The sequence below is a fragment of the Embleya sp. NPDC001921 genome (assembly GCF_053594475.1).
Genome location: NZ_JBSFEO010000016.1, coordinates 1 through 209,905, shown reverse-complemented (window position 1 = coordinate 209,905; position 209,905 = coordinate 1). Strand labels below are relative to the sequence as shown.

The following is a 209,905-nucleotide window of genomic DNA, read 5'->3' as shown; positions in this document are numbered from 1 at the left end:
TTCGGCGCCCACCTGGACGGCGTCTCCGCCGGACCCGGCATCAACGACAACGGCTCCGGCTCCGCCACCCTCCTGGAGAACGCCCTCGCACTCGCCCAGGCCAACCCCAGCCTCACCAAGCACGTGCGCTTCGGCTGGTGGGCGGGCGAGGAACAGGGCCTGCAGGGCTCGCAGTTCTACGTCAGCCAACTCAGCGCCGGCCAGCGCAGCGCGATCAAGGGCTATTACAACTTCGACATGGTCGGCTCGCGCAACGCCGGCTACTTCATCAACAACATCAACTCCACCACCGCCGCACCGCTCAAGGCGTACTGGGACACGCTGAACCTGCGTCCCGAGGAGAACGTCGAGGGCCAGGGCCGCTCCGACGACTACTCCTTCCAGCAGGGCGGCATCCCCACCTCCGGCTACGCGGCCGGCGCCAGCGCCACCAAGACCTCGGCGCAGGCCACGAAGTGGGGCGGCCAGGCCGGAGCCGCGTACGACTCCTGCTACCACTCCGCGTGTGACACCACCGCCAACGTGGACGCCACGGTGCTCAACCGCAACGCCGACGGAATCGCCTACGCGATCTGGAAGACGGCGGTCGGCGGCACCACGCCCGGGCCCGACTTCTCCATCACGGCCGTCCCGGCCGCCGGCACCATCCAGGTCGGCAGCCAGGGCACCACGACGGTGAACACGGCCACCACGAGCGGCACGGCGCAGACCGTGTCCCTCACCTCGAGCGGGGCCCCGAACGGCGTGGGTGTGACCATCAACCCGACGTCCGTGCAGTCCGGTTCCTCCGCCACCGTGACCATCACGGTCGCGGCCGGCACCACCCCCGGCACCTACCCGATCACCATCACCGGCACCGGCTCGGTCGTGCACTCGACCACGTACACGCTGACCGTCGGCAACGGCCCCGGTGGCTGCACCGCGCCCGCGTGGAACGCGAACACGGTCTACACCAACGGCAGCGTGGTCTCGTACAACGGCCACACCTACCGTGCCAAGTGGTGGACCCAGGGTGAGGTCCCCGGGACCACCGGGCAGTGGGGAGTGTGGGTCGACCTCGGCGCCTGCTGAGCGAGTCCGCACCTGATCTTCCCCGTTTGTGATGCCCGGTAGGCCGCGGTTCGGCCTGCCGGGCATCACACCGTTCGGGCATCACACCGTCCGGGCGGCACGTCGTTCGGTCGCACGCCGCCCGGGCATCACCCCTGACGGGCATCACCCCGACGGGCGGCACACCGGCCGGGGGCGCACCGTTCGGCCCGCCGCGGCCCGCGCCGGCGGGCGATGACAGGATGGTGTGATGCGCCCGAATCCGGATGATTGCCCCTGGCCGGTGGACGGCTCGTTGCCCGCCGACCTCGTCGCGACGAAGGCCCTGGTCTTCGACCCGAACGGGTTCGTGTGCTCGGCGCCGCTGCCCGAGCCGGAGAGCGCCGAGTACGGCGCCCACGTATTCACCGTCGACGGCGCCGAGGTCCGCTTCCGGGTCGCCAAGACCACGCCGACCAAGGTCGGCCAGTTCGTCACGCTGTGGCGGCGCTCGGCGGCCGGCCCGATCGAGCCCCTGGCCGCCGAGGACCCGGTCGAGTTGGTCGTGGTCGGCACCCGCCAGGGCGACCACTTCGGCCAGTTCGTCTTCCCCAAGGCCGTCCTGCGGGACCGGGGCATCCTGTCCGCACACGGAACCGGCGGCAAACGTGCGTTCCGCGTCTACCCGCCGTGGGTGACGACGACCAACCGCCAGGCCGACCGGACCCGAACCTGGCAACTCGAGCACTTCCTGGCGATCCCGGCGGACGCCCTGCCTGACCCGGACCGCTGCCGGGCGCTGTATCACCCACGGCCACACGCACCGCGCTGACCGGGCCGTCCGCCGAGAGGCGGGTCGCGGGTTCGACGGGTTCGGCTGGGGAGCGGCGGGAGTCGGGTGCGGCGGGCGAGGAGGGTCCGGCGGTTGTCCACAACGCGCGAATCGGCGCGCGTGCGTCTGTGGTGATCTCCTATGATCCCTCGGTGCTCGAACGGAGATACGCATGCTGACGATGTGGAGGATCGGCAGGGTGGCAGCCGCGTCCGGCGCCCTGCTTCTGTTGCTGGCCGGTTGCCGGGACGACGGGGACGGCGGCAGCCTGCTGCGCGACAAGCCGGGTACCGCCACCGACGGGCCCCGGGCGCCCGGTGGCGGCAAGGGTGACGAGCCGGCGGGCGGACCGCCGTGGACCGGAGTCGCGCTGCCGGGCCTGGCCGACCAACCGGCCTGGTCGATCCCGCGTGCGGCCGGCGAACGCGGCGGAGGACTCGGTTCGCCACCGGACGTTGCGCTCACCGTCGGCTCCGCCGTCGTCGTCCTGCACGAGCAGTCCACGGCGCCGAACGGGGCCGGGCGCTATCGGGCGACCTTCCGCGACGCGGCGACCGGCGCGGTGCGTGCCGAGCCGGAGGTGGTGGGTCGGGCCTCGGTCGAGACCTGGCGCGGCGCCCCGGCCCTGGTCGTCCGCGACGAACGCACCGTCCCCGCGTCCGGCCTCACCGCCGAACGCGCGGCGCTGTTCGTCACCGCCTTCGACGAGCGGGGCCGGCAACTGGCCGGCGTCGACCTCACCAAGTCCCCGGACTACCGGTACGAGGAGAAGGTCTCGGACGGCTGGGTCGTCCGCAGCGGGACGGGGCCGGACGGCAAGGAGCACGTCTGGGTACGCGCCGCCGACGCCCCGGACTTCGGACCGCCCGCGGCGACCTGCGACGGCAATCGCGTCCGCGGCTGCGACGCGGTCCCCACGCCGGGCGGCGAGGGCCGGGAAGTATTCGCGCTGGGCACGGTGTTCACCACCGAACACGACCCGGCGACCGACGTCCGGCAGCTCGTGGCGACCGACGCCGCGACCGGGCAACGGCGCTGGACCACCGCCACGATCAAGGCGCCCGAGGGCACCCCGACCACCGAACAGGCCAAGGGCTACCAGGAACGCGCCGTCATGCTGGGCCCGGTGGGCGATCGGCTCCTGCTCGGCTGGTACACGAACGAGAAGACCGACGGCGTCGTGATGGGCCGCGGCCGGATGCTGATCGGCCTGTACGACCCGGCGACCGGCCGGTCGACCACCCCCGACCCGGCCCCGCGCGTCGAAAGCGCGTCCCTGGAATACCTGGTCGCGCCCGACCGCTCCGTGCTGTATCTCGCCAACCGGGACAACGGCGGCCCGCACACCCTCGCCTGGGAGCTCGCGACGGGTCGGATCCGGTGGCAACAGGCCGCGAGCGAACGGCCGGTGGCGCCTCGTCAGCTCGTCAACGGCGCGCTGTACGCGGCGGCCGGCAGCTCCACGTCGATGTCCGACCGCCGGACGATCAGCGAGGTCGTCGTCGTGGCGGCCAAGGACAAGTCGATCCTCGCCGCCTCGGGTCCGGCGGGCGAACTGATCCCCCAGGTGTCATCCGGCGGCCACGGCGTCGTCGCCACGCGCGACCGCATCTGGGCCTTCCCGCCCAAGCCGATTCCCTGACCCTCCGCCGGCCTCGCCCCCGCGTCGGGGGCGAGGCGCGAGAAACCTCATGGCGCCGCGACTGCCACCGGACCGGGCCGCGGTCGAGGCCCAACCCCGGCAGCCACCCGCGCCCTTGGGCCCGACGGGCCGCACAGGGGCCAGGGGCGCCCCGCGCGGGCTCACGGTGATGGGGGTCAGGGGGCTCCTCCGCACGCGGCGCGGAGCCGTACCAGTGTCGTGCGCATGCCCGCGCGGTTGCGGGCGGCGCGTTGCGCGGGCGGCGTCCCGGTGAAGACCAGCCCGAGCAGCTCGGCGACCCGGCGGCGCCATCCGGTGCGCCGCTGGTCGCTCCAGTACTCGGTGATCAGTGTCCCGCCCGCCACCGCCTCGAAGCGATAGCCCCAGCGCGCGATCGGCAGGCCGAACGAGGAGACGTCGAACGCGAATTCCCGGCCGGGATCCGCGATCACGACCCGGCACGTGGTGAACCAGACCCACGGCCCCTTGCGGTTGACGCCGACGAAGCGGCGCCCCCGCGTCCAGACCCGGATCACCTCCGGGCTCCAGTCCTTCATCCGCCGGACGTCCGCGACGACGGCGTACGCGGCGTCCGGTGCGAGCGCGACGGCCAAGGCTTCCTCGACGTCCCAGGTGCGCTGCCCGGTCATCGGTCCACCCGCCCCGGGGCGGGTCCGTCGGGGTGGACGTCCGGGACGGCGGCGGGCGGTGTGCACTCGTGAGGCTTCATGCGGGTCACGCTAACACCAAATGCAACGCATCGTCGCGTTGCATTTCGATGTTAGTCTCGTGCCATGAACGGCAACGAGCAGCGCACGACGGCCACCCGCACCGGAGGTCCGCGCAGGTCCCAGGAGATCTTCGACGCCACGCTGGACCTGCTCGCCACCAAGGGCTACGAGGGCTTGACCATCGAAGGCGTCGCCGACCGCTCCGGCGTCAACAAGACCACGATCTACCGCTGGTGGCCGTCCAAGGGCGCCCTCCTCGGCGCAGCACTCACCGGCACGGGTCGGCTCGACTTCCCCCTACCCGACACCGGCGGCCTCCGCGGCGACCTGATCGCCCTGATGAACGGCATCGTCGCGCTGCTCACCACGCCACCGACGTCCGACATCGCCGTCGCAACCCTCGGCGCGGTAACCCAAAGCCCCGAACTGGCCGACCACACCCGCGAGTTCTTCGCCGACCGCCTGACCCGCGAACAACCCCTCTTCGAACGCGCCATCGCCCGCGGCGAACTCGACCCCGACACCGACCCGATGCTCCTCATGGACCTCATCGCCGGCGCCGCCTGGCTGCACCTCGTCTTCCGCCGACTCCCCCTCGACCACCACTTCGTAACCACCACGATCGACATCATCCTCAACGGCACCAAACCCCACACGACCCCCCGATAGTCCAACCGCACCCTCCCCCCGACCGAAGACCGAGCCGCGAGCCCTCGGCGCGCCGGCGCGGAGATCGCGTCGGGGGCGTTCGGCGCGGGCGGTGCCGGTGCGGCCGCCGCCGCTGGAACGCCCGACGACGATGGCGTGCGCGACGCCGAGCCGGTCCAGTGCCGTGCCCCTGCCGGTGGACTGCAGAATGCTCCGCCCCCGGCTGTGCGTAGCATGGGGCGATGCGGTCTTCCTCGGGTGTGCGTGAGGTTCCGGCCGCGTGGGACGTGGCACGCCCAAGGCGGGCCGGCCGGCCGGCGGGTGTCGACATGGCCGGGTTCAGCGTCGCCGGCCCGCTCGCGGGTGGTTTGCGGGTGGTCCCGCACCCGGCCGTGATGCTGGTACTGGAGTTCGGGGCGGCACCGTCCATCGTGGACGACGGCGCCGGGCGGCGGTATCGGGGAAGTGTCGTCGCCGGGCCCGGGTTCGGTTGCGGGGGCATGGCCCGGGCGTGGGGCGAACGCGTGGCGTGTGTGCAGGTCCGCCTGTCTCCGCTGCTGGCGCGCACGGTGTTGGACGTCGGCCCGGCCGACCTGGAGGGCACACTGGTGCCCTTGGCGGACCTGTGGGGCCGGGAGGTCTCACGAGTTCGCGAGCAACTGGCCGAAGCCCCGTCGTGGGAAGGCCGTTTCGCGTTGACGGAGGCGCTGCTCGCCCGCCGGTACGAGGCGCGGTCGCGGGTGGATCCGGAAGTGGCCTGGGCCTGGCACCGGATCGTGGCCGGCCGTGGCCGGGTCCGGATCGACCGACTCGCGGCCGAACTGGGTTGGAGCCGCAAGCGCCTGTGGGCCCGGTTCCAGTCGCAGGTCGGCATGCCGCCCAAGCGTGCCGCGACACTGGTCCGCTTCGACCATGCCGTCCACCGCCTGGTCGCGGGCGACAGCGCGGCCCGAGTCGCGGCCGACGGCGGCTACACCGATCAGTCCCACCTGCATCGGGATGTCGCGGCGTTCACCGGACTGACCCCGACGACCGTGACCGACGAGCCGTTTCTGACCGTCGACGACGTCGCGTGGCCGACCACGCGCCCGGGGTCGCCGGCCCCGAACACGCCGTCGGACACCGGCTGAGTTCGGCGCCTGACCCCACGACCCGAGCGGGCTTGCGTGGTGGCCACGACCGCGGCGATCCCGCGCCGCCGCGCGACGGCGCGAGTACCAAGGCCGATCCCCGCCCACCACGACGGTCCGCCGGCGAATGCCTCGCCCGGGACCACTCTTTCGAGTGGTGCAACCGCGCCGTTGCCGGCCGTGGGCCGCCCGATCGCTACAACAGGAGTCGCTACAACACGAGCGGACCTGTCACGGCGACTCTGGGGCGACGCGATGATGCACACGGGAATCACGATGGGACGACGGACGGCCGCACTGTTGGTGACGGCGACGAGCGTGGGCGCGCTGCTGTGCGCCCCCACGACGGGCGCGGTCGCGGCACCGGTCGGGCCTGCGGAGAGCACCGGCACGACCGAGGCCGCCGCGCGTATCCCGCTCCGGGACGCGATCGCGGACCTGCGGGTGGCCGACGAGGACCGTTCCGGCTACGACCGGGCCGCGTTCCGGCACTGGGTCGACGCGGACAAGGACGGATGCACGACACGCGCCGAAGTACTGCTCGACGAAGCCGTCACCCCGCCCGAGATCGGCGCCAAGTGCGCGCTCACGGGCGGCCGTTGGTACTCGTACTACGAGGACGCCTACGTCGACGGCGCGGCCGGTCTGGACATCGACCACATGGTGCCGCTCGCGGAGGCGTGGGACTCGGGCGCGTCCGCGTGGACGCCGCTGCTACGCGAGCAGTACGCCAACGACCTCGACCAGCCTCGGGCCCTGGTCGCGGTGACGGCCAAGTACAACCGTTCGAAGGCCGATCAGGACCCGGGCACGTGGCTGCCGCCGTACGAGGGCGCGCGGTGTATGTACCTGACCGACTGGGTGACCGTGAAGACCAAGTACGACCTGGCCGTCGACACCACCGAACTCGCGACGCTCCAGAGGCTGGCCGCGCAGTGTCCCAACGTGCCGATCACGCCCGGGACGCGGTGAGGCCGTCAGGCGGGCCGGCCGAGCCGGCCTGCGGACCGCTCGGCCTCGAACGCCGACCGGGCTGAAGGCGCCTCGCCCGCCCGCCGGCCCGCCACCTACCGCTCCCGGTTGCGCCACCGTTCCATGACCCCCGCGAACTCCTCCTGCAGGAAGGCGAAGAAGTCCGCTGATTCCTGGGCTCGAAGGCCCGCCGGCGTATCCGGGCCCAGGGACCGCGCCCCCTCGCGCAGGACGACCTCGAAGCGGGACAACAACTTGTCCCGCTCGCCGTAGGTCTCGTACCAGAGTTCGTCGTGCAGCCGGTAGCGGTCCCGCCGGGAGCCGGGCTCGCGCTCGCGGTGCACCATCCGGACCTGGGACAGGTAGGCGATCGCCGACGACACGGCGGCCGGACTGATCCGCAGCGCGTCGGCCAGCTCGGCCGACGTCATGCTCGCCGAGTCGGCCGCGAGCAGCGCCGCGAACACGCGCGCGGCCATCCGCTGCATGCCGGCGTCGGCCAACTCGCTCGCGAAGCGTTCGATGTACCGCGTCACCTCGGCCTCGTCCCGCACCGGCCCATCGTCCCGCATTCGCGTCACCTTCCGATCCGCTTCCCACGCGCCTCGGACCGGCCTCGGATCGGCCTCGGACCCGGCCCGCCGCAGTCCCACCATCGTCCATGATTCTCGAATTCTTCAAACTTCACAACTTCCTGAAAGAAGCGTATGTTCTGAAACATGAACACGGCGATCAACGTCTCCGGTCTGCACAAGTCCTTCGGCCGAACCCACGCCCTCGACGGCCTCGACCTGCGTGTCACCACCGGTGAGGTGCACGGCTTCCTCGGTCCCAACGGTGCCGGGAAGTCCACCACCATCCGGGTCCTGCTCGGCCTCATCCGCGCCGACCGAGGCGACGTCACCCTCCTCGGCGGCGACCCGTGGCGCGACGCCGTCGCCCTGCACCGCAGGGTCGCCTACGTACCCGGCGACGTCACGCTGTGGCGCAACCTCAGCGGCGGCGAGGTGATCGACCTGTACGGCCGGCTGCGCGGCGGCCTGGACCCGACCCGGCGCGCCGACCTGCTGGCCCGGTTCGAGCTCGACCCGACCAAGAAGGGCCGCACCTACTCCAAGGGCAACCGGCAGAAGGTGGCCCTGGTCGCCGCGTTCGCGTCCGACGTGGACCTGCTCATCCTGGACGAGCCCACCTCCGGCCTGGACCCGCTGATGGAGGAGGTGTTCCGGGACTGCGTCCTGGAAGAACGCGAGCGCGGTCGTACGGTCCTGCTGTCCAGCCACATCCTGGCCGAGGTCGAGGCGCTCTGCGATCGGGTCAGCATCATCCGCAACGGGCGTACCGTCGAGTCCGGTTCACTGACCGACCTGCGGCACCTGAGCCGGACCACCGTGCGTGCCGACGTGCGCGGCCCGGCGGAGGATCTGGCCGAACTCCCGGGCGTGCACGATCTGGCGGCGGCCGACGGCCGGGTGGCCCTCCAGGTGGACAACGAGCACCTGGACGCGGTGCTGCGCCGGCTCGCCGAGATCGGCGTACGCGGCCTGACCAGCAGCCCGCCCACCCTGGAGGAGCTGTTCCTGCGCCACTACCGCGACCAGGAGGCTCCCGAGCCCGTGGCGGTGTCCCGATGACCGGCGCCGACCTCGCGCCCGCCCTCGGCCCGGCCCGCCGGCTGGCCGGCACCGGCACCCTGATCCGGCTCGCGGTGCGCCGGGACCGGGTGCTGCTCCCGGTCTGGGCCCTGGCCCTGGCCACCGCGGTCGCCGCCGTGGAGCGCTCGCTGGAGGACCTGTACGGCACCGCCGCCGAACGCGCCGAACTGGCCCACGACATGAGCGCCAACGGCTCGCTGCGCGCCCTGTACGGAACGGTCTTCGACGACTCGTACGGAGCCCTCACCACGTGGCGGATCGGTGGGTACACCGCGCTCCTCGCCGGCCTGATGAGCCTGCTCATCGTGATCCGGCACACCCGCGAGGAGGAGGAGACGGGCCGTCAGGAGGCGCTGTCCTCCGCGATGGTGGGCCGACGGGCACCGCTCACCTCGGCCCTGACCACCGCCGCGCTGGCCAACGCGCTGCTCCTGGCGCTGTGTTCGGCGATCCTGCTGGGCGCGGGCCAACCGGCCGCCGGCTCCCTCGCGTTCGGCGCCGCCGTGGCGCTGTCCGGGCTGGTGTTCGCCGCCGTCGCCGCGGTCGCCGCGCAGCTCACCGAGAACGCCCGACTCGCGAAGGGCATCGCGGGCGCCGTCCTGGGCGCGGCGTTCGTCCTGCGCGCCTCGGGCGACGCGGCCCGGGACGCGGCCACGTCCGGCACCCATCCGCTGGTGTGGGTCTCACCACTGGGCTGGGCCGAGAACGTCCGGCCGTTCGCCGGCGACCGCTGGTGGGTGCTGGCCCTTCCGCTCGCCCTCACGCTCGGCTGCGTCGCGCTCGCCTACACTCTCGCCGGCCGACGCGACCTGGGCGCGGGTTTCGTGCCGCCGCGACCGGGCCCGGCGCACGCGCCCGCGTCGTTGGCCGGGGCGTACGGCCTGGCCTGGCGGCTGCAACGCGGCACCCTGCTCGCCTGGGCGGTCGGCTTCGCCCTCGCCGGCGCGGTGTTCGGCGGCATCGCCGACGGCGCTCAGGACCTGGTCGGCGACAACGACGGGACCCGCGACCTGATCCAACGCATGGGCGGCCATGTCGCGCTGACCGACGCGTTCCTGTCCACGCTGGTCGACATGCTCGGCCTGGTCTGCGTGGTGTTCACCGCCGGCGCCGTGCTGCGCCTGCGCGACGAGGAGACCAGTGGTCGGGCCGAACCACTGCTGGCGAACGCGGTCGGCCGAGCGCGCTGGGCGGGCGGGCACCTGGTGATCGCGTACCTCGGCCCGCTGCCGGTACTGGCCGCGGGCGGTGTCGCGATGGGCCTGTCGTACGGGATCACCATCGGCGACGTATCCGGCCAGGTGCCCCGCCTCGTGCTCGCCGCGCTGGCCCAGGCGCCTGCCGTGTGGGCGATGACCGGGCTCGCCGTCCTGGTCGTCGGCGCACTGCCCCGGCTCGCCCCGGCGGTGTGGGGCGCGGTCGGCGTGGTGATCGCGCTCGGCTGGCTCGGCCCCGCGCTGAAACTGCCCCAGGCGGTCTTGGCCGTGTCGCCCTTCGGCCACCTGCCCAATCTGCCCGGCGCCGACGTCACGGCGACGCCGTACCTGTGGCTGCTCGCCGTCGCGCTCGCACTGCCCGCCGCGGGCGTGGCCGCACTGCGCCGCCGCGACCTGGGCTGAGGCCCGTTCGCGTCGGGAACCCGATCCGCAGGTCCCGGGCGCGGGCGCGCGTCGGGAACCCGATCCGCTGCGCGGTCCCGGCCGCCGGCGCCGGGCTCAGCCCATCTCCTCCAGCGTCTTGCCCTTCGTCTCCGGGACGAACTTGAGCACGAACGGGATGGACAGGACCGCGAAGCACGCGTACATCACGTACGTCGCCGACAGGTTCCAGTCCGACAACGTCGGGAACGACACGGTGATCACCCAGTTGGCGATCCACTGCGCGGAAGCGGCCACGCCCAGGGCCGCGGCGCGGATCCGGTTCGGGAACATCTCGCCCAGGAAGACCCACACCACCACGCCCCACGACAGCGCGAAGAACAGCACGAACGAGTGGGCCGCGATCAGCGCGACGGTGCCTTCGGTGTCCGGGAGCTTGATGTTCTTGCCGTGGCCGGTCCGCGCCGAGAACGCCCACGCGACCAGGCCGAGCGAGATCGCCATGCCGGCCGAGCCGACCAGCGCGAGCGGTTTGCGGCCCACCCGGTCGACCAGGGAGATCGCGATCATCGTGCCGATGATGTTGATGATCGACGTGGTGAACGAGTACAGGAACGAGCTGTTCGGGTCGATCCCCACCGACTGCCACAACGACGCCGAGTAGTAGAAGATCACGTTGATGCCGACCAGTTGCTGGAACACCGACAGCCCGATGCCGACCCACACGATCGGCAGGAACAGGAACCCGCCGCCGCCCAGCAGGTCCTTGAAGGTGGACTTGTGCTCGCGGCGCATCGCCTCGGTGATCTCCGCGACGCGCGCATCCAGGTCGACGTCGTCGCTCTCCACCTCGGCCAGCACCTTCCTGGCCTGATCCACGCGTCCGACCGAGAGCAGGAAGCGCGGCGACTCGGGGATGGTGAAGGTGAACACGCCGTACAGCACGGCGGGCAGCACCATCACGCCCAGCATCACCTGCCACGCCTCCAGGCCGAAGATCAGCTCGCCGCGCTGATCGCCGTCGGCGAGGTTGAGGATGCCCCAGTTGACCAGTTGCGAGACCGCGATGCCGGTGACGATCGCGGCCTGCTGGAACGAACCGAGCCGACCGCGGTAGGCGGGCGGCGCGACCTCGGCGATGTACGCCGGGCCGATCACCGACGCCATCCCGATCGCCGTCCCGCCGAGCACCCGCCACATCGCCAGGTCCCACAGCGCGAACGGCAGCGCGGAGCCCACCGCGCTGACCGCGAACAGCACGGCGGCGATCTGCATCACCCGGATCCGGCCGATCCGGTCGGCGATCCGGCCGGCGACCGCGGCCCCGATCGCACAGCCCACCAGCGCGGCGGCGACCACTTGGGCGAGCAGGCTGGATCCGGGCTCGAACTTGCCGCGGATGCCCTCGACCGCGCCGTTGATCACCGAGCTGTCGTAGCCGAAGAGGAACCCGCCCATCGCGGCGGCGGCGGTGATGAAGATGACGTGGCCGAGGTGCTCCGAGTAGGAGCCCCCGCTCGACTGCCCGGTCGTCGCTGTGCTGCCGGCCAACGCCGCCTCCCGCGGTCTGTGCACCTCGTCCCGAACCCGGCGCGGTGTGTGCGGTGCGCTGCTTCGGAGAAGTCGCCGGACTCTGAGAGTTGCCCGAGATCACCCGCCTAACCATGCGGTGCGCCCGGATGCCGCGCGGTCGGCGGCGCGGATGGCGGTGCGGCCGGCGTCCACCCGCGCACCCGCGCCTGTCGCCGTCCGCCGGCCCGGTCCGCCGAACGGGTGGACGCGGTCCGGTAACGACCTTGCCGGACACCCTTGACAGTGCCGAGAGGGCGGGCCTAATTTCCTCTACAACTCTTAGGAAGGTTTCCTAACAGTGGCGAGAGGGAGAACCGCTCATGGCCGGAAGCACCGAGCGCGGCGCGGGAGCGTCCGGGCGGGAGCAGGCCGGGCGGCCGAGCCTCTTGCGGGCCATCAACGACCGGGCCGCGCTCGAACTCCTCTTGCGGCACGGGCGGCTGTCCCGGGGCCAGATCGGCTCGATGACGGGCTTGTCGAAGCCGACCGCCTCACAGCTGCTCTCCCGCCTGGAGGCGGCCGGCCTGGTCGTCGGGGTCGGTACCACCGAGGGTGGCCGCGGACCGGGCGCCCAGCTGTACGAGATCAACCCCGCGGCGGGACACATCGCGGGCCTGGACGTCACGCCCGCCCGGATCCGGGTGGCCATCGCCGACCTGGCCGGACGGGTGGTCGGTGAGCACGAACTGCCCACGCCACGCCGCGAGGCGGCGGACACCCCCGGCCGGATCCGGGACGCGGTACGCGCCGCGGCCAGGCCCGCCGGCCTCGATCTCGCCGATCTCGCCCACGTGGTGATCGGCATCCCCGGCGCGTTCGACCCGACCACCGAACAGTTCCGCTACGGCCGGCACCTCGCGGGCTGGCACACCCCCGGCGTACTGGACGCCATCCGCGAGGAACTCGGCCTGACCGTGGACGTGGAGAACGACGTCAACCTGGCCGCCCTCGCCGAACAGCGGGACGGATCCGCGCGCGACGGCGGCGACTTCGTCCTGCTGTGGGTCGACGAGGGCATCGGGTGCGCGATCGTGCTCGGCGGCCGACTGCACCGGGGTTCCACCGGTGGCGCGGGCGAGGTCGGCTACATGCCGATGCCCGGCGCCCCGCTGCCGCACGACGTCAGCCGCCGCAACACCGGCGGCTTCCAGCAACTCGCGGGCGCGCCCGCGGTGTTGTCCCTGGCCCGCGCCTACGGGGTGGGCAGCCGCACCGCGCCGCAGGCGGTCGCCCGAGCGGTGCGCGCCACCGACTCGCGCGGTGAAGCCTTCCTCGACGAGTTGGCCAACCGGCTCGCGGTGGGCCTCGCGGTGATCGTCTCGGTGCTCGATCCGGGGCTCGTCGTGTTGTCGGGGGCCATCCCGATGGCCGGCGGCGAGGCGTTGCGCTCGCGCGTGGTGGGCGAGCTGCACCGCCTCGCGATCCCGCGCCCGCGCGTCGTGCTCGGCGACGTACCCGCCAACCCCGTCCTCACCGGCGCCGTACACGCGGCGCTCGACGTCGCGCGTGACGTCGTCTTCACCACGACCTGACGCACCCACGCACCACCGCAGCACCGCACGGCACCACACGACCGGACCGTCGCCTCCGCACGCGCGTGTACCGACCGATGCCCAGGCCCCCGCCTCGGCCCTCGGTCCCCCACCCGTACCACCGGCATCGTCGGCACCTTCGACGTCGCCGACTCCACCGGCACCACGGATCGACCGCAACACGCTCGCACGACAGGGCTCTTCGCAGCAGCCCAGGCTCCGCCGTACCACCGCAAGGCCCCCGGCGCCGCTCGTCCCGGCCGCGCCGCAGCCATCTCCGGAGGAGGACCCAGTGCACAGACTCCCACGGCTTCGTCGTTCCATCACGACCCTCGCGTGTGCCGCCACGCTCGCCCTGATGGCCTCCGCGTGCGCCGGCGACGACGGCGGCTCGGGAACCGGTGCGAACGAGGCGCCCGACAAGAAGGTCACCATCACCTTCTGGCACGGCTGGAGCGCCGAGAGCGAGACCAAGGCGGTCGAGGACCTGGTCGCCAAGTTCAACGTGAAGCACCCCAACATCAAGGTCAAGATCGTCTCCAACGTCACCGACGACAAGATCACCCAGGGCATCCGCTCCGGCAAGGGCCCGGACGTGGTCTCCTCGTTCACCACCGACAACGTCGGCCAGTTCTGTACGTCGGGCTCGTGGACCGATCTGGCGCCGTGGCTGGCCAAGTCCGGCATCGATGTGGCCTCGACCTTCCCCAAGCCGGTGCTGGACTACACCCAATTCCAGGGCAAGCGCTGCGCGTTGCCGCTGCTCGCCGACGCCTACGGCCTGTACTACAACAAGGACATGTTCGCCGCCGCGGGCATCACCCAGCCGCCGAAGACGTTCACCGAGCTGACCGAGACGGCCAAGAAGCTCAACCAGTTCAACGGAGACGGGACGTTCAAGGTGGCCGGCTTCGTGCCGACCTTCCACGCCTACGAGTTCTCCGCCGCGCACACGCTGGCCCAGTTCGGCCCGACGTACCAGACGCCCGACGGCAAGTCGAACCTGTCCAAGGACCCGGTCGTCCCGCAGTTCTTCAACTGGCAGAAGCAATTCGTGGAGAGCCAGGGCGGGTTCGACAAGCTGGAGAAGTTCCGCACCACGTTCGGTGAGGAGTTCTCCGCGGAGAACCCGTTCATGAGCGGCAAGCTCGCGATGACCATGGACGGCGAGTGGCGCACCGCGATGATCGCCCAGGACGCGCCGAAGCTGAACTACGGCACCGCGCCGTTCCCGGTCCCGGACGACCAGGCCGACAAGTACGGCCGCAGCTACCTCACCGGAACCACCATCGGCATCGCCAAGTCCAGCCACCACCAGGCCGCCGCTTGGGAGTTCGTCAAGTTCGTGACCACCGACACCGAGGCGCTGAACGCGTTCTCGCAGGCGATCCACAACGTGCCCAGCACCAACGCCGCGCTGGCCGCGTCGCCGCTGGCCAACGACGAGCACTTCAAGCCGTTCATCGACGCCTTCAAGCACCCCGCCAGCAACACCACGCCGGCCAGCCCCAACGGCGGCAAGTACCAGGTCACCCTGTCCGAGTACGCCTACAAGTGGGAGGCCGGCCAGGGTGGTGACCTGACCAAGAGCCTGGCCGATCTGGACAAGCAGATCGACACCGACGTGGCCCAGGTCAAGTGATCCGATGACCACGACCGCCCCCGCGGCGGCGAAGGTCCCGGCGGCGCTGCGTAGGCAGCGCCGCCGGCGGAACCTGCGCACGCTCGCGTTCCTGTCCCCGTGGCTGATCGGCTTCTCGGTCTTCTTCGCGTATCCGCTCGGCGCGACCGTGTACTACTCGTTCACCCGCTACGACCTGATCAACGCGCCGGTCTGGGTGGGCATGCGCAACTGGAACTACGTGCTCAACGACTACCCGCCGCTGTGGCAGGCGTTGCGCAACACGCTGTGGCTGGTGGCGGTGATGGTCACCCTGCGGGTGATCTTCGGCCTGAGCCTGGGCATGTTGGCGATCCGGCTCAAGCGCGGCGGCGGGCTCTTCCGCACGCTGTCCTACCTGCCCTACCTGGCCCCGCCGGTGGCCGCCACGATCGGCTTCGCGTTCCTGCTCAACCCCGGCACCGGACCGGTCAACCACCTGCTCGGCAACGTCGGTATGCCGCAGCCGGGTTGGTTCAACGACCCGGACTGGTCCAAGCCGGCGCTGACCCTGCTCGCCCTGTGGGGCATCGGCGACCTGCTGGTGATCTTCACCGCGTCGCTGCTGGACGTACCGCGCGAGCAGTACGAGGCGGCCGAGTTGGACGGCGTCGGGCCGTGGCAGCGCTTCCGCTATGTGACCTGGCCGGCGATCACCCCGGTGGTGCTGTTCGCCGTGGTCACCGGCGTGATCCAGACGATGCAGTACTACACGCAGGCGATGGTGGCCGGGAAGGTCGCCAGCGGCATCATCGGCAACTCCGGCCAGTCCTTCGAACCGGGCTACCCGCAGGGCACCACGCTGACCCTGCCGCAACTGGTCTACGAGGAAGGCTTCTCCACCTTCAACACGGGTGCCGCGTGTGTGATCTCGCTGCTCCTGTTCGTGATCGCGATGGCGTTCACCTTCCTGCTGCTGCGCCGTCGCTCGGGCCTGCTCGACGACGACTGACGGGCTGCGGGACGACGACCGAGCGTGCGGCCGGACCGCGTCCGCTCCCCTCACCGGCCACGGGACTCCCGGACCGGTACCCCGAGTTCGACGATCCACCGTGCCCAGAAGGGATCGGATCCATGGCCCAGACCGTCACGGCCGAGGCCGCCGGCATCAAGCCCGCGCTCGCGCCCGCCCGGACGCCGCCGCGCCCACGACGGCGCAAGCGCGTACTGACCTGGATCGGCGTGCACACGCTCGCCGTCACCGCCGTACTGTTCTTCGTCCTGCCGTTCGTGTTCCTGTTCCTGACCTCGGTGATGAGCAACAAGCAGGCGCTGACCAGCGACCTGTGGCCCACCTCGTGGGAGTGGGGCAACTACAAGAAGGTGCTGGAGACCCCGGGCTTCGGCACGTGGTGGCGCAACACGCTGATGTACGCCGGACTCGGCACCCTGTTCACCGTGGTCTCCAGCCTGCCGGTGGCCTACGCGCTGGCGAAGTTCCGGTTCCGCTTCCGGGGCGTGGCGCTGATGCTGGTGATCTCGTCGATGATGTTGCCGCCGCAGGTGATCGTCATCCCGATGTACATCTTCTGGGCCAAGCAGATGCACCTGAGCGGGACGTTGTGGCCGCTGATCATCCCGATGGCCTTCGGCGACGCGTTCACCATCTTCCTGCTGCGCCAGTTCCTGCTCACCATCCCGTCCGAATACCTGGACGCGGCCCGGGTGGACGGGTGCGGCGAACTGCGCATCCTGATCTCGATCGTGGTGCCGATGATCCGGCCGGCCATCGCGGCGGTCGCGCTGTTCCAGTTCTTCTACTGCTGGAACGACTACTTCGGTCCACAGGTGTACGCGTCCGAGAATCCGGGCGCGTGGACCCTGTCCTACGGCCTGGAGTCGTTCAAGGGCGCACATCAGGTCAATTGGAATCTCATGATGGCCGCCACGCTCCTCGTGATGGCGCCGGTGATCCTCGTGTTCTTCTTCGCCCAGAAGGCGTTCATCGAGGGCGTGACTTTGACGGGAGTAAAGGGTTGAAGCTCGCGGTGGTGGGCGGAGGGTCCACGTATACGCCCGAACTGGCCGACGGATTGGGCCGGTTGAGCGGAACCTTGCCGGTCGACGAGCTCGTGCTCGTGGATCCGGTGATCGAACGACTCGAGCCGGTCGGCGCGGTGGTGCGCCGCATCCTGGCCCGGTACGGACACCCGGCCCGGGTGGTGTTGACCGACGACCTGGACGCGGAGGTCGAGGACTGCGACGCGGTGCTCTTCCAGCTCCGGGTGGGCGGTCAGGAGGCCCGCGCGCAGGACGAGGAGTGGCCGCTGGACTGCGGCTGCGTGGGACAGGAGACCACCGGCGCGGGTGGCCTGGCCAAGGCCCTGCGCACGGTACCGGTGGTGCTGGACGCGGCCGAACGGGTGCGCCGCGCCGCGCCGAAGGCGTGGATCGTCGACTTCACCAACCCGGTGGGCATCGTCACCCGCGCCCTGCTGGACGCGGGTCACCGCGCGGTGGGGCTGTGCAACGTCGCGATCGGCTTCCAGCGGCGCTTCGCCGCGATGCTCGACGTGGCGCCGAACCGGGTGCGGCTGGACCACGTCGGGCTCAACCACCTGACCTGGGAACGCGGATTGCACGTCCTGGACGGGTCGGGCGAGCCGGGTCCGGACCTGCTCCCGACGCTGCTCGCCGAGCACGGCCCGGCGATCGCCGCGGACATCGAGCTGCCGGTGGAGCTGCTGCGCGCGCAGGGCACCGTGCCGTCGTACTACCTGCGCTACTTCTACGCGCACGACGCGGTGGTCTCCCAGCAGCGGCACACCGCGTCGAGGGCGCAGCAAGTGGCGGCGATCGAGCGGGAGTTGCTGGAGCTGTACAAGGATCCGACGCTGGACTCCAAGCCCGCGCTGCTGGAGAACCGGGGCGGGGCCTACTACTCGGAGGCGGCGGTGGCGCTGGTGGCCGCGCTGCTGGGCACGAGCACCGACGAGGGCGACCGGATCCAGGTCGCCGACGTGCGCAACAACGGCACGTTGCCGTTTCTGCCGGACGACGCGGTGATCGAGGTACCGTCCCTCGTCGACGCGAGCGGCGCGACGCCGCTCCCGGTGGCGCCGCTGGGGCCGCTGCACTCCGGGCTGATCGCGCACGTGGCCGCGTACGAGGAGCTGGCGCTGGACGCGGCGCTGCGCGGTGGACGCGATCGGGTGGTCACCGCGCTGCTCGCCCATCCGCTGGTCGGGCAGTACGACATCGCCGAGGCGCTCACCGACCGTTTGTTGGCGGCGGGCAAGGAGCACCTGCCGTGGGCCCGGTGACGGAGGGCGGGACCGATTCCCGCGCATCGGTCCCAGCCGTGCTCGCGATCGACGCGGGCAACTCCAAGACCGACGTCGCGGTGGTCGACGCGGACGGTCGGGTGTGGGGGCGGGGCCGGGGTGCGGGGTACGCGCCGTACCAACTCGGCCAGGACGTGGCGGTCGAGCGCGTCGCCGCGCTGGTCGAGGACGTGTTGCGAACGGCCGCGGGGGTCGGGCCGGTGGAGCACATCGCGGCCTACCTGGCCAACATCGACCTGCCGGTGGAGGAGCAGCGGCTGCGCAAGGAGTTCGAGGATCGCGGCTGGGCCCGTACGGTCACCGTCGGCAACGACACGTTCGCGGTGCTGCGTTCGGGCACCGACACCCCGCGCGGGGTCGCGGTGGTGTGCGGGGCCGGGATCAACTGCGTCGGTCTGTTGCCGGACGGCCGGACCGCGCGCTTCCCGTCGCTGGGGCGGATGACCGGCGACTGGGGCGGCGGGCTGGGCCTGATGGAGGAGGTGATGTGGTCGTCGGTCCGGGCCGAGGACGGACGGGGTCCGGCAACCGCCTTGGCGGGCGCGACGGCCGACCACTTCGGTCTGGCGTCGGCGACCGCGGTGGCCGAGGCTGTGCACCTGGGCGAGCTGTCCGGGGAACGGTTGCACGAACTGGTCCCGTTGTTGTTCCGGATCGCCGAGGCCGGGGACGCGGTGGCGGGCGAGGTGGTCGAGCGCCAGGCCGGGGAGATCTCGATGATGGCGGTGATCGCGCTGCGGCGGCTGGATCTGCTCGCGGAGGAGACCGACGTCGTGCTGGGCGGCGGGGTCCTCGCGGCCCGGCCGCCGCTGTTGATGGCGGCGGTCGAGCGGCTGATCCTGCGTTCCGCGCCGCGGGCGGTGTTGCGGGTCGCGGTCGATCCGCCGGTGGTGGGGGCGGCCCTGTTGGGCCTGGATCGGCTGCGCTCGGACGGCCGGGCGCCGGCCGACCCGGGGGGCGAGGCGGAGCGCCTGTTGCGCACGCGGTGGACGCGGACGTCGGCCTGAGCGGGGGCTGAGCCGAGGTCGGTCCCGGGTGGGCGGGGGGTGTCGGTGGTCGCGGGTGGTCGCGGGCGGTCGACCCCCGCTCGACCGGGGTAGCGCGCCCAATACCGCGCGTGTGCGCGTCGGTCGCATACGATCCCGGCGGGGCGGGACGATCCGCGACGGGGCCCACAGGATGCGGACGAGGACGACAGTGGGCGATTTCGCGTGATCGACGGCTCGATATCGGGCTTCACCCGCGACCGCGCGACGTGGCTGCTGTACCTGCACATGGCCGCGTTCGGCTACTTCCTGTACTGCTTCGGCCCCTCGGTCACGCTGCTCGGCGACGACCTGGGCGTAAGCAACGCGGTGGCGGCGCTGCACAGTACGGCGTACGCGGCGGCGGGCGTGTTGATCGCGCTGCTGGGCGATCGGCCGATGCGCCGGTTCGGGCGCGGGCGCACGTTGTGGGCGGGCTGTGTGTTGCTGAGCGCGGGTGTGCTGGCGTACTGCGCGGCGGGCACGCCGGCGGTGTCGCTGAGCGCGGCCCTGCTGTGCGGCTTCGGCGCGTTCCTGGTGGTCAACGTCGCCGGCACGGCGCTCGCCGACCATCATGGTCCGATCGCCGGGCCGAGCGCGCTGAGCGAGGCGAACGGCCTCGCGGCCGGCGTCGGGATGGCCGCGCCCCTCCTGATCGGCGTGCTGGACTCCTCCGGTGCGGGATGGCGCTGGGCCATGATCGTGGTCCCGGCCCTCTTCGGCGCCCTGGCGCTGACCTTCGCCCGCACCCCGATCCCGGACCTGCCCCGCCCGAAGCCGACGCCTCCGGCGGTCACGGGCGGATCGGGTGGACCGTCCGAGCCGGAAGAGTCACCCGAGTCGCGTGAGTCACGTGAGTCACGTGAGTCACGTGAGTCACGCGAGTCACGCGAGTCGCTGCCCACGGCCTACTGGTGGGCGTGGCTGTTGACGGTGTGCTCGGTGGCGGTCGAATTCTCCCTCTCCCTCTGGGCCTCCACACTGCTGCGCGATCGCACCGGGATGTCCGAGAGCGCGGCCGCCACCGCGATGACCGCCGTGGTGGCCGGCCTGTGCCTGGGCCGCCTGGTCGGCGGCCGGCTCGCGCTGCGGGTCGCGCTGGATCGGCTGTACGGCGGCGCCGTCGCGGTGAACCTGGTCGGCTTCGCGCTGTTTTGGTCGGCCACGGTCCCCTGGCTCGCCTACGTCGGCCTCTTCATCTCCGGCCTGGGCATGTCCGTGCAATTCCCGCTGGCCACCGCCGCCGCGATCCGCGCCGCCGCCGGCCGAACCGACCTCGCCGTCTCCCGCCTGGCCGTAGCCACCACCCTCGCCGCCGGCGGCGCCCCCTTCCTCCTCGGCCTCGCCACCGACCTCATGCCGGTCCGCGTCGCCTTCCTCCTCCTCCCGATCCTCCTGGTCACCTCGATCCCCCTACTCCACAAAACCACCCACACCCGAGCCTGAGCGACGAGCCCACAGACGACGAGCAGCGGGCCGGGAACGCACGAGGCGGCGAGCCGGCGGGCGGCCCGCACAGGTGGCGAGGCGCCCCTGCAAGACGGGCGGGCGCCCCTGGCCCCGCACCCCGCGCCACTCCCCCGCGCCCCGCGCCCCGCGCGCCTACGCGCCGACCTGCCCCGTCACACCCCGTACGCCCGCGCGCTCGCGCGACCGCGCGACCGGGACGTCTCCGGGTTCGTGTGAGGTGGGGGTGAGCGGGTAGGCGGCTTTTGCGGGGGACGATCATCGACCTCTGGACAAGGATGAAGCCATGTTCCTTTTGGGACTGCTGCTCGCCGCGTGCGCCGGAGCGTTCGCGGCTCTGCTGATCGCCTACAACACGTCGGGCGGGCCCGAGTACACGGTGAGCATCTTCGACACCGACATGGTCACGCTCAACTCGCTGGCGATCTTCTGCGCCGGCCTGGCGCTCGGCCTGATCTTCTGCCTCGGTCTGCTCATGATGGGCGGCAAGGCGCGGATGAGCCGGGCTCGCCGCAACCGCGAACGGCGCGCCCTCGACCGCGCCGCCCTCGAACGCCAATCCGCCGCCGCCCGCGAGGAAGCCGCCCAGGCCCGTGAGCGCGCCGCGCAGGCCGAAGCCCATGCCGAGCACACCGGCCACGAACCCCGGGCAGCCGACCAAACCACAGCCACCTGGTCCGCCGATCCCGCCGACCACCCCCGTAGCCGCACCGGCCCCGGCGGCTCCCACGGCCCCAACTGGAACGACAACAAGTAAACGAGCAGCAGCACCACCCGGCGAAGGCCCTCGTACCGAGCAGGTGCGAGGGCCTTCGCCGGGTGTGCTCACAACACGTACGGCCAGAGTTCGAGCCAAGGCGTCTCGAAGCGGATCACGTCGCCCACCGACAGGTCCTCGACTCCCCGGGCCACGTCGATCGTGATGATCCCGGGGCCCAGCCGCATCACGACCCCGCGCGGATCAGATCCGCCGACCCGCTCCAGCACGCCGGACACCGCCATCCCGTCGCCCACCGGCGAGAACCCGGTGGGCGCCGGCGCCCCCACCGGCACGCGCGTCCAGTCCACGACGTCGTCCGGCGCATCGACCTCGACGTCGTACCACTCCCCCGGCATCGGCAACCGGTGCGGAAAGGAGCGCCCGACGTTCCAATAACCGATCCCGTCGCCGATCTCGGACGTGAACACGACCCGCCTCGGCTCGGCATCCGCACGTCGCAGCACTCGAATCCGCATCCGCCCCCTTACCCTCCCGCCCGCACGTTCGCCGCCGCCGTCGCCGCCTCCGTCCCCACAAGGTGGGGGTACGCGGCGGAACGGCCCTGGAAGCTGAGGATCTTCGGATTCCGGATCACGCCGTCGCGGATCTCGATCGCGTTCGCGATGGTCGGGTCCGCGTCCCACGCGGCCGGGCCGTCCATCACCGTGCCGAGATAGGGGACGAGGGCCTCACTGATCTCCCAGGTCGCGGAGTCCCACAGGTAGGACGGGCTGTGGTCGACCGCGTAGTAGTGGCAGTTGTCCCCGACCGTGAACATCGGTTCCTCGAAGGTGGTCGGGCGGGCCCATTCGAAGCCCATCCCCTCGTCGCACGAGACGTCGACGAAGAACGAACCCGGCCGATACTCCGGCAGATCCCGGTCCAGTACGAACGTCAACGGCGCGTCGGTGTCCTGCCGGACGCAGTTCACCACGATGTCGTAGCCGGCGAGGTGGCTGCCCAGCGGCACCGGCCCGTCCTCGGTGAGCGCGTCCAACCGTGACGAGTCGTCCTCGCCGGGCTGGAAGTGGCCCATCACGACCGAGGGCATCGGCGAAGCGACCGCCACCGCGTCCCGCGCCGTCAACACCGTCACATCCGAAACACCCATCGCCTCCAGGGCTATCACCGCGCCACGCGCGGTCGCGCCGAAGCTGAGCACCGCCGCACGCATCCGCCGACCGTAGCTGCCGGTCGCGCCACCGAGCGCGAGCGCGTGCAACACCGAGCAGTAGCCGGCCAGTTCGTTGTTCTTGTGGAACACATGAACACTGAACGCGCCTGCCGCGGTCCAGTGATTCATCTCCTCCCACGCGATCATCGTCAGTCTGCGATCGATCCCCAACTGGGTCATCGTCGGATCCTGCACACAGTGCGGCCAACCCCACAGCACCTGGCCGTCGCGCAACGCGGCGACATCCTCGTGGGTCGGCTTGGGCAACAGCACCACGTCGCTCTCGGCGAGCAGCCGCTTACGCGGCAGCAACCCGGCCACGTGCCGAACCAGTTCACCGTCGGCGACGCCGAAGCGCTCGCCGTACCCCTCCTCCAGGAACAGGTTCTCGCGCACGTCCGGGGCGATCCGCTCGAAGTGCAGCGGGTGAACCGGTAGCCGGTGCTCGTTCTCCTTGAGTGAGGAGCCGAGAATGCCGATGGTCATGCGGGTCCTGCGAATCATGAGATTCCTTAGGTAGACCCCAAGTATCCGCCCTCGGGCCGACCCCGGCCCCGAGCCGCCCCGCGCACCCCGTCCCGCGCGGCCCGCGCACCCCGTCCCTCGCACTCGGGGCACGCCGCTCCACACCCCGCGTTCAGCCGGGCAGCGCGTTCACCGCCTCGTCCGCGGTGTCCTGCCACAGCGTGGTGATCGGGTCCGAGACCGCGATCCCGGGTGCGGGAGCGCCGATCTCGCTCGCGGTGAAGGTGCTGCCGACGTAGGCCGGATCGGCCGAGACGGTCAGGCTCGGCACGTAGCGCGCCGAGCCGCCGCGGTCGTCGGTGCGCAGGGCCGCGTACAACCGCCCGTCGGCGTCGAGCCGCCGCTCCCCGCTCGACACCGGCGGAACCGGCCGCGCGGAGCCGTCCAGACCGGCGAAGGTCACCGTCGGGAAGCGGTCGATCGTGCAGGCCGAACCGCCGACGTTGGTGACCGTGACGAGTACGACACTGCTCGCGATCGGCGGCAGGGCTTGCGCGTCGTAGGCGAGCGAGTCCTCGGCGCACGCGCGGGCGAGCGCGAGGACGCTCCCCTCGGCGCCTGCCGTCGAGGCCCCGCCGGCGACCAGGACGGACGACGCCAGGGCGATTGTGGTGACAGATGCGATGGTTCTCATACACTCTGTGTATCCACCGTGATGGTTGGCTACACACGCCGATGTACGCGTGCCTCCCACGGCCGGAGCACCGTCGCGTCGATCGGCCCCGCGTTCCCCAGGACGAGCGGCACGTCCGCCCATTCCGCCGCCAGGTCGGCCGGCACCGGAACCGCCTCGCCGGTGAAGTTGGCGAGCAGCAGGAGCGTGGTGTCGCGATACCGGCGGGTGAACGCGTACAGCCGCTCGTCGTCGGCCAGCAGCATCGTGAAGTCGCCGTGTACGACCGCCGGTTCGCTGTGCCTGAGGGCGATCAACCGGCGGTAGTGGTGGTACACCGAATCCGGATCGGCGACCGCCGCCGCCGCGTTGATCGTGCCGTGGTTGGGGTTGACCGGCAGCCACGGCGTGCCGGTGGTGAATCCGGCGTGCTCGGACGCGTCCCACTGCATCGGCGTACGCGCGTTGTCCCGTCCCCGCGCGCGCAGCCCGTCCAGGACCCGCGCCGGGTCCTCGCCCGCCCGGACGGCCTGCGCGTAGTGGCCCAGCGCCTCGATGTCGTGCACGTCCTCGATCGAGGCGAACGGCGCGTTGGTCATGCCCAGTTCCTCGCCCTGGTAGACGTAGGGCGTGCCCCGGTGCAGGTGCAGCACGGTGCCCAGCATGGTCGCCGAGCGCACCCGGTATTCGGGCCCGTCGTCGCCGAACCGCGAGACGATCCGCGGCTGGTCGTGGTTGTTCCAGTACAGGCTGTTCCAGCCGACCTCGGCGAGGCCGGTCTGCCAGCGGCCCAGCGAGGCCTTGAGGTCGGTCAACCGCAGCGGCCGCACGTCGAACTTGCTGCGGCCGAAGTCCAGTCCCACGTGCTCGAATTGGAAGACCATGTCCACCTCGCCGCGCGCCGGATCGGTGAACAGGCGGGCGTGCTCCAGCGTCACACCGGGCATCTCGCCCACGGTGAGCAGCCGTTCGGGTCGCCCGGCGAAGACCTCGCGATGCATCTCCTGGAGGTACTCGTGCACCCGGGGACCGCAGATGTAGTACGGCGAGCCGTCGCCGTAGAGGCCGTCGCCGTGCAGCGTGCCGTCCGGAAGGTCGGGATCCTTCGAGATCAGATTGATCACGTCCATCCGGAAACCGTCCACGCCGCGGTCCAACCACCACCGCATCAGCGCGTACACGGCCTGCCGGACCTGTGGGTTCTCCCAGTTGAGGTCGGGCTGCTTGGGGGAGAACAGGTGCAGGTAGTACTCCCCGCTCGCGACATCGTGTTGCCACGCCGACCCGGAGAAGAACGACCCCCAGTTGTTCGGCGCCGCCGACTCCGAGCCCGCAGACTCCGAACCCGCCGACCCCGAACCCGCCGACGCCGAACCCGCGGACCCCGAACCCGCCGATATGGACCCCACCGCCGCTGCCGCGCCCCCGTCCTTGCGCGCCGGCCGCCACCAGTACCAGTCCCGCTTGGCGCTGTTCGGCCCTTCGCGCGACTCGCGGAACCACGGGTGCTCGTCGGAGGTGTGGTTGACCACGAGGTCCATCACCAGCCGCATCCCGCGCTCGTGCACCGACGCGAGCAACCGGTCGAAGTCGGCCAGTGAGCCGAACAACGGTTCGATGTCCCGGTAGTCGCTGATGTCGTAGCCGTTGTCGTCCTGCGGCGACGGGTAGACCGGCGACAGCCACAACACGTCGACGCCCAGCTCCATCAGATAGTCGAGCCGCGCGGTGATCCCGGCCAGGTCCCCGATCCCGTCGCCGTTGGAGTCGGCGAAGCTGCGCGGATAGATCTGGTACACCACCGCGGACTTCCACCACGCGTCGTCCGAATCCCGCAAACCGTCGAGTGCCATCCCTCGTACCCGTCCCCTCCGCGTCGCCCACACCCCGGCGAAGCCCACCGAGGCCACCACGTCTGTCCTGCCCCACCGCACCCCGCCTCACCGGTCCGGCACGCGACCACCGCCCGTCCCGAGCCCGTCCCGCACTCGCCCCCGGGCCCGGCTGAACCGGACCCGGTGCGGCCGTTGCAGCGGCCTGGCGCCGGTCTGTTCGCGAAAGTGCCGGTTCGGGCTCCGCGCGCTCATCCCGGCGTGTGCGGCGATGTCGTCGAAAAGATCGGGTGCAAAGATCACCGTTCCGGGCAGATACCGGTCCTCGTACCAGGTCCGGCCGCGCGGCCGGCACCGGCGGCGGGTTCGCGAGGATCGGAACGATGGGGACGGTGCGGTGGAGCGACACGACGAGGCCGGCCCACGATCGCGGCCGTCGACGACCCGCGCACGGCGGCACGACTGGGACACCCGGCGCTGGCTGCTCGTCGGCGTCTCCGCAACGCTGGTGGTGCTGGCCCTGCTCGCGCTGCTCGGTGCCTGGGTGTTCGCGCGTTCGACCTCGGTCAACGGGCATCTGGTCGACGAGACCTCACCGGCACTGATCGCGGCGGTGCGGCTGGAGACCGCGTACGCCGACCAGGACGCCTCGGTCCGGGACTACGTCCTGACCGGGAACGCGCCGCTCCTGGAGGTGTACTCGGCGGGCCACGAGGTCGAGCGGGAACAGGTCGCCGTGCTGCGCGAGTTGTTGCGCGACGACCCGGCCGCGACGGATCGCCTGCGGCTGGTGCTGGAGCGCGCCCGGGTGTGGGAGGACCGGGTGATCCGCCCGGCCCTGACCGTCGCGCCCGGGAGCGTTCCACCGGCGGAGGTACGCGCGGCCCTCGCCGACCCGGCGCCCTACCCGGCGCTGCGCGCGGCCACGCGCGACCAGCGGGAGCGCCTCCAACGGCAGCGCGACGTGGCCCGGGCCGACCTCCAGGACGTGCGCGACCTGCGTACGTGGGTGTTCAGCGCGATCGCGCTGGTGATCGTGGCGGGCGCGATCATGGTGTTCGCGGGGCTGCGTCGCGGTGTCACGCTCCCGGTGGGCCGACTGGTGGCGGACGCGGACGCGGTGGCCCGGGGCGAGTTCGGGCACGAGATCGCCCCCACCGGACCGGCCGATCTGCGTACGTTGGCCCACGCGATGGAGGCGATGCGCCGCCGGCTCGCCGACGAACTGGCCTTCTCCGACGACGCCCGCCGTCGCCTGGACGAGCAGGCCACCGAGTTGCGCCGTTCGAACTCCGACCTGGAACAGTTCGCCTACGTCGCCTCGCACGACCTCCGGGAGCCGCTGCGCAAGGTGGCGAGTTTCTGCCGGCTCCTGGAGAAGCGGTACCAGGGCCGACTGGACGAGCGCGCCGACCGGTACATCGCCTTCGCGGTGGACGGCGCGGTCCGGATGCAGACCCTGATCGACGACCTGCTCGCCTTCTCCCGGATCGGCCGCAGGCCGGCGAACGAAGCCTCGGTGGACCTGAACGCGGTGTTCGAGACGGTGGTCGGCGACCTCGACATCGCGATCCGCGAGGCGGACGCCGAGGTCGCCCACGACCCGCTGCCCACCGTGCGCGGCGATCGCACCCAACTGTCCCTGGTGCTCCAGAACCTGATCGCCAACGCGGTGAAGTTCCGCGAGCCGGACCGGCCGGCGCATGTCGCGGTGCGCGCGGAGCCGGTGGACGGGATGTGGCGGATCTCGGTGACCGACGACGGCATCGGCATCGATCCGGCCCAGGCCGACCGGATCTTCGTGATCTTCCAGCGCCTGCACACCCGCGAGGCGTATCCGGGCAACGGCATGGGCCTGGCCTTGTGCAAGCGCATCGTCGAGTTCCACAGCGGCACGATCGCGCTGGACCCCGACCACACCACCGGAACCCGGATCACCTTCACCCTCCCCATGACGGAACCACCCGAGGTGACACCGCCCGCCGCGATGCCGCCCACACAATCGCCGACCGAGGAGACTCCGATCGAGGAGACTCCGGCCGAGAAGAAGCCGGACGGGCGGAGTCCGAACGGGCGGAATCCGGACGGGAAGGCGCGGACCGAATAAGCGCCGCCCGGCAAGTCACCGATGGCTCGCCCGCTACCACCCCGAGCCCGAGCCCGCCACCACCCGATCCGGCGTGATCGGCAGCGTGCGCACCCGCACGCCGGTCGCGTGGAACACCGCGTTCGCGATCGCCGCCGCCGCGCCGATCACGCCGATCTCGCCGGCGCCGCGCGCGCCGAGGTCGCTGAGGTGCGGGTCCGGGGCGCCGACGAAGAGCACGTCCAGCATGCCGACGTCGGCGTTGACCGGCAGGTGGTAGCCGGCCAGGTGCGGCTCGACCACGTGCCCCCGGCGCGGGTCGATCGTGGTCGCCTCCATCAGGGCCTGGGCCAGCCCGAAGGTCATCCCGCCCAGCAGTTGGCTGCGCGCGGTACGCGGATTGATCACCCGGCCGATGTCGAACGCGCCGACCATCCGCCGGACCCGGACCGTACCGGTCAGCGAGTCCACCGCGACCTCGGCGAACTGCGCGCCGAACGACTGCACCGCGTACGGCGAGTTCGCGTCGGGATGGTGGTGGCCGACCGCCGACAACGACGGCAACCCGATCCGCGCCAGTTCGCTCGCGAACGTCTCGGCGCCGAACCCGATCGCGCCGATCTCCCGCCGGTACAGCGGCGATTCCGGATCGTCGACGGCCGCGGCGAGCAGATCGTCGCGGACCGCCTCGCACGCGCGCCGGATCGCCGGGCCCACGTAGGCGACGGTCTGCGACCCGATCGACGGCGGCGCCTCCGGCAGATCGGTATCGCCGAGGCGGACGATGATCCGGTCCGGCGCGAGGCCGAACACCTCCGCGGCGATCTGCCCGAACACCGTGTACGTCCCGGTACCGATGTCGTGCGACGCGACACCGATCACCGCCGTGCCGTCGACCCGCAGTTCGGCGTAGGCGGCGGCCGATCCCGGGTCCATCTCGTGGGCCGCGGTCGCCATCCCGGTGCCGATCAGCACGTCGCCCTCGCGGCGGGTGCCCGGTGTGCGGTCGTCCGGTTCCCAACCGAACCGCTCGGCGCCCGCGCGGTAGCACTCCCGAAGGTGCTTGCCCGACCACGGCCGACCCGACGACGGGTCGGTGTCGGCGTGATTGCGCAGCCGCAACTCGATGGGATCCATTCCCAGTTCGTGCGCCAGCTCGTCGAGCGCGGATTCCAGCGCGAAGGATCCGGGGGCCCGTCCGGGACCACGTTGGAAGGTCGGCGCCTGCATGTCCAGCCGGACGATCCGCTGCCGGATGGCGACGTTCGGGCACGCGTACAGGGTCGAGGTGATCCCGCCGGTCGACTCGACCACGTTCTCGCCGGGCGAGGTGGCGGTGGTGCCGTCGTGGGCGATCGCGGTGAGTCGACCGTCCCGGTGCGCGCCCAGCACGATCCGCTGCCGGGTCGCCGGCCGGGTGCCGCACGAGGTGAACATCTGCGGGCGGGTCAGTACGAGCCGGACCGGCCGGCCCACCCGGCGCGCCGCCGCCGCGGCCAGCAGCACGTGCGGCCAGACCGTGCCCTTGCTGCCGAAGCCGCCGCCGACGAAGCCGGACAACACCCGGACCTTGTCGACCGGCAGCCCGAACGCGGCGGCCAGCGCGACCCGCACCCCGCCCACATACTGCGTCGAGTCGTACACGGTGAGCCGATCGCCCGACCAGCGCGCGGTGGTCGCGCACGGCTCCATCGGGTTCATGTGCTGCGGCGGCGTCTCGTAGTACGCCTCCACCCTCACATCGGCCACCGCGAGACCGGTCGCCAGATCGCCCCGGACGATGTCCTCGCGCCCCGGCGGGGTCTGCGCGATGGCGTCCTCGATCCGCACCAGCGGCGATTCGTGGCGGTACCGCGTGCGGATCGACTCGGCGCCGGCCACCGCCTGTTCGAGGGTCTCCGCCACCACCATCGCGATGTGCTGCCCGTGGTGGTGGATCACCGGGTCGGACAGCGGGATACGGCCGTCGCCCATCGGGCCGTTGTCGGCCGAGTAGAACGACGCGACCCGGCCGATGCCCAGCGAGCCGTCGGAGCTGTACACGGCGAGGACGCCGGGCGCGGTCTCGGCGGCGGCGATGTCGGTTCCGGTGATCCGGCCCTTGGCGATCGTGCTCTGGACCAGCACCGCGTGCGCGAGGCCGGGCAGTGCCACGTCACCGGTGTAGATCGCGGTGCCGGTGACCTTGACCGGACCGTCCACGCGCGGCTCGGCGGCGCCGATCCAGGGCGTTTCCGGGCTCATGCGGGGTCCCCTTCCGGGGTGCTCGGGGCTTCCGGAAGGCTCGGGGCGGCCAGGGTGCTCAGGGCGCGGGCGACGACCCGGCGGATCAGTTCGACCTTGTACGCGTTGTCCCGGCGCGGCACGGCCCCCTCCGCGGCGGCGTCACCCGCGTGGGCGAACGCGGCGCTGCTCGGCGGTGCGCCGATCAGCGCCGCCTCGGCCGAACGTGCCCGCCACGGTGTGGTCGCCACGCCGCCGAGCGCGATCCGGGCGTCCCGGACGATCCCCTCGCGTACCTCCAGTGCGACCGCCGCCGAACACATCGCGAACGCGAACGAGGCCCGCTCGCGCACCTTGAGGTAGTGCGAGTGGGCGCCGAGTGCGGTCGTCGGCACCTCGACGCCGGTGATCAACTCGCCGTGGGTCAGCGTGGTCTCCCGGTGCGGGGTGTCCCCCGGCGGCAGGTGGAACGCCTCGATCGGCTCGACGCGCGGGCCGTTCGGCCCGTCGATCGACACCCGGGCCTCCAGCGCCAGCAGCGCGACCGCGAGGTCGGAGGGGTGCGTGGCGATGCAGTGCTCGCTGGTGCCCAGGACCGCGTGGCCCCGGTGGTCGCCGTCCAACGCGGCGCATCCGGACCCGGGCTCGCGCCTGTTGCACGGCATCGCCGGGTCGCGGAAGTATCCGCAGCGGGTGCGCTGGAGCAGGTTGCCGCCGAGCGTGGCCAGGTTGCGCAGTTGCGGGGAGGCGCCGGCCAGCAGGGCCTGGGACAACACCGGCAGCCGCTCGCGCACCACCGGGTGGGCTGCGAGGTCGCTGTTCGAGACCAGGGCGCCGATCCGGATCGTGTCGCCGGCCGGGTCCGCCGTCAGATCGGTGAGCGGCAGCCGGCCGATGTCGACGAGGCGGGCGGGCGTGGCCACACCGCACTTCATCAGGTCGACGAGGTTGGTGCCGCCGGCGATGTACATCGCGTCCGGGCCGAGTTCGGTCCAGGCCCGCGCGGGCTCGGCCGGACGGGTGTAGGTGAAGGGGCGCATCGTGCTCTACCGCCCGGCCGAGGCGGCGATCGCCGCGACGATGTTGGGGTACGCGGCGCAACGGCACAGGTTGCCGCTCATCCATTCGCGGACCTGGTCGTCGTCGGCGGCGTGGCCCTCGGCGAGGAGGCCCACCGCCGACATGATCTGGCCTGGTGTGCAGAAGCCGCACTGGAACGCGTCGTGGTCGACGAACGCCTGTTGCACCGGGTGCAACTCCCCTTCGGGGTCTCCGTCCAGGCCCTCGATCGTGGTCACCTCGCGGCCGTCGTGCATGAGGGCGAAGGTCAGGCACGAGGTGATGCGGCGGCCGTCGAGGAGCACGGTGCAGGCACCGCATTGGCCCAGATCGCAGCCCTTCTTGGGGCCGGTCAGCCCCAGCCCTTCGCGCAGCGCGTCCAAGAGGGTGACGCGGGGGTCGACGCGGAGCCGTCGGGCTTCGCCGTTGACGTGGAGCTCGACTTCGTCTGCGGGGGGCTCGAGTGGCATGGTCCCTCCGGGGGGCTCTCGGGCCGTGTTCGCCCGGCCCGGGATCTGGGCTGGTACCCCCCTTGGTGCGTGATACACGGGTCGGTTGGGGTGGCCTCATTCGCCGGCCGGGCTGGGTTGGCCTCAAGCGCCGGCCCGGCTGAGGTTGGCCTCAAGCGCCGGCTCGGCTGGAGTTACCCGGCCTTCGGCCGAGGTGGCCTCAGGTGCCGGCCCGGCTACTTGGCCTCAAACGCCGGCCGGGCTGAGTGTGGTGCGGCGGGTTCGCTTGGGACGCTGGGGTTGGTCGGGTGCCGGCATCGGTGGGGATGCCGGTGTCGGTGAGGACGCTCTTGTCAGTGGGCATGCCGGTGTCAGTGGGGACGCCGGCGTTGGTGGGGACGACCGCGTCTGTGAGGGCGTCGGCGTTGGTGGGGGTGTGGGGTGCTGCTGGGAGGGTGGGGATCGCGGCGAGGAGGGATTGGGTGTAGGGGTGGGTCGGGTGGCCGAGGACCTTTGGGGTGGGGCCGGATTCGAGGGGTCGGCCTGATTTGAGGACCAGGACGTGGTCGCACAGGTGTTGAACAACGCCGAGGTCGTGGGAGACCAGGATCAGGGACAGGCCGAGTCGGGTGGTGAGGTCGCGGAGCAGGTCCAGGATCTGGGCGCGGACCGAGACGTCGAGTGCGCTGACCGGCTCGTCGGCGACCAGGACGCGGGGGTGCGGTGCGAGCGCGCGGGCGATCGCGATGCGTTGGCGCTGGCCGCCGGAGAACTCGTGCGGATGGCGGGTGCGCATGGCCGGATCCAACCCGACGGACGTCAGGACCTCGTCCACCCGCGCGTCGTGGTCGCCCTCGACGCCCAGACATTCCAGCGGCTCGGCCACGATGTCGCGCACGCGGGAGCGCGGGTCCAGCGAGCTCATCGGGTCCTGGAGGACGATCTGTACCTCGCGCCGGAACCAGGTCAGCGAGCGTGCCGGTCCCGGCCGTACCTCGCGGCCGCGATAGTGGATCGTCCCCCCGTCCGCGCGGTCGAGCCCGAGCAGCAGCCGGATCAGGGTGGACTTGCCCGCGCCGGATTCGCCGACCACGCCCAGCGAGCCGCCCTCGGCCAGTTCCAGGTCGACGCCGCGCAGCGCGTACCGCTGCCCGGCCGGGCCCCACAACGATCGGCGCGGCAGGCGGTACGTCCGGGTCAGTCCCTCGGCGCGCAGCAGTACGGCGGGCGCGGTCGCGGTCACAGTGGTGCCTCCACGGGCTCGGTCGCGGTACGGACGCCCGCTTCGGGGTCCGCCGGGTCGGGGTCCGCCGGATCGAACGCGCCGGCGTCGAACGCGGTCGCCCGCGCGGCGGCCAGCAGCGTGCGGGTGTAGGGCGCGTCGGGGTCGTGCAGGATCCGCTCCAGCGGACCGTGTTCGATCACCCGACCGGTCCGCAGCACCGCGATCCGGTCGCTGATCCGGGATACCACCGCGAGGTCGTGCGTGATGAACAACAGCGCGGTGCCCTGCTCGCGGGCCAACGCGTCGAGCAGCGCGAGGATCTCCCGCTGCACGGTGACGTCCAGCGCGGTGGTCGGCTCGTCCGCGATCAGCAGCGCGGGTCGGCACGCGAGCGCGATCGCGATGCCCACCCGTTGGCGTTGACCGCCGGAGAGTTGGTGCGGCCAGGCCCGCACCAACTCGGCCGGATCCGGCAGGCCCACCCGCTCGGCCAGTTCGATCGCCGCGAGGTCGGCTCGACGGCGGCTCATGCCCCGGTGCAGGCGCAGCGGTTCGGCGATCTGTCGGCCGATCCGCATGGTCGGGTCGAGCGCGGTGAGCGGCTCCTGGAAGACCATCGCGACCCGATTCCCACGGATGCGGGCGAGTTCGCGCTCGCGCCTGCCGAGCAGTTCCACGCCGTCGAGGCGGATGCTGCCGGTGACTTCGGCGCCTTCGGGCAGCAGGCCCAGCACGGCCAGCGCGGTGAGCGACTTGCCGGAGCCGGATTCGCCGATCAGGCCCAGTCGTTCGCCGGGCGCCAGGGTCAGGTCGACGCCGTCCACCACGGTGCGTCCGCCGATCCGGACGGTGAGGTCGAAGACCTGGAGCAGCGCGCCTTCGGTGGGCGGGGGCGGTCCCGGTGACCGCACTTCGGCCCTGGTGCGGGCGTCGGTCACGATCTCCGGAGCCCGGTGTCGCAGTCGCGGATCGCTCGCGTCGCGGAGTGCGTCGCCGAGCAGGTTGAAGCCCAGGACGGACAGTGCGACGGCCAGCCCCGGCCAGATCACGAGCAGCGGTCGGGCGGAGATGTAGGGCTGCTGGTCGTGCAGGATCCGGCCCCAGGACACGGCGGGCGCGGGGCTGCCGTAGCCGAGATAGGACAGCGCGGCCTCGGTCAGCGACGCCACGGCCATCACCAGGGAGAGCTGGACCAGCAGGGTGGGGGCGATGTTCGGCAGGATGTGCCGGCGGACGGTGCGCCACGTGCTCGATCCGCTCGCGGTGGCCGCGAGCACGTAGTCGGTGCCGTGCACCCGCTCGATCTCGGCGCGCGCGATCCGGGCCAGGTGCACCCCGAACGCGACGCCGATCGCACCGGACGCGGTCCACACCGAACCGCCGAACACCGCGGCCAGGATCATCGCGGTGAGCAGTGCCGGGAACGCGATGGCGACGTCGATCAGTTGCACCACGCCGGCCGCGAACCGCCGTGGTCCGAGCGCCGCGGCCAAGGCGAGCGGCAGGCCGAGCGCGGCGGCGATGCCCGCCGACGCGAGCGCGGTCAGCAGGGTCTCCCGGGAGCCGACCAGGATCAGGCTGAACTGGTCGCGCCCGAGCATGTCGGTGCCGAGCACGTGGCCGTCCCGAAACGGCAGCAGCCAGGGCGCGTTCGGGTCGACGGCGGTGGGGTCGTACGGGGTCCAGACCAGCGACAACAACATCGAGGCGACCAGGATCGCGACCAGTGTGCCGCCGATCACGCCGTTGCGGTCGCGAAGCAGCGCGCGCAGGACGGTACGGCCGGCCGCCGCCTTCCCGACAGTGGCCGCCGTCCCGGCAGCGGCCGCGTCCTGGTCGGCTCCGGTCGAAATGGGCACGGGCGCGTTCGAGTTCCTCACGCGGACACCTCCCGGGTGCGAACGTCCGCCAGGCGCGGGTCGATCAGTCGTTGCGCGACGTCCACCAGGAAGCCCACGAACAGCACGATCGCGACCAGCAGCATCACCTCGCCCTGCACCTTGACCAGATCGCGGTTGCCCACGTCGGCGACCAGCATCGAGCCGACACCGGGCAGGGTGAAGACCTTCTCCACCACGATGGCGCCCACCAGGAGCGCGGCGACCTGCACGCCGAGCATGGACAACACCGGGCCGGCCGCGTTGCGCACGCCGTGCCGCAGCAGTGCGCCGGTCCGGGTGCGGCCCGCCGCGCGCGCGGTGCGCAGGTAGTCGCGGTGCAGCACGTCGAGGGTGGCCGAGCGCACGAAGCGCAGCAGTACCGCGCCCTCGGACAGGGCCAGGGTCAGGGTGGGCAACACCAGGCTGCGACTCGCCTCACCCGGGTCCGCCCAGCCGTCGACCGGGAAGCCCTGCGCGGGCAACAGCGGGGTCTGCACGGCGAACAGCAGGATCAGCACCAGGCCCACCCACAACGTCGGCAGCGCGATCCCCAGTTGGCTCGCCACGCTGATCACGGTGCCGTCGCGGCGTTCGCGGCGCACCGCCGCGAGCATCCCCAGCGGCACCGCGAAGGCCAGTGCGAGCACCAGCGCGCCGAGCACCAGCGGACCGGTCACCCGCAGTTTCTCGCCCAGTTCGGCGGTCACCGACGAACCGTTGAGCTGCGAGCGACCCAGGTCGCCGGTCGGCACGTCGATCAGCCACGTCCAGTACTGGACGAGCAACGGCCGGTCCAGGCCCAGGTCGTGCCGAATCGCCCGCAGTTGCGCGGAGTCCGCGGTGATGCCGCCGACCGAGGTGGCGGCATCACCGGGCAGCAGCCGAAGCAGCGCGAAGGTCAGGACGCTCGCGCCGAGCAGGGACAACACGAGCAGCCCCAGCCGGCGCACGACGAACACCGTCATGCCGGGCTCCGCGGGGGTTTCCGGCGCGCGCGACCCTCGCCGGGCGGTCGGATCCCACCGGCCCGCTCCGGCCGTCGGAACGGCCCTCGGCGCGAGCTCACTTGGTGATCCCGATGGTGGCGAGGTTGAGGCGGCTGCTGGTGTGGTGCTGCGGTGCGCCGCTGACGCCCTTGCGCACGACGGTCAGCGTCTGCGCCTGGAACAGCCAGTCGGCGGCGGCGTCCTCGGTGACCTGGCGGCCGATCCGGGTGAGCAGGTCCGTTCGGGTGCGCTCGTCCGGCGCGGCCACCGCCTGCGCGTACCACTCGCGCACCTGCGCGTTGTCGTAGCCGAAGTAGTAGCCGGGCGTGGCGAAGTTGGCGATGTCGTGCGGCTCGGCGTGGTTGACCAGGCTCAGGTCGTAGTCCCTCGCGGTGTACACCTCGCTCAGCCAGGCAGTGAACTCCTGTTGCTTGACCGTGAGTTCAATGCCCGCCTCCTTGAGGTTGGCGACCAGCACGTCACCGATCGCGGCGGGGTAGATGTTGGGGATCTTCAGGGTCAGCTTGAGGTTGTCCGCGCCTGCCTCGGACAGCGCCTTGCGCGCCGCCGCGGCGTCGTGCGGGTCGATCGCGCTCAGGTCCTGGAAGCCCGGGTCGGAGGTGGGAATCGGTCCGCCGAGCCGAACACCGGCCCCGCCGAGCGTCTTGATCAGCGCGTCCTTGTCGATCGCGCGCCGGATCGCGTGCCGCACGGCCGGGTTGTTCAGCGGCGCCTTGGCGTTGTTGATCGCCAGCGTGTACTTGTCCGTGGTGGTGCCGCGCAGCACGGTGAATCTGTCGTTGCCGGTGAACGGCTGGAGCAGGGTGGCCTCGGCCGCCGTCTCGATGTCGGTCTGGCCGGTGGCCTGCGCGTTGTTGGCCGCGTTGCGGTCCGGGATGTAACTGAGCACGACCTTGGCCACCTTGGCCTTGGCGCCCTTGTACGCGTCGTTGCGCACCAGGGTGATCGCCGAGCCGCGCTGCCAGGCGTCCAGCTTGAACGGGCCGGTGCCGTTCTCGGCGGCGTCCAGCTTGGCGAAGTCGGTGCCCTTCTTGTAGACGACGCCGACTCGCTGGGTGAGTGCCCAGGTCAGGTTGCTGTCGCGCTGCTTGAGCGTGATCACCACGGTGGCCGGGTCGGGCGCGGCCACGTTCGCGATGGTGGCCAGGGTTTTGGCGTTCGGCTGCTTGGAGCCGGGCGCGATCACCTGTTGCAGCGACCAGGCGGCGTCCTCGGCGGTGACGGGCGAGCCGTCGTGGAAGGTCGCGCCGGGGGTGAGGTGGAACGTGTAGGTGAGGCCGTCGGCGGAGGTCTCGAAGCCGGTCGCGAGCGCGGGCACGATCTTGTTGTCGGCGTTGGTGTCGACGCTGAGCAGGCCCTGGTAGACGTTGTCGAGCAGAACCTGCTCGACCGCGACACCGGCGGTGGTGGTCAGGTTGAGGCTGGTCGGCTCCAGTACCAGGCGCACCTTGGCCGTCGCGTTCGGGTCGAGCGCGCTGTCGGCGGGCGCCGGGGCCTGGGTGTTGGCGCCGGTGGCGCCGGGGGTGGGGGTGCCGCCGGAGCCGCACGCGGCGAGGACCGGTCCGGCCAGGGCGAGGACGGCGGCTATGCGGAGCGCGGAGCGGCGCATGGTGGATCGATCTCCTTGCTGGAAAAGGGTATTGCCGGAATGGCCGAGCGGCTCTTGGTGCTCCGTCGGACCCGCGCGGGCTCGACGGGGCGCGCGGGAGTGGGACGGGTATCGGAGAACCCGCCCGGGCTCGATGGCGCCCGAAGGGGCGGGTGTTTCAGCCGCGCGCGGCGGCCAGGACGAACTCCGCGATCTCGTCGTGGACTTGGGCGCGGTCGTTCTCGGCGAGCACGTTGTGCAGGTCGCCCGGGAAGATCCGGGCCCGGGCGTTCGGCAGCGTCTTCGCGGCGGCCGACACGGCGCTCGCGGGCGCGAGGTCGTCGGCTTCGCCGTGGACGAAGAGCACCGGCCGGGTGATCGCGCCGGAGGCGATCAACTCGGCGATCCGCTCGCCGCCCGCCTCCAGCGCGTCCAGGGTCTCCGGGCGCAGGCCGCCGGACCACACCAGCGGATCGTTGCGCAGCCGTTCGGCGTACTCGGCGTTCCCGCACAACTCGCCCGGGTCCTTGCGCAGCGACATCGGATCGATGCCGTGCTCGGCCAACACCTTGCGCAGGCCGCTCTCCCCCGGCGACAGGCCCGTTCCCGCACCCGCCAGGACCAGGGCGCGGGCGGGTGCGGCGGCGGTACGCGTGCCCGCGAGGAGCAGGGTGACCGCCGAGCCGAGCGAGTGGCCGGCCAGGATCAGCGGCACACCGGGCCGGCCGGCCGCGATGCGTTCGAGGATCAGTTCGGCGTCGTCGGCGAGCGCGTCCAGGCTTTCCACCAGGACGCGGGGGCCGTCGCTGAGGCCGTGGCCGATCTGGTCCGGGGCCCACACCTCGATCCCGTCGGCGTTGAGCCGGTGTGCCAACGGCTCGTGCAGTGCCGCGTGTTCGCCCAGGCCGTGCAGGAACAGCAGGACCGCGACGGGTTCGTCGGCGACGGGCCACACGCGCAGGTGGAACTCGCCGCGCGCGCCTCGGATCCGGCTCTCGTGTACGGCCTGCCGTGTCGTCATCGGCCGACCTCGCCGACCACGAGTTCACCGGCGCCGGCCGCCGCGGCCAGGCCCCGGCGCAGGTCGGCGAGCAGGTCGTCGACACCTTCCAGGCCGATGGACAGCCGGACCAGCCCGGGAGTCACCCCGGCCTGGGCCTGCTGCCCCGGATCGAGTTGGGCGTGCGTGGTGGACGCGGGGTGGATGGCCAGGCTGCGCGCGTCGCCGATGTTGGCGAGGTGACTGAACAACCGGAGCTCCTCGACGAATCGCCGACCCGCGACCGGTCCGCCGGCCAGGTCCACCGACAGTACGGCGCCCGCGCCGCGCGGCAGGTAGCGCTTCGCCGCGGTGTGCCACGGGCTGGTGGGCACGCTCGGGTGGTCCACGCGCAGCACCTCGGGCCGCGCGTCGAGCCAGGCCGCGATGCGTTCGGCGTTGGCGGTGTGCCGTTCGATACGCAGGGACAACGTCTCGATGCCTTGGAGCAGCAGGAAGCTGTTCAGTGGCGACACCGCCGGGCCCAGGTCGCGCAGCAGCCGCACCCGCAGGCGCAGCGCGTACGCGATCCGGTCGGCGCCGAACCGCTCCCAGAAGGACAGGCCGTGATAGGTCGGGTCGGGTGCGACCAGCCCGGGGTAGCGGTCCGGGTGGGCGCCGAAGTCGAAGGTGCCGCCGTCGACCACGATCCCGCCGATCGCGGTGCCGTGGCCGCCGAGGAACTTGGTGGTGGAGTGCACCACGATGTCCGCGCCGTGCTCGAACGGCCGGAGCAGGTACGGCGTGGGCACCGTGTTGTCCACCACGAACGGCACGCCGGCCTCGTGCGCGATCTCGGCGACGGCGGCCAGGTCGAGCACGTTGCCGCGCGGATTGCCGACGCTCTCGCCGAACAACGCCTTGGTCCGCGGCCGGATCGCCGCGCGCCACGCGTCGAGGTCGTCCGGGTCGTCCACGAAGGTGACCTCGATGCCGAGGTCGGCGAAGGTGTGTTCGAGCAGCGTGCGGGTGCCGCCGTACAGCGAGGCCGCCGCGACCAGGTGGTCGCCGGCCCGGGCCAGGTTGAGCAGTGCGAGCGTGGTGGCGGCCTGGCCGCTGCCCACGGCCACCGCCGCGGTACCGCCTTCCAGGGCGGCGATCCGCTCCTCCACCACGACGGTGGTGGGGTTGGACAACCGGGTGTAGGCGTGCGTCTCCAGGTCGGTGAGCGCGAACGCGTCGGCCGCGTGCGCCGCGTCCCGGAACACGTAGCTGCTGGTCTGGTAGATCGGCACGGCCCGGGCGCCGGTGCTCGGATCGGGTCGGGCGCCGGCGTGGACCTGAAGGGTCTCGAAGGCCGGTGCGGCGGGCGGTACTTCACTCTCCCGCTCGGCGACGGCCGGCGCGTCGGGCTCGCTGGGCGACCCGGATGACCCGGGTGACTCGGATGACCCGGGCGGCTCGGTCGACCCGGGCGGCTCGGTCGACCCGGCGGCGGATATCGCACCCGACGACCCGGCGCCGCCGTCGCCGACCCCGCCGTCCGCCCGTTCGGCCGGGACCAGGTCCGACCACCACCGCTCGACCACGCGCGGGTGCGAGCGCAGCCAGCCGATCAGCGCGTTCTCGCCGTAGGCGGGCTTGAGCGGATTGCTCGGGTCCTCGGTGACGCCGTCGGCCACCTCGGCCAACTCGGCGGGCAGGGTCAGCGGTTCGACCACCGCGTCCAGGCGCGGGCCGAGGAAGAACGGCAGCGAGTAGCGGTCGACGCCGGCCTGCGGGGCGATCACCCGGTGCTTCGTGGCGCGCAGGTAGCCGCGCGTGGCGATCTCCAGCATCTCGCCGATGTTGAACACGAACGCGTCCGGCAGCGGCGTGGCGTCGATCCAGGAGCCGTCCCGGGCCTGCACCTGGAGGCCGCCGACGTCGTCCTGTTGCAACAGCGCGAGGTAGCCGTAGTCCTTGTGCGCGCCCACTCCCTGGTCGACGTCGGCGCTCGGTCGGCCCGGGTAGTGCACGACCTTGACGTGTACCGCGGCCTCCTCGTCGAACCACTCGTCGAAGTAACCGGTGTCCTGCCCCAGCGCGGCGGCCAGCGCGCGCAGCACCTCGCGGCTGACCCGCAGCGCCTCCTCCTGCCACGCGAGCACCGTCTCGCGCAGTTCGGGAAGCGCGGCCGGCCACTGGTTGGGGCCGATCAGGCGCAGATAGGCGGGGTCCTTTGGGCCGAGCGTGAGCGCGGCGCGTTCCGGGCCGATGTCGAGTTGCTCGCGCCAGTCGGGTCCGCCCTGGGTGTACTCGGTGCCGGTGCGCGTATAGCCCCGGAACTGCGGCGAGTTGACGTTCTCGACCGCGAGCCGGTCCGCCTCGGGCAGCGCGAAGAAGCGCTTGGAGACGTCCAGGGCGCGGGTGCGCAGGTCCGGGTCGACGCCGTGGCCGACCACGTAGAAGAAGCCGATCTCGCGTGCGGCGTAACGCAGTTCGGCCAGGAAGCCGGCCGTGTCCGCGGCGGGGTCGCGGAATCGGGAGATGTCGATCACGGGGAGGGTGGGCGGTGCGGTGGTTGCCATGACTGGGTCCTCGGTACAGCCTCGGTCCGCCCGCGCCGGGCGGCGGCCCAAAGGGGCCGAGCGGGCGGGTCGAACGTGCGGCGAATGGGGCTGGATCGTGTACGCGGACGTCGCGAGACGAACGGCGGCGACGCGGGAGAGCCGGGCCCGGGCGCGGCGGACCGACGAGGGTCACGCGGGGCGGGGCACGCTCTGCTCATTCGGCGGCGGAAGGCCGCACGAACGCAGGGTTCAGCGACAGATCTGGTCGAAGTGGTCGGCTCGTCGACCCACCCAGAAGGGGTCGAGCGGCGTGGAAGCGACCTGACGCGAAGTCATGGCGGTGATGAAAGCACGAGGAAGGCGTGTTGGTCCAGCCGGCTTTCCCCGAGACCGGGTGTGCGGGGGCGAGTCGAGTCCGCCTGCCGGGCCCGTGTCCTACGCCCGCCGGCCGCTGTCCCGCAGGCCCGCCGGGTTACCCCGTGGCGCGAAGGCGATCGGGCCGCCTAGACTCACGGCCATGTCCAGCCCCATGCTCGTCAGTCGCCGCCACGTGGATCTCGTGCGCGTGACCAGCATGGCCTGTCGAATGTCCCACTGAACCCCGGTGACCGTTTCGGTCCCGGTGGTTCGCGCGGTGTGTGAGTCCGGGCGCTGACCCGCCGACTCCCCGCGTCCCGCTCCGCCCTCCCCGCTCTGCTCCCGCTCGGGCCCGTGTCGGCCCGGTCCTCGGTCGCGAACACCACGTGTCGGGGCCGGTTCGCCGCGCCCGCGGTCGGTTCCGCGTAACCGGCGGCGGGATCCGCGCATGCCCTTCGCCGGTCCGCCCCGGCCGGCCCCGGCTCTTCCCGACAGCCCGGCCTCACTGTCGGCCTCCCTTGTCTACATCCGGGGCCTCACCGTCGACTCTTCTACCGACAGCCCGACCTCACCGTCGACTCCCCTACCGACAGCCCGACCTCACCGTCGACTCCCCTACCGACAGCCCGACCTCACCGTCGACTCCCTTACCCCGCAAGGAGTTTCCCGATGACCATCGAAGCAACCGACGCCCCGAGCACGATCGACGTGCCGTCCACGATCGACGCGCCGCCCACGGTCGAAGCCGCGCCCGCCGACGACGTCGCGTCGTGGTCCTTCGAGACCCGGCAGGTGCACGCCGGCGCCTCGCCCGATCCGACCACCGGGGCCCGCGCGGTGCCGATCTACCAGACCACGTCGTTCGTCTTCAAGGACACCGAGCACGCCGCCGGGCTGTTCGACCTGTCCCAGGAAGGCCACATCTACACCCGGATCCACAACCCCACGACCGACGCGCTGGAGCAGCGCGTGGCCGCCCTCGAAGGCGGTGTCGCGGCGGTGGCGACCGCGTCCGGGCAGGCGGCGACCACGCTGGCGGTGCTCAACCTCGCGGAGGCCGGCGACCACATCGTGTCGAGTTCGTCGCTGTACGGCGGCACCTACAACCTCTTCCACTGGACGCTGCCCAAGCTCGGCATCGAGGTCACCTTCGTCGACGACCCGGACGACCTGGACGCGTGGCGCGCGGCGATCCGGCCGCGGACCAAGCTGCTGTTCGCCGAGACGCTGGGCAACCCGCGCGGCAACGTGCTCGACCTGGCCGCGGTCGCCGACCTCGCGCACACCGCCGGCGTACCGCTGGTGGTGGACAACACGGTGCCCACGCCCTATCTGCTCCGGCCGCTCGAACACGGCGCGGACATCGTGGTGCACTCGGCGACCAAGTTCCTCGGCGGCCACGGCACCGCGATCGGCGGGATCGTGGTCGACGGCGGCACCTTCGACTTCGGCGCCTACCCGGACCGCTTCCCCGGCTTCAGCGAGCCGGACGCCAGTTACAACGGGCTGCGCTACTGGCCGGACCTGGGCCCGGGCGCGTACGCGGCCAAGCTGCGCGTGCAGTTGCTGCGCGACGTGGGCGCCTCGATCGCGCCGCTGACCAGTTTCCTGCTGCTCCAGGGGTTGGAGACGTTGTCGTTGCGGATCGAGCGGCACGTGGCGAACGCGAGCGCGCTGGCCGCGTGGCTGCAGGCCCGGGAGGAGGTGGAGACCGTGCACTACGCGGGTCTGCCGAGCAGCCGGTGGTACGACGCGGGCAAGCGCTACCTGCCGCGCGGCGCCGGCGCGATCGTCGCGTTCGAGCTCGCGGGCGGGATCGAGGCGGGCCGCCGGTTCGTGGACGGGCTGTCCCTGTTCAGCCACCTGGCCAACATCGGCGACGTGCGCAGCCTGGTGATCCACCCGGCGAGCACCACCCACGCGCAGCTCACCGAGGCGGAGCGGCTGGCCACCGGCGTCACCCCAGGGCTGGTCCGGCTCTCGGTCGGCATCGAGGGCCTGGCCGACCTGCGCGCCGACCTGGTGGCCGGTTTCCGCGCCGCACAGGCGGCCTAGCCGGGAATTCGGACGGACCACGCACCATGACGCACGACACGCCTACCGCTCCCGTCCCGGCGGGGCCTCGTTCACTGATCCTGCCCCGGCCGCTGTGGACCGAGTCCGGGGAACTGCTGCCCGAGATCCGCGTCGGCTACGAGACGTGGGGTCGGCTCGCCCCGGATCGCTCCAACGCGGTCCTGGTCCTGCACGCGCTGACCGGCGACAGCCATGTCGCCGGTCCGGCCGGGCCGGGCTTTCCCACCCCGGGGTGGTGGGACGGCCTGATCGGGCCGGGCCGCACCCTGGACACCGACCGGTACTTCGTGGTCGCCCCGAACGCGCTCGGCGGTTGCCGGGGCACCACCGGTCCCGCCTCGCCCGGGCCCGGTGGTCGGGCGTGGGGAAGTCGCTTCCCCCGGTTGACCGTTCGCGATCAGGTGGCGGCCGAGGTGGCCGCCGCCGACCTGCTCGGGATCCGGCGCTGGGCGGCGGTGGTGGGCGGGTCGATGGGCGGCATGCGGGCCGTGGAGTGGGCGGTGACGCATCCGGACCGGGTCGGCGCGCTGTTCCTGATCGCCACCACGGCGGCGGCGAGCGCGGAGCAGATCGCGTGGTGCTCGACCCAGCTCCACGCGATCCGGGCCGACCCGGACTGGTCCGGCGGCGACTACCACGACCGGCCGGCCGAGTCCGGGCCCTGGCGCGGGCTCGGCCTGGCCCGGCGGATCGCGCACGTCACCTATCGCAGCGAGGCCGAGCTGGCGGTCCGCTTCGGCCGCACCCGGCAGCCGGACGAGGGCCCGCGCGGGCGGTACGCGGTGGAGTCCTATCTCGACCACCACGCCGCCAAGCTGACCGCGCGCTTCGACGCGGGCAGCTACGTGGTCCTGACCGAGGCGATGAACAGTCACGACGTGGGCCGGGGTCGGGGCGGCGTGGCCGCGGCCCTGGCTCGGGTCACCGCGTCGACCGTGGTCGCTGCCGTGGACAGCGACCGGCTCTATCCGCCGAGCCAGCAGCGGACCCTGGCCGAGGGCATACCGGGCGCGGGTCCACTGCGGGTGGTCGAGTCGCCGCACGGCCACGACGGCTTCCTGATCGAACTCGACCAGGTGGCACCCCTGCTCGCCGAGTTGCTGGAACGGACCGGCGACCCCGGTCCCGCCGAAGACGTGGATCGCGTCACAAACCCGATGCCGACCCGGAACACGGTGCTCGGTCCCACCGTTAGGCGGAGGTAGTCACAACCGGTAGGTAGCCCTCCACATCACCCGCCCGGTGCCCGGCCGTGGGGATTCAGCGCATATGGTGCGCCCCTCGCGGACCGGCGCCGGGCCCCGTCGAAAGGCCCATTCACCATGACCGCCCTGGCTCCCGCGCAGGTCCGCGCCCGGCTGACCGAGTTCCTCGTGCTCGACGTGCGCACCCCCGGCGAGTACGCGACCGGCCACATCCCCGGCGCGCACAACGTCCCGCTCGACCGGCTGCGCGAGGCGGTGCCGGTGCTCCAGCGGGCCGGGCACCCCGAGCTGCTGATCGTCTGCGCGTCCGGGGCTCGCTCCGAGCGGGCCCGCGCCGAGCTGACGGCCGCCGGGATCGAGGCCGCGCACCTGACCGGTGGCACCTCGGCCTGGGTCTCCGAGGGCCACGCCCTGGACGGCCCGAGCGGCGCGCGCAACGTGTGGCCGATGGAACGCCAGGTCCGCCTGGCCGCCGGCGCGCTGGTCGTGCTGGGCCTGGCGGCCGGTCGCCGTACGCCCAAGGCCCGCCTGCTGGCCGGCGCGATCGGCTCCGGCCTGGTCTTCTCCGCCGTCACCAACACGTGCGGCATGGCGGCGGTGCTGGGCAAGCTCCCGCACAACCGCCCCGCGCCCGAGGCCCCGGACCTGGCCACGACGCTGACGGCCCTCGACCGGGTCTGAGCGAAGCGGGGCTCACACGAAGCCGGGTTCGTGTCCGCGGCGGGTCGACAACGATCAAAGTCGGCGCAAAGTGGGCCCGACGGCGGAACCCTTCCGTTGGATGTGGGCGTGTTCGGAAGTGTGTACCCGCTTCCGAACGGCCCTTGGAGTCAACCCGTGTCGAGCCTTTCCACCCGTCGCGCCCTGCGCGGCCCGACCGTTCTCGCCGTGGCCGGCGCACTCGCGGTGGGCACCGCCGCGTGTTCGTCGGACGCGGGGAACAAAGCGGCGAAACCCGGTGGTCGCGAGGGTGCCGCAGATGCCGGGCAGGCCCGGTCGTACGCGCCGACGGCGCCCGATCCGAACGCGTCGGTGCCGCCGCCGCTGGTGCCGGACGCACTGGTGCGCGAGTCCGCGAACGGTGGGCGTACCGTCGCGTTGACCTTCGACGACGGGCCGAGTCCACAGTGGACGCCGCAGGTGCTCGCGTTGTTGAAGGAGTACCGGGCCAAGGCGACGTTCTGCATGCTCGGCCCGAACGCGAAGGCCAATCCGAAGCTGGTCAAGCAGGTCCTCGCGGACGGCAACCGGCTGTGCGACCACTCGGTCACCCACGACGAGGGCATCGCCGAGCGCCCGCTGTCCCGGATCAAGTACGAGATCACCACCGCGCACGACCAGATAGTCGCGGCGGGCGGTCCGGGCACCAGGGTGGACTGGTTCCGCGCGCCCGGCGGCGACTGGTCCCCGCAGGTGCGCGCGATGGCGGCCGGTTACGGCATGCGCTCGCTGGACTGGTCCGACGACACCCGCGACTGGCAGCGTCCGGGCGCGGACAAGATCCTGGCCACCGCCGAGCAGGAGCTCGAGCCCGGCGGGATCATCCTGATGCACGACGCCGGCGGCGACCGCGCGCAAACCCTGGCCGCGCTCGAGCAGTTGCTGCCCTGGCTGGTGCGCCAGGGCTACACGTTCGACTTTCCGGCCTGACCTTCGGCTCGCGGCGCGGGCACGAGCGCCGAGATCGCCGGAACCAGGCCGTACGGATCCGGATGCACACCGGTGGAGAAGTCGAGCAGTTCCACCCGATGCGGCACCAGGCGGACCAGCGCGAAGTCGCCCCCGGTGGGCCCGGCCGGAAAGAACGGCCGCAGGGTCTCGTCCCAGAGGACGACCGACTCGGTCCCCTCACACAGGAGTTCCGCGCGTGCGTAGAGCGTCGCGTAGGCCACCCTCGCGCGGTCCTCGACCGAGTAGGACACCTCCGGTCGGGCGATCAGGTCGAGCGCCTTGCGTGAACGCGGGCTGGTACTGATCCAGATCGTCGCGTCGTCCTCGACCGCGAGATGTTGCACGAGGCGCACGCGTGGCGCACCGGCGTCGTCGGTGGTGGCCAGGAAGCCCAGCGGGTACGAGCGCAGGATGCGCAGCGCCGCATCACGCAGGGTCGGGTCGGGGTGGGTCGGGTCGGGCTGGGTCGGAGCGTCGACCGGGGAGGTCGGCATGATGCACCGCCAATCATTCGCCGTATCGGTTTCCGTGCCGGTTTCCATGTCGGTCGCCGTCCCGGCGGCCGTCTTGGTCGCCGTCTCGATGGCAGTATCAGTGGAACCATACTAGAATCCCGATTCCAGAAAACGTCAAGGGACGAACGCGTCAGGGACGGGTGCTCGTGGGCCGCAAGCCGAGATTCGGCGACGACGACTTCCTCGATGCCGTGCTGCGCGTCACCGCGCGTACCGGCGCCGGCGCCGTGACCGTCGCGGCGGTGGCCGCCGAGGCGGGCGCGCCGGTCGGATCGGTCTATCACCGCTTCGCGTCGCGCGATCTGCTGCTCGCCCGGCTGTGGTTGCGTACGGTGCAACGCTTCCAACAACCGTTCCTGGCCGCACTCGCCGACCCCGATCCGGCCCGGGGCGCCACCCGCGCGATCCGGGCCGTGTTCGCGTGGGTGCGCGAAAGCCCGGACGAGGCGGCGGTGCTGCTGCTGCATCGTCGTGAGGACCTGATCGCGCGGTGGCCCGAGGAACTGGGCCCGGAGGCGGCCACGCTCAACGACGCCGTGGCGAACGCGCTGCGGGTCTACACGCGGGCACGGTTCGGTAGGGTCTCCCCGGCCGCCCTGGAGCGGGTCACCTTCGCGCTGGTGGACATCCCGTACGCGGCGGTGCGTCGGCACCTGGCGGCGGGCCGCACGCCGCCGGCGTCGATCGAGGCCGCCGGCCTGCTCGCAGCGCGCGCGGCGTTGGGTGAGTGATCGGGGTGCGCCGCGCTCGAACGGCCGCTCGACGGGCGGCCGGGCTCGGCCGACGGTGCGGCTCGCGTCCGCGGTGACCGTCGCCCGTACCGAACGCCCGCAACCCGCGCTCGGCCCTCAGGCCTTGGGCGGGTAGACCCGACACTGGCTGGTCGCCGTCGCGCGCACCGTGCCGCCGAGGTCGGCCAGCGTCGCGGACGTGTTCGCCACCAGCCCGTCCAGCCCCGCCCGGGCCCGGAACAGCGTCGGGCCGCCCGCACCCGCCTCCGCGTGCCACGTCACGTCCAGGTCCAGCGAGGTCATCACCGTCCCCCGCGCGGCCCCGCGATACGCCGCGTCCATCAGGTGCGCGTCGAACAACATCACATCGACCAGACGCTCCGCGACCGAGGCCGAGAGCGTGTCTTCGCCCTCCTCCCGGTCACCACCACGGCCACCGCCACCGCGCGGCGCAGGCCATTGCGGAACCGCCCACAGCGCGATCGAGTCGCCGTCGTCCGCACGGAAGCCCCCCTCGAACTCCTCCACCGACAATGGGTAGTCCACCGCCCGCTCGTCGAACCCGCCCAGGAACGGCACGATCTTCGCCAACCACGGCAGCCGGGGACAGTCCTCGGGCCCGGGCACCCGCGCCGCCGTCCGCCGACCGGCACCCTCGGGAGGAAGCAGCCCGGGAGCGGCGAACCAGGTCAACGCCGCGACCACCGGTTCCCCGCCTTGACGCACCGTCACCTGCACCGAGGTCGCGGTCCGTCCACGCACCAACGGCAGGACCTCCAGTTCCAGTTCACCCGCGACCGCAGTTTTCGTGAATACCGCCCGCAGGCTGCGCAGTTGCTTGCCCCGGGCGTACCGCGTCGCGCCCAGTGCGGCGATCGCGGCCGTGTACCCGCCGAATCCGCGACCGTCGATACAGAAGAATTCCGGCAGCTCGGCCACCGGCCCGGCACCACCGCGCCCGCCGTCCCGTACCCGCAACTCCCCCAGCGGCGTGTCCACCGCGCAAGCCCCGACCTCGCCAGTATCCATCGTCGGATGTTGACACGCGGCCCCACGGCATGCCAGGGCCACCCCCACCCGAGAACCACCCGCCGAGGAGTCCGCGCGCGGACGCGGCGCGTCGAAGCAGGCATCAGCGCGCGGTCGTCGTCCTCCGCACGGCCCAGCGTCGCCGCCCACACCGACGCGCCGGCACGGGCACCCGTCTCGACCGGACCGGACCTGCCCGACCGGCCCGACCCGCCCGACCTTCCCGACCCGCCCGACCTGCCCAACCCGCCCGACCGGCGCGGGCGGTTGCGCCGGCCGCCTTGCCGCCGACACGCCTGGTGGTCCGCCGGTCCGCGACGAGCGCACGATGATGGATGAACCTTATGAAATGCATCGATTCATGGTATTCGTCGGGATTCGTCATCCGCGCACTCTGATCGGGCTCTCCCTGTTCTGCTCCGTCGTGCTCGGCGGGTCGGCGGCGACACCTCGAGCCGAAGCCGCCGTGCCGACGGTCTCCGAGGCCGTCTCGGGAGCCGTGTCCGAGGTCGCGTCCGAGCCGGGTGGGGACATCACCCGTTCCGAGGTGCTGGAGCGCGCCGAGGACTGGTACGACCGCGATGTCCAGTACGACCAGGCGGCCGAGGCCCCGGACCCGGAAGGCGCCCACGGCTACCGCACGGACTGCTCCGGAATGGTCGCGATGGCGTGGCACCTGCCGGGCACCGACTTCAACACCGATTCGCTCGACCTGCGTTCGGTCACCGCACGGGTCGATCCGAACGACCTGCTCCCCGGTGACGCCCTCGACGACACCGACGACGGCCACGTGGTGATCTTCACCGGCTGGGTGAGCCGCAGCGCGCGTACGTTCACCTACATCCAGTTGGCCAACTCGCACACCGACATGGACAAGGGCACCGGCAGCTTCGACGGTCCGCTGCTCGCGGGCCTGCCCACGGCGAACTACTTCGGCCTCCGGTACAACCGGATCGTCGACGACCCGGCGTCGGGTGTCGTCCCGCCGGTGCGCGTCCTGGATAGGTATCCGTGGAAGGCGCCGTGGAATTCGGCTCGGCCCGTCGCCCCGACCTCGGTCCGGCGAGCGGGGTCCGGCGGGTGACGCGGCGGTCGGCACCGGCCCACCCGCCGGCGCCGACCGCCCTCGCTAGGCCGCGCACTCCTCGGCGGGCTCCCGCCGGGGCGCCGCGTCGAGGAAGCTCAGTACCTCGGCGACCACGGTCGGGTCGCCGAGGACTCGGCTGTGGCCCAGGCCCCGGGTGACGAACAACCGGGCCTGGTCGGGGTAGGCCGCCGCCAGCCGATGCCCCTGATCGGCCAGGGCCATGTGGTCGTCCTCGTCGTGCACGACCAGGATCGGGACCCGTACCGACTCGGGACCGTACGACGCGGAGAAGCGCTGCCAGATGTCCGACTCCGGAGCCAACAGCCGAGCGTCCGCCCGCGCCCGCAGTGCGGCCTTGACCCGTTCGGCGAGGCCCAGTTCCGAGCTGAACCGGTCCAGCAGATACTCCATGTCGCACACCGCGCCGACCGCGACCACCCGCTCGGCCCGCACCCCCGAGCGCAGGGCCTGGAACGCGCCCAGCACGCCGAGGGAATGGGCGAGCAGCGCGCGGAAGTCGCCGTAGCGGTCCTGGAGTTGTCGAGCGATCTCGGCGTATTCGAGGACGTTGGTGCAGGTTCCGCCCGAATCCCCGTGCCCGGGCGCGTCGAAGGCGATCGGGGTCAACCCGCGCGCCCGCAACTCCTCGACGAACGCCGCGAATCGTGAGCCGCGCGATTGCCAGCCGTGCAGCATCAGTACCGGCTCGGCGCCGTCGCCCCACCGGTAGGTGACCACCCGCTTGCCGCCGACGTCCAGCGTTTCGGTGGTCGCGAACATGTGCGCCGAGCGCTCGGCGGGGCGTACCCGACCACGCGTGACCGGGCGATGGAAGAAGCGGTACGCGAGCGCGCCGGCCGCTTGCGGGGACACCGCGCCCGTGGCCCGGAGCGCGACTCGCACGGATGCCATGACGGCGCTCATGCGGCCCGCCGATCCGGCGTCCGACCGAGCAGCGCGACGAGACGCTCTCCCGGCGTCGCGTCCGCCGGGGCCCCGACCGCGCCGCCGAACGCGCCGCCGGGCTTGCCCAGCTTCCAGCGCTCGGCGAAGGACAGTGCGATCAGGGCGAGTTCGGGATCGATGGCGTCGGGCGCGCCGATCGTGCGGGCGACGTCCCAGGCGTGCACGAGGTTGTCGACGAAGTGCATCGCGATCGCGACCGAGCCCGGGAAGGACCCGAACTCCCGGATCAGCAACCTGCGTTCCGACACCTCGTCGCCGGCCAGCGCCGCCACGACGTCGACCGCCGTGGTGGCGAAGTCGACCCACGGGTCGTCGCCGAGCGAGTCGTCGCGCCAGGCGTCCGGTTCCGTACTGCCGCCGGCCGCGGCGACGAAGCCCCGATTCTCCGCGACCATGTGGCCGATCAGATCGCGCAGATCCCACCCGGCGCACGGTGTGGGCAGGTCCATCTGCCCGCTCCGGACCGACCGGAGGGTGTCCAGCGCGCACACGATCGCGCGGCGATGCAGCGCCCGCACGTCGAGAGCGCCGATCTCGGACCCGACGGCGGCGAGCGTGCCGCCGCCGGGTGCCTTGGTTTCGATCATGGATGTGCCCCTTGAGTCGCTCGATGGGTCGATGGCACGTGTGGTCGGTCGCGGGAGCGGCCGGGTCGGCGCACAACGACCCGAAATAGCCCGGAGCGGCCGGCAAGCCGGTCGAGCAGCAGCCATCCCTGGCAAAACTGCACGACCGGTCGTACTATTTATCGAGCACCGAGAGGCTGTCAAGACGGACCGGGAGATAATCGACGCCGATCGGCCGACCGGCCGACGTGCCGGCCGGCGGAGCGAGGAGTGGTCGTGAGCGCGTCTCCGACGGATGGGCGGGTCCGCAAGGGCGACCGGACCCGGCAGGCGATCGTCCGGCGCGCCGCGGACATCGCGTCCGTGGAGGGGCTCGAAGGCCTCTCCATCGGTCGGCTCGCGGGCGACCTGGAGATCAGCAAGAGCGGGGTGTTCGCGCACTTCGGGTCGAAGGAGGAACTCCAGCTCGCCGCGATCGGCGCGGCCACCGACATCTACATCGAGCACGTCGTGGCACCCGCACAGGCCGAGCCGGCCGGCCTGCTCCGGCTCTGGCGGCTGACCGAGGGCTGGATCGCCTACTCCCGCGACCGGGTCTTCCCCGGCGGCTGCTTCTTCTTCAACACCTCGGCCGAGTTCGACGCACGACCGGGCCGGGTCCGCGACGCGCTGGCGCGATCGTGGCGAGGATGGCGCGAACTCCTGATCGCCGAGGCCGAAGCCGCAAAGACCACCGGCGAGGCCCCCGCCGACCTCGACGCGGCCCAACTCGTCTTCGAACTGATCGCGTTCCTGGAAACCGCCAACGGCATCAGCATGCTCCACGACGACAAAAGCGCCTACGCCCGAGCCACGACCGCCATCCGCACCCGCCTCCTCACCACCGCCACCAACCCAGCCGCCCTCACCCCCCACCTCCACCCATGACAGTGACAGGCAACACGCGGGCGTGGGCGTGATGCGTCGTGTGCGTGGGGGGGTGGACTGGAGTGGAGTGGGGGTATTGGACTGCTGATTACAGAATCTGTTAGCGTTCTTGTATGGCTCGACCACGGCAGTTCGACGAGGAGCAGGCGGTGCAGGCGGCGCTCGAGGCGTTTTGGGCGACCGGCTACGAGGCGACGTCGACGCAGGATCTGTGTGACGCGACCGGGTTGGGCCGTAGCAGCATCTACAACACCTTCAGCAGCAAGCACGATCTGTTCCTGCGGGCGCTGCGCCGCTACATCGAGCACATGACGTCCATTCAGGTCGCGAACCTGGAGAGCGATCGGCCCGTCCACGACAAGATCCGCGACCTGTTGGCCGCGATCGTGATCGACGAGGACGAGGAGACCGGCGACCGGCGGGGCTGCCTGGTCGTGAACACCGCGATCGAACTCGCGGGCCGCGACCCGGAGGTGGCCTCGCTGCTCAAGCGCGACTACCAGCGCCGGCATGCCGCCATCAAGGCGGCCATCGACGTCGGCCGGCTCGACGGCGACGTGGATCCGGCCAAGGACGCCGACGCCCTCGCGCACACCGTGATCGGTACGGTCTCGGCCATCCGCCTGGCCTCGCGCAGCGGCGTGAACCGCGCGGGCCTGGACGCGATCGCGAACACGACCCTCGGCCTGCTGTAGGACACCGCCACCACACACGGTCACGACCGACCCGACGGACGACGCCGCGCACGCCGACACTCCCGCGCCCCACACCCATGCGCCCACGCACCCGCCGCGGTTCACGCATGCCCATGTTTTGAACTGTTCATTACAAAATCAGATCCACCCACCCGCACATCCACCGACTCGGGAGTCCCCGTGCCCCTAGCCGTCTACATCCTCGGCCTCGGCATATTCGCCCAAGGCACCTCGGAGTTCATGCTCTCCGGGCTGCTCGAGACCATGGCCGACGATCTCGGCGTGTCCATCCCCGACGCCGGCCTGCTGATCTCGGCCTTCGCCGTCGGCATGGTCATCGGCGCGCCGCTGCTCGCGGTCGCCACGCTGCAATGGCCGCGCCGTACCGCGCTGATCGCGTTCCAGGTCGTCTTCATCCTCGGCCACGTGGTCGGCGCGCTCGCGCCCGGCTACTGGCTCGTGCTGGCCACCCGCTTCGTGAGCGCCGTCGCGTACGCCGGCTTCTGGGCCGTCGCCGCCGTCACCGCGCTCGGCCTGGTCGCGTCGAACGCGAAGGCCAAGGCGATGGCCGTGGTGGCGGGCGGCCTGTCGCTGGCCACCGTCGTCGGCCTCCCGCTCGGCACCATGATCGGCAACTGGGCCGGGTGGCGCGCGGCATTCTGGGCGGTCGCCGCACTCACCGCGCTGAGCACCGTGGCGGTGTACATGGTCCTGCCGCCCGGGCGCCCCACGGACGAGGCGCCGCGCTCGGTACGTACCGAACTGCGCTCGATGCGGCGGCCACGACTCTGGGTCGCCTACGCGACGACCGCGTTCAGCTTCGGCGCCGTGGTCGCCGTCTTCAGCTACTTGGGCACGATGTTGACCAACACCACCGGCATCGGCGAGGCGTGGGTACCGCTCGTCCTGTCCTGGTACGGCGTGGGCGCGGTGGTCGGGATCACCATGGGCGGCCGGGTGGCCGACGAGCACCCGTTCGGCACGCTGTACGCGAGCATCGGCACCATCGTGGTCGTGTCGATCCTGCTCGCGCTCACCGCCGAGAACGTCCCGGTCACCCTCGTCCTGGTCTTCCTCCTCGGACTCGCCGGCTTCGCGGCCAACCCGGCCGTCAACGCCCGGGTGTTCGCCATCGCGGCCGACGCGCCCACGCTGGCCGGCGCGACCAACACGGCGTCGTTCAACGTCGGCATCACCATCGGCCCGCTCCTGGGCGGTCGGGTGATCGCGGCGGGCTTCGACTACGCCGCCGTCGCCTGGGTCGGCGCGGGCCTGGGCCTGGCCGGACTGGCCGCCGCCCGGATCGACTCGCGCATGCGTACCCGAGCCCGCACGGACGAGCCCGAGACGCCGACCGTCGCGACACCGGAGCCGGCCGGGCTCTCGGCGTAGCGGAACGCGAGGGCGAACGCGAACGCGAACGCGAGGGCGAACGCGCACGCGCACGCGCACCGATACCCAGCGCACACCACGACGAACAACCCGACAACCCGCCGCCTGCCCGCCCGAATCCGCGCCACGACGTGACCGTCCCGTCGCATCCCGCGACGGGACGGTCCGATGCGCCTGACGTGGCATCAGATCCCTTGATTTCCCCGGGCTTCGGGGCTGCCGGCCGGCTTGTCGGCGGGTCTAATCTGATGGCCTGCTTCCGATGGTCCGTTTTCGGTCAAACGGGTGGATAGCGCCCGTCTAGGACAGGACGGTTAGCCATGGCCACCATCGATCCCGCAAGACCCGACTCGTCCGAACCGCCGCTGCGTCGCGCGGCCGGCGAGAAGGGCCTCAAGACCGGCGCGCTGAGCCTCGCTTCCAGTGTCGTGATCGGACTCGCCTCCACCGCACCGGCCTACAGCATCGCCGCGACGCTCGGCATCATCGTGGCAGGCGTCGGTCTCCAGTCGCCGATCGTCATGGTCCTGGCCTTCATCCCGATGTTCCTGATCGCCTACGGCTACAAGGAACTCAACGAGGACACCCCCGACTGCGGCACCACGTTCACGTGGGGATCGCGTACGTTCGGCCCGATGACCGGCTGGATGGGCGGCTGGGCGATCATCGTCGCGGACGTCATCGTCATGGCCAACCTCGCGCAGATCGCGGGCGAGTACGGCTTCCAACTGATCGGCGCCTACGGCCTGGCCGAGGACACCTTCTGGACGACGTTCGCCGGTGTCGTGTGGATCGTCCTGATGACCTGGATCTGCTACGTCGGCATCGAACTGTCCGCGAACCTCCAGAAGGTGCTGCTGACCATCGAGGTCGTGGTCCTGGTCGCGCTCGGCCTGACCGCGCTGTGGAAGGTCTACCTCGGCAACGCGCCGGACGGCTCGGTACACATCGCCTGGTCCTGGTTCAACCCGTTCGAGATCGACTCGATCGACGCGCTGACCAAGGGCGTCCTGGCCGCGGTGTTCATCTACTGGGGGTGGGACACCGCCGTCGCGATCAACGAGGAGACCGCCGACACCAAGCACACGCCCGGTCGGGCCGCGGTGATCTCGACCGTGCTGCTGCTCCTGATCTACGTACTGATCAGCACCTCGGCACTGTCCTTCGCGGGCGCCGGCGACACCGGCGGCGGCCTGGCCAATCCGGACAACTCCGGGGACGTGCTGTCCGGGCTCGGATCGAGCGTGTTCGGCACCGAGGGGTTCGGCTGGTTCATGGCCAAGCTGCTCGTGTTCATGGTGCTGACCTCCTCGGCCGCGTCCACCCAGACCACGATCCTGCCGACCGCGCGCACCGCGCTGTCGATGGCCGCGCACCGGGCCATCCCGGAGAAGTTCGCCCGGGTGCACAGCAGGAACCTGGTGCCGACCTGGTCCACGGTCGGGATGGGTATCGCGTCGGTGGCCTTCTACGTGGCGATCACCCGAGTCAGCACCAACGTGCTGACCGACTCGATCGGCTCGATCGGGCTGGCCATCGCGTTCTACTACGGCATCACCGGTTTCGCGTGCGTGTGGTTCTACCGACGCGTACTCACCCGCAGCCGGCGCGACCTGATCACCAAGGGCGTCATGCCGGGCCTGGGCGGCGCGCTGCTGGCGTACTTCTTCGTCGACGCGTGCCTCGTGTACGCGGACAAGGACTACGGCACGACCTATTGGACCCTGCCGTTCCCGCCGCACTGGCAACTGGGCGGGGTGTTCCTGACCGGGATCGGCGCGCTGCTCCTGGGGGCCGTGTTGATGCTCGGGTACCGGTTCGCGCATCCGGCCTTCTTCCGCGGCGAGACACTGCCGCGCGCGGTGGCCGAGCCGGATCCGCCGCCCGCGCCGGTCACGCCCGCGGGGTCGGGCGGATCCACCGGATCGAGCGGGCCGGGCGGATCGACCGGGCCGGGCGGTCCGACGGATCGCTGACCCGGGTCGGTGGGCCCGTCCCGGAAGTCGGGCCCACCACCCGTCAATGCTCGCGGAACTGTTCCAACACCCGCCGGTCCCGCTTCGTCGGGCGGCCCGCGCCACGATCGCGCCGGGCGACCACGACCACCTCTTCGCGGGGCGGCGGCGGGGGGCTGTTGTCGATCAGACACTCGGCGGCCACGGGCGGCCCGACCCGCTTGCGGACGATGCGCTTGACCACCACGATCCGCTCGTGGCCGTCCTGACGCACCCGCACCTCGTCGCCGACCCTGATCGACTGGGCGGGCTTCACCTTGTCGCCGTTGACCCGCACGTGCCCGGCCTTGCAGGCCGCGGCGGCGAGCGAGCGGGTCTTGGTCAGGCGCACGGACCAGATCCAACTGTCGACCCGTACGGTCCCCTCGTCTGTTGTTGCCATGACCCGACTCTAGAACGAGAACCTCCGTCGTGGCCCGGGACGCCCTCGTTCCGGGCCGCCCGCCGCACGGTCCGCCCGCCTTCCGGCCCGGCCGCCGCACGGTCCGCTCGCGTTCCGGCCCGGCCGCCTCGGCCCGCCCACACTTCGCCCCGCCCGCCTCGCGACCCCTCCGCTCCCCGGTCGACCGCCTCCCCGGTCGACCGATGTCGGCCGGCGCCGGCACCGTGTGCGGCATCGCGTGCCGACGCGTCGTCGGGAGCGATCGGGCATGGGCATGGGAGGCGCGGGAGCGGTGGGGACCGAATGACCGAGTGGGCGAAGCTGCACAAACTGATCGAGGCCGAAGACGCGCGCGCGGTCGGCGCGGCCCTGCGCGGCCTCGATGCCGCCGGGCGCAAGGCGCTGGTCGCGCCGCTCGTCGCCTATGAACGTGCCGAACGGCGTGGCGGCACCCGGCCCTGGCGCCGCCGACCCGCGTTGGCCGTGGCCGGCGCGGCGGTACTGCCGGGAGCCGTGCCCCTGGCCGCGTGGCTGGGCCGGAACCCGCTGCGCACGTGGTCTGACGAGATCACCGACGAGGTCGGCGTGGAGCTGGTGATGGCCGCGCTGTCGGATCGGGCGCCGAATTGGCTGCCGGTGCTGATGACCCGCCTGGCCGAGCGGTTGCCCGTGCGCGAGGAGGAGCGGCAGCGCTACCTCCTGGTCGAGGCGCTGGCGGCGGCGACCGGGACGCCTCCGCCGCTGAGCGACGGCTACCTGCTGGCCTGGCTCCGCGAGCCGTGGAACAGCAACCTCCTGTCGCCTCGCGGTTTGTCGATCTCCGCCTCCTTGATCTCCGCCTCTTCGATCTCCGCTTCGTCGATGCCCGCCTCGTCGACCCTTGCCTCGGTAGGGAGTTCCCGCCTGCCCGCCGACCGCGACCGAAGCGCGGCACTCCTGCTGCGGTTGTTCGAGGTCGACGGCGTGGGCGTGCTCTTCGACCGGTGGCCGACCTGGCCGGCGTCCTTCCCGGACCTGATCGCGCAGGGCCGGGTCGCCCGGGCGGACGTGATCGCCGCGTGCGTCGCCCGACTCGGTCGGCCCGGGCGACCCGCCGAACTGGCGGGCCATCTGCGGGTGTTCGACGCACTCGACCTCACACCCGAGGAGATCACGGCACACGCCCGGGAGTTGACGGGCCTGCTCACGATGGCGCCGGGCCCGGTGGCGAACGTCGCGCTGGCCGCGCTGATCCCGGCCGATCACACCCGGGTGCTGCCCGCGGATCTTGCCCTGGACGCCGTCGGTGCCGCGTGCACCCGGACCGAGAAGAAGATCGTCCGCGCCGCGCTGGGATGGCTGGACACGGTGACCGGGCGCGACCCGGCGACCCACGCGGGTGCGGCGCTGTCGGTGCTCGCCGCCACGTTCGGGCCGCAGGCGGCGGATCTCCAGCAGCGGGCCGTCTCCTCGGCGCTGCGCTGGATCGCGCACGCCGACCGTCGGACTCGGGACGAACTGCTGGCCGCCGCCTCCGGGTTGCCTGCGGATCAGCGGGACAGGCTGGGTGCCGGGCGCGATTCGGCCACACCGGCACCGCTCCCGCTGCCCGAGTTCGTGCCCGAGGAGATACCGCCGCCGATCGTGGATCCGATCGAGTTGGCGGTGGAGGTCGCGGCGCTGGCGGCGCGCAACAACCGTGCCGAGCCCGACCCGGTCGCGATCGAGCGGGTACTCGCCGCACTGGTCGCGCTCGGCGCCACCGATCGAGCGGGATTGCGCGCCGCGCTGGAACCGGTCTGCGCGCGATTCCCGTACCTGCCGGACGAACTTCCCGAGGCGACCGCCGACGACCCCTACCAACCCCCGCCGCATGCCGACGTGTTGATGCACGTGGTGGTCGCGGCCATCGCACCCGCCCGGGGCGGGCCCGGAGACCCCTATCCCGGTGTCGACCCGACGCCCGGCGAGCAGCACTGGCGGGCCTTGCTGCGGCGGCCGAAGTCGACGCCGCTGCACGAGGTGTACGCCCGCCGGCTGCGCGCGATAGCGGTCGGCATGGCCTACGCGCCCCGGCCGATCCTGCTGTCCGCGCCCACCGCCGTGAACGGCCTGATCGACCCGGTCGCGCTCGTCGATCGGCTGAGCCGCGCGGCAGCCGAGGGATGGCGGCCCTGGCCGTTCGACCTGGAACACGCGCTGCGGCGGCTGCCGATCGATCCGGAGCCCGAACTCGCCGCGCGGGCAGCGGCATTGGGCACGCCTGAGGGAGACCGGGCGGCGCTGCGACTGGCCGCCGGACACGAGCCCTCGGCCGGGCCGGCCCAGGTCGTGCGGAGGTCCACCGATCGTGGTCGGTACGGATACCGGAACGCCGAGCCGCTGACCTCGACCCTCGCCACGGTGCCCACCGGCACCCGACTCGGGCTCGGCACACCCGAGCAATGGCTTCTGGACGGCTACGACCACCTGGCCGGCGCGCGCTGGGCGTCCTGCCTGCCGTCCTTCCTGCCGGTCGATCGGGACCTGATCGCCGCCCACCTGGTACCGCAGTTCGCCCATCGCACCAGGTCCGGTCGCGGCGACGGGCACCTGCTGCCCAGGCTCGCCGGCGCGGACGGACCGTTCGGCGCCGGGCTCGCCCTCGCCCTGGTCCACGGCCTCAACGCCCGCGACCGCACCGACCGTACGCACGCCACGGACGCGCTGGCCATCCTCGCGGCCCGCGGCCGGCTGGACGGCGCCCACCTCGGCGACCTGCTGGGCCGGATGACCGCCGACGGCGAACTCACCCTGACCCGCGTCGTCCCGGCCCTGCGCGAACTCGCCGACGCGGGCGCGGCCCGCCCTGTATGGGACCTCCTCCGCGCCGCCCTCCCGCACACCCTGGCCGCCGCGCCTTCACCCACCCGCCACGCCGACCTCCTCGAACTGGCCGTCCACGTGGCCGCCACCACCGGCGCCCGAGACTCCGTCCCCGGCCTCCCCGAAGCCGCCGCCCCCGGCCCCTCCCGCACCCGCACCGAAGCCCGCCGCCTACTCACCACCCTGACCGGGCCCTGAACTCGACGGCCGCGGGGGCCGGATCCGGCGCCGGCTCCCGTCGGCGGGCCGGCCCCGCCCGGAGGCCGCGGCCGGCCCTCGATCTCGGCCGGGCCCTCCCCCTCAGTCCTCCCGGACGCCGGAGCGCACACGTTTGGCGATCGTGGTCAGGAAGGGATCCTCCATCGACGCGAGGGGTTGGTCGTGGATCATGTAGGTCCAGGTGGAGCTGGGGCGTTGCACGTCGGAACGTTCGGTGTCCAGGCCGGATGCGGTGATGTGCGCGGTGTCCAGGCGGTCGGCCGCGGCGGTTCGGGCGCGGGAGATCAGCGGGACGAAGGCGCGTTGCGTTTCGGCGTGGAACGCGTCGATCGGATTCTGCCGGCCGAGCGCGCGCAGGTGGATGCCCTCGCGCAGATCGGCGGTGCGGGCCAGGTGCTCGCTCCAGGCCTCGTCCAGTTCGTACAGGAGGAGCTGTCGGGCGGCCTCGGCCAGGACCGATTCGCCCACCTCGTCCAGGAGTTCGGCCCAGCGCTCGGGGCGCAGCCCGGCCAGGACGCGCGCCGCCTCGTCGCCGTGCAGGACGCGGTGGCGCACTTCCAGCACCTCCTCGCGCTGGAGCCGGAGTTGCCGGTTGTAGCGCCACGTGGTGCGGTGGCCGTCGAGCAGCGTGCCCTCGGCCACCCGCTGGGCCTGCTCGACCCAGCGGCGCACCGAGGCGTCCCGGATGCGGCCGTCGGCCTCCACTCGCGTGGGCCGAGGCGGCGGGTCGAAGGCGTGTCGGGTGATGGATTCGTCGTCCAGGCTGGTCAGGAAGACCGACGTGCCCGGGTCGCCCTGCCGGCCGGCCCGGCCGCGCAACTGGTCGTCCAGGCGGCGGGTGGGGTAGCGGCCGACGCCGACGACGAGCAACCCGCCGAGTTCGGCGACCCGTTCGTGGTCGGCGCCGTCGATCCCGCCGAGCCGGATGTCCGTGCCGCGCCCGGCCATCTGGGTGGACACGGTGATCGCCCCGACCACTCCGGCGTCCGCGATGATCGCCGCCTCCCGGCTGTCGTCCCGGGCGTTGAGCACCGCGCAGCGCAGCCCCGACTCCCGCAGCGCGGCGCCGATCTGCTCGGACTTGGCCACGTCCCGGGTGCCGATCAGGATCGGTCGACCGGTGGCGTGGGTGCGTTCGATCAGGTCGATCAGCGCGGCGTCGCGCGCGTGATCGCTCGCGTACAGCCGATCCGGCTCGTCGACGCGCACGCACGGCACGTTCGGCGGCAGGTCGCCGGTCTCCAGTCGGTAGAACTCGCGGAGCTGCTCGGCCACGATCACCGCGGTGCCGGTCATCCCGGCCACCGTGGGATAGCCGCCGATCAGGTCCTGGACGATCATCTGGTCCAGCACCTCGCCGCGTGGACCGGCGACCAGGCCCTCCTTGGCCTCCACCGCCGCGTGCAGGCCGTCGGGCCAGCGTTGCCGCTGCGCCACCCGCCCGCGGTTGGCGTCCACCAGGCTGATCCGGCCCTCGCGGACCAGGTAGTCGACGTCACGACGCAGCAGCACACTCGCGTACAGCGCGACGTTGACCTGGGACAGGCGCGTGTCCATGCCGAGCGCGAACAGGTTGTCCACTCCGAGCGCGCGTTCCACCTCGCTCACGCCCGCGTCGGTGAGGTGCACGGTCATGCCGTCCGGCTCGGCCTCGTAGTGCCGCCCCTCGACCAGGTCCGCGACCACCCGGGCGGCCTCGGCCTCGTCCGGGCCCGAGGCCACACCGCCGGCCAGGACGAGCGGGATCCGGGCCTCGTCGATCAGCACCGCGTCGGCCTCGTCGACGATCGCCACGTCCGGCTCGGGAAGCACCAACTGCGAGGCGTCGGTGCGCAATCGATCGCGCAACGTGTCGAAGCCGACCTCACCGACCGCGACGTGTACGACGTCTTGGGCGTAGGCCGTCCGCCGCTGCGCGTGGCCGGCGTCCTGGGTCACGTGGGCGACGCGTACGCCCAGGAGTTCGTAGATCGGCCGCATCCATTCCGCGTCGCGGCGGGCCAGGTAGTCGTTGACGGACAACACGTGCACCCGCCGGCCCTGCATCGCGAACCCGGCCGCGGCCAACGCGCCCACCAGGGTCTTGCCCTCGCCGGTGGCCATCTCCACCACCGTGCCGCGGAGCAGGCTCAGCACACCCAGGAGCTGTACGTCGAAGGCGCGTTCCCCCAGCGTGCGATAGCCGGCCTCACGGCCCAGCGCGCACAGCTCGACCAGCGCGTCGTCGTCCCACGCAGCCGTCGCGGCCCGGGTCCGCAGCGCGTCCGCCGCCGCCCGCAGCCGCGCGTCGGAGAGTTCGCGCAGCGCCGACTCGCGTTCCCCCGCGCGCCGCACCAGCGGGCGCAGACTGGTCGGGGCCACCGTTCCGGGTCTGCCCAGGAAGCGACGTACGGATCGGGTGAGAGCACCGGACGATCCCACTGGGCCTCCACTTCCGCGGGCGCGTGCGCACCCGTGTCGTCTTGGGTACGCCGGTCGCCGTGCGATGGGCAACCGCGCCCCACGCACCGCGTCCCGCACACCGACACCATCGCGTCGGCCCGCGCCCGGCCCGACGGCTCGGCCCGGTGCAGCCGACCGAACAACGAAGCGAGCCGTGCGCCTGTTCCCCCTCGGCGGCCGGAACCCGATGGTGATTCCCGGAGGCGATGGCCGCGCTCCCGGCCGCGCGGCGGTCCGATCCCGCGCCGGCGAGGTCGCCGCGCGTGGGCACCCGGCACCTGGGCCACCCACCGCCCCCGGGCACCACCCCCGGTCACCCCTCCCGGGCACCCTCGCGCCCGCCGGCTCAGTCGGCCAGGAAGTCCGCTCGCAGTCGGGTCAGGATGCGAGTGAGCAATCGGGACACGTGCATCTGCGAGATCCCGAGCCGTTCGCCGATCTGGGCCTGGGTCAACTCCTCGCCGAAGCGCATCGACACGATGGCCCGGTCGCGTTCCGGCAGCGCGGCCAGCAACGGCTTGAGCACATGCAGGTTCTCCGCGGTCTCGAAGCCGGGGTCGACGAACGAGGACCGCGTGGCGTAGCTCTCCGTCGGACCGTCGTCACCGGCCGGCGCGTCCAGCGACGCGGCCGAATATCCGGCGGCGGCCGTCAGCCCCTCGGTGACCTCCTGGACGCTGAGGCCGAGCCGCTCGGCCAACTCCCCCGGCGTCGGCTCCCGGTCGAACTCGCACGTGAACGCGTCCCGGGCGCGCGCCAGTTCGAGCCGCAGCTCCTGAAGTCGGCGCGGTACGTGCACGGCCCAACTGGTGTCCCGGAAGAAGCGCTTGATCTCACCCGAGATGGTGGGGATCGCGAAGGTCGGGAACTCGGTCCCGAACGACGCGTCGAAGCGGTCGATCGCCTTGATCAGCCCGATCGTGCCGACCTGGACCATCTCCTCGGTCGACTCGTGCCGCGAGCGATAGCGGGCGGCCACGAACCGGACCAGCGGGATGTTGAGTTCGATCAGGGTGTTACGCACGTACTGGTACTCGTGCGTGCCCTCCTCCAGCACCCGCAGTCGATCGAAGAGCACCTTGGACATCGCGCGCGCGTCGCTCGCGGTGACCTCCGCCATGTCTTCGACGGCCGGCAACTCGACGATCGGCACCTCGACTGTCTCCGACGCGCCGGGAGACGCGCAGCGAATGGCCTCCACGGCGGCTATGGACGCGGTGTCGGTGCCCGGGTTCATGGTCGACCTCCCCCTCTGTGTCGTACGTGTCCGTGGTGCATATGTCTGTGACATACCGGTCTGTGATGTATTTGTCCGTGGTGTACTCGTCCGTGTCCCCACGTCCGTGCCCCACATGGTGCGTGATGAGCGGTGCCCGGCCATAATTGCCCCGCCACTTTGCACGTACACGTGTTCGCCCCGGAAATATCCGGGACGTGCCCGGGGCGGGTCGTCGATCCCCCATCGGGCTCCGCGGCGTGAGCGCAGCGAGGAGCCCGCAGGACGGACGCGGTGCCGGGCGTCGTGGAGTCCGGCGGGGGATCGACGACCCGCCCTAGGCGCGGGTCGCGCTCGACCTGCCCAGGAGCACCCACAGCAGGAACGGTCCTCCGAGCACCGTGCCGACCACGCCGACCGGGATCTCCGCACCGTCCAACAGGATTCGGCCGAGCATGTCGGCCAGCACGATCAGGATCGCGCCGACCAGCATCGATCCGAGGATCGGCACCCGCAGCGGCCCGGCCAGCCGGCCGGCGATCATCGGCGCGGCCAGCGCGACGAAGCCCACCGGTCCGCAGATCCCGACCGCCAGCCCGGCCAGGCACACCGCCGCGATCAGGCAGATCATCCGGATCCGGGCCGGGTCCACACCCAGCGAGGCGGCGGTGGAGTCGTCGAAGCGCAGCACGTCCAACTTGCGGCCGAGCACGAGCGCGAGCGGGACCAGCACGGCCAAGCCGATCAGTACCGGCCCGGCCACGTCGTAGCCGCGCCCGTTCAGGCTGCCCGAACTCCACACGTACAGCGCACTGGCCGAGTTGAGCGAGCGTCGGGACAGCACCACCTGGGTGATCGCCGAGGCCAGCGCGGACAACGCGAGGCCCACCACCAGGACCCGATATCCGCGTTGACCCAGACCGCCGGCGACCGCGGTGACCACCACGACGGCGACCATCGCGCCGATCGGTCCGGCCCACCACGCGCCGAAGGTGCCGCTCGCACTGAACGTCACGGAGATCAGCACGGCCGCGGTCGCGCCGTCGTTGACACCGAGCAACTCCGGTGTGGCCAAACGGTTTCGGGCCAGAGTCTGGGTCAGGCAGCCCGCGACGCCCAGCGCCGCGCCCGCCGCGACCCCGGCGATGATCCGGCCGAGCCGGAACTCCCGGACGAGCAGCACGTCGAAGTGGTCGCCGCGGCCGAAGACCGCGTTGAAGGTGCGGACCAGGCCCAGTTCGCGCTGTCCGGAGTAGACGGACACGACGACCGCGCCGACCAGGGCGACGGCCAGCAAGGTCGTGGTCAGCACGGCCCGTCCGGGCAGCAGCAGCGACAGGCCGCCCCGGCGCAGCACCAGGTGTTCGGGCACCGTGCGCAGCCGGCGCGGCAGTCGGGCGAGCAGTGCCCGCGGCGGCCGGAGCGGTGAGCGGCGGGTGCCGCGGGTGACCGGCTCGGCGGTGGCCGGGTCGGTCAGGCCGAGCGCGCCCAGCCGCCGCGAGCGCACGACGCCGATCAGCAGCGGTGCGCCGATCAGGGCGACGATCATCGAGACCGGGGCCTCGAACGGCCGGGACACCACGCGGGCCACCACATCGGCGGCGGTCAGGACGCCCGCGCCGATCAGCGCCGCGAAGCACAGTTGCGCCGGGATCCGGGGGCCGACCATGGTGCGGGCGAGGAAGCCCGCGAGCAGGCCGAGGAAGGAGATCGGGCCGACCAGCGCGACCGAGGAGGCGGTGAGCAGGGTCACCGCCAGGGCGACCAGGACCCGGGTCGCCGCCGGGCGGTGGCCCAGGCTGCGGGCCAGGTCGTCGCCCAGGACCAGGGCGGACAACGAGCGCGAGGTCGCCAGGGCGATCGCGAACCCGACCGCGAGTACCGGGGACAGGCTGCCGAGCGACTCGAAGCCCTGGATGCCGGCCAGCGAGCCCAGCACCCAGAAGCGGAAGGTGTCGTACGCCTCGGCCGAGTTGACGATCAGCACGTTGGTGATGCCGCCGAAGGTCGCGCTCAGCGCCGCGCCGGCGAGTACCAGTCGCATCGGCGAACCGCCGCCGCGCTGACCGGAGATCAGCAGCACGAGCAGTCCGGCCACGGCCGAACCGGCGAACGCCCAGAGCAGGTAGCCGTATCCGGTCTGCACGCCGACCAGGGTGATGCCGAGTACGACGCCGAGCGAGGCGCCGGCGTTGACGCCGAGCAGGCCGGTCTCGGCGAGCGGGTTGCGGGTGACCGTCTGGAGCAGGCAGCCGGCCGTACCCAGCGCGGCGCCGGCGAGCAGCGCGGTGAGCGTGCGCGGGAGCCGCAGATCCCGGATGACCAGGGTCAGATGGCTGTCCGAGCGCGCGCCGCCCCGGTCGAAGAGGTAGTCGAACGCGCCGCGCGCGCCGACCTCGCCGGCCCCCACCGAGAGCGAGAGCCCGGCCAGCGCCAGCACACCGGCCACCAGCGCGATCGCCGGGAGCAGCACCGTGCGCCGGCCGTGCGGGTTCCTCGACGGGGCGTCGGGGCGATCGTCCGAGGCGGGCTCGGGCGTCGTGTCGACGGGGTCGCTCGCGAGACCCGCCGACTTTCCCGGAATCGGCTGATGCACAGTCATAAGGTGAGGCTAACCTAAGACGACCAGGCTCCTCGACGGGCTCCCGGACCCTCCCGGACGCCCGCCCGAACCCCACCGGGCACTCGTGAACGCGGCGCCGAGGCGCCGCCGTCGCGGGCATCCGAGCGGTGTTCCGCAGCGTGCGCGCCGGACGCGGGAGCCGGTCGGCCGCGCGGGTTCGAGTGACCCGAGGACACCCCCATCACCATCGACCACACGTGCGAAGTTAGGTTAGGCTCACCTAAGCCTCGACTCCGGGGTTGTGTTTGCCGAGGGGAATTTCGTGCACCCATCAGACCTCGCCGGCCGCGTCGCGGTGGTCACCGGCGCCGCGCAGGGCATCGGGGCCGCCGTCGTCCGGGCCCTCGTCGACCACGGTGCCACCGTCGCCGCCACCGACCGCGATCCGGTCGGTGTCAAGGCCCTGATGGCCGACGACGACACCGGCGCGGTGGTCGCCTACCCGCTCGACGTCACCGACGACCCGGCGGTCACCGCCACCGTGGCCGCGATCGAGCGGCACCTGGGCCCGATCGCGATCCTGGTCAACGTCGCGGGCGTGCTGCACACCTCGCCGGTGACCGAACTCACCGACCGGGCCTGGGCGGACACGTTCGCGGTCAACAGCACCGGGGTCTTCCACACCAGCCGCGCGGTGGCCGGTCCGATGGCCGAACGCGGCGCGGGCAGCATCGTCACGGTCGGCTCCAACGCGGCCGGCATCCCGCGCGCCGGGATGGCCGCGTACGCCGCGTCCAAGGCCGCCGCGACCATGTTCACGATGTGTCTGGGCCTGGAACTCGCGCGCAGCGGCGTGCGCTGCAACGTGGTCTCGCCCGGCTCCACCGACACCCCCATGCAACGCGCCCTGTGGACCGACGCGGACGCCCCGCGACGGGTGATCGAGGGCGACCTCGCCGGCTTCCGCACCGGGATCCCGCTGGGCCGGATCGCCGACCCCGCCGACATCGCCGAGGCGGTCGTCTTCCTCGCCTCGGACCGGGCCAAACAGATCACCATGCACAACATGTACGTCGACGGCGGCGCGACGCTGCACGTGTGACGGACCCTCAGCACCCGCGCCGGGCCACGACCCACACCCGTCCCGCCCGGCTCGGCGGGCACCACCCGCACCCGCACCGCTTCGGCTCGGCGTCCGATCGAGCCGCTCGGACTCCGCGGCATCCCGCCGGAGAATCAAAGGAGCCTCAGGTGACCACCCCAGAAGCCACCGGTCTCGCCACAGTGGGCGCGGCGACCGCGCTGCTCGACGCGTATCGCCCCGGCAGCGCGCGCTTCTTCGCCTCCCCCACCCGCACTCTGCTCAGCCACGGCACGCAAGCCGAAGTCGGGCACGACGAGCGGCCGTTGGCGGCCCGGGTGGCACAGACGCTGGCGGCCGCGAGTCCGGTCGGCGGGCGCAGTGCGATCGTGCTCGGCGCCATCCCGTTCGACCAGGGAGAGCGCGCCGCGCTGGTGGTCCCGGAGGCGGCGACCTGGGGCCCGCCGCTGTCCGCCGACCCGCTGATCGCGCTCGCCGCTCCCGAACCGACCGGCACCGCCTGGGACATCCGCCCGGTCCCCGCGCCCGAGGTGTACGAGGCGGGCGTGGCCGAGGCCGTGCGCCGGATGCGCGCCGGCGCGCTCGACAAGGTGGTGCTGGCCCGCACGCTGGAACTGCGCTCGCCCGAACCCCTGGACATACCCGTGCTGTTGCAGCGGCTGGCCCGCCGCGACCCGCTGGGCTACACATTCGCGGTGCCGGGCGTACGACCCGGCAGCACGCTGATCGGCGCCAGCCCGGAGTTGCTGCTCTCGCGCAGCGGTCGGAGCGTGCTGGCCAACCCGCTGGCGGGCTCCGCCAAACGCAGCGCCGATCTGGCCGAGGACGTGCGCCGCGCGACCGGCCTGCTCGAATCCGAGAAGGACCTGCACGAACACGCCGTGGTGGTGGCCGCGGTGCGCGCCGCGCTCGCGCCGTACTGCGAGACGCTGGAGGTGCCCGAACGGCCGACCCTGGTCTGCACCGCCGCGATGTGGCACCTGTCCACCACCGTCACCGGCACCCTCCCGGTGCAGGACCCGGCCTCCGCGCTGGAGTTGGCCTGCGCGCTGCACCCGACCCCGGCCGTGTGCGGCACCCCGACCACGACCGCGCGCCGCGCGATCGCCGACCTGGAGCCGTTCGACCGGGGCCTGTACACCGGCATGGTCGGCTGGGGCGACGCGGACGGCGACGGGGAATGGGTGGTCACCATCCGCTGCGCCGAGGCGGACACGGACACACTGCGCCTGTACGCCGGGGCGGGTATCGTCTCGGCATCCTCGCCGGCGGCGGAGACCGCCGAGACCGAGGCCAAGTTCGGCACCTTCCTGCACGCCGTGGCGGGTCGGCGATGAGCGCCCCGAACTTCGTGCCCGCGCCCACCTGGCCCGCCGAGTTCGCCGAGCGCTACCGGGCCGCCGGTTGGTGGCGCGGCGAGACGTTCGGCGGCATGCTGCGCGAGCGCGCCGCCGCGCACCCGGACCGGATCGCGATCGTGGACGGCGACCGCCGCTGGACCTACGCGGACCTGGACGAGCGGGCCGACCGGATCGCCGCCGGGCTGCTCGCCCGCGGGATCGGCCGGGGCGACCGGGTGGTCCTGCAACTCCCCAACGTGGCCGAGTTCTTCGGCGTGGTCTTCGCGCTGTTCCGGATCGGCGCGCTGCCGGTGTTCGCGCTGCCCGCGCACCGCGAGACCGAGATCGCCTACTTCTGCGCGTTCACCGAGGCGGTCGCCTACGTGATCCCGGACGTCTGCGAGGGCTACGACCACCGGGCGCTGGCGAGCAGGGTACGCGCCGACCTGCCCTCGCTGAAGCACGTCCTGGTGGTCGGCGACCCCGGCGAGCACACCGCGCTGTCCGACGTGGAAGCCGACCCGGTGGAGATCACCGACCCGCCCCGCCCGGGCGAACTCGCCTTCCTGCAACTGTCCGGCGGCAGCACCGGCGTGCCCAAGCTGATCCCGCGCACGCACGACGACTACATCTACTCGCTGCGCGGCTCCAACGAGATCTGCGCCGTGGACGCGGACAGCGTGTACCTGTGCGCGCTGCCCGCCGCGCACAACTTCCCGCTCAGCTCACCCGGCACGCTCGGCGCGCTGTACGCCGGAGCGCGCGTCGTGTTGTGCCCCAGGCCCACTCCCGACGTGGCGTTCGCGCTGATCGAACGCGAACGGGTGACCATCACGGGCGTGGTGCCGCCGCTGGCGCTGGCCTGGACCGAGGCGGCCCAGCGCGGCGGCTTCGACCTGAGCAGCCTGCGCGTGCTGCTGGTCGGCGGCGCCAAGTTCAGCGAGGAGGCGGCCCGCCGGGTCGCTCCCACGCTCGGCTGCACGCTCCAGCAAGTGTTCGGGATGGCCGAGGGCCTGGTCAACTACACCCGACTCGACGACCCCGACGAGGTGATCGTCACCTCGCAGGGGCGCCCGATCTCGCCGGACGACGAGGTCCGGATCGTCGACGACGCCGACGTGGATCTGCCCGAAGGCGAGACCGGACACCTGCTCACCCGGGGTCCGTACACGATTCGCGGCTACTGGAACGCGCCCGAGCACAACGCGAGATCGTTCACCGCGGACGGTTTCTACCGCACCGGGGACGTGGTCCGCCGGCTCCCCTCCGGCCACCTCGTGGTCGAGGGCCGGGCCAAGGACCAGATCAACCGCGGCGGTGAGAAGGTCGCGGCCGAGGAGGTGGAGAACCACATCCTCGCCCACCCGTTGGTGCACGACGTGGCCGTGGTCGCGGTGCCGGACGCCTACCTGGGCGAGCGCACCTGCGCGTACGTGATCCTGCGCGCCGGCGCCGAACCGCTCAAGCCGGTCGCGATCCGCCGCTTCGTCCGCGAGCGCGGCCTGGCCGGGTACAAGGTGCCCGACCATGTCGAGTTCGTCGAGACGTTCCCGTACACCGGCGTCGGCAAGGTCAGCAAGAAGGACCTGCGTGCCGCGATCGCCGCCGGACAGGCCGAACACCGCACCTGAGCAACGAAGTCCCGCACCCCTTGTCGATTCCGCCCCGAAAGGCCGCACCCGCCATGGCATTGCCGAAGATCGCCCCCTATCCGATGCCGGACGCGGCCGATCTGCCGACGAATCGGGTGGATTGGACCGTCGACCCGACGCGTGCCGTGCTGCTCGTGCACGACCTGCAGAATTACTTCCTGTCCGCGTTCGAGCCGGAGGCCTCACCGGTCACCGAGTTGCTCGCCAACATCGCCCGCCTGAGGGTCGACTGCGCGCGGCTCGGTGTGCCGGTGGTCTACTCCGCGCAGCCCGGCGGCCAGAGTGCCGAACAGCGGGGTCTGCAACAGGACTTCTGGGGTCCGGGGTTGCCGGACGACCCGCACGCGGCGGCGATCGCGCCCGCCGTGGCACCCGGCCCCGCCGACACCGTGCTGACCAAGTGGAAGTACAGCGCCTTCGTACGCACCGAGCTGCGCGCGTGGATGCGCGAACTCGGCCGCGACCAGTTGGTGATCGTCGGGGTGTACGCGCATATCGGGGTGATGACCACCGCGTGCGACGCGTGGATGCAGGACATCCGGGCCTTCGTGGTGGCGGACGCGGTGGCCGACTTCACCTCGGACAACCATCGGATGGCTCTGCACTGGGCCGCCGCGAACTGCGCGGTGGTCACCGACACCGAGTCGCTGTTCGCGGGGAAGTAGATCGGACATGGCGCTTACTCTCGAACTGATCCGCACCGACGTCGCCGACATCCTCGGCGAGGACCCGACGGACATCCCCGACGACGAGAACCTGGTCGACTACGGCCTCGACTCCGTGCGGGTGATGGCCCTGGTGGAACGCTGGACCCGCGAACACGGTGTCGTGGTGGACTTCGCCGACCTCGCGGAGCGGCCCACCCTCGAGGGCTGGGCCGAACTGCTGTCATCCAAGCAGTAGTTCACGGACGAGACGGGTCCGGCGCGCACAGCGCGTGGTCGATCAGCGCCTTGGTCGCCGCGTCCTGGCGCGCACCGCCCGCCTCGTCGTTCTCGTCGACGCCGTTGCGCACGACCAGGACGGCCCGCCGACCGTCGGCGGTGACGCCGTTCTCACCGGAAAAGCCGAGATCGTTGCCACCGTGGTGCCAGTACCGCCCGCCGCAGGTGAGTTCGGTGCTCTCCAGACCGAGCCCGTAGCCGCGCCCGGGTTCGTCCGGGATCGGCACCGTACCGCGCATCTCGGCGAGTTCGGCGGGCCCGAGCAGCCGACCCGAGAGCAGCGCGGCGAGGAACCGGTCGATGTCGCTCGGCGTGCCGTACATCGCCCCCGCCGCGTCGGCGACGGTGTGGTTGAGCACGGTGGTGTCGGTGGGCCGGGTGTCGCCCGGGAAGGTGTGCTGTGCCCGTGCGTGCGGGTACGGCAGATACGGGTCGTCGCCCGGGACCCGGGTGTCGCGCAGGTCGAGGGGGCGCAGGATGCGGTCGCGTACCTCCTCGCCCCACGAGCGGCCGGTGGCCCGGTCGATGATCATGCCCACGAGCAGGTAGTTGGTGTTCGAGTAGGCCCACGCGGTACCCGGCTCGAAGCGGCCGGGCAGGGTGAGCGCGGCGGCGACCAGGTCCTGGGGCCGATAGTGCCGGAAGCGGTTCTCCCGGTAGCCGCGCGCCGAATACAGCGCCGGCACGGCGGAAGGCAGCGCGGTGTAGCCGGGGATGCCGCTGGTGTGTTGGAGCAGGTGCCGCAGGGTGATCCGCCGGCCGTCGTTGCCGTTGCCCCGCACCACCCCCGGGAGCCAGGTCTCGATCGGCTCGTCCAGCCGCAACCGGCCCTCGGCCACCAGTTGCAGGGTGACGGTGGCCACGAAGGTCTTGGTCGTGCTGCCGATCCGGTAGTAGCCGTCCCGGGGCACCGGTCGGCCGGTGTGCGATTCGGCCTCGCCGCTTCGGGCGGTGCGCACCGCGCCGGGCGCGGTGTAGCGCACGGTGACGCCGATCGCGCCGGCGTCGTGGATCGCGTCGGTGTCGCGCTGGAGGCGGGAGGCGACCGGGTCGCGCGCGGCGGACGGCTCGCTCACCGCAGCCGTGGCGGTGGTCGTGGTGGCGAGCACGAGGCCGACCGCGAGCAGACAGGCGGCGCGGTACGGCTTCGAACGCATGGGCGTGGTCGTCGAGTTCATCGCTCGTTCCTCCATGGAGGTGTCCGGGAGCGGCGACCGACGTGGGCGCCGCGTCGGGGGTGGCCGACGTGCGCTCAGGTCTTCGGGGCGAGCAGTCGGTCGGTGAGTCGTTGTACGGCCACCTCGGCGCGCAGCCCGATGTCGTCGCCGTCGTCGGTGCCGTTGACCACGATCACGACGCTGCGTCGGCCGTCCTCGGTGACGCCCATCCGGATCTTGCTGCCCTCGATGTCGCCGCCATGCCCCCAGCGGTATCCGCCGCCCGGCAGCGGTTGGCGCATCAGCCCCAGGCCGTAGCGCACCCCCGGCATGACCTGCTCGAAGTCGGCCGGCATCGGCACGGTCGCGCGCATCAGCGCGAGTTGCGCGGGCGGCAGCAGTCGGCCACCGAGCAGCGCGGTGAAGAAGCGGTCCAGATCGGCGTGGGTGCTGATCATCTCGCCGGCCGCGTCGCCCCAGGACATGGTGCGGATGGTGGTGTCCACCCAGGCGTCCCGGTCCGGGAAGCGGTGGTAGGAGTGCGCGTACGGTTCGGGCAGGGTCGGATCGCCGCCGGGTGCGTAGGTGTCGCCGAGGCCGAGCGGGCGCAGCACCCGGGTGCGCACCTGGTCCGCCCAGGCGCGCCCGGTGACCCGTTCGATGATCATCCCGGCGAGGACGTAACCGGTGTTCGAGTACTCCCAGTTCGGCGTCGGGTCCTCGGGGGCGGCGGGCGGGAAGCTCGGGGCGAACCGCATCGCCGCGTCGACCAGCTCCCGGGCGTTCGTGTCGCGGAACCGCACCTGCTCGAAACCCGCTGCGGTATCCGGGAGTTCGATCGAGTAGTTGTGCAGGCCGCCGGTGTGCTGGAGCAGGTGGCGCACGGTCACCCGGCGTCCGTCGTTGCCGTTGCCGGTGACCACCCCGGGCAACCACCGCTCCACCGAGTCGGCAAGCGAGAGCCGTCCCTCGGCCACCAGTTGCAGCACGACCGTGGCCACGAACGCCTTGGTCGCGCTGCCGATCCGCAGCCGCGCGTCGTGCGGTACGGGCCGCCCGGTGCGCAGGTCGGCCGGCCCCGCGTACGCCTGACTGCGCTCGCGCCCGTCGCGCACCACGATCGCGGCGTTCACGTAGCCACCGTCCCGCAGCAGTTGTTCCGCCTCATGGCGCAATCGGTCCCGGATGGGCGGCCGGCGCTCGGCGGCGGTGGCCGGTGGGGCCAACGCGATCGTCGACCCGGTCAGGGCCACCGCCAGCGCACAGCAGCGACGACGACTCAGGAGGGCGGGGCTGTCGGGGACACGGACCATGGGTACGGACACGACGACTCCTCAGGGGTTCACCGTTACCGCTCCACCATCGCGTGCTCCTGTGCCCGGCCACGACCGTGCGGCCACCCGGACGCGAGGTGGTGGAACCCGGTGCGGCGAGGGTGGGGCAGGCCGAACCGGGGGCGTGCCGCGGCCGCCGCGCCACCGTGCACGGGCGTGGGCGGGACGCTCCCACCGCGGCCGGGCGTTGCCGCAGTGGGAGCGTTTCGCCCCAACGCGGCTGGGCGTCGGCGCAACCGGCTGACTGCGGACGGGCGTTCGCCCCGCCGGCGGACCGTCGACGGGCGGTGGTGCCGCTGTGCCCAGGCGTTCGTGCCGCTATCCCGCCGTTTCCGGTGCTCCCCCTCCGCGGCGCAGCAGGGCGTAGTCCATCGCGGTCCAGGCCATCGCCGTTGCGCCGTCGAGGATGGCCCGGTCGGCCTCCGGGGAGATCGCCGCTTCCGCGAAGGCCGCCTCGTGCGGGCCGCAGGTGCCTCCCGTGATGTCCAGGACCGGATGGATCGTCGGGATCACATGCGAGACGTTGCCCATGTCGGTGCACGCGAAGGGGGGTCGCTCGATCGGGTCCGGGCGGCCCAACTCCCGTGTGTTGGCCCGCCACAGCGCGATCAGGGTCGGATCGGTGCGGAAGTCCAGGTAGTCCGGCTCGGGGCGGGTCAGCCGAACCTCGCAGCCGATCGCCAGGGCGCCGGCCCGGAAGCAGGCCTCGACCCGGTCGCGCAGTTCGGCCAGGTCGGCCGCGTCCGTGGTGCGCAGTTCGTACTCGGCGGTGGCCCGCTCCGGGACCGCGTTGGGCGAGGTGCCCGCCGCCGTGGTGATCCCGTGCACCCGCCAGTCCGTCGGCAACTGCTTTCCCAGCAGGCCCAGGGCGACCTGAGCCACCGTCAGCGCGTCGGCGGCGCTGCGTCCTTCGTGCGGGTTCAGGCTCGGATGGGCGGCGGTGCCGAGGTATTCCACCGACAGTGTGCCGAGCGCGAAGGAGCGGAACTCGGCCACCTCGAACGGGCACGGGTGCACCATCATCGCCGCGTCCACGCCGTCGAAGGCACCCGCGTCCAGGAGCAGCGCCTTGCCCGCGCCGCGCTCCTCGGCCGGGGTGCCGACCACGCGCACGGTCAGGCCCAGCCGGTCGGCGACCGGGCCGAGCGCGAGGGCGGCGCCGACGCCCGCCGCCGCGATCAGGTTGTGTCCGCACGCGTGGCCCAGGCCGGGCAGCGCGTCGTACTCGCACGCGATCGCGACCGTGATCGGGCCGGACCCGATGCTCGCCACGAAGGCGGTGTCCAGGCCGAACGCGGGCGCGGTGACCGCGTAGCCGTGCGCGCGCAGCACGTCCGCGCACCAGGCCGAGGCCCGGTGTTCGGCGAAGGCCGGCTCCGGGTGGGCGTGGATGCGTCGGCTGAGCGCGAGCAATTCGTCCCGATCCGCCAGGACTCGATCGCGGATCGCGGCCCGGTCGGCATCCGAGGCCGGTCGGTCCGCCACGTCGGCCACGCTCATGTTCCGCTCCGCTTCATCGAGATTTCTTCGCCCCGGGGGCACCCTGACGGACCCTCGGAAGATAGCTTAGGCTTACCTAACTTCGCGTGCCGGGGACCGGTACGTGCCGCCTGCCGTCGTCGCGCCCCGGGAGTCTCCACACCATGCGTCACCACCAGGCCGAGACCACCGATCCGGATACCTTCGTCCCGGACCTCGCCGAGGCCGACGTGCCCGCGCCGGCGGCCGGCCCCCACGCCGCCCGGCTGCCGCTGCTCGCCGCCCAGGCCGGCATCGTCTACGCCCAGGCGCTGACCCCGGCGGATCCGGTCTACAACACCGGCGACCGGGTCGAGATCCGCGGCCCGCTGGACGCCGACCTGTTCACCCGCGCGCTGCACCGGGTCGGTGTCGAGGCCGAGACGCTGCGCCTGCTGGTGGTGGCGGACGCCGACGGCACCTCGACCCAACGCGTCCTCGACCGCGAGTTCCCGGTGCACCGCATCGACCTGAGCACCGCCGAGGACCCGACCGTTCGGGCCGAGGCCTGGATGCGGGCCGATCTGGACCGGGCCGTCGACCCGAGCACCGGACCCCTGGTCACCCACGCGCTGTTCCGCTTCGCCGACGACCACCACTGGTGGTACCGACGGGTCCACCACGTCGCCGTGGACGCGTACGCGCTCACCCTGATCGGCCTCCGGGTCGCCGAGTTGTACACCGCCTTCGCCCGCCGGGACCGGCCCACCCCCAACCCCTTCGGCAGCCTGCGCGACCTGGTCGCGGAGGAGGTCGACTACCGAGCGAGCGAAGCGTACGACACCGATCGCGCGTTCTGGCTCGATCACCTCGCCGACCGTCCGCGACCGGTCACCCTGTCCCAGGCCCCGGCAACTCCTCTGCCCGCGGCCCCGATCCTGCGCCGCGCCGTCGAACTTCCGCCCGCCCGCGCCGCCCGGCTCACCGAGGCCGCCTCGATCGCCCGGGCCACCTGGGCCGAGCTGCTGATCGCCGCCACCGCGGGCTACCTGCACCGCACCACCGGCGCCCGGGAGATCACCCTCGGCCTCCCGCTGCTCAACCGGCGCAGCCCCGCCGCGCTGCGCACCCCGGCGATGACGGTCAACATCCTGCCGCTGCGGATCACGGTCCATCCCCGCGACACCGCGCCCGAGTTGCTGCGCAGGGTCGTCCTCGAACTGCGCGCCGTCCGCCGACACCAGCGCTTCCGCCAGGAGGACCTGCTCCGCGAACTCGGCGCCCTCGGTCGCGAACAACCCCTGTACGGGCCGATGATCAACATCAAGGCCTTCGAGGGCGACCTGGATCTGGACGGCTCGGTCGCCCGGGTGCACAACCTGGCCGCCGGCCCCGTCGACGACCTGGCCGTCGGCGTCGTGCCGACCGCCGGCGGCGGCCTGCGGATCGACCTGGACGCCCATCCCGCCCGCTACCGCGCATGCGACCTGGCCGATCACGAACTCGGCCTGCTGCGCTACCTGGACGCCCTCGTCGAGTTGCTGCACAACCAACCCCGGCAGGCGATCGGCCGGATCGACCTGCTCAGCCCCGACGAGGTCGTGCGCGCCACCGCCGGTCGCGCCGAAGCACCCCTCACCACGACCCTGCCCGAGCTGTACTCGCACCAAGTCGCCCGTACGCCCGACGCGATCGCGGTCCGCGCCGGCACGGACGCCCGCACCTTCGCCGAGGTCGACTCGGCCGCCGATCGGCTGGCTCACGAACTGATCGCGGCCGGCGTCACCGCCGAGGTCCCGGTCGCCGTCGCGCTGCACCGCGGCGCGGACACCGTGGTCGCCCTGCTCGCCGTGCTCAAGGCGGGCGGCGTCTGCCAGTTCCTCGACCTGGGCCACCCGGCCCGGCGGATCGCCGACGTGCTGGCCGACACCCGACCCGGCTGCCTGATCGGCACCTCCGACGCGGTCGCGGGCCTGCCCGCGCACGACATCCACACCGTGCTCCTGGACGACCCGAACACCCGCGCCCGACTTGCCGCGCACCCAAACCGCACCCCGCGACCGCCGCGCCCCGAGCACAGCGCGTACGTGATCCACACCTCCGGCTCCACCGGTCGGCCCAAGGGTGTCGCGGTCTCGCACGCCTCGCTGGCCAACCTGTACGCGAGCCACGGCAGCGACCACATCGCGCCCGCCGTCGAGCGCACCGGCCGCACCCGGCTGCGGATCGCGCACAGCGCCTCGTTCGCGTTCGACGCCTCGTGGGACCCGATCCTGTGGATGGTGCACGGCCACGAACTGCACCTGCTCGACGACGCCGGCTACCGCGACCCCACCACACTGCTCGACTACCTGCACGAGCACCGGGTGGACTACCTGGACGTGACGCCCACCTACGCCGAGGCGCTGCTCGCCGAGGGCCTCGACGCCCCCGACCGGCACCACCCCGCCGTCGTGGTGGTCGGCGGCGAGAGCGTGCCCGAGCCGCTGTGGCGACGGCTCTCCGCGATCCCGGGCAGCCGGCCGATCAACCTGTACGGGCCCACCGAGACCACCGTCGACGCCTACTTCTGGGGACCGGACGGCACCGGCGCCCCGGTCCGCGCCTCGCGCGCCTACGTCCTGGACGGCTCGCTGCGGCCGACGCCGGTCGGCGTCACCGGCGAACTGCACATCGCCGGCGCGTGCCTGGCCCGGGGCTACCTGAACCGGCCCGACCTGACCGCCGAGCGCTTCGTCGCCGACCCGTTCGGCGCCGCGCACGGCGATCCTGGCGGCCGGATGTACCGCACCGGCGACCTCGCCCGGCGCCGCGCGGACGGCAGCCTCGAACTCCTGGGCCGGGCCGACGAACAGGTCAAGATCCGCGGCTTCCGGATCGAACCGGGCGAGATCCAGACGGTGTTGGCCGGCCACCCGGACGTCGCGCAGGCCGCGGTGATCGCCCGGGACGCGGCGCACGGCAAACGGCTGCTCGGCTACGCGGTCCCGGTCGCCGGTCGCACCCCGGCCCCCGAGGCGCTGCGCGCGTACCTCGCCGGCCTGCTGCCCGAACACCTGGTCCCGGCCGCGGTACTCGTGCTGCCCGCGCTGCCGCGCACCGCCAACGACAAGATCGACCACCGCGCGCTGCCGGACCCGGCGCCACTGGCGCCCGGTCTGCGGGAGGGTCCGCGCGGTCTGCACGAGGAGATCATCTGCGATCTCTTCGCCGCCGTCCTGGAATTGCCCGAACAACCGGCCCGGGACGCCGACTTCTTCGACCTCGGCGGCCACTCGCTGCTCGCCGCCCGGCTCGCCGCGCGGGCCCGGGAGAGCTTCGAGGCGCCGATCGGACTGGCCGACGTCTTCCGCCGGCCGACCCCCGCGGGCCTGGCCGAACTCGTCCGGACGAGCGCGGATCCCCAGCCGCGCCCGGTACTGGAACCGGTGCCGCACACCGGCGACCGACTGCCGCTGTCGCCCGCGCAGCAGCGCCTGTGGTTCATGTACCGGCTCGAAGGACCCAGTCCCACCTACAACATCCCGCTCGTGCTGACCCTGACCGGCGCACCGGAGCACACCGCGCTCGAGCACGCGCTGGCCGACCTGGTGGCCCGGCACGAGACGCTGCGCACGGTCTACCCGGTCCTCGGCGAGGACGGAGCCGAGCCCCACCAGCGGATCCTGACGGTCGATCAGGCCCGCCCCGAACTGCGCCTCGCGGCGTCCGGGGAGACGATCGCCGACGCCGTGCGCCACTGCTTCGACCTCGCCGTCGAACCACCGCTGCGCTGCACACTGTTCCGCACCGACGAGCACACCCACACGCTGGTCCTGCTCCTGCACCACATCGCCGGCGACGGCGCCTCGACCACACCGCTCTCCCGCGATCTGGCCACCGCCTACGCGGCCCGGGTCGCCGGTCGCGAACCGCGGTTCCCGCCGCTCGCGGTGCGCTACCCGGACCATGTCGCGTGGCAGGCCCGCCTGCTCGGCACCGCCGCCGCGCCCACCGCGTCCGCCACCCGGCAGCTCGCCTTCTGGAAGCGCGCCCTCGCCGGCCTGCCGGACGAACTCGCGCTGCCCACCGACCGACCGCGCCCCCAGCTCGCCTCGTACGCGGGCGACACGGTGCCCTTCCACCTCGACGCCACCGCGCACGCGGGCCTGGCGGAGTTGGCCCGAGCGACCGGCACCAGCGTGTTCATGGCCGTTCAGGCCGCGTTGGCCGCGCTGCTCACCCGGCACGGCTGCGGCACCGACATCCCGCTCGGCACGCCGGTCGCCGGGCGCGACGACGACGCCACCGCCGACCTGGTCGGATTCTTCGTGAACACCCTGGTGTTGCGCGCCGACACTTCCGGATCGCCGAGCTTCCGCACCCTGCTCGATCGGGTGCGCGGCACCACACTGGCCGCGTACGACCACGCCGACCTGCCGTTCGACCGGGTCGTGGACGAGCTCAACCCGCCGCGCTCACTCGGCCGGCACCCGCTGTTCCAGGTGCTGATCGCGTGGCAGTCGTTGCCCGACACCGAGTTCGCGCTCGGCCCGCTGACCGCGCGGATGACCGCCGTGCCGTCCGGGACGGCCAAGTTCGATCTCACCCTGAACGTCGGCGAGCAACCCGGCCGGGGCGTCGGCGGGTTCGTCGAGTACCGCACCGACCTGTTCGACCGGGCCACCGTGCTCGGCCTGTCCCGCCGGCTCGCCGCGCTGCTCACCGCCGCCGTCGCCGACCCGGACGCGCCGATCGACACCCTGCCCCTGCTCGACGAATCCGAGCGGCACCGCGCGCTCGTCGAGTGGAACGCCGGGCCCACCGCGACCGCGACCGCCTCGGCCACTCTGGTCGCCCGCTACGAGCAGGCCGCCCGCGCCCACCCCGAGCGGATCGCGGTCGGTTGCGCCGGACTGTCGTTGAGCTACGCCGAACTCTCCGCCCGGGCCAACCGCCTGGCCCGGCTGCTGGTCGCCCGCGACATCGGCCCCGGTGACATCGTCGCGCTCGCGCTGCCGCGCTCCCCGGAACTGGTCGTCGCGCTGCTCGCGGTCGCCAAGGCGGGCGCCGCCTACCTGCCGCTCGACCCGGACTACCCGGCCGACCGGCTCGCCTACATGCTGGACGACGCCGCGCCCGCCGTACTGCTCACCGACACGGCCACCGCACGCCGACTGCCCGCGCACGACCTGCCCCGAATCCCGGTGGACGGCAAGGACGCCGACGCCTACCCCGGTTCCGACCTGCGTCAGGAGCAGCGCAAGCGCCCGCTGCGCGCGAGCGATCCGGCCTATGTGATCTACACTTCCGGTTCCACCGGCCGGCCCAAGGGCGTGCCGGTCACCCACCACAACGTGGGCCGCCTGTTCACCGCGACGGACCACTGGTTCGGCTTCGGCCCGGACGACGTGTGGACCCTGTTCCACTCCTACGCGTTCGACTTCTCGGTCTGGGAGTTGTGGGGTGCGCTGCTGTTCGGCGGTCGCCTGGTCGTGGTGCCGCACCTGGTCAGCCGCGACCCGGCCGAGTTCCTCGACCTGCTCGCCCGCGAACGGGTCACCGTGCTCAACCAGACGCCGTCCGCGTTCCACCAGTTGGTGGCCGCCGACCGGGAGCGGCCCGGGCGCGAACTCGCGCTGCGCTACGTGGTGTTCGGCGGCGAGGCACTGGAGCCGGCCCGACTCGCCGACTGGTACGAGCGGCACGCCGACGACGCGCCGCGGCTGGTGAACATGTACGGGATCACCGAGACCACGGTGCACGTCTCCTATCATCCGCTCGATCGCGCGTCGGCCGCCGCCGGGAGCGCGAGCACGATCGGGGTGAACATCCCCGACCTGCGCGTCTACGTCCTGGACCACCGGCTCCAGCCGGTCCCGCCCGGGGTGACCGGCGAGATGTACGTCGCCGGCGAGGGCCTCGCGCGCGGCTACCTGGGTCGGCACGCGCTGACCGCGACCCGCTTCGTGGCCGACCCGCACGCGGCCCGGTTCGGCGAACGCGGGGCCCGGATGTACCGCTCCGGCGACCTGGCGCGGCGCCGCGCGGACGGGGGCCTGGACTACCTCGGGCGGGGCGACCAGCAGGTCAAGATTCGTGGCTTCCGGGTCGAACTCGGGGAGATCGAAGCGGTGTTGGCCGCCCACCCGGCTGTCGCGGACGCCGCCGTGGTGCTGCGCGAGGACACTCCCGGGGACAAGCGGCTGGTCGGCTACGTCGTCGCCGGGCCCGATGTCACCCGTCCCGATGTCGCCGGTCCCGAGGTCGAAGCGGCCGACGTCGCCGGTCCCGAGGTCGAAGCGGCCGACGGCGAGAGGGCCGGCGTCGAAGGGCCCGCCCTGCGGGAGTACGCCGCCGCGACCCTGCCGGTCCACATGGTCCCCTCCGCCGTGGTCGTGGTCGACCGGCTGCCGCTGACCGCGAACGGCAAGCTGGACCGCAAGGCGCTGCCGCGCCCGGACCACACCGCCTCGGCCGGCGCCGGGCGCGCTCCGCGCGGACCGCGCGAGGAGCGGCTGTGCGCGCTGATCGCCGACGTGCTCGGAGTACCCGCGGTCGGCGTGCACGACAACTTCTTCGACCTCGGCGGCCACTCGCTGCTCGCGGTCCGCCTGGCCGGCCGGATCAAGTCCGCGCTGGGCACGGACGTCGGCATCGGCACGATCTTCCAGGCGCCCACCGCCGCCGGCCTGGACGCCGCGCTGGAGGCGGCCGAGCACAGCGACGCGCTGGACGTACTGCTGCCGCTGCGTCCGGCCGGCTCCACCGATCGGGCTCCGCTGTTCTGCGTGCATCCGGCCGGTGGCCTGTCCTGGTGCTACGCGGGCCTGATCCGGCACCTGCCGGCGGATCTGCCCATCCACGGCCTCCAGGCCCAGGGCGTCGGCCCGGCGACCGCCGGTGAACCGCTGCCCCGGACGCTGGAGGAGTTGGCCGCGCACTACGTCGACCGGCTGCGCGAGGTGCACGAGGAGGGTCCGTATCGGCTGCTCGGCTGGTCGACCGGCGGGATCATCGCGCACGCGATGGCCACCCGGCTGCAGGACCTGGGCCACGAGGTCGAGTTGCTCGCGATCCTGGACGCCTATCCGGCCGAGGGCTTTCGCGAACTGCCGGTGCCCGACCGCGCGGAGGCACTGGAGGCGCTGCTCACCATGGGCGGCTACGGACCGGAGAGTCTGGGCGGCGCGCCGCTGGAACTCGTCGAGGTGATTGCGGTGTTGCGCCGTGAGGGCAGTCCGCTGGCCGGCCTGGACGAGGCCACGATCGAGGCGCTCAACGACATCTACCTCAACACCAACCACCTCGTGCGGGCCTTCGACCACCGGGTCTTCCGCGGCGACGTGCTGTTCTTCCGGGCCACCGTCGACACCATCGACGACACGCTCACCCCCGACACCTGGGCCCCGTACGTGAGCGGTCGGATCGACAACACGAACGTGGCCTGCTCGCACAAGGACATGACCCTGCCCGGCCCGATCGCGCGGATCGCACGTGTGGTCCTGGACCGCCTCACCGAGTTGGAGAACGACTCCCATGACCTCTCGTGACCACGACACCCCGACGAACCCGTTCGACGACGAGGAGGGCGAGTTCCGGGTCCTGGTGAACGAGCTCGGGCAATACTCCCTGTGGCCCGACTTCGCCGCCGTGCCGGAGGGCTGGACGCTCGCGCACGGGCCGTGCGCGCGTTCGGTCGCGCTGGACTGGATCGGCACCCACTGGACCGACCTCGCCCCGGCCGCGCGGTGACCGGGGAGCACACCGAACCGGTTCCCCGGGCGGGCGGCGAGCGTTACGTGCGGGCTCCCGGGGCGAGCGGCGAGCCCGACGAGCCGCTTCCATCGGTAGCCGGCGGGCACACCGAACCCGGTTCCGCGGCGACCGCCGAGCGCTCCCGGCCCGCTCCGCCGGCGACCGCGAAGGGCGCGTCCGCGTGGATCGTGGTGGCCGTCTACACCGCCGCGATGTGCATGAACGGCCTGGACTCGACCATCGTCAATCCGGCTCTGCTGACCATCGCGGAGGACTTCGACCGGCCCGCGGTGGCCGCGAACACGGTCGAGATCGCGTTCCTGGTCGCCCTGGTGGCCGCGCTCCCGGTCGCCGGCCGGCTCAGTGATCGCTTCGGCACGAAACGGGTCTTCCTGGCATCGCTGGCCGTGTTCACCGCGGCCTCGGCCGCGTGCGGCCTGTCCCAGAACCTCGTTTCGCTGGTTCTGGCGCGCGTTGTCCAGGGCCTGGCCGGCGGCCTGTTGACGCCGGTCGGGATGACCATCCTGTTCACCGCGTTCGCGCCGCACGAGCGCATGCGGCTGGCCAAGTGGCTGATCGTGCCGACCGCGCTGATGCCCGCGCTCGGCCCACCGCTCGGCGGCTTCCTGACCGAACACCTCTCCTGGCACTGGCTGTTCCTGGTCAACGTGCCGATCGGCACAGCCGCCGTACTGCTCGGCCTGTTCGGGCTGCGCGAGCACCGCGCCGGTGTGGTCGGGCCGTTCGACCGCACCGGGTTCTGGCTCACCACGCCGACCCTGGCGCTGCTCACCTACGCGCTCGGCTTCGGACCGTCGCAGGGGTGGACCACGCCCGCCATCGCGATCGCCGGAATCCTCGGCCTGGCCCTGTTGCTCGCCTCGATCGTGCACCAACTCCGGGCTTCGGAACCCTTGTTGCGACTCCGGCTGCTCGCCGACCGGGCCTTCGGCTCGGCGACCGCGCTGGCTCTGGTCACCTCGGCCGGGCTGATGGGGGTGCTGTTCGTCTTCCCGCTGCTGTACCAGGCGGCGTTGGGCGCTTCGGCTCTGGACGCGGGGCTCGGGGTGTTTCCCGAGGCGGTCGGCCTGATGTTCGCGTCGCAGGTGGTGGACCGGCTGCTGCCCCGACTCGGCCCGCGCCGGCTCACCACACCCGCGCTGGTCCTGGCCGCGCTGGTGTTCGGCGCGCTCGCGCTGCCGGGGGTCGCGGACAACGCCTGGGCGGTGCGGGTGTTGATGTTCTGCGTCGGGCTGGTGCTGGGTACGGCGGTGTTGACCGTACAGATCGCCGGGTTCGGTGAGATCGAGCCCGCCGACATGGGCCACGCGATGGCGCTGTTCACCATCGTGCGCACGCTCGGCGGCTCGCTCGGCATCGCGGCCGGTGCCGCGGTGATCGAGGCGGGCGGCGGTTCGGGCCACGACGCCGACGCGCCGGGGCCGTATCGCGCGGCGATCTGGGTCACCGCCGGACTGGTCGCGCTCGGCGCGCTGTTCGCGCTGCGCCTGCCACGCGAGGCACCGGCGCCGCCACCGTTCGAGGACGACGACGAGGAGGGTCCCGGGACGGGACCCGGCGCCGAACCCGGGACGGGACACGGAGCCGAGGCGGGACACGGAGCCGAGGCGGGAGCGGGTCTCGGGACCGCTCCCGAACCCGAGTCCGCCCGCCCCGATTCGGCCGAGGCCTCAGCGCCCGTCCGAGGCTGACAGCAGGCCGACGAGCCCGACGGCGAGCCCGCCGCGCCAACAGGCGTAGTCGTGGCCGCCGTCGAACTCGGTGTAGGTGAGCGGATATCCGCGTTCCAGCAGCACATCGCGCAACCGGCGGTTCTCCGCGACGAGCATCCACTCCAGCAGTCCCACCTCCAGGTGGAACCGGATCGGCAGGCGCTCGCTCGTGGCGAACCGTCGGGTCAGCCATTCCGGTCCGTCGTTGCTCTCGTCCGGGTCGGGCCACCAGAACGACCCGGACTGGGACAGCGCGTTGCCGAATCGCTCCGGTCGACGATACGCCCCGAACGCCGCAGTCAGCCCACCCGCGCTCTGCCCGACGAGCACGGTGTGCGCGGGGTCCCCGCTCACCCCGTAATGCCGGCCGGCCCACGGCAGCAGCACGTCCGCGAGCCAGTCCACGAACGATTCGCTGCAGGTGAGATCGGCCATCCGCCGCTCCCGACCCATCGTGTCCACGAGCAGCGCGACGGTGGGCGGGATCCGACCGTCGGCGTGCAGGTTGTCCAACGTGTCGCCGATCTCGAGCACCGAGCCCCAGACCTCGCCGTCCAGCAACACCGCCACCCGGTAAGGCTCGTGCCGCACACCGGCGGGCACCAGCGCACTCACCCGGCGTCCGTCCACCGTGGTGTCCAGCCGCGTCCCGCGCGGTACGCCCGGTCGGCGCCGCGCCCACGGCTGCGCGGGCGCGTGCGGCAGCGCCAGCACCGAGGACGGGTTGCGCCCGTCCCGCGCGGCCAGTGTGGGCGCGTGGTTGTACGGGTCTGGCACCGCCGCGTCCAACACGCCCAGCCAGGCCGCGCGATCGGTGCGCAACGTCCGGTCGCGCGCACCGGTGCCGACGAAGAACTGGTACGACGCGCGCAGGTCGGCGGGCAGCCGATGGGTGATCGCCCACACGTCGGTGCCGGCGACCCGGCGCATCAGGTGCGGCGTCAGATCGCCCGCGTGCCGGTCCCGGTCGGTGAACGTGTGCAGCAGCGCGAGCACGTCGTTCGCGGGCGCCGCCGGGTCCTCCCGCCAGACGAAGGTGACCAGGCGCTGCCCGGGGTCGGCCGGATCCGGCTCGACCAGCGGGGCGCCGGCCTCCTCGACCCGGGCCCAGAACTCGGCGCAGGCGTCGGCTCGTCCGGCGGCGACCGCCTCGGTCAGCGCGTGCAGGATCGGTGTGTCCATGATGCTGGTCGCTTTCTGCGCGAAGACGAAACGGGCGGTCGGGATCCCACCGGCGGCATCGTGGCCCGGTCCCACGAACCGCCACGCGATCGGGCCGGGTCTCGACACGGGCTCGGCCCCGGTACGGGTCGGCACGGGCTCGGCCCCGGTGCGGGTCGGCATGGCCTCGATACGGGTCGGCACGGGCTCGACTCGATACGGGCTCGGCCCCGGGCGCGTGACGCTCCCGGGGCCGACCACTGCCGATGACGGCAGGTCAGGAGGTGGCGGACAGCGCCTTGTTCAGGTCGTTGAGCACCACGTCGGCGGCCAGCGGACCGCCTCGGGTGGACCACACCGAACCGTCCACGGGGACCACGTGGTTCTTCCTGACCGCGTTCAACTCCTTGTACGCCGGCTTGTCCTGGACCTCCTTGAGCGCGCTCGCGCCGTCCGAGGTGAGCGTGCCCAGGAACAGCCAGTCGCCGTCGATCTCGGAGATCTTCTCCAGGCTCAGCGCGGGGGTGTGCGCGTTGCCGTCCTTGTCCTGCGCCTTGGGCCGGGTCAGTCCCATGTCGAGCGCGACGCCACTGGCGAACTGGCGCTTCTCCATCCAGCTCGGGCCGTTCGGGTTCCAGCGCACGATGCTCACCGCGGCGCCCTTGTTCGCGGCCAGGTCCTCGCCGGTCTTCTTGGCCTTGGCCTCGTAGTCGGTGATCACCTTGTTCGCCTGGTCCAGCTTGTTGACCGCGTTGCCGATGCCCCGGAAGGACAACTTCCAGTCGTCGGTGGGCGCCATCGTGACCAGCGTCGCCGGGGTGATCTTGCGGAGCTGCTTGAGCACCTGCTCGTCCTGCATGTCGCCGGCCAGGATCAGGTCCGGCTTGGCCGCGATCACCTTGTCCATCACCGGCTGGAGCAGGTTCCCGACCACCTCTATGCCCTTGACCTTGTCGGCCAGATAGGCCGGCGGCTTGTCCAGGCCCTGGCCGTTGGTGATCCCGACCGGCTTGACGCCGAGCGCGAGCACCGCGTCCAGGTCCTCCTGGGTGAGCACCACGATCCGCTGGGGAGCGGCCGGTACCTGGACGGCGGTGCCGGTCGCGTCCTTGACGGTGCGCGTACCGCCGGCCGAGTCGCCGCCCGCCGGCGCGCCACTGCCCTGGCTCGCGGCGGGCTTGCCGTCGGACTTCGAGTCGGAGTCGGAACCGCACCCGGTGAGCAGCAGGCCGGCCGCCCCCGCCACGGCGAACAGCCGAACCACGCGCCGCCGGGCGGTCGCGAGCGAGCGATGAGAAGAGGACATCTGGGACTCCGGGCGCGAGGAAGGGCGGGGGCCGGGGCACGGCACGACCCGCGAGGTCGTGCTTAGGTTAGCCTTACCTTCCATGAGATCCGCAAGGTGGTACGAGTCCCCATCGATCCGGGTGGCCCATGTCACGCCCGGGCGGCGCGGGTTCGATGCCCCTGCGGGGGATCTCGGCCGCCCGTACGGGTGACGGCGGCGTGATCGGGCGGCTCGGGCCGGGCGCCGGTCCGTACGGTTTCCCGCATGAAGCGGACCACCGTGACGCGTTCGATGTTGTCGATGGCCGCAACGGCCGTGCTCGTGCTCGCCGGTCTGGCCGCCCCGGCCACGGCCGACCCGCCCGCCGGCGGTTGCCTCGCCGACCGGTTGACGCGACTGAGCACGCTCCGGCACCGCCTGGACGAGCTGGCCTTGAACGGACTGGCCGGCAACAGCCAGTACTGGTACGTCGACCACCGGCGCTGCACACTCACGATCGCGACGCTGCGCGGCGCCGCCGACCCGGCCACGGCGGCCTTCCTGCACACCGCCCGGATGGTGCCCGCGCTGGTCGAGATCACCGAACTCGACGCGCCGATCACCACACGCGTGGCCACGCGGCCGGCCACGGGCCCCGGCACCCGGGCCGCCACCGGATTCCACGGCGGCAGCACGCTCTACAGCGGGCTCACCGGCACGGTCTTCATCTGCACCGCCGGCTTCAACGGATACCGCGCGAACACGACCGGTACGGCGGGCCATTGCGCCCGCGACGCACCCACCTGGTACGACGGCACCGGCACCTTGATCGGCACCGTCGACGAATCCCGCTTCCCCGGCGCCGACTGGGCCGTCATCCCCGCGGCCGAGGGCCTGGCCCTGACCTCCGACATCCTCGACGGCGACTCCACCACCACGATCACCGGCTTCGCCCGGCCCCGACTCGACGACCGGGTCTGTGGCACCGGCGCCACCAGCGGCACCCGCTGCGGCACCATCGACGCCACCGACGTCACGGTCAACTACCCCGAGGGCCCGGTCACCGGCCTGGCCCGCAGCACCCAATCCGGCGCCGCCGGCGACTCCGGCGGCCCGGTCCACACCGGCCACACCGGAGTCGCCCTGATCAGCGGCGGCCCACCCGAAGGCGCCCCCACCTTCCTCCAACCCCTGAACTTCTGAGCCCCGTACCCGGGGGCATCGAGACGCTCAGCGACCCGCCCGTAACCGCCCCCGCCTTCCACCGACCCCCCGAACCTCCGAGCCCCCGGGAGCGCCCGGACGTTCAGCGACCCACCCGAAACCGCCCCACCCTCCACCGACCCCCGAACTTCCGAGCCCCACCTCCCGGGAGCGTCGAGACGCTCAGCGGCGGAGGAGTTCGAGTTGGGTGGTGAGGGTGTCGATGCCGCGGTAGGTGAGGCCGACGAGGGCAACGTGTTTCCAGCGCAGGATGCCCTCGGCGTCGATGATGAAGACGGCTCGGCGCAGGGCGCTGCTGCCCAGGCCGATTCCGTAGGCCTGGACCACCTTGTGCTCGGTGTCGGCGAGCAGCGGCATCCGCAGGTCGTATTTGCGGGCGAATCGCTCGTGGCTGTCCAGGTCCTGCGGGCTGATCCCCCAGACGGTGGCGTCCAGATCGGTGAATTGTTCGAAGCCGGAGGAGTATGAGCACAGTTGCTTCGTGCAGACCGCCGTGTCGTCGCCGGGGTAGAAGGCCAGCACGACCGGGCGGCCGCGCTGGGCGGACAGGGTCAAGGGGGCGCGCTCGGCCTCGCCGTCGGTCAGGTGCACCGCGTCGAGGGTGAAGTCCGGCGCCGGGGCGCCGATTTCGGGGGTTTTGGACACGTCGTGGTCTCCTCGGGCGGGGTGGGCGGCGGCGTGCGGGCCGGCGCGCTGGGCACCGAGACGCTACCCGGCGTCGCTCACGGCCGTGCCGGCGCCATCCGCCGGACCAGGAGCGCGATCGCCGGGAGCGGGAAGAGCAGCAGGAACAGGTTGGGCAGCCACCATTCGGGCGCGAAGTCGCCGCGCATCACCCAGAACGCGATGGCCTGGAGGCCCGCGGTGCTGGTCAGCACGAGCGAGATCAGCATCAACGGGTGGGCGTTCCCGGCCGCGGTACGTCGGCCCAGGCGCAGCGCGGCCAGACCGGTCACCGCGGCCGCGAGGTCGAGCGGCACGAACGAGTAGTTCCAGTCGCCGATCACCGGATCGGCGTAGTCCTTGTACGCGTACTCGGCCGGGATCAGCGCGAACAACGTGACGGTCCAGTAGATCAGGAAGCCCACGTCGGCGATGGTCATCGAGACCCGGGTGAAGCACATCAGGTCGGCGCCGCGCGAGCGCACGGCCGTGCTACTCATGGGTCGTCCCGCCGTTCAGGGAGAGCACCGCCACGCCGACGACCACCAGCGCCATGCCGAGCACCGTGCCCGGCCGGAGCGGCTCGTCGTACAGGAGTACGCCGCCGGCGAGTGCGCCGACAGTGCCCAGGCCGGACCAGATCGCGTACACCGGGCCCACGTTCAGCGTCTTCAACGCCTGCGCGAGCAGCACGAACGCGAGCAGGTAGCCGACCGCGACGACCGCGCTCGGGACGAGCCTGGTCAGTCCGTGCGAGGCGCGCAGCGACAGGGTCGCGGTGACCTCGGCCAGGATCGCCCCGCCGACCAGCAGTCCCGCGATCACGCCGCGCCGCCTCGGGTGCGGATCAGCTCGGTCAGCAGCGCGCGCAGGTCGGTGTGCGCGGCGTCGTGCGGAACGCCCAGGTCCAACAAGCGGGCCGCCCACCAGCCGTCCACCGCCATCCGGACCAGGTCGGCGACCGCCGGGTCCAGGCCGTCCGAGGCCAGCCGGCGCTGCCAGTGCGCATAGCGCTCGCGCAGGCAGGCCAGCACCTCGGGGCCGCCGGCCGCGGCGAGCAGCGCGAGGGGGACCTGGTCGACGCCGCTGCGGTCGCCGGTCGGTGACTCCGCCGGGATGCTCGCGTCCAGCCACGCCAGCGCGAACGCCCCGGGCGGGCAGCCCGGTTCGGGCAGCGCGGCCTCGAATCGGTCGGCCAGTCGTTCGACCACGCCCTGTACCAGCGCCTGCTTGCTCGGGAAGTGGTGCAGCAGTCCGCCCTTGCTGACGCCGGCCTCACGGGCCACCGCGTCCAGCCGGACCGCCTCCACACCGTCCCGGACCAGTATTCGTTCCACCGCGTCCAGCAGTCGATCGCGCATCGGCGCACCCCTGTCCCGCTCTGGATTCGTCCGGACCGTCCGGACGGTCGGGAGCAACGGTAGCAGCGAATCACCCCGGCGCACGTGTCCTCGGGTCGGGTGATCCACCGTGCGCCGCACGGGAGTTGCCGCGTCGCGGGGCGGGAGGGGCCCGGCTGGGGACCGGGCGGGTCGCCACTCGGCAGGGGTCGGCGGGGTTTCGGTGAAACCCGAACGGGTCGTCGCCCGGCGGCTCGGGACACCGAGCCGGAGGGCGGACGGGGGCGGGGCCCGGGTCGCTCGGTGGGCTCGCCGACGCGGAGTGGTGGCCGACGGACTCCCGGGCGAGCGGCTTCGCGGCCGCCGACCCGGGCGGCGGTCAGCCGGCCGGCGCCGCGCCCGAGGCCGACCCGGCACCGGCCGGGTTCTCGTCCGTGGAACCGCCGGAGGGGACCGCGGACTCGGCTCCGGACGAAGAGGCGGACTCGGCTCCGGACGAGGAGTCCGTCGAGGCCTCGGCGCTCGACCCGGAAGCGGCGTCGCTCGCCGCCTCGGACGAGGCGTCCGTCGGGGTCTCGGAAGCCGATTCCGAACTCTGCACCGCCGGGCTGTCCCCGTCGGTGTCGTCGTCCCCGCCGCCTGAGCCGTTCACCAGCAGGCTCACCACCACGATCAGCGCGATCACCGCGACGATCGCGACGACCGCGCCGATGATGTACGCGAGCCGCCGGCGCGGGGGCGGCGGAGCCGCCGGATCGTCGGGCAGCGGCACGGTGGGCGACCGAACCCGGAGCGGCGGCGGCGAAGCGGGTCGAGTCGGCTGCGGCTGTTGCTCCACGGCGGCCGGCTCGGCGGCGGGTACGGCCGCAGGTGCGGCGGCGCCGGGCATGCCGGCCGGATGTACGGGTGCCGGCACGGTCGTTCCATCCGCGCCCACCGGCCCCACCGCTCCCGCAGACCCTTCCGGGCTCGTCGAACGTTCCGACCCCGCCGGCTCCCCGGCCGCCGCGGGCCGCGCGAACTCCGTCGGCGCGGCCAGTTGCCGCGCGATGTTCCGCGCCCCGCTGTCGGTCACGTTCGCCGCGAGCAGCAGTCGGACCCGGTCCGCGTCCGGTCGCCCCGCCGGGTCCTTGTCCAACAGGCCCAGGATCACCTCGGTCAACGGCCCCGCCCGGCGCGGCCGCGGCGGCGGCTCACCCAGCACCGCGGCCATGCTCGCGTACGCCTGCTCGCGCCGGAACGGCGATGTGCCCTCCACCGCCTGGAAGAGCGTGCAGCCCAGCGAAAACAGGTCGGCGGCCGGCGTGGCGGCGTCCCCGCGCAGCCGTTCGGGCGCGATGTACTCCAGCGTCCCGATCACCCCCGACCCGGTCAGCCCCGCGTCGTCCTCGTGCACCGCGATGCCGAAGTCGACCAGCGCGATCCGCCCGGTGGGCGCGAACAGCACGTTCGCGGGCTTGACGTCGCGATGCACGATGCCCAGCGCGTGCGCCGCGGCCAGCGCGTCCACCAGTGCGGTCCCGACCACCCGAACCTGCTCCACCGTCAGCGGGCCGTCCTCGGCGACCACCTCGGCCAGCGTGCGGGACGGCACGTACTCCATCACGATCCACGGCACGCCGTCCTCGACCACCACGTCGTGCACGCTGACGATGTGCGGATGCTCGCGCAGCCGCGCCGCGTTCCGTGCCTCGCGCATGGCCCGGGCGACGCGCTGCTCGCGCTCCGCGTCCGGGAGCCAATCGCCGATGCTCACCTGCTTGATCGCGACCTCGACGTGCAGCAGCTCGTCCATCGCGCGCCACACCACACCCATGCCCCCGAAACCCAACTGCTCGAGCAGCCGGTACCGGGCGGCGACAAGACGTCCCGAACCCCGCGTGTCCATGGCAGGCCCACCCCCCGAATGACAGTGTGGGCCGGATTCGGTCACGGCGCCGGCAAACGGACATCCCGGATCGCGCCGATATCGCGCCGATCCGGAGGAACAGGTGCCGGAATTCGTTCCCGACTCGTTGTCCGGACCCGCGCGCGAGTCTCTGCCGTGAGGGTGCTCGATCCGGCACCATGACGTAATGAGCCGTGTGGAGAAACGCACGTCGACCGAACCGCTGTTGCCCGCGCCGGCGCCGCGAGCCCTGCCGCCCCTGGCCACGCTGCCCGTCTCGCTGATCGTGTTCGCGGTCTTCGCGGTGCAGACGGCGGTGTCCTCGCGCTACGGCTTCCATCGCGACGAGCTGTACTTCGTCGTGGCCGGCCGGCACCTCGCCTGGGGTTACGTCGACCAACCTCCGCTCACCCCGCTACTCGCCCGCGTGTCCGCTGAGTTGTTCGGGGACGACCCGCAGGATCTGCGGATATTCGCCGCGCTCGCGTGCGCGGCCACCGTGCTGGTCGTCGCGCTGATAGCACGCGAGTTCGGCTCCGGCCGGTCCGGCCAACTGCCGGCGGCGGCCTGCGCGGCCACGTCCGGCATCGTGCTCGGCGTCGGTCACCTGTGGTCCACCGCGACGCTGGACATCCTCGCGTGGCTCCTGGTGGCGTGGTTCGTGCTGCGCCTGTCGCGCACCGGCGACGGGCGCTGGTGGCTCGCGGTCGGGGCCGCCGTCGGCGGTGCGATGCTCAACAAGTACCTGGTCGGCTATCTCGTGGTCGCGCTGCTCGTCGGCCTGTTCGCGGTCGGTCCCCGGGACGTGTTGCGCAGCCGTTGGCTGGGCGGGGGCGTCGCGATCGCGGTACTGCTCGGCACGCCCGGTCTGATCTGGCAGGCCGGCCACGACTGGCCGCAGTTCACCGTCGCGGGCGGCATCAGCTCGGACGACGGAACGACCAACCGGATCATGTTCGTCCCGCTGCAAATCGCCTACCTGTCCCCGCTGTTCGTGCCGATCTGGGTGGCCGGCGGGATCCGCCTGTGGCGTTCGGAAGAACTGCGCTGGGCCCGCTCGATACTGTTCGGCTACCTGGTCCTGTGCGTCCTGGTGGTCGGCTCGGGCGGCAAGTCGTACTACGCGCTGCCACTGCTGTTGGTCCTGGTCGCGGCGGGCTGCGAGCCGACCGTGCGGTGGGTCGCGTCCCGGCCCACCAGGCGGGTACCGGTCGGCTCGATGCTGGTGATCGCCGCCGTCACCAGCGCGGTGATCTCGCTGCCGCTGCTGCCGGTCGCCAAGGTGAACGCGGTGAACGGGATCAACCCGGAGCAGGGCGAACAGATCGGCTGGCCGGAACTGGCCGACGCCGCGGCGGTGGCCTGGGCGCGGATTCCGCCCGAACAACGCGATCGGGCGGTGCTGTTCGCGGGCAACTACGGCGAGGCGGGCGCGCTCGACCGGTACGGTCCCGCCCGCGGACTGCCCAAGCCGTACTCGGGCCACATGTCCTTCGCCGACTGGGGGCCGCCGCCGGATCGCGCCGACGGCCCGGTGGTGATCGTGCGCGAGGGCGAGGTCACACAACGGTTGCGGGACTTCGTGGACTGTCGCCTCGTCACCCGGGTGGACAACGGCAAGGGCGTCGACAACGAGGAGCAGCACGCGGTGGTCGAACTGTGCGCGGGCACGGCGCGGCCCTGGTCGAGTCTGTGGCCCGACCTGCGGCACTTCTACTGATCGACGAAAGCCGACCGGAACCGGCCCGGGCCGAACGCGGCCGGGGCGATCCGGACCGGCCCGGGTCGGCCTGGGTCGGCCTGGGTCGGCCTGGGTCGACCCGCGCCTACCCGCAACCCACCGTCGCACGGTGCCCGGATCAGCGGTCGACACCCGGTTCGACCGCCCCGGGCAAGCCCCGATCGGCCCGTGCCGCGCCCGTAGGATGCGGCCACGCAGGGAGGAGCGTCATGGTGAATGCGAGTCCGCCCGGCTATCGCACCGGCGGCGAGGGGCGGCCCGGATCGTTGACCGGCTCGGCGTACCGGGAGATCCGGCGGCGGGTGCTGCACCTGGAACTCGCGCCCGGCGCGCGCTTCACCGAGAAGGCGGTGGCCGGCGAGCTGGGCATGAGCAAGACACCCGTGCACGAGGCGCTCGCGCTGCTCGCCGAGGACGGCTTCGTCGAGGTCATCCCCCGCAGCGGCTACCGGGTCTCGCGGGTCACCGTACGCTCCGCCCGCGAGCTGTTCGACCTGCATCGCGCGCTGGAACAGGACGCGGCGGCGTCGGTGGCGCGCCGGCCGACCGAGGTCACCGCGCTGGTGGCCCGCGAGGACGCGTGGGTACGGACCCGGCGACCGGTCGAGGGTCCGGACGCGTGGCTGGACCGGTACACCCGGCTGCATCTGCTGCTCACCGAGCCGGTCGGCAACCGGCACCTGCGCCGCGCGCTGGGTGGGACCCTGCACGCGCACCACCGGCTGATCCGGCTGTGCGTCGCCGCCGACGGCCCGCATCCACGCGCCATCGCGGGCGACGACGCGCCGCTGCTGGAGGCACTCGCGGCGGGCGACCCGGGCGCGGCACGGCGCGCGGTGCACATCCGGCTGACCGGATGCCGGGAGCGGGTGCTGGACACGCTGCTCTCCAGCGACGCGCTGCCGGACGTGAACATCGCGGGGCCCGCGTCCCGACTGTGATCGTTGGGCCTGCGTCCCGACTGGAATCACCGGGCCGGCGTTCCCACCCTGCTGATGGCCGGCTCGGCGTACCGCCAAGACCGCCCACCCCCGACCACCCCCGACCACCCGGGCTCACCCGGGCTCACCCGTCGCGCAGCAGCGTGCCCAGGTCCAGGTCGAGCAGGTCCGCCGGCGGTTCGGCGCCGAATCCGTCGCCGTCCGCACGGCCCAGCCGCGCGGCGACCGGCGGCACCAGCGCGGCGACCACCGCCGCGCCCAGGGCCCGGACGCCGACCTCGACCGCGCTCGCCGCGGCCTCCGGATCACCCGCCGAGAGCGCGGCCCGCAGCGCCCCGTGATCCGGCGCCGGCCAGCGCGGATCGCCGAGCGCGGCGGCCAGGCACACATGCCGGAGGTGGTGGCGCAGCACGTAGTGCTCGACCTCGGCGGCCCGCCCGTTCCCGGCCCGCTCGGCGAGCGCGGCGCCCAGCGCGAGCCAGCCCAGCGGCTCCGGCCCCACGTCCGTCCCGGAGCGAGAGCCGGACCGGTGACACCTGCCCGGTACGCCCGCCGCGACCACGTCCGCCGCCGCCCGCCGCCACGCGTCCGCCGTGTCCTCCAGCCCGCGCGGCGCCGTCGCGTCCCGCCGCCTCGCGGCCAGCCGGGCCAGCAACGTCTCGATCGTCAGGCGCAGTTCGAGCAGTTCGCGGATGTCGCGCAGGGTGACCGGCATGACCAGGTAGCCCGAATGCGGCGCGACCGCGACCAGGCTCTCGTGGGTGAGCAGATTCAGCGCCTCGCGCACCGGCGTCTTGCCCATCCCCAGGACCGCCGCCAGTTCCCCCTCGCTGAACACCGTGCCGGGCACCATCTCCAGGCGCAGGATCCGGCCGCGGATCGCCTCCCGGGCGAGGGCGGTCCGGCTTTTCGTGGGCGCGGTCGGGCTCGGCGTCATGTCCGGATTCTCCTCGCCTCCCGGCCGCGTTTCGGCTCGGCGGCGGGGATCGGCGAAGATCGGCAAACCGGTGGGTGGACCGGATCGAGGAACGCGCCCGACCCGCGCACCGACCTCGACGCGGCCGACTTCACGCTTGCCCGGGGGGACTAATATCTCAGGGAGCCGAGTCGGCGACAAGGACACGGGGGCGCGCCGGCCCCGGATGGTGTCCACGACGTGGGGCCTTTGCCATCGCCGGCGCCGACTGCTGCGATGATCCTCGCGACGAGGAAGGTGGTTTCGGATGACCCGCGCGGCCCGCACGCCGACCGGCGCTGCTCCGGAGCGCGCCCGTTCGGTTGCCGGTCCTCCTCCGACGACGCGAGACCGGGCCTACCATCGGAATCGTGTCGAAGGCTCCACCGACCGCATTCGCGAGCCGCACCCGCACGCCATCCCCTCGGGACGAACGACCTTGGACATCGACATATGACCGCGTCGCAGCACACCCGATCCGCATCCCCCGTCACGCTCCTGCGGGAATGGCACGAGCGCGCCGACGGCGCCGCCCTGCACGAGGCCCTGTTCATCGGCTTGGGCGTCGACCTGCCGTTCCTGGAGCGTGTGGCCGTACCGCTCGCCCGCGACCTCTCCGCCCGCGTCGCGATCCTGGGGGACGCCGCGCAGGAGGCGCACGACCCGGTCGAGGTGCGCGGCGCCGGCCGTGACTACCTCTACGCGCCCACCGTCTGTCCCGGTGGCCTGCGCGCCAAGCTGGTCGTGCTGCTCGGCGAGCACGCGTGCCGGATCGCGATCGGCGGCGGCAACCCCGCGCTGCCCGGCTGGGCCGACGACCGGTCGTGGACGGTGGTCGAGACCGAGCAGGACGCGTCCAACGCGCTGCTGGCCGACGTCGCCGACTGGCTGGACAAGCTGCCCGACCTGGACGGCGTCGCGATGGCTCCCTGGGCCGGCGAGTACCTGCGCGAGATCGCCGGGCTGCTGACCGAGCGACACATCATGGCGGACGAGACGCCCGGTCCCGAGGCCCGACTGCTGGACAACCTGGACCGTTCGCTGCTGGCCCAGGTGCCGGCCGGTCCGGTCGAGGAACTGCACGTGTACGCGCCGGCCGTGGACCCGACGGGCGACACGCTGCGCGAGCTGATCGCGCGGCTGTCCCCGGCGCGGGTGCGGGTGGGCGTGCACGAGAACTGGTCCGGCTACACCGGCGCGCTGCTGCGGTCCGCGCTCGCCGGCCGCCCGGCCGACGTGCTCGTACTGCCCGAACAGCGGCCGGCGCACGGCCGGTTCGCGCAGTGGCGGATCGGTGAGCACTGGTTCGCGCTGACCGGCAACGCCGACCTGACCCGGGCCGCGTTCGCGGACACCGCGGCCACCGGCGGCGGTCTCGACCTCGCGGTACGCACGGTCGGCACCGACGTGCTGCCGCTCGGCGCGGGCCGCACCACCTCGCCCGCCGGCCTGGACGCGCTGCGCGGCGTCGCGGCCGGTGCCGACCTCGTCCTGCTCGGCGCCCGAGCGGACGGCGCGGGACTGCACGTGGTGCTGTCCGAGGCCGCCCGCGAGCCGGTCACGGTGAGCACCTCCGCCGACGGATCTCCGGGCTCCTGGCGGGAGTTGGGCACCATCGCGAGCGGTGCGACGAGCGCCGGCTTCCCGCCCGCGGCCGGTCTGGGACCGGCGGTACGGGGCAGTGTCACGCGCGCCGACGGCAGTGTGCTGCACTCCGCGGCGGTGTTCGCGTACAGCCCGGCCGCCGCCGCGCGACCGAGCGGAACACGGCTCACCCCGCGCCCGGCGCCCGCGACTGTCACGCCGCCGACGCCGCGGCCCGCCGCGCCGACCCCCGTGGTCGCGCCGCGCCCGGTCGAGGCCGCGGCCGCACCACGGGCCACACCCACGCCGCGCCCGTCGACACCTGCTCCGAGTCCGGCCGCGATTTCGTCGCCCGCGCCGGCCCCCGCGCCCGTCGTACCCGCCGCGCCCGCCGTGACGTCCGCGCTGCACGTCCCCGCCCGCACCGACCTCGAACCGACCCCGGCCCTGCCGGTCGAGGACAGCCCGTACGCCGACGCGATCGAGGAGTTCGCCGCCCACGGCTGGGTCGCCGGCATCGAGGACGGAATCTGGCGGATCACCGGCTCGTTCGGCAACCCGGTCCCGATCGCGGCGGTGGCCGCGACGCGCCTGGCGCAGTACGGCGAGGCGGTGCTGATCCAGGCCGGCAACGAGCGCCGCTGGGCCTTCATGGCCTGGGACGCGCCCGACCTGACGCTGCTCAACTGGCCCGCGCGGAACTGGCGCAGCTATCAGATACGTCCGCCGGCCGACCCCGAGTCGCGCTTCCGGGGCGGCGATCTGGCGAGCGTCCCGGGCCGGGTCGGCCCGCTCAACCGCCAGATCGGCGACCCGCCGCCGGCCCTCCTGCGCGTCCTCGACGAGGTCGGCATCGGCTTCGCCGAACTGGTCAAGACGCTCCAGCAGATCGGCGGCTGACCCCTCCCGGCCCCACGCCGCCACCGGACCCGCGTTCGCGCGGCCGGCCCGTGAGACCTAGCGAGCGATCGCTAGAATGCCGCAACCAACACAATGCGCCCCGGAACGGCCGGAGCCCGTGCGCGGAATCAGGAGCCGGACCCCATGGCGGAGCCACTCGCGGCGGATCTGCGCGCCGACGGCCACACCGACTGGCGCGCGTACGATCCGCTGCTGCTGCCGCCGATCCTGGCCGCCTCGCTCGCCGCGTTCGACGAGCACGGGTATCACGGCACGACGGTGCGCGACATCGCGCGCCGCGTGGGTGTGACGGTGCCGGCGCTGTACTACCACTACCAGAACAAGCAGGCGCTGCTGGTCGAGCTGCTGCTCGGCTCGATGAACGCCGCGCTCGGCCGCTGCCGGGGCGCACTCGCCGAGGCGGACGACGCGCCCACCGCGCGGTTCGCCGCCCTGGTCGAGTGCATCGTGCTGTACATGGCCAACCGCGCGCCGCTGGCCTTCCTGGACACCGAGATGCGCAGCCTCGAACCCGACAACCGCGCCCGCTACGTCGCGATGCGCGACGAGCTCGAGGCCCTGATGCACGACGCGGTCCGCGACGGCGTCGCACTGGGCGAGTTCACCACCCCGTACCCCGTCGACGCCGGCCGCGCGGTCCTCACCTGCTGCCAGGCCGTCGCCAACTGGTACCGCTCCACGGGCCCGCTGACCCCACCCCAAATCGCCAACCGCTACGTGCAGATCTCCTTGGCCACAGTCGGCCACACCCCAAACCCCAACACCCCCCGAACCAACCTCGACCCAACCGACACCTGAACCCACCGACACCTGAACCCACCGACACCAAACGCCAACCCCACACGCCCACGCCCAAACCACCCGAGCCAAACCCAGCCCGGCCGGCGCTTGAGGCCACCCCAACCCCCCCGACACCAAACGCCGACCGAACCACATCCAGCCCGGCCGGCGTTTGAGGCCACCCCTCGGCCGGAGGCCGGACAGCCCAGCCCGGCCGGCGCTTGAGGCCAAAAGGCCCAGTGCCCAACGCCTACTTCGGCGCCATCCTGATCGCGCCGTCCAACCGAATCACCTCGCCGTTGAGCATCTGGTTCTCCACGATGTGCGCGACCAGCGACGCGTACTCCGCCGGCCGCCCCAACCGACTCGGATGCGGCACCTGCGCCCCGAGCGACGCCCGCGCGGCCTCCGGCAACGACCCGAGCAGCGGCGTCTCGAACAGACCGGGCGCGATCGTCATCACCCGCACCGCCAGTCCCGCCAGGTCCCGCGCGATCGGCAGCGTCATCGCCGCGATCCCGCCCTTGGACGCGCTGTACGCGGCCTGCCCGATCTGCCCGTCGAACGCCGCGACCGACGCGGTGTTCACGATCACGCCGCGCTCGCCGTCCACCGGCTCGTGCCCGATCATCCGCTCCGCGGCCAACCGCAGCACGTTGAAGGTGCCGATCAGGTTGATGTTGACCACCCGCGCGAACACGTCCAGCGGGAAGGCCCCCTTGCGGCCCACCGTCCGCGCCGCGTCGGCCACCCCCGCGCAGTTGACCGTGATGGCCAACGTGCCGTCCGCGTCCGCCACTTCCATCGCGGCCCGTACGTCGTCCTCCCGGGTGACGTCGCCGGGCACGAACACGGCTCGCTCGCCCAGCAGTTCGGCGACTCCCTTGCCCTGCGAGGAGGGCAGGTCGAAGAGCACGACCGATCCGCCCTTCGCGACGAGCAGTTCGGCGGTGGCCAGGCCCAGGCCCGAGGCGCCGCCGGTGACCAGGGCGGTGGTGCCTTCGATGCGCATGTGTGTGTCTCCGTAACAGTCGGGTTCGGGGTCGAGCAACAACGGGAAGACGAACCGGAAATCGCATGCGAACCGCGATCACGCGGCCCACGATCACTCGGCCCGGGTGCGGTGCGTCCGCGAGCTCACAGGCGTTCGATGATCATCGCGTTGGCCATCCCGCCGCCCTCGCACATCGTCTGAAGGCCGTACCGGCCGCCCGTGGACTCCAGCACACCCAGCAGCGTGCTCAGCAACCGTCCGCCGGACGCGCCGAGCGGGTGGCCGATCGCGATCGCGCCGCCGCGCACGTTCACCTTCTCCAGGTCGGCGCCCACGTCCGCCGCCCACGCCAACGGCACCGGCGCGAACGCCTCGTTGACCTCGAACGCGTCGATGTCGTCGATGCCCAACCCGGCCCGTTCGAGCACCTTGCGGGTGGCCGGGATGACCCCGGTGAGCATCAGCAGCGGGTCGTCGCCGGTCACCGCGAACGCGTGGAAGCGGGCCCGCGGGGTCAGGCCGAGCGCGGTCGCCCGCTCCTCGCTCATGATCAGCGCGGCGGAGGCGCCGTCGGTGAGCGGCGACGAGTTGCCCGGGGTGATCCGCCAGTCGATCTCCGGGAAGCGCGCGCCCATGCCCTCGTCCACGAACGCGGGCTTGAGCCCGGCCAGCCCCTCCTCGGTGGTCGCGGGACGCACCGTCTCGTCCACCCGGTGCTCGCCGCCGTCGAGGGTGATCGGCACGATCTCCCGGTCGAACGCGCCCTCCGCGCCGGCCTGCGCGGCGAGCCGGTGCGAGCGCGCGGAGAACCGGTCCAGCGTCTCGCGGTCCAGGTTCCATCGGGCCGCGATGAGTTCGGCCGAATAGCCCTGCGGGATCAGCCCCTGCGGGTAGCGCTTGCCGAGCAGTTCGCCGAACGGGTCGCCCCCGCGCGCGGCGAAGCCCATCGGCACCCGGCTCATCGATTCGACGCCGCCCGCGATCACGATGTCGTACGCGCCGGCGATCACGCCCTGCGCGGCGAAGTGCGCGGCCTGTTGGCTGGATCCGCACTGCCGGTCCACGGTCGTCGCGGGCACGCTCTCCGGGAATCCGGCGGCGAGCACCGCGTTGCGGGCGATGTTCAGCGACTGGTCGCCGGCCTGGGACACACAGCCCGCGATCACGTCCTCGACCGAAGCGGGGTCGAGCCCGTTGCGCTCGACCAGCGCGCGCAGCGTGTGTGCGAGCAGGTCGACCGGGTGGGTGCCGGACAGCGCGCCGCCGGGCTTGCCCTTGCCGGACGCGGTGCGTACGGCGTCGACGATGACGGCTGTGGTCATGGGGTTCGTCTCCTTCAGGACTGGCGGAACCGACGGAGCCGGCGGACCGGCGGGACCGGATGGGCCGCACCCGGCGGCCGACCGGCGCCGCCCCACGCGGTTCCGCAGCCCGCCGCCGGTGAGGTGTACCGGACCCCAAGGTTACTGAACGTTCGCTAAAGACATTCGACCCGCCGGCGCAACCCCTGTCAAGCATCGACCCGGGCGCCGCCGATCGTTCCCGGCCACGCCACCGGTGCGCCGCGTCGCACTAGGCTGACAACCGTGACCAGCGCACCCGTACGCGAGCCACGCCAGCACCGCAGCCGCGTCACCCGAGCCAGGCTCCTGGACACCGCCGTCGAGGTCCTCGCCGAATTGGGCTGGCTCGGCGGCACCGTCACCGTGGTCGCCGAGCGCGCGGGCGTCTCCCGGGGCGCCGTGCAGCACCACTTCCCCACCCGCGAGGACCTGTTCACCGCCGCGATCGACCACATGGTGACCGACCTGTTCGCCCGGATCCGGCTGGACGGCGCCCGGATCCCGCCCGGCCCCGAGCACACCGAGGCGGTGGTCGAGGCGCTCGTGTCGATGTTCCGCGGCACGCTCTACCGCGCCGCGCTCAACCTGTGGGCCGCCGCCGTGCAGAACGAGGAGTTGCGGGTCAAGGTGTTGCCGCTGGATCGGCGACTGTGCGCCGCGATGTACGACATGGCGGTCGACCTGCTCGCCGCCGACGTGTCCCGCCCCGGGGTGCCGGCCGCCGTGGAGGCGACCCTGTCCCTGGCCCGCGGCCTGGGTGTGCGGGACATGCTCGTCGAGGACGAGGCGCTCCGGCGGGCGATCGTACGGCAGTGGGCCGGGCACCTGGGGTCCGTGCTCGCCGGTCCCGACGCGAGCTGATCCCCACCCGCGCGCGGGCCGTCCGAAGCGGCTGTTCGCGGTGCGAAGCGGCTGTTCTCACGTGTGGGCCGTCCGAAGCGGCTGTTCCGGGCGCGAAGCGGCTGTTCGCGGTGCGAGGCGACGCCGAGGCGTTCGAGCGCGAGCGGCACGGCGAATCGTGGTCGGAGATCGACGAGGCGATCCGCCCCGGTCCGCCCCGGTCCGCCCCGGCAACCGTGGGAGGAGCACGTGCCCGCGGCCGGGACGCCGCGCGCACGCACCCCCTGAGCCGCGCGCCTCGCCCTCCCCGAACCGGCTACGGCACCAGCACCAACCGTCCGCGCAGGCCGCCCGCGTCCAATCGGGCGAACGCCTCGGCCGCCCCCGCCAGCGGGAAGGTCCCGGCCACCCGCAGGGTCAACCCGCCCTTGTCGGCCAGTGCCGCGAGTTCGGCCAACCGCGCGCCGTCCGCGCGGATCCAGACCTGGTGCACCCGGGTCCCGCGCAGTGCCGGCGGCGCCGCGCCCGCGTTCACCGCGACGAACGCCGCGCCGCCGCGCACCGCGTCCAGCGCGTCCGGACCGAGCATCGCCGCGTCCAGCACCGCGTCCGCGCCGCCGGGCACCAACGCCCGTATCCGGTCCGCGAGTTCCGTGCCGCGCGCGACGAACCACTCGGCACCGACGCCGCGTACGAAGTCCTCGTCCGCGGCACCCGCGACCGCCACCACGCGCACCCCGCGCGCCGCCGCGAGTTCGACCGCGAAGGCGCCGACCGCGCCCGCCGCACCGGTCACCACCAGCGTGTCCCCGGCGGACAGGTCGAGCAACTCCAGCCCCTGCCACGCGGTCAGCCCGTTCAGCGGGATGGTCGCCGCCGCCACCGGATCCAGGCCGGCCGGCAGCGGCCCGACCGCTTCCGCGTCCAGCACCACGAACTCGGCCTGCGCGCCCGTCCGTACATCCAGCCGGTCACGCAGCCCGAGCACCGCGTCGCCGACCGCGAACCGGGTGACCCCCGGGCCGATCGCGGCCACCTCGCCCGCGACGTCCCAGCCCAGCCCGAACACCTCGCGGGCACCCACCAGGCCGAAGCGCACCGGCGCGCCGTCCACCACCAGCAGATCCACCGGGTTCACCGTCGCCGCCGCGACCCGGATCCGCACCTGTCCCGGTCCCGGTTCGCGGTCGGGTGTGTCCACGACCTCGACGACGGGCGATCCGGCTCGGGCGATCACCGCACGCATGACACCACTCCCACGTTCCTGTGACTGCGGGCCGGCCCTCCCGGCCCCTCGATCGCCAACCTACGAAGAGCTACTCTCCAATGGAAAGCACGTACCTCGAAGTGCGTATCCCACCCGAAGGAGAGCCATGGCGACCCGTACCGCGGCCCAGCGTCGCGCCGAGGCCCGCACCGCGTTCGACGCCTACATGGCGGACTGCCCGGCCCGCCGGCTCCTGGACGGGATCAGCGACAAATGGGTGAGCCTGCTGGTCAACGCGCTGGCGGACGGCCCGCGTCGGTACAGCGACCTGTCCCGCCGGGTGGCCGGGGTCAGCCAGAAGATGCTCACCCAGACGCTGCGCAACCTCGAACGCGACGGCCTGGTCACCCGCACGGTCACCCCGTCCGTCCCGGTCCGGGTCGACTACGCGCTCACCCCGCTGGGCGAGAGCCTGTTGCCGCTGATGCTGGCCATCAAGACCTGGGCCGAGGAGCACATCCCCGAGGTGGACCGGGCACGCGAGCGCTACGACGCGGAACACCTCGCGCCGAGCCGGACCCCGGACACGATCCGACAGCCCTTCACCGAGGCTGCCCGCGTCGGGCGCGACCTGACACCCCTTCACCCGGACCCGCCCGCATCGAACACGACCTGACAGCCCCTCACCCGGACCTGCCCGCATCGGGCACGACGCGACCACCCCTCACCGGCCCCGCCCGCATCGGCCGTTCGCGCCGCGCGGCCCGCGGGCCCGAGCCCTCGTGCCCCATCGCACGCGGGTGACCTGCCACTTCACCGACGTCCGACGCGGCGCGCACTTGTCTTCGGGCCGCACGACGGCGGGTCACCAGTGGTCCGCCAGAACATCGCCGACTGTTCATTTTCCGTCCCGCCGAGGGTGTTTCCGGCTCCATATCGTGATCTTGACCGGCGGAACGGACGCCGGCCGAACTTCTCGAGGAGCCCTGTCGTGTCGCCTGGCCGTGAGACCCACGAGCGCGAACGGCGGATCGAACTGCTGATGGCGGAGAGCACGCCACTGCGCAGGTACGTGAGCGGCATCCTGGGCACGGACCTGCACACGGTCGAAGACGTGGTTCAGGAAACGCTGTTACGGGCGTGGGAGGCGGCGGACCGCCTGGACTGGGACGGCAGACCGATCCGGATGTGGCTGTTCCGGGTCGCCCGAAACCTGGCCGTGGACGCCCGGCGGCGCAACCGGTCGCTGCCGGTGGGCATCGACCCCAGCGAGTTCGTCGGATTGCCCACGGTGCCCGATCCGGCCGCGACGGTGGTGGATCGTTGCGTACTGGTGGGGGCGTTGCGCGCGCTCGCGCCCTCGCACCGCGAGGCGGTCGCCCAGGTGCATCTGCTCGACCGCAGCGGCGCGGACGTCGCCCGCACCCTGGGGATACCGCGCGGGACGGTCAAGTCCCGTACCTACCACGGGATCGCGGCCATCCGTCGGGAGCCGGCCGCGATCGAGGAGAGCGGATGACAGGCTCCGAGGACCTCGCCATGCGGGTCGCCGGATACGACATGACGACCCTGCTCGGCTACACGGGGATCGCCGTCCTCGTGTTCGCCCTCGCCCACTGGGCCGCCATGCGGCGCGGCGGCTGGCGCTTCGTCCGCCGCCGGTTGCGCCGCGAGATCGCGCTGACCGTGGCCGCGTTCGCCGAGCCGGTCACCGCGCTCACCCGCTACCGGCGGCGGCGTCGGCTGCTGGTGCGGATGTTGCGCGAGCCGAGCACGTGGACCGACGCCGAGCACGCGCTGCTGCTCGCGGCCACCGTGTCGGCGAGCGCGCGCCCGTACGCGGCCCTGGTGGAGCGCGACGTGGTGGGCGTGCTGGTCTCCTGCGGGCCGGATCTGCCCGAGCCCGCCGAGCCGTGGGCCGCGGACGAACTCGACCCCCGGCTGTGGTGGATCGCCCGCGCCGACCTGGAGGCCGGCCCCGGTCCGGCGCCGCTCCTGGTCGCGGTCGGCACCCGCCGGGAGGCGGTGGTCTTCCTCGACCTGCTGACCGGCCCGCGGGTGCTCGCGGTATCCGGCGAACGGCGCGGCGCTCGGGCCACGTTGCAGGCCCTCGCCGCCCAGCTCGACGCCCGGCTGCCCGCCGGCGCGGTCACCGTCGCGGAGGGGGTGCACGCCCGGCACGCGGGACCGGCCCCCGCCGAGGCGTTCGCCCGCGCGACCACCGCCGCCGCGACCCGCCGGCACCCGCAGGTCGTGGTGTGCGCGGACACCCCGGACGTGCCGAGCGCCTCCCCGGTGTCGGTGCTGACCCTGGGTCGACCGCGCGGCCACGCCCGGCTGTTGGCCGTGTCGCCGACCGGCGCGCTGCTCGTGCACGGCACCCCGCTGCGGGTCGACGCGCGGCCGTTGCCGCGGGCCGTGGCCGCGACGGTATGGCAACTGCCGCCGTGGCCCACCGAGGACGCGGCACACAGGGCGCCGATCGCCGCCGACCCGGGCCTGGGCCCGGACCCCGACCTGGACCTGGACCCGGTTCCGGTTCCGAACCCGGCCCCTGCCCCGACGGCCCCGGGCACGCCCCCGGCCCCGGCCCCCGGCACGACGGCCGAGCCGGTCCCGCCGAACCCGGCCCCGACCTCGCCCCCGTCGGTGCCGTCGGTCCCGCCGCTCCCGTCCGTCCCGCACGACGATCTCGACGAACCCGCCGACACCGACAAGCCGAGCGGCGTCTCCGTCGACGCGTAGGGACACGCACGACACACGCACAACGCACGCACAACACGCGCAGAACACGCGCGGACGCCCAAGGACGCCCAAGGACGCGCAAGGAAACACGAAGACGCGCAGGGACACGTGGCAACGCGCACCGTCGCGTCACCCCTTCCGCCGCGCCGGACCGGCCCGGCCCGGCCCGACCATCGCGGGTCGGCCCGTCCGGCGTTCGCTCGCATCCCGCCCCAGGCCGTACTCCGGCCCGAGCCGCCGCCCACCCCCAGGAGCACGCCAACGTGAGACTCACCGTCACCACCGTGGACGCCGAGGACGGCCTGCGCCGCGACCACCTCGTGGACCTCCCGCCCGGGAGCATCGTGGCGGACCTCGCGATCGCGGTGCGCCGCCAGGCCGCTCTCGCCGCGAGCCCCACGACGGACCGCACCGCGCCGGCCGCCGACCTGGGCGCGTTCCTGGACGGCGACGCGCCGGCGACGGGGCAGACCCTCTACCTCGGCACCGATCCGATCGACCCGCGGGCACCGCTCGCCGTCTCCGGGATCCGCGAGGCCACCGTGCTGGGCCTGGGCGCGCCGCCCGCCGAGCCCGACCTCGTGCACGCCCCCCGTCACCCCCGGGCCCCGCAGACCCTGGTCGAGGTGCACGCGGTGTCCGGCCCGTTCACCGGCCGGGTCTGGCCGCTGGGTCCGGGCAGCCACGAGATCGGCGCGGACGACGGGTGCGCGATCCGGCTGCCGGTGGCCGGCGTACCGCCTCGCGGATTGTGGGTCACGGTCTGTCCGGACGGCAGCGCGTACTGGCATCGCACCGTCCCCGACGACGGCACGGTGCACGGCCGCGAGGTCGCGCCGCCGCCCACCGACGCGATCACCGCCGCCGCCGCGCTGCCGCGCAAGCACGAGGAACGCGTCCTCGAGGACGAGCGCGAGGCGGACCTCAAGGTCGAGCGGGAGAGCGCCAGGATCGCCCCGCCCGAGGGGCCGGTGCTCCGGGCCCCCGCGCCGCCGGGCACCGACTGGCCGCACAACGCCGATCTGGTCGTGGGCCCGTCGCTGCTCCGGTTGTCCCGGCCGGTCGAACCGGACGCCGACGTCACTCCCTCCGAGGACGGCATCGGGCTGGACTACAACCGGCCGCCCCGGATCGCCCCGCACCTGGACGCGGAGAAGATGCGGCTGCCCACGCCGCCGGTCGAGCCGAACCGGCTGCCGTTCCCGCTGCTGGTGATGATCGCCCCGCTGGTCATGGGCCTGGCGATGGTCTGGTTCTTCCATTCGTACTTCTATCTCATCTTCTGCATCATGAGCCCGTTCATGGCGATCGCGAACTGGATCTCCGGTCGTCGCGGCAACCGGGTCAAGCACCAGCTCGACGGGGTCCACTACCGGCGCCGGTTGCGCGTCCTGCACGACGACATCCGGACCGCCGTACGGCGCGAACGCGTCGTGCGCGGCGAGGTGGGTCCGGACCCGGCCGCGGTCGCGCTGATCGCGACCGGCCCGGGCGCCCGGTTGTGGGAACGGCGCCGGCGCGACCCCGACCACCTGGTGCTGCGTATCGGCACGGTCGATCAGCCATCGGTCAAGGAGGTCGAGGACCCGGCCCGGGACGAACACCACCGCGTCGCCCGATGGACCCTGCCGGACACCCCGATCGGCATCGAGATCGCCGACCACGGCGTGCTCGGCGTGGCCGGCCCGACCGAGCCGATCCAGGCGCTGGCCCGGTGGCTGGTGGTCCAGGCCGCCGTCCTGCACAGCCCGCGCGACTTGCGCGTGGTGGTGCTCACCGCCCCGGAACGGGTCGCCGACTGGGCCTGGGTGCGCTGGTTGCCGCATCTGCGCCCGCAGTCCCGCTCGGCCGCGCCGGTGGTGCTGCTCGGCACCGACCCGGAGTCCACCGCGAACCGGATCTCCGAGCTGGTCGCGCAGATCCAAAGTCGCCGGCGCAGCCTGGGCTCGTCGATGGGCCAGGCCATGTTCAGCGGCCCCGACATCCTGGTGATCGCGGACGGCGCCCGGCGGTTGCGCGAGGTGCCGGGCATGGTCCAGGTGCTCACCGAAGGTCCCGCCACCCGGGTGTTCAGCGTCTGTCTGGACGAGCGTGAGCGGCTGCTGCCCGAGGAGTGCGCGGCCGTCGTGCTGGCCGCGGGCCGGCATCTGACGGTCCGCCAGACCGGGCTGCCGGATGTCGAGGACGTGCGGGCCGATCACGTGGACGCGCCGTGGTGCGAACAGGTGGCCCGCTCGCTCGCGCCGCTGCGCGACGTCAGCCCCGAGCACGACAGCGGCCTGCCGCAGACCGTCAAGCTGCTCGACCTGCTCGACCTGCTCGACGTCGAACCGCCGAAGGCCGAACAGTTCCTGGCCCGTTGGGCCCGTCGACCGGCCTCGACCACCTTCACCCTGGGCGCCGGGTACGACGGGCCGCTGCGGATCGATCTGGTCCGTGACGGCCCGCACGGCCTGATCGCCGGCACCACCGGCTCGGGCAAGTCCGAGTTGTTGCAGAGCTTCGTCGCGGCACTCGCGGTGGCCAACCGTCCGGACGAGCTGACCTTCGTCCTGGTCGACTACAAGGGCGGCAGCGCGTTCAGCGAGTGCGCCGAACTCCCGCACACCCTGGGCATGGTCACCGACCTGGACGAACACCTGGCCGCCCGGGCGCTCGACTCGCTCGGCGCGGAACTGCGGCGTCGTGAACACCTGTTGGCGAACGTCGGCGCCAAGGACCATCCCGAGTACCGGGGCAAGCGGGCCGCCGATCCCGGCCTGGCGCCCTTGCCGCGACTGATCCTGGTGATCGACGAGTTCGCCACGCTGGTGCGCGAAGTACCGGACTTCGTCGCCGGATTGATCAACATCGCCCAGCGCGGTCGCTCGCTGGGCATCCACCTGGTGCTGGCCACCCAGCGGCCGGCCGGTGTGGTCACCGGCGACATCCGGGCGAACACCAACCTGCGGATCGCCCTGCGGGTGACCGACGGCGGCGAGAGCCAGGACATCATCGACACGGCCGAGGCCGTGCACATCTCCGCCTCGACCCCGGGGCGGGCGCTGATCCGCACCGGCCCGAACGCGGCCGTCCCGTTCCAGGCCGCGTGGGTGGGCGCCGAACGGCCGATACCCGGCACCGCCCGCGACGAGGGCGCGACCCGCTCGGTCCGCGCCACCGAACTGACCCTGGCCGGCCTGGGCCGTCCCGCGTCGCTGCCCACGCCCGACGAGGGCCCGGACACCGTGGACGCGCCCAATCCCACCGACCTCAACGCACTGGTCCTGGCGCTGCGCGAGGCGGCCCAGGCGCTGCCGGACTACACCCGCCAACCCAGCCCGTGGTTGCCCGCGCTCGCCGATCGTGTGCTGCTGGGCGACCTGCCCGAGGTGGAGCGGCCCGACGCCGACGCGCACGCCTGCTCCCCGCCGCCCATCCCCTACGCGCTGGAGGACGTCCCGCAGCTCCAGGAACAGCGGGTCACCACCGTCGACCTGTCCACGTTCGGCCACCTGTACGTGATCGGTTCACCGCGCTCGGGCCGCACCCAGGTGCTGCGCACGATCGCCGGCGCCGCGGCGGCCCGCACGAGTTGCGCCGACGTGCACCTGTACGGCATCGACGCGGGCGGCGGCGGACTGGCCGCGCTGGAGGCCCTGCCGCACTGCGGCGCGGTGGTGTCGCGGCACGACATGGAGCGGCTGGGGCGGCTGCTGAACCGGCTGGTCCGCGACCTGACCGAGCGTCAGGAGCTGTGCAGCTCGCACAACGCGGCCGGTCTGGTGGAGTTGCGCCGACTGCTCCCGGCGGCCGAACGTCCCGCGCACATCCTGGTGTTGCTGGACGGGTGGGACGCGCTGGTCGGGCTGCTCGACGACCACGACGGCGGCCGGCTCGTGGACGACGTGATGCGCCTGCTGCGCGAGGGCGCCGCGGCCGGGATCCACATCGTGGCGACCTCCGAACGCGGGCTGCTCAGCGGCCGGTTGGCGGCGCACAACGACCACAAGTTGTTGTTGCGCCAGGTCGACCGCACCGACTACCAGATGGTCGGCATGCCGGTGCGCAAGGTGCCGGCGGTGATCCCGCCCGGTCGGGGCTGGCACGCGTTGTCGCAGACGGAGTCGCAGATCGCGCTGCTCGCGGCCGATCCGAGCGGGCAGGAACAGGCCGAGGCGCTGCGCCGGATCGGCGCCGAGGCGACCCGCCGCGACACGGGCGTACCGCGCGCGCGGATGCCGGTGCGGATCCCGACCCTGCCACGCGTGGTCGAGTTCGCCGGCGCGTACGAGCAGGTGCCGGCCGAGTGCCGGCGCCCGATGTGGGGCCTGCTGGGCATCGGCGGGGACAGTGCCGAGCCGATCGGGGTGGACTTCACCACCAAGTCCGTCTTCTGCGTGATCGGGCCCTCCGGCACCGGACGCAGTACGGCCCTGGCCTCGCTCGCGGTGTCGCTGCTCGCGGGCGGTACGTCCCTGGTTGTGCTCTGCCCGCGCGAGTCGCCGCTGCGCGCGCTGGGGCAGCACCCGCAGGTGCGGCTGCTGACCGACGAGGATCCGTCCGCCGAGGACGTCGAGCGCGCCCTGGCGGAGTTGTCCGGCCCGCGCGTGGTGGTCGTCGACGACGCCGACCTGCTCGGGATGCCCGCCGCCGACCGGGTCCTGCGCGACCTGGCGATCGCGGGTCGCGACCGCGGCCAGGGTCTGCTGTACGCGGGCTCCTACGACGCCTTGCAGGTGGCGATGGGCAGTTGGCTCAGCGCGGCTCGACGCGGCAGCCGCAACGGGCTCCTGCTCGCGCCGAAGAACCTCCAGGAAGGCGACATGGTCGGCATCCGGCTGCCCACGAACGTGGTGCGCGCGGCGCCGTCCGGTCCGGGCCGGGCGTGGACCGCGGGCCCGGGCAACGCACCGATGGCGGTACAGGTGCCGCTGACGGTACTGCGGCCCGCGGCCGGCTAGCACACGGCGAGGCGGCCCACCGGTCGAACGAGTTCGGGCCGCGTCCCCCACCCGGGGGACGCGGCCCGAATCGTGGCGCGACAGGCTCAGTTCTTCTTCAGGTTCTTCGCCATCTCGACGTCCATCTCGTGCATCTGCGTCCTGATCTTGGCGAACATGTCGGAGAAGATCTGGATGCCGTCGATGGCCGCGGTCAGGCTCGTGTCGAACTTCGCGTACGCGTCGCGCATGGCCGGGCTCGACTCCTTGAAGACCATGCCGTTGTCGAGCAGGCCGTTCACGTCGGTGAGCAGGGTCTTGATCATCGGGGTGATGTTCTCGCGCGCCGTCTTGAGCTTTCCGGCGACCTCGTCGATCCGAGCGAAATCGAGCGCGATATCGGCGGCCATGGGTTCCTCCAGGGGAGATCGGGCTCACCGCGGGGGTGCGGCGAACCGGGTGATACGGGGGGTCGGGTGGTCGGGCGGGCAGGCAGGCGGGGGCTCGCGGGGAACCGGGGCCGAATGGGCTCAGTCGCGTCGGGGACCGCGGCCACCACCGCCGGCGCCGCCACCGCCGGGTACGGGCTTCTCCGGCGGCGCGGGAGTGACGTCCTTCCACTCGTGCTTGCCGTCGACCCGCGTGTAGATGTGCGTCTTGCCCTCGGAGTCGACCACCTTCTGGGTGCCGCCGCCGTCCTTGTTCAGGTGCGTCTCGGTGGTGGTCACGCCGCCGTCGGGCGCGGTGGACACGGTCGTGTAGTTCAGCCGGTCCGAGTCGTAGGTGGTGACCGACGTGTAGGTCTGGCCGTTGGAGATGACCTTGGTCTCCTCCTTGATCACGTTCCCGTTCGCGTCCAGGGTCAGGTGGGTCTCGATCCGTCCGCCGTTCGGCGTGGTGATCACCTGGTCCAGGGGCGGCTTGTCACCGGGGTCGGTGGCCTTGCAGAACTCGGGAAACGTGCCGTCGGGGCCGGGCTTGGCGCACTCGGCGAGGTGCTCCTGCTTGTACTTCCAGGCGCTGACCTTGTTGCGCCACTCCTCCAGGCCCATCGTCGCGCCCATCACGCCCAGGCCCTCGGTGATCTGCGCGTCGGCGGTGAAGAAGGCGTCGCCGACCTTGCCGAAGCAGTCGCCGAGTTTCTTCAGCAGGTCCTCGGCGCGGGTCATCGGGCCCTTGGACAACCGGTACAGCGAGCGGAACGACGCGGCCAGCGTCGGGTCGCCGAACACGTCCTGGGCCTCGGTGTATCCACCGTTGCCCAGGGTCGCGAAATCACTGGACTTGAGCGTGGGCGAGATCCGGTCGGCGAGCTCGTACAGGTCCTTCTTGGCCTCGCTCAGCGTGCTGTAATCCAGCGCGAAGTCGACCACGTGCGCTCCCGTCGGGCATCGCGGATCCACCGACCGGATCCGTCGCCGTGACCACGCCCGGGTCGGGTGCGCGGTTCATCGCCCGGCCGGGAGAGTGCGCACGAACCGATCGAAGCCGGTCGCTCGCGCGCGGGCGGGCGCACCCGCGCGGTCGATCCCGTACGCCGATGAACCAACCGACCGGCTCGGGCGTGGTCCGGGCGAGGTCCGGCGAGCACGGCGAGGAGACGACGGGTCATGGGCAACCGCCCCACCGACTGGAACACGATCGGATTGAGTACCGATCCGACCCCGGGTGACCCCGTCCGACTGCGCGCGCTGGTCGACTCGATGGACAGCCTGGGACGCGTCGCCCGCGAGATCGACTCGGGCCTGAACTCGGTCCTGGACAAGACCGGGAAGGGCGCCTTCGTCGGCCAGACCGCGGACGCCCTGCGGGACAGGATCAGCGGCCCGTTGCGCGAGTTCGTGCAGAGCATCGCCGACGCGTTCGAGAACTCGGCCAAGTCGATGCGCACCTACGTCGACGTGATGGAGACCCAGCAGCGGATCGCCGACACCGCGCTGGCCAACGGCCGCGGCCTGACCGCCGAGGATCCCCACCGCGCCCAGTACGGGACGACCGCGCGCGACGCGGGCACAGCCCAGCGCACCCAGGCCCAGACCACCGCGAAGGTGGTCAACACCGCGGCGGCCGGCATCAAGCAGCCGGTGACCGACTGCGAGTTGTTCTGGGAGGCGTTCAACTGGCTCGCGATCCTGCTGATCCTGCCCGCGCTGCTGCTCGGCGGGCCGCTCGCACTGCTGGCGATCGGGGTCAACCTGGTCCTGTTCGTCAAGACCGCGGTGGACTTCTCGCAGGGCAAGGCCGGCCTGCTGGACCTGTTCCTGTCCGGTCTGGGGATGATCGCGCCGACCACCAAGGGCATCAACCTGCTCAAACTGTTCAAGGACGGCGCGAAGTTCGTCTGGAACGGCTTCGCGAAATTCGGCCAGTCCGCGTGGAAGTTCGTCAAGGGCACCTTCAACGCGGGGGCGTTCCGCTCGTTCGCGTTCATCCCGGCGATCAAGGACTTCGCCCGCCTCGCGGGCAACTGGATCAAGGTCGGCGGCCTGTGGGTGGGCGCGGCGACGCTGAAACTGCCGTCCTGGATCCGCTCCACGCTCGGCAAGGGCGGGCTGGCCGTGGTCAACGGCTTCAAGGCGATCCCGGCGCTGTTCCGCGGCATCCCCGGCGCGCTCAAGGGATTCGCGGGCAGCACCTGGAAGTTCGCCAAGGACCAGTTGGGCGGCACCAAGTGGCTGCGGCTGATCCTGCCGGTGGACGCGGCCGAGATCAGCAGGTTCGGGCTCAAGCGGGCGTTGCAGATCGGCTTCTACGAGCGCGGCGTGCTGGGCAAGTTCCGCTACGGCGCGCCACTGCTGAGCGCGGGCGGGCGTGGCCTGAGCCAGATCCCGACGCCGCCGCTGCACGGCGTGAACGCGCTGACCGACATGCCGGTGGCCGATCTGGCCCGGATCCGGATCGGCGACTGGGCCGGTCCCGGCCCGGGCGGGATCAATCTCAAGAGCCTGGCCCCGCCGACGAACCTGACCGTGACCTCCCCGGGCGGGTTGCACATCCCCACCTCGTTCGGCGAGGTGATGCAGTTCGCGCCGGACGCGGTGCGCAGGATGGACGCGCTCCTGGACATCGGGGCGCGCGACCTGCGGATGGTGCAGATCGGCGACTGGGCCAAGCTGCCGACGCCGGTGGGAAGCGGCCGGATGGAGCTGACCGGGGTCGGCTCGATCGGCCAACTCGCCCCGACCAACGCCGCCGCCGGCGCGGTACACGCGCTGCCCACCCCGGGTGCGCTGCCCGCCGTCACGCACACCCCGTCGCTCACCTCGCTGTCCGCGCTCGACCTGGTCCAGAACGGCGTCACGCACCGCCCGAACACGCCGTCGCTGCTCACCGGGGGCGGCCCGGGCGGCACCACCACCGGCGTCGCGCACCTGGCCAATCCGAACCTGTCCACCCCGACTCTGAACGGACCGGCGCTGACCAACCCGGGCCTGACCGGGGGCCACGGCCTGACCGCGCCCCAGGTGCACCCGCAAGTACAGCTCAAGCCGGTCGAGTTCGGCGCGACGACCGGCGTGTCCGCGCCGTCCCCGGCCACGCTCGCGGGCGGCCCGTCGCCGACCGCACCGATGCCGGATCACGTCGGGCGCGCGCTGAACCTGCTGGACCACGCTCCGAGCACGCCGATCCGCGTCCTGGACTCCCCCACCAACGCCGGTGCGCTGCCGCCGCACGCCCCGGGCTCGGCTGGCCGGCCGGTCTCCGGGCCGCCCGCGGCGAGCCCGCTCGCGGTCGCGCCGACTCCGCCGCCGCCCGGCGCGGGCCTGGTCGGCCCGGGCAACCGGCTCGCCCCGGGGCAGTTGGAGCAGTTGTGGCGGCGTGAAGCGGATCGCGTCGGCGCGCTGTTCGGCGCCGCCGACGACCCGTTGCGCGCGAGCCGCGTCGAGGCCTGGCGCGACCTGGCCTCGGCGCGCACCGAACTGGGCCGGGCCCAGCAGGTGTTGCACGATCTGGAGATTCGCCCCGGCGGCGGCTCCAAGCCGTCCGCGTTCGAGCGCGACGCGCGGCTCGCGGTGGATCACGCCTCGACCAAGGTGGAGACCGCGCTCACCCGGCTGGACCGGCTCGGCGTGGATCCGGCCCGGATCGACCAGGGCATCGCCCAGATCCAGGCGCAGAGCCTGTTGGAGCGCCCGAGGCTGGTCGGCGGCGCCCCGCACGGTCCCGACAACGGCGTGCGCGACCTGCCGACGAGCTCGACCACCGGCATCTCGAACACCCCGACCACGCCGGTCGCCGGCGGCCTCGCGCAGTCGGCCCCGGACATCACGCTGCACGTCGGCCCCGGTACGCACGGCTTGGACGGCCTGTCCATTCGCACCACGTTCGACGAGGCCGGCCGTCCGCGACACACGCTGGTGGGCGCGGACGGCGGCGCGCCCGCCGCCGGACCGGTCCTGGAGGTGCGCGGGAGTTCGGGCTTCGCCGTCCGCCACCCGGACGGCACCGTGCACGGCTTCGGACCGGCGGGTGAACTCCTCACCACGCACGTGCCGTTGCGTGGTCAGCCCTCGGGTCTGACGCTGCTGACGGAGTATCACGGCTCCGGACCGACGACCCACACGCTCGTCGACGCCCGCGGCACGCGCGTCACCGAGTCGCTGGTCACCTCCGACGCACACGGCTTCCGGGTCACCGACCCGACCACCGGCTCCAGTACCCGCTACCGGGTGGACGGCAGCGTCCTGGATCGGGGCACGGCACTGGCCGGTCCCGGCGATCCGCGCTTCGTGGTCACCGACGGCACCACGCACAGGCTCACCGACGTCCTCGGCCGGCCGTTCCCGGACCACACCGTCACCGGCGTCGACGGCCACGGCTTCCGGGTCACCGACCCGACCACCGGTGGGACCGCCCGATACAGCGCCCGCGGAGTCCTGGTCGAGAGCGGCACGGCGCTCGACGGCCCGCACGGAGCACACTTCCTGGTCGAGGACGGCGCCGAGAACCTCCGCCTGACCGACGTCCACGGCCGACCGATCCCCGACCACACGCTCACCTCGGTCGACCACGGCAACGGCCTGCGCGTCACCGACACGAGCACCAACACCTCGATCCGCTACAGCCGCGACGGCTCCATCGAACACAGCACCCGACTCGGCGGCGACGACACCCACTTCGTCGTCGACAACGGCAACGGCCGACTCACCCTCACCGACCTCGACGGCCGACCCATCCCCCACCGCGAAGTCACCGCGATACAAGACGGCTTCCGCGTCACCGACACGAGCACCAACACCTCCATCCGCCACAGCCGCGACGGCTCCATCGAACACAGCACCCGACTCGGCGGCGACGACACCCACTTCGTCGTCGACAACGGCAACGGCCGACTCACCCTCACCGACCTCGACGGCCGACCCATCCCCCACCGCGAAGTCACCGCGATACAAGACGGCTTCCGCGTCACCGACACGAGCACCAACACCTCCATCCGCCACAGCCGCGACGGCTCCATCGAACACGGCACCCCGCTGCGCGCCGGCGCCGACGAGACACACTTCGTCGTCGATGCGGGCAACGGCCGACTCACCCTCACCGACACCCACGGCACGCTCGTGCCGGGCCGCGAAGTCACCGCCGTACAGGGCGGCTTCCGGGTCACCGACAACGTCGGGGGCGCGTCCGTGCGCTACACCGCCGACGGCGCCGTCGCCGAGCGCGGCATCGCGCTGGGCGGCGCGGGCGATCCGCGTTTCGTGGTGGCCGAGGGCACCGGACACCGGCTCACCGACACGCACGGCGTTCCTCGACCCGAGGTCGTGCAGGTCCACCCCGGCGGCGGCTACCGCGTCGAGCCGCGGCCGGGCGGGGCCCGGACGTACGAGCGCTTCGACGCCGGCGGCAACCCGGTCGGAAGCGGTCGGGAGTTGTTCGACGCGGCGGGCGCCCGGATCGGGTACGTGGACCGGCCTACGACCGGTCCCGCTCAGATGCTCGACAACGCGTTCGATCCCGGCTCCGCGCGGCCCGCGACCTCGACCCCGGACGGGATCCGGGTCGACGACGCGCACGGTGGCCACCGGGTCTTCGACAACAACAGCGGCGCGTTGACCCACGAGACGATCGTCCTGCGCGATCCGTCCGCCGCCGCGCCCACGGCGCGCGTGACGGTGGATCACGCCACGGGCGCCGCGCCGACGGTGCACCTGGTCGAGGCGCCCGGCGTACCGGGGCCGGCCCGCACGGTGTCCAGGGACCCGGTCACCGGTGAGCTGCGCGTCACGATCAACGAGCCGAACAGCCCGCGCCACGGCGAGTTCCGCACCCACGGCAACGACGGATCGCTCAACCACGAGGGCTTCAACGTCCTCAAGGACGGTCGCCGCACGGACCACCAGTACGTGGTGGACCATCACGCCCGCACCTGGCGGCAGGAGTACCGCGACGGCGTGACCCCTCCGGCCGATCTGAACAAGCCCGCCGGCTTCGAGCGCAACGGCTTCGAGCGCGGCACGGTCGACGCGAGCGGCGCCGCGAACGGCGGGATCAAGCTCAAGTCGGCCACGCCCGGCAAGGTCGACGTGTTCGAGCGCCGACTGCTGCCCGGCGGCAACACGCTCGACGCGTTCCGCCGTACCGACCTCAGCGGGTTCGGCAGCACCAGCCGGCGCACCACGTGGGTCGAGTACGGCGTGGACGCCGCCGTGGCCAACTCCGGCACGCGCAGGTTCGACACCTCCGGTTTCGGCTGGCAGGACGTGGACTCCGGCCACACCGTGGTCCGCGAATACCGGGACACACTGCAGAAGTTCGACACCCGGGCCGGTCACACGCTGGGCGTCGAGGGCGACGCGGGCTGGACCTGGCACCGGTACGACGCGACCGGCAACGAACTCGCGCACGGCCCGCGCACACCGCACGCCGACGGCGGGTGGAGCGACCGGACCATCGCGCAGCCCGACGCGAACGGCCACACCCCCGCCCGCGGCGACCTGGTCCAGAAGCAGTGGGGGCCGCTGCACTCGCCGAACAAGGCGCGGCACTATGTCGAACACCCGTTGGCCAGGCCGACCGATCCCACGCACACGACCTGGGACGTGCAGCCCTCCTGGGACAAGCAGTCGCCGCAGGGCAAGGAGTCCGGCAAGCACGAGGTCAAGACGGACGGTTCGACGTTCACCACGAACCGGGTCTCCGAGCAGCGCCCGCCGCAGTGGGCCCGCCGCATGCTCGGCGAGGGCGGCACCGAACCCACCGGCATCCACGCCTTCCTCGGCCCGGACACCCGCTACCAGATGTTCGCGTGGGAGAAGACCACGCCGAATCCGGCGGGCGGCGAGCCGCTGTCGCGGTCCGGTGCCCGGTTCGTCGGCGACGACGGCGGCTACGTCGACATCCACGCCGACGGGAGCTTCGCCCGCTCGCAGACCAAGCTGCACAGCGGCTCGACGCTCAAGGTCGGCGACACCGTGACACCCCACCCGAACGCGCCCGCGGGGTCGGTGCCGTGGAACGACGGGAGCACGACCGGCTACCGGATCGAGACCCCGGGCGGTGGCCCGGCCGACGCGGTGTGGCAGGACATCCGGTTCGCCGCCGACGGCACCGACCCGAGGGTGGTCCGCGAGGGCTTCGCGAACGGGAACGTGCGCGAGTACAACGCCCCCCAGCCGCACCGCGACCCGGCCGGCAACCTGGTCGCCGACCCGAACGCCGACTGGGTGCGGCGCGACGGCCACGGCTACCTGTCCGGGCAGCGCCACACCTGGCCGGCCGCCGACGGCACCGGGCACGTCACGGTCACCGCGGCCGGGAAGCCGACCGCGCGGACCTGGGACTGGCACGCGGTCGACTCCAACGGAAACGTCACGGAGGGCAAGCGGGTTCTCTTCCGCGGCTCGGACGACCCCAAGTTGCCGTTCGACGACTCCTTCCGCGACTTCGATGCCGGGAACAACCTGGTGCGCGAGCGCAGGATGCTCGACGGCGGCAAGTACGTCGACGCGTGGCGCACCGGGGAGGACGGCTGGGAGTGGCGGAAGTTCGGCGCGAACGGCGCGGAGACACCGCATCCCCGTGCCGCCGGCGAAACGGGTGGGCAGGTCAGGACCTGGTGGAACCCCGAGGGCGGCGCCAACGGCCGATGGGAGGCGCAACCGACCGGCAACGGGAACCTGCTGTTCCGCGACGAGTACCGACCCTCCACCGGTGCGCGTGTGGTGGTCCGGGAAACCCCGCCGCACATCGGCGACAGCGCGCCGGCCCGGGTGCGCGAGTATCACCCCGGCGGCGACACGACGCCCGCCCCCGGCACGTGGAAGGAGTTCGACCACGGCGCGGCGGTGCGTACCCGCGAGCGCATGCCGGACGGCACCTTCCTGGAGACCGACGCGTGGCGCGGCCAGTGGCGGCACTACAGCGCGGGCGACCACCTGCTCGGCCGGCGCACCGACGGCGGCGTGGTGATCACCACCGACTCGCTGGGCCGCTGGCAGGCGATCGGCACCGAGTACGACTTCCGCGGCCCGCTGAGCGAACTGCGGGGCTGGGGACGGCGGATCCGCGAGGGGCAGCGCATGCCGTGGACGGACAGCCGGCTGGGCATCGACGCGACGCAGTTCCGCGGCGCGCTGCAGGGCCTGCCGAACATCCCGGCGGCCGGCACGATCCGCCTGGCCGAAGCCGCCTACCAGCCGTACTGGTCGGTGATCGCGAAGAAGGCCCTCCTGGAGCTCGGACAGGAGTTCGTGATCGAGTTCGCCGCGAACCTGATCGCCAACGGCATCACCGCGGCGATCAACAACAAGCCCTTCACCGGTAAGGACGTGCTCAAGTCGTTCGCGAACGCGGCGGTGGGCTCCGCGGTCAAGACCACGCTGGGCACCTTCATCCACGAGAACAAGCTCACGCACACCCGCTGGATGGGCGACGCCAAGAGCGGTCTGGGCAACATCGACGGCGGCAAGCACTGGAACCGGCGCCCGGGCAACCACGACAAGACCTGGGCCAACGAGTGGGCGGGCAACGAGACGCCGATCCGGTGGCGCAGCGGCACCTACGACTTCGGCTTCAACATCGGCCTGGGCGGGATCACCGGGTGGGTCAACGGCGCGATGAACGCCTCGGTGTGGGGGATCACCGGCGCCGACGGTCTCACCCACAAGCTCACCGGCTGGGACGCGTTCCTGGACGGCGGTCTGTCCGCGTTCTCCGGCATGTTGAGCAACGGCAGCGTGGCGCTGGCCCGCAACGTCGTGCTCAGCGGTGCCGGCGGTCGGTTGTTCCACCGGCAGGGCTTCAACGAGTTCGTCCTCAACATCGCCTTCAAGTCTCTCGAGAAGGTCTTCAGCGGCTGGCTCACGCCGACGCTGCGGGGCGCCATCCATCCGTACTGGTACTAGAAGAGCAGAAGGGTGCGTAGCGCACAGGTGTCGAGCATCGACCATCGAGGGAGCGGCACCGGGCCGGCGGCCGTCCGGGTGGCCGCCAAGGGCCGCGGCACCCATCGCCGGATCGCGGACGCGGTCCGCGCCGCGCCCCCCGGCGCGACCGTGTGGGTCGCCGCCGGCCACTACACCGAATCGCTGGTGCTGGCCCGGTCGGTGACGGTGTGTCCGGAGCCGGCCGGCGGCGAGGTGGTGCTGACCGCGACCGACCACGGCCCGGCGATCACCGTGGACGCGGCGGACTGCGTGGTGCGCGGGCTGAGCGTGCACGGCGCGGGCACCGACGTGCCGGCCGTCAGCGTGGGTCCGGGCGCGGGCCTGATCCTGGCCGACTGCACGGTGACCGGTGGCCGGATCGAGGTGCGCGGCGGGCCGGACCGGCCCGGGGAGGACGGCGCCGATCCGGACCTGGACGCCGCGCCGACGGCCGCCGGGACCACCTCGGCGCTGCTGCTCACCGGCACGCGCGTGCGCGGCGCGCGGCTCGCGGGCCTGCATGTGTCCGGTGACGCGCGGGCCCGGGTCGAGGACGTCGAGGTCAGCGCGATCGAGGGCACCGGGATCGTGCTGTCGGGCGGTGCGCGGGTGGGCGTGGCGCGGCTGCGCCTGGAGGCCACCTCCGGCTCGGGCATCCGGCTGCGCGGCCGGGCGATGTTGCGGCTGAGCGATTCGGTGCTGCACGGCTGCGGGCGGGTGGGCCTGCTGCTGGAGGACGCGTCCTCGGCTGTGGCGGGCGAGAGCCGCGTGAGTGCGCCGGGCGCGGCCGGCATCCGGCTCGGCGGCAGCGCCCGGGCCGAGCTGACCGACTGTCGCATCCTGGACGCCGCCGAGGCCGGCATCGTGCTCGACGGCACCGCGCGGGTGGTCGCGCAGGGCTGCGCGGTGCGCCGCTCGGCGACCAACGGCGTACTGCTCACCGAGGGTGCGGGCGCCGACCTGACCGACTGCCGGATCCTGGACTCCGGCTACGGCGCGGTTCACGCCGCCGGCACCGCCGTGCTCAAGCTGGCCGACTGCCGGGTCCGGGGAACTCCCGAGCACGGCGTGCACACCGCGGACACCGCCCGGGCCGAGCTGACCGACTGTACGGTCTCGGCCGCCGCGATGACCGGGATCGCGGTCACCGGCCGGTCCTCGGCCGCGCTCTCCGGCTGCCTGGTCGCGGACACCGCGACCGGCATCGGGATCGGTTCGCCGACCGGATCGCGGGTGTCGGGCTGCACGGTGCGCGCGGCCGGGCGGACCGGGATCGAGGTCACCGGCGAGGGCGTCGCCGAGCTGGCCGGCAACCGGGTCACCGGCGCGGGCGCCGCGGGCATCGTGTTCGACGCGGGTTCGCGGGCCGAGCTGGCCGGCGGCTCGATCGAGGACTGCACCGGCTCGGGCCTGGTGGTGTGGACCGGCGCCCGTCCCACGGTGCACGGTCTGCGGATCGAACGGCCGGGCAAGAACGGCCTGTACGTCGCCGAGCAAGCCGGCGGCACCTTCACCGGGTGCGACGTGATCGGCGCCGGCTACGCGGCGCTGCACGTGGGCGGCGGCGCGGATCCGCTGTTCCGTCGCTGCCGGGTGCGCGAATGCACCGACGACCTGAGCACGGATCCGAACGCCGCGCCGGTGTTCGACGACTGCGATCCCGCGCTCGGCGCCGGCAGCGGCCCGCGGCTCGCGACCGCCGCGACCGCGGGCATCGCGCCGGGTCCCTCGGCTGCCGCCGCGTCCGTGCCCGAGTTGCCCGACGTGGTCGAGGAGAGCCTGCCCGACCTGCTCGCCGAACTCGGCGAACTGGTGGGCCTGGACGGGGTCAAGCGCGACGTGGCGTCGATGGCCAAGCTGATGCAGACGGTCCGGCTCCGGGTCGAGGCCGGGCTGCCCGCGCCGCCGCTGAGCCGGCACCTGGTCTTCGCGGGCAACCCGGGCACCGGCAAGACCACGGTGGCGCGGCTGTACGGCCGGCTGCTCAAGGCGCTCGGCCTGCTCGGCCACGGCCATCTGGTCGAGGTCGACCGCAGCGCGCTGGTCGGCGAGTACGTCGGCCACACCGGGCCCAAGACCGCCGCCGCGTTCAACCGGGCGATCGGCGGCGTGTTGTTCATCGACGAGGCCTATTCGTTGTCGCCGCTCGCCGGCGGCAACGACTTCGGCTCCGAGGCGATCGCCACGCTGGTGAAGCTGATGGAGGATCACCGCGACGACGTCGTGGTGATCGCCGCCGGATATCCCGACGACATGGACCGGTTCGTGTCCTCCAACCCGGGCCTGGCCTCCCGGTTCACCCGCACGCTGCTGTTCGAGGACTACGACGCCGAGCAGCTCGTGGCCATCGTCGAGCACCAGGCGGAGCGGCATCGCTACGAACTGACCCCCGCCGCGCGCGCCGAACTGCTCGCGCTGTTCGCCGGCATGACCCGCGGCGGCGGCTTCGGCAACGGGCGCTCGGCCCGGCAGGCGTTCCAGGAGATGACGGAACGTCAGGCCGGTCGGGTCGCCGAACTCGACAACCCCGACGCGGCCCAACTGATCGCCCTGGAGGTCGCGGACCTGCCCGCGTCCCTCGCGGGCGCGACCGCGTGAGCATCCTCCCCCCGACACCTGGAGTCCCCGTGCCCGCCAACAACCGCCCGCACAACGGTGGTTCCCCCGACGACCCGAACGGCTTCGCGGCCACCTTCGCCCGCCGACCCGGCACCGGCGCCCGCGGCCCGGTGCCCGGCCCGCGGGTCTGGGGCACGATCGGCGGCGCCGCGGCGCTGACCACCGGCGCGATCGTGCTGGTGCCGCTGCTGGCCGCGCCCGGCACCGCCGCCTCGCATCCCCGCCGCGACGTGCAACACGTCGCGGCGAACGCGGCGTTGCCGGGTACGCCCGCCGGCTGGGGCACCCCGGGCAGCGCCGAACCGGCCCCGGTCGAGGGGGTTCCGGTGAGTGCCGACGGCACGCCCGCGGTGCCGCAGGGTCCGCCCGGCGGAGCGCCGGTCGGCTACCAGCCGGGCGGCGTGCCCGGCACGGGGGCGGGCGGCTCGGTGGCCTACAACGGCGGTGCCGCCGGCGGGGGCGGCGGTGCGGTGGCCGGCGGTGGCGCGGGTGGCGGCGGGGTCGGCGGTGGCGGTGGCTCCGCCGTCCCCGGGGCCGGCGGGTCCACTCCGGGCGGTTCGGTCGCCGGCGGTGGCGCCGGCGGCACCACGTCGGGCGCCAAGCCGCCGGTGCCGCCGCCGAGCACCCCGGCCAAGCCGCCGGTCGCCCCGGCCCAGGGACCGCAGCAGGTCTACAACGGCTATGCCGGGCTGGGTTGTTCGAACTCGGGCGCCGGATTCCGGGTGCAGGGCGAGTACAGCGACGGCAAGGAGGGCTGGTACAAGGTCGGCAGCGGCGGCCTGGGCACGGCCGGGTGCGGGGACGACTTCTGGGCGATCCCGATGTCCGGCTCCAAGACCAAGGACGATTCCAGTGTCGCCGCGGTGTGGACCTGGAACGCCGGTGCCAGGGCCAAGAGTTGCTCGGTGCAGGTGTACGTGCCCGGCGGCTCGACCTGGCGCGACGCGGCCGGCAAGCCGGCGTTCTACCAGGTGCTGGACACCGATAGCGGTTCCGCTCCGGTCCGATCCACCTTCACCGTCGACCAGACCGCGCACCGCGGCGCCTGGATCCAGGGCGTGAGCCTGCCGGTCAAGGACGGCAAGGTGGTGCTGCGCATGGTCAACCGGGGCGAGGACTGGGTGGGCCAGGACAAGACGTACGCGCACCTGGCCGCGGGTCAGGCGCGGGTGCTCTGCTACGACCGCTGACCCGGCGACCGCTTCCGGCGACCACTTCCACCGGCTGTTTCCCGCCGGCTGTTTCCTCCCGGCTGTTTCCTCCCGGCCGGGCCCTTCGCGGCCCGGCCGGTTGCCCGCGTTCCACGGGTGCGCGGCTCAGCGCGGGTACATCTTGACGACCTTGCCGTCCAGGTCGGCCCGCAGATAGCCGCCCCCGTAGTCGTCACTGACGTAGATCTTCAGCGCCGGCACCCGGTCGATCAGTCCGATGTCCAGGATCACGTAGTGGTTCTTGGGCGTGGTGACGCCCAGTTCCTTGTCGGCCTTGGCCATCAGCGCGGGCAGCGCGTCCCAGTTGACCTTCGTCAGGTCGATGGTCTTGTCGTCCCGGTCGGTCCCGGAGCCGGATTCCTTCTTGGTCGCGCCGTCGCGGTAGGAGAAGCGGTCGTACAGGCGGGCATTGCCGGCGACCGGTACCTCCGTGAAGGCGTACTTGTCGTAGACGTTGAGTTCCTTCACCTTGGTCCCCCCGATCACCGGGGCCATCGCGTCGATCAGGCCGCGGATGGCGGTGGGGGTGAGCAGGTTCACCGTCTCCGCGGGGGGCTTGGTGGTGCGCGTCGCCGACGGCCGGGTGGGTGTCGAGTCGACCGGGATCCCCGGCACGTCGGGCGACGGGGTGGGGCGCGCGCTGTTGGTGCTCTGCGTGCCGGCGCCGGCCTTCGTGTCGGAATCCGAACCCTTGTCGCCGAATTGGGAGGCCAGGACCAGCGCGACCAATCCGCCGACCAGGATGGTGCCGACCGCGGAACCGGCGATGATCCGGACCCGGCGGACCCGCTGCCGATCCGGCGACTGGGGTTCGGCCGGGGTGAACGGCGTCGCATAGCGCGAGGACGGCGGTTCGGACGGCGGTGGCGGGGTCGACGACGCCTGCCAGGCACCGGAGTTCGCCTCCGCGCCGACCCGGTCCGCGCCCGACCAGGCCGGTCCCGCATCCGCCGCGCGACCGCCGCCGAGGTCGGCCGGCTGCCAGGCGAGGGCGTCGGCGACCGGCAGCGCCGACGTGGTGTGCTGCGACGAGGGCCGCCCGGTCGGCTCGCCGGCCGCCTCGGCCAACAGCCGGTCCAGGTGCGCCGCGTCCGGGCGGGCCGCAGGGTCGCGGACCAGCAGCGCCTCCAGGACCGGAGTCAGCGCACCCGCGCGGACCGGCGCCGGCACCGTCTCGGTCAACACCGCGGCGAGCGTGGCCAGGCTGGTCGCCTTGCGCAGCGGATGTCGCCCCTCGACCGCTACGTACAACATCATTCCCAGCGACCACAGGTCGGACGCCGCGTTGTCCTCCTCGCCGCGGATGCGCTCGGGCGCGATGTACTCGGGCGAGCCGATCAGGTCCCCGGTCGCGGTCAGACTCGTCGACTCGCGCAGCGCGGCGATGCCGAAGTCGGTCAGCACCGGGCTGCCGTCGGCGCGCAACAACACGTTGCCCGGCTTGACGTCGCGGTGGTGGATCCCGGCCGCGTGCGCGGCGCTCAGCGCGGACAGCACACCCCGACCGATCGCGGCGGCCTCGGCGGGCGGGATCGGCCCGACCGTCAACCGGTCGTGCAGCGAGCCGCCCGGGACCAGTTCCATCACCAGCCACGGATGCGGAACCTCGGCGGCATCCACGATGTGATGAATCGTCACCACGTGTGGGTGGTTCAGCCGGGCCAGCGACCTGGCCTCGCGCAGCACCCGCTCGCGCAACATCCGCGCGGCGGTCGGATCGTCCTCCAGCAGCGCCGGGTCCGGCGGCCGGACCTCCTTGAGCGCGACCTCGCGTTCCAGCGCCAGGTCACGCGCCCGCCAGACCAAGCCCATGCCGCCACCACCGAGCCGCTCCAGCAACTCGAAGCGGCCGTCGATCACGCGTCTGCCAGGTACACCCGGGGTCATGCGGCACACCCTACAAATCCGGACTCCCACACCGGCACTCGCCGCCCGCATCGTGGGCAACTCCCTCGCCGAAAACCAACCCCACCCCACCCGCCGAACCCCCAACCCACACCCCCGCCCACCATGCGAACCCCGGCCTGCCCGCCCGGGAGCCGAACGCCCCGGCCGAGTCGCCCGCTTACGGTCGGGCGCATCGCGCCCCACCCCAGACCACCTCGACCGCCCCCACTCCGACCCACGACGCAAGCCCCCGCACGCCCACCCGTGACCCGAACGCGCCGGCCGAGTCACCCGCTCACGGTCGGGAGCTTCGCGCCCCACCCCAAACCCCATCCACCACCCCCGCCCCCAACCCGCCACCCACACGCCCACCTCGGACCCGAACGCCCCGGCCGAGTCGCCCACTCACCGTCGAGAGCTTCGCGCCCCACCCACCCCCGCCCCGCCAGGGGGTAGCGTGACGGTTGGGTGCGGAACGTGATGGATGTAGGACTATCGGTTATTTTGATCATCACTTTTTGCTAGGGTCGGCGCAGAGGCGAGAGTGCCCCCGCCATGGGGCCGCGCCGCGATTCGCGCGTTCGCCGGATGTGGACCACCTGACGACACGGATCACACGACACCCGATCTCCCACGGCCCCGCGAGGGGTCCGCGCCCCCACGTGTGAGGGCGGTGCGACGGCGCCCGGACCCGGGCGCCCGGACCTGGGCCGGGTACGCGGCACACGAACCGGTGTGCGGGGTATGGCGATTCGGCATGCCCGAACGGGTGCGGGGTCGCCTCGGCCGACGAGAGGTCAGGGCGTTGATGGAAGCGTTCTTCAGGGGATGGGGCCGGGTCGCCGGGTTGTTGCCGGGGCCCGGTGATCTGCCGGCGATACGCCGCGCGCCGGGGCGGGATCTGCTGGCCGGACTCACCGTCGCGGTGGTCGCGTTGCCACTGGCGTTGGCGTTCGGCGTGGCGTCGGGGGTCGGCGCGCAGGCCGGGCTGGTGACGGCGGTGGTCGCGGGCGCGCTGGCGGCGGTGTTCGGCGGGTCCAACCTCCAGGTGTCCGGACCGACCGGGGCGATGACCGTGGTCCTGGTCCCGGTCGTGCAACGCCACGGCACCGACGGCGTGTTGATGGTCGGCCTGATGGCCGGCGTACTGCTGGTCGTGGTCGCCGTACTGCGCCTGGGCCGGGCCGCGAAGTACCTGCCGCTGCCGGTCGTCGAGGGCTTCACCGCGGGCATCGCCGTGGTGATCGCCCTCCAGCAGGTGCCCGCCGCGTTGGGCGCGGCCGGCGAGGGCGAGAAGGTGTGGCAGGTCGCCGGGCACGCCACCGTGCGCTTCCTCGAACACCCGGACGCCGACGCCCCCGCGATGGCCCTCGGCGTGGCCGCGCTGCTCCTGGTCTGCGCGCGATGGCGGCCGGGCGTACCGTTCTCGCTGCTCGCGGTGGCCGCCGCGACCCTCCTGGCCGAGGTCCTGCCCACCCTCGACGTGGCCCGCATCGGCAGCCTGCCCAACGGGCTGCCCGCCCCGTCCCTGGCCTTCCTCGACGCGTCGATGCTGGTCGTCCTGCTCCCGTCCGCCCTGGCCGTCGCCGCACTGGCCGGCCTCGAGGCGCTCCTGTGCGCGAGCGTGGCCGACGGGATGACGACCGGCCAACGCCACGACCCCGATCGCGAACTCCTCGGCCAGGGCATCGCCAACCTGGCCACGCCCCTGTTCGGCGGCGTACCGGCCACCGCGGCCATCGCCCGAACCGCCGTCAACGTCCGCGCCGGCGCGTCCTCCCGGCTCGCCGCGCTCACCCACGCCGTCGTGCTCGCGGTGATCGTCTTCAGCGCGGCCGGCCTGGTCTCGCACATCCCGCTGCCCGCGCTGGCGGGCGTACTGCTGGCCACCTGCGTGCGCATGGTCCAGATCTCCACGCTGGCCGCGCTGGCCCGCTCCACGCGCGCCGACGCCGCCGTGCTCGCGGTGACGTTCGTGGTGACCGTCGCGGTGGACCTGGTCACCGCGGTGGTGATCGGCATCGCCCTCGCCGTCGTCCTGGCGCTGCGCCAGGTGACCCGCTCGGCCCGGCTGGAGCCGGTACCGATCCCCACCGACGACGCGGAGGAGGAGGCCGGGGCCGGGCCCCGCGGCACGCCCGGGCCCTCGACCGGCCACATCGCGGTGTTCCGCCTGGACGGGCCGCTGTTCTTCCCGGCCGCACACCGCCTGCTCACCCGGTTGTCCGAGGTGGAGGACGTCCGGGTGGTCGTTCTGCGGATGTCTCGGGTGACCGCGATCGACGCGACCGGCGCCGGCGTCCTGGGCGAGGCGATCACCGACCTGGAGGTGCGCGGCGTCACCGTATTGCTCTCCGGCGTCCAGCCGGACCACGATCAGGTTCTGGACGCGCTGCGGATCGCCGAGCATCTGCGCCGCGATCACCTGGTCTTCCCGGACACGCGCGGTGCGATCCGGCACGCCCGGGAACTCGTCCGCGCCGGCCGCCCGAAACCGGCGGCCCGCTGACGGCGCACCCGCAGCCCCGGAAGCCCACCGCACAAGCCCGCCGCAAGCAAACCCGCAGCCCACCGCAAGCCCGTCGAAGGAGCCCGCCGGGAGAGCCACGCCAAGGAGCCCGTCGCTACTCGCCCAGATAGTGGAACGCGAGCCAGAACACGCCGCCGATGATGTGCGTGACGAACAGGAAGAAGCAGAGCCAGATCAGAATGCCCTTCTCGGTCTGCTTCTGCGTCTCCCGAGGCCGCCGCGATATCGCCGCGGACGAGGCGGACGAGGCGGACGAGGCGGACGAGGCGGACGAGGCGGCCGGAGCAGACGAAGCAGCCGGGGCGGGCGGCGCGCCCGGCCCGGCCGCGCCTGGCTCCGGGGCCGACTCCGGGGCCGGCTCCGGGGCTGGTTCGGTCATCACGGTTCCTCGCGTCGGGGCGGAGCAGACCACCGGGGTACGCACCCGGACTGCCCCGCCACGGTAACCGCCGCGCACGCGGCACCCGCGACGACCACCCGTGCGGCACCGTCCCGCTCGGGTGGTGCCCCGCCGTCCGGTCCTGCCGCCCCGCCCCGCGGGCTCAGCCCTGTCCCTCCGCCAGCACACCGATCAGCCGCCCGATGCGATTGCTGATGATCATGTCCACGCCCATTCCCACCAGCCGGCGCATCACCCGCGGCGAGTCCACCGTCCACGCGCTCACCAGGTAACCGTCCGCGTGGCAACGCTCGACCGAGGCCGCGTCGTACGCCCGCCAGCGCAGGTTGATGTACTCCGGCCGCAGGTCGCGCAGCACCGCCGCGTCCGGCACACGTGCGAACGAGTCGCCGCTGAGCCCGATGTGCGCGTGCGCGGCGTGCTCGCGCACCCGGCTCATCGCGACCGGCCCGCCGACGTACAAAATCCGCTCGTTCACCCCGTGTCGGTCGACCGCGTCCACGGCCGGCTCGGCCAGTTCGATCTCGCCGAAGTCGACCATCAACCCGCCTCGGGTGCCCTTGATCAGCTCCAACGCCTCGCCGAAGCCGGGCACCCGGTACTTCCCGCGCCGGCCGATCTCCTGGACCTGAGCCAACGTCAGGTCCCGCACCCGCGCGTTGCGCCACCACAACCGGCGCAGCGTCGCGTCGTGCAGGAGCACCAAGTGCCCGTCCCGGGTGATCTCGAGGTCGACCTCGACCAGATCGGCGCCCTGCTCCAGTGCGCTCGCCAACGACGGCAGGGTGTTCTCCCGAAAGCGCCGGGGGTCGCCTCGGTGGGCCACGGCCAGGGTCACGACAAACCTCTCGATCGGGGACCGGCGGGCACACCGTACACGGGGGCCGACCGGCCCGGGCTCATCGCGCCGAGGCGCCGTCGGGCATGCCGAATCCACGCAGCAGGGTGTCCACGATCCGGGTCGCCAGCACGTCCGCGTCCTCGCCCCGGTCGTGCTGCGCGGCCTCGTGGATCAGCGCGTAGTACACCCGCCGGGTCCAGTCCAGGTCGACGTCCGCACGCAGCACCCCGGCCTCCCTGGCCCGCCGGAAGAGCCGGTCGCACCGGTCGAGCACGTCCGCGTGCACGCGCGCCGGCTCGGAGTCGTCGGTGCGCGGCGCGGTCATCGCGAAGCCCCACGCGAGCTTCACCCGCAGCACGTTCGCGGTGACCTGGTACAGCGCGACGGCGGGCGGCGTGGTCTCCGGCCGCCCCGCCGTCACCGCGTCGTGGAACTGCCGCGCGGCCCACACACTCATCGCCGCGATCAACGCCTCGCGGGTGGCGAACCGACGGTGCACCGTCGTCCTGGCCACCCCGGCCGCCTCGGCGATCTGCTCCATCGTGGCCGCCGGATTCTCGCTCAGCACCCGCTCGGCCGCCTCCAGGATCGCGCGCACGGTCCGCTCCGCGTCCGCGCGCAGCGGTCGCGTGCGCTCCCCGGTACCACTCGCCTTCGAAGTCACGGTCGAACTGTACGACAAAGTCGCCACTCCAGCCCTACTTGCATCATCAGTGATGCATGTTCTAAGTTCAGTGCATCACCGAAGCACCACTTAGCGTTCGCGGCGGCACCACCTGCGGCTGCACTACCCAAGGAGCCCTCATGGACCTGCGTCTCGACGGCAAGACCGCCCTGGTGACCGGCGCGAGCCGAGGCATCGGCCTGGCGATCGTGTCCGCCCTCGCCGACGAGGGCGTCCGCGTCCTGGCCGCCTCCCGCACCCTCACCCCGGAGCTCGCCGCGACCGGCGCCCTGACCATGGCCGTGGACCTGGCCCGACCCGACGGGCCGATCCGACTCGCCGAACGCGCCGCGGCCGAGTTCGGCCGACTCGACATCCTGGTCAACAACGTCGGCGGCGGCGACGCGGGCGGCGACGATCAGACCGGCGGCTTCCTGAGCTTCACCGACGACCAGTGGCTCGCCTCGTTCGAGCTCAACTTCCTGGCCGCCGTGCGCACCACGCGCGCCGCACTGCCCGCGCTGCTCGACGCGCGCGGCGCGATCGTGAACATCTCCTCGCTCGGCGCCCGAGTGCCGCACGCCGGGCCGGTGACATACACCACCGCCAAGGCCGCGCTGACCGCGTTCGGCAAGGCGCTCGCCGAGGAGTTCGGGCCGCGCGGCGTCCGGGTCAACACGGTCTCCCCCGGCGCGGTGCGCACCGCGATGTGGGAGGCGCCGGACGGCTACGGCGCCCAACTGGCCACATCCATGGGCCTGTCCCACGAACAGTTGCTCGCCGCGCTCCCCGGCGCGACCGGCATGGTCACCGGACGCTTCGTCGAGCCCGCCGAGGTGGCGACCGCGGTCGCCTACCTGCTCTCCCCGCTCGCGGGCAGCGTGACCGGCACGGACCACCTCGTCGACGGCGGCGCGCTCAAGGCCGCCTGACACTCCCGCGCCGCCCCGGGCGGTCCAAGCGGTACGACGGGGTCTTCCGTTGCGGAGGGCCCCGTCGTACGCCCGAACCGTCGGCGCTCACCCCGCCCGAGGCCGCACCCCCAGCGCCGGCAGCACCGTCTCGCCGATCCGGTACGCCTCCTCCAGCAACGGGTTGCCGGACAGGATGAACGTGTCCACACCCATCGCCTCGAACTCCTGCAACCGCTCGATCACCTGAGCCGTGGAACCGACCACCGCCGTCCCGGGCCCGGGCCGGAACAACCCCATCCCGGGCCACAGGTTGGGGTACACCTCCAACTCCCGTGCCCGAGCCGGGACCCGGCCGCCGTGCTGGCGGAACTGCCGTTCCCAGCCGACCCCGTCCGCGTCCGCCGCCTGGCCCAACTGCCTCGCGTAGGTGGCGTGGCTGGTCACCTCGAGCAGCCGATCGGCCGCCGCCCACGCCTCGTTCTCGCTGTCCCGCACGATCAGGTGCAGCCGCAGTCCGATCCGCAACGAACGCCCGTGCGCGGCGGCCCGCTCGCGGACCCGCTCCAGCTTCTCCCGGAGCAGGTGCGGTGGTTCGCCCCAGGTCAGGTAGACGTCGACGTGCTCCGCGGCCATCTCGATGCCGGCCGGGGACGAACCGCCGAACCACATCGGGACGTGCCCGCCGTCCCGGTGCAACTCGCGCAGCCCCGCACCCGCCTGCCGCAGGTCGTAGAACTTCCCCTTGTGGTCGAACACCTCGCCCGAGGTCAGCCGCCGGACGATCGACCAGTACTCGGCGCTGAGTTCGTAGCGCTCGTCGTGCTCCAGATGCAGCCCGTACTCGCGCAGGCCCTCGGTCGAGCCGTTGACCACGTTGAACCGCAGCCGCCCCGCGCCGAACAGCGCCTCGAAGCTCAGCGCCATCTTGGCCAGCAACGTCGGCGCGATCAGCCCGGGATGCACCGCGAGCAGCGGTCGGAACGTCGGCGCCGCCGCGGCCACCACGCTGCCCAGCGACCACACGTCGTACAGGTCGGTCGCCAGCAACGCGCCACTGAACCCCAACCGGTCCACCGCTCCCGCGAGTTGCTGGAGGTAGGCCAGGTCGACCGGACGCCGGCCGGCGGGCTCCCACGGATACGGCCCCTCACGCGGGATCACGTACCACAACACCTCGGTACTCATCGGGCACCGCCGTCCGGCGCCGCGAGCACCTCGGCCACCAGCGGCGCCAACGCGGCGCCCTGCGCGTCGGCGACCGTGATCGGCCGGTCGATGAACCCGTTCGCCACGAAGATGTCCGCGGCCTCCTGCTGCTCGGCGATGAACGAGGCAGGCACCGGCTCCAGCCGCCACGGCAGCGCCGCCAGCGCCTCGGCCCAGTCCGCCCGCGCACCCGGCAACTCGGCCGCGTGCAAAGCGGCCGCCTCGTCGAGGTGCGCCGCGGCCCACTCGTCGGCCTCGCGCAGCGCGGACACCACGATCGCGGCCACCTCCGCGCGGTCCTCGGCGAACGCGCGGCGCGCGAAGAACACCGAGCGGTCGGTGATCACGTCGCCGACCCGGTGCAGCACCCGAAGCCCGGGCTCGCGCAGCGCGGCGACCAGCTCGGGGCCCTGCGCGACCCAGCCGGCGATCTCGCCGGAACGCAGCCGCGCGGCCTGGTCCTGTCCCGCCGCCGGCCGCACCGGCGTGATGTCGTCCCGGTAGGACAGCCCGACGTCGGCGAGCGCCTTGGCCACGAAGTGGGTCTGCCACGAACCGATGCTCAGCACGACCGTGCCGTCCTTGAGGTCCACCGGCGCGCGCACCGGGCCCTCGTCGGCGACCAGCAACGCGCCGTGCCCGGGACGCGGCGCGGACACCGCGACGTAGACGAGGTCGTGGCCCTGCGCCTGGCCGACGATCGGCGGCGTCGAACCGGTCCCGCCGAAGTCGATCGTGCCGTCGCCGAGCAGTTCGCCCACCCGGGTGCCCTCCACGGGCACCCAGGTCACGCTCTCCCCCAGCGGCTCCAACGCGCGCTCCAGGATGCCCAGCCGCGCGAGCAGGTACAACGACGGGTTGCTGCCGTGGACACCGATGGTGACGGTCATTCAGATCACTCCGGTCGAAGACGGGGACGAGGAAGAGGACGAGGAGAAGGACAACGCGGAAGACGCGGAAGACGAGCCGCGGCCGACCGAAGCGGGGAGCACGGACGCCCCGGCGGATCCGGAATCCGGCGTGTGCACACCCAGATCGGCGAGCAACCGCCGGCGCAGCGCCGCGAACGCCGGATCGGTGGGATCGCGCGGCCGGTCCACCGCGACCACCTCGTCGGTGACCAGGTTTCCGTCCCGCAGCACCGCGACCCGGTCGGCCAGCCGGATCGCCTCCTCCACATCGTGCGTGACCAGCAGCACGGCGGGCCGATGCACCCGGCACAACTCGCCGACCAGGTCCTGCATGCGCATCCGGGTCAGCGCGTCCAACGCGGCGAACGGTTCGTCCAGGAGCAGCAGTTCCGGCTCGCGCACCAGTGCACGGGCGAGCGCGACGCGCTGCGCCTCACCGCCGGACAGGGTCGCCGGCCAGGCCTGGGCATGCCCTTCCAGACCGACCTCGGTCAGCGCGCGCAGGCCGACCTCCCGGGTGGCCCGACCTCGCGGCAGGCCGACCACGACATTGGCCAACACCCGCTTGGACGGGACCAGTCGCGGTTCCTGGAAGACGATGGTGCGGGCCTCGGGGACCAGGACCGTGCCGCCGTCGCTGCGATCGAGCGCGCCGAGGATGCGCAGCAGCGTGGTCTTGCCGGTACCGCTCGCGCCGAGCAGCGCGACGAACTCGCCGCGGGCGATGTCAAGGTGCACGCCGTCCAGAACGGCGCGGGTGCCGAACACCCGGCGCAGCCCCCGGATGTGTACCGCGACGTCGGCGGTGGACCCGGTGCGATCGGTGCTCATCGGCCGGCCCCCTGCCCCTGGTTGCGCCAAGGCATCAGCACCCGTTCCAGGATGCGCACCAGGACGTCGGCGAGCAGGCCGAGGATCGCGTAGACCAGGATGCAGACGGTGAGGATGTCGGTACGCGAGAAGCTCTGCGCCTGGCTCATCAGATAGCCGATCCCGGCCGTGGAGTTGATCTCCTCGGCCGCGATCAGCGCGATCACGCTCAGCGTCATGGACAGCCGCAGCCCGGAGAGCAGCGCGGGCAGCGCGCCCGGCAGGACCACCTCGCGCACCAGTGCGATTCGGCCGACGCCGAAGCTGCGCATCGCCTCGACCAGCTTGCGGTCCACGTTGCGCACCCCGCCGGAGGCGGAGACGTACATCGGGAACGCGGTGGCCACCGCGATCAGGATCACCCGGGCCGATTCGCCGATGCCGAACCACACCATGAACAGCGGGACCAGCGCGAGGAACGGCACGGTGCGCAACAACTGCACGGTGGAGTCCAGGAGTTCCTCACCGAGCCGGGAGAATCCGGTGAGTACGCCCAGGGCCAGGCCGATGGTGAGCCCGAACACCAGGCCCAGACCGGCCCGACCCAGCGAGACCCGGAGCGCGTCCGGGAGTTGGCCGTTGTCCCACATCTCGCGTGCCGCGCGGAAGACGTCGGCGGGTGAGCCGAGCAGGTCCGGGCTGAGCGCTCCGCTGTGCGAGGCCCAGGCCCAGCCGCCGACCAGCGCGAGCGGGCCGATCGCCCGCAGCGCGGGGCTGAGGAAGCGCGGTCGCGGGCGCGGGAGTCGCGGACGCGGGGTGACCAGGCCGGGGTACTCGCGTACCCGGGGTTCGGCCTTGACCAGCGTGGGCGCGCTCATCCGGTGGCTCCCGCGAGGGAGGCCACGTCCAGCAGGTGCGGCTTGACGTCGACCAGGCTCGGGGTGACCTTCTGGTTCAGGAAGAACTGGGCGACCTTGCCGAAGCGTTCCACGTCGGCCGGTCGGATCGGCTCGACCGTCGCGCCCTGCCGGGTGAAGTCGGTCTGGATGCGCTTGGGTTCGGCGCCGTAGGCGGTGGGGCCGGAGTCGGTGAAGACGTTGATGTACGCGGCGGGGTCGGCGATCTCCTTGGCGCCGGCCTCGTGCAGGTAGGCGTAGAACGCCTTGACCACCTCGGGGTGCTTGTCCGCGAACGCGTTGCGCACCGCCCACACCGAGTAGTTGTCCGAGCCGAGCGCGCGGCCGTCGGCGAGGAAGCGCGCGTTGCCGGAGGCCAGCGCGGGCACCGAGTAGGTGGCCCAGGTGGCCCACGCGTCGACCTGGCCGGCGGCGAACACCGGCGCGGTCTGGTCGGCGCGCAGGTAGACCCGCTCGACCTTGTCGGCCGGGATGCCCGCCTGTTCGAGTGCGGCGAGCAGCAGGTATTCGCTGGTGCCGCCCTGCGAGCAGGCCACCTTCTTGCCGATGAGGTCCCGGATCGAGTGGATCTTCGAGTCGCTCTTGACCAGGATGCCCTCGCCCGCCAGGTCGGGGGCGGTGGCGCCGAACAGCTTGAAGCTCGGCTTCTGGCCGAGCGCGGCGACGGCGGAGGTGATCGAGCCGAGCGCGACGTCGAGTTGGCCGGCGTTGATCGCCTGCGCGGCCGGTGCGAACGGGCCCGCGCTCCCGGTCCAGGAGACCTTGGCGCCGACCTTGGCCAGCGCCGCGTCCAGGGAACCGTCCTTCTTGCCGAGCGCGAGCACGCCGTTGTTCCCCGGGTCGGGGACGCGCAGCGTGATACCGGTCTTGGTGTCACCCGCGGCCGACGACGCCTTGGCGTCCTTCGACGAGGAGCCGCAGCCGGTCAGCGCGATCAGTGTCGCGGTCGCGAGCGCGACGGCGGACAGCAGACGGGTGCGACGGCGAGGGGGCCGGCTACTCATGGGATGCCTCCAGCGTGGATATCCGGGACGGTTCGGGGTCGAGCGGTTGTTCGGGGTGCGCGCGCCCGGCGGGCGACGGCGCGGTGTCGATCGAGCGGGTCGGGTCCTCGGGTCGCGGCGCGCCCGCGGCCGACGCCCTTCGCGCGTTCGCGAGTTCGCGAGCGGCCCGCAGCGGCTCCGGGGCCGCCCACGCGCGCACGTCCACGGGTTCGGCCAGGAAGCCCTGCCCGCGCAGGAAGCGCTCCTGGAGCGCGAGCAGGTCCAGGCGCTCGGCGGAGAGGTCGATCCGCAGCGTGTCCGGGCCGAGTTCGCGGTACGCGCCGGCCACTCCGAACGCGCCCGCACCGGTCTCGGCGCCCAGGATCCGGGCCACCTCGGCGGGATGCCCCGGCGCCCAGTCGGCCGCCTCGACCAGCACCGCGAGGAAGCGGGTGACCAGTTCCGGGTGGCGCTCCAGCAGATCCCGGTGCACGGTGATCGGCCGCGGCGTCCCGTTGTTGATCCGCGCTCGCGGGTCGGCCGCCGCGTCCAGGTCCACCGCCACGACCGCGCCGTGCCGTGCGGCCGCCTCGACGGCGAGCGCGCCCTTGACGTACACCGCGTCCACGTCACCGCGCCCCAGCGCGGCCAGTTCGGCCTCCCACTGGCCGATCCCGTGCGCCGCGGGCACCTCGACCGGACGCGCGTCGGACAAGGTCGCGCCGGCCAGGGACAGTGCGCCGGCGAAGCCGTGCAGTGCCATCGCCCGCCAGAAGTCGATCGCGATGTCGTGCCGGGGAATCGCCAGCCGCAGCCCGCGCAGGTGCTCGGGTGCGCTGATGCCGCTGTCCGCGCGGACCAGGATCGCCTGGCTCTCCTCGATCCAGGTGAGTCCGACCAGCCGGGTCGCCTCGCCTCGCGAACGCGCCCACAACGCGGGCACGTTGCCGCCCTCGCGGAAGAGGCCGGGCAGCGCGTGCGTGTAGTGGTGGTCGGCGGCCACATCGGCGGAGACGTCCTGCAGCGAGCGGACGGTGATGCCCTCGGCCGCGAACTCGGCGTCGAGCAGCCCCAGATCGGCGGCGATGCCGGTGGCGGTGGGTACGGGACAGCGGGTGAACCACAGTTCGTCCGGACGGGCGCCGGTCACGGCGGTCATGGCGATACTTCCGTTCGCGTTGGTGGCGGCGGGGGTCCGCGGCCCGGTCGGGCACGGCGCGGATCGACCCGGGACCGCGTCGGTCCGGGCAGGGGGCAACGGGTCACGCGTGGTCGGGACCTACGGGTGAGCGGCATCGCGACAAGGCAGCGCGCGAACGCCGGACGTCGATCGGGTCGATCGTTCGGGCGCGGGCGTACCGGGGTTCGGTGCGGGGTGGGTCAGCGACAGCCGGCGCTGGAGACGCGCGCGAGGTCGATGTGCCGGCGGCTGGTCAGCAGCGCGCGGGCGGTGGAGGACGGCGCGGTGTACAACGCGTCTGCGGACACGCGGGCCTCCCTCTCGGTTGCTTCGTCGATCACGGCCACTCCCGGCGGAGCGCCGGGCGCGGCAAAAGGTGTATCGGGGGGATCCTGGCATGATCCGCGCCGCGCGATCAAACCTTCCCATGATGTGGGATACCTTGGCGCTCTCCGGCGCGGATCGTGGCACACAGTGGTCGATCGGCTTGCCGTATGGTGAAAACCGCCTGTCGAACGGCGAGTTGGGGGTTCCAGTGGACGCAACCGCGCCGGACACGAACGCGGCGGAGATGAACGCGGCGGACACACATGCGGCGCGCACCCGCGCGGCGCACGCCGGGGCAACACACGCCGGGGCAGCGCACACGGACGCGCCCGACCCGACCACACCGCGCGCACCGTCCGGCGCGCAGGCCGTCCAGCGCGCCCTGGGCATCCTGCACTGCTTCCGGGCGACCGGCACCGACCTGAGCGCGTCGGACATCGCCCGCCGGATGGACCTGTCGGTGTCCACCGCGCACCGCCTGGCCCGCACCCTGGTCGGCGCGGGCTTCCTCGATCAGGACGACCGCACCAGCCGCTACCGGCTGGGTCCCGTGGTCGCCGAACTCGGCCTGCTCGCCTACCACCAGCGCGGCCTGCACCACGCGGCGCCCGAGTTGGAACAGTTGTCCCGGCGCACCTCGGCGACCTCCGACCTGGCCATCCGCAGCGGTCGGCACGCGCTGGTCCTGGTCGGCAGTTCGGTCCAGCCCGGCACCGGCCTCGGCCTGCGCCGGCCACTGCACTCGACCGCACTGGGCAAGGTGCTGCTGGCCTGGGCCGATCCGGCGGACGGCGGTCTGGAGCCGCTGCTGCCGCTGGCCCCGCAGACCGAGCGCACCATCGTGGACCCGGTGGCGTTGCGCGCCCAGTTGCAGGCGGCCCGGGCGATCGGCTACGCGCTCAACGACGGCGAGTCCGTCCCGGGCGTACGCACCCTGGCGGTGCCGATCCTGAACCGGGCCGGCCACGCGCACGCGGCCCTGGCGGTGCGGTCCACGCCCGCCGTGATGACCGACGAGCGCATCCCGTGGTTCCGCGACCGGGCCCAGGCGTGCGCCGACGCCCTGGAGGTACTGCTGTTGCCGCCGCATCGACGCCGACTGCGCGAGTCGGGGCTGCCCGCGGAATAGGGTCCGCCTCACGACTCCGGTCCGGAGTCGTGAGGCGGACCCTGCGCTTGGGGGCGGCGGTCAGGCGGCGGCGACCAGCGCGTCGCGGCCGAACACGCGGGTGCGGGTGGTGGTCACGGTCTCGGCCGACCGCGCCTTCGGCGCCGCGAACACGGCGAACCGCAGGAAGGCGAACCGGGCCAGCCCGGCGACGCCCGACGCGACCAGGTAGGTGCCCTGCTCGACCATGATGCTCGGCGCGGCCTGGACCGCGTGCAGGCCCAGCACGGCCGCCGTGGTGAACAGGTAGGCGACCACGGCCGACCCACCGGCCTGGGCGTGCGCCTTGAGGTCGGCGCGCCCGGCCCGGAAGGCGAACCGGCTGTGCAACTCGGTGGCCAGGAGCGTGCCGGCCACGGTGACCACGGCGTTGGCGGCGGCGATCGGCAGGTGACCGGAGAGGGCGACGAGCGCGGCGCTGGAGGCCAGTCCGGTACCGCCGCCGAAGACCACGAAGCGAGCGAAGGAGGCGACCGTACCGGGCGTCGACGGCTGAGTGGTGTCCTGCTCTGCGACCCGGCTGCGGTTGTTCACGTGACTCTCCTTGACCCCCTGCGAGCCCTGTCGGCCCGTCTGGTTCAAACCTAGGGATCGCGCAACACATTCCCCATGGTGCCCACTTCCCTCTCTGGGTGGGGCTGGCCCCACCCCTCGACAGGCGGCCTGCCCCGCCCCCGTCGACACGTCCCCGGGGTCGCCGTCCACGACTCGTGGTCGACAATCCATCCAAAAAACTCACAAACCACCACACTCGCGAGCCCGCAAAAGCGCGCGAACGACCCTTCCGACACCACTCCCGTCGCGGATGTCTGCCTCGTCACACCACACAATGCGTGCGGGGACGATCACACCACGTACACCATCCCATCCATGCGCGGCGACGTACGCCCACCGACTGCGAGGCGGCCGACACCCGACGACCGGGCCGGACCACGCGCCATCGAAGCACGGACATCCACATGGATAGCGACACCCGCTAGCATTAGTTTCGTGAGCACACGAATCGCGGATCTCGACGCCGGCGGCGCACCCCTGCTCGGCGAGCCGCTCCCGGTGGAGCTGGCCAACACCCGGTACGCGGTACGCGGCGTGCCGCACGAGGGACTTACCGAGCCGGAGCACCTGGCCGCGTGGCTGCGCGACATCGCGCCGCGGCTGACCGCACCGCCGTCCGACGCCGCGTTGCTCGCGGTGGACGCGCGGGACCTGGCCGCGGCACTGGACCTGCGCGAGTGCGTCGCCGCCCTGCTGCGCGCCGCGACGACCGACACCGCGCCGGCCGCCGACACCGTGGCCCGCCTGAACGCGTACACCCGCGCCGCGCCGCGCTGGCGCGAGCTGACCTGGCCCACCGCGACCACGCACACCCGGGCCGAGCCGATCGCCACCGTGCTGGCCGAGCTGGCCGACGCCACGATCGACCTGGTCACCGGGCCCGACCGGGCCGAGCTGAGGTCCTGTCACGGCCCGGGCTGCGTGCTGCACTTCGTCCGGAACAACCCGCGCCGCGAATGGTGCTCCGCGGGCTGCGGCAACCGCGCCCGGGTGGCCCGGCACTACCAGCGCACCAAGAACCCGCCTCGGAGGTAGGGATTGCGGGCATTGGCCAGAGATAAGGGAAGCCCCTGAAGACCGGAACACCCGCCTCCGAAAGACTCTGGGCGATTCCCAGCGAGAGGCTTCGATTTCCGATGCGCGTTTCCCGGATCTCCGGTGAGCTGTCCCCCACCCCCGCGCGCCGTCGTCGCGCCGGCACCCGCGCGGCCGCGGCCTCGGCCGCCGTCCTGGTCGCCTCCGCCCTGCTCACCGGCTGCCTCGGCAAGGACGACAAGAAGGACGACAAGGGGGGCTCGACGAGTCCCACCGGGACCAAGCCGCCGATGATCACCATGCCGCCGGCGCCGACCCTCCCGGCGAAGTCCGACCCGTCGACGAGCGCGACCGGCGGTGGTGGCGGTGGCGCCACCCCGTCCGGGACCGCGACCAAGCGCACCGGCCAGGTCAAGATGGTCAAGCTGCACAAGGGCGACTGCGTCGAGGAGAAGGGCGAGGAACTCGCCACCGTCGCCTGCACGAAGCCGCACGACGCCGAGGTGGTCGGGGAGTTCACCCTGCCGGCCAACATGTCGCCGACGAGCATGACCTTCCAGGACGACACCGGCAAGAAGTGCACCGAACTGGTCACCCCGGCCGCCGCCCGCAACAGCGACCTCCCGTTGTCCAAGCTCACCCTGCGTCCCACCGCGGGCAGTTGGATCAACGAGAACGACCGCGACCTGACCTGCCTCCTCAAGCGCAACGACAACGTCAAGCTCACGGCTCCCCTGAAGTAGCCGCGACGGGCGGCCCCGACAGCCGTCCGGCGACGGGCCCACCCAGGCCCGCCCGGTTCCACCCACGGCCCCGCGCACGCCCTTCGGGCGAGGCGGGGCCGTTCGCGTACCCGGCGCACCCGCGACCACCCGCCGTCGCCGCCGACGCCGCCGCCGCCGCTCGAAGCCCGCCACCGCAGGCCGCCACTGCCGCGCGTGTCCGGCGGCAACACCCCGGCCCCTCTACCGCTTTCGGCCGAAGCGATGTCCCGATCCCGATCGATTCACCCGTTCGAGGGGCTTGTGCGTCACACGCCCGATCCGCCCCACGCGTCCGCGTAGCCTGGCGCCCGCGACGGTGCTTCCCCTGCCCGCCGGGGCGCGACCCCTCCCGCACGGGACCCATCCGAGCACCCCGCTCGGCGACCGAGCACAGCCCGCCGAGCGGTCCCCGCAGGACACCCGCACGATTCGATTCCGACATTTTTCGAGGATGCCGATGGTTCTCGCTGGATCGTCCCCCGGAGGCCGACGGCCGGCCCTCGCGTGGGTCCTCCCCCTCCTCGTGACAGCCGTGTGCGCGGCCGCGGCCGTGGCCGCGGTCTCCCCCCAGGCCCGTCCCGCGGTGGCCCTGTGCGGTGGACTCGCGACCGTCGCCGTCGCCGTGTGCGCCGCCGAGGCCGGCCGCCGCGGGCGCACGATCACGCAATTGCACCTGCGACTCCAGCAGCAACAGGTCGGCCTGCGCCGGCGCCTCGCCGCACAGGAGGCGGAAACGGTCCGGCTCTCCGAGGAGTTGCTCCCCGAGGCCATCGGCCGCCTGCAGATGGGCGAGCCGGTACCGGAGGTGATGCGCAAGGTCGCCCCGCAGCCGGACGACCCGACCGAGTTCGCGGTCGCACACCGCAACGTGATCCGCTCGGTGATCGACACCGTCAGCGCCGAGGAGGACATGCGCGAGTCCGCCCAGCGCGCGTTCGTCAACATCGCCCGCCGCGTCCAGGCCACCATCCACCAACAGGCCCAGGACATGCGGGACATGGAGGACCGGCACGGCGACGACCCGGTCGTCTTCCGCGACCTCCTGCACCTGGACCACGGCAACGCGCTGATCGGCCGGATGGCGGACAGCATCGCCGTGCTCGGCGGCGCCCGCCCCGGTCGCCAGTGGGAAACCGACATCGGCATGTACAGCGTGCTGCGCGGCGCGATGTCGCGCATCCTGGACTACCGCCGGGTCAAGCTGCACTCCGTCGTCGAGGTCGCGGTCATCGCGCAGCACGTCGAGCCGCTGATCCACGCGATCGCCGAACTGCTCGACAACGCCACCCGGTACTCGCCGCCCTCGACCACCGTGCACCTGAGCACCGTCGAGGTGCAGACCGGCATCGCGGTCGAGATCGAGGACGCCGGCGTCGGCCTGAGCGAGGAGGCCCGCCGCCGCGCCGAGCGCATCCTGTCCCTGGACGGCGACGCGCTCAACCTGGGCGACCTGGGCGAGACCCCGCGCCTGGGCCTGACCGTGGTGGGCAGGCTCGCGCACGCCAACAACTTCAAGGTGATGCTCCGCCCGTCGGCCTACTCCGGCGTGCGCGCCGTCGTGGTCATCCCGCAGGACCAGATCACCGCGAACGTGCCACCGATGTACCCGATGCCGGAGCACCTCCAGCACCTGGACGAACTCCCGTCCCTGCACGACCTGATGACCGACACCCCGGTCGGCACCGAACTGGGTGCCAACGGCCTCCCGCAGCGCCGCCGGCGCAACCTGGGCACGGTGCCGCGCGCTGGGGGAACGCGCGGCGGGCACCGCGCGAACGCTTCGAAGCCGGCCGCCGCACCGAACGTCGAGGATCCGCCGCCGGGGCTCGGTCTGGACGCGTTCCTCAGTGGCATCAACGGCGAACTGCCCTCCAGTGAACGGCGATCCGAGACCGGGGACGATTCGTGGGGCGACGGGGGATATCGATGACGGGGTACCGACCGAACATGGACTGGATGCTGGCCGATCTGGCCAAGAGCGTGCCGTTCACGCGCTACATCGTGCTGCTGTCCGCCGACGGCCTGCGCATGGCCCAGCACAACACCGCGGCCGACACCGCCGACCGGCTCGCCGCCGCGTGCGCGGGCCTGCAGAGCCTCGCCGCCGCGGTCGCGTCCGAATTCCCCAAGGGCGACGGCCGGATGCGGCTGGTGGTGATCGAGGTCAACGGCGGCTACTTCTACATGATGGCCGCCGGCGCGGGCGCCTATCTCGCGGTGCTGGCCGACGGTCAGGTGGACACCGGCCTGCTCGGCCACCGGATGCGCGACCTGGTGATCCGGATCGGCGAACACCTGACCAGTCCTCCGCGCCACGACGGGGCCTTTCCGTGAGTGTGCCGAGGCGCTCACGGCGCGACCCGCACCCCGAGCGGCTGTACATGGTCGGGGAAAACCCGGATGCGCAGGACCGGTTGGACCTCGTCACCCTGTTCGTGGCCAAGCACGAGCCCGAGCGCGGGATGTCCCCCGAGCTCGCGACGATCCTGCGGATGTGTGAACAGCCGTTGTCCATGGCCGAGATCTCCGCACACATGCGGTTGCCGACCAGCGTGCTGACGCTGGTCCTGACGGACATGGTGACCACGAATCAACTCGAGGCGCGCGCACCGATCCCGGCCGCCTCGTTGCCCGACATCGATCTGCTCAAGGCGGTGATGCATGGACTACAAAGGCTCTGAGACCCTCGCCGGGCCGCGCCCCGAGGACATGCTGCCGGCGACGGCCGCCGCCGCGGTCAAGGTCGTCGTCGTCGGCGGCTTCGGCGTCGGCAAGACCACACTGGTCGGCGCGGTCAGCGAGATCCGGCCGCTCACCACCGAGGAGACGATGACCCAGGCGGGCGTCGGCATCGACGACCTCGCGGGCATCGAGGCCAAGACCACCACGACCGTGGCGATGGACTTCGGCCGGATCAGCCTCAACGAGCGCCTGGTCCTCTACCTGTTCGGCACTCCCGGGCAGGAGCGCTTCTGGTTCCTGTGGAACGGCCTGTTCGACGGCGCGCTCGGCGCCGTGGTCCTGGTCGACACCCGGCGCCTGGAGGTGTGCTTCGACGTGATGGGCCGGCTCGAGGATCGCGGCGTGCCGTTCGTGGTCGCGGTCAACACGTTCCCCGAATCGCCGGTGCACTCCATGGACGAACTGCGCGGCGCGCTCGACCTGGACGAGTCGGTACCCATGCTCGACTGCGACGCGCGCAGTCGCAGCTCCAGTCGGGACGTCCTGATGGCCCTCATGCAATACCTCTACACGCTCACCACGAACCGGGAGACGCAATGACCGCTCCTCCCCCCGTTCCGCCGCCCGGCTGCCCCGCGCACGCGGGCGCGACGGCCACCGAGGGCATCACGAGGTTGTACGGACCGGAGACGATCGCGGACCCCGGCGCCACGTACGAGAGGTTGCGCGCCGAGTACGGTGCGGTCGCGCCGATCCTGGTCGACGGCGACTTTCCCGGCTGGCTGGTGCTGGGCTACCGGGAGAACCTGGAGGTCATGCGCACACCGAGCCGGTTCTCCCGGGACGCGCGCAACTGGCGTGACTGGCGCGAGGGCCGGATCCCGCCGGACGCCACGATCCTGCCGATCATGGAGTACCGCCCGGACTGCGTGTCCAGCGACGGCGCCGAGCATCAACGCCTGCGCAGCGTGGTCACCGAGAGCCTGGACCGGTTCGACCGACGCGGCATCCGCAAGCACGTCCAGCGACTCGCCCACGACCTGATCGACCGGATCGCGGCGGACGGCCACGCCGACCTGGTCGCCCAGTTCGCGCAACAGTTGCCGATGCTGGTCATCGCGCAGTTGTACGGTCTGCCCGACGCGATGGGTCCACGGCTGGTCGAGGCCAGCGCCGAGCTGATGATGCAGGGCGAACGCGCGCTCGAATGCAACGAGTTCATCCTGAGCACGCTGCGCGACCTGGCCGACCGCAAACGTGCCGAGCCCGCCGCCGACTTCCCGTCCTGGCTGATCGAGCACCCGAACAAGCTGTCCGAGGACGAGGTCCTGCACCACCTGCGGCTGGTCATGGTCGCGGCGAACGAGCTGACCATCGCGCTGATCGCGAACACGCTGCGGGTGGTCCTGACCGACGACCGGTTCGCCGCGTCGCTGGCCGGCGCGCGGTTGACCCTGCCCGACGCGGTCGAACAGGTCCTGTGGGACGAACCGCCGTTGTGGGTGATCCCGGGCCGTTGGGCGCTGGTGGACACCGAGTTGGGCGGGCGCCGGATCAAGGCCGGCGATCTCCTCGTGCTCGGCGTCATGGCCGGCAACGTCGACCCGCAGATCCGTACCGACCTCACCGTGCCGGTCCACAACAACCGCGCCCACCTGGCGTTCAGCGGCGGCGCGCACCTGTGTCCGGGACAGGACATCGGCCGAGCGATCACGGACACCGCGATCGACACCCTCAACAGCCGGCTTCCCGACATCCGCCTGGCCCACCCGGACCGCCCACCCGCCTGGCACGCGGCAACCTGGGCCCGCTACCTCACGTCCCTTCCGGTCGAGTTCACCCCGGTCCCCCTGGTGAAACCCACCGAATGGACCCGCCCCCCACGCCCACCCCGCCCCACCACACCCCCCGACCCCCCGGTACCACCCCTCCCCACCACCTGGTGGACCCGCATCACCACATGGCTCTTCGGCTGACCCCCGGAGCGCCGGGGCCCACCCCCCCCGGCGCTCCCCACCCCCTCCAACCGGAGCACGGGCACCCCCACCAGCCCGTCCGGCGCTCGAGGACACCCCGGAACCCACCCAGCCGGCACCGCGAATCAGCCGCGCCGACTCGGCAACCTGCCATCTCCGCAAGCCACGGACCGAAGCACGACCAACCCCACCAGCCCATCCGGCGCTCGAGGACACCCCGGAACCCACCCAGCCGGCACCGCGAATCAGCCGCGCCGACTCGACACGAGTCACCCTCCACAAGCCACGGACCGAAGCACGGGCAACCCCACCAGCCCGTCCGGCGTTTGAGGACACCCCGGAACGCACCCGGCCCGATCCACGAATCAGCCCGCGCCGGTGATCACCCGCAAGAGCCCACCGACCGCATCCACCATCGCCGACCGCGCGGCGACCAGCGCCGGCCGCGGATCGGCCTTCCCCGGCTCGGCGACCAGCCGCGACCGCAGCGTGCCGGTATAGGCGATGTTCAGCGCCGTGCCCACGTTGATCTTCGTCATCCCCGCACCCACCGCCCGCCGCAGTTCCGCGTCCGGCACCCCCGAGGACCCGTGCAACACGAGCGGCACGTTCACCGCCGCGCGCAACCGCGCGATCAGGTCGTGGTCGAGCGTGGCCGTACGGTCCAGCATCGCGTGACTGCTGCCGACCGCCACGGCCAACGCGTCGACCCCGGTCGCCCGCACGTACGCGGCGGCCTCGTCCGGATCCGTGCGAGCCCCCGGCGCGTGCGCGTCGAGCGCGGGATGGCCTGGCTTGCCGCCGACCTCGCCGAGTTCGGCCTCCAGGCTGATCCCGCGATCGTGCGCCCAGGCCACCGCGTCCGAGGTGGCCGCCACGTTCTCCGCGTAGCCCAGCCGCGACGCGTCGAACATGACCGAGCTGATCCCGGTCCCCTCGGCGGCCCTCAGCACATCCACCGACTCGACGTGGTCCAGGTGCAACGCGACCGGTACGGCCGCCTCCTCCGCGAGCGCCCGGCACGCCGCCGCGAGCGGACCCAGCCGCCCACGCCGAAACTTGACGGCGTTCTCGCTGATCGCCACCACGACCGGCAGTCCCGCCTCCTCCGCCGCGATCAGCACCGCCTCGGCGTGTTCCAGCGTGATCACGTTGAACGCGGCCACCCCGACCCCGTCCGCACGCGCCGCGTCGGTCAATATCCCCGTCGAGGTCAACGGCATGTCATCTCTCCTCGTGAACGATCCCGACAACAACCGGCCCCGAGCCCCCGGCACCCGAACGCCCCAAACCGAAACCAAAACCCGCACCCGCACCGCGCCGACCCATCACCCGCAGGCCGACCGCACACCCACCGGCCCACGTCCCCGCCACCCCGCGCCGCAGCCTCATCGCGGCGGCTCCAGCGCATCGACCCGCACCCTCGACAGCCAGGTTCGGTACAACTCGCCGTCCACCTCGCCCGCCATCGGCGCCGCCACCGCCGCCGCCGACAGCGCCACCGCGTCCCGCAACCGGTCCGGCCACGGGCCGCCCTCGGCCAACCCGCGTGCCAGCGCCGCCACGGCCGCGTCACCGGCGCCGGTGGCGTTGCCGCGTACCGAGGTGGGTGGCGCCGCCCGCCACCAGCCCTCGTCGGTCCCGGCGACCATGCCCTCCGGACCGAACGAGGCGACCACCGCCGTCCCGGCCCGTGCCGTCCCCGCCAGTCGAGCGACCGCCCGCAGCGGATCGGCCTCACCCGTCACCGCGAGCAACTCGTCCGCGTTCGGCTTGACCACGTCCGGCCCGGCCGCGACACCGGCCGACAACGCCGGCCCCGAGGCGTCCAGCAGCACCGGCACCCGCGCGGCCCGGGCGAGCGTCACCAACTCCGCGTAGCCGCTCTCCGAAACGCCCGGCGGCAGACTCCCGGACAGCACCAACACCGAGGCTCCCGGCAGCAGTTCGGCCGTGGCCGCGACCAGCAGAGCCCATTCCCGCGCGGTCCGCGCGGGGCCGAGTTCGTTGAGCGACGTCGCGCCGCCCGAGTCGGTCTCCACGATCGTCGTGGTGCAGCGCGTCTCACCCGCCACCGGCACCGCCGTCAACGCGATGTCCGCCGCCGCGAGGTCGGCCCGTATTCGCTCACCCGTGGCACCGCCCAACGGGGCCACCGCGGTGACGGCGACGCCGAGCGAGCGCAGCACACGTGCGACGTTGACGCCCTTGCCGCCGGCCCGTCCCCCGACCGACGACGGCCGGTTCGCGCCGTGCCGGATCATGCGTTCCAGGTGGTAGGTGACGTCCCAGGCCGGATTCGGCGTCACCGTGACGATCACGACGCCCTCCGCCCGACAGACCCGACAGACCCGACGGACCCGACAGACCCGACGGACCCGACGGACCCGACGGACCCGTCCCGGGGCCCGCCGTCGACACCCGCGCCGACCGTGTCCCTCACGACGCGTCCAGCACCACGGACCGGGTGAGGTGCCGCGGCTCGTCCGGGTTCAACCCGCGGCTCTCCGCGATCGCGACCGCGAGCTTCTGCACCCGGACCAGCTCCGCCATCGGGTCGAGCGCTCCGGCCACGAACGTGCCGCCGGTGGCCGCGACCTGCTCGGCCAGGCCCTCGGGTACCGGCCCGAACACCCAGGTGACCCGGTTCGGCGCGGCGATGCTGATCGGCCCGTGCCGGTACTCCATCACCGGGTAGCTCTCCGTCCACGCCCCGGCGGCCTCGCGCATCTTCAGCGCGGCCTCCGCCGCGAGCCCGGCCGACCAGCCCGAGCCCAGGAAGGTGAACTGCTCCGCCGCCACGAACTCCGGCTCGGGCAGCCACGCGACGGCCTCCTTCGCGTCCCGCACGGCCGCGTCCAGGTCCGCGCCGACGTGCGCCCGCAGCAGCGCGAGGGCCGTGGTGGCGAACCGGGTCTGTACGACCGAACGCTCGTCGGCGAAGTCGAGCATCACGATCTCGTCCGCCGCGGTCGTGATCGGCGTCCCGGGCGTACCGGTGATCGCCGTGGTGGCGACCGTGCCCCGGATGTCCGCAAGCAGCCGCAATACCTCGGTGGTGGTGCCGGAGCGGGTCAGCGCGACGACCCGGTCGTAGTCCCGTACGCCCGGGAACTCCGAGGCCGCGAACGCGTCGGTGACGCCGAGCCCGGCCCGCTCGCGCAGCACCGCGTACGCCTGTCCGATGAACCACGAGGTCCCGCACCCGACGATCGCGACCCGCTCACCGGGGCTCGGAAGTCCGGCGCAGTCCGCGGCCAGTGCGGCGGCACGCGCCCACAGTTCGGGCTGGGTGGTGATCTCGGCAGAGGTGTGGCTCACGGTCGTCATGGCGCTCCCGGGTCCTTGGGCGCAGCACCACGCGGACTGCGCACTGCTGCACTCGCATGCTTGAAACTATTCATTTGATAGCAGTTTCACGCACGAATGAGCAATGCCGCTCACCATCCCGAGGCCCGTCTCACCCGGATTCGACCGGAAATATCCACCACGTCCGTCCCGCGCACCCGACGACATCGGCCCTGTCGCCCGCACGCGACCGCCGTTACATTGGCCCGGCTCACCCGCCCCGCCCCACGAGCCCACACCCACGAACCCGTCCCGCCCCACGAGCCCACCCACGAACCCGGCCCGCCCCACAAGCCCACACCCACCCCAACCCACGAACCCGCCCCGCCCCACCCGACGGGAGATCCGTGCACACCGAAGGACGTCCCGCCCCCGACAACCGGACCGCCTGGCAGACGCTGCTCGCCGATCTGGACGAGCGCCGAACCCGAGCACGAGCCATGGGCGGCCCGGCCAAGGTCGCGCGCCACACGGTCGCCGCCCCCGGCCGGATGTCCGCCCGGGCCCGGATCGCGGCCCTCCTCGACGACGACTCCTTCGCGGAACTGGGCACACTCACCGGCGGCGCGGACATCCCCGCCGACGCTTTCGTGGCCGGTTCGGGGCTGCTGGACGGCCGCCCGGTGTTCGTGGGCGCCGAGGACTTCACCGTGCAGGGCGGCTCGATCGGCCCCGGCGCCGCCGCCAAGCGGGCCCGGCTCGTCCGGCTGGCCGGTCAGGAACGCGCGCCGCTGGTGACCCTGCTCGAAGGCGCCGGCCACCGGGCGGGCAACGCGCTCGCCGGGCACACCGCCACGCCCAACGACCTCCAGGCCCTGGCCGACCTCGCCGGGCTGGTCCCCACCGTCGCGATCGTGCACGGCCCGTCCGCCGGACACGGCGCGCTCACCGCACCGTTGTCCGATTTCGTGATCATGGTGGAAGGCACCGGAGCGCTCTTCACCGCCGGCCCGCCCCTGGTCGAGGCCGCGACCGGCGAACGGGTGGACAAGCACACCCTCGGCGGCAGCGGGGTGCACTGCGTGGTCAGCGGCGTCGCGCACAACGCCGTTCGCGACGACGCGGCGGCGCTGCGCCTGGCCCGCCGCTACCTCTCCTACTTCCCGTCACACGCCTGGCAACATCCGCCGTACGCGGGACCGGACTCGGGCAACACCGACACCGGCCCGCGCACCACCGAGGCGCTCCTGGACCTGATCCCGCCGGACCCGCGCCGGCCGTACGACGTCAAGGCCGTGCTGGCCGAGGTCTTCGACACGGGCACGCTCCTGGAGCTGCAACCGGCCCACGGCGCCTCGATCGTCACCGCGCTCGCCCGCCTCGGCGGCCACGCGGTCGCGGTCCTGGCGAACCAACCCGCGGTCCGGGCGGGCACCATCGACGCGGACGCCGCCGACAAGGCCGCCCGCTTCCTGTCCGTCGCGGGCGCGTTCCACCTGCCGGTGGTCTTCCTCGCGGACAACCCCGGCGTCCTGGCCGGCACCGCCGCCGAGCGTTCGGGCGTGCTGCGCGCCGCGGCCCGGTTGTTCGCCGCCCAGCACCGCCTCCGCGTTCCGAAGCTGCACCTGACGGTGCGCAAGGCGTTCGGCTTCGGCAGTTCGGTGATGGCGATGAACCCGTTCGACGCGCAGACCGTGTCGTACGCGCTGCCCGGCGTCACCCTCGGCGGCATCCCGGCCGCCGCGGGCGCCGCCGCCGCGAAGCGGGACGCGGACACCACCCGCCGGCTGACCGCGAACGAGGCGAGCGGCCCGTGGCGCTCGGCGAACGCGCTGTCCTACGACGACGTGATCGCACCGACCGAGGTCCGCGACGCCCTGCTCAGCGGCCTGACCCGCGCCCGAGCCCGACTGACCGGCCCGATCGAACCCGACCGCCGCCCCGGCTACCTGCCCTGAGGCGGGTCCGGCGACAACATCTAGGCTCGCCGTATGGACGGTTTGGGTGATCTGCTGCGCGGGATCAGGGCCGACGACGCGCTCTTCGACCGACGGACGCTGCCCCCGGAGACTTCCGTACGGATCACCTCCGGCGCGCCGTTGACCCTGTGCACGGTGGTCCGCGGCAGCGGCCGACTCGTTCCCGAGGAGGGCCCCTCCCTTCCGCTGCGTCCGGGTGACGCCGCCCTGGTCCGGGGTCCCGCACCGTTCACCTTCGTCGCCGACGCGCGCCCGGGGCACGAGGCGGCGAGGGACTCGGGCCGGGACGACGAGGCCTTCGCCGAGTTGCTCTGCGGCTCCTACCGCGCGCACGCCGACATCGGCCGTCGCCTGCCCGCCGCACTCCCCCAGGCCCTGGTCGTCCCCGACGACCAGGGCTGCGAGGCGGTGTCGGACTTCGTGTCCGCCGAGGTCGCCGCCGACCGGCCGGGCCGGCGCTTCGTCCTGGACCGGCTGCTCGACTGGATGCTGGTCTGTACGCTCCGCGCCTGGTTCGACCGCCCCGAGGCGCATCCGCCCGCGTGGTACCTGGCCCTGGCCGATCCCGTCGTCGGCACCGCCCTGCGCGCGGTCCACGACGCCCCGGCCCGGCCGTGGACGATCGCCGCCTTGGCCGCCGAGGCGGGCGTCTCCCGTACCTCCCTCGCCGAACGCTTCACCGCCCGGGTGGGCACGCCCCCGCTCACCTACCTGACCGAGTGGCGGATGGCCCTGGCCGCCGAACTGCTCACCGAGCCGGACGCCACGGTCGCCGCCGTGGCCCGCCGGGTCGGCTACGCCGACGCGTTCGCCTTCAGCACCGCCTTCAAGCGCGTCCGCGGCCTGAGCCCCACCGCCTACCGCACGACCCACGCGGCGTAACGGCTATTCGGGCAGTTGCTCGAACATCCAGCGGTGCCCCTCGGGGTCGGCGACGCTGTAGGCGCGCCCGTGCCCGGTGTCGCGCGGCGGCGCCAACACGGTCGCGCCCGCGTCGCGGGCCACGGCGAAGTGCGCGTCCAGGTCCGCGACGTAGACGTGCACGCCGTCCACCACGTAGGGCACGGACAACCACTTGGCCGCGTCCGCGCAGGTCTCGGCGTGCCGCCGGGGCGAGCGGTAGTCGGGCGTCGGCTCGGCGAGCATGATCAGCCCACCCTCGGGGGTGGCCAGTTCACCGTGACCCACCGAACCGTCCGGCATCATGATCCGAGTCACCTCCCGGAAGCCGAACGCCCGACTCAGCCAGTCCAGCGCGGCGGCGGCGTCCTGGTAGGAGATCATCGGCGTGACGGTCTGCGACATGGTCGACTCCTTCGATCGTGCGATGCTCGCCCTCCGAGTCTGGTCGCGCCGAGCGCACCGGTCTTGGACGAACGGGAACAGGCGAGTACCCCAACCCCACCCGGTTGCCCCGTAGCCCCGTCGCCCGGTCGCCCGGTCGCCCCGGACGTACGCACATGTGCCCCGGTCTCTCGCCCATGTTTGCCGAGCACGGCGCGGACCAGGCTGAACGCATGACGGAACCCACGCAGCTCCCCATCCTCGTTCTCGGCGGCACCGGCAAGACCGGCAGCCGGGTGGTCACCGCGCTCCGCGCCCGCGGCGCCGCCGTGCGCGTCGCCTCCCGCTCCGCCGAGCAGCGCTTCGACTGGACCGACGACCGCACCTGGGGCCCCACGCTGGCCGGCGTCTCCGCCGTCTACCTGGTGCCCCTGGACGGTGTCCCGACCGGTCCCGCCTTCGTCCGCCGGGCGGCCGACGCCGGGGTCGGGCGAATCGTGCTGCTCTCCGCGCGCGGCACCGACATCCCCGGCTGGTTCGCCGCCGACGACCCCGGCAACCAGGCCCGCCTCGACCTGGAGGCGGCCCTTCGCGCCTCGGGCGTCGCATGGACGATCCTGCGTCCGGGGTGGTTCGCGCAGAACTTCAGCGAGGGCTTCTTCCGCGACGAGGTGCGCGCCGGCGAGTTGACGCTGCCGACCGGCGCCGCGTCGGTGTCCTTCGTCGACACCGAGGACATCGCCGCCGTCGCGGCGGCAGCCCTGCTCGACCCCGGCCACGCGGGCGAGACGTACGAGTTGTCCGGCCCCCGGGCGCTGACCTTCGACGAGGCCCTCGCCGAGATCGCCGCCGCGACCGGCCGGAAGGCCCGCTACGTCCCGGCCGACCCGGCCGGATACACCGCCGAGCTGATCGCCCGGGGTCTGCCCGAACTCGACGCGACCATGTGGGCGTCGGCCCTGAGCAGCATCCACCGCGGCCTGGAGGCCAAAATCTCGGACGGCGTGCCGCGGGCGCTGGGCCGCCCCGCCCGCGACTTCACCGACTTCGTCCGCGCGGCCGCCCCGACCGGCGCCTGGACCACCTGACCGCACGGCCGGCCGACCCGGACCGAACCGGCCGAATCAAGCCGAACCGACACCGTGCCGGACCCGACGCCACGATGGGCGGCCGACGACTCGAACGGAGCCGTCGGCCGCCCATCGGCACGCGCGGGCCCGGCCCCGCCCCCGGCCGCCCGCCGCCCCACCGGCCCGCCGCAAAACCCGCCGATGATCGAATTCACCACCCGTTTGCGCGCCCGCAAATCGATCCACCGATCATGCGCACGTCATCCACGCGCGTCATCCCCCGCACGGCCCACTATTCCGCGCGTCCGACTCTCGATCACCCCGCCGAATCGATCTCGCGCGCCCGCTCTGCGATTGCCGTGTCGATTAGCCGAATAGTGTGCGGCGAAGATCGCGGCGGAGATCCTTTAACGCGTCGACACGTCCGCCCTATCCCGCCGATCGCCATCGCACAACCGCGCCCGCCGTCACTCGGATAGCCGAAGAAATCACACACCGCGCACCGCTATTTCCGCACCGCGTCCGCCGCCCCCGCGCATTACCGCCGGGCCCGCCCGAGGAAATCCCGCCCGCCGCTTTCCGCCGGGCCCGCCGGCGGCCCCGCGGCGACGCCCCGAGGAGCCGGCCCGGACACGCGCACCGCACCGGCGACGTCCGCCCCGTGCGTAACGTGCCGGCAGGCGGGCATTCTCAAGACAGGTTCAGGACCGCACGACCGACGCCGATGCCCGACCCGATCCGCACCACCACGAAAAAATTCGACCCCATGCCATCGGCACTCGGATATCGTCGATCCCCGGCCACGGCGGCATCGTTGGGCCCGGAACCCCGGGCTCACCGGCGCGGCCACGCAGATCAGCGGGCCGTCCCGCACACTGGGGAACCCACCGCTCGAAGCCCCTGCGGACCGACGTGACCCAGGTCACGCTCGCGGAGGCGTAACACTTGTACCGATCGGAGCGATGCCTTGAGTGGCGCCGGCAGCGCCGACGGATCCGGTCCCGCGGATGCGTCATCGATTCGGTGTAGTTGCGGCGCCGCAGCATGCCCGCGTGAACCGAGAGGTTATTTGTGACCCCGAGCTCGTCCAGCACGCTTCCCAACAGAATCGCCGAATCGGAATCTCTGGTGGCGCTCATCGAGCGTGGCCGTGCCGAAGGATCGATTACCGGCGAGGACATACGCCGAGCCTTCGAAACCGATGCCATCCCTGCGACGCAGTGGAAGAGCATCCTCCGTAGCCTCAACGAGGTCCTCGATGAGGCCGGTGTGACCTTGACCGTCAACCCGGTCAAAGAGACCCAACGGAGAGACGTAGCCACAACTCGGCGATCTGTCAAGAAGACGCTATCCACGCGCTCAACCCGTGTCAAGAACACAGAGACCTTGCCCGCGCAAGTCACGCCCGCGGCAACGGAATCGGGAGAGTCCGTCGTGGAATCTGCTCCGAAGCCGAAGAAGGCCGCAGCCAAGAAGAAGGCCGCGGCCAAGAAGACCACCACCACCGAGACGACCGCCGTCGAGTCGCCCGCCCCCAAGGACGGCGACGAGGCACTGGTCGAAGAGGACCTGTTCGACGAGCCCGCCGAGGCGGCGGCTCCCGAGGTCGGTCCGAGCGGCTTCGTCCTCACCACGGACGAGGACGACGCGCCGCAGCAGCAGGTCACCACGCCGGGTGCCACCGCGGACCCGGTCAAGGACTACCTGCGGCTGATCGGCAAGGTCTCGCTGCTCAACGCCGAGCAGGAGGTGTCGATCGCCAAGCGCATCGAGGCCGGCCTGTTCGCGTTGGAGAAGCTGGACTCCGAGCCCGGCCTGACCCCGCAGTTCCGGCACGAGCTCGAGCTCGTCGCCGAGGACGGCAAGCGTGCCAAGAACCACCTCCTGGAGGCCAACCTCCGCCTGGTGGTCTCGCTGGCGAAGCGCTACACGGGTCGCGGCATGCTCTTCCTGGACCTCATTCAGGAGGGCAACGTCGGTCTCATTCGTGCGGTCGAGAAGTTCGACTACACGAAGGGCTTCAAGTTCTCCACGTACGCCACCTGGTGGATTCGCCAGGCGATCACCCGGGCCATGGCCGACCAGGCGCGGACCATCCGCATCCCGGTCCACATGGTCGAGGTGATCAACAAGCTGGCCCGCGTGCAGCGCCAGATGCTCCAGGACCTGGGCCGCGAGCCCACCCCGGAGGAGCTGGCCAAGGAACTCGACATGACCCCGGAGAAGGTCGTCGAGGTGCAGAAGTACGGCCGCGAGCCGATCTCCCTGCACACCCCCCTCGGCGAGGAGGGCGACAGCGAGTTCGGTGACCTCATCGAGGACACCGAGGCGATCCGCCCGGCCGACGCGGTCAGCTTCACGCTGCTCCAGGAACAGCTCCACTCGGTCCTGGACACCCTCGCCGAGCGCGAGGCCGGCGTGATCTCGATGCGCTTCGGGCTCACCGACGGCCAGCCCAAGACGCTCGACGAGATCGGCAAGGTCTACGGGGTCACCCGTGAGCGGATCCGCCAGATCGAGTCGAAGACCATGTCGAAGCTGCGCCACCCGTCCCGCTCCCAGGTACTGCGCGACTACCTGGACTAGGCAGCAGGACCCCGGGTACGGACGGACCGCCACACCGGCGACCTCCGTCCGTACCCGGCGCCACACCATTCCGCGCCGCGGCCCCGTGCCACGCCCGCCGTCGCCGTCGGCGTCAGGGCGTCAGCCGATGCGGACCGCGGAAGAGGAACGTCGCGTCCCGGATCGAGGGCAGGTCCAGGAGCAGCATCAGCAGTCGGCCCAGCCCCAGGCCCAGGCCGCCGTGCGGCGGGATGCCGTAGCGGAAGCAGTCCAGGTAGGACGCCAGGGGCGCCGCGTCCATACCCTTCTCCCGCAGTTGGGCGAGCAACCGCTCGTGACGGTGCTCGCGCTGCGCGCCCGTGGTGATCTCGACGCCCTTCCACAGCAGGTCGAAGCTCTCGGTGAGCGAGGGGTCGTCGTCCGGGCGCAGGTGGTAGAACGGCCGGACCCCGGCCGGGAAGCGGGTCACGAAGACGAACTCGTGCCCGGTCTCCGCCGCGATCGACGCGGACAGCGCGCGTTCGCCCTCCGGGTCCAGGTCGACCCGGGTGCCGGTCGGGTCCCATCCCTCGGCACGCAGTCGGCGCAGCGCGTCGGCCATCGTGATCCGCGGGAACGGCAGCCGCGGGACGGTGACCTCGACGCCGAGGAGTGCTTCGATCGACGCGCCGTGTACGGACCGGACGTCGGCCAGGACCGCCCGCAACAGCCGCTCCTCGAAGGCCATCACGTCCTCGACCCCGTCGATCCAGGCCAGCTCGGCGTCGACGCTGGTGAACTCGGTGGCGTGCCGGGACGTATAGGAGGGCTCGGCGCGGAAGACCGGGCCGATCTCGAAGACCTTGTCGATGCCGGCCGCGATCGCCATCTGCTTGTAGAACTGCGGCGATTGGGCCAGGTAGGCCTGGCGGCCGAAGTAGTCGACGGTGAACACCTCGGCGCCGGATTCGGACGCGGCGCCCATCAGTTTGGGCGTGTGCAGCTCAGTGAAGCCCTCCGCCGCGGTGATCCGACGCATCGCCTGTTCGACGGTGCTCTGGACGTCCAGGACCAGTCGTCGGTCGGGCCGCCGGAGGTCGAGGAATCGCCAATCGAGTCGGCGGTCCGGGCCGGTGTGAGCGTCGATCGGCAGCCCGGGTTCGGCCCGCGAGAGGATCTCGACCCGTTCGGGCAGCAGTTCCAGACCGCCGAGTCGGACCACGTCGTTGGCCACGACCCTGCCGGTGATCCGGACCGCCGACTCGAGGGTGACCTGCTCGAACGCGGCCTCGATCGGGTCGTCGGCGCCGACGCGGCGGTGGGTGACCTGGACCTGACCGGTGTGGTCGCGCACCACGACGAACTGCATGCGGCGCTGCCTGCGCACCGTGTCGATCCATCCGTGGACGGTGACCCTCTCGTCGAGATGTTCGGACAGGTCCCGGACGAGGGTGCGCGGCATGGCGGCAACTCCCTTGGTTGCGGGCGCGTTGGTCGCGCCGGGTACGGCGGGTGGTAGACGGCCACCCGAGGAGATCGTCAGCGTAGGTGGCCTGGTCGGCGGTGTCGCCGGATTAAACGGCGGCAGGGGGCGCGGGGTGGGGGCCGGGCGAGGGGGCGCCGGCCGCCGGGCGCACCGCGCCGCAGCCTGCGATCGGACCCGTGCGGATGGCCCGAAAGTGCGGTACATCTCCTGACATGTCCCACCACGTGGGCGCGAACTGCCTTTTGCAGCGCGGGAATTGATGACCAGCGGCGTTACCCGCGGTTTACCATCGGCGGTGTGCCGCACCACCCCGACCGGCGGCCGCGAGGTGTCGAGACCATGACCGAGAACGCTGGAGACCGAGTGTGGCCGACCGAGCCCGCCGGTGAGCGACCGCCGCCCGGTATCGACGTCGAGGTGCCGAGCGTCGCGCGCGTCTACGACTTCCTGATCGGCGGCAAGGACAACTACGCCGCCGACCGCGAGGTGGCCCGCAGGTTGATCGAGGTGGCGCCCGACCTGCAACACGACGCCGGCGCCCATCGGCGGATCCTGCACCGGGGTGTGCGCTTCCTGGTCGAACAGGGCATCCGCCAGTTCGTCGACATCGGATCCGGTCTGCCCACCGCGCAGAACACCCATCAGGTCGCCCAGGCGATCGCGGCCGAGACCACCGTGGTCTACGTCGACAACGACCCGATCGTGCTCGCGCACGGTCGCGCGCTGCTCGCCGAGAACGACCGCACCACGGTGATCACCGCCGACCTGCGCGAGCCCGAGTCGATCCTGAAGAACCCGGACGTGCTGCGCCTGATCGACTTCGACCGGCCGGTCGCGCTGATGCTGCTGGGCGTGATCCACCACATCAACGACGACGAGGATCCGGCCGGGCTGGTGCGCACCTACCTCGACGCGTTGCCGTCCGGGAGTTGGCTGTTCCTGACCCACTTCCTGCACAGCGGCCCGGAGTCGGAGCAGTTGGAGCGGGTCATGCAGGGCTCGCACAAGAGCGGGAGGTTCCGCGAGCGGGAGGAGATCGCGGCCTACCTGGACGGGCTGGAGGCGGCCGACCCGGGCCTGGTCTACATCGACCTGTGGCGGCCCGAGGAGCCGGTGGACGAGGCGGCCTTGTCGGTCACCCAGCGCCTGGTCCTGGGCGCGGTGGCCCGCAAGCCGTAGCCGGGACGGTCATCGCCGCCTCCCGCGCTCGTCGGCGTCGGCGAGCTTGCCGGTGCCGATCGCGATGCGGTTCCAGGTGTTGATGGCGAGGATCAGGGCCATCAGGCGGGCCAGTTCGCCTTCGTCGAATCGGCCCGCGGCCCGGGCGTAGACGTGGTCCGGGACGCCGTCGGCGGCGACCAGGGTCAGTGCCTCGGTCAGCGCGAGGGCGGCCCGTTCCCGCTCGGTGAAGAAGTGCGCGGCCCCGCGCCAGAGGGCGACCAGGGCCAGGCGTTCGTCGTTCGCGCCCGCGTTGCGTGCCTCGGTCCAGTGCATGTGCAGGCAGTACGCGCAGCCGTTGAGCTGCGAGGCGCGGATCTGGACCAGCTCGACCAGCGCGGGATCCAAGCCCTCCCGGGCGGCGGCGTCGAAACCGATCAGCGCCTTGAACGCCTTGGGCGCGGCGCGGGCGAAGTCGACGCGGACGGTCCCGGGGCCGGGGTGCGAATGGGGTTCGGGGTCGGCGTCGGCGCCGGTGGACCGTTCGGCGCGGTGTTCGCTGCTCATGACCATGAACCTAGGCGCGAAAGCGACCTGGTATAGGGTGCAGTTCCATGTCCAGGAACGGGGTCAATTCAGCCGAGTGGATCGGCCGCGACCTGCATCTGGAGTTGTCGGGTACGGGCAGCCGGCGCGCCGTGCTGATCCGCGCGATCCGTGCGGCGATCCGCACCGGTCGGCTGGCCCCGGACACACCCATGCCGCCGTACCGCTCGCTCGCGGCCGATCTGGACATCGCCCGGAACACCGTCGCCGACGCGTACGCCGAACTGGTCGCGGAGGGCTGGCTCACGGCGCGTCAGGGCTCCGGGACCCGGGTCGCCCGGCGGGCCGAACCACTCGCCGCGCCGCGCCGCCGCGCCCGGACCGGGCTGCCCGCGCGGCCCGCCGGCCCGACCCACAACCTGCGCCAGGGTCAGCCGGACGCGGCGTCCTTCCCGCGCACCGCGTGGCTCGCGTCCGCCCGCCGGGCGCTGAACGCCGCGCCGAACGAGGCGTTCGGGCCCGGCGATCCGCAAGGCCGCCCGGAGTTGCGGGTTGCGCTCTCGGACTACCTCGCCCGGGCGCGCGGGGTGCGTACCCACCCGGATCGCATCGTGATCTGCTCGGGCTTCGCGCACGCGTTGCGGCTGCTGTTCGCCGGCGTACTGCGCGGGCCGGCCGCCGTGGAGTCGTACGGGCTGGCCTTCCACCGCTCGATCCTGGCCGCCGCGTCGGTCCGGACGCTGCCCCTCGACATCGACGAACACGGCGCCGACACCGAGGCATTGGCCGCCCTGCCGAGCGCGCGCGTGGCGGTGCTGACGCCGGCTCACCAATTCCCCACCGGTGGCCCGCTGTCGCCCGAGCGGCGGGTCGCGGCGCTGGATTGGGCGCGGTCGCGGGGCGGGCTCGTGCTGGAGGACGACTACGACGGCGAGTTCCGCTACGACCGGCGTCCGGTGGGCGCGGTCCAGGGGGTGGATCCGGAGCGCGTGGTGTACGTGGGCTCGGTCAGCAAGAGCCTGTCCCCCGCGATCAGGCTCGGCTGGATGGTGCTGCCCGAGCACCTGGTCGAGGAGGTCCTGGCGGTGAAGGGCCTGCGCGAGGCGTGGGCCGGCGTCACCGATCAGCTCACCCTCGCCGACTTCATCGAGGGCGGCCACTACGACCGGCACATCCGCCGGATGCGTCAGCGCTACCGCGCTCGCCGCGACCACCTGCTCGCCGCGTTGGCCGAACACGCACCGCACGTCACCGCGACCGGCATCGCCGCCGGTCTGCACGCCGTCCTGCGCCTCCCGACCGGCACCGAGCCCTCCACCGTCAAGGCCGCCACCTGGCAGGGCCTGGCTCTCGACGGCCTCTCCGCCTTTCGCCACCCGGACGCGAAGGGCCCGGCTCCGGACGGCCTGGTGGTCGGCTACGCGACGCCGCCCGACCACTCGTACCCGGCGGCGGTCCAGGCGCTGTGCCGGGCGCTGCCGCCGGCGGAAGGCGAGTAGGGCGGACTTGGGGCGCGGGCGGCGCCGAGCTTCGGTGTACGTGCACCCCGCCGCTCACATCGTGCGCGTCGGCGGCATGCCCGAGCGGCCCGAGGCGGGGGTCTTGACGGCCAGGATCTGGTCGACCCCGATGCGGTTCTGTTCGAAGGCCAGGGCCGAGGCGGCCATGTACAGGCGCCAGACCCGGACCCTGCCGGGCGAGGTCAGCCGGGTGGCGCGGTCCTGGGCGGCCTCCAGGTTGGCCACCCACGCGCGCAGCGTGGTCGCGTAGTGCTCGCGCAGCGCGTGCACGTCCCGAACCTCGAAGCCCGCCTCCTCCAGCACCGACACCGTGCTGCCCACCGGCACCAGCTCGCCGTCCGGGAAGACGTAGCGGTCGATGAACTCGTCGACGTGGTAGGCGGCTTCGTTCGGCGCGGGTCGGCGGGCGATCTGGTGGTTGAGCAACCGGCCGCCGGGACGCAGGAGTTCGTACAGCGAGTCGGCGTACTCACGGAAGCGGATCCGGCCCACGTGTTCGGCCATGCCGATCGAGGAGATCGCGTCGTAGGGGCCGTCGGCGTGTTCGCGGTAGTCCTGGATCCTGATCTCGACCCGGCCGGTCAGCCCCGCCTCGGAGACCCGTTTGCGAGCCAGGTCGGCCTGTTCGCGCGAGATGGTGATGCCGACCGCCTGGACGCCGTAGTGCTCGGCGGCGTGCATCGCCATCGAGCCCCACCCGCAGCCCACGTCCAGCAGCCGCATCCCCGGGCCCAGCGCCAGCTTGCGGCAGATCAGGTCGAGCTTGGCCCGCTGGGCGTCCTCCAAGCTCGCGTCGGGGCGGTCCCAGTAGGCGCACGAGTAGACCATCGAGGGGCCCAGGATCAGTGCGTAGAAGTCGTTGCCGACGTCGTAGTGGTGCCGGATCGCCTCCTGGTCGCGGCGCACGCTGTGCAGCACGCCCCGGCGGCGGCGGACCTCCTCGGCGGGCGCGGGTGGCGGTACCGGCAGGCCGGTCAGGGTGAGCGCCTCGCCCATCGGGCGCAGCGCACCGAGCGCGGCCCGTACGGACGGCAGCGGGCGTTCGGGGCGGTGGGTGCGGGTGGCGATCGCCTCGGCCGCCGATGCGCTCACGGGCGGCGGTTGGTCGCGGTGCAGGGCGATGCCGGCCATTCGGTCCAGCGCGTCGTAGAGGTCGCCGTCCACGTCCAGGTCGCCGGACACCCACCCGCGCGCGAAGCCCAGCTCGCCCGGCTTCCACATCAGCCGGCGCAGCGCGCGTCGGTTGCGGACGATCAGGGCCGGACCGTCCGGCGGCCCCGCCTCGCTGCCGTCCCAGGCCCGGATCCGGATCGGCGACGGGCGCCCGAGTACCTGCTGGGTGAGCGCTGCCAGGCGGTCGGCGGTGTGCGGCATGACGGATTCCTCCGCGGTGTGGAACCCCGGACTCCCGATCCGGGCTACACCGTTGCCCCTACCCCACCGGGGCCGGAGCGCGAACGGAATTGCTCCATCCGGGGCGAATCACCACCCCGGACGGAGCACATCGTGTCCGGTCGGTCACAAAACCTTGGACAGGAACGCCTTCGTGCGGTCGTGCTGCGGGTTGGTCAGCACCTCGCGGGGCAGCCCCGCCTCGACCACGAGGCCGTCGTCCATGAACACCAGCGAGTCGCCGACCTCGCGCGCGAAGCCCATCTCGTGGGTGACCACGATCATCGTCATGCCCTCCTCGGCGAGGCCGCGCATGACGTCCAGGACCTCGCCGACGAGTTCGGGGTCGAGCGCGGAGGTCGGCTCGTCGAACAACATCAGCTTGGGGTCCATGGCCAGCGCGCGGGCGATGGCCACCCGCTGCTGTTGGCCGCCGGAGAGCTGGGCGGGGTAGGCGTCCGCCTTGTCGCCCAGGCCGACCCGCTCCAAAAGCTGCTGCGCGCGCTCCCGGGCGGCGGGCTTGCTTATGCCCTTGACCTGGGTGGGCGCCTCCATGATGTTGCCCGCCGCGGTCATGTGCGGGAAGAGGTTGAAGCGCTGGAACACCATGCCGATGTCGCGCCGCTTGAGCGCGACCTCGCTGTCGCGGAGTTCGTAGAGCTTGCCGTCCTTCTCCCGGTAGCCGACGAGTTCGCCGTCCACCCACAACCGCCCGGCGTTGACCTTCTCCAGGTGGTTGATGCAGCGCAGGAACGTGGACTTGCCGGAGCCGGAGGGGCCGACGATGCACATGACCTCGCCGGCGCCGACCTCCAGGTCGATGCCCTTGAGCACCTCCAGCGGGCCGAACGACTTGCAGACGTCCTCGGCCTTGACCATGGGCTGCCCGGAGCCGGTCGGCCCGGGCGCGGACTTGTCGAAGTTGGTCGTCATCGGATCTCGACTCCCGGACGCCGGGTCGGGAACAGGTTGGCCCTGATCCGCTGGAGCGGGGTGGGCGGCAGCGCCCGGCTGGCCCCGCGCGAGAAGCGGCGTTCCAGGTAGTACTGGCCGATGCTGAAGACGGTGGTGAGCAGCAGGTACCAGAAGCAGGCCGCGAAGAGCAGTTCCATCACCGCGAGGTTGTTGGTGTACACGTCCTTGGCCTTCTGCAGTACCTCGGGGTAGACCACCACGCTGGCCAGCGAGGACGTCTTGAGCATGTTGATGAACTCGTTGCCCGTGGGCGGCACGATCACCCGCATCGCCTGCGGCAGCACGATCCGGCGCAGGGTACGGCCCTTGGACATGCCGAGGGCGTGCGCCGCCTCGGTCTGGCCCTCGTCGACGGACTGGATGCCCGATCGCACGATCTCGGCCATGTACGCGCCCTCGTTGATGCCGAGGCCGAGCAGCGCCGCGATGGTCGGGGTGATCACGTCGTTGGTGTTCTGGCCGAACATGGTCGGGAAGATCAGCGCGAGGTTGCCCCAGATGAGCAACTGGACCAGGACCGGCGTGCCGCGGAAGAACCAGATGTAGACCGACGAGACGGTCGAGGTGACCGGGTTGCCGGACAGCCGTCCGATCGCGGCGAGCACGCCGAGGACGAGTCCGAGCGCCATCGAGTAGAGGCTGATCTTCAGCGTGTTGACGGCGCCCTTGATGATCTGCTCGTCGAACAGGTACTCGCCGGTCACGCTCCAGTGGATCTTCGCGTTCGCGAACGCGTTGATCAGGAGGCCGACCAGGGCCAGGACCACGACGGCGGCGACCCAACGACCGTAGTGCGGTACGGGGATCGCTTTGATGTGTTCCCGTTTGGCCGGCTGTTTGTCGGCCGCGGGGGTTGGGGGCGTGGTCACGGGAAGGTGACCTCCTCTTGGAGCACGAGTGCGGGCGCGGGCACGGGGGTGGCCCGGAGGGACGGTCCGCCGGGTCCGGCCCCGCCGCCGTCGGGCGGGCGGGGCCGGACCTCGGATCAGGAAGTGCCGCCGTTGATGGTGACCTCGGTGACGGCGCCGGCCTCGACCTTCCAGTTGTTGAGGATCTTGGCGTACTCGCCGTTCTTGATCAGGGCCTCCAGGGCCGACTTCAGCGCCTGCTGGAGCTGCTGGTTGTCCCTGCCGACGCCGATGCCGTAGAGGCCGGCGTCGATCTGTTCGCCCGTGACCTCGAAGTCCTTGCCGTCACCGGAGGTCTGCGCGTTGTACGCGGCCACCGGGAAGTCGTTGAGGTCGGCGACGGCGGCACCGCTCTTGAGCTTGAGCAGGGCCTCGCCGTCGTGCTCGTACTTCTGGATCGTGATCGCGCCCTTGCCCGACTCCTCGCACTTCTTGGACTGGGCGGCGGCGACGTCCTCATTGGTCGTCGCCTGCTGGAGCGCGACGATCTTCCCGCACAGGTCGTCGAGCGACTTGATGTTCTGCGGGTTGCCCTTCTGCACCAGGATCGAGGTACCGGCGCGGAAGTAGTCGACGAACGCCAGGCCCTGGCCCTGCCGCTCCTTCTTGTCGGTCATCGCGGACATGACCAGGTCGAAGCGCTTGGAGGTGATCCCGGTGATCAGCGAGTCGAACGGGGAGTTCTTGTACTCGTACTTGACTCCGAGCTGCTTGCTGAGCGCGGCGGCCAGCTCGGGGTCCACGCCGACGGCCTTGCCGCCCTTCATGAACTCGATCGGTGCGTACGCGATCTCCGAGCCGATCTTGAGCTTGCCGGACTTCTGGACGTCCGGCGGGAGCATCTTGAAGAACGGCGCGTTCTCGTCCTTCTTGCCGAGCGCGCTGTCGCCGCCATCGTCCCCACAGCCGGTCAGGAGCATGGAGCCCGCGACCAGGGTTGCGGCACAGGCGATCAGGCGGCGGTGGGTAAGGCGTCCGCTCATGTGCGGGTTCCTCCAGGTATGAGGGGACAAGGTGGCCGGCATGGCACGAGCTGGCTCGCGGTGCCCGATCTGCGGGCGGTTTGGGCGAATCCGGGATCGAGCTATGGGCATGAATGATTTCCTGGTGCTCTGTACGGGACAATGGGACAGATTGTTAATTACGAAGATCCAATTTGACAGAATGTCAAGCAGCGATGCGGACATTTCATCCCATCGGGCGATTTTCCAGGGCATACCGAAACGGCTCTGGCCGGCCGGGGTCTACGCGCATTGGCGTCATGCTCGCCGAACGAGGCGTGAGCCGGCTCGGGTGATGCCGGTGCCCCGGCGCAGCAGGAGCGTCACGTCGATGGCGGCGACGGCGATCGCACCGGCGAACGGAACCGCGGGGCGCCGGCCGCCGAGCAGCGCGCCCGCGGCGGCCAGTACGCCGGCAGCGGCCAGCGCGAGCCGGCCGGCCCGGTCCGGCCGGCCGTACGCGAGCAGCGCGGTGGCGCCGAGCAGCGGCAGCGGGGTGAGCGCGCGGATCCCGGCGGGGCCGAGCCGGTGCGGTAGGCCGCGTACGCCGCCCGCGTGGTCGGTACCCAGGTCCGGCAGCGCGTCCGCCAGATGCGCGCCGCAGCCCAGCAGCGCGGCGGCGGCGACGACCCCCCACGCGGGCGCGGGCCGCCCGGGCAGCCCGAACGCGACGAACGCGGGCAGGCTCGCGAAGCCCACCGCGTAGGGCACCCAGGACCCGACGGTGCCCTTGACCCCGAGGTCGTACGCCCACGCGGCGCCCACCCCGACCAGATGCGCGGTGCCCGCCGCCGGCCCCGACGCGTAGGACAGCGGCACACACGCCACGAGCGCGGATCGGGCGGCCAGCGCCACCCGATCGGCCCCGACCAGGTCGGCGACCACCGGCTTGCCGGTGCGCCCGGCGGCCCGATCGCGGTCCGCGTCCACCGCGTCGTTGCACCAGCCGACCGACAACTGCCCGCTGAGCACCGCCGCGCCGACGAGCGCGCAGCCCTTGGCGTCACGGCCGGCCGCGACGGCGAGCGCGGTGGTCAAGGCGGTGACGGCGAGCGTCGGGCCGAGGTGGCAGGCGAGCAGGAGGCCGAGCACGGGCGCGTGTTCGGCGGGACGCCCGCCGGGGTGTGCGGGGGTGTGCGGGGTGGCTCCGCTCGGCGTGGCGGCTTCACTCACGTGGGTGTCCTCTCCGGGTGGCAGGCGTCCGTCCGGCGCATGCGGGCGACGAGCGCGGGCAAACGACGTGGGTTCGGTGTTCCCGCTGGGCACTGTTCCAGCGTTCCCGCCCGCCACCGGTTCCGTTCGCCGCCCAGCGTCTTCGCTCCTCATCCAGCCGGGGATACGCCATGACCCGCATCGCAGCCGTCCGTGGCGCACTGCCGCCGCACCGATACCCGCAAGCCGAGATCACCGAGGCGTTCGCGGCGATGTGCCTGCCCGCCGGCGCCGATCGCCGCGTCCTGGATCGGCTGCACGCGAGCGCCCGGGTGCACACCCGCCATCTGGCGCTGCCGCTGGACCACTACGCCAAGCTCGACGACTTCGGCGCCGCCAACGACGCCTACCTCGACGTCGCGGTGGAGCTCGCGGCCGAGGCGGTCGAGTCCGCGCTCGGCGCCGCCGGGCTCAGCGCGCGCGACCTGGACCTGATCGTGTTCACCACGGTGACCGGTCTCGCGGTGCCCTCGATCGACGCGCGCCTGGTCGGCCGGCTCGGCCTGCGCGCCGACATCAAGCGGCTGCCGGTGTTCGGCCTCGGCTGCGTGGCGGGCGCCGCCGGGATCGCCCGGCTGCACGACTACCTGCGCGGGTGGCCCGAGCACGTCGCCGCGCTGGTCTCGGTCGAGCTGTGCTCGCTCACCCTCCAGCGCGACGACGCCTCGATCGCCAACCTCGTCGCCGGCGCGCTGTTCGGCGACGGCGCGGCCGCGGTGATCGCCTGCGGCGACGCGCGGACCGGGCCCGGGCACGGACCGCGGGTGGTCTCCAGTCGCAGTCGCATGTATCCGGACTCGGCCCGGGTGATGGGCTGGGACGTGGGCGGCTCCGGGTTTCGGATCGTGCTCGGCTCGGACGTCCCCGACGTGGTCCGCGAGTATCTGGGCGGCGACGTGCGGACCTTCCTCGCCGAACACGACCTGACCCCGGCCGACATCACCGCGTGGGTGTGCCACCCGGGCGGCCCGAAGGTGCTGGAGGCGGTCGCCGAGACGCTCGAACTCCCGGCCGGCGCCCTGGACCTGACGTGGCGTTCGCTGGCCTCGACCGGGAACCTGTCGTCGACCTCGGTACTGCACGTGCTGCGCGACACGATGGCCGCCGGGCCGGATCCCGGGACGCCGGGCCTGATGATCGCGATGGGCCCGGGGTTCTGCTCCGAGCTCGTCCTGGTGGAGTGGTAGGTCGCGGATGTACTGGTATTTCGCCCTGGTGGGTCTGGTCGCCCTCGAACGTGTCGCCGAGTTGGTGGTCTCCCGGCGAAACCTGGCCTGGAGCCTGGCCCGGGGCGGCGTGGTCAGCGGACAGGGGCACTACCTGCCGATGGTCGTGCTGCACGTCGGCCTGCTGGTGGCGTGCGTCCTGGAAGTAGGGCTGGGCGATCGACCCTTCGTGCCCTGGTTCGGCTGGTCGATGCTCGCCCTCGTGCTCGCCGCGCAGGCGTTGCGCTGGTGGTGCATCACGGCGCTGGGGCCGCGCTGGAACACCCAGGTCGTGGTGGTCCCGGGACTTCCGCTGGTGCGCACCGGGCCGTACCGGCTGCCCTGGTTGCCGCACCCCAACTATGTCGCGGTCGCGGTCGAGGGCCTGGCGCTGCCGCTCGTGCACGGCGCGTGGATCACCGCGCTCGCGTTCACCGGGTTCAACGCCGCGCTGATGGCGGTCCGGATCCGCTGCGAGTCGACCGCGCTGTCGGCGGCGACCGCGTGATCGACCTGCTCGTCGCGGGCGGTGGGCCGGCCGGTCTGGCCACCGCGATCCACGGCGCGCTCGCGGGGCTGCGCGTGGTGGTGGTGGAGCCGCGACCGGCGCCGGTGGACAAGGCGTGCGGCGAGGGACTGATGCCGACGGGCGTGGCCGCGCTGGCCCGGCTGGGGATCACGCCCGCGGGGCGGCCGTTGGCCGGGATCCGGTACCTGGACGCCCGGCACGCGGTGCAGGCGAGATTTCGGGAGGGACCGGGACTGGGCGTACGGCGGACCACGCTGCACGCCGCGCTGTACGAACGGGCGCTGGCGCTGGGGGTGGAACACAGGGTCGGGCGGGTCGCCGACGTGCGGCAGGACGCGCACGGGGTGACCGCGGCCGGGCTGAGCGCGCACTGGCTGGTGGCCGCGGACGGCCTGCACTCACCGATCCGGGCCTCCCTGGGGCCCGCGACACCGGATCGCCGGGCCCGGCGGTACGGGCTGCGCCGGCACTTCGCGGTCGCGCCGTGGACCGACTTCGTCGAGGTGCACTGGTCGCCGCGCGGCGAGGCGTACGTGACGCCGGTGGGCCCGGACCTGGTCGGCGTCGCGGTGCTGGGGCCGCGCGGTCGGTCCTACGACGAGCACCTCGCCGCGTTCCCGGCGTTGCGGGATCGGTTGGCGGGCGCGGCGGGCGGCGAGGTGCGCGGCGCGGGGCCATTGCGCCGCCGGGTCCGCACCCGGGTCGCGGGCCGCGTCCTGCTCGTCGGCGACGCGGCCGGCTACACCGACGCGCTCACCGGCGAGGGCGTCGCGCTGGCCCTGGCCTCGGCCCGAGCCCTGGTCGCCGCGCTTGTCGCGGGCAGCCCCGAACGCTACGAATCCGACTGGCGCCGCCTCTCCCGCCGCCACCGCCTGCTCACCGAATCCCTCCTCACCGCCCGCTCCCACCCGCACACGGCCCGCCTGATCGTCCCCGCGGCCCACCGCCTGCCGCGGGTATTCGGCACGATCGTCAACGCGTTGGCGTAGTCCGGGATGCGGGGATGCCGGGACCGCAGGGACCGGGGACCGCATCGCACGATCGCGCCCAACGGAGCGCACTCCGGCAGGGATCGCCCCCGCTGTCCGGAGCCTGTGGCAACATCCGGCGGGTCCTGTCACCTGATCGCCGGGGGAAACCGCGATATGTCCACCGACCTGTACGGCGTCCGCGTGCTCCGTATCGATGCGGAGCAGCTCCGTTTCGGCGTGGAGGTCTTCGTGGTCCATTACGACACGGGGACCCGCACGTACCCGGCCGTGCCCGACGACCTCGGCTTCTTCCTCCACCTGCTGTGGGAAGCGGCGTCCGACTACGCCGGTGCCGGCCGGAAGGGCCCGTTGAGCGAGCTGGTGGACCTCGACACCATCCTGGATCACGCCTGGGTCGAGGCCAACGCGCGCCGATTCGTCTCCGGGATCGAGCGGGTCGCCACGGACAACCATCCGCCCACCGCCCCGCAATGGCGGCGGCTGCGGGACTTCTGCTACCCGCGCGCCGGTGGGTGGCAGGACGAGGACCTGCTGGTGCGCTTCGAGTACGACGTCCGGGTCACGGATCGGCGCTGGCTGGAGCCGCTTCGTGTGGGCGACGCGTGGGGCACGACGATGTTCCCGCTCAACGCCGACACCTGGACGGACGACGACGCGCCACACCTCCCGGACCTGGCGCACCCGGCCCGCGCGTGGGCCCCGTTCGACGCGGCCACCGGAGACCTCACCCACGACCATGTGACCCACCTGGAGTTCTCCGACGACGGCAGGTACCTCGCCGCCTGTAGCGACCAGCGCCGGATCTGGGTGTACGACACCACCGACTGGAGCGAGGTCGTGCACACCCGGGCGGAAGGTCGATGGTCGGTGCCGATGATGATGTGGGTGCCGGGCGAGCACGTGCTCACGGTCAAGGACTACGGCCCGCGCAAAGACGTCAAGGTCCAACCGCAATGGGCCTTCGACCTGAACGACCGGGCGGAGGTCGAGGCCCCCTTCCAGGCGGGGCACATGCGTTCGCACGACGGCGTCTACCGGATCGTGCCCAACGGCGGGGACGAGGGGGGCTACGACCTCCACCCCACGGAGCGGTCGCCGCATCGGCGGATATCGCACGCCGGTCGCTGGGACCCGATCCAGTGCACGGCGTTCTCCGGGGACGGTTCCCGGCTGTTCCTGGGAGCGCAGCAGAACCTCTACACAGTCGACCCGGCGACGGGTGAGGTCGTCGACAAGGTCACGGACGCCTCGGAGCGCCTGTTCGAGATCGCGTCGAATCCCGACGGCAGCTACCTCGCGATCGGCAGCTTCAGCCGGAAGCTGTCCTACCTGGTGCCGAACGGGGAGCGACCGCACGAACTGTGCGTGTGGCGGACGGCCGACAGGAAGATCATCATGGGCCGTCAACTGTCCACCTGGGTCGGCGCGATCGCCTGGTCTCCCGACGGGCGATGGCTGGTCGCCGCGGAGGAACCCCTCGGCGACCGCAGCTTCCGCGGCGCCACCCGAATCGTCGTCTTCGGGATGGACCCGACCGCCGCACCGTAGCCGACACCGGGATCGGAACGGCCCCGACGCCGTGCGGCTTCGAGGGACGGGGCCGTTCCTCCATCTTCTACGGAGCCTTCCCGGGGCTCGACGGCCCGCAGTTCACGCGACCACGCGGCCCGTCGTGCCACACCCGCCGGCCGTCGCCCGTCACCGTGACGCCGTGCTCCTCGCGGGGGTTCACCCCGCGCACGCCACGCCGCGTAGGCGTCCTCGATCTCCCGCCACAGGTCGCGCGGCCCGCCCTCGTTCACCTCGAACGAGTGGGCGTCCGGTACGTAGTCGACGGATGCCCAGGACTGCCCGTCGGCGTACCACGTGGTGAACTCCCCGGCGTGCGCTCCCCTCCCGAAGAACGTGCGCTGCTCGACATCGGGCAGCCGAAGCCCGATCGCGAAATCCGCGTGCTCCTCCTGAAGGGGTCGCGGATCCGTCGTCGTGTGGCGGACCCTGCCCGCGCTCGGGTCGGCGATCACATCGCCCACGAAGCGCCGGGCCTCGAACCTCGGGCGCTGCGACCGGGCCCACATGAAGTTGACGTTGCCCACGAATCGGCCCGAGGCCGTGCCATCGGCCGCGACGACCAGGCGCAGGAGCCCGGAGTTGTGGAAGGCCGTGCCCCACGGCGTGAGGATCACCCCTCCGGGCCGGACCTGCTCCACCCAGGCGTACGGCACGCGTTGTACCGCCATGGTGGCGGCAATCCGGTCGTAGGGTGCGCCTTCCTTGTAGCCGTGCAACCCGTCGCCGACGATCAGGGTCGGTTCCGAGCCGCAGCCGCGCAGGGACTCCTGCGCCTGGATCGCCACGAGTGGATCCACCTCGATCGAGGTCACCCGGCCGGCGGTGAGCGCGGTCGCCAACAGCGCGGTGGACCACCCGGTGCCGGTACCGATTTCGAGGACGTCGTGATCCGGTTCGACGTCGAGTTGTTCGAGCATGTGCCGCACGAGGGAGGGTTGCGACGCCGACGAGGTCGGAATCAGGCTCCCGCCCGGCATACCGTCATCCATCTGGGTGACAAGCGGGATGTCGGCCGCGACGGCTTCCGCCCACGCTTCGGGGTCGGTGTCGCGGTCGATCAGGGCGTCGTCACTCCCCCACACCACCGCCGGGACATACGAGCTCCGGGGCGTGTCCGCGAAAACGGCGTCCCAGTCGACCAAGGTGCTCACTTGTCCTTCTCCGTGTCGCGGTCCTTGTCCTTCGGCGGCACGGGCCTGTCCCACTGCCCATCCCGCTGCCGCTGGGGGGTCTTGGCGTCGCCGTCCTTGTCGTCCTTGGCATGGTTCCCCATCGTCTTGCCTCTCGAATTGTTCTGTGTCGAGCCGATGCCAGTCGGTGGAGGCGTAGGTATCGCCGTCATCGCTCCTTCTCCTCCTCGTCGAGCAGGAACGGAGGTTCCGGCCAATCGGCCACCGCACCCAACGGGCAACCGACTCGCTCCAGGTCGGACAACAACGCGAACCACTCGGGCCCGACCGGCGGCTGCAGGGTCGCCAACATGCCCCTGTCCACGGCGCACAACTCCATAAGCGTGCCGTCCGGCCGAAGCGTCGCGTCTTCCCCGCCGACGTATCTCACGCCTCGATACAGAATCGGCGAAGGCGGCCGAAGAACGACCAAGTCCCGTACCTGACACACAAATTCGATACCACTACGCAAGCGCAGATGAACCTGTCGCCCCCGCACGTCCATAAGCACACCCTCGCGCCCCGAATAGGCGTCGCGACACCACGCGTGCCGATAGCGCTCGAAGAACGCGAGCCCCCGGTCGAGATCCTCCTGCGTGCTCCCCGAAACCCGCTGCCGCGTAGTCATCGCACGTTCCGCCCACCCGAGCACAGCGCGCGGAACCGCACCGACACCCGTTGGCTCCACCACGACCGACGCGGACGCAACCGCGCGCGCCGAGACGGCGCCAGGGGCGGGGTCGGAGTGAACGAAGGAGCCTCGGGGTCCCGTCCGCCTGCCCGTTCCGGGGACGGCCACCGCAGTTGCTCATCGAGCTGGTCGCGATGAGAACCGCGTTGAGTCCATCCGATTCGATCTGTCACAAGAACTCCCGAATTGTTCGGGCTGATTGGTGTTCCTGTGAACGTAGAAGCGACGATCAATGGGAACCAGGGACGCCATGGGCCACTTTGTCGGCGGGGTAGGACGTTGCGTCCTAGCCGGGGCCGATCTGCAAGCGGTCGGCGAGGGCGAGGAGTGGGGTCGATCTGCGGCGCTCGCGCGAGACCAGGTCCGTGACGACTCGGCGGGATGTGGCGTGGTAGCGCATCCACTCGGGGGCGGTGTGTTCGGCCTTGAGGATGGCGCGGGTTGCCCGGTCGTCGTTGGCGAGGTCGATGTGGGCCAAGGCGCGGTCCACGTAGTAGCGCGCCTGCCACGTGGGCGGGAGGCTGTTCAGGTCGGTGATCCGCCGTGCTTCGGCCAATGCCTGTTCGGGGCGGTCCATTTCGACGAAGGCGTTCACCGTGGCGACACCCGCGTTGGTGGGTCCGAACGGGGTGGCATAGTCGATGCGGTCGGCGCCGATCCGGGCGGCGGCGGCATTGGCGAGACGCAGGAGTTCGGCGGCGGTGTCCTTGCGCTCCGCGCGGACGGCGGCCGAGGCTGCGCGTAGGAGCAGGATGCCCCACAGGGCGACGTCGATCGGCGGTGTCTTCGTCCACGACGGCTCGATCTTCTCCGCAGTTGCCTCGGCCACCCGTTGCGCGTCGTCTATCCGCCCCTGCTTGCTGAAGATCCAGGACAGCGTCGACATGCCGATGACTTCGAGCCGGGCATCATCGGAGTGCCCGGCTGCGCTCCTGGCCCGCTCCATCGCCGTGTACGCCGCGTCCTCCTTGCCGAACGCGGCCAGAGTCGTGGCCGCGACCTGATACGCCTCCGCCAGGATGGCGAACGAGGCGGCACGATCGACTCCGGAGTGTTCGCGCGTCGCAGAGCGCGCATCCGCGATGAGTCGCGGCAAGACGGCGGCGATCTCCGACAACTTCCCTTCACGCCGGATCACCTCCGTCGACCTCAGCGACGCCCGGAGATCAAGCACGGACGGCGATTCCCCGTCGGCGACCGCCATTTCGTCTTCGATCAACTCGGAGACCGGAGTCACGGCCCGCCGGAGCGCCAACAGGCTCGGTAGCGGATCCTGATGCGCCGCGCCCTCGAACGTGGTCGGCTGCCCGATCAGGACCGACGTTTCCACGTCGAGCGCGCTCGCGAGCGCGTTGAGCGTGGAGAGCCGGGCCGTGAGTCGCTGGTTCTGCTCCAGCTTGCGAACGACATCGACGGAGACCCCCGCAGCGGCGGCGAGCGACTCCTGAGTGTGCTCCCTCCGCAGACGCAGCCGCGCGATGCGATCCCCGATGCTGTCTTGCATGGTCAGGCTCCCGGCAAGGTAGGCGCTGCACCCACGGTACGGCGCAGACCGGCCGGGAATCGTGGGAACCGACCAACGGCTCACGTCATACGATCGGCTACGCGCGCCTCTGCCCTTTCCCCGAAAGAGTCGGCAGCGATGATCCAGGCGACCATCAAGGAGTTGCAATCATGCAAGGAATCCAGAACACAGACGTCAGCTTGTGGCGCAAGAGCACATACAGCAACGGGGATCAAGGCAACTGCGTCGAGGTCCGCGATGATCTCCCGGGCCTCGTCCCGATACGCGACTCGAAGGACCCGAACATAGGCCAACTCCTCATCGGCGCAACGCCATGGACCGCACTGACCGACGCCCCCCGGAACTGACTCGACCCCTGCCGGCCCCGTGTTCCTGCCGAGGCTGCCGCCCCCACACCTGACTGTGGCTGCCGAGGCGAACTGCGGACCTGTGGCGAGAGACCGGGGCGGGACGCTCCGGGGCTCGACCCTCCGACGCCCTGCCGCCCCCTCCCCTCAGGTCCCGAACATCTCGCGGCACGTGTCCAAGCCCTCGATCTCGGTCTCGATCGTGCGGTGTTCTTGCCAGGCTTCTCGGGTCAGACGCAGGCGGCGGGCCGGGCGCGGGGGGCCGTTCTCGTCGGCGGGGAGGATCTCGACGCCGTCGTCGGCGTAGCCGAGGCGTCGGGAGACCGCCAGCGAGGGTGCGTTGTCCAGGAGCGCCGAGGAGATCGCCCACTCGGCGCCGAGGCCGGCGAAGGCCAACTCCAGCATCGCGGCCCGCATCTCCGTACCGAACCCGTGGCCCTGGTGGGCCAGGCCCAGCCAGGAGCCCGAGGCGATCTCGCGTCGGCGGGCGAAGTCCGTTGCGCCGCAGTCCTGGAGGCCGATCACCCGACCCTCGTGCACGACGGCGAGCAGCAGCTTCCACTCCTCCGGTCGCCAGTTCGCCCACGAACCCCAGTAGAACTTGAGCGCGTTCCGGGCCCGCGCCGGATGCGGCGCGCGCGTCCACGGCGTACTGAACGGCATGAAGTCGGGTGCGTGCACGCCGAGTTCGGCGAGCTCGACCAGCGCCACCAGGTCGTCCTGGCTCGCCGGCCGCAGTTCCAGTCGAGGCGTGGTCATCCGTAGGCCGAAGACCGGCCAATGATCAGTGAGCATGGTCGATTCTCGACGCGACACCCCACCCCACGCGAGCGAATTCCGCCGCCGCGACCGCCCGCTACCGCGTCTGCGCCGTCGGCGCCAGCCCGTGCAGCAGCAGGTCCGCGAACACGTCGCCGACCTCGCGCGGCGACATCGGCCCGTCGAGCTGGTACCAGCTGTTCAGGTGGTGCACGCCGCCGAAGAAGTTGTGCGTGGCGATGTCGGCCGACACGTCCGCGCGCAGCAGGCCCTCGCGCTGGCCCTGCTCGATCAGCGAGCGGAAGCGCTCGTGGTAGCGCCGCCGCTCGGCCCGGATCTCGTTGCGCTTGTCCGGCGCGAGCAGGTGCATCGAGCGGAAGTAGACCACCGCGTCGTCGATGTTGCCCAGCGTGGTGACCACCACGTCCGCCGCCGCCTCGCGCAGCCGGTCCACGACCGGCTCGGGGCCGTCCGCGATGGTGTTCAGCCGCTCGGTCTGCATCGCGAGCATGCGGTGGTAGATCTCCACCAGGAGGTCGTCCTTGGACGCGTAGTAGTGGTACATCGCCCCCTTGGTGACCCCGGCGGCGGCCACGATCTCCTGGACCGAGGTGCTCTCGAAGCCGCGCTCGGCGAACATCCGCGAGGCGATCCGGAGCAGCCGCTGGGGCAGGGGTGTCTCGTCGGCCTCGGACAGAACCGGTGCCGCGTTTCCACGACCTCTTGCCGCCATGATGTCCAACCTTTCGGGGGAGCGTTCGACGCCACCCTAGCCAAGATACCGACCGGTCGGTACCGTAATTCGCGCACGGCACGTCTCGCGCACCCTACGGCCACGGAACGTCCGCGCCGTCTGCGACCAGGGAGAGGAAGGCGCCGGTGGACTTCAGCTACGACGCACGGACCGAGGAACTGCGTGAGCGACTGCTCGCGTTCATGACCGAGCACGTGTACCCCGCCGAAGCCGTGTTCACCGAGCAGGTGGCCGATCCGGGCGCCGATCCGTGGGGTCGGCCGCCGGTGATCGAGGAGCTCAAGGTCGAGGCCCGCAAGCGCGGCCTGTGGAACCTGTTCCTGCCGGGCGCCGAGGGCGCGGGCCTGACCAACCTCCAGTACGCGCCGCTGGCCGAGATCGCCGGCCGCAGCCCGCACCTGGGCCCCGAGGCGCTCAACTGCGCCGCGCCCGACACCGGCAACATGGAACTGCTGCACGACTTCGGCACACCGCAGCAGCAGGAGCGATGGCTGAAGCCGCTGTTGGAGGGCACCATCCGCTCGGCGTTCTGTATGACCGAGCCCGACGTCGCCTCCTCCGACGCCACCAACATCACCACGAGCATCGTCCGCGACGGCGACGAGTATGTGGTCGACGGCCGCAAGTGGTGGTCCTCCGGGGCGATGGCGCCCACCTGCGAGATCCTGGTCGTGATGGGCAAGACCGACCCGGACGCGCCGCGCCACCGCCGGCAGAGCATGATCCTGGTGCCGCGCGACACCCCGGGTGTGCACATCCGCCGCGGCATGCACGTCTTCGGCTACACCGACGGTCCGCACGGCGGCCATGCCGAGGTGGTCTTCGACAACGTACGGGTGCCCGCCGCGAACCTGGTCGGCAACGCAGGCGACGGCTTCGCCATCGCGCAGGCCCGGCTCGGCCCCGGCCGGATCCACCACTGCATGCGGCTGATCGGGATGGCCGAGCGCGGGCTGGAACTGATGTGTCGCCGGGTGATCGCCCGCGAGGCGTTCGGCGGGCCGCTCGCCGACCAGGGCGTGATCCAGGAGTGGATCGCCGAATCCCGGGTGCGGATCGAGCAGTTGCGGCTGCTCGTCCTCAAGACCGCGTGGCTGATGGACACCGTCGGCAACCGCGGCGCGCACCGCGAGATCCAGTCGATCAAGATCGCCACGCCGCTCACCGTCGAGTGGATCCTGGACAAGGCCATCCAGGCGCACGGCGCGGGCGGCCTGTCCCAGGACTTCGTGCTCGCGTCGCTGTGGACGCACGCGCGCACGCTGCGCCTGGCCGACGGGCCGGACGAGGTACACCGTCGTTCGCTCGCCCACCGCGAGCTCAAGTCCTACCGAGAGGCGGCCGCCCAGTGAGCGACTCGTCCCGTCCCGTAGCCATCGTCACCGGTGCGAGCCGAGGCATCGGCCTGGGTATCGCCCAGGCCCTGGTCGCGCGCGGCGACCGGGTCTGCGTGACCGCGCGCGGCGCGGACACGCTGGCCGAGGTGGTCGCCTCGCTCGGCGGTCCCGAGCACGCGATCGGCGTCGCGGGCAAGGCGCACGACCCGGTCCACCAGGACGCCGCGGTGACCGCGACCCTGGAGGCGTTCGGCCGGATCGACATGCTGGTCAACAACGCCGGCATCAATCCGGTGTACGGCCCGCTGGTGGAGCTGGACCTGGACGCCGGGCGCAAGATCCTGGAGGTCAACCTGCTCGCCGCGCTCGCGTGGACGCAGCGGGTGCACAAGGCGTGGCTGGGCGAGCACGGCGGCGCGATCGTCAACGTCTCCTCGCTCGCCGGCGCGCGACCCGCGCACGGGATCGGCTTCTACGGCGTCAGCAAGGCCGCGCTGACCCATCTGACCGCCCAGCTCGCGAGCGAACTCGGCCCGCGGGTGCGGGTGAACGCGGTGGCGCCGGCGGTGGTCAAGACGGTCTTCGCGACCGCGCTGTACGAGGGCCGCGAGGAAGAGGTCGCGGCGGCCTACCCGATGGGCCGGCTCGGCGTGCCCGAGGACGTGGCCGGCGCGGTGGCGTTCCTGCTGTCCGAGCAGGCGAGCTGGATCACCGGCCAGACGCTGCTGGTCGACGGCGGCGTGAGCCTGTCCGGCGGTGTCGGATGACCGCGCTCGCCGGTGCCGGGGTGGTGATCACCGGTTCCGGTGCCGGGATCGGCGCGGCCCTGGCCCGCCGCTTCACCGCCGACGGCGCCCGCGTGGTGGTCAACGACCTGGACGCGGACGCGTGCCACGCGGTCGCCGCCGAGATCGACGGCATCGCGCTGCCCGGCGACGCGGCCGGCGAGGAGGGCGTCGCGGCGCTGATCGCAGGTTCCCGCAAGGCACTCGGCGGCGAGATCGACGTCTACTGCGCCAACGCCGGCATCGGCGAGGGCATGGGCCTGGACGCCTCGGAGGCGGCCTGGGACCGCTCGTGGGACGTCAACGTGATGGCGCACGTACGCGCCGCGCGGTTGCTCACCCCGGCCTGGCTGGCCCGGGGCCGAGGCCACCTGGTCACCACGGTCTCCGCCGCCGGCCTGCTGACGATGCTGGACGCGTCGGCGTACTCGGTGACCAAGCACGCCGCCTACGCGTTCGCCGAGTGGATGGCGATCACCTACGGCGCCAAGGGCGTCACGGTCCAGGCGGTCTGCCCGCTGGGCGTGCGCACGGCGCTGCTCGGCGCGACCGGCGAGGCCGCCCGGCTGATCCTGGACGACGGCGCGATCGAGCCGGCGGAGGTCGCCGACGTGGTCGCCGGGGCGGTCGCCGCCGGCGCCCCCTTCCTGATCCTGCCGCACCCCGAGGTGGCCCGGATGTACGCGGGCCGGGCCGCCGACCCGGACCGCTGGCTGGCCGGCATGCGCAAGCTCCAGGCCCGCCTGGAGGTGGCGAAGGACGGCTGACCACACGGGCCCGGGACGGCGGCGCCACGTCGCCACGCCGCCCCGGGCCGATGCGTTCATCCTCGGCGCAGCGCGGCCAACTGCTGCGCGAACGGCACCACTTCGTCGATCGGGTCGTTGTCGGAGGCGCCCCCGGTCGCGCGCCCGGGCAATCCCGCCGCGAGGTCGGCGAGTTCGCCGCCGGCGCGGGCGATCCGCGCGGACAGGTCGTCGCCGGCACCGGCCGCCGCGCCCCAGTCGTCGGTCGCCGCGTACACCGAGGTCGGCACGACGGTGGCCCGCAGGTACGCGAACATCGGGCGCAGCGCGTGCTCCAGGGCCAGCGAGTGCCGCGCGGTACCGCCGGTCGCCGCGATCAGTACCGGTTTTCCGGTCAGCGCGGTGTTGTCCAGCACGTCGAAGAACGACTTGAACAGCCCGCTGTAGGAGGCGGTGAAGATCGGCGTGACCGCGATCAGGGCGTCCGCGCCGGTGACCGTCTCGATCGCGGCGCGCAGGCCCGGCGGCGGGAAGCCGGTGACCAGGTTGTGCGCGATGTCCACCGCGACGTCGCGCAGTTCGACCACGCGGACGTCCGCCTCGACGCCTCGATCGGCCGACTGCCGGCGTGTGGCCTCGGCGAGCCGGTCGCCGAGCAGGCGGGTGGACGAGGGCTTGCCCAGTCCGGCCGAGACGACCACGAGCTTGAGCGGTTGCGGCATGGCGGGTTTCTTCCTTTCCCTGCGGCGGTACGGGTGGGTGTTCGGCGGTCAGAGCACGGGCGCGGCCTCGTTCGCCGCCGCCGCGTCCCGTCGGGCGACCAGCGCCGCGTGCGTCGGGCCGGCCGGTACGTTCGTCCCGCGCCGGGCCGCGAACTCCTCGCGCAGCACCGGGATCACCTCTTCGCCGAGCAGGTCGAGCTGCTCCAGCACGGTCTTCAGCGGCAGGCCGGCGTGGTCCATCAGGAACAGCTGGCGCTGGTAGTCGCCGAACGAGTCGCGGAAGGTCAGCGTCTTGTCGATGACCTCCTGCGGGCTGCCCACGGTCAGCGGCGTCTGGTCGGTGAACTCCTCCAGCGACGGACCGTGGCCGTACACCGGCGCGTTGTCGAAGTAGGGCCGGAACTCGCGTACCGCGTCCTGCGAGTTCCTGCGCATGAACACCTGTCCGCCGACGCCGACGACGGCCTGCTCGCGGGTGCCGTGCCCGTAGTGCTCGAAGCGGTCGCGGTAGAGGTTGATCAGCCGCACGAAGTGGTCCCGGGGCCAGAAGATGTTGTTGGCGAAGAACCCGTCGCCATAGTAGGCGGCCTGCTCGGCGATCTCGGGGCTGCGGATCGAGCCGTGCCACACGAACGGCGGGACGCCGTCCAGCGGTCGCGGTGTCGAGGTGAAGCCCTGGAGCGGCGTACGGAAGCGGCCCTCCCAGTCGACCACGTCGTTGCGCCACAGCTCGTGCAGGAGCGCGTAGTTCTCGATCGCCAGCGGGATGCCCTGGCGGATGTCCTGGCCGAACCACGGGTACACCGGCCCGGTGTTGCCCCGGCCCATCATCAGGTCCACCCGGCCGTCGGCCAGGTGCTGGAGCATCGCGTAGTCCTCGGCGATCTTCACCGGGTCGTTCGTGGTGATCAACGTGGTCGAGGTGGAGAGAATGATCCGCTCGGTACGCGCCGCGATGTAGCCGAGCATCGTGGTCGGCGACGAGGGCACGAACGGCGGGTTGTGGTGCTCCCCGGTCGCGAACACATCCAGCCCGACCTCCTCGGCCTTGAGCGCGATCGCCACCATGGCCTTGATCCGCTCGTGCTCGGTGGGCTCCCGGCCGGTGGTGGGGTCGACGGTGACGTCTCCGACGGTGAAGATCCCGAACTGCACGATGACCACTCTCTCAGGTAGTTGAACTCTCAATCATCCCCTCAAAGCAAGATACTCCGCCCCCTATTCCCAACCAAGGCCGGGCCGGGTCGGGGCGGGCGGGACGGGCCCGGGGCGGGTCGGGGCGGTCGGGGCCGGGTCGGGACGGAGCCGGGCCGGGTCGGGGCAGCCCGGACAGAGGGGCGGGGCCGGATCGAGGCGGAGCCGGAGGCCAGGCGAGGCGGCGCCGGGACAGGGCACCATGCCGTGCGGGCGCGTAGCGGACGTGCGTCCCGAGCGCGCAGCGGACGGCCCCACCGTGACCGCGTAGCGGGCATGCATCCCCGCCCCGGAGGCCAGGGCGAGGCAGAGCCGGAGGCCAAGCGAGGCGGCGCCGGGACGGGGCATGCATCCCCGCGCACGGACCGGGCACTGCCTCAACGCAGCCGCCCGCGCCCCGCCACGCCGCCCCGCCACGCCGCCGCCACGCCCCCGCACCCCTCGCGGGCTGTCTCCCACAAGGGCCCGTGGGGTCAGTCGCGCAGGATGCGGAGGCTTACCGCGAGTTCCGCCTCGGTGACGCGGCCTGCCGTCGCGGCGTCGCCGGATCGGATCGCGGCGACCATCGCCGCGTGTGCGTCGGCGCCCGGGTCCGCCGAGGCGGTGCGCAGGCCCTTTTCGTCCATCACCGCGAGCAGGTCGAGCAGGCCCGGGCGCATGGTCACCTGGAACACCGCGAACAGGTCGGTCAGCACGTCGTTGTGCGCCGCCGCGACGATGCTCGCGTGGAACGCGATGTCCGCGTCGATGTACGCCTCGTCGTCCCCGAGCGCGGCGGCCCGCGCGGCCAACCCAGCCTCCAGCGCCGCGAGGTCCTCGTCGGTGCGCCGCTCCGCGGCCAACATCGCGGCCCGCACCTCGATCAGGTTGCGCACCTCGTACACCTCGGCCGCCGAGGCCCGACGCAGCCGCGTGGTCAGGTCCTCGACCGGCTCGGCGGCGATCACGAAGACGCCGGACCCCTGCCGGGACTCGACCAGCCCCGCTCCCGCCAGCGCGCGGATCGCCTCGCGCACGGTCGAGCGGCCGATGCCCAGTTCCTTGCCGAGCGCCACCTCGCCGGGCAGCTTGGTGCCCACCGGCCAGTGCCCCGCGGCGATCCGATCACGAAGCCGTTCGGCCGCCTGGCCGACCAGCGGACTGCGGCGCAGGGGGCCGAACGTCATCGTGTCACCCTCACATCTCAGGTTGTCTGATGAATCCTAGCCCGCCGACACACCGATCCTCCCCTCCCGCTCCCCCGGGCGGGCCCGATTCACCGCCGACACGGTCGCGTGCACCGAGGCGGCCAGGATCGAGGTGTCGATCCCGACGCCCCACCGGGTGACCCCGTCCACCCGGCACTCCACGTACGACGCCGCCTGCCGGTCGCCCCCCGCGCCGATCGAGTGCTCGACGTAGTCCAGGATCTCGACCCGGATCCCGGCCGCGCCGAACGCCGACGTCAGCGCGGACAGCGGTCCGTTCCCCTCGCCGACCACCGAGCGCCCGCCCGCCGAATCGGTGAGCGTCCCGGTGAACACCTGCCGCCCCGGTCCGGCCTCCTCGGCCCGCCATCCGCTCACGTCCACCGGCGAGCGCCGGTCCAGGTACTCGCGCCGGAACAGCTCGCCCAGCTCGACCGAGGTGATCTCCTCGCCGCTGTCGTCGGTGGCCTCCTGGACCACCCGGGAGAACTCGATCTGGAGCCGGCGCGGCAGGTCCAGGCCGTGCGCGCTCTGCATCAGGTAGGCGATGCCGCCCTTGCCGGACTGGCTGTTGACCCGGATCACCGCCTCGTAGTCGCGACCCACGTCGGCCGGGTCGATCGGCAGGTACGGCACGTCCCACGGCGCGCGGTCCGCGGGCAGGCCCAGCTCCTCGGCCTGTCGGGCGTGCCGCGCGAAGCCCTTCTTGATCGCGTCCTGGTGGGTGCCGGAGAAGGCGGTGTACACCAGGTCGCCGCCGTAGGGGTGGCGGGCGTGCACGTCGATCCGGTTCGCGTACTCGACGGTGCGCCGGATCTCGTCGATGTCGGAGAAGTCGATCATCGGATCCACACCCTGCGTGTGCAGGTTCAGCGCGAGCGTGACCAGGTCCACGTTGCCGGTCCGCTCGCCGTTGCCGAACAGGCAGCCCTCGATCCGCTGCGCGCCCGCCAGCAGCGCCAGTTCCGCGCAGGCGACGCCGGTACCGCGATCGTTGTGCGGGTGCACGGACAGGATCACCGCGTCCCGGCGGGCGAGATGGCGGTGCATGTACTCGATCTGGTCGGCGTACACGTTCGGCGTGACGATCTCGACCGTGGCCGGCAGGTTGTGGATCACCGGCCGGTCCGGGCTCGCGTCCCACAGCTCGGTGACGCTGTCGCACACCTCCAGGACGTAGTCGGGCTCGGTCAGGTTGAACACCTCGGGCGAGAACTCGAACCGGATGTCCGCGTTCGGCCGCGCGTCCGCGCCACGCGCGACGTCCTTCGCGCCGGCCAGGATCAGGCCGTGCAGCGCGGCCCGGTCGTGTCCGAGGACGACCTCGCGCCAGGTCGGCGCGGTCGCGGTGTACATGTGCACCACGGCGTGCGCGAGTCCCTCGATGGATTGGTGGGTGCGTTCGATCAGGTCGGTCCGGGCGGCGGTGAAGACCACGATGGTCACGTCGTCCGGGACCGCGTCGCTCTCGGCCAGGTGTCGGACGAAGTCGTAGTCGGCGCGGCTGGCCGACGGGTAGCCGACCTCGATCTCCTTGAAGCCCATCGCCACCAGCAGGTCGAACATCCGCCGCTTGCGTGCCGGGTCCATCGGCTCGGCCAGCGCCTGATTGCCGTCCCGCAGGTCCACCGGCACCCACAGCGGGGCCTGTTCGATCCGCCGGGTGGGCCAGGTCCGCGCGTTCGGGTCGATCCCGACCCGGACCCGCTCGTGCGCCGGGCGGTAGCGGTGGTGCGGCATCGCGCTCGGGCGCTGCCGGTTCCAGTGCGGCCGGCCCTCGGGGATGGGGCCGGCGGGGGTGCGCAGGGTCGGGAAGTCGTCTTCGCTCATGGTGCGGAATCGTCCTCGCGGTCGAAATGGTCGACCGGCGGCACCGAACCCCGCGGCGGGGTGCCGGTCGGATCAGACCCCGCCGCGGCGGCCGAGAAGGAGGACGCGCAGCTTCATGGCGAGGACGCTAGCACAACTTGTCTGACAACCTGATGTCTCTTTCGACAGTGGCCGGCGCCGAAGGCGGGCCCGGGCGCAGCGGCCGGGACATGCCCGGGCGCCGTGCCCGAACGCGCATGCGCATGCGCATGCGCCCCAACGAGAACACGTGCGCGCCCGCGCCCCGACGAGAGGAGGCGCCGACCCGGTTACCCGGGGGCGCCTCCTTGTACCGACCGCGTGGAGTCGGGATGTTCAGAGATTGCTCAGCTTCGCGTAGGGACGGCAGATCCGCTCCTGACGCGACCCGAAATCGACAGTGACCGCGATGTCCTCTTCGACACCGACGATCCGACCGAGTCCGTACTGATCGTGCGTCACTCGTGCACCGAGTTCGAAATCCTCGATGATGGGAGCGACCGGGACATTGAAGGGACTGGTGGGCAGAATGCGCCGGGTCACGGCTGACGTCGTCATCCCCACCAGTATGCGCCTGTCGGGTGACGCGCGGGGCGTTCGGGGGCGGTATAGGCGAAGCCGTAACCGGAAAGTGTCCCCACGATATGGCGGTTCGAATCCCGTAGAACCCGACCGAAATGCCGCACGGCCAACCCTGCCGCAGGTCACGCGGGATCCGACCGGGATCGCGTTCTCGCACCGTATGCGAACAACGCCCCGGTAAACCCGATTGGGCCGATCGGGCGAAGCCCGAACGCATCGCCGACGCCTGCCGCACCCGACCTCGCACCCGGCCTCGCACCGGTCCGGGCCGCCGTACCGACCCCGGCCCGCCGATAGGGTCGGCGGCATGAGCGACAGCACTGCCCCGGTGGACATCGAGCTGGTCAGGCCGCCCGAGATCCTGCTCGAGCACGACGAGGTACGGGTCTTCCACAGCGGCATCCTGCGCACGCCGGCCGGCCTGTACACCGGCATCGGCATGGAGACCTTGGCCCGTCCCACCGGCCCGCGCCCGCCCGCGCCGCCGCTGTTCGGGCAGTACGGGGTGTCGGTGACCCGCTCGGGCGACCGGTTCGCCCACTCGGCGCTGGCCACGACGTTGTCGGCCGGGCCGATCCGGTTCACCTCCTGCGTGTTCGGCCCCGTCCCGGACGGCGATCTGGTGCTGGACGTGGTGCTGCCGACCATCCCGCGCCGCCTGGTGCTGCGCTTCGACTCGGACCGGCACGACGGCACCGGCCTGACGCTGAGCACGCCGCCGGCGATCGTGCGCACCGAGGCGGGCGTGACGCTGTGGCACGCGGGGGTGTTGCGTACGGACGCCGGTCGGCTCACCCACGTGGAGGCGACCTCCGCGGACGACCGCGCCCTCGGCGGCGCCAAGTGGGACGTCGAGCACGAGCCGCTGGCGGTGACCTGGGACGACCCGACGCCGGCCCGCGAGGCGCGGCAGCGGGGGCGGGACTTCGTGAGCACGGACAGTTGGATCGCCGCACCCGACGCGCGCGGCACGCTCTCGTGCGCCCCGCTGGACGTGACGCGGGAGCTGTAGCGGCACTCCCGCCCGCCCGGGTGGGCGCCGCCGACCCGGATCCCGGCGGGGACGGAAGACTCACCCCTACAGGTCCGACCCGCCGGTGGCGTCGATCGTGGTGCCGGTGACCCAGCGGGCGTCGTCGGAGGCCAGGAACGCGACCGCGTCGGCGATGTCGGCGGGTTGCCCGACCCGGCCCAGTGCCGCGCGGCCCGCCGCCTGTGCCTGGGCCGCCGGATTCCCGCGCAGCCAGCCCGCGTTGACGTCGGTGTCGACGATGCCGGGGGCGACGTTGTTGACCGTGATCCCGCGCGGGCCCAGGTGCTTGGCCAGGGCGAGTGTGAACGCGTCCAGGGCGCCCTTGGTCATCGCGTACGCGATCGCCTCGGGGAAGGCGATCCGGGTCGCACCGGAGGTGACGGTGACGATCCGGCCGCCGTCGCGCAGTACGGGCAGCGCCGCGCGGGTGAGGAAGAACGGCGCCCGGGTGTTGACCGCGAACACCCGGTCGTAGCCGGCCTCGGTCTCCGCCTCGATCGGCCCGGTCGAGCCGATGCCCGCGTTGTGCACCAGGATGTCCAGCCCCTCGACGCCGAACTCGGCCCAGCCGGCCCGCAGTCCGTCCAAGAGCGTGTCCACGTCGCCCGGTACGCCGAGTTCGGCGCGCACCGCGAAGGCCCGCCCGCCGGCCGCCCCGATCGCCGCGACCACCTCCTTCGCGGCGGCCTCGTCCCGGCCGTAGTGCACCGCGACCAGCGCCCCGTCCGCGGCCAGCCGCTCGGCGATGGCGCGGCCGATCCCCCTGCTCGCACCGGTGACCAGCGCGGACTTGGCGGTGAGCGTGTGCATGGTGGCGCCTTTCGTCTGCGATCGCTTCTTTAGCGATCGCTACAAATCCTGTCGGGCAGTACCGTACCCCAGATTTGATAGCGATCGCTACAGAAGCATCACCGGGCCGACCCCAGACCCTGATCGGCCTCCGATCCGGCGAGCATCAGCGTGGTCTCCTCGATCCGAAGGAATCGGCCGTCCGGCGCGAACTCGCCGAACACGTACACCTCCATCACCACGGTCGCGCCGCCCGCCTTGCGCACCTCGACGGTGTGCCGATCGGCGTAGCGCGACCCGTCGAACAACTCCTCGTGCAGGCGCACCCGGCCGCCGGCCACGACCGAGCGCAGGTGCGCGATGTGTTCGACGAAGCCGGCCCGGTCCGACCAGACGCCGTCGGTGCGCTGGCGGTACTCCGGCGTGAAGTGCCGGTCGACCGCGGTGTCGAGGTCCAGCTCCGGGCGGAACAGGAGGTCGGTGAGGGCGGGGACGATTGCGGTTCGGTTCATGGCGTCGCGACTCCGATCCGGGCGGTCCGCGCGGGACGACCCACGCGAAAGAAATGCGTGCTTGGCGCACGCTTTTGACCATAGCCCATAAGCGTGCGCGACGCACGCTAATCTGAGGCCATGGAACACGTGGTGGGACACGAGGTCGCGGACGCGCTGGGTCTGCTGCTCCGGCGCGGCACGCGCGCGAACCTGTACGCGCGACTGACCGAGGGCCTGGGGCCGGCCGTGGACGAGGTGACGTATCCCGTGCTCAGCGGGCTGGCCCGAACCGGGCCGCGCAGCGCGGCGGACCTGGCCGGCGAGATCGGCCTCGACCGGTCCGGCGTCAGCCGCCGCGCGTCCCGCCTGGAGGCGGCCGGGCTGGTCCGCCGCGAGCCCGACCCGGAGGACCGCCGGGCCGTACTGCTCGCACTGACCGACGCGGGCACCGCCCGCGTCGAGGAACTGCGCGAGCGGCTCGCGATCCGGATCGAGGCCTCGCTCGCGGACTGGCCCGCCGACGAGGCGCGGATGTTCGCCCGCGGACTGCGCCGATTCATCGAGGACGGGCCGTTCACGGAGGCGTGACGCGGCCCACCGAGGCATAGGCCGACTCGCCCGGGCACCACTCGCCCCGGCGCCACTCGCCCGGGCGCCGCTCACCGGGCGCCACTCACCGGCACCACGCACCGGACGTCACCCGTCCGGGCGCACCACCCACCCGAGCGCCGTTCGCTCGAGCGAGTGCCATTCGGTCCGCGTACACTTTGCCGACTCTTGACTTTACATGCGTATGGTCACGAGTTAGATTTACATATGTAAGCTAACAGTCGTTAGTCCATAGGGGGTCCTCGTGAGCAGCACAGAAACCCGATCCGCCGCCGCTCCGGACGACGGGTCCGATCCCGTGGGTCACCCCCGTCGGTGGGCCGCACTGCTCGTGCTGTGTTCGACGCTGGTCGCGGTGACGCTGGACAACTCGGTGCTCAACACCGCGCTGCCCGCGCTGGCGAAGGGGCTGGACGCGTCGACGGCGGATCTGCAATGGATCACCGACGCCTACACGCTGGTCTTCGCCGCCCTGCTGCTGCTCGCGGGCAGCCTGGGCGCCCGCTTCGGCGCCCGACGCGCCCTGCTCGGCGGACTGGCGCTCTTCGGAGCCGGATCGGCGATCGCGGCGCTGTCCTCGACCGCGGCCGAGCTGATCGCGTGGCGGGCGGTGATGGGCCTGGGCGCGGCGTTCGTGATGCCCGCGACGCTGGCCGTCGTCATCCGGATGTTCCCGCCGGCCGAACGCGCCAAGGCGTTCGCCGTCTGGTCGGCCTCGGCCGGCGTGGGCGTGCTGATCGGCCCGGTCACCGGCGGCGCGCTGCTGACCCACTTCTCCTGGTCCAGCGCGTTCTGGATCAACGTCCCGCTCGTCCTCGCCGCGATCGTCGGCATCGCGCGGATCGTGCCGAGCATCCCGCGCGCGGGCACCGCCCGACTCGACCTGCCCGCCGCCGTGTTGTCCGTCATCGGTCTGGGCGTCCTGGTCGACGCGATCATCGAGGCGCCGGAGCGCGGCTGGACCGCGCCGGTCACGCTCACCGAGCTCGGCGCGTTCGTGCTGCTCGGTGCGGTGTTCGTGGCCTGGGAGCTGCGCCGCGACGAACCGATGGTGCAGGTCCGCCTGTTCGCCAACCGGGGCTTCGTGCTCGCCGCCGCGACGCTCGCGGTGACCTTCTTCGCGCTTTTCGGCACGCTGTTCGTGCTCTCCCAGTACTTCCAGCTCGTGCACGGCTACAGCCCGCTCAAGGCCGGTCTCGGCGCGATGCCGTTCGCCGTCGCGATGGCCACGATGTCCGGGCTGTCCCCGGTGGTCACCGACCGGCTGGGCATCCGGGCGACGCTCACCGTCGGGCTCGCCGCGATCGCGGTCGGCCTGACGGTGCTGGGCCTGACCACCGGGACGGACACCCCGTTCGCCGCGCTCGCCGGGGAAATGGCCCTGGTCGGCGCGGGGATGGGGATGATGATGGCCCCCGCGAGCATGGAGATCACCGCGTCGGTGCCGGTGCGCTACTCGGCGATGGCCGGTGCGCTCAACAGCGTGGTCCGCGAACTCGGCGGCGTGCTGGGCATCGCGGTGGTCGGCACGCTGGTGTCCTCGCACTACCGGAGCGAGATGGCCGACCAGCACCTGACCGGTCCCGCGGCGGTCGCCGAAAACGACCTGCACAGCGCGCACGGGGTGGCCGGGCACCTGTCCCCCGAGTCCGCCGGCCGGCTCACCTCGGCCGCCGACCACGCCTTCACCGCCGCGATGAACAACGGGGCCCTGGTGGCCGCCGCGGTCGCCGCGATCGGCGCGATCGTGGTCGCGATCGGTCTGCCCAGGCGTACCGGCAGCACCCCGGCCATCGCCGGGCAGCCCACCGAACCGGCCAACACCCAGGCGGTGCAAAGCGCCTGACGGATCGTCACCAAACCGCACGGCGACCGGCTCGTTCCGGTCGCCGTACACCCGTCGTGCGGCGACCGTCGTCGACACACCCGAGGAGGCACCCATGCCCGCGAGCGCCGCTTCCACGCCTCGTACGCTGACCGCCATGGACGACGATCAGGGGCCGAACCGCCGACGCAACCGCCGCGGCCAGGGTGCGCTTCTGCGCGACGACATCCTCGCCGCGGCGACCGCGCTCATCGAACGCGACGGACACTCCGGTGATGTGACGCTGCGCCGGATCGCACGCGAGGCCGCGATCACCGCGCCGTCGATCTACGCGCACTTCAACGACCTCGACGACATCCTCGACACCGTGCTCAACGGCTACTTCGACGACTTGCAGGCGGCCATCGCGGCCGCCGCCGCCGAGGAGAGCGAAGCGGACCGGGCGCTGCTCGCGGGTTGTCGGGCGTACGCCCGGTTCGCCATGGATCGCCCCGGCCGCTACCGCGCGCTGTTCCACCGGATGCGCCCGCCGAACCCGGATCCGGCCGAACCGGTGCCCGCGATGCCCAGTCGGATGGACGTCTTCCAGACCCTGATCGACGCGATCGCGGCCGCCGCGGCGGCCGGTCGCTCGGCCGCGACCGACCCGTTCGAGGACGCGTTGGCCGTCTGGGCCGCGATGCACGGCGCGATCCTGCTGCGGATGACCGCGCCCGTCTTCGACTGGCCGCCGCTGACCGACTTCGTCGACACCCTGGTCATCCGCACGGCGCGGCTGACCTGATCCGCTCCCGAGGCGCCGTTTTTCGAACCCGATCGATCCGTGGCCGACCGGTATGTCCACTCTCCCGGGCGTCACCCGATCCGGGCGTGCCATCCCGGGTCCGGACATGGAAGGGTGTCCTCACGGATCGAATCCAGTTCGAGAGCAGGAACGCACCATGGCTGACGAGACACCCGCGAACGAAACACCCGAGGAGACGGCCGTCGAGGCCGCCGAGCCCGAGACGCCCGAGGACGAGACCAAGCGCAAGTTCCGCGAGGCACTCGCCCGCAAGCGCGGCACCAAGACCGACGGCACCGGCGAGGGCCCCGGCGGCGACGGGTCGAAGATCCACGGCGCACACGGGCCCGCCGCACAGCAGCGCTCGTTCCGCCGCAAGAGCGGCTGACTCGGACCGCCCACGGCCCGAACCGCATCCCGATTCGGCCCGAAACGCACCACCGAGGGACTGCCTTCGCCGGGTTACCGAGCAGTAGGATCGCCAGATCTCATGGCATGCCTCCTGCCCGCCCGGCGAAGGGTTCCCCGTGTTCGACTACGACGTCCTGGTCATCGGTTCGGGTTTCGGCGGATCGGTCGCCGCGTTGCGGCTGACCGAGAAGGGCTATCGGGTCGGCGTCCTGGAGGCCGGCCGACGCTTCGCCGACCCCGACTTTCCCAAGACGTCATGGCAGTTGCGCGACTTCCTGTGGGCCCCCGCGCTCGGCCTGACCGGCATTCAGCGCATCCACGTGCTCAAGGACGTGGTGGTGCTGGCCGGAGCGGGCGTGGGCGGCGGTTCGCTGAACTACGCGAACACCCTGTACGAGCCGCCACAGCCGTTCTTCGACGACCCGCAGTGGGGCCACATCACCGACTGGCACGCCGAACTCGCGCCGTTCTACGCCCAGGCCAAGCGCATGCTCGGCGTGGTGGTCAACCCGCACACGACCCCCGCCGACGAGCACATGAAGGCCGTCGCCGAGGACATGGGCGTGGGCGACACCTTCCATCTCGCGCCGGTCGGCGTGCTCTTCCCCGAGGAGGGACAGCGGCCCGGCGAGGACGTGGCCGACCCGTTCTTCGGCGGGGTCGGCCCGCGCCGGACCACCTGTACCGAGTGCGGCTCCTGCATGACCGGCTGCCGGGTCGGCGCGAAGAACACGCTGCTCAAGAACTACCTCTACCTGGCCGAGCGGGCCGGTGCCGAGGTGCACGCGGAGCGTACGGTGCGCCGGGTCCGGCCGCTGGGCGCGCGGTGGCACGCGGACGGGTCCACCGGCGGCTACGCGGTGGAGACCGTGCACAGCGGCCCCGCGACGGCGCCTCGTTCACCGCGTACCTGGACCGCCGAGCAGGTGGTGTTCGCCGCCGGCACCCTGGGCACCCAGCGCCTGCTGCACCGGATGGCGGCGGAGCGTACGCTGCCGCACCTGTCCGGCACGCTCGGCCGGCTGACCCGGACCAACTCCGAGGCGCTGGTCGGCGCGGTGGCACCGACCACGGGCGTGATCGACGCGACCCGCGGGGTGGCCATCACGTCCTCGTGGCACCCGGACGCGGACACCCACATCGAACCGGTCCGCTACGGCAAGGGCTCCAACGCGATGGGGCTGTTGCAGACGCTGCTCACCGACGGGGACCGCCCCCGGGTGCGCCAACTCCTGCGGAACGCCCTGCGGAACCCGGCCCAACTGCGGCTGCTGAACGTGCGCAACTGGTCCGAGCGGGCGATCATCGCGCTGGTGATGCAGTCCCGGGACAACTCGCTGACGGTGTACCGCAAGCGCGGCCTGTTCGGGCGCACCAGGATCACCACCCGGCAGGGCCACGGGGAACCCAATCCGAACTGGATCCCGGCCGGCCACGAGGCGGTCCGGCGGATCGCCGAGCGCCTGGGCGGCGTGGCCGGCGGCACCTGGGGCGATCTGGCCAACGTGCCGATGACGGCGCACATCCTGGGCGGCTGCGTGATCGGCGACTCGGCCGAGACCGGGGTGGTCGACCCGTACCAGCGCGTGTACGGCCACCCGGGCCTGCACATCCTGGACGGCTCGGCGGTCAGCGCGAACCTGGGCGTGAACCCGTCCCTGACCATCACCGCGCAGGCGGAACGAGCCACCGCGATGTGGCCCAACCGCGGCGACGCCGACACCCGCCCCGCCCTGGGCGCCGGCTATCGCCCGGTCGCCTACACCCCGCCGATGGCCCCGGTGGTCCCGGCGAGCGCGCCGGCGGCCTTGCGACTGCCGATCGTGGAAGTGCGCTCCGGGCCCGTCCCGCCGCGCGACTGACGCCGACGAGCAGCCCCGGCGACGCGGCGGACCGACGCGGAGCGGGATTCGGCCTCCGCGCGCAGACCCGTCCGGTCACTTGAGCAGGTCGGACGGGCCGGCGACGTCGACCAGCGACATCTCCACGTGCGTGACGCCGGCTTCTTCGAGCCGGTAGGCGATCTTGCGCAGCACGATCGCGACGTCGCCCCAAGTCGCGGCGCTTCGCGGGTAACAGGACACGGTCATCCGCTCGTCCGGTTCCCCGTAGGGCGGGGTCGGGCCGGGCAGGACGCGCACCAGCATCACCTCGGTTTCGAAGGAATGGCCCTCCGCCCGATCGGCGCCCAGCACGTCCCCGACGAGGTCGGTCAGTTCCTCCCAGTCGCCCTGCCAGGGGTGGGTCAGGGCGAGACACAGGGCGCCTTCGCTCATCTCCCGACCGCCGAAAGCCGGATCCCCGGGACCGGGGACGGGCCGAGCGGGCGCGCCGCGCAGTCCGAACTCGGCGACGAGGCGCTCGTGGTCATCGCCGAGGTAGATCTCGCGAGCCCACTCGTCGCGGCTCCGCTCCTGAAGCGCGTATTGATCCGTGTCATCCGTCAAGTCCCATCGGTACGGCCGGAAGAACCTGTCCACCCGCACGAAGGCCTCCTCCGCCGAGACGCCGAAGACCTCCACGATGCGCTCGGAAATACGGGCGAGGCGCCTGTCGTCGTTGGAATCGACGGCGGCGGAATACTGACGCACGTTTTCGCTCCGATTCAAATCGCGAGGCACGCGCCTCGGGCTGAGCCGACAATACCTGACGCCAAGCCGGAACAAGGTGGCCCCCGAGCCCTACGGGGCTCGGGGGCCATTCCCGGTGCAAAACAACCTCTACACGAAGTAGAAGCCTGCGAACCACCTGTTGAAGATCATGGCCAGGATTGCTGTCAGCACGGCAATCTGATGGCCCTTGACGACCGGACGCTCGCCATAGTCCTTGTAACCGTCCGGGTTCATGAGCATCGGACCTTCGATGTAGTCGTAGTTGCCCGTGCTCCGGCCGCTCCGGCCCTTTTTGACGGTGTCCTCCCAAGCGGGTCCGCCCGATTTCGGATACGTCACGTGAGTATAGGTCTCGAGCTCCGATTTTTTGACCCGGTACATGAGCACGACACCCCGGTCTCCGGACCTCGCCAGCTTGCGGGCCCAGTTGTCGGCCTGCGTTTTATCGTTCGTCACATAGAATCCGTCACCGAAATCACGCTCGCGGGTCTTGAACTGCGGGTCGATTCCGTTCTTCAGAATGTTGTCGAGACTTCTTTCCGTCGTGGCATGGAAGAGCCAGATGTACTCATCGGCATCCTTCTTCTGCTTCTCCTCGCGGTCCGCGTCCTCGAACTTGCGCGGATTCGGGCGCACGAACTTCTTCGGCATCATCTTCGGCGTCGGCGGCGGCGCCTTCTTCGCCGCCACCGCCACCGCGTCCGTCGCGTTGTCGGCGACCCGGTACGTCGTCGCCGCGTTGCCGGCGATGGGGATCGCGCCCGCGGCCGAGATCGCCGCGTTGACCCAGTCGCCCTCGGCGGCGTAGAGACCCGCGTTGGCCAGGTCCGCCGCTTCGCCGATGACCGGGACCATGCCCGCCACATCGAGAACCACGTGGACGACCGGGGCGACCTTCTGGACCGCCTTGACCGTCTTCTTCGCCCACTTGGGCATGCCCCAGAGCCCGGACGGATCCGAGTAGTAGAGCGGGTTGTTGTAACCGTAGATGTAGGGGTGGAGCTGGAGCGGGTCGCCGGTGTCGATGACCGGGTCGACCGAGATGAACCGACCCAGCGAGGGGTCGTACATCCGCGCGCCCAGCAGCGTCAACCCGGTCGTGTCGTCGACCTCGCCGCCGACGAAGCCCTTTCTGTCCACCCAATTGGCGGGCGCCGCGCCGCGCGTCTCGCCGAACGCCGTCATCTTCCGGCGCTCGACCGGCATGCCGGGCTTGAGTGCCACCGCGATCAGCGACGACTGGTGGTGGTCGGTGACCATGGCGGTGAGGCCGCCGGTCGGGCCGGTCGAGCGGACGACCGTATGGGCGCCCTGCTGCGAGTAGTACCGCAGACCGGCGACCGATCCGTCGGGCTTGGCGGTGACCTCGGTATCGCCGAGGAACAGCGTGGAGCCGGTCGGGGTACGGCGGATCAACCGGTTGCCATCGACGTCGTAGGCGAATTCGCTGGTGCCCTGGACCGAGTCGACGACCTTGCTCAGCTTGCCGTGTTGGTCCCAGGCCAGCGTCTGCGTCGCACCGTTCACCCGGCGGGTTTCGGTGTTGCCGAGCGCGTCGTAGGTGTAGGTGTCCTGCTGCTGCGATGGCTGCGCGGCGGTCGTGGTGACCGAGAGCAGGGCGTGGTTCCTACCGGGCCCCTGCTGGGCGTAGGCATAGCTCCGGGTGACGTCCTTGGCGGTGTCCCCCGTGACGTCGAACCGCTTTTCGCCGACCCGGTTCCCGATCGCGTCGTACGAGTACTCGCGGTAGTACGGGTCCGGGCCGCCGACCGTGCCGCCGGGGCCGCGGGTCGGTCCGGTGGCGCACTGGTTCGTCGACGTCCACGTCTCGGTCAAAAAGCGCAGCGGGGAGTAGTTGAAGCACTGGACGTCTTCGACCGTGGAACCCGAAGTCCCGCCCGGACGGCGGTCCTTCAGATAGGTGACGTTCCCGGCCTTGTCGTAGCCGTAGGAGGTGTCGCCCAACCAGTGCCCGGGGGCCTCGATGTGGTTGGCGGTCTGCTTCAGCGCGCCCGTGGCCTCGTCGTAGGTGTTGGTCGTCCACAGGCGGTTCGGCGCACTGCCCGCGGCGCTGCGCAGCACGTTGCCGAACGCGTCGTAGGTGGTGTCGGAGGTGTACCACGCGAGGCCGGAGGTGCTGACCGGCATGCCGTCCGCGTTGTAGCGGAAGACGAGCTTCTCCTGCGGGAGGCCGCCGGCGGCGGGAAGCACGACCTCCTTCGGCGCCCCGGTGTCCGTGTAGGTGTAGCCGTACCGGTAGTCGCCGGCCAGTTTGCCCTCGGTGGCGGGGATCTTGATGGTGCGTCCGGTGACCCGGTACGCCAGGTCGTAGCCGCCGATCTCCTCGGAGTACGGCTGACCGTTGGTGTATTGCGTGGCCTTGCTCAGCAGCCCCTTGGCACCGGGCCCGTCGTAGGCCCATTCGCTGACGATCGGCCCGTTCGGCGTGCCGGTGCGGATGGTCGTCTGCCGGCCGATGGCGTCGTAGGCCCGGACGAGCACGACACCGCGCGCGTCCGTCGACGACGTCTTTTGGCCGAGGTTGTCGTACGTGAACGTCGAGCGGCCCTTGTCCGGGTCGTTCGTCTCGATCAACCGGGTTCGCGAATCGTACTTGTACGTCCACTCGTTGCCGAGGGCGTCCGTCATCCTGGACGGGTTGCCCCGCAGGTCGTACTCGTACTTGGTCTCGCTGAACTGCGTGCGCGTGGTGTCGGTGAACAGGTCCCGCTTGACGATGCGGCCGAGGGCGTCCGTCCACTGGCGCGAGGCGATCCCGCCGGTGGGCGGGATCTCGATGGTGTAGTCGCCGCCGAATTCGAAGCGCGTGGTGTTCGCGCGGACTCCGGCGTTCCAGGTCTCCGCCGTCGTGGCACGGCCGAGACCGTCGTACTTCTTCTCGGTCCAGGACGGGATCTGCGTCCACGACGTCGGTGCGTAGACCTTGTCCGACGGCTCACCGGACACCAGGTACTTGGCGTTCTCCCGACGGACGTCGCCGCTCGGGTTGTACATGACGTCGGTGACCACGCGCCCCGCGCCGATGGCCTCGTTCTGGGTCTGACGTTGCCTCAGCAGGCCGTCGTAGAAGGTCTTTCCGACGCTGTAGGAGCCGTCGTCGCGAACCGTGCGGGAGGTGACGACCGATGCCTCGGTGCCGGTGACGGAGTACGAGTACTCGATGCTCGGCGACCGGTTGCCCGACGAGCGCTCGGGCATCCAGACCTTGACCAGGCGACCGAGCGGGTCGTAGCCGGAAACGGTCACCCGGGTGTTGGGATCGGTCTTGTCGAGCGCGTGTCCGCGCCCGGGCTCGAACGTCGTCGTGGTCGCGTGGCCGAGCGCGTTGGTCACCACCGCCGAGGTCGGGCTGTCGTTGCCCTCCGGGGTGTAGGCGGTCGTGGTCGGCTGACCGTTGGCGTCGAAGCTCTTGGTGACGCGCCCGAGGGCGTCGTACTCGGTCCGCGAGTCCTCGATCCGTCCGGTGCCGTCGGTCGATGTCGTCTCGGTGCGGGTGGGGCTCCCCCGCGTCGGGGCGACGCCGTAGTCCGCGCCGTCGTAGGCGGTGCGCGCGTCGGACATCACCCGGGTGGGACCGGCTGTGTCGATGTCGGCGCAGACGGAGGCGAACGACCGGATGCGGTCCGCTGTCCCGATCAGGTTTGCCGAGAGGTTGTGCAGGTACGTCGTGACCGTGCAGGTCTCGTCGCCCTGGACGGTTGTGTCCCCGGTCGTCTCCACGCGCAGCGGCAGCCCGTGGACGGGGTCGAACTCGAGCGTTCTGGATCCGGTGGAGCGGACCCGACCGCCGCTGACGGTCTCGTAGTTCGTGGTCGAGGCGATCGAGCCCTGGTACATGTCCAGCGCGGGCGCGTCGGTGCGCGGCTGGGTCCCGGTCTTCCTCGACCACGGAACGGTCACGGTCCGCGAGGCGACGGCCTGGCCGTCGGCCTGGTACTTGATCGTTTCCGCGGTCTGGCCCTGGTACGGGGGCAGGTCGTCCGCGATGACGGCGCCGGTGGAGTCCTTGACCTGGGCCACGCGGGTGCCCGACGGCAGCGGGTCGCCGTGCATGCCGCGGAAGAAGCGGGTTTCGCTCAGCCCGGCGACGGTGCCCTCGTCCGAGGAGGTCTTGCCGGTGACGACCTGGACGCGTCCGTAGCCGCGCCACAGGCTCCAGGTGCGTTCGGCGGCCTTGGTGAACTCGCCGTCGTCCTTGGCCCAGGCCGCGCCGTCGAGGTAGCGGTAGCCGGTGACCTTGGCGGGGGCGCCTCCGACGTAGTCCTCTTCGGAGATGTTGTCGACGACGTACTTGTTGAACCACTCGATCTTCGGATCGTCCGCGCTGTCCGGGGACCAGAACACCGGGTAGCAGCGGGAGGTGTTCGCCTGCGGCTCCGGCTTGGTCGCGCCCGGGGTGCACGCCGGGTCCGGCGCGGAGTACTTGACGACGAGGCCGCCGCCGGTCTCGGTGAAGATCTTCTCGACCCGCAGGCGGTTGAACGGCGGGCGGGCCTCCCCCTGCTTGGACTGCCGGTTGGGCATGTCGACGGCGTTCGCGTGGAACGTCACCGGCGGAAGCGAGGCGACCGTGCCGTCGGACGCGTGGCCGGTGCGCCGGATCGAGTCGAGCCAGGCCGGCGGGTTGGTGTCGTAGCGGGCGTCGAGGAAATTGTGCTTCAGCTCGAAGACGTCCACCGGGCGGTACTGGTTCGATCCGGCCGACTTGGCCACCTCGGTGGTGATCGTGGTCAGCCACTTGCGGGACCAGAACGTCGGGCCACCGGTGTAGCACTTGCCGGTGTCCTTGCACATCGCGTCGACCGGAGTGTCGGGCCAGTGCAGCGCGTCCGTGGAGAACTTGGTGAACTTCGCGTCCGCGCAGTCGAACGTCTCCGACACCAGGCAGCGCTCGCCGACGGTGAACGAGACCTTCGCGGGAGCCGGGCGCGAGTACACCGCGTCCGTGCGCAGCCCGTACTCGATCCGGTCCAGCCAGCCGCCTCGCACGTACGGCTTGGGCTGGTCGGTCTTGCTGTTCTTGGCGTACCAGTTCTTCTCCTGCTTCCAGTACAACGCCATCGCGTTGGAGTGGGTGTCCTCGACGTAGTCGAGGTTCCATCGCCACGCCTGGTCGCACGCGGAGTTCTCGAACGCCGTCTGGTGGCACGGCTCGTCCGACTGGTTGCCGAAGACCGGCACCGTGAACACCGAGTCGGTCGTCGCCTTGCCGTTCGCCCAGCCCGGCAGGCGGTTCAGGCCGAAGTGGTACTTGCTCCCGTCCGGCGTGGTGACCAACCAGTACTCGCCGTTGTCGTCACCGTTGACCGCGCCGAACTTCTGTTCCACGCGCGTGCCGTTGTCCGACGTGGGCTTCCACGCCTTGGTGGTCTTGTCCTTCACCAGCGGCAGCGTGGAACCGTTCAGGGACATCACGGCGTTTTCGCTGCCCCAGCACAGATCGCCGGTGTCCTTGGCGTTGTTGCCGTTGGTCTTGTCGTCCGAGCAGCCTCGGTACGTCCGTTCGATGTAGCCGGGGTGGTAGTCCCAACCGTCGCCGACCCACGACGCCTGGTTGTTCGTGGTCGAGGTGCGTCCGTCCACCGACTGGGACGAATACCCCAGCGACACTGCCGGCTTCGGGCCGGCCGCGACCGGCGGCACATCGATCCCGTAGTCCCACGAGAACCCGCCCGACGATCCACCCGCGGTCCACTTGCCCGACGGCTGGAGCGAGGTGGCCTGGTAGTCGCCCGCGTCACCGGACTTCCCGCCGGTGGCGGCCAACACCACCGAACCGCCGGACGACGCGGCCATCGCGGCGACTCCCGGCGCGGCCGGTGCGGGCGGCGCGACCGTCGCGGTGACCTCGTTGAGGACACCGTTGTTGACCGAGCCCAACTCCACCGCGTCCGAACAGCCGGGCGCGTCGGGGGTGGTGAGGAAGCACTCCGGGAACTGCACGAGCTTGAGCCGCGAACCCCAGCCCGCGCCGTACAACTGCTCGAAGGCGTCGTACTTCAGCTTCAGATCGACCGCGGTCGCGCCGGCCGACGGCTCCAGCTTCATCAGCACGCCGTCCAGGCCGGCCGCCTCCGTGGCGGCGCGCGTGGACACCGTCACCGTCCAGGTCCCGGACGGCGTGTCCGCCGCGGTCGCGTCGGTCGACGCCGCGGCCGACTTCGCGGCCGACGACCCGGATGCCGGGGACCCGCCGGCCGGGCCGAGCCAGATCGGCAGGTTTCCCGCCCGCTGCATCGCGGCGGAGCCACCACCGGGCGCGGAACCGCTCGCCTGCCGGGCGCCGTTGCCGGCGCCGATGACGATCTGCCCGCTGCCGCCGTCCACGGGCGTCGTACGTGTCGGCGCGTACTCGACCTGCGTTCCCGGCGCCACCGGAAGCTTGAACTCGGCCGTGCTCTCCGTACCGGGAACCGGCTTGTCCTTCTGCAACTCCGGTAGTTGCACGCCGGACCGGGACGGCGCGCGGGCGGCCATCGCCTGCGCCGGCACCAACGTCACCGTCAACAGCGCGGCCACCGACGCCGCGACCATCCGTGCGGGGCGCCCCTTCCCACCCGGGCCACCACCGCCCACCAGACCGCCCCGCTCGCGTCGACCGCGAGCCCACCCCAGACCGACCACGCGAAAAGCCCCCCAGAAACGCGGGCACCACAAACAGCCCCGCAGCCACACGAGCGCCGCCGATCATCGCGGATAAATCGACGCCGAAGCAATAGGCCGGCAAAGCGGAGGCAATTGATGTGACGGCCGTCACCGGCTTCCGAATATTTGTGTGGCGAAATCTCTCCCTGCTTAAAACCGAACATGTGGGAATTAAAAGTGCCAACTATTTATTTGCCTCAATCATTGCTCTTCGCGGATGAATTGCGCATCCCCAAGGGCATCGAAAGCATATGATTCGGACAAAGTATTTCACCGGTCAAGATCCTTTCTTTCCCGGGGCTTCGAGCCGTCGGAGCAGCGAAGCGACGATAGAACGTCCGAATTTCGACGCTCCCGAGCCTGCCGAAGACTGCCTTTAGGAAATGTGCTGCTTTGGAGACATGACAGCGGTCTCCGCTTGGTCCATGCTGTGACCCGCATGTCCGCGCCTCGGGAAGTGGGGACGCGGATCCTTTAGCCGTGCGCGCCTTTTTGGTTACGCGCGCGGCCCTGGGTGGGTTTGTTCGGTCGCGGCGACGGAGTCGTTTCCAAGATCGCGGGAATAAGGGGGCGGCGCGTGTCGCAATTGGCTGGGCGTTTGCGATGGGCGGCCGGTCGGCCGCGAAAGCGGGTCGGTGCTGCGGTCGCCGCACTGGTGGTCGCGGCCCTGGGGGCCGGATCCCTGGTTCTGTTGGACGAAGGCGGCGGCAATCCCCGCAGGGCGGCGGAGCCGGCGGCCGCACCGGTGCGCGTCGATGAGAACGCCGCCCAGCGCCGCGCCCGCGAATCCGGGAAGCCCGTCACCGTGGAAACCACACTGACGGCGACCGGGACGACGGTGGCCAACCCGGACGGGTCGTTCAGCCGCACCGAGCGCGTGCTTCCCATCCGAGTGAAGAACGGCGACGGCTGGGCGAACGTCGACCCCACACTGCGGCGAACCGGCGCCGGGTACGCGACCACGTCCACCACGACCAAACTCGTGTTCGCGGCCGGAGGTTCGCCTGCCACGACCCGGCCCGAACCGCGACAGGCGCCCCGCCGCCCCGCCGCGGCACCCGCGGCCGAAGGCGCACCGGCCGCGGGCGCGCCCGCCGACGGCAAGCGGCCGCACGACATCCAGTCCACCGGCGGCCCGCCGCACGGGACTTCGCCCGGTGTGCCCCCGGTCGAGGGGAACACACCTGCGACGCCCCGGGAGGCCGGGCCCACCCCGGGTGGACCGGCGACCGTTCCCCCGGTGGTGACCGCGTGGCCGGTCGGACCGCTGGGCCCCATTCCCGTCGATCCCGCCTGGGACCGGACCCCCCTGCCGGACGGCGCGTTGGTGCGGATGACCACCGGTGAGGGGCGTACCTTCACCGTCTCCTGGCCGAACGGACCGCTGCCCGCCGCACAGACATCCGGGAACCGGGCGGTCTATCCGAACGTGCTGCCGGGCGTCGACCTCGTCCTGACCGCTCGGGACGGCGGTTTCTCGCAGGTCCTCGTACTCAGGACCAGGGACGCCGCCACGCACCCGAAGTTCGCCGAGTTGGCGCTGCAACTTTCCGCCGTCGACTTGGCATTCAAGCACGACGAGTCCGGCGTCACGCGTGTCGTGGACGCCGCGGGCGGTGAAGTGGCCGCGTCCCCGACGCCGTTCATGTGGGACTCCGCCGGCCACACACCGGACACCCTGTGGGGTCAGCGTCAGGCATCCTTCGCCGCCGGACCCGCGCCCGCTCCTCCGGACGCCCCCGAACTCCCGGGTCTGCCGGCTCTGAACGGCCCCGAACCCGGCACCCACGAGGCGGTGGTCGGGTCGAGCCTGGAGGGCGATCGCCTGCGCCTGACGCCCGACCGGAAGCTGCTCGACAACCCGGACACCGTCTTCCCCGTGTTCGTGGACCCCTCGTTCTGGGGCCACTCGGCGGCCTGGACCCTGGCCTACAAACCGCACCCCGGCTCGTCGTTCTGGATGGGCGCGAACTACAACGGCGGCACCACGAACGCACGCGTCGGTCACGAGAACACCACCGGCGGCACCGCGCGTTCGTACTTCCGCATGTCGTTCGACCCGAGCCTGCGCGGGGCGAACATCTCCGCGGCGACGTTCCGGGCGCTGGAAGTGCACTCGTGGTCCTGCTCGGCACGGCCGGTGAGCCTGTACCTGACCGGGCAGATCAGTTCCTCGACCACCTGGAACAACCAACCCGCACAGTACAACCAACAGCAGAGCGTCAACGTCGCCAAGGGCTACAACGCGTCCTGCCCGGGCGACTGGGTCGGCTTCAACGCGCGGAACGCGGTCGACCAGGCGAAGAACAACGGCTGGGGCGACATCACCTTCAAACTCCAGGCGGACAGCGAGACCGACACCTACGGTTGGAAGAAGTTCGACGTCAACCCGAGCCTGGAAGTCATCTACTGGCGCCCGCCGAACCCGCCGACCGACATCTCGATCTCGCCGGGCGGCGCCTGCCGGACCACCGAGCCGTACCCGGTCGTCGGCATGACGGATGTGACGATCAACGCGCGCGCCACCGACCCCGACGGCGACCTGCGCCGCATCTGGGTCACCGTCGACTCCAGCGCGGGCGGCGAGCGCGTGCTGTTCGGCTACCTCGACGTCGACGGACAGGGCTGGATCCACCACCGCATCCCGATGGACCGGCTCCAGGACGGCGCGACGTACTCGTTCCGGATGCAGGCCAACGACTGGACCGGCGCCGACTCGGACCCGGGCGCCGTCGTGACATGCCACTTCAGGGTGGACAAGGCCGCCCCGAACCCGCCCTCGGTCACCTCGCCGCAGTACCGGGCCGGCAGCGACAACGCGTGGCCCGAGGGCGCCGACTACGGCACTCCCGGGGACTTCACGTTCGCCGCCAACGGGTCGAACGACACCACCGCGTACGCCTACAGCTTCGACACCAACCTGCTGGACACTCGCGTCGCCGCGCCGTCTCCGGGAGGCAGCGTGACGATCAACCACACACCGGCACACGCCGGTCCGGTGCAGCTGTATGTCAAGGCGCTCGACACCGGCGGCAACTGGTCGAGCCAGACCGTCTACACGTTCTTCGTCGAGCCGCGCGACGAGGTCGACGGGCCGATGGACTTCACCGGGGACCGCATCCCCGACCTGGCCGCGGTGGACCCGAACGGCAATCTGCGGATCCACCCGTCGTTCTCCGGCGGCCGGCTCAACCAGTCCATCGACGCGGTCAAGAACGACGACGGCAGCGGCAACCCCGGCCGATCCCAAGTGCCCGCGGGCCACTTCAAGGACGCGTTGACCACCTACCACGGCGACTGGTGGGGCGGTGACGGGTTCCAGGACCTGGTCGCGCGCATGCCGGACGGCAAACTGTGGATCTACCCCGGCAACGGCCGAGGCGGCGTCGACACCGAGGGACGCATGGAACTCCTGTTGCCCGAGGGAGCTCCGGCCCCGCAGGACCTGACCCAGATTCTCGCGATCGGCGACGCCACCGGGGACGGGCTGCCCGACATGCTCGCCACGACCGCCGACGACCTGTGGGCTTTCGACGGCTACACCGGCGCGTCACTGCTGACCGCGCGCAAGGTCAAGGCCGGCGGCATGGGCGCCTACACCATCCACGGCGCGGGTGACATCACCGGCGACGGCACGTTCGACCTGCTGCTGCGTCAGAGGGCGGGCGACGGCAAGTTGATGCTTCGGCCCGGCAAGGCGCCCGCCGCCGGCACCGGTACCGATCTCGCGCGCCTTGGCGACTCCGGCGACGACACGGCGTACGGCGCCGGCGGCTGGCAGGCGTCCGCCGTCGCCTGGATCACCGCGATCCCGGACGTCAACGCCGACGGCGTCCCCGACCTGTGGGTCGGCGCCACCGACGGAAACCGCTACCTGTACCCGGGGGGCCGCACCGTGCACGGCCCCCGCAGCAACCTCGACGGTGACGCGTGGGACTACTGCGCGACCTTCCCGGGCGCGGCCGGCGGTACGCAGAAGCTGTGCGGACCGATCCTCGACAGGTACCTCGCGCTCGGCGGTCCCGGATGGGCGGTGCCGTCCACAAGCACCACCGCCACCCCGGTCAAACCCGGCAAGTACGTGCACTTCCGGTGGCCGGGCGGGAGCATCGACACGGCCTCGATCTACTGGAGCCCGGAGACCGGCGCCCACGAGATTCACGGCGGTATCCGAGGCGAATGGGAGGCGCGGAACTGGGAGAACAGTTACCTCGGGTTCCCGACGTCGGACGAGTACGACGTCTCCAACGGTCGGCGAAGCGATCTTCAGGGCGGCTACATCCGCTGGAACAAGGCCAACGGTTTCAGCACGGCCTACACCTATGGCGGTGAGACCCCGACGACGCACAACTCGCTCGGAGGCGACTTCAACGGCGACGGCAAGGCCGACATCGCCACGATCGTCGACTACGTCAACTGCGCCGCGGGCCTGTGGACCAACGTGGGCAACGCGTCCGGCGGCTTCGAGGCCCCCTTCGAGTCGTGGACGAACCCCACGGGCTGGTGGTGCGTCGACTCCGCGAAATACGCGACGGGCGACTTCAATGGAGACGGCCGCGACGACATCGGCGCGCTGTACCGGTACGGCGACGGGCGAGTCGCGCTGCACACCAAGCTCGGGCGTTCGGACGGCGGGTTCGTCGACGGGCCGATGAGCTGGGAACAGGCGTCCGGCTTCGACTGGGATCGCACCACGCTGCTGGCCGGCGACGCGAACGGCGACCATCGCGACGAACTGCTCGCCGTGTACGGCTACGCGGACGGACGCATCGCCTACCTCACCTTCCCGTCGCGGGTCGACGGCGGATTCGACGCCCCGGTCAAGGGCTTCGAGTTCGTCAACCCCGGCTGGTGGTGGTACGAGAGCGCGCGTTACACGGCGGGCGACTTCAACGGCGACGGGCGCACCGACATCGGCGCCGTCTACATGTACGACAACGGCGACGTGTCCGCGATGACCGCGCTCGCCAACCCGAACGGCACGTTCGCCGCCCCCGTCGCGGGGTGGGGGGCTGCCGGCGCCGGCTGGAATCGGTCGGCCGTGCAGCTCACCGCGGGCGACGTCAACGGCGACGGGCGCGCCGAGATGGCCATGATGTACGGACACCCCGGTGACAGAATGAGTCTCTACACCTTCACCACCGCGTCGAACGGCCTGTTCGGCGCCCCGGTGATGAGCACCGACACGGGACCGAACAACTGGAACACCAACAACTCGGTCGCGTTGATGGGGGACGTCAACGGGGACGGGCGCGCCGACATGTACACCATGTACAACTACCGCACGACCCGTTGGACGGCCTTCACCTTCCTCGGCCAACCGACCGCCGGGTTCGACAGCGGATCCGTCGGCTGGTCCGTGCCCTGGGGGAAGTGGTAACCGCGACGGCCGGCGGTCGCCCTCGACCGCCGGCCCATCGCCGTGCCCCCGGCCCGCCTCGCGCGGCCGGGGGCACGGCCCTGTCGACGTCGGCCGGCCGAGCCGGCCCGTGTCCCGGCGGATCTCGGTGGGTCCGCCGGACAGGACCTAGCCTCGATACAGGTCCCGCGCCGCTCGGGATTCGGCGGCCCAGTGGTGCGCGTTCCAGGTCTCGGCGATGTCGGCGGCCCGGTCGAAGTGCTCGGTCGCCTCCTGCTCGCGGCCCAGGAAACGGGCGAGTTCGCCCAACGTGTGGGCGGGCGGCCGGATCGCCAGGGACACTCCCGCGCAGGCCGGCGCGGCGTCGTGCAGGGGCGACAGGGTCGGGTAGAGCGCGGCGGCCTCGTCGTGTTCGGCCAGCGTCACCACCGCCGCCGCCCGGAAGGTGGACATCAGGGTGTGGAAGAAGTCCGCGCGGATCGGCTCGACGGACGCGCGCATCGCCCGGGCCTGTTCGATCCGCCCGTCGGCGGCCGCCGTGAGGGCGCACAGGTCGGCCACGAACGGACCGAAGCCGGCCAGGATCTCCGGTGCCTGCGGGGCCAGTTCGGCAAGTCGGCCCTGGCTGAGCCGAATCGTGGCCAGGGCCAGCCAACGCAACCCGAGCGCGTGCAGCGAACCCTGCGCGATCATCGGCTCGGTGGCCCGGAGGTATCCTTCCTCGGCCTCCTCGAGGCGGCCGTCGATGTGCGCGAGGGCGGCGAGCGCGCACGCGCCGACGCCGATCGCCTCCGGCATGCGGTACGCGTCGGCGATCGCCACGCTCTCGTCCACCAACCGGCGGGTGGTCTTCGCGTCGTTCAGGTCGGCCGCGGCGGTGGCCAGGCTGAATCGGGCGTACCAGCGGTGCACCGGCAGGTCGAACGCGTCGGCGAGGCGGAGCAGTTCGCCGGTCGACGCGGCTCGTGCCGGCGCGTCCGCGCGACTGGACAGGTTGCCGGTGAGGGTGGCCAGCGTGAGCGCGCGCAGGTCGGGATCGCCCAGGTCGGCGGCCAGCGCGACGGCCTCCTCGGCCAGTGCGCGCGGGTCCGGATCGACCCGCTCGCCGACCAGTTCCCCGGCGTAGCCGTTCAGCAGCCGGCACCGGGTCTCCGGGGTGAGGTCGGTCCGCGCGATCAGCCGGCGCAGCGCCGCCACCACGCCGAGGTCCAGGACCCCGTACGGCCGGCTCTGCCACGGCGTGGGCACCGTCCAGGCGGTGAACGCGGCGATCGTCAGGTCGTCGCGACGCGCCGACTCGGCGGCGTCGAAGGCGCGTTGCCGGGTCTGCCGGGCCGCCGCCACGTCGCCCGCGCGCACCTGCGCGCGCAGCAGCCGGCCGAACAGGTCGGCGCGCCGCGCGTCCCCGTCGCCCGGGGTGTCGGCCGGAATCCGGTCCAGGCACTCCAGCGCGCGGGTGAGCAGGGCGACCGCGGTGTCGTGGGCGAAGCGGCGCTCGGCCAACTCGGCCGCCGCGATACCCGTCTCGACGGCCCGCGCGGCGGTGGCCGCCGTGGCCGCGTTGCCGTAGTGGTGGGCCAGCGCCGAGACGTCGCGAGTACCCAGGCGTTCCAGCGCGGCCGCGATCCGGGTGTGCATCCGGGTCCGGCGCAGCCCGCTCAGGTCCGCGGCCATCGTGTCCCGCACGAGCGCGTGCACGAACCGGACCCGGCCGGCGGCCGGTTCGGTGAGCAGGCCGGCGATCAGGCCGGCGTCCAGCGCGTCCAAGACGCCGCCCTCGTCGACTTCGGCCGCGTCCACCAGCACGTCCACATCGGCCTCGCGGCCCACGACCGCGGCCAGGCGCAGGACGGCGACGGCGGGTTCGGGCAGCCGGGCCAGCCGGCGGCGCAGCACGTCGCGCACGCCCTCGGGCACGTCGGAGAGCGCGACCAGGGCGCCCTCGCTGTCCAGCAGGCGGGCGCTCTCCCGGACGTAGAACGGGTTGCCGCCGGTGCGTTCGGCCAGCGCGGTGATCGTCGCGGCGTCGACGGGGGCCTGCGACACGGCGTCCACGACCCGGGCCACGGCGGCCTCCGGCAGGCCGGCCAGCGCCAGGCGTACGGGTGAGCGGCGGGCCAGGCCGGCCAGCGTCTCGGTGAGGCGCCCGTCCGCCTCGTCCGGGCGGTACGCGGCCACCACGAACAGCGGCGCGCCCGCGGCGTCGCCGTCGGCGCCGGCGGCGAGCAGGGCCAGGGTCTCGGCGTCGGCCCGGTGCAGGTCGTCCAGCAGGATCGCCAACGGTTGCCGTCGGGCGGCGGCGGCGAGCCAGGACCAGACCGCGCGGTGCAGCCGGAACCGGCCCGCCGAGGTGTCCTGCCCGGAGCCGACGCCCTCGTCGTCGCCGAGCAGCGGTGCGAGCGCGGCGGCGGCCTCGGGCGGCGGCGGCACGATCGCGGCGATCGCGCGCAGCGCCTCCACCCACGCCCACGCGGGCGGCGCGCCGTCCACCTCGGGACAGCGCCCGGTGGCCACGAGCAGTCCGGCCTGTTCGAGTCCGGCACCGAGCCGACCCAGCAGCGCGGACTTCCCGAGCCCGGCCTCGCCGGTGACCAGCGCGACGCGCAGGCCGGCCGACGCGACGCTTTCGGCCTCGCCCAGCAGTGCGGCGAGTTCGTCGTCCCGGCCGACGAAGAGCTCACCGCTGACGCCGGGCCTCGGGTCGCCGGCGGGTCGCGAGTCGCCGGCGGCGGCGATCGCCTCGGACGGCGGGCCCGCGGTCGGGCCGGCCGGATGGTCGCCGGAGGCGTCTTCGGCGCCGCGGGCGCCGGTGACGGTGCGGTCGGCGCGGGCGCCGGTGACGGTGCGGTCGGCGCGGGCGCCCCGAGCAGGGTTGTCGACGTGGGTCCCGCTCCGACCGCCCTCGGGATGTGCCGCACCGGTCGCGGCGGGCCCGGCCCCGGGGCGGCCCGGTGCCCGGTCGGCCTCCGGGCCGGGACCCTCGACCGCCGTGTCCGCCGGCCCCGTCGCCGCGCGCAGGACGTGCATCCGTCGGCCCAGGATCGCCGCCTCGACCTCGGCGAGCGCGGGGCCCGGGTCCAGGCCGACGTCGGCCGCCAGCACCGCGCGGGCCCGGCGCAGGGTGGCCAGCGCGTCCGCCTGGCGGTTGCCCGCCCACAGCGCGAGGGCGTGCAGCCGCCAGGCCTCCTCGCGCAACGGGGCGTCCCGGGCGAGTCGCTCGGCGTCCGCCGCCGCGGCTGCCGCCGCGCCCGATCTCAGCCCGGCGGCGATGTGCAGCTCCCGTGCGCTCAGGTGCAGTTCGCTCAGCCGCGCGGCCTCGGCCAGGGCCCACGGCTCATCCGAGGCGGCGGCGAACGCGGGGCCGCGCCACAGCGCCAACGCCGTCTCGACCAGCGTTCGGGCCTCGACCGGTGCGGCGTCGAGCCGCTCGCGCGCGGCCCGGAGCAGGCGTTCGAAGCGCCACGCGTCCACCGCGTCGTCCGGGAGCCGCAGCGCGTATCCGGGCGCCGCGCTGACCAGGACCGTGGCCGGTGCCCGCCGGGCCCGACCCGGTTCGAGCAGGCGACGCAGGTTGGACACGTACGCCTGGAGGGAGGTGACGGCCTGCGCGGGCGGCTCGCCGCGCCACAGGTCCTCGATCATCCGGTCGATCGACACCACCCGCCCGCGCGCGGCCACCAGGAGCGCGAGTACGGCACGCTGGCGCGGACCGCCCAGGGGGACGGTCACATCGTCCACGTCGGCCTCGAACGGCCCGAGCACGCGCAGGTACACCATTTCTCCCCCATCCCGGTCCCTCGGCACGTTCGGCGGCGAGCCGGTCGCCGAACAACCCCGCCGGACGGCTCCATGTTCCTTCCAGGATTCCTCCAAGACGGCCGGACCAGGCTATGAGCATGCCCGGCGGCACCGCGCCGAGGGCCCACCGAAGGGATCCACCACCATGACCGCCTCGCCCGTCACCCCCGCGTCCGCCGGCTTCGACACCCGGGACATGGTGATCGTCCACCGCGGGCTGCGCCGCGAATCGCGCCTGCTGGTCGAGTTGATCGCCGCCGTCGAGCCGGGCGACACCGCCCGGGCCGAGGTGCTCGCCGACCACTTCGACCTCTACCGGCTGGGCCTGCACGGCCACCACACCGGCGAGGACGAACTGCTGTGGCCGCCGCTGCTGGCCCGGGTCGACCTGGAGGCCGACCTGGTCCTGCGGATGGAGGCCCAGCACGAGCGGGTGGCCGGCTCGCTGGCCGCCGCCGAGGAACTGGTCCGGGCGTGGGCGGCGAGCCCCGGCGTCACCGAGCGGGACGCCCTGGTCGCGGCGCTCGCCGAGCACCGCGCGGCGCTGATCGAGCACCTCGACGAGGAGGAGACCGAACTGCTCCCCCTCGCCCAGCGGCTGCTCACCGCGGCTGAGTGGCACGCGATGGGCGAGCACTTCGTGGAGACCACGCCCAAGCCGCAGATCCTGCTCCTGCTCGGCGTGGTGCTGGAGGACGCCGAACCCGCCGAGCGGGCGACCATGCTCGGCGGGCTCCCGCTGCCGGCCCGGCTGATCTGGCACCTGGTCGGCCGCCGCATGTACGCGCGCACCGTCCGTCGGGTCCGCGGCTGAACCGGTGTGCGTCGCCTACGCCCGCACGGCGTGCCCGTACCGCCCTGCCTGGCCTTCCAGCCCGGGCCGCCCGCGCGGCCCGCGTGCGGCATCCGGCATCCGTCGCCCGTCGCCCGACGGCCGACGTGCGACAACCGGCAACCGGACGCCGGCAGCCGACGGGTGTCGGTACCGGCCTCGGGCGCGCGATCGTGGCCGATTGGGTTGGATGGGCCCATGACCACCGCTCTCGCCCTTCATCCCGCCCCGAACCACCCCGAGTTGCTCGCCGACCCGGTGGCCGGCGCCCTGGCCGATTGGCCGGCCGAGTCCGCCGGGCTGGTCGAGGTCGCCGCGATCGACCCCGAACTGGCCGATACCGCCGCGTTCTGCGCCCGTTACGACGTGGCCCCGGCCGACAGCGCGAACTGCGTGGTGATCGCGGCCAAGCGCGGCGGCACGGTCACCTACGCCGCGTGCCTGATCACCGCCACCACGCGAGCCGACGTGAACGGCCTGGTCCGCCGACACCTGGACGCGCGCAAGGCGTCGTTCGCGCCCGTGGAGGAGGTACTGGCCGCGACCGGCATGGAGTACGGCGGAATCACCCCGATCGGCCTGCCCGCGGACTGGCCGATCCTGATCGACGCCGCCGTCGCCGCACACCCGCGCGTCGTGGTCGGCTCCGGGATCCGCGGCTCCAAGCTGTGGGTGCCGGGCCGCCTGCTGGCCGAACTGCCGGGCGCGCAGGTCCTTCCCGACCTCGGCGTGCCCCTCGGCTAGGGCCAATACCAGTGACTTTGGTGGGGTTCGGTCGTTGGGTGGGTTGTGCCAAGGCCTGGGCAGGTGAAGTCGTCGACGGGAGAGCGGTTCTCGGATC

General features: G+C 72.3%; 159 protein-coding genes and 4 pseudogenes. 83 read left to right on the top strand and 80 right to left on the bottom strand.

The annotated features are described in order from the left end of the window. The 3 genes from ACWCPW_RS20630 to ACWCPW_RS20620 form a co-directional block, all read left to right on the top strand. Window positions 1-1,071 (top strand): M28 family peptidase (locus ACWCPW_RS20630; protein ID WP_449763025.1); only part of this gene is annotated, 1,071 nt, incomplete at its 5' end. 229 nt (window positions 1,072-1,300) lie between these two features. Further along, complete coding sequence (locus ACWCPW_RS20625) at window positions 1,301-1,861, top strand: MepB family protein (protein WP_449763024.1); 561 nt, start codon at window positions 1,301-1,303, stop codon at window positions 1,859-1,861. Window positions 1,862-2,033: 172 nt separating this feature from the next. Then, entirely contained in the window at window positions 2,034-3,503 is a 1,470-nt protein-coding gene (locus ACWCPW_RS20620; protein ID WP_449763023.1) for a hypothetical protein, read from the top strand. A gap of 176 nt (window positions 3,504-3,679) precedes the next feature. On the opposite strand, the gene ACWCPW_RS20615 is transcribed toward ACWCPW_RS20620, so the two are convergent. Next, complete coding sequence (locus ACWCPW_RS20615) at window positions 3,680-4,153, bottom strand: SRPBCC family protein (RefSeq protein WP_449763022.1); 474 nt, start codon at window positions 4,151-4,153, stop codon at window positions 3,680-3,682. A 144-nt stretch (window positions 4,154-4,297) separates the two neighbouring features. Here ACWCPW_RS20615 and ACWCPW_RS20610 point away from each other — a divergent pair, with 144 nt between their 5' ends. The 3 genes from ACWCPW_RS20610 to ACWCPW_RS20600 all read left to right on the top strand — a co-directional run bounded on the left by ACWCPW_RS20610 (window position 4,298) and on the right by ACWCPW_RS20600 (window position 6,984). After that, window positions 4,298-4,903, top strand: a complete 606-nt coding sequence (locus ACWCPW_RS20610; RefSeq protein WP_449763021.1) for a TetR/AcrR family transcriptional regulator — start codon at window positions 4,298-4,300, stop codon at window positions 4,901-4,903. 308 nt (window positions 4,904-5,211) lie between these two features. Next, window positions 5,212-6,012 carry a helix-turn-helix domain-containing protein gene (locus tag ACWCPW_RS20605; protein WP_449763020.1) on the top strand — a complete coding sequence of 267 codons (801 nt, stop codon included), beginning with the start codon at window positions 5,212-5,214 and terminating at the stop codon, window positions 6,010-6,012. A gap of 276 nt (window positions 6,013-6,288) precedes the next feature. Continuing rightward, window positions 6,289-6,984: an HNH endonuclease family protein gene (locus tag ACWCPW_RS20600; protein ID WP_449763019.1), complete on the top strand. Its 696-nt coding sequence runs from the start codon at window positions 6,289-6,291 to the stop codon at window positions 6,982-6,984. Window positions 6,985-7,079: 95 nt separating this feature from the next. Here ACWCPW_RS20600 and ACWCPW_RS20595 read toward each other — a convergent pair whose 3' ends face one another. Then, window positions 7,080-7,556: a GbsR/MarR family transcriptional regulator gene (locus ACWCPW_RS20595; RefSeq protein WP_449763018.1), complete on the bottom strand. Its 477-nt coding sequence runs from the start codon at window positions 7,554-7,556 to the stop codon at window positions 7,080-7,082. 147 nt (window positions 7,557-7,703) lie between these two features. Between ACWCPW_RS20595 and ACWCPW_RS20590 the strand changes: the two genes are divergently transcribed. Both ACWCPW_RS20590 and ACWCPW_RS20585 read left to right on the top strand, forming a co-directional pair. Continuing rightward, window positions 7,704-8,618 carry an ABC transporter ATP-binding protein gene (locus tag ACWCPW_RS20590; RefSeq protein WP_449763017.1) on the top strand — a complete coding sequence of 305 codons (915 nt, stop codon included), beginning with the start codon at window positions 7,704-7,706 and terminating at the stop codon, window positions 8,616-8,618. After that, window positions 8,615-10,258, top strand: coding sequence for an ABC transporter permease (locus ACWCPW_RS20585; RefSeq protein WP_449763016.1), 1,644 nt, complete (start codon window positions 8,615-8,617; stop codon window positions 10,256-10,258). Before ACWCPW_RS20590 ends, ACWCPW_RS20585 begins: the two co-directional genes overlap by 4 nt. Window positions 10,259-10,354: 96 nt before the next feature. Here the strand turns inward: ACWCPW_RS20585 and ACWCPW_RS20580 are convergent, their stop codons facing one another. Beyond that, the gene (locus ACWCPW_RS20580) at window positions 10,355-11,788 is read right to left on the bottom strand and encodes a sugar porter family MFS transporter (protein ID WP_449763015.1); all 1,434 of its coding nucleotides are present in this window, start codon (window positions 11,786-11,788) and stop codon (window positions 10,355-10,357) included. A 341-nt stretch (window positions 11,789-12,129) separates the two neighbouring features. Here ACWCPW_RS20580 and ACWCPW_RS20575 point away from each other — a divergent pair, with 341 nt between their 5' ends. From ACWCPW_RS20575 to ACWCPW_RS20540, 8 genes are all read left to right on the top strand, one after another. After that, window positions 12,130-13,341: an ROK family protein gene (locus ACWCPW_RS20575; protein ID WP_449763014.1), complete on the top strand. Its 1,212-nt coding sequence runs from the start codon at window positions 12,130-12,132 to the stop codon at window positions 13,339-13,341. Between the two features lie 358 nt (window positions 13,342-13,699). Then, window positions 13,700-14,983, top strand: a complete 1,284-nt coding sequence (locus ACWCPW_RS20570; RefSeq protein WP_449763028.1) for an ABC transporter substrate-binding protein — start codon at window positions 13,700-13,702, stop codon at window positions 14,981-14,983. A gap of 4 nt (window positions 14,984-14,987) precedes the next feature. After that, window positions 14,988-15,953 carry a carbohydrate ABC transporter permease gene (locus ACWCPW_RS20565; protein WP_449763013.1) on the top strand — a complete coding sequence of 322 codons (966 nt, stop codon included), beginning with the start codon at window positions 14,988-14,990 and terminating at the stop codon, window positions 15,951-15,953. Window positions 15,954-16,075: 122 nt separating this feature from the next. Further along, a complete protein-coding gene (locus tag ACWCPW_RS20560) occupies window positions 16,076-16,981 on the top strand; it encodes a carbohydrate ABC transporter permease (protein WP_449763012.1) in 906 nt (301 codons plus the stop codon). Continuing rightward, on the top strand, window positions 16,978-18,264 hold the full coding sequence (locus ACWCPW_RS20555) for a 6-phospho-beta-glucosidase (RefSeq protein WP_449763011.1): 1,287 nt from the start codon (window positions 16,978-16,980) through the stop codon (window positions 18,262-18,264). Before ACWCPW_RS20560 ends, ACWCPW_RS20555 begins: the two co-directional genes overlap by 4 nt. Then, window positions 18,252-19,292, top strand: a complete 1,041-nt coding sequence (locus tag ACWCPW_RS20550; protein ID WP_449763010.1) for an N-acetylglucosamine kinase — start codon at window positions 18,252-18,254, stop codon at window positions 19,290-19,292. Before ACWCPW_RS20555 ends, ACWCPW_RS20550 begins: the two co-directional genes overlap by 13 nt. 204 nt (window positions 19,293-19,496) lie before the next feature. Then, window positions 19,497-20,756 carry an MFS transporter gene (locus ACWCPW_RS20545; RefSeq protein WP_449763009.1) on the top strand — a complete coding sequence of 420 codons (1,260 nt, stop codon included), beginning with the start codon at window positions 19,497-19,499 and terminating at the stop codon, window positions 20,754-20,756. Between the two features lie 307 nt (window positions 20,757-21,063). Further along, complete coding sequence (locus ACWCPW_RS20540; RefSeq protein ID WP_449763008.1) at window positions 21,064-21,534, top strand: hypothetical protein; 471 nt, start codon at window positions 21,064-21,066, stop codon at window positions 21,532-21,534. Window positions 21,535-21,602: 68 nt separating this feature from the next. Here ACWCPW_RS20540 and ACWCPW_RS20535 read toward each other — a convergent pair whose 3' ends face one another. From ACWCPW_RS20535 to ACWCPW_RS20520, 4 genes are all read right to left on the bottom strand, one after another. Then, on the bottom strand, window positions 21,603-21,965 hold the full coding sequence (locus ACWCPW_RS20535; protein WP_449763007.1) for a hypothetical protein: 363 nt from the start codon (window positions 21,963-21,965) through the stop codon (window positions 21,603-21,605). Between the two features lie 56 nt (window positions 21,966-22,021). Then, complete coding sequence (locus tag ACWCPW_RS20530) at window positions 22,022-23,215, bottom strand: N(5)-(carboxyethyl)ornithine synthase (protein ID WP_449763006.1); 1,194 nt, start codon at window positions 23,213-23,215, stop codon at window positions 22,022-22,024. A 133-nt stretch (window positions 23,216-23,348) separates the two neighbouring features. Next, window positions 23,349-23,870, bottom strand: a complete 522-nt coding sequence (locus ACWCPW_RS20525) for a DUF4232 domain-containing protein (RefSeq protein WP_449763005.1) — start codon at window positions 23,868-23,870, stop codon at window positions 23,349-23,351. A 29-nt stretch (window positions 23,871-23,899) separates the two neighbouring features. Continuing rightward, entirely contained in the window at window positions 23,900-25,702 is a 1,803-nt protein-coding gene (locus ACWCPW_RS20520; protein ID WP_449763004.1) for a glycoside hydrolase family 13 protein, read from the bottom strand. A gap of 376 nt (window positions 25,703-26,078) precedes the next feature. Between ACWCPW_RS20520 and ACWCPW_RS20515 the strand changes: the two genes are divergently transcribed. Continuing rightward, window positions 26,079-27,788, top strand: a complete 1,710-nt coding sequence (locus ACWCPW_RS20515; RefSeq protein WP_449763003.1) for a sensor histidine kinase — start codon at window positions 26,079-26,081, stop codon at window positions 27,786-27,788. Window positions 27,789-27,821: 33 nt separating this feature from the next. Here the strand turns inward: ACWCPW_RS20515 and ACWCPW_RS20510 are convergent, their stop codons facing one another. The 10 genes and pseudogenes from ACWCPW_RS20510 to ACWCPW_RS20465 all read right to left on the bottom strand — a co-directional run. Further along, complete coding sequence (locus ACWCPW_RS20510) at window positions 27,822-30,011, bottom strand: xanthine dehydrogenase family protein molybdopterin-binding subunit (protein WP_449763002.1); 2,190 nt, start codon at window positions 30,009-30,011, stop codon at window positions 27,822-27,824. Next, window positions 30,008-31,030: an FAD binding domain-containing protein gene (locus ACWCPW_RS20505; RefSeq protein WP_449763001.1), complete on the bottom strand. Its 1,023-nt coding sequence runs from the start codon at window positions 31,028-31,030 to the stop codon at window positions 30,008-30,010. Before ACWCPW_RS20505 ends, ACWCPW_RS20510 begins: the two co-directional genes overlap by 4 nt. 6 nt (window positions 31,031-31,036) lie before the next feature. Then, window positions 31,037-31,519 carry a (2Fe-2S)-binding protein gene (locus ACWCPW_RS20500; protein ID WP_449763000.1) on the bottom strand — a complete coding sequence of 161 codons (483 nt, stop codon included), beginning with the start codon at window positions 31,517-31,519 and terminating at the stop codon, window positions 31,037-31,039. A 199-nt stretch (window positions 31,520-31,718) separates the two neighbouring features. Next, on the bottom strand, window positions 31,719-32,741 hold the full coding sequence (locus tag ACWCPW_RS20495; RefSeq protein WP_449762999.1) for an ATP-binding cassette domain-containing protein: 1,023 nt from the start codon (window positions 32,739-32,741) through the stop codon (window positions 31,719-31,721). Then, a complete protein-coding gene (locus ACWCPW_RS20490) occupies window positions 32,738-34,603 on the bottom strand; it encodes an ATP-binding cassette domain-containing protein (RefSeq protein ID WP_449762998.1) in 1,866 nt (621 codons plus the stop codon). The genes ACWCPW_RS20495 and ACWCPW_RS20490 overlap by 4 nt, the downstream gene beginning before the upstream one ends. Next, complete coding sequence (locus ACWCPW_RS20485) at window positions 34,600-35,568, bottom strand: ABC transporter permease (RefSeq protein WP_449762997.1); 969 nt, start codon at window positions 35,566-35,568, stop codon at window positions 34,600-34,602. Before ACWCPW_RS20485 ends, ACWCPW_RS20490 begins: the two co-directional genes overlap by 4 nt. 97 nt (window positions 35,569-35,665) lie before the next feature. After that, window positions 35,666-37,219, bottom strand: a complete 1,554-nt coding sequence (locus tag ACWCPW_RS20480; RefSeq protein WP_449762996.1) for an ABC transporter substrate-binding protein — start codon at window positions 37,217-37,219, stop codon at window positions 35,666-35,668. A 157-nt stretch (window positions 37,220-37,376) separates the two neighbouring features. Continuing rightward, the gene (locus ACWCPW_RS20475; RefSeq protein ID WP_449762995.1) at window positions 37,377-38,219 is read right to left on the bottom strand and encodes an alpha/beta fold hydrolase; all 843 of its coding nucleotides are present in this window, start codon (window positions 38,217-38,219) and stop codon (window positions 37,377-37,379) included. Next, a pseudogene (locus ACWCPW_RS20470) lies at window positions 38,216-39,586 on the bottom strand (O-acetylhomoserine aminocarboxypropyltransferase/cysteine synthase family protein); the annotation flags it as partial. The pseudogene ACWCPW_RS20470 and the gene ACWCPW_RS20475, both read right to left, overlap by 4 nt. 336 nt (window positions 39,587-39,922) lie before the next feature. Beyond that, window positions 39,923-40,747, bottom strand: a pseudogene (locus tag ACWCPW_RS20465) (isopenicillin N synthase family dioxygenase); the annotation flags it as partial. Between the two features lie 316 nt (window positions 40,748-41,063). Here ACWCPW_RS20465 and ACWCPW_RS20460 point away from each other — a divergent pair. From ACWCPW_RS20460 to ACWCPW_RS20440, 5 genes are all read left to right on the top strand, one after another. Next, the gene (locus ACWCPW_RS20460) at window positions 41,064-41,327 is read left to right on the top strand and encodes a putative leader peptide (RefSeq protein WP_449762994.1); all 264 of its coding nucleotides are present in this window, start codon (window positions 41,064-41,066) and stop codon (window positions 41,325-41,327) included. 428 nt (window positions 41,328-41,755) lie between these two features. Next, complete coding sequence (locus ACWCPW_RS20455) at window positions 41,756-43,141, top strand: bifunctional o-acetylhomoserine/o-acetylserine sulfhydrylase (RefSeq protein ID WP_449762993.1); 1,386 nt, start codon at window positions 41,756-41,758, stop codon at window positions 43,139-43,141. 26 nt (window positions 43,142-43,167) lie between these two features. Continuing rightward, on the top strand, window positions 43,168-44,367 hold the full coding sequence (gene metX / locus ACWCPW_RS20450; protein ID WP_449762992.1) for a homoserine O-acetyltransferase MetX: 1,200 nt from the start codon (window positions 43,168-43,170) through the stop codon (window positions 44,365-44,367). A gap of 117 nt (window positions 44,368-44,484) precedes the next feature. Further along, entirely contained in the window at window positions 44,485-45,048 is a 564-nt protein-coding gene (locus tag ACWCPW_RS20445) for a rhodanese-like domain-containing protein (RefSeq protein ID WP_449762991.1), read from the top strand. A gap of 156 nt (window positions 45,049-45,204) precedes the next feature. Then, window positions 45,205-46,017, top strand: coding sequence for a polysaccharide deacetylase family protein (locus ACWCPW_RS20440; protein WP_449762990.1), 813 nt, complete (start codon window positions 45,205-45,207; stop codon window positions 46,015-46,017). On the opposite strand, the gene ACWCPW_RS20435 is transcribed toward ACWCPW_RS20440, so the two are convergent. Next, window positions 45,993-46,532 (bottom strand): pyridoxamine 5'-phosphate oxidase family protein, encoded by a 540-nt coding sequence (locus ACWCPW_RS20435; RefSeq protein WP_449762989.1) that lies wholly within the window; start codon window positions 46,530-46,532, stop codon window positions 45,993-45,995. The genes ACWCPW_RS20440 and ACWCPW_RS20435 overlap by 25 nt on opposite strands. 167 nt (window positions 46,533-46,699) lie before the next feature. Here ACWCPW_RS20435 and ACWCPW_RS20430 point away from each other — a divergent pair, with 167 nt between their 5' ends. Next, on the top strand, window positions 46,700-47,284 hold the full coding sequence (locus ACWCPW_RS20430; RefSeq protein WP_449762988.1) for a TetR family transcriptional regulator: 585 nt from the start codon (window positions 46,700-46,702) through the stop codon (window positions 47,282-47,284). A 117-nt stretch (window positions 47,285-47,401) separates the two neighbouring features. Here the strand turns inward: ACWCPW_RS20430 and ACWCPW_RS20425 are convergent, their stop codons facing one another. Beyond that, window positions 47,402-48,313 carry an acyl-CoA thioesterase domain-containing protein gene (locus ACWCPW_RS20425; protein WP_449762987.1) on the bottom strand — a complete coding sequence of 304 codons (912 nt, stop codon included), beginning with the start codon at window positions 48,311-48,313 and terminating at the stop codon, window positions 47,402-47,404. Window positions 48,314-48,662: 349 nt separating this feature from the next. Here ACWCPW_RS20425 and ACWCPW_RS20420 point away from each other — a divergent pair, with 349 nt between their 5' ends. Next, complete coding sequence (locus ACWCPW_RS20420) at window positions 48,663-49,397, top strand: hypothetical protein (RefSeq protein WP_449762986.1); 735 nt, start codon at window positions 48,663-48,665, stop codon at window positions 49,395-49,397. Window positions 49,398-49,442: 45 nt separating this feature from the next. Here the strand turns inward: ACWCPW_RS20420 and ACWCPW_RS20415 are convergent, their stop codons facing one another. Together ACWCPW_RS20415 and ACWCPW_RS20410 are read right to left on the bottom strand one after the other, a co-directional pair. Further along, a complete protein-coding gene (locus ACWCPW_RS20415) occupies window positions 49,443-50,312 on the bottom strand; it encodes an alpha/beta fold hydrolase (RefSeq protein ID WP_449762985.1) in 870 nt (289 codons plus the stop codon). Window positions 50,313-50,320: 8 nt separating this feature from the next. Beyond that, on the bottom strand, window positions 50,321-50,953 hold the full coding sequence (locus ACWCPW_RS20410; protein ID WP_449762984.1) for a TIGR03086 family metal-binding protein: 633 nt from the start codon (window positions 50,951-50,953) through the stop codon (window positions 50,321-50,323). 255 nt (window positions 50,954-51,208) lie between these two features. On the opposite strand from ACWCPW_RS20410, the gene ACWCPW_RS20405 reads away from it, so the two are divergent. The 4 genes from ACWCPW_RS20405 to ACWCPW_RS20390 all read left to right on the top strand — a co-directional run bounded on the left by ACWCPW_RS20405 (window position 51,209) and on the right by ACWCPW_RS20390 (window position 55,922). Beyond that, complete coding sequence (locus ACWCPW_RS20405; RefSeq protein WP_449762983.1) at window positions 51,209-51,859, top strand: TetR/AcrR family transcriptional regulator; 651 nt, start codon at window positions 51,209-51,211, stop codon at window positions 51,857-51,859. A 113-nt stretch (window positions 51,860-51,972) separates the two neighbouring features. Next, on the top strand, window positions 51,973-52,554 hold the full coding sequence (locus ACWCPW_RS20400) for a TetR/AcrR family transcriptional regulator (protein WP_449762982.1): 582 nt from the start codon (window positions 51,973-51,975) through the stop codon (window positions 52,552-52,554). A 180-nt stretch (window positions 52,555-52,734) separates the two neighbouring features. Beyond that, on the top strand, window positions 52,735-53,946 hold the full coding sequence (locus tag ACWCPW_RS20395; RefSeq protein ID WP_449762981.1) for a Cmx/CmrA family chloramphenicol efflux MFS transporter: 1,212 nt from the start codon (window positions 52,735-52,737) through the stop codon (window positions 53,944-53,946). Between the two features lie 320 nt (window positions 53,947-54,266). After that, complete coding sequence (locus tag ACWCPW_RS20390) at window positions 54,267-55,922, top strand: APC family permease (protein ID WP_449762980.1); 1,656 nt, start codon at window positions 54,267-54,269, stop codon at window positions 55,920-55,922. A 43-nt stretch (window positions 55,923-55,965) separates the two neighbouring features. Here the strand turns inward: ACWCPW_RS20390 and ACWCPW_RS20385 are convergent, their stop codons facing one another. Next, window positions 55,966-56,343 (bottom strand): RNA-binding S4 domain-containing protein, encoded by a 378-nt coding sequence (locus ACWCPW_RS20385; protein ID WP_449762979.1) that lies wholly within the window; start codon window positions 56,341-56,343, stop codon window positions 55,966-55,968. Between the two features lie 303 nt (window positions 56,344-56,646). Here ACWCPW_RS20385 and ACWCPW_RS20380 point away from each other — a divergent pair, with 303 nt between their 5' ends. Further along, window positions 56,647-59,385: a hypothetical protein gene (locus ACWCPW_RS20380; RefSeq protein ID WP_449762978.1), complete on the top strand. Its 2,739-nt coding sequence runs from the start codon at window positions 56,647-56,649 to the stop codon at window positions 59,383-59,385. 102 nt (window positions 59,386-59,487) lie between these two features. Here ACWCPW_RS20380 and secA2 read toward each other — a convergent pair whose 3' ends face one another. The 3 genes from secA2 to fhuB all read right to left on the bottom strand — a co-directional run bounded on the left by secA2 (window position 59,488) and on the right by fhuB (window position 65,666). Next, window positions 59,488-61,827, bottom strand: coding sequence for an accessory Sec system translocase SecA2 (gene secA2, locus ACWCPW_RS20375; RefSeq protein ID WP_449762977.1), 2,340 nt, complete (start codon window positions 61,825-61,827; stop codon window positions 59,488-59,490). 367 nt (window positions 61,828-62,194) lie between these two features. Next, the gene (locus tag ACWCPW_RS20370; RefSeq protein WP_449762976.1) at window positions 62,195-63,085 is read right to left on the bottom strand and encodes a SigB/SigF/SigG family RNA polymerase sigma factor; all 891 of its coding nucleotides are present in this window, start codon (window positions 63,083-63,085) and stop codon (window positions 62,195-62,197) included. A gap of 316 nt (window positions 63,086-63,401) precedes the next feature. Then, window positions 63,402-65,666 (bottom strand): Fe(3+)-hydroxamate ABC transporter permease FhuB, encoded by a 2,265-nt coding sequence (gene fhuB / locus ACWCPW_RS20365; protein WP_449762975.1) that lies wholly within the window; start codon window positions 65,664-65,666, stop codon window positions 63,402-63,404. A gap of 283 nt (window positions 65,667-65,949) precedes the next feature. Here fhuB and ACWCPW_RS20360 point away from each other — a divergent pair, with 283 nt between their 5' ends. The 5 genes from ACWCPW_RS20360 to ACWCPW_RS20340 all read left to right on the top strand — a co-directional run bounded on the left by ACWCPW_RS20360 (window position 65,950) and on the right by ACWCPW_RS20340 (window position 70,624). Further along, window positions 65,950-66,729 (top strand): 2,3-dihydro-2,3-dihydroxybenzoate dehydrogenase, encoded by a 780-nt coding sequence (locus tag ACWCPW_RS20360; protein WP_449762974.1) that lies wholly within the window; start codon window positions 65,950-65,952, stop codon window positions 66,727-66,729. A 149-nt stretch (window positions 66,730-66,878) separates the two neighbouring features. Then, window positions 66,879-68,066: an isochorismate synthase gene (locus ACWCPW_RS20355; protein WP_449762973.1), complete on the top strand. Its 1,188-nt coding sequence runs from the start codon at window positions 66,879-66,881 to the stop codon at window positions 68,064-68,066. Then, complete coding sequence (locus tag ACWCPW_RS20350; RefSeq protein ID WP_449762972.1) at window positions 68,063-69,700, top strand: (2,3-dihydroxybenzoyl)adenylate synthase; 1,638 nt, start codon at window positions 68,063-68,065, stop codon at window positions 69,698-69,700. Before ACWCPW_RS20355 ends, ACWCPW_RS20350 begins: the two co-directional genes overlap by 4 nt. Before the next feature lie 53 nt (window positions 69,701-69,753). Beyond that, the gene (locus ACWCPW_RS20345) at window positions 69,754-70,386 is read left to right on the top strand and encodes an isochorismatase family protein (RefSeq protein WP_449762971.1); all 633 of its coding nucleotides are present in this window, start codon (window positions 69,754-69,756) and stop codon (window positions 70,384-70,386) included. 7 nt (window positions 70,387-70,393) lie between these two features. Further along, window positions 70,394-70,624, top strand: coding sequence for a phosphopantetheine-binding protein (locus ACWCPW_RS20340; protein ID WP_449762970.1), 231 nt, complete (start codon window positions 70,394-70,396; stop codon window positions 70,622-70,624). 1 nt (window position 70,625) lies between these two features. Here the strand turns inward: ACWCPW_RS20340 and ACWCPW_RS20335 are convergent, their stop codons facing one another. The 3 genes from ACWCPW_RS20335 to ACWCPW_RS20325 form a co-directional block, all read right to left on the bottom strand. Next, window positions 70,626-71,843 (bottom strand): serine hydrolase domain-containing protein, encoded by a 1,218-nt coding sequence (locus ACWCPW_RS20335; RefSeq protein ID WP_449762969.1) that lies wholly within the window; start codon window positions 71,841-71,843, stop codon window positions 70,626-70,628. Window positions 71,844-71,917: 74 nt separating this feature from the next. Continuing rightward, window positions 71,918-73,147 (bottom strand): serine hydrolase domain-containing protein, encoded by a 1,230-nt coding sequence (locus ACWCPW_RS20330; protein WP_449762968.1) that lies wholly within the window; start codon window positions 73,145-73,147, stop codon window positions 71,918-71,920. 327 nt (window positions 73,148-73,474) lie between these two features. Beyond that, a complete protein-coding gene (locus ACWCPW_RS20325) occupies window positions 73,475-74,656 on the bottom strand; it encodes an amidohydrolase (RefSeq protein ID WP_449762967.1) in 1,182 nt (393 codons plus the stop codon). A gap of 143 nt (window positions 74,657-74,799) precedes the next feature. Between ACWCPW_RS20325 and ACWCPW_RS20320 the strand changes: the two genes are divergently transcribed. The 3 genes from ACWCPW_RS20320 to ACWCPW_RS20310 all read left to right on the top strand — a co-directional run bounded on the left by ACWCPW_RS20320 (window position 74,800) and on the right by ACWCPW_RS20310 (window position 84,063). Further along, window positions 74,800-82,146 carry an amino acid adenylation domain-containing protein gene (locus tag ACWCPW_RS20320; protein WP_449762966.1) on the top strand — a complete coding sequence of 2,449 codons (7,347 nt, stop codon included), beginning with the start codon at window positions 74,800-74,802 and terminating at the stop codon, window positions 82,144-82,146. Beyond that, a complete protein-coding gene (locus ACWCPW_RS20315; RefSeq protein WP_449762965.1) occupies window positions 82,133-82,348 on the top strand; it encodes an MbtH family protein in 216 nt (71 codons plus the stop codon). Before ACWCPW_RS20320 ends, ACWCPW_RS20315 begins: the two co-directional genes overlap by 14 nt. Before the next feature lie 191 nt (window positions 82,349-82,539). After that, the gene (locus ACWCPW_RS20310; RefSeq protein ID WP_449763027.1) at window positions 82,540-84,063 is read left to right on the top strand and encodes a DHA2 family efflux MFS transporter permease subunit; all 1,524 of its coding nucleotides are present in this window, start codon (window positions 82,540-82,542) and stop codon (window positions 84,061-84,063) included. Here ACWCPW_RS20310 and fes read toward each other — a convergent pair. Further along, complete coding sequence (fes, locus tag ACWCPW_RS20305; RefSeq protein WP_449762964.1) at window positions 84,043-85,266, bottom strand: enterochelin esterase; 1,224 nt, start codon at window positions 85,264-85,266, stop codon at window positions 84,043-84,045. The two genes, ACWCPW_RS20310 and fes, sit on opposite strands and share 21 nt — an antisense overlap. A 256-nt stretch (window positions 85,267-85,522) precedes the next feature. Beyond that, entirely contained in the window at window positions 85,523-86,551 is a 1,029-nt protein-coding gene (locus tag ACWCPW_RS20300; protein ID WP_449762963.1) for an ABC transporter substrate-binding protein, read from the bottom strand. Window positions 86,552-86,797: 246 nt separating this feature from the next. Here ACWCPW_RS20300 and ACWCPW_RS20295 point away from each other — a divergent pair, with 246 nt between their 5' ends. Next, a complete protein-coding gene (locus ACWCPW_RS20295) occupies window positions 86,798-87,715 on the top strand; it encodes a S1 family peptidase (protein WP_449762962.1) in 918 nt (305 codons plus the stop codon). Between the two features lie 183 nt (window positions 87,716-87,898). Here ACWCPW_RS20295 and ACWCPW_RS20290 read toward each other — a convergent pair whose 3' ends face one another. From ACWCPW_RS20290 to ACWCPW_RS20270, 5 genes are all read right to left on the bottom strand, one after another. After that, the gene (locus ACWCPW_RS20290; RefSeq protein ID WP_449762961.1) at window positions 87,899-88,381 is read right to left on the bottom strand and encodes a peroxiredoxin; all 483 of its coding nucleotides are present in this window, start codon (window positions 88,379-88,381) and stop codon (window positions 87,899-87,901) included. A 77-nt stretch (window positions 88,382-88,458) separates the two neighbouring features. After that, complete coding sequence (locus ACWCPW_RS20285) at window positions 88,459-88,899, bottom strand: DUF5360 family protein (protein ID WP_449762960.1); 441 nt, start codon at window positions 88,897-88,899, stop codon at window positions 88,459-88,461. After that, window positions 88,892-89,224, bottom strand: a complete 333-nt coding sequence (locus ACWCPW_RS20280; protein WP_449762959.1) for a DMT family transporter — start codon at window positions 89,222-89,224, stop codon at window positions 88,892-88,894. Before ACWCPW_RS20280 ends, ACWCPW_RS20285 begins: the two co-directional genes overlap by 8 nt. Continuing rightward, window positions 89,221-89,760 carry a TetR/AcrR family transcriptional regulator gene (locus ACWCPW_RS20275; protein ID WP_449762958.1) on the bottom strand — a complete coding sequence of 180 codons (540 nt, stop codon included), beginning with the start codon at window positions 89,758-89,760 and terminating at the stop codon, window positions 89,221-89,223. Before ACWCPW_RS20275 ends, ACWCPW_RS20280 begins: the two co-directional genes overlap by 4 nt. A 358-nt stretch (window positions 89,761-90,118) precedes the next feature. Then, window positions 90,119-91,627, bottom strand: coding sequence for a serine/threonine-protein kinase (locus tag ACWCPW_RS20270; RefSeq protein WP_449762957.1), 1,509 nt, complete (start codon window positions 91,625-91,627; stop codon window positions 90,119-90,121). Between the two features lie 187 nt (window positions 91,628-91,814). Between ACWCPW_RS20270 and ACWCPW_RS20265 the strand changes: the two genes are divergently transcribed. Together ACWCPW_RS20265 and ACWCPW_RS20260 are read left to right on the top strand one after the other, a co-directional pair. Next, window positions 91,815-93,347 carry an ArnT family glycosyltransferase gene (locus ACWCPW_RS20265; RefSeq protein ID WP_449762956.1) on the top strand — a complete coding sequence of 511 codons (1,533 nt, stop codon included), beginning with the start codon at window positions 91,815-91,817 and terminating at the stop codon, window positions 93,345-93,347. A gap of 230 nt (window positions 93,348-93,577) precedes the next feature. Further along, a complete protein-coding gene (locus ACWCPW_RS20260; protein ID WP_449762955.1) occupies window positions 93,578-94,309 on the top strand; it encodes a GntR family transcriptional regulator in 732 nt (243 codons plus the stop codon). A 124-nt stretch (window positions 94,310-94,433) separates the two neighbouring features. On the opposite strand, the gene ACWCPW_RS20255 is transcribed toward ACWCPW_RS20260, so the two are convergent. Continuing rightward, the gene (locus tag ACWCPW_RS20255; protein WP_449762954.1) at window positions 94,434-95,246 is read right to left on the bottom strand and encodes a GntR family transcriptional regulator; all 813 of its coding nucleotides are present in this window, start codon (window positions 95,244-95,246) and stop codon (window positions 94,434-94,436) included. 471 nt (window positions 95,247-95,717) lie between these two features. Here ACWCPW_RS20255 and ACWCPW_RS20250 point away from each other — a divergent pair, with 471 nt between their 5' ends. Continuing rightward, on the top strand, window positions 95,718-97,748 hold the full coding sequence (locus tag ACWCPW_RS20250) for a hypothetical protein (protein ID WP_449762953.1): 2,031 nt from the start codon (window positions 95,718-95,720) through the stop codon (window positions 97,746-97,748). A 144-nt stretch (window positions 97,749-97,892) separates the two neighbouring features. Further along, window positions 97,893-98,567, top strand: coding sequence for a TetR/AcrR family transcriptional regulator (locus tag ACWCPW_RS20245; protein ID WP_449762952.1), 675 nt, complete (start codon window positions 97,893-97,895; stop codon window positions 98,565-98,567). A 232-nt stretch (window positions 98,568-98,799) separates the two neighbouring features. Here the strand turns inward: ACWCPW_RS20245 and ACWCPW_RS20240 are convergent, their stop codons facing one another. Both ACWCPW_RS20240 and ACWCPW_RS20235 read right to left on the bottom strand, forming a co-directional pair. Further along, window positions 98,800-99,561 carry a 3-hydroxyacyl-CoA dehydrogenase gene (locus ACWCPW_RS20240; protein WP_449762951.1) on the bottom strand — a complete coding sequence of 254 codons (762 nt, stop codon included), beginning with the start codon at window positions 99,559-99,561 and terminating at the stop codon, window positions 98,800-98,802. A gap of 125 nt (window positions 99,562-99,686) precedes the next feature. Next, window positions 99,687-100,865 carry a thiolase family protein gene (locus ACWCPW_RS20235; RefSeq protein WP_406294648.1) on the bottom strand — a complete coding sequence of 393 codons (1,179 nt, stop codon included), beginning with the start codon at window positions 100,863-100,865 and terminating at the stop codon, window positions 99,687-99,689. Between the two features lie 264 nt (window positions 100,866-101,129). Here ACWCPW_RS20235 and ACWCPW_RS20230 point away from each other — a divergent pair, with 264 nt between their 5' ends. Further along, window positions 101,130-101,747 carry a TetR/AcrR family transcriptional regulator gene (locus ACWCPW_RS20230; protein WP_449762950.1) on the top strand — a complete coding sequence of 206 codons (618 nt, stop codon included), beginning with the start codon at window positions 101,130-101,132 and terminating at the stop codon, window positions 101,745-101,747. A gap of 295 nt (window positions 101,748-102,042) precedes the next feature. Here the strand turns inward: ACWCPW_RS20230 and ACWCPW_RS20225 are convergent, their stop codons facing one another. Further along, window positions 102,043-102,972 (bottom strand): NADP-dependent oxidoreductase, encoded by a 930-nt coding sequence (locus tag ACWCPW_RS20225; RefSeq protein ID WP_449762949.1) that lies wholly within the window; start codon window positions 102,970-102,972, stop codon window positions 102,043-102,045. Window positions 102,973-103,099: 127 nt separating this feature from the next. On the opposite strand from ACWCPW_RS20225, the pseudogene ACWCPW_RS20220 reads away from it, so the two are divergent. The 4 genes and pseudogenes from ACWCPW_RS20220 to ACWCPW_RS20205 all read left to right on the top strand — a co-directional run. Beyond that, window positions 103,100-103,492: pseudogene (locus tag ACWCPW_RS20220) on the top strand (winged helix-turn-helix transcriptional regulator); the annotation flags it as partial. 432 nt (window positions 103,493-103,924) lie between these two features. Beyond that, a complete protein-coding gene (locus ACWCPW_RS20215) occupies window positions 103,925-104,452 on the top strand; it encodes a sigma-70 family RNA polymerase sigma factor (protein WP_449762948.1) in 528 nt (175 codons plus the stop codon). Then, the gene (locus ACWCPW_RS20210; RefSeq protein ID WP_449762947.1) at window positions 104,449-105,678 is read left to right on the top strand and encodes a hypothetical protein; all 1,230 of its coding nucleotides are present in this window, start codon (window positions 104,449-104,451) and stop codon (window positions 105,676-105,678) included. Before ACWCPW_RS20215 ends, ACWCPW_RS20210 begins: the two co-directional genes overlap by 4 nt. Before the next feature lie 263 nt (window positions 105,679-105,941). Next, window positions 105,942-110,621, top strand: coding sequence for an FtsK/SpoIIIE domain-containing protein (locus tag ACWCPW_RS20205; protein WP_449762946.1), 4,680 nt, complete (start codon window positions 105,942-105,944; stop codon window positions 110,619-110,621). Between the two features lie 86 nt (window positions 110,622-110,707). On the opposite strand, the gene ACWCPW_RS20200 is transcribed toward ACWCPW_RS20205, so the two are convergent. Next, window positions 110,708-111,010, bottom strand: coding sequence for a hypothetical protein (locus tag ACWCPW_RS20200; RefSeq protein ID WP_395863894.1), 303 nt, complete (start codon window positions 111,008-111,010; stop codon window positions 110,708-110,710). A gap of 120 nt (window positions 111,011-111,130) precedes the next feature. After that, window positions 111,131-111,973, bottom strand: a complete 843-nt coding sequence (locus ACWCPW_RS20195) for a hypothetical protein (protein ID WP_449762945.1) — start codon at window positions 111,971-111,973, stop codon at window positions 111,131-111,133. Window positions 111,974-112,210: 237 nt separating this feature from the next. Between ACWCPW_RS20195 and ACWCPW_RS20190 the strand changes: the two genes are divergently transcribed. Genes ACWCPW_RS20190 through ACWCPW_RS20180 form a run of 3 tightly spaced genes read left to right on the top strand, consistent with a single transcriptional unit; the run spans window position 112,211 to window position 123,774 of the window. Continuing rightward, window positions 112,211-119,944: a hypothetical protein gene (locus tag ACWCPW_RS20190; protein WP_449762944.1), complete on the top strand. Its 7,734-nt coding sequence runs from the start codon at window positions 112,211-112,213 to the stop codon at window positions 119,942-119,944. 12 nt (window positions 119,945-119,956) lie between these two features. Further along, window positions 119,957-122,563, top strand: a complete 2,607-nt coding sequence (locus ACWCPW_RS20185; protein WP_449762943.1) for a right-handed parallel beta-helix repeat-containing protein — start codon at window positions 119,957-119,959, stop codon at window positions 122,561-122,563. 29 nt (window positions 122,564-122,592) lie between these two features. Then, complete coding sequence (locus ACWCPW_RS20180; RefSeq protein ID WP_449762942.1) at window positions 122,593-123,774, top strand: hypothetical protein; 1,182 nt, start codon at window positions 122,593-122,595, stop codon at window positions 123,772-123,774. Window positions 123,775-123,900: 126 nt separating this feature from the next. Here the strand turns inward: ACWCPW_RS20180 and ACWCPW_RS20175 are convergent, their stop codons facing one another. Beyond that, window positions 123,901-125,682 carry a protein kinase domain-containing protein gene (locus ACWCPW_RS20175; RefSeq protein ID WP_449762941.1) on the bottom strand — a complete coding sequence of 594 codons (1,782 nt, stop codon included), beginning with the start codon at window positions 125,680-125,682 and terminating at the stop codon, window positions 123,901-123,903. An 808-nt stretch (window positions 125,683-126,490) separates the two neighbouring features. On the opposite strand from ACWCPW_RS20175, the gene ACWCPW_RS20170 reads away from it, so the two are divergent. Further along, window positions 126,491-128,191, top strand: a complete 1,701-nt coding sequence (locus tag ACWCPW_RS20170) for a SulP family inorganic anion transporter (protein WP_449762940.1) — start codon at window positions 126,491-126,493, stop codon at window positions 128,189-128,191. A gap of 115 nt (window positions 128,192-128,306) precedes the next feature. Here ACWCPW_RS20170 and ACWCPW_RS20165 read toward each other — a convergent pair whose 3' ends face one another. The 3 genes from ACWCPW_RS20165 to ACWCPW_RS20155 form a co-directional block, all read right to left on the bottom strand. After that, the gene (locus ACWCPW_RS20165; protein WP_449762939.1) at window positions 128,307-128,591 is read right to left on the bottom strand and encodes a hypothetical protein; all 285 of its coding nucleotides are present in this window, start codon (window positions 128,589-128,591) and stop codon (window positions 128,307-128,309) included. A 163-nt stretch (window positions 128,592-128,754) separates the two neighbouring features. Then, window positions 128,755-129,450, bottom strand: coding sequence for a glycerophosphodiester phosphodiesterase (locus ACWCPW_RS20160; RefSeq protein ID WP_449762938.1), 696 nt, complete (start codon window positions 129,448-129,450; stop codon window positions 128,755-128,757). Between the two features lie 61 nt (window positions 129,451-129,511). Further along, window positions 129,512-130,117: a TetR/AcrR family transcriptional regulator gene (locus ACWCPW_RS20155; RefSeq protein ID WP_449762937.1), complete on the bottom strand. Its 606-nt coding sequence runs from the start codon at window positions 130,115-130,117 to the stop codon at window positions 129,512-129,514. 140 nt (window positions 130,118-130,257) lie between these two features. Here ACWCPW_RS20155 and ACWCPW_RS20150 point away from each other — a divergent pair, with 140 nt between their 5' ends. After that, window positions 130,258-131,049, top strand: coding sequence for an SDR family NAD(P)-dependent oxidoreductase (locus ACWCPW_RS20150; protein ID WP_449762936.1), 792 nt, complete (start codon window positions 130,258-130,260; stop codon window positions 131,047-131,049). A gap of 87 nt (window positions 131,050-131,136) precedes the next feature. Here ACWCPW_RS20150 and ACWCPW_RS20145 read toward each other — a convergent pair whose 3' ends face one another. The 7 genes from ACWCPW_RS20145 to ACWCPW_RS20115 form a co-directional block, all read right to left on the bottom strand. After that, the gene (locus tag ACWCPW_RS20145) at window positions 131,137-132,216 is read right to left on the bottom strand and encodes an LLM class flavin-dependent oxidoreductase (RefSeq protein ID WP_449762935.1); all 1,080 of its coding nucleotides are present in this window, start codon (window positions 132,214-132,216) and stop codon (window positions 131,137-131,139) included. Further along, window positions 132,213-133,127: an ABC transporter substrate-binding protein gene (locus ACWCPW_RS20140; protein ID WP_449762934.1), complete on the bottom strand. Its 915-nt coding sequence runs from the start codon at window positions 133,125-133,127 to the stop codon at window positions 132,213-132,215. The genes ACWCPW_RS20145 and ACWCPW_RS20140 overlap by 4 nt, the downstream gene beginning before the upstream one ends. After that, complete coding sequence (locus ACWCPW_RS20135) at window positions 133,128-133,979, bottom strand: ABC transporter ATP-binding protein (protein WP_449762933.1); 852 nt, start codon at window positions 133,977-133,979, stop codon at window positions 133,128-133,130. After that, window positions 133,976-134,836: an ABC transporter permease gene (locus tag ACWCPW_RS20130; protein WP_449762932.1), complete on the bottom strand. Its 861-nt coding sequence runs from the start codon at window positions 134,834-134,836 to the stop codon at window positions 133,976-133,978. Before ACWCPW_RS20130 ends, ACWCPW_RS20135 begins: the two co-directional genes overlap by 4 nt. Next, window positions 134,833-135,879 carry an ABC transporter substrate-binding protein gene (locus ACWCPW_RS20125; protein ID WP_449762931.1) on the bottom strand — a complete coding sequence of 349 codons (1,047 nt, stop codon included), beginning with the start codon at window positions 135,877-135,879 and terminating at the stop codon, window positions 134,833-134,835. Before ACWCPW_RS20125 ends, ACWCPW_RS20130 begins: the two co-directional genes overlap by 4 nt. Then, window positions 135,872-137,017 (bottom strand): ABC transporter substrate-binding protein, encoded by a 1,146-nt coding sequence (locus ACWCPW_RS20120; RefSeq protein WP_449762930.1) that lies wholly within the window; start codon window positions 137,015-137,017, stop codon window positions 135,872-135,874. The genes ACWCPW_RS20125 and ACWCPW_RS20120 overlap by 8 nt, the downstream gene beginning before the upstream one ends. Before the next feature lie 221 nt (window positions 137,018-137,238). Continuing rightward, a complete protein-coding gene (locus ACWCPW_RS20115; RefSeq protein WP_395863859.1) occupies window positions 137,239-137,346 on the bottom strand; it encodes a putative leader peptide in 108 nt (35 codons plus the stop codon). A 227-nt stretch (window positions 137,347-137,573) separates the two neighbouring features. Between ACWCPW_RS20115 and ACWCPW_RS20110 the strand changes: the two genes are divergently transcribed. Further along, complete coding sequence (locus ACWCPW_RS20110; RefSeq protein ID WP_449762929.1) at window positions 137,574-138,494, top strand: IclR family transcriptional regulator; 921 nt, start codon at window positions 137,574-137,576, stop codon at window positions 138,492-138,494. 60 nt (window positions 138,495-138,554) lie between these two features. On the opposite strand, the gene ACWCPW_RS20105 is transcribed toward ACWCPW_RS20110, so the two are convergent. Next, window positions 138,555-139,067, bottom strand: coding sequence for a hypothetical protein (locus tag ACWCPW_RS20105; protein WP_449762928.1), 513 nt, complete (start codon window positions 139,065-139,067; stop codon window positions 138,555-138,557). Between the two features lie 456 nt (window positions 139,068-139,523). Here ACWCPW_RS20105 and ACWCPW_RS20100 point away from each other — a divergent pair, with 456 nt between their 5' ends. From ACWCPW_RS20100 to ACWCPW_RS20070, 7 genes are all read left to right on the top strand, one after another. Continuing rightward, window positions 139,524-140,123, top strand: a complete 600-nt coding sequence (locus ACWCPW_RS20100; RefSeq protein ID WP_449762927.1) for a CGNR zinc finger domain-containing protein — start codon at window positions 139,524-139,526, stop codon at window positions 140,121-140,123. Between the two features lie 101 nt (window positions 140,124-140,224). Next, window positions 140,225-140,866 (top strand): septum formation family protein, encoded by a 642-nt coding sequence (locus ACWCPW_RS20095; RefSeq protein ID WP_449762926.1) that lies wholly within the window; start codon window positions 140,225-140,227, stop codon window positions 140,864-140,866. 478 nt (window positions 140,867-141,344) lie between these two features. Then, complete coding sequence (locus tag ACWCPW_RS20090) at window positions 141,345-142,817, top strand: sensor histidine kinase (RefSeq protein ID WP_449762925.1); 1,473 nt, start codon at window positions 141,345-141,347, stop codon at window positions 142,815-142,817. 17 nt (window positions 142,818-142,834) lie between these two features. Further along, window positions 142,835-143,221 (top strand): roadblock/LC7 domain-containing protein, encoded by a 387-nt coding sequence (locus tag ACWCPW_RS20085; protein ID WP_449762924.1) that lies wholly within the window; start codon window positions 142,835-142,837, stop codon window positions 143,219-143,221. Beyond that, window positions 143,218-143,568, top strand: a complete 351-nt coding sequence (locus ACWCPW_RS20080) for a DUF742 domain-containing protein (protein ID WP_449762923.1) — start codon at window positions 143,218-143,220, stop codon at window positions 143,566-143,568. Before ACWCPW_RS20085 ends, ACWCPW_RS20080 begins: the two co-directional genes overlap by 4 nt. Continuing rightward, window positions 143,549-144,169: a GTP-binding protein gene (locus ACWCPW_RS20075; protein ID WP_449762922.1), complete on the top strand. Its 621-nt coding sequence runs from the start codon at window positions 143,549-143,551 to the stop codon at window positions 144,167-144,169. Before ACWCPW_RS20080 ends, ACWCPW_RS20075 begins: the two co-directional genes overlap by 20 nt. Further along, a complete protein-coding gene (locus tag ACWCPW_RS20070) occupies window positions 144,166-145,545 on the top strand; it encodes a cytochrome P450 (protein ID WP_449762921.1) in 1,380 nt (459 codons plus the stop codon). Before ACWCPW_RS20075 ends, ACWCPW_RS20070 begins: the two co-directional genes overlap by 4 nt. A gap of 365 nt (window positions 145,546-145,910) precedes the next feature. Here the strand turns inward: ACWCPW_RS20070 and ACWCPW_RS20065 are convergent, their stop codons facing one another. The 3 genes from ACWCPW_RS20065 to ACWCPW_RS20055 form a co-directional block, all read right to left on the bottom strand. Continuing rightward, the gene (locus ACWCPW_RS20065; protein WP_449762920.1) at window positions 145,911-146,768 is read right to left on the bottom strand and encodes a class II fructose-bisphosphate aldolase; all 858 of its coding nucleotides are present in this window, start codon (window positions 146,766-146,768) and stop codon (window positions 145,911-145,913) included. A gap of 165 nt (window positions 146,769-146,933) precedes the next feature. Further along, entirely contained in the window at window positions 146,934-147,866 is a 933-nt protein-coding gene (locus ACWCPW_RS20060; protein ID WP_449762919.1) for a 1-phosphofructokinase family hexose kinase, read from the bottom strand. Between the two features lie 118 nt (window positions 147,867-147,984). Continuing rightward, complete coding sequence (locus tag ACWCPW_RS20055) at window positions 147,985-148,875, bottom strand: SIS domain-containing protein (protein ID WP_449762918.1); 891 nt, start codon at window positions 148,873-148,875, stop codon at window positions 147,985-147,987. 365 nt (window positions 148,876-149,240) lie between these two features. Here ACWCPW_RS20055 and ACWCPW_RS20050 point away from each other — a divergent pair, with 365 nt between their 5' ends. Both ACWCPW_RS20050 and ACWCPW_RS20045 read left to right on the top strand, forming a co-directional pair. Beyond that, complete coding sequence (locus ACWCPW_RS20050) at window positions 149,241-150,791, top strand: acyl-CoA carboxylase subunit beta (protein ID WP_449762917.1); 1,551 nt, start codon at window positions 149,241-149,243, stop codon at window positions 150,789-150,791. A gap of 33 nt (window positions 150,792-150,824) precedes the next feature. After that, the gene (locus ACWCPW_RS20045) at window positions 150,825-151,694 is read left to right on the top strand and encodes an AraC family transcriptional regulator (RefSeq protein WP_449762916.1); all 870 of its coding nucleotides are present in this window, start codon (window positions 150,825-150,827) and stop codon (window positions 151,692-151,694) included. A 3-nt stretch (window positions 151,695-151,697) separates the two neighbouring features. Here the strand turns inward: ACWCPW_RS20045 and ACWCPW_RS20040 are convergent, their stop codons facing one another. After that, window positions 151,698-152,117 carry a VOC family protein gene (locus ACWCPW_RS20040; RefSeq protein ID WP_449762915.1) on the bottom strand — a complete coding sequence of 140 codons (420 nt, stop codon included), beginning with the start codon at window positions 152,115-152,117 and terminating at the stop codon, window positions 151,698-151,700. Window positions 152,118-152,329: 212 nt separating this feature from the next. Between ACWCPW_RS20040 and ACWCPW_RS20035 the strand changes: the two genes are divergently transcribed. Together ACWCPW_RS20035 and ACWCPW_RS20030 are read left to right on the top strand one after the other, a co-directional pair. After that, window positions 152,330-153,184 carry an NAD(P)H-binding protein gene (locus ACWCPW_RS20035; protein ID WP_449762914.1) on the top strand — a complete coding sequence of 285 codons (855 nt, stop codon included), beginning with the start codon at window positions 152,330-152,332 and terminating at the stop codon, window positions 153,182-153,184. A 1,053-nt stretch (window positions 153,185-154,237) separates the two neighbouring features. Beyond that, window positions 154,238-155,752, top strand: coding sequence for an RNA polymerase sigma factor (locus tag ACWCPW_RS20030; protein ID WP_395863827.1), 1,515 nt, complete (start codon window positions 154,238-154,240; stop codon window positions 155,750-155,752). 112 nt (window positions 155,753-155,864) lie between these two features. Here the strand turns inward: ACWCPW_RS20030 and aspS are convergent, their stop codons facing one another. Then, on the bottom strand, window positions 155,865-157,172 hold the full coding sequence (gene aspS, locus ACWCPW_RS20025) for an aspartate--tRNA(Asn) ligase (protein ID WP_449762913.1): 1,308 nt from the start codon (window positions 157,170-157,172) through the stop codon (window positions 155,865-155,867). Window positions 157,173-157,535: 363 nt separating this feature from the next. Here aspS and ACWCPW_RS20020 point away from each other — a divergent pair, with 363 nt between their 5' ends. Beyond that, the gene (locus tag ACWCPW_RS20020) at window positions 157,536-158,375 is read left to right on the top strand and encodes an SAM-dependent methyltransferase (RefSeq protein ID WP_449762912.1); all 840 of its coding nucleotides are present in this window, start codon (window positions 157,536-157,538) and stop codon (window positions 158,373-158,375) included. 9 nt (window positions 158,376-158,384) lie between these two features. Here the strand turns inward: ACWCPW_RS20020 and ACWCPW_RS20015 are convergent, their stop codons facing one another. Beyond that, a complete protein-coding gene (locus ACWCPW_RS20015) occupies window positions 158,385-158,921 on the bottom strand; it encodes a carboxymuconolactone decarboxylase family protein (protein ID WP_449762911.1) in 537 nt (178 codons plus the stop codon). A 47-nt stretch (window positions 158,922-158,968) separates the two neighbouring features. Between ACWCPW_RS20015 and pdxR the strand changes: the two genes are divergently transcribed. Beyond that, window positions 158,969-160,399 carry a MocR-like pyridoxine biosynthesis transcription factor PdxR gene (pdxR, locus tag ACWCPW_RS20010; protein ID WP_449762910.1) on the top strand — a complete coding sequence of 477 codons (1,431 nt, stop codon included), beginning with the start codon at window positions 158,969-158,971 and terminating at the stop codon, window positions 160,397-160,399. 54 nt (window positions 160,400-160,453) lie between these two features. On the opposite strand, the gene ACWCPW_RS20005 is transcribed toward pdxR, so the two are convergent. From ACWCPW_RS20005 to ACWCPW_RS19985, 5 genes are all read right to left on the bottom strand, one after another. Beyond that, the gene (locus ACWCPW_RS20005; protein WP_449762909.1) at window positions 160,454-161,794 is read right to left on the bottom strand and encodes a class I SAM-dependent methyltransferase; all 1,341 of its coding nucleotides are present in this window, start codon (window positions 161,792-161,794) and stop codon (window positions 160,454-160,456) included. A 144-nt stretch (window positions 161,795-161,938) separates the two neighbouring features. After that, complete coding sequence (locus tag ACWCPW_RS20000) at window positions 161,939-162,745, bottom strand: amino acid ABC transporter ATP-binding protein (protein WP_449762908.1); 807 nt, start codon at window positions 162,743-162,745, stop codon at window positions 161,939-161,941. Beyond that, window positions 162,742-163,656, bottom strand: coding sequence for an amino acid ABC transporter permease (locus ACWCPW_RS19995; RefSeq protein ID WP_449762907.1), 915 nt, complete (start codon window positions 163,654-163,656; stop codon window positions 162,742-162,744). Before ACWCPW_RS19995 ends, ACWCPW_RS20000 begins: the two co-directional genes overlap by 4 nt. 116 nt (window positions 163,657-163,772) lie before the next feature. Next, entirely contained in the window at window positions 163,773-164,678 is a 906-nt protein-coding gene (locus tag ACWCPW_RS19990; RefSeq protein ID WP_449762906.1) for an ABC transporter substrate-binding protein, read from the bottom strand. 276 nt (window positions 164,679-164,954) lie between these two features. Then, a complete protein-coding gene (locus ACWCPW_RS19985; protein WP_449762905.1) occupies window positions 164,955-165,869 on the bottom strand; it encodes a UbiA family prenyltransferase in 915 nt (304 codons plus the stop codon). A gap of 92 nt (window positions 165,870-165,961) precedes the next feature. Here ACWCPW_RS19985 and ACWCPW_RS19980 point away from each other — a divergent pair, with 92 nt between their 5' ends. From ACWCPW_RS19980 to ACWCPW_RS19965, 4 genes are all read left to right on the top strand, one after another. Next, on the top strand, window positions 165,962-167,095 hold the full coding sequence (locus tag ACWCPW_RS19980) for a type III polyketide synthase (RefSeq protein ID WP_449763026.1): 1,134 nt from the start codon (window positions 165,962-165,964) through the stop codon (window positions 167,093-167,095). Between the two features lie 7 nt (window positions 167,096-167,102). Continuing rightward, window positions 167,103-167,621, top strand: a complete 519-nt coding sequence (locus ACWCPW_RS19975) for an isoprenylcysteine carboxyl methyltransferase family protein (protein ID WP_449762904.1) — start codon at window positions 167,103-167,105, stop codon at window positions 167,619-167,621. Next, complete coding sequence (locus ACWCPW_RS19970) at window positions 167,618-168,631, top strand: NAD(P)/FAD-dependent oxidoreductase (protein WP_449762903.1); 1,014 nt, start codon at window positions 167,618-167,620, stop codon at window positions 168,629-168,631. The genes ACWCPW_RS19975 and ACWCPW_RS19970 overlap by 4 nt, the downstream gene beginning before the upstream one ends. A 156-nt stretch (window positions 168,632-168,787) precedes the next feature. After that, window positions 168,788-170,182, top strand: a complete 1,395-nt coding sequence (locus tag ACWCPW_RS19965) for a WD40 repeat domain-containing protein (RefSeq protein WP_449762902.1) — start codon at window positions 168,788-168,790, stop codon at window positions 170,180-170,182. Between the two features lie 587 nt (window positions 170,183-170,769). On the opposite strand, the pseudogene ACWCPW_RS19960 reads toward ACWCPW_RS19965, so the two are convergent. The 4 genes and pseudogenes from ACWCPW_RS19960 to ACWCPW_RS19945 all read right to left on the bottom strand — a co-directional run. After that, a pseudogene (locus ACWCPW_RS19960) lies at window positions 170,770-171,123 on the bottom strand (methyltransferase domain-containing protein); the annotation flags it as partial. Window positions 171,124-171,353: 230 nt separating this feature from the next. Beyond that, window positions 171,354-171,479: a hypothetical protein gene (locus tag ACWCPW_RS19955; RefSeq protein WP_449762901.1), complete on the bottom strand. Its 126-nt coding sequence runs from the start codon at window positions 171,477-171,479 to the stop codon at window positions 171,354-171,356. A gap of 65 nt (window positions 171,480-171,544) precedes the next feature. Then, window positions 171,545-171,700, bottom strand: a complete 156-nt coding sequence (locus ACWCPW_RS19950; RefSeq protein WP_449762900.1) for a hypothetical protein — start codon at window positions 171,698-171,700, stop codon at window positions 171,545-171,547. Between the two features lie 652 nt (window positions 171,701-172,352). Continuing rightward, window positions 172,353-173,570, bottom strand: a complete 1,218-nt coding sequence (locus ACWCPW_RS19945) for a helix-turn-helix domain-containing protein (protein ID WP_449762899.1) — start codon at window positions 173,568-173,570, stop codon at window positions 172,353-172,355. A gap of 170 nt (window positions 173,571-173,740) precedes the next feature. On the opposite strand from ACWCPW_RS19945, the gene ACWCPW_RS19940 reads away from it, so the two are divergent. After that, on the top strand, window positions 173,741-173,938 hold the full coding sequence (locus ACWCPW_RS19940; protein ID WP_449762898.1) for a DUF397 domain-containing protein: 198 nt from the start codon (window positions 173,741-173,743) through the stop codon (window positions 173,936-173,938). Window positions 173,939-174,085: 147 nt separating this feature from the next. On the opposite strand, the gene ACWCPW_RS19935 is transcribed toward ACWCPW_RS19940, so the two are convergent. After that, window positions 174,086-174,733, bottom strand: coding sequence for a GNAT family N-acetyltransferase (locus tag ACWCPW_RS19935; protein ID WP_449762897.1), 648 nt, complete (start codon window positions 174,731-174,733; stop codon window positions 174,086-174,088). A 61-nt stretch (window positions 174,734-174,794) separates the two neighbouring features. Next, complete coding sequence (locus ACWCPW_RS19930; RefSeq protein WP_449762896.1) at window positions 174,795-175,430, bottom strand: TetR/AcrR family transcriptional regulator; 636 nt, start codon at window positions 175,428-175,430, stop codon at window positions 174,795-174,797. A gap of 146 nt (window positions 175,431-175,576) precedes the next feature. On the opposite strand from ACWCPW_RS19930, the gene ACWCPW_RS19925 reads away from it, so the two are divergent. Genes ACWCPW_RS19925 through ACWCPW_RS19915 form a run of 3 tightly spaced genes read left to right on the top strand, consistent with a single transcriptional unit; the run spans window position 175,577 to window position 178,340 of the window. Then, the gene (locus ACWCPW_RS19925) at window positions 175,577-176,803 is read left to right on the top strand and encodes an acyl-CoA dehydrogenase family protein (RefSeq protein WP_449762895.1); all 1,227 of its coding nucleotides are present in this window, start codon (window positions 175,577-175,579) and stop codon (window positions 176,801-176,803) included. Beyond that, window positions 176,800-177,555: an SDR family oxidoreductase gene (locus ACWCPW_RS19920; protein WP_449762894.1), complete on the top strand. Its 756-nt coding sequence runs from the start codon at window positions 176,800-176,802 to the stop codon at window positions 177,553-177,555. Before ACWCPW_RS19925 ends, ACWCPW_RS19920 begins: the two co-directional genes overlap by 4 nt. Then, entirely contained in the window at window positions 177,552-178,340 is a 789-nt protein-coding gene (locus ACWCPW_RS19915) for an SDR family oxidoreductase (protein ID WP_449762893.1), read from the top strand. Before ACWCPW_RS19920 ends, ACWCPW_RS19915 begins: the two co-directional genes overlap by 4 nt. 56 nt (window positions 178,341-178,396) lie before the next feature. Here the strand turns inward: ACWCPW_RS19915 and ACWCPW_RS19910 are convergent, their stop codons facing one another. From ACWCPW_RS19910 to ACWCPW_RS19890, 5 genes are all read right to left on the bottom strand, one after another. After that, entirely contained in the window at window positions 178,397-179,041 is a 645-nt protein-coding gene (locus ACWCPW_RS19910; protein ID WP_449762892.1) for an FMN reductase, read from the bottom strand. A 48-nt stretch (window positions 179,042-179,089) separates the two neighbouring features. Then, entirely contained in the window at window positions 179,090-180,196 is a 1,107-nt protein-coding gene (locus ACWCPW_RS19905; protein WP_449762891.1) for an LLM class flavin-dependent oxidoreductase, read from the bottom strand. A 512-nt stretch (window positions 180,197-180,708) separates the two neighbouring features. Beyond that, a complete protein-coding gene (locus tag ACWCPW_RS19900; protein WP_449762890.1) occupies window positions 180,709-181,401 on the bottom strand; it encodes a FadR/GntR family transcriptional regulator in 693 nt (230 codons plus the stop codon). Window positions 181,402-181,437: 36 nt separating this feature from the next. Continuing rightward, complete coding sequence (gene leuA, locus ACWCPW_RS19895) at window positions 181,438-183,252, bottom strand: 2-isopropylmalate synthase (RefSeq protein ID WP_449762889.1); 1,815 nt, start codon at window positions 183,250-183,252, stop codon at window positions 181,438-181,440. Window positions 183,253-183,606: 354 nt separating this feature from the next. Next, entirely contained in the window at window positions 183,607-183,828 is a 222-nt protein-coding gene (locus ACWCPW_RS19890) for a hypothetical protein (RefSeq protein WP_026218929.1), read from the bottom strand. A gap of 331 nt (window positions 183,829-184,159) precedes the next feature. On the opposite strand from ACWCPW_RS19890, the gene ACWCPW_RS19885 reads away from it, so the two are divergent. Beyond that, window positions 184,160-184,864, top strand: a complete 705-nt coding sequence (locus ACWCPW_RS19885; protein WP_449762888.1) for a hypothetical protein — start codon at window positions 184,160-184,162, stop codon at window positions 184,862-184,864. Window positions 184,865-184,930: 66 nt separating this feature from the next. Here the strand turns inward: ACWCPW_RS19885 and ACWCPW_RS19880 are convergent, their stop codons facing one another. Continuing rightward, the gene (locus ACWCPW_RS19880) at window positions 184,931-185,695 is read right to left on the bottom strand and encodes an SDR family NAD(P)-dependent oxidoreductase (protein WP_449762887.1); all 765 of its coding nucleotides are present in this window, start codon (window positions 185,693-185,695) and stop codon (window positions 184,931-184,933) included. A 98-nt stretch (window positions 185,696-185,793) separates the two neighbouring features. Next, a complete protein-coding gene (locus ACWCPW_RS19875; protein ID WP_449762886.1) occupies window positions 185,794-186,186 on the bottom strand; it encodes a nuclear transport factor 2 family protein in 393 nt (130 codons plus the stop codon). A gap of 120 nt (window positions 186,187-186,306) precedes the next feature. On the opposite strand from ACWCPW_RS19875, the gene ACWCPW_RS19870 reads away from it, so the two are divergent. The 5 genes from ACWCPW_RS19870 (at window position 186,307) to ACWCPW_RS19850 (ending at window position 191,659) form a co-directional block, all read left to right on the top strand. Continuing rightward, a complete protein-coding gene (locus ACWCPW_RS19870; protein WP_449762885.1) occupies window positions 186,307-186,756 on the top strand; it encodes a MarR family winged helix-turn-helix transcriptional regulator in 450 nt (149 codons plus the stop codon). Between the two features lie 265 nt (window positions 186,757-187,021). After that, window positions 187,022-188,623 (top strand): MFS transporter, encoded by a 1,602-nt coding sequence (locus ACWCPW_RS19865; protein WP_449762884.1) that lies wholly within the window; start codon window positions 187,022-187,024, stop codon window positions 188,621-188,623. Window positions 188,624-188,759: 136 nt separating this feature from the next. Beyond that, entirely contained in the window at window positions 188,760-189,386 is a 627-nt protein-coding gene (locus ACWCPW_RS19860) for a TetR/AcrR family transcriptional regulator (protein WP_449762883.1), read from the top strand. A gap of 157 nt (window positions 189,387-189,543) precedes the next feature. Continuing rightward, window positions 189,544-189,774 (top strand): DUF5302 domain-containing protein, encoded by a 231-nt coding sequence (locus tag ACWCPW_RS19855; RefSeq protein ID WP_449762882.1) that lies wholly within the window; start codon window positions 189,544-189,546, stop codon window positions 189,772-189,774. Between the two features lie 139 nt (window positions 189,775-189,913). Continuing rightward, complete coding sequence (locus ACWCPW_RS19850; protein WP_449762881.1) at window positions 189,914-191,659, top strand: GMC oxidoreductase; 1,746 nt, start codon at window positions 189,914-189,916, stop codon at window positions 191,657-191,659. Window positions 191,660-191,734: 75 nt separating this feature from the next. Here ACWCPW_RS19850 and ACWCPW_RS19845 read toward each other — a convergent pair whose 3' ends face one another. After that, entirely contained in the window at window positions 191,735-192,388 is a 654-nt protein-coding gene (locus tag ACWCPW_RS19845) for a hypothetical protein (protein ID WP_449762880.1), read from the bottom strand. A 129-nt stretch (window positions 192,389-192,517) separates the two neighbouring features. Next, window positions 192,518-198,964 carry an RHS repeat-associated core domain-containing protein gene (locus tag ACWCPW_RS19840; protein WP_449762879.1) on the bottom strand — a complete coding sequence of 2,149 codons (6,447 nt, stop codon included), beginning with the start codon at window positions 198,962-198,964 and terminating at the stop codon, window positions 192,518-192,520. A gap of 688 nt (window positions 198,965-199,652) precedes the next feature. On the opposite strand from ACWCPW_RS19840, the gene ACWCPW_RS19835 reads away from it, so the two are divergent. Then, complete coding sequence (locus tag ACWCPW_RS19835) at window positions 199,653-204,455, top strand: FG-GAP-like repeat-containing protein (RefSeq protein ID WP_449762878.1); 4,803 nt, start codon at window positions 199,653-199,655, stop codon at window positions 204,453-204,455. A 147-nt stretch (window positions 204,456-204,602) separates the two neighbouring features. Here ACWCPW_RS19835 and ACWCPW_RS19830 read toward each other — a convergent pair whose 3' ends face one another. After that, window positions 204,603-208,211 (bottom strand): BTAD domain-containing putative transcriptional regulator, encoded by a 3,609-nt coding sequence (locus ACWCPW_RS19830; RefSeq protein ID WP_449762877.1) that lies wholly within the window; start codon window positions 208,209-208,211, stop codon window positions 204,603-204,605. Window positions 208,212-208,377: 166 nt separating this feature from the next. On the opposite strand from ACWCPW_RS19830, the gene ACWCPW_RS19825 reads away from it, so the two are divergent. Both ACWCPW_RS19825 and ACWCPW_RS19820 read left to right on the top strand, forming a co-directional pair. Continuing rightward, a complete protein-coding gene (locus tag ACWCPW_RS19825; RefSeq protein ID WP_449762876.1) occupies window positions 208,378-209,046 on the top strand; it encodes a hemerythrin domain-containing protein in 669 nt (222 codons plus the stop codon). Between the two features lie 216 nt (window positions 209,047-209,262). Further along, on the top strand, window positions 209,263-209,808 hold the full coding sequence (locus tag ACWCPW_RS19820) for a YbaK/EbsC family protein (RefSeq protein WP_449762875.1): 546 nt from the start codon (window positions 209,263-209,265) through the stop codon (window positions 209,806-209,808). Window positions 209,809-209,905: the final 97 nt, after the last annotated feature.

Bases quoted from the DNA above. Each gene is read 5' to 3' on its own strand.
- ACWCPW_RS19855 (WP_449762882.1), top strand. From the start codon at position 189,544: ATGGCTGACGAGACACCCGCGAACGAAACACCCGAGGAGACGGCCGTC.
- ACWCPW_RS20370 (WP_449762976.1), bottom strand. From the start codon at position 63,085: ATGAACCCGGGCACCGACACCGCGTCCATAGCCGCCGTGGAGGCCATT.
- ACWCPW_RS19975 (WP_449762904.1), top strand. From the start codon at position 167,103: ATGTACTGGTATTTCGCCCTGGTGGGTCTGGTCGCCCTCGAACGTGTC.
- ACWCPW_RS20125 (WP_449762931.1), bottom strand. From the start codon at position 135,879: ATGAGTAGCCGGCCCCCTCGCCGTCGCACCCGTCTGCTGTCCGCCGTC.
- ACWCPW_RS20400 (WP_449762982.1), top strand. From the start codon at position 51,973: ATGGCTCGACCACGGCAGTTCGACGAGGAGCAGGCGGTGCAGGCGGCG.
- ACWCPW_RS20425 (WP_449762987.1), bottom strand. From the start codon at position 48,313: ATGGATACTGGCGAGGTCGGGGCTTGCGCGGTGGACACGCCGCTGGGG.
- ACWCPW_RS20445 (WP_449762991.1), top strand. From the start codon at position 44,485: ATGACCGCCCTGGCTCCCGCGCAGGTCCGCGCCCGGCTGACCGAGTTC.
- ACWCPW_RS20380 (WP_449762978.1), top strand. From the start codon at position 56,647: ATGACCGAGTGGGCGAAGCTGCACAAACTGATCGAGGCCGAAGACGCG.
- ACWCPW_RS20620 (WP_449763023.1), top strand. From the start codon at position 2,034: ATGCTGACGATGTGGAGGATCGGCAGGGTGGCAGCCGCGTCCGGCGCC.
- ACWCPW_RS20065 (WP_449762920.1), bottom strand. From the start codon at position 146,768: ATGCCGTTGACCTCGACGGGGATATTGACCGACGCGGCGCGTGCGGAC.
- ACWCPW_RS20575 (WP_449763014.1), top strand. From the start codon at position 12,130: ATGGCCGGAAGCACCGAGCGCGGCGCGGGAGCGTCCGGGCGGGAGCAG.
- ACWCPW_RS20300 (WP_449762963.1), bottom strand. From the start codon at position 86,551: ATGTCCTCTTCTCATCGCTCGCTCGCGACCGCCCGGCGGCGCGTGGTT.
- ACWCPW_RS20015 (WP_449762911.1), bottom strand. From the start codon at position 158,921: ATGAGCAGCGAACACCGCGCCGAACGGTCCACCGGCGCCGACGCCGAC.
- ACWCPW_RS20040 (WP_449762915.1), bottom strand. From the start codon at position 152,117: ATGTCGCAGACCGTCACGCCGATGATCTCCTACCAGGACGCCGCCGCC.
- ACWCPW_RS20145 (WP_449762935.1), bottom strand. From the start codon at position 132,216: ATGAGTACCGAGGTGTTGTGGTACGTGATCCCGCGTGAGGGGCCGTAT.
- ACWCPW_RS20520 (WP_449763004.1), bottom strand. From the start codon at position 25,702: ATGGCACTCGACGGTTTGCGGGATTCGGACGACGCGTGGTGGAAGTCC.
- ACWCPW_RS20070 (WP_449762921.1), top strand. From the start codon at position 144,166: ATGACCGCTCCTCCCCCCGTTCCGCCGCCCGGCTGCCCCGCGCACGCG.
- ACWCPW_RS20120 (WP_449762930.1), bottom strand. From the start codon at position 137,017: ATGACCGCCGTGACCGGCGCCCGTCCGGACGAACTGTGGTTCACCCGC.
- ACWCPW_RS20035 (WP_449762914.1), top strand. From the start codon at position 152,330: ATGACGGAACCCACGCAGCTCCCCATCCTCGTTCTCGGCGGCACCGGC.
- ACWCPW_RS20480 (WP_449762996.1), bottom strand. From the start codon at position 37,219: ATGCGCCGCTCCGCGCTCCGCATAGCCGCCGTCCTCGCCCTGGCCGGA.
- fhuB (WP_449762975.1), bottom strand. From the start codon at position 65,666: ATGACTGTGCATCAGCCGATTCCGGGAAAGTCGGCGGGTCTCGCGAGC.
- ACWCPW_RS20165 (WP_449762939.1), bottom strand. From the start codon at position 128,591: ATGACCGAACCAGCCCCGGAGCCGGCCCCGGAGTCGGCCCCGGAGCCA.
- ACWCPW_RS20255 (WP_449762954.1), bottom strand. From the start codon at position 95,246: ATGACGCCGAGCCCGACCGCGCCCACGAAAAGCCGGACCGCCCTCGCC.
- ACWCPW_RS19820 (WP_449762875.1), top strand. From the start codon at position 209,263: ATGACCACCGCTCTCGCCCTTCATCCCGCCCCGAACCACCCCGAGTTG.
- ACWCPW_RS20610 (WP_449763021.1), top strand. From the start codon at position 4,298: ATGAACGGCAACGAGCAGCGCACGACGGCCACCCGCACCGGAGGTCCG.
- aspS (WP_449762913.1), bottom strand. From the start codon at position 157,172: ATGCCGCGCACCCTCGTCCGGGACCTGTCCGAACATCTCGACGAGAGG.
- pdxR (WP_449762910.1), top strand. From the start codon at position 158,969: ATGTCCAGGAACGGGGTCAATTCAGCCGAGTGGATCGGCCGCGACCTG.
- ACWCPW_RS20345 (WP_449762971.1), top strand. From the start codon at position 69,754: ATGGCATTGCCGAAGATCGCCCCCTATCCGATGCCGGACGCGGCCGAT.
- ACWCPW_RS20045 (WP_449762916.1), top strand. From the start codon at position 150,825: ATGGACGGTTTGGGTGATCTGCTGCGCGGGATCAGGGCCGACGACGCG.
- ACWCPW_RS19830 (WP_449762877.1), bottom strand. From the start codon at position 208,211: ATGGTGTACCTGCGCGTGCTCGGGCCGTTCGAGGCCGACGTGGACGAT.
- ACWCPW_RS20390 (WP_449762980.1), top strand. From the start codon at position 54,267: ATGGCCACCATCGATCCCGCAAGACCCGACTCGTCCGAACCGCCGCTG.
- ACWCPW_RS20285 (WP_449762960.1), bottom strand. From the start codon at position 88,899: ATGAGTAGCACGGCCGTGCGCTCGCGCGGCGCCGACCTGATGTGCTTC.
- leuA (WP_449762889.1), bottom strand. From the start codon at position 183,252: ATGAGCGAAGACGACTTCCCGACCCTGCGCACCCCCGCCGGCCCCATC.
- ACWCPW_RS20225 (WP_449762949.1), bottom strand. From the start codon at position 102,972: ATGCGTGCGGTGATCGCCCGAGCCGGATCGCCCGTCGTCGAGGTCGTG.
- ACWCPW_RS20150 (WP_449762936.1), top strand. From the start codon at position 130,258: ATGGACCTGCGTCTCGACGGCAAGACCGCCCTGGTGACCGGCGCGAGC.
- ACWCPW_RS20090 (WP_449762925.1), top strand. From the start codon at position 141,345: ATGGTTCTCGCTGGATCGTCCCCCGGAGGCCGACGGCCGGCCCTCGCG.
- ACWCPW_RS20410 (WP_449762984.1), bottom strand. From the start codon at position 50,953: ATGATCGAAACCAAGGCACCCGGCGGCGGCACGCTCGCCGCCGTCGGG.
- ACWCPW_RS20525 (WP_449763005.1), bottom strand. From the start codon at position 23,870: ATGAGAACCATCGCATCTGTCACCACAATCGCCCTGGCGTCGTCCGTC.
- ACWCPW_RS20320 (WP_449762966.1), top strand. From the start codon at position 74,800: ATGCGTCACCACCAGGCCGAGACCACCGATCCGGATACCTTCGTCCCG.
- ACWCPW_RS20095 (WP_449762926.1), top strand. From the start codon at position 140,225: ATGCGCGTTTCCCGGATCTCCGGTGAGCTGTCCCCCACCCCCGCGCGC.
- ACWCPW_RS20075 (WP_449762922.1), top strand. From the start codon at position 143,549: ATGGACTACAAAGGCTCTGAGACCCTCGCCGGGCCGCGCCCCGAGGAC.
- ACWCPW_RS19840 (WP_449762879.1), bottom strand. From the start codon at position 198,964: ATGGTCGCGGCGTCGGTGGCCGCGCTGTTGACGGTGACGTTGGTGCCG.
- ACWCPW_RS19900 (WP_449762890.1), bottom strand. From the start codon at position 181,401: ATGACGTTCGGCCCCCTGCGCCGCAGTCCGCTGGTCGGCCAGGCGGCC.
- ACWCPW_RS19965 (WP_449762902.1), top strand. From the start codon at position 168,788: ATGTCCACCGACCTGTACGGCGTCCGCGTGCTCCGTATCGATGCGGAG.
- ACWCPW_RS20260 (WP_449762955.1), top strand. From the start codon at position 93,578: ATGGTGAATGCGAGTCCGCCCGGCTATCGCACCGGCGGCGAGGGGCGG.
- ACWCPW_RS20170 (WP_449762940.1), top strand. From the start codon at position 126,491: ATGGAAGCGTTCTTCAGGGGATGGGGCCGGGTCGCCGGGTTGTTGCCG.
- ACWCPW_RS20140 (WP_449762934.1), bottom strand. From the start codon at position 133,127: ATGACCGTCACCATCGGTGTCCACGGCAGCAACCCGTCGTTGTACCTG.
- ACWCPW_RS20210 (WP_449762947.1), top strand. From the start codon at position 104,449: ATGACAGGCTCCGAGGACCTCGCCATGCGGGTCGCCGGATACGACATG.
- ACWCPW_RS20585 (WP_449763016.1), top strand. From the start codon at position 8,615: ATGACCGGCGCCGACCTCGCGCCCGCCCTCGGCCCGGCCCGCCGGCTG.
- fes (WP_449762964.1), bottom strand. From the start codon at position 85,266: ATGGACACACCGATCCTGCACGCGCTGACCGAGGCGGTCGCCGCCGGA.
- ACWCPW_RS19890 (WP_026218929.1), bottom strand. From the start codon at position 183,828: ATGACGACGTCAGCCGTGACCCGGCGCATTCTGCCCACCAGTCCCTTC.
- ACWCPW_RS19935 (WP_449762897.1), bottom strand. From the start codon at position 174,733: ATGCTCACTGATCATTGGCCGGTCTTCGGCCTACGGATGACCACGCCT.
- ACWCPW_RS20250 (WP_449762953.1), top strand. From the start codon at position 95,718: ATGACCGCGTCGCAGCACACCCGATCCGCATCCCCCGTCACGCTCCTG.
- ACWCPW_RS20540 (WP_449763008.1), top strand. From the start codon at position 21,064: ATGTTCCTTTTGGGACTGCTGCTCGCCGCGTGCGCCGGAGCGTTCGCG.
- ACWCPW_RS20475 (WP_449762995.1), bottom strand. From the start codon at position 38,219: ATGACGACACGGCAGGCCGTACACGAGAGCCGGATCCGAGGCGCGCGC.
- ACWCPW_RS20175 (WP_449762941.1), bottom strand. From the start codon at position 125,682: ATGACCCCGGGTGTACCTGGCAGACGCGTGATCGACGGCCGCTTCGAG.
- ACWCPW_RS19885 (WP_449762888.1), top strand. From the start codon at position 184,160: ATGAGCGACAGCACTGCCCCGGTGGACATCGAGCTGGTCAGGCCGCCC.
- ACWCPW_RS20200 (WP_395863894.1), bottom strand. From the start codon at position 111,010: ATGGCCGCCGATATCGCGCTCGATTTCGCTCGGATCGACGAGGTCGCC.
- ACWCPW_RS20235 (WP_406294648.1), bottom strand. From the start codon at position 100,865: ATGACCACAGCCGTCATCGTCGACGCCGTACGCACCGCGTCCGGCAAG.
- ACWCPW_RS20385 (WP_449762979.1), bottom strand. From the start codon at position 56,343: ATGGCAACAACAGACGAGGGGACCGTACGGGTCGACAGTTGGATCTGG.
- ACWCPW_RS20615 (WP_449763022.1), bottom strand. From the start codon at position 4,153: ATGACCGGGCAGCGCACCTGGGACGTCGAGGAAGCCTTGGCCGTCGCG.
- ACWCPW_RS20605 (WP_449763020.1), top strand. From the start codon at position 5,212: ATGGCCGGGTTCAGCGTCGCCGGCCCGCTCGCGGGTGGTTTGCGGGTG.
- ACWCPW_RS19930 (WP_449762896.1), bottom strand. From the start codon at position 175,430: ATGGCGGCAAGAGGTCGTGGAAACGCGGCACCGGTTCTGTCCGAGGCC.
- ACWCPW_RS19910 (WP_449762892.1), bottom strand. From the start codon at position 179,041: ATGCCGCAACCGCTCAAGCTCGTGGTCGTCTCGGCCGGACTGGGCAAG.
- ACWCPW_RS19860 (WP_449762883.1), top strand. From the start codon at position 188,760: ATGGACGACGATCAGGGGCCGAACCGCCGACGCAACCGCCGCGGCCAG.
- ACWCPW_RS20530 (WP_449763006.1), bottom strand. From the start codon at position 23,215: ATGATTCGCAGGACCCGCATGACCATCGGCATTCTCGGCTCCTCACTC.
- ACWCPW_RS20085 (WP_449762924.1), top strand. From the start codon at position 142,835: ATGGACTGGATGCTGGCCGATCTGGCCAAGAGCGTGCCGTTCACGCGC.
- ACWCPW_RS20350 (WP_449762972.1), top strand. From the start codon at position 68,063: ATGAGCGCCCCGAACTTCGTGCCCGCGCCCACCTGGCCCGCCGAGTTC.
- ACWCPW_RS20560 (WP_449763012.1), top strand. From the start codon at position 16,076: ATGGCCCAGACCGTCACGGCCGAGGCCGCCGGCATCAAGCCCGCGCTC.
- ACWCPW_RS20135 (WP_449762933.1), bottom strand. From the start codon at position 133,979: ATGAGCACCGATCGCACCGGGTCCACCGCCGACGTCGCGGTACACATC.
- ACWCPW_RS20625 (WP_449763024.1), top strand. From the start codon at position 1,301: ATGCGCCCGAATCCGGATGATTGCCCCTGGCCGGTGGACGGCTCGTTG.
- ACWCPW_RS20270 (WP_449762957.1), bottom strand. From the start codon at position 91,627: ATGGACACGCGGGGTTCGGGACGTCTTGTCGCCGCCCGGTACCGGCTG.
- ACWCPW_RS20435 (WP_449762989.1), bottom strand. From the start codon at position 46,532: ATGCCGACCTCCCCGGTCGACGCTCCGACCCAGCCCGACCCGACCCAC.
- ACWCPW_RS20455 (WP_449762993.1), top strand. From the start codon at position 41,756: ATGACCATCGAAGCAACCGACGCCCCGAGCACGATCGACGTGCCGTCC.
- ACWCPW_RS19915 (WP_449762893.1), top strand. From the start codon at position 177,552: ATGACCGCGCTCGCCGGTGCCGGGGTGGTGATCACCGGTTCCGGTGCC.
- ACWCPW_RS20485 (WP_449762997.1), bottom strand. From the start codon at position 35,568: ATGACGGTGTTCGTCGTGCGCCGGCTGGGGCTGCTCGTGTTGTCCCTG.
- ACWCPW_RS20275 (WP_449762958.1), bottom strand. From the start codon at position 89,760: ATGCGCGATCGACTGCTGGACGCGGTGGAACGAATACTGGTCCGGGAC.
- ACWCPW_RS19945 (WP_449762899.1), bottom strand. From the start codon at position 173,570: ATGCAAGACAGCATCGGGGATCGCATCGCGCGGCTGCGTCTGCGGAGG.
- ACWCPW_RS20295 (WP_449762962.1), top strand. From the start codon at position 86,798: ATGAAGCGGACCACCGTGACGCGTTCGATGTTGTCGATGGCCGCAACG.
- ACWCPW_RS20415 (WP_449762985.1), bottom strand. From the start codon at position 50,312: ATGGCATCCGTGCGAGTCGCGCTCCGGGCCACGGGCGCGGTGTCCCCG.
- ACWCPW_RS19825 (WP_449762876.1), top strand. From the start codon at position 208,378: ATGACCGCCTCGCCCGTCACCCCCGCGTCCGCCGGCTTCGACACCCGG.
- ACWCPW_RS20570 (WP_449763028.1), top strand. From the start codon at position 13,700: ATGGCCTCCGCGTGCGCCGGCGACGACGGCGGCTCGGGAACCGGTGCG.
- ACWCPW_RS20600 (WP_449763019.1), top strand. From the start codon at position 6,289: ATGGGACGACGGACGGCCGCACTGTTGGTGACGGCGACGAGCGTGGGC.
- ACWCPW_RS20130 (WP_449762932.1), bottom strand. From the start codon at position 134,836: ATGAGCGCGCCCACGCTGGTCAAGGCCGAACCCCGGGTACGCGAGTAC.
- ACWCPW_RS20505 (WP_449763001.1), bottom strand. From the start codon at position 31,030: ATGCGCCCCTTCACCTACACCCGTCCGGCCGAGCCCGCGCGGGCCTGG.
- ACWCPW_RS20005 (WP_449762909.1), bottom strand. From the start codon at position 161,794: ATGCCGCACACCGCCGACCGCCTGGCAGCGCTCACCCAGCAGGTACTC.
- ACWCPW_RS19990 (WP_449762906.1), bottom strand. From the start codon at position 164,678: ATGAGCGGACGCCTTACCCACCGCCGCCTGATCGCCTGTGCCGCAACC.
- ACWCPW_RS19940 (WP_449762898.1), top strand. From the start codon at position 173,741: ATGCAAGGAATCCAGAACACAGACGTCAGCTTGTGGCGCAAGAGCACA.
- ACWCPW_RS20315 (WP_449762965.1), top strand. From the start codon at position 82,133: ATGACCTCTCGTGACCACGACACCCCGACGAACCCGTTCGACGACGAG.
- ACWCPW_RS20565 (WP_449763013.1), top strand. From the start codon at position 14,988: ATGACCACGACCGCCCCCGCGGCGGCGAAGGTCCCGGCGGCGCTGCGT.
- ACWCPW_RS20460 (WP_449762994.1), top strand. From the start codon at position 41,064: ATGGCGGTGATGAAAGCACGAGGAAGGCGTGTTGGTCCAGCCGGCTTT.
- ACWCPW_RS20020 (WP_449762912.1), top strand. From the start codon at position 157,536: ATGACCGAGAACGCTGGAGACCGAGTGTGGCCGACCGAGCCCGCCGGT.
- ACWCPW_RS20335 (WP_449762969.1), bottom strand. From the start codon at position 71,843: ATGAACTCGACGACCACGCCCATGCGTTCGAAGCCGTACCGCGCCGCC.
- ACWCPW_RS20595 (WP_449763018.1), bottom strand. From the start codon at position 7,556: ATGCGGGACGATGGGCCGGTGCGGGACGAGGCCGAGGTGACGCGGTAC.
- ACWCPW_RS20325 (WP_449762967.1), bottom strand. From the start codon at position 74,656: ATGAGCGTGGCCGACGTGGCGGACCGACCGGCCTCGGATGCCGACCGG.
- ACWCPW_RS20500 (WP_449763000.1), bottom strand. From the start codon at position 31,519: ATGCCACTCGAGCCCCCCGCAGACGAAGTCGAGCTCCACGTCAACGGC.
- ACWCPW_RS20590 (WP_449763017.1), top strand. From the start codon at position 7,704: ATGAACACGGCGATCAACGTCTCCGGTCTGCACAAGTCCTTCGGCCGA.
- ACWCPW_RS20000 (WP_449762908.1), bottom strand. From the start codon at position 162,745: ATGACGACCAACTTCGACAAGTCCGCGCCCGGGCCGACCGGCTCCGGG.
- ACWCPW_RS19870 (WP_449762885.1), top strand. From the start codon at position 186,307: ATGGAACACGTGGTGGGACACGAGGTCGCGGACGCGCTGGGTCTGCTG.
- ACWCPW_RS19880 (WP_449762887.1), bottom strand. From the start codon at position 185,695: ATGCACACGCTCACCGCCAAGTCCGCGCTGGTCACCGGTGCGAGCAGG.
- ACWCPW_RS20240 (WP_449762951.1), bottom strand. From the start codon at position 99,561: ATGCGCATCGAAGGCACCACCGCCCTGGTCACCGGCGGCGCCTCGGGC.
- ACWCPW_RS20420 (WP_449762986.1), top strand. From the start codon at position 48,663: ATGCATCGATTCATGGTATTCGTCGGGATTCGTCATCCGCGCACTCTG.
- ACWCPW_RS20340 (WP_449762970.1), top strand. From the start codon at position 70,394: ATGGCGCTTACTCTCGAACTGATCCGCACCGACGTCGCCGACATCCTC.
- metX (WP_449762992.1), top strand. From the start codon at position 43,168: ATGACGCACGACACGCCTACCGCTCCCGTCCCGGCGGGGCCTCGTTCA.
- ACWCPW_RS19875 (WP_449762886.1), bottom strand. From the start codon at position 186,186: ATGAACCGAACCGCAATCGTCCCCGCCCTCACCGACCTCCTGTTCCGC.
- ACWCPW_RS20245 (WP_449762952.1), top strand. From the start codon at position 97,893: ATGGCGGAGCCACTCGCGGCGGATCTGCGCGCCGACGGCCACACCGAC.
- ACWCPW_RS20265 (WP_449762956.1), top strand. From the start codon at position 91,815: ATGAGCCGTGTGGAGAAACGCACGTCGACCGAACCGCTGTTGCCCGCG.
- ACWCPW_RS20055 (WP_449762918.1), bottom strand. From the start codon at position 148,875: ATGACGACCGTGAGCCACACCTCTGCCGAGATCACCACCCAGCCCGAA.
- ACWCPW_RS20510 (WP_449763002.1), bottom strand. From the start codon at position 30,011: ATGAGCCCGGAAACGCCCTGGATCGGCGCCGCCGAGCCGCGCGTGGAC.
- ACWCPW_RS19955 (WP_449762901.1), bottom strand. From the start codon at position 171,479: ATGGGGAACCATGCCAAGGACGACAAGGACGGCGACGCCAAGACCCCC.
- ACWCPW_RS20190 (WP_449762944.1), top strand. From the start codon at position 112,211: ATGGGCAACCGCCCCACCGACTGGAACACGATCGGATTGAGTACCGAT.